We start from the raw sequence: 226,235 nt of genomic DNA on the forward strand, positions 1-226,235 counted from the left end.
ATGGGGGTGCGCGACGAGTTCGCCGACCGCCCCTGGGAGGGCCCCGGCGAGCACTGGCCCGACTACCCCGGCGTGGTCGGCGGACGTGACCTCAAGGCCGGCGGCACCTGGCTGGCGGTCGACCCGTCCGCCCGGCGCGCCGCCGCGCTCCTCAACGGCCGCGGCCGCGAGGCCCCCGACGCCGTCAAGGTCTCCCGCGGCGACCTGCCGCTGCGCGCCGTCGCCGCCGGTGACCTGCCCGACCTCGACCTGACCCGCTACGACCCCTTCCACCTGGTGCTCGCCGACCCCGGCCGGGCCCGCCTGTTCACCTGGGACGGCGTACGGCTCACCACCACCGTCCTGCCCGACGGCACCAGCATGATCGTCAACAGCGGCCTCGACCCCGCCAGCGAGCGCGTCACCGCGTTCCTGCCCCGGTTCGAGAGCACGGCCGACTGGCACGAGCTGATCACCGATCCGCCCTCCGCCGACCCCGCCGCGCTCATCGTCGACCACACGCTGCCCGACGGCCGCCGCTTCACCACGCTCAGTGTCACCTTGCTCACGCTCGACACCGGCGGAGTGACGTACGACTTCACCGACATGACAGCTGATCGGGACGGATAGGCTCGAAGACATGAGATCGTGGTCCGCCCCCAACATCCCCAAGCTGCCCGGTGAGAGCGTCCCGCTGCGGCTCTACGACACCGCGGCCAAGCAGGTGCGGCAGACCGACCCGGGCCCCACCGCCCGGATGTACGTGTGCGGCATCACCCCCTATGACGCCACGCACCTGGGGCACGCCAACACCTACCTCGCCTTCGACCTCGTCGGCCGCCTCTGGCGCGACGCCGGACACGAGGTGCACTACACGCAGAACGCCACCGACGTGGACGACCCGCTGCTGGAGCGGGCCGAGAGCACCGGCGTCGCCTGGCAGAGCCTGGCCGAGCGCGAGATCGAGCTGTTCCGCACCGACATGGAGGCGCTGCGCATCCTGCCGCCGCGCGAGTACGTGGGCGTCACCGAGGTCGTCGACCGGGTCGCCGATCTCATCGCCGGCCTCGGCGCCAAGGGCGTCACCTACGACCTCGACGGCGACGTCTACTTCAGCGTCGCCGACGCCCCCAAGTTCGGGCAGGTGTCCGGCTACGGCGAGGCCGAGATGCTCACGCTGTTCGCCGAGCGCGGCGGCGACCCCGAGCGGCCCGGCAAGCGCCACCCGCTCGACTGGCTGCTGTGGCGCGCCGAGCGGCCCGGCGAGCCCGCCTGGGACTCACCGCTGGGGCGGGGGCGGCCCGGCTGGCACGTCGAGTGCACCTCCATCGCCCTCGACCACCTGGGCGCCGGCTACGACGTCGCCGGGGGCGGCTCCGACCTGATCTTCCCGCATCACGAGTGCGGCGCCTCCGAGGGCCACGCGGCCACGGGGGAGTGGCCCTTCGCCCGCTTCTACACCCACGCCGGCATGGTGGGGCTCGACGGCGAGAAGATGTCGAAGTCCAAGGGCAACCTGGTGTTCGTGTCCAAGCTGCGGGCCGCGCACGACCCGATGGCGATCCGGCTCGTGCTGCTCGCCCACCACTACCGGGCCGACTGGGGATACGTGCCGGCGATGCTCGCCGAGGCCGAGGCGCGGCTGGAGCGCTGGCGCTCGGCCGTGGCGCTCGCCGCCGCCCCGCCCGCCGGTGACGTGCTCGCCGCCGTGCGCGAGCGGCTCGCCGACGACCTGGACGCTCCCGGCGCGCTCGCCGCCGTCGACGCCTGGGCGGACGAGGCGCTGGCGGGCCGGGGCACCGACCCCGGCGCCCCGGCCCTGGTCCGCGACCTCACCGATGCTCTCCTCGGCATCGCCCTCTGACGGGCGCGTCCCCGTGGTGGCGCTGACGGGCGCGCCCGTGGCGGCCGGTCAGGCGCCCGCCTCGGCGGCCATGGGGGCCGCCGGGGTGAAGCCGGCGAGCTCGGCCGAGAACCACTCGATGGTCCGCCGCAGCCCCTCCTCGGCGGGCACCTGGGCCTTCCAGCCGAGCCGCTCGGCCGCCAGCGACGTGTCCGGCCGGCGCACCCGGGGGTCGTCGGCCGGCCGGTCGATGAACTCGATCGGCGACGACGACCCGCTCAGGTCCCTGACCATCGTGGCCAGCTCCAGCATGGTCAGCTCGTCCGGGTTGCCGATGTTCACCGGCCCGGCGAAGTCGCCGGCCGCCATCGCCAGGATGCCCGACACCGTGTCGTCCACGTAGCAGATCGACCGGGTCTGCGAGCCGTCGCCGGTGATCGTGATCGGCTCGCCCATGAGCGCCTGCCGGATGAACGTCGGGATCGCCCGGCCGTCGAACGGCCGCATCCGGGGCCCGTACGTGTTGAAGATCCGCACGATGCCCGTGTCGGTGCCCCGGGCGTGCCGGTAGGCCGTGGTCAGCGACTCGGCGAAGCGCTTGGCCTCGTCGTAGACGCTGCGCGGGCCGACCGGGTTGACGTTGCCCCAGTACGTCTCGCGCTGCGGGTGCTCCAGCGGGTCGCCGTACACCTCGCTGGTGGAGGCGAGCACGAACCGCGCGCCCTTCTCCCTGGCCAGCCCGAGCGCGTGCAGGGTGCCGACGCTGCCGACGCGCAGCGTCTCGATCGGGTAGCGCAGGTAGTCGGCCGGTGAGGCGGCCGAGGCGAAGTGCAGGACCAGGTCCAGCCGGTCGGGCACGTGCACGTAGCCGGTCAGGTCGCATTCGATGATGCGGAACGACGGCCGGTCGATCAGGTGTTCCACGTTGCGTGGGCCGCCGGTGAGGAAGCTGTCCATGCAGACCACGTCCGCCCCCTCGTCCAGCAGCCGCTCGCACAGGTAGGAGCCGAGGAACCCGGCTCCTCCGGTGACCAGCGCCCTCATGACGTGACCTCCATTGCGGCGTCGACGACTTCGGATACTTCGATCTTCAGCAGCCCCGGGTCGGGCCGTTCCCCGTGCGGGTCCCCGTTGCGGCCCGCCCAGAGCGCGACGTGCCGCCAGCCGGGCGGCGGCCCCCACAGCGCGGGCGACACCGGCCCGAACAGCACCACCGACGGCACGCAGAACGCGGTAGCCAGGTGGGCGACGCCGGTGTCGCCGCACACGACCAGCCGGGCCCGGCCGACGAGGTCGACCAGGTCGGCCAGGTCGGTGCGGCCGGCCAGCATCCGTTCCGGCGGCAGCCCGGCCAGCTCGGCGACCCGCCGGGCGATGCCGACCTCGGCGGCGCTGCCGGTGACGACCACGTCGTCCAGCGCCGCCGCCACCCGGGCGAACCGCTCCGGCGGCCACCGGCGCGCCGGGTAGGCGGCGCCCGGGTGCACGATCGCCGGGCCGGTCCGGTCGGAGACGCCGAGCGTCAGGTCGTCCGGGTCGGCGGGGATGCCGTGCCATTCCAGCAGCTCGCACCAGCGCCGCACCTCGTGCAGGTCGTCGCGCCAGGCGGGGCCCGTCCCGTAGCTGATCAGCCTGCCCGGGCCGGTACGGCGCAGCGCCTCGATGCTCTGCGGGCCCTTGCCGTGCAGGTTGACCGCGATGTCGGGCCGCTCGAACGGCACCGGCCCCGGCCCCGACACGTCGAGGTGCGCGTCCACCGCCCCGATGAACGGCAGCAGCGGGCCCAGCACGGCGGGCGCGGCGAGCGTGATCCGGTGCTCCGGGAAGGCCTGGCGCAGCGCGCGCAGCGGGGGGACGGCCGTCAGCAGGTCGCCCAGTCCCAGCCCGCGCAGCACCAGCAGTTCTAGGGCCATGACGTCTCCGTGCCGGGGCAGATGACGAGCTCCCTGATCTCGCAGCCGGCCGGTTGCGACAGCGCGAACACCACGGTCCTGGCGACGTCCGCCGGGTCGTTCAGCCCGGCCTCGGGGCCCGGCTTGTACTGTTCGGGGCGGCCGTCGAAGAAGCTCGTCCGCATGCCGCCCGGCACCAGCAGTGTCACGCCGATCTCGCCGCGCATCTCCAGCGCCAGCGCCCGGGTGAAGCCGACGACGCCGAACTTCGACGCGCTGTAGGCCGAGGCGTCGCTGAGCGGCCGCAGCCCGAGCGTCGAGGCGCAGGTGACGACCCGGCCCCGCGACGCCTTCAGGTGCGGCAGCGCCGCCCGGACGACCGCGGCCGTGCCGAGCAGGTTCACCCGGATCACCCGCTCCCAGTCGTCGGCGGGCACGTCCTCCAGCCGCCCGCACGCGTCGATGCCCGCGGCGGTGACGACGGCGTCCAGGCCGCCGGCCCGCTCGGCCAGCTCCCGCACCGCCCGCTCGGCCTCGCCCCGGTCGGCCAGGTCGGCGGTCACGTGCTCGAAGCGCTGGTCGGGGTCGCGCACGTCGACGACCAGCGGACGCCAGCCCTCCTTCTCCACCGCTTCCGCCGTGGCCAGGCCGAGCCCGGACGCGCCTCCCGTGATCAATACGTTCATCGGATCTCCCTGATCAGATTCGTGGTCGACCGTCCCGGCAGCAGGCTCAGCACGACCGTTTCCGCGCCGAGCCCTGCCAGGACCTCGGATTCGGGCAGGTTCCCGCCCTCGTAGTCGCCGCCCTTCACCCACACGTCGGGGCGGAGCAGCTCGATCGCGTCCACGGGGGTGTCCTCGTCGAACACCAGCACCGCGTCCACGCAGCTCAGCGCGCGCAGCACCTCGACCCGGTCGCGGACGTCCACGACCGGCCGGGCGGGGCCCTTGAGCCTGCGCACCGACGCGTCGGAGTTGACGCAGACGACGAGCGCGTCGCCCAGCGCCCTGGCCCGCCGCAGCAGGCTCACGTGCCCGGCGTGCAGCAGGTCGAAGCAGCCCCCGGTGGCGATCAGCCGCCCGCCGGAGGCCCGGGTGAGCTCGGCCACCTCGACCGCGGTGCGCGGCCGGTCGCCCAGCTCCTGCTCCTGGACGCGGACCGCGGCGGCGCCGCCGCGCGCGACGAAGCGCGAAGCCTCGCCGACGCCGATCGTCACCGCCTCCTCCACGTCCGCGCCGGCCCGCAGGGCGAGCGCGGCGGCGCTCGCGAGCCGGTCACCGGCGCCGCACACGTCCTGGCCGGTGGCCAGCACGGGCGCCGGAATCCTGGTGAGGGAGCCGTCGCGCCGCGCCAGCGAGGCGCCGCGCGTCCCGGCTGTCACGGCGACCGCCCGGGCGTCCAGCTCGCGCAGCAGCCGCCGGGCGGCCCGGTCGGGGCCGGGGTAGGGGCCGGGGCACAGGCCGCGCGCCTCGGCCTCGCTCGGCGTGACCAGGGCGCAGCCGGCCGGGGGCCGCTCGCCCTTCGGGTGCGGGTCCCACACGACCGGCACGTCCACGCCCCGCAGCAGCTCCAGCGCCACCCGGGCGACGCCCCGGCCGTAGTCGGCGACCAGCACCGCGCCCGCCCCGGCGACCGCCTCGGCCGCCCTGGCGTGCTCGGGCGCCCGCCTGGCCCGGCCGTCGCCGGTGTCGATCCGCAGAAGCGTCTGGCCGCGCGACCTGATCCTCGTCTTGCGTACGGTGCCGCCGCGCAGCGGAAGGCGGACCAGCTCCAGCTCGTCGGCCAGCAGCCCGCACAGGCGGCGGCCGGCCGGGTCGTCGCCGATCGCGGTGATCAGCACCACGTCGGCGCCGTCGCGGGCGGCGAGCAGCGCCGCCAGGCCCGCGCCGCCGGGGCGGGCGCGCTCGGCGGCCACGTCCACCACCGGCACGGGCGCGTCGGGGCACAGGCGCTCGGTCTCGCCCTCGACGTCCACGTCGAGCAGCGTGTCCCCGATCACCACGAGCGGCCCCATCACAGCGCCTCTTCGACGGCGTCGCAGAGCATGTGGATCATCGCGAGGTGGACCTCCTGGACGGTGGCCGTGTCGTCGAACGGCACGGCGACGGTCTCGTCGCAGACGTCGGCCAGCGGGTTCGGCGCGGGCCCGGTCAGCGCCCAGGCGAGGATGCCGGCCTCCTGCGCCGCCAGCGCCGCGTTGATCACGTTCGTGCTGCCGCCGCTGGTCGACAGGCACACCAGCACGTCACCGGGCCGGCCGTGCGCCCGCACCTGGCGGGCGTACACCTCGTCGGCGCCGTAGTCGTTGACGATCGCGGTCATCGAGGAGGTGTCGGCGTGCAGCGGGATCGCCGCGTACGGCTGCCTGTCGTCCTTGAACCTGCCGACCAGCTCGGCCGTCAGGTGCTGCGCCTCGGCCGCCGACCCGCCGTTGCCGCAGGCCAGCAGCCGGCCGCCGGCGGACAGCACGCCCGCCAGCTTGCCGCCCCAGGCGCGGACCGTGACCGCGTGGCCGTCGACCCGCGCCAGGGCGGTGCGGAGCTTCTCCAGATGCGTGTCCATGGCTACCCCCCAAGAGCGGCCAGACGGCGCGGCTGGCCGTCGATGACCTGCGTGTACACGGCCTCGGTCAGCTCGGCGACCCTCGGCCAGCCGTACCGGTCGCGGGCCCGGCGGGCTCCCGCCTCGCCCAGCTCGCGGCGTCTGTCCGGGTTGTCGAGCACGTCGCGCAGCGCCCTGGCCAGGGCGCGCGGGCGGCGCGGCGGCACGAGCAGGCCCGCCCCGGCCACCGTGTCCAGGTGGCCGCCGACGGCCGAGGCCACCACCGGCACCCCGCACGCCATCGCCTCCACCGGCACCATCCCGAACGGCTCGTACCAGGGCACCGCGACGAGCACGTCGGCCGAGCGCATCAGCGCCGGCACGTCCTCACGCGGCACGCTGCCGATCACCCGCACCCGGTCGGCCAGCCCGTAGCGGCCGGCCAGGTCGCGCAGCCGCACCGCCTCCTCGTCGTCGGCCCGCCCGCCGGCGATCACCAGGTCGGCGTCCGGCAGCCTGCGCAGCGCCGCGATCACCGTGTCGACGCCCTTGCGCGGCACCAGCCGGCCGATGCTGAGCACCAGCGGCCGCCCGTCGCGCGGCGCGACCGGCCCGTCCGGGCGGAACGCGTCCACGTCCACCCCGCACGGCACCACGGTGATCCGCCGCTCGGGCACGCCCATCGCGCGCAGCTCCAGCACCTCGTCCCGGCACGTCGCCAGGATCGCGTCGGCCCGCTCGCCGATCTCACGCTCGGTCGCGATCCGGTGCGCCGGGCTGGTGTCGGCGCCGCCCTGCCAGCGCCGCTTGACCGTGCCCAGCGCGTGGAACGTCTGCACCACCGGCACCCCGTCGGCGGCCTCCAGCGCCGCCTGCCCGCTCATCCAGAAGTGCGCGTGCACCACGTCCGGCCGGCGGCGCGCCCACTGCTCGGCCAGCCGCTCGGTGAACTCCGGCATGTACGGGGGAAGCTCGTCCTTGGGCACCGGGGCGAGCGGCCCCGCCTGGACGTAGGAGACCGTGACGCCCGGCGCGAGCGGCACCGAGACGGGACGGACGGGATCGGACCGGCGGGTGTGCACGACCACCGAGTGGCCGCGCCCGGCCAGCGCCATGGCCAGCGCGGCCACGTACACGTTCTGGCCGCCCGAGTCGACGCCGCCCACGGCGGCCAGCGGATCGGCATGCTCCGAGATGAGATCGATCTTCACTGCGCCAGCTCCCTTACTGCCTTGACCACCTGCTCACTCGTCACCTCTGACAGGCACGGATGCCCGGGTACCGGGCACAGGCGCGCCCTGCTCGCGCGGCAGGGCGCCTGCTGGTCACCGAGAAGCACCACCGGCACGCCGTACGGAGCCCAGCGGGCGGCCGGGACGACGGGAGCGAACAGGCTGACGACCGGGGTGCCGACCGCGGCCGCCAGGTGCGCGGGGCCGGTGTTGCCGGCCACCAGCACCGACGCGCCCTCGATCACGGCCGCCAGCTCGGCGAACGTCGTCCTGCCGCCCAGGTCGGCGGCGACCTGGTGGGCGACGAAGGCGGTGAGCTCGCGTTCCTTGCCGGTGACGACGACGCGATGCCCGTCGTCGACCAGCTCCTTCACGGTCTGGCGGTGCCTTTCTGCGGGCCAGGACCGGGCGGGGGCGGTGGTCCCCGGGTGCACCACGACATACGCGCCTTTGCCGGCAACGCCGCCGGCGCTCAGTGCCTGCCCGATCTGGCGGCTCATATCCGGAAGTGGCCGCCGAACTGCGAGTCTGCCGTCGTCGCCGGGCGCGAGCTCGAACCCGGCGGCGCGGGCCAGTTCGAGCATCCGCTCGGCCTCCGGCACGTCCTGGCTCTCGTCCACGACGTGACGCACGTCGAGCAGCGAGCCGGGGTAGTCGTTGCTGATCGCCGAGATGCGGCGCACCCCGGCCAGCCGCAGCAGCAGGGCCAGCGGCAGCGCCGACTGGTGGAAGGACGTGAGGATCAGCGCCTCGTCGATGCCGCGCACCCGCCGGACCAGCTCGTTCACCCGGTCGGCGTCCACGGCCGGCGGGTCGTGGTCGATCCACGGGGCCCGCCACTCGATCACCCGGTCCACCCCGGGCAGCAGCTCGGCCGCCGCCCGGCCGTGCGGGCCGGCCAGCATCACCACCTCGCGGGCGCCCTCCCGGACCGCCCGCACGGCCGGTCCGGCCAGCAGCACGTCCCCGGCGTCGTCGAGCCGCGCGACCAGCACCCGGCCCCGGCCACGCCGCGGCCCGCGGCCCGCCGGCTCGCTCTCGGCGGCCGGCTGTGCCTGCGGGCGGGCCCGTGACAGCACCGCAGCGCTCATCGCCGCACCCTCCATTCCCCCCGAAGCCGGTGCGCGCAGGCGACCGGCGGGATCACGACGCTGGTGACGGCCATCCGCGCCACCTCGGCGGGCGTCCGCGGGCCGGGCGCGATCCGCGCCCACGCGAACTCCGCCGTCATCGCCGCCCACCCCGCGGCCGCCGCCCCGGCCGCCCACGCCAGCCTGCGGCTCCCGTACGCCGCCCGGGTGGCGCGCCCGGTCGCGGCCGGCGTGCGGCGGACGGCGGGGAGCGCGGCGGCGGTGGCGGCGGTGGCGGCCAGGGCGAGGGCCGTCAGGCCGAGGGCCGTGGTGACGGCGTGGCGGCGCAGGCGGCCGCGCGGGCCGCCGATCGCCGCCCGCCAGCCGCGCCCGTGCAGGCGCCGCATCAGCGCGTCGTCGGCGTTGCCCCGCTGGAAGCGCACGCTGGACCAGTAACCGTCCTGCCGCAGCGGGTGCACGGTCACGCGCGAGCCCCGCACCAGCCGGTGGCCCGCCGCGCGCACCCGCAGCGCCAGGTCCGCGTCCTCCCGGTACGCGCGCGGGAAGCGCTCGTCGAAGCCCCTCACGATCTCCAGCGCCGACAGCCGGTAGGCCATGTCGGCCGTCGGCCACTCGGCCGTCTGCAGCCCGGCGGTGTGCCGTTCGGCGTCGGTGGGCGGCCGGTCGCGGGGCAGCGGCACCACGATGCGGCCCTGGCTGCCCGCCACGTCGTCCGGCAGGTCGGCCAGGTCCTTCCAGACCGCCTCGGCCCACCCGGGCTCCGGCACCACGTCGTCGTCCAGGAACGCCACCCACGGCGTCCTGGCGAGCCGCCAGCCGGCGTTGCGGGCCGCCGCCGGCCCCCGCCCGCCCGAGCGCACGACGCGGACGTGGGACGGCAGCGCGAGCGGCGGCGAGCCGGTGCGCCGGTCGTCGGCCACGATGATCGGCAGGTCCGTCCCCAGCGCGTCGAGCGTGGCCGCCAGCGACGGCCGCCCGATCGTGGGGATCACCACGGTGATCATGATCCGAACACCTCCGCGCGCCGCACCAGGTACGGGCCGAGCGCCAGCACCTCGACGGGCGAGGAGCCGAAGCACTCAAGGGCGTCACGCGGGTCGTCCACCATGGGCCGCCCCGCCGTGTTGAGGCTCGTGTTCACCACCACCGGCAGCCCGGTCAGGCACTCGAACTCGGCCAGCACCCGCGCCATCAGCGGCTGCGCGGCGGGGGAGACCGTCTGGATGCGGGCGGTCCCGTCCACGTGCACCACGGCCGGGATGCGGTCGCGCCAGTCGGGATGCACGTCGTGCACGAACAGCATGTACGGCGAGGGCGTCGGCCCCCGCCCGAAGATCTCGCCGGCCCGCGACTCCAGCACCATCGGCGCGATCGGCCGGAACTGCTCGCGCCCCTTGACGTCGTTGAGCCGTTCGGTGTTGCGCGCGTGCCCGGGATGGGCCAGCAGCGACCGCTGCCCCAGGGCGCGCGGCCCGTACTCGGAACGCCCCTGGAACCAGGCGACGATCCGGTCGGCGGCGAGCTCGGCGGCCACGGCGGCGGCCAGGTCGGCGGGCCGCGAGTGCGGCACCCGGGCCACCTCCAGCCACGCGCCCAGCTCCTCGTCGGTGAACCCGCGCCCGAGCGCGGCGCTGGTCATCGGCGCGGCGGGTTCGCCGTACGCCTGCGCCAGGTGCAGGGCGCCGCCGAGCGCGGTGCCGGAGTCGCCGGCGGCCGGCTGCACCCACACCTCGTCGAAGGGCCCCTCGGCCAGCAGCCGGGTGTTGGCCACGCAGTTCAGCGCGACGCCCCCGGCCAGCGCGAGCCGCCGTTCGCCGGTGCGCTCGTGCAGCCAGGCGGCCAGCTCCAGCAGCACCTCCTCCAGCCGCGTCTGCACGCTGGCGGCCAGGTCGGCGTGGTCGGCGGTCCACGGCTCGCCCTTCTGCAGGGCCTTGGCGTAGCCGTTCCAGTCGACGGGCCCGGCGCGGAAGCCGCCGTCGCCGGTGGTGCAGATCAGCTCACGCAGCTCGGCCAGGTGGCGCGGCGTCCCGTATGAGGCCATCGCCATGACCTTGTACTCGTCGCTGGAGCGCATGAAGCCCAGGTGCTCGGTGACCTCCTCGTACAGCAGGCCGAGCGAGTGCGGCAGCCGCTGTGTGGCCAGCACCTCCAGCTCGCCGTCGCGGTAGCGGCCGGCCAGGTGGGAGACGTCCTCGCCGCGCCCGTCGCACACCAGCACCGCGCAGTCGCGCCACGGTGAGGCGAGCCCGGCCGAGGCGGCGTGGGCCACGTGGTGCGGCACGTACCGCACCTGCGCCGGGTCCAGCCCGGGCAGCGCCGTGGCCAGGAACAGCGGGGCGCGCACCGCGTAGCGGGTGCGCAGCTCCTCCCAGTCGCCGTCGGGCGCCTGCCGGACCAGGGCGGGGTCGTAGGAGTAGGCCACGGCGTCGACGTCCTCGGGCCCGATCCCCGCCTCGCGCAGGCACCAGGCGGCGGCCTGCTCCGGCAGCTCCCACGCGGAGAACGGCAGCGGGCGCTTGCCGTGCTTGCGGCGGCTGAACCGCTCCTCCTCCGCGGCGGCGACCACCTTGCCGTCCACCACGAGCGCGGCGGCCGGGTCGTGGAAGATCGCGTTGATGCCGAGAAATCTCATCAGTCCTCCCCCTGCGGATTGGGAGAACCGCTACCGAGAGGAGCGGCTCTCAAACATGGCCCAATCCCGGGAAATGCGGAAACGCCCTGCGCCAAAGGGTGATTGATTACTCTAAGTAGTTGTTTGCCGGACATGCGGCCGGGTAGCGGCGAGGCACGCGACGGAGGTGGGCAGTGTTCGAACAACGACGTCCCGGGGCCGTGCTCTTCGACCGTGACGGGACCCTGATCAGGGACGTCCCGTACAACGGCGACCCGGCCCGGGTGATCCCGATGCCGGGCGCGCTGGAAGCTCTCGGCAGGCTGCGGCGCGCCGACGTGCCGGTGGCGGTCGTGACCAACCAGTCGGGCGTGGCCAAGGGCCTGCTGACGGCCGACGAGATGGAGCAGGTGAACGCCCGCGTGGAGGAGCTGCTCGGGCCGTTCGACGCGTGGGCGATCTGCGTGCACGACGACGGCGACGGCTGCACCTGCCGCAAACCCGCGCCCGGCCTGGTGATCAGGGCGGCCGCGGTGCTCGACGTGAGCCCGCGCGACTGCGTCGTCGTCGGCGACATCGGCAGGGACATGGAGGCCGCCAGGGCGGCGGGCGCCCGCGGCATCATGGTGCCCACGGCGCTGACCCTCCAGGAGGAGATCGACCGGGCCGCCGAGGTGGCCGCCGACCTCATCGACGTCGCCGACCGCGTGCTGAGCGACACCGTCACCGTCGCCGCCGGCCAGGACGCCCGCCACGTGGACTGGAGCCACTGGTGAGGATCCTGCTCTGGCACGTGCACGGCTCGTGGACGACCGCGTTCGTCCGGGGCCGCCACGACTACGTCATCCCGCTCGTCCCCGGCCGTGGTCCCGACGGCCGGGGGCGGGCGGCGACCTACGACTGGCCCGCCGCCGCCCGCGAGGTGCCCTGGGACCGGCTCCGCGACGAGCCGATCGACCTGGTCGTCTACCAGCGGCCGCACGAGCCGGAGCTGGCCCGCGAATGGCTCGGCCGCGACCTGCCCGGCGTCTACGTCGAGCACAACACGCCCAAGGGCGACGTGCCCGAGACGCGGCACCCGCTGGCCGGGCGCGACGACATCCCGCTGGTGCACGTCACGTACTTCAACGAGCTGTTCTGGGACAACGGCCGGGCGCCCACCCGGGTGATCGAGCATGGCGTGCCCGACCCCGGCCACCTCTACACCGGCGAGCTGCGCCGGGCCGGCGTCGTGGTCAACGAACCCGTACGGCGCACCCGCGTCGCCGGGACCGACCTGCTGCCGCGCTTCGCCGCCGCGGCGCCGCTCGACCTGTTCGGCATGAAGGTCGACGGCCTGCCCTACGGCACGTACGAGGACCTGCCGCAGCACGCCATGCACGCCGAGCTGGCGCGGCGGCGCGTCTACCTGCACCCCTACCGCTGGACCTCGCTCGGGCTGGCGCTGATCGAGGCGATGACGCTCGGCATGCCCGTCGTGGCGCTGGCCGCCACCGAGGCCGTCGAGGCGGTGCCGCCGGAGGCGGGCGTCGTCTCCACCCGCGTGGACGTGCTCGCCGACGCCCTCAGGGGCTTCGCCGACGACCCCGAGCGGGCCGCGCAGGCGGGCAAGGCCGCCCGCGCCGCCGCCCTGTCCCGGTACGGGCTCGACAGGTTCCTGCGTGACTGGGACCAGCTGCTCGAAGAGGTATGACCCGATTTCGCCTGGGTAGGCGCGATGAGCATGACGACGACGCTCGAATGGTCACGCAGGGCAGCCTGCCTGGACCTGGACCCTGAGCTGTTCTTCCCGATCTCGCACCAGGGCCCCGGCCGCTCGCAGGTGGAACGCGCCAAGGCGATCTGCCGCGGCTGCCCCGTGCGCAGACCGTGCCTCGACTACGCGATCAGCAGCCGCCAGGCGCACGGCGTCTGGGGCGGCACCGACCCCGACCAGCGGCGGGCCCTCATCCCGAAGGCGTTGCCGCCGCCAGGAACCGCGCCCGCTCGTCCTCTTCGAGGTGGTCGCTGAACAACACCCCGTCGAGATGGTCGACCTCGTGCTGCATGACCCGGGCCAGCACCCCGAGCGCGCGCACGGTCACCGGCTTGCCGAACATGTCACGGCCGCGCGCCGTCACCATGTACGCCCGCTCCAGCGGCCACCACACGCCCGGCGCCGACAGGCACGCCTCGTCCGCCGTGATCCGGCGCTCCGACAGCTCCAGCCTCGGATTGACCAGATGGCCCTGCGCGCCGTCATAGGCGTAGACCAGCACGCGCAGCGGCACCCCGAGCTGAGGAGCGGCCAGCCCGGCCCGGCCCTGACCGGCACGCAGCGTCGCCGTCAGGGACTTGACCAGCTTGCGCAGCTCGCGGTCGAAGTCCTTCACCGGCTCCGACACCACGCGCAGCGCCGGGTCGCCGAACATCCGGATAGGCACCGTCACCCGAAACTCCCCGATACGTCGCGTCGCACTCCCAAGGGGTTTCCCCGGCGCGAGCCCCGCCAACCACGCGGATCCGGGCTTGTGGCACCACGGTGACAGCCCCGCACGGCCCCGGCGGTAACAGTGCTTTTAGCACGGCGGTAACAGTGCCGAAACGCCCCGATCGCAGGATCGAAGACGTGATTTCACCATCGGCTCTCACCCGTGTGATGCCCCGCCCCGCCGGCGAGGTGCCCGCATGATCCTGGAGACCGCGCCCGACGCGCTGGCGGGCTTCACCGTCGGCGTCACCGCCACCCGGCGGCGCGAGGAGTTCGGCGCGCTGCTCGAACGGCGCGGCGCCCGCGTGCTGAGCGCCCCCGCGATCAGGCTCGTGCCGCTCGCCGAGGACGCCGACCTGCTCGCCGCCACCCGCCTCACCCTGGACGGACCGCTCCACGACGTGGTGATCACCACCGGGGTCGGCTTCCGCGGCTGGATGGCCGCCGCCGAGGGCTGGGGGCTCTCCGGCGACCTGGCCGAGCACCTGTCACACGCCAGGCTGCTCACCCGCGGCCCCAAGGCCAGGGGAGCCGTCCGCGCCGCCGGGCTGAACGACCACTGGACCGCGCCCGCCGAGTCCTGCGACGAGGTGAAGGACCACCTGCTCGCCCAGGACCTGCGCGGCCGCCGCATCGCGGTGCAGCAGCACGGCGAGCCCCTCACCGGCTTCGCCGACGCCCTGCGCGCCGCCGGGGCCGAGGTGATCGAGATCCCCGTCTACCGGTGGCTGCCCTACCGCGACCCGTCGCCGCTGCGCCGCCTCATCAGCCAGGCCGTCTCCGGCGCGGTCGACGCCGTCGCCTTCACCAGCGCGCCCGCCGTGCACGCCATACTCGGCGCGGCCCGGGCCGACGGGCTGGAGGAGGGGCTGCTGGCCGCGTTCGCCGGGCCCGTCGTGGCCGCTTGCGTCGGGCCCGTCACCGCCGCGCCGCTGACCGAGCGCGGCGTCCCCACGCTGCAGCCCGACCGCTCCCGGCTCGGCGCGCTGGCCCGCGCCCTGGCCAGGCACCTGCCGGAGCACGCCGTCACCCGCCTGGACGCCGGTGGGCACCGGGTGGAGATCCGCGGCCACGCGGCCGTCGTCGACGGCGAGCTCAGGCCGCTGCCGCCCGCCCCGATGGCCGTGCTCAAACGCCTGGCCGCCAAGCCCGGCCACGTCGTCTCCCGCGCCGACCTGCGCACCGTGCTGCCGGGCAGCGCCGCCAAGGAGTCGGCCGAGCACGCCGTCGAGATGGCCGTCACCCGCCTGCGCCGCGCCCTCGGCCCCGGCGGCATCGTCGAGACGGTCGTCAAACGCGGCTACCGCCTGGCCTGCGCCTACGATCCCGCCCCATGACCCGCACCCGTAAGGCAGGCCCATGACCCCCGCACCCCCGCCGACCGGCAGACCGGCGACCCCCTCGCTTCCGCTGAGCGGCAGGCCGACGCCCCCTTCGCTTCCGCTGAGCGGCAGGCCGGCGCCCCCTTCGCTCGTGCTGGCCGCGCACGGGACGCGTAGCCGGGAGGGGGAGCGGACCCTGGCGGCGCTGGCCGGGGCCGTGCGGCGGGCCCGGCCCGGCGTCCGCGTCGAGCTCGCCTACCTGGAGATCAGCTCCCCGCCGCTCCCGGCCGTGCTGGCCGCCGCGCCCGGCCCGGTCGTCGTCGTCCCGCTGCTTCTCGCCGGCGGCTACCACCTGCACGTCGACCTGCCCGCCGTCGTCGCCGCACACCGCCCCGGCGCCGTCGTGGCCGACCGGCTGGGCCCGCACGACCTGCTCACCGCCGCCCTGGCCGCCCGCCTGGCGCAGGCGGGCCTGCGCGCCGGCGACGCGGTCGTCCTCGGCGCGGCCGGCTCGTCCGACCCGGCCGGGCTCGCCGACGTCCGCGCCGCCGCCCGCCTCCTCAGCGCGCGCCTGGCGCGGCCCGTCACCGCCGCGTTCGTCTCCAGTGGCTCCCCGTCGCTGGGCGAGGCGCTCGCCCGCGCCCGCTCACCGCGCGTCGCCGTCGCCTCCTACCTGCTGGCCCCCGGGTTCTTCCACGCCCGGCTGCGCGACTCGGGCGCGGACGTGGTCAGCGCCCCGCTCGGCCCCGCCCCCGGCGTGGCCGACCTCGTCTGGCTCCGCTACGACGCCGCCGTACGCGCCCGGCCGGACGGCCCCGGCTCCCGGGCGGTCTCCCCGGCGCTCGCGTCCCGGCCGGGCACGCCGTACGCGCCGGCGACCGGCTCGATGTAGGCCCGGTGGACCCACCCGGCCGGCAGCCACCGCGGGTGCCGGCCCCGCAGCAGACGGGAGGCCGTACGGGAGGTCGTACGGATCAGGAGTCCGTGTCGCGGTCGCGGCGCCGCAGGTAGCGCTCGAACTCGGCGGCGATCGCGTCACCGCTCGCCTCCGGCAGCTCCGCCGCGTCCTTGCGCTCCTCCAGCTCCTTGACGTACTCGGCCACCTCGCTGTCCTGCGAGGCGAGCTCGTCGACGCCGTGCTCCCAGGCGCGGGCCTCCTCGTCGAGGTCGCCCAGCGGCATCGGGATCTCCAGCACGTCCTCCAGGCGGCGCAGCAGCGCCAGCGTGGCCTTCGGGTTGGGCGGCTGGGCCACGTAGTGCGGCACCGACGCCCACAGCGTGATCGCGCCCAGCCCCGCCTCGCCGAACGCGTGCTGCAGCACCCCCACGATGCCCGTCGGGCCCTCGTAGCGGCTCAGCTCCAGGTTGGTCGAGCGGGCCAGCGCCTCGTCGGTGGCCCCGCCCAGGATCGGCACCGGCCGCGTGTGGGGGGAGTCGTTGAGCAGCGCCCCCAGCATCACGGCCAGCTCCACCCCCAGCTCGCGGCAGACCTCCACGATGTCGGCGCAGAACGCGCGCCAGCGCATGTTGGGCTCGATGCCGCGCAGCAGCACCACGTCACGCTCGCTGCCCGGCGGCCGGGCGCGCAGCAGGCGGGTCGTCGGCCACACGATCGACCGCGTCAGGCCCTCGCCCATCTCCACGACGGGACGGGTGACCTGGAAGTCGTAGTAGTCGTCCGGGTCGAGCTCGGCCAGCGGCTCGGCCTTCCACGCGGACTCGAGATGGGCGATCACACCGCTCGAAGCCTCGCCCGCGTCGTTCCACCCCTCGAACGCGGCAATGAGCACCGGGTCGACGAGCTCGGGGAGCCCTTCGAGCTCGATCACGTGTCGCCTCCTGTCTCCGCCATCCCGCTAAGCCTATGCGGTGGGGGCCCGTTCATGTCACTCGGTAAGCGTGATCAGCGCCGCGTGCCCTGAGGGGCATCCCGCAGGAAAATCCGCGCGGGCACAGCCGATAGTCTTGGACCATGAGCATCTCCTCCTTCCGTGATGTGCTGTCCCAGCGCGTGGTCGTCGCCGACGGCGCCATGGGGACGATGCTGCAGGCGCAGGACCCGACGCTCGACGACTTCCAGGGCCACGAGGGCTGCAACGAGGTGCTCAACGTCACCCGGCCCGACATCGTCGCCGGCGTCCACGACGCCTACTTCGCGGTGGGCGTCGACTGCGTCGAGACCAACACCTTCGGCGCCAACCTGAGCGCGCTCGGCGAGTACGACATCGGCGCCCGCGTCTACGAATACTCCGAGGCCGGCGCCCGCATCGCGCGCGAGCGCGCCGACCACTGGTCCACGCCGGAGCACCCGCGCTTCGTGCTGGGCTCCATGGGCCCCGGCACCAAGCTCCCCACGCTGGGCCACCTGCCCTACTCGACGCTGCGCGACGCCTACCGCGACAACGCGGCCGGCCTGATCGCCGGCGGCGCCGACGCGCTCATCATCGAGACCTGCCAGGACCTGCTCCAGGTCAAGGCCGCCGTCGTGGGCGCCAAGCGGGCCATCGAGGCGGCCGGCCGCGACGTGCCGGTCATCGCCCAGGTGACGATCGAGACCAACGGCGCCATGCTGCTCGGCTCGGAGATCGGCGCCGCGCTCACCGCCATCGAGCCGCTCGGCGTCGACGTCATCGGCCTCAACTGCGCCACCGGCCCCGCCGAGATGAGCGAGCACCTGCGCTACCTGGCCCGCCACTCGCGGCTGCGGCTGTCCTGCATGCCCAACGCGGGCCTGCCGGTGCTGACCGCCGACGGCGCCTACTACCCGCTGAGCGCCGGCGAGCTCGCCGGCGCCCACGACACCTTCTCCCGCGACTACGGCCTGTCGCTCGTCGGCGGCTGCTGCGGCACCACCCCCGAGCACCTGCGCCAGGTCGTCGAGACCGTGCGCGGCCGGGACATCGCCGCCCGCCGCCCGCACCCCGAGCCCGCCGCGTCCTCCCTCTACCAGTCCGTCCCGTTCCGGCAGGACACCTCCTACCTGGCCGTGGGCGAGCGCTGCAACACCAACGGCTCCAAGGCCTTCCGCGAGGCCATGCTCGAAGGCCGCTGGGACGACTGCGTCGAGACCGCCCGCGACCAGGCCCGTGGCGGCGCGCACATGCTCGACCTGTGCGTCGACTACGTCGGCCGCGACGGCGTCGCCGACATGAAGGAGCTCGCCTTCCGGCTCGCCACCGCCTCGACCCTGCCGATCATGATCGACTCGACCGAGTCCGAGGTGATCCGCGCGGGTCTGGAGATGCTCGGCGGGCGCGCCGTCGTCAACTCCGTCAACTACGAGGACGGCACCGGCCCCGACTCCCGCTTCCAGCGCATCATGCGCCTGGTCCGCGAGCACGGCGCCGCCGTCGTCGCCCTCACCATCGACGAGGAGGGCCAGGCCCGCACCGCCGAGTGGAAGGTGCGCGTCGCCACCCGCCTGATCGAGGACCTGACCGGCAACTGGGGGATGAGGGTCGAGGACATCATCGTCGACTGCCTCACCTTCCCCATCGCCACCGGCCAGGAGGAGACCAGGCGCGACGGGCTGGAGACCATCGAGGCCATCCGCGAGCTCAAGCGCCGCTACCCAGGCGTGCAGACCACGCTCGGCCTGTCCAACATCTCCTTCGGCCTCAACCCGGCCGCCCGCATGGTGCTCAACTCGGTCTTCCTCAACGAGTGCGTCAACGCCGGGCTCGACTCCGCCATCGTCCACGCCTCCAAGATCCTGCCGATGGCGCGCATCCCCGACGAGCAGCGCCAGGTCGCCCTCGACATGGTCTACGACCGGCGCCGCGAGGGCTACGACCCGCTGCAGCGGTTCATGGACCTGTTCGAGGGCGTCGACGCCGCCGCGATGCGCGCCGGCAAGGCCGAGGAGCTGGCCGCGCTGCCCCTGTGGGAGCGGCTCAAGCGGCGCATCATCGACGGCGAGAAGAAGGGCCTGGAGGCCGACCTCGACGAGGGCCTGGCCCAGCGGCCCGCGCTGGAGATCATCAACGACGTGCTGCTCGACGGCATGAAGACGGTCGGCGAGCTGTTCGGCTCCGGCCAGATGCAGCTGCCGTTCGTGCTGCAGTCGGCCGAGGTGATGAAGAACGCCGTCGCCTACCTCGAGCCGCACATGGACCGGGTCGAGGGCGAGACCAAGGGCCGCATCGTGCTCGCCACCGTCAAGGGCGACGTGCACGACATCGGCAAGAACCTCGTCGACATCATCCTGTCCAACAACGGCTACGAGGTCGTCAACCTCGGCATCAAGCAGCCCGTCTCCGCCATCCTGGAGGCCGCCGACGAGCAGCGGGCCGACGTCATCGGCATGTCCGGCCTGCTGGTCAAGTCGACGGTCGTGATGAAGGAGAACCTGGAGGAGATGAAGTCCAGGGGCCTGTCCGACCGCTACCCGGTGCTGCTCGGCGGCGCCGCCCTCACCCGCGCCTACGTCGAGCAGGACCTGGCCGAGCTGTTCCCCGGCGAGGTCCGCTACGCCCGCGACGCCTTCGAGGGCCTGCGGCTGATGGACGCCTTCATGGCCGTCAAGCGCGGCGTCGAGGGCGCCACCCTGCCGCCGCTGCGCGAGCGCCGCGTCAAGACCGGCGCCGTCCTCGACCGCACCCCCGTCGAGGCGCTGCCCTCCCGCTCCGACGTGGCCGCCGACAACCCGGTGCCCACGCCGCCCTTCCACGGCGACCGCATCGTCAAGGGCATCCCGCTCGCCGACTACGCCTCCTTCCTCGACGAGCGTGCGCTGTTCCTCGGCCAGTGGGGTCTCAAGCCCACCCGGGGCGGCGACGGCCCCGGCTACGAGGAGCTCGTCGAGACCGAGGGGCGGCCCCGGCTGCGCATGTGGCTGGAGCGCCTGCAGACTGAGGGCCTGCTGGAGGCGGCCGTCGTCTACGGCTACTTCCCGTGCGTGAGCGACGGCGACTCCCTGATCATCCTCGACGACAAGGGCGACGAGCGCACCCGCTTCACCTTCCCGCGCCAGCGCCGCGACCGGCACCTGTGCCTGTCCGACTTCTTCCGCGGCAAGGACTCCGGCGAGGTCGACGTCGTCGGCTTCCAGATCGCCACCATGGGCGGCAAGATCTCCGAGGCCACGGCCGAGCTGTTCGCCAAGGACGCCTACCGCGACTACCTGGAGCTGCACGGCCTGTCGGTGCAGCTCACCGAGGCGCTGGCCGAATACTGGCACGCCCGGGTCCGCTCCGAGTGGCGGATCGGCGGCGACGAGTCGCTGGACGACATGCTCAAGGTCAACATCCAGGGCTGCCGCTACTCCTTCGGCTATCCCGCCTGCCCCAACCTGGAGGACCAGGTCCAGCTCTTCCAGCTGCTCGACCCGGAGCGCATCGGGGTCACGCTGTCGGAGGAGTTCCAGCTCCACCCCGAGCAGGCCACCTCCGCCCTGGTCGCCCACCACCCGGAGGCCAAGTACTTCAACGTCTGACGGAAGCGGGCGGCCGCGCCCTGCCCGGCCGCCCCGCCCGTCCCGCCCCGCCCGATCCGCCCCGCCCCGAAGCCGTCCGGCGCTCTGCCGGCGTCCTCCGGGGCGGGTCGGTTTCCGCTGGTACGGGGCCCGTACGACATCTGGGGATATGCCGTCGGATGGGCGATATGCCGCCCCCCTTGGGGCGGGACCGCCTACGGTGGAAGGCGTTGTGAAGCGGCGGCGACGCCGCCTTTTCGTTGGAACGGGGGATGTGTGGAAGCGGTCTTCTTCGACATGGACGGTCTGCTCGTCGACACCGAGAAGGTGTGGCTGGAGATCGAGACCGGCGTGATGGCGCGGCTCGGCGGCGAGTGGTCGCCGGAGCACCAGACGCACCTCGTCGGCGGTTCCATGGAGCGCACCGTGGAGTACATGCTGGCCGTGTCCGGCTCGGACGCCTCCGAGGCGACCGTGCGCGAGTGGATGGTCAGCGGGATGGTCACGACGCTGAACGGCGGCGTCGAGGTCATGCCGGGCGCCTCCGAGCTGCTCGACGCGCTGCGGGACGAGGGCGTGCCGGTGGCGCTGGTGACCTCGTCGCTGCGGGAGATCGCGGACGCGGTGCTGAAGGCCGTGGGCCGCGACCGGTTCGACGCGATCGTGACGGCCGACGACGTGACCCGCACCAAGCCCGACCCGGAGCCGTACCTGGCGGCCGCCCGCCTGCTCGGGGTGGAGCCGGTGCGCTGCGTGGTGCTGGAGGACTCGCCCAACGGCGTCGCCGCCGGCACGGCCGCCGGGTGCGCGGTGGTCGCGGTGCCCAGCCTGCTGCCCATCGACCCGGCGCCGGGCCGCCTGGTCGTCTCCTCCCTGACCGAAGTCACCCCCGCCGACCTGCGCGCCCTCATCCCCGCCTGACCCCGCTCCCGTCCTCCTGAGGGCCGCACAACGCCGTACGAGGCCGCGCCCGTACGGCGAGACGCCCGATAAGCCCCACACCGCCGAGAAGCCCGGACCCTCATCCGGAAGGCGTCCCGCCGGACGCCTTCCGCGACGGCCACCCCGCGTGAACGGCCACCCCGCGTGAACGGCCACCCGGCGTGAACGGCCACCCCGCGTGAACGGCCACCCCGCGTGAACGGCCACCCCGCGTGAACGGCCACCCCGTATGAACGGCCACCTCCGCCTGCGGAGGCCCCGCCCGCCGGCAGACGGCGCCTCCCGGGAAGGGCCGCCGCGAGGCGCGCCCTCCACGGGTCGTCTCGCGGGGTGCTCCCGCGAGGTGGCGCTCTGGTCCGGTGGCACCCCGCGGGAAGAGGCACCCACGGGCGCCCGGCCCGAAAGGGGTGGGCTGGCGGGATCGGGGCGGTTGGGTGACGATAGGGGGCCGGTCCCGGACGGGCGGGTGGTTCGTCCCCTAAGGGTCGGGTGGTTCTCGGGGAGGAGGAACACGCGCCATATCGCGTGCCAGGATGGAGAGGTAACCGACGACGGAGGTGGCCCCGAATGCCTTTCGAAACGATCGCATGGTTCCCGCTCTGCACCGGGCTGACCCTCGCCGGGCTGTTCCTGAGCTTCTTGGCGTTCCGGCGGCGCGGCGCGGCGTCGGGCATGCGGACGGCGGCGTGGGCGCTGCTGCCGCTGGCCGCCTATCTGACCGGGGCGCTCCAGGCGTTGTGGACGATCGGCACGACGGTCGTGGGGTTCGTGACGAGCCTGGTGTTCAATCCGATGGTGTGGGCGGGCGTGGCGGTGGCCGGGCTGTCGGTGGTGCTGTTCGTGGCGTCGGGTGTGATGCGCGGACGCAAGCTGAAGGGCGCGGGGCGCGGCAAGGCGGAGAAGGTTCCCGCAGCTCAGGCGCCCGCGGCGGCCGGGAAGGCGCCTCAGGCGGCGCCCGCGAAGCCGGCGGTGGAGCAGAAGAAGGCCGCCAAGGGCGATGACGACTTCTCCGACATCGAGGACCTGTTGCGACGCCGGGGCATCAGCTGAGCGGTTCCCGTGTCACAGTTCCGAGACGCAACCGGGACGGGGTCTTGACATTCTCGTCAAGATCAATACGAATGAGTTTCGCGTGAATCACAGTTGAGCCACACTGCGGTCCTAGGGACTAGTCAGCGCAGCTCAGGGCATAGATCCTGCCTCCTGAGGTCGCGACGAGCGGTCTGTATTGCGAACGAGCAGACAACGTCGTCTGAAAATCAGGGGGCTATCCGGCATGACCGCACCGCTTGACGTTTCCGGCTCCGCCTCGGAGGCGCGCCCGGAGTCCGTGCTCGAGGGAGCGGGCAAGGCCGTCCAGGGGCGTTCCCTGAGCCGGATCGCCTGGATGCGGCTGCGCCGTGACAAGGTGGCGCTGGCCGGCGGGATCACCGTGATCCTGCTCGTCCTGGTCGCGATCTTCTCCTCGCCCATCATCAGCCTGCTCGGCCATCCGCCCCTGGAGTTCCACCAGGACCAGATCGACCAGAGCACGCTGCTGCCCAAGGGCGACTTCGGCGGCATGAGCGGCGAATACCTGCTCGGCGTCGAGCCGGTCAACGGCCGTGACATCTTCAGCCGCATCGTCGCCGGCGCCTGGATCTCGCTGCTCATCGGCATCCTGGCCACGCTGGTGTCGGTCGTCATCGGCACGGTCATGGGCGTGATCGCCGGCTACTTCGGCGGCTGGGCCGACCAGATCATCGGCCGCCTGATGGACGTCTTCCTCGCCTTCCCGCTGCTGGTGTTCGCCATCGCGCTGGCCGGCGTCATCCCCGACAAGGGGTTCGGGCTGGAGGGCAACGGGCTGCGCATCGCGATGCTCGTGTTCATCATCGGGTTCTTCAGCTGGCCGAGCATCGGCCGCATCGTCCGGGGCCAGACGCTGTCGCTGCGCGAGCGCGAGTTCGTCGACGCGGCACGGAGCCTGGGCGCGCGCAACGGCTACATCCTGTTCCGCGAGATCCTCCCCAACCTGATGGCGCCGATCCTGGTCTACGCGACGCTGCTGATCCCGACGAACATCCTGTTCGAGGCGGCGCTGTCGTTCCTGGGCGTCGGCATCAACCCGCCGACCCCCACCTGGGGCGGCATGCTCTCGGAGGCGGTGCGCTTCTACACGCTGCCGCACTTCGTGCTCTTCCCCGGCTTGGCGATCTTCATCACTGTCCTGGCGTTCAACCTGTTCGGCGACGGCCTTCGGGACGCCTTCGACCCGCGGGCGCACTGACCCTTCGCCCTGCTCCATCCCCATCTCCACTAACAAGGGGTAGTCAATGAGAAGGAAATCCGCACTGGCAGCGGCCGCGACAGCGACGCTGGCCCTGGTGCTCTCCGCCTGTGGCGGCGGAGGGGGCGGCAGCAATTCCCAGCAGCCCGCCCAGTCGGCGTCCGGCGCTGCCGCGCAACCCGCGTTCAACGCCGCGCTCACCGAGGTGTTCAACCCTTCCACCAAGAAGGGCGGCACTCTGAAAGTCGCGAACTATGCAGACTGGGACAGCCTGGACCCCGCTGACACCTACTACGGCTACTCGTTCAACTTCGGCCGGTACTACTGGCGGACGCTGACGACGTACAAGACGGGCCCCGGCAAGGACAGCAACACGGTCGTCCCGGACCTGGCCGAGGCGCTGGGCGAGCCGAGCGACGAGGGCAAGACCTGGACGTACAAGATCAAGAGTGGTCTGAAGTTCGAGGACGGCACTCCGATCACGGCCAAGGACGTCGCCTACGCGGTGGCGCGGTCGTACGACAAGGAGACCTTCCCGCACGGCCCGTCCTACCTCAACGAGCTGCTCGACTGGCCGAAGGACTTCAAGGGCGTCTACAAGACCCCGGACGCCGACTACAGCTCGGCCGTCGAGGCGACCGACGACTCCACCGTCGTCTTCCACCTGAAGGAGCCGTTCGCCTCCTTCGACTACATCGTGCAGATGCCGATGACCGCCCCGGTGCCCAAGGACAAGGACACCGGCGCGAAGTACAAGGAGCACGTGATCTCCTCCGGCCCGTACAAGTTCGAGACGAACGAGGCCGGCAAGCGCTTCAGCCTGGTCCGTAACGAGAACTGGGACGCGGCGACCGACCCGAACCGCCCGGCGCTGCCGGACAAGATCGAGGTCCAGCTCAACGTCAACGCCGACGACGTGGACAACCAGCTCATCTCCGGTGACATCCACCTCGACGTCCAGGGCACCGGCATGCAGCCGGCCGCTCTCGGCAAGGTGCTGCCCGACCCGGCGCTGAAGGCCCGCACGGACAACCCGACGATCCCGAGGCTCTGGTTCGTCTCGGTGATCCCGGAGACCCCGCCGCTGGACAACATCGAGTGCCGCAAGGCCGTCATGTGGGCCGCCGACCGCGTCGCCAACCAGACCGCCTTCGGCGGCGAGGTCGCCGGCGGCGAGATCGCCACGAACGTGATGCCGCCGCCCATCGTCGGCCAGGAGAAGTTCGACCTGTACGCGACGCCGGAGAACAAGGGCGACGTCGAGAAGGCCAAGGCCGCGCTGACCGCCTGCGGCCAGCCGAACGGCTTCTCCACCACGATGACCTTCCGTGCCGACCGTCCGCGCGAGAAGGCGCTGGCCGAGTCGATGCAGCAGGCGCTGGCCCGGGTCGGCATCAAGCTGACGCTCAAGGGCTTCCCCGGCTCCAGCTACTTCTCGGACTACGCCGGCAACGTCAACTACGTCAAGAAGAACGGCGTCGGCCTCGCCGCCCACGGCTGGGGCTCCGACTGGCCTGACGGCTACGGCTTCATGCAGGCCATCGTCGACAGCCGCACCATCCGCCCCGCGGGCAACTACAACCTGAGCGTCAAGAGCGACAAGGTCGACGGCCTGATCGACCAGGCCAAGGTCGAGCTCGACGAGACCAAGCGCAACAAGCTGTGGGTCGACGTCGACAAGGCCGTCATGGAGGACGCCTCCATCCTCCCGGTGGTGTGGGCCAAGTCGCTGCTGCTGCGCGGCCAGGGCGTGACCAACCTCGCCTACAACGAAGGCCAGAGCCAGTACGACTACGCCCTGCTCGGCGTGGAGTGACCAGGCGGGCTTCGGGGAACTAGCGAAGGCAGGTGAAGGCAGGGATGGCCTGCCCGGCGACGGGCAGGCCATCCGGCCGGCAGCGGTGCTCACATACATCATCAGACGACTCATCGGCGCCATCGCCATGCTGATCGTCATCAGCATGGTCACCTTCGGCATCTTCTTCGTGGTGCCGCAGTGGGCCGGATCCAGTCCCGAGGCGATGGCCTCCCGGTACGTCGGCCGCGCGGCCACACCGGAGACGGTGCACCTGGTGGCGCAGAAGCTCGGCTTCTACGACCCGGTCATCGTCCAGTACGGCCGGTTCGCCAAGGGCATTGTCGCCGGTGCCGAGTACGACTACGGCGCCGGGGTCGAGCAGTGCCCCGCGCCCTGTTTCGGCTACTCCTTCATCTCCGGCCAGCCCGTGTGGCCGGACCTGCTGGACCGGATGCCGGTGACGTTCTCGCTGGCCATCGGCGCGGCCCTGCTCTGGGTGCTGGGCGGCGTGTCCGTGGGCGTCATCTCCGCGTTGCGGCGCGGCACCTTCTTCGACCGGTTGTCGATGGGCACCGCGCTGGCCGGGGTGTCGTTGCCGATCTTCTTCACCGGCATGCTCTCGCTGGTCGTCTTCAGCTACGGGCTGGGCTGGACACCACCGGGCGGCTCGTGGACGGACTTCACCGAGAATCCGGCGCAGTGGGCCTTCAACCTGCTGCTTCCCTGGATCACGCTGGCGTTCCTGTTCGCGGCCACCTACGCCCGGCTCACCCGCGCCGGCATGCTGGAGACCATGGGCGAGGACTACGTGCGCACCGCCAGGGCCAAGGGCCTGAGCGAACGCGACGTCGTCGTCAAACACGGCCTGCGGGCCGCGCTGACGCCGATCCTCACCCTCTTCGGCATCGACTTCGGCCTCCTCATCGGCGGCGCGGTCCTCACCGAGACCACCTATACTCTGCCCGGGCTCGGCCAGTTCGCCATCCTGGCCATCCGCAACCAGGACCTCCCGCAGGTGATGGGCGTGGTGTTGTTCGCCGCCTGCTTCGTCGTGGTCGCGAGTCTGATCGTCGACCTGCTCTACGCCTGGGTCGACCCGAGGGTGAGGTTGTCGTGAGCTTCCTGGACGTCAAGGATCTCAAGATCCATTTCCCGACCGACGACGGCGTCGTCAAGTCCGTCGACGGGCTCACCTTCGGCCTGGAGCGCGGCCAGACGCTCGGCATCGTGGGCGAGTCCGGCTCCGGCAAGAGCGTGACCAGCCTCGGCATCCTCGGCCTGCACAAGGGCGGCCGGGCCAAGATCTCCGGCGAGATCTGGCTCGACGGCGAGGAGCTCGTCTCGGCCCCCGCCGAGCAGGTGCGCGGGCTGCGCGGCAAGAAGATGGCGATGATCTTCCAGGATCCGCTGTCGTCCATGCACCCCTACTACACGGTCGGCCACCAGATCATCGAGGCGTACCGGATCCACAACGCCGTCAGCAAGCAGGTCGCGCGCAAGCACGCCGTCGACCTGCTCGGCCGCGTCGGCATCCCGGAGCCCGGCAAGCGCGTCGACAGCTACCCGCACGAGTTCTCCGGCGGCATGCGCCAGCGCGCGATGATCGCCATGGCGCTGTCGTGCGACCCCGAGCTGCTCATCGCCGACGAGCCGACCACCGCGCTCGACGTCACCGTGCAGGCCCAGATCCTCGACCTGATGCGTGACCTGCAGCGCGAGTTCAACTCCGCGCTCATCATCATCACCCACGACCTCGGCGTCGTGGCGGAGCTGGCCGACGACATCCTCGTCATGTACGGCGGCAAGTGCGTCGAGTACGGCAAGACCGACGAGATCTTCTACAACCCCGAGCACCCCTACACCTGGGGGCTGCTGGGCTCGATGCCCCGCCTCGACCGGGAGCCCACCGAGCGGCTGCTGCCCATCAAGGGCTCGCCGCCGTCCCTCATCAACGTGCCGCCCGGGTGCGCCTTCCACCCGCGCTGCCCGTACGCCGACCGCACCGAGGGGCGGGCGTCCACCGAGGTGCCGGACCTGGCGCCGACCGAGCGCGGCCACCTGGTGCGCTGTCACATGCCCAGGACGGAGCGGCGGTCGCTGTGGGAGAACGAGATCAAGCCAGTGCTGGAGACCCAGTGAGCGAGAACGAGCCGCTTCTGTCCGTCAGGAACGTGGAGAAGCACTTCCCCGTCACCGCGGGCCTGTTCAAGAAGCAGGTCGCCGCCGTCAAGGCGGTCGACGGCATCAGCTTCGACGTGTTCAAGGGCGAGACGCTCGGCCTGGTGGGGGAGTCCGGCTGCGGCAAGTCGACCACCGGCAGGCTCGTCACGCGCCTGCTGGAGCCGACCGGCGGCTCGGTCGAGTTCGAGGGCCGCGACATCACCCACCTGAGCCAGGGCAAGCTGCGCCCGCTGCGCCGCGACATGCAGATGATCTTCCAGGATCCCTACTCGTCGCTGAACCCCCGCCACACGGTCGGCGCGATCGTCGGCGCCCCGTTCCGCATCCAGGGCGTCCGCACCGAGAACGGCGTCAAGAAGGCGGTCCAGGACATCCTGGCGCTGGTCGGGCTCAACCCCGAGCACTACAACCGCTACCCGCACGAGTTCTCCGGCGGCCAGCGCCAGCGCATCGGCATCGCCCGCACGCTCGCGCTCAAGCCGAAGCTCATCATCGCCGACGAGCCCGTCTCGGCGCTGGACGTGTCGATCCAGGCCCAGGTCGTCAACCTGCTGGAAGACCTGCAGAAGGAGCTCGACCTCACCTACGTGGTGATCGCGCACGACCTGTCGGTGGTGCGCCACATCAGTGACCGGGTCGCGGTCATGTACCTGGGCAAGATCGTGGAGATCGCCGATCGCAAGCGCCTCTACAGCTCGCCCATGCACCCCTACACCAACGCGCTGCTGTCGGCGGTGCCGGTGCCCGACCCGAAGGCGCGCAAGGAGCGCGAGCGCATCCGGCTCAAGGGCGACGTGCCCAGCCCGCTCAACCCGCCGCCCGCCTGCCGCTTCCACACCCGCTGCTGGAAGGCGCAGGAGATCTGCAAGACCGTGGAGCCGCCGCTGGAGACGCTGGCGAGCGGCCACAGCGTCGCCTGCCACTTCCCGGAGAACGCCCCGGTCGCCGCCGCCACGGCCGGCGAGGCGGGCAAGGACTGACGCGCCGCGCCCTGTCCCGGCCCGCGGGTCAGGACAGGGCGCCCGGCGTGATCAGGCCCGTCTCGTACGCGAGCACGACGGCCTGCACCCGGTCGCGCAGCCCGAGCTTCGTCAGCACGTTGCCGACGTGCGTCTTGACCGTGGTCTCGCTCACCACGAGCTTGGCGGCGATCTCCGCGTTGGACATGCCCTTGGCGATCAGCCGCAGCACCTCCAGCTCCCGCTCGGTCAGCCGGTCGAGCCGGGCCGGGGTGGCCTGCTCGTAGGCCGGGGGCAGCCGGGCGGCGAAGCGGTCGAGCAGCCGCCGGGTCACGCTCGGCGCCACGATCGCGTCGCCCGCCGCCACCACCCGGATCGCCTGCACCAGCTCGTCCGGCGGCACGTCCTTCAGCAGGAACCCCGACGCGCCCGAGCGCAGCGCCTCCACGATGTACTCGTCGAGGTCGAAGGTGGTCAGCACGAGCACCTTCGGCACGTGCGCCGCCGGCGCCGCCTCGCGCACGATCCGGCGGGTCGCCTCGATCCCGTCGACACCCGGCATGCGGATGTCCATCAGCACCACGTCGGGCAGCAGCGCCCGGGTCTGCTCCTGCGCGCCGGTGCCGTCGCCCGCCTGGCCCACGACCGTGATGTCGGGCTCGGCCTCGAGAATCAGGCGGAAACCGGTGCGCAGCAGCGGCTGGTCGTCGACCAGCAGGACTCTGATCGTCATCGCTCGTCCTTCAACGGGAACCTCGCCCGCACCTCGAAACCGCCCCCCGACTTCGGGCCCACGTCAATGATCCCACCATAGAGGGCCACGCGTTCGCGAATGCCCACCAGCCCGTGCCCGGGCGGCCGGGCCGCGGCCGCCGCGCCCAGGCCGTCGTCCTCGACCCGTACGTCCAGCTCGCCCGGCGCGTGGCGGACCGTCACCTCGGCCCGGGCGCCCGCGCCCGCGTGCCGCAGGCTGTTGGTCAGCCCCTCCTGGACCAGCCGGTAGGCGGCCAGGTCGACGCCCGCCGGGAGCGGCCGACCGGCCTCGCCGTGCACCGACAGGCCGGTGTCGAGACCGGCCTCGCGCATCTGCTCGACCAGCGCGGGCAGGTCGCGCAGGCCCGGCTGCGGCCCCAGCTCGGCCCGCGTGCCGGCGCGCAGCACGCCCACCAGGTCGCGCATCTCGGACATCGCGACGCGGCCGGTGTTCTCGATCGCCGACAGCGCCTCGCGGGCCAGCTCCGGATCGGAGGCCAGCACCTTGCGGGCGGCGGCCGCCTGCACCGTCATCACGCTCACGTGGTGGGCGACCACGTCGTGCAGCTCGCGGGCGATCCGGGAGCGCTCCTCGGCCCGCGCCGCCCGGGTGTCGGCCGCGTGCGCGCGCTCCAGCCGGGCCGCGCGGTCCTTCAGCTCGGCCAGGTAGGCGCGGCGCAGCCGCAGGCTCCGCCCGGCCCCCCACAGCGCGACCAGCACCACGATCACCACCAGGTGGTCGCTCCAGCGGGCCGGCGTCACCGGCCCGGCCGACGCCCCCACCGTGTAGACGGCCAGCGACAGCGTCAGCGCGCACAGCGCCGCCGCCAGCCCCCGGTGGGCCGCCACCGAGTAGAGCAGCACCAGCCCGGCGGGCGCGGCCGGCCCGAACCCGTAGCCGAGCGCGGCCAGCAGCGTCTGGGGCACCAGGCTCGCGCACAGGCCCGCCAGCGGCCACGACCTGCGCACGGCCACCGGCGCCGACATGAGCAGCACCAGCACCACGCCGAACGCGTCGGGCGCGCGGGTCCACTCGGCGCGCGCGGCGCTCTGGAGCAGGAACAGCGGCACCGAACCCACGGCCACGAGCAGGGCCAGGACCGAGTCATGGAACGTCATTCGGCCGGTGCGCACCGCTTCACTGTAGGCCCAGGTGAGAGCCCGGAACCTCCTCCCCAAGAAGGATCCCGGGCGAGGAGGAGGGGACTACAGCTCGTCGCTGGCCGCCCGCCGGTTGCTCCGGACGGTGTCGCCGGGCTGGCGGTCGGGCACCGGCGGGGGGGTGCCGCCGAACTCCGGGCACAGCGCCTGGTGGTCGCACCAGTCGCACAGCCGGCTCGGCCGCGACCGCCACTCGCCGGTCTCCAGCGCCCGCTCGATCGCCGCCCACAGCGCCCGCACCTTGCGCTCGGTCGCCAGCAGGTCGGCCTCGTCGGGCGCGTAACGCAGCACCTCGCCCCGGCCGCCCAGGTAGACGAGCTGCAGCAGCCGGGGCACCTCGCCGCGCAGCCGCCACAGCACCAGCGCGTAGAACTTCATCTGGAACAGCGCCCTGGCCTCCCACTCCGGCCCCGGCGCGCTGCCCGTCTTGTAGTCGACCACCCGGACCTCGCCGGTGGGCGCCACGTCGAGCCGGTCGACGTAGCCCCGCAGCATCAGCCCGCCGTCGAGCACCGCCTGCACGTAGAGCTCGCGCTCGGCGGGCTCCAGCCGGGTGGGGTCCTCCAGCGTGAAGTAGCGCTCCAGCATCGCCCGCGCCTGCGCCAGCCACTCGGCCCGCTCGGCGTCGTCGGCGAACATCTCGCCGTAGAGCGGCTCCTCGGCCAGCAGGCGCTCCCACTGCGGCTCCAGCAGCTCCAGCGCCGCCTGCACCGACCGGCGCGGCGCCGGCAGGTCGTAGAGCCGCTCCAGCACCGCGTGGACCACGGTGCCGCGCACCGCGGCCTGCGACGGCTTCTCCGGAAGCTGGTCGATCACCCGGAACCGGTAGAGCAGCGGGCAGGTCATGAAGTCGCCCGCCCGGGACGGGGAGAGGGCTCCGATGATCACCGGCTCGGTCAGCGTCATGCACCGCACTCTAGGTCACCGGCCCGACATAATACGGCGGCGAGTCCTGGATCACGTGGTCCGGCGCGTAGCATCAAGGGCAGCGGCGGCATCCGGTGATGCGGCCGGTGACGCGGCCGAAGATGCGGCCGGTGGCGGCGTGGACGGCGAGGAGTGCGGTGAGCGAGCAGAGCCCGCGGCAGGAGTTCTCGGGCATCCGGATGGGGAAGCCCTTCGGGATCCCGGTTTACGTGTCGTGGACGTGGTTCATCGTCGCGGCCTTCATCACCTGGCTGTTCGGCGATACCGTGCGCGACATGCTGCCGCACCTGTCCGGCGGCGCCGCCTACGCGGTCGCGTTCGTCTTCGCGGTGCTCCTGTACGTGTCGGTCCTGCTGCACGAGCTGGCCCACAGCGTGCTGGCCAAGGCCTACGGGCTGCCGGTGCGCCGCATCACCCTCTACCTGCTGGGCGGCGTGTCGGAGATCGAGAAGGAGCCGCCCACGCCGGGCAAGGAGTTCATGGTCGCGGCGGCGGGCCCGGTGCTGTCGCTGGGCCTGGCGGGGATCGGCTACGCCGCCGACGAGTTCCTGATCAACGGCGGGGGCATCCCGGAGGTGCTGATCTGGCAGCTGTGGGTGTCCAACCTCATCGTGGGCGTGTTCAACCTGCTGCCCGGCCTGCCGCTCGACGGCGGGCGGCTGCTGCGCGCCGGCGTGTGGAAGCTGACCAGCAGCCCCGGCGCCGGCACGGTCGCCGCCGCGTGGGGCGGCCGGATCCTCGCCGTGGCGCTGGTGGCGATCCCGTTCGCGATGTCCACGATGTCCGGTCAGGAGCTCGACCCGCGCGACCTCATCTGGCCGTTCGTGCTGGCCTCCTTCATCTGGGTGGCCGCCGGGCAGTCGCTCAAGGCGGCCCGGTTCCGGGCGCGCATCCCGCAGCTCAACGCCCGCGGGCTGGCACGCCGGGCGATCCCGGTGACGGCCGAGACGCCGCTGGCCGAGGCGCTGCGGCAGGCCGCCGAGAGTCGGGCGGGCGCGCTCGTCGTGGTCGACCACGACGGCAGGCCGCTGGCGATCGTCAACGAGTCGGCCGTGCAGGCCACCCCCGAGCACCGGCGGCCCTGGGTCGACGTGGGCGCGCTGGCCAAGTCGCTGGAGCCGTCCGTGGTGCTGGCCGCCGATCTGGAGGGCGAGGCGCTCATCGACGCCATGCGCGAGGCGCCCGCGGGCGAGTACCTGCTCGTGGAGCGGGGTGGGGAGATCTACGGGGTGCTCGCCACCGCCGACGTCAACCGCGTCTTCATCGGCGTCTGATTTGTCCCACTCGTCTAAGCGACCGGCCCCGGATAATGTCATTGATCGGGACGCCGGAGTTTCGATGCTGCGACGTCTGGCCGATAGTGTGCTGTTTGCCCGAGCTTGCACAGTTGGGGGGCGGCGCGACGGCCTCGCGTCCGGGATGCGTATGAGTGCCGTCATACCGTCGGCTTTCGGTAAGGAGAGTTGAGTGACCGAGCGCAGCACGGTCATGGGGGAGGACTCATGACTGACCACGGCTTCGGGACCGTGCGCCCGCTTCCCGGCGACGGCCTGGTCGCCTATCTGGGCGGCCTGCTGCTGGTGTGCGACGCGGACGAGGCCGCCGGCACCGGCCTGATCGAGGCGCTGCGCGAGACGGCCGCCTCCGGCGGCGACGGCAGGGCGCTGGCCCGGCGCGCCGCCCAGGTCCTCGCCGCCAACATGGCCGGCGACCCGGCCACCTGCGCGGTCGCGGGCCCGGTCGGCGGCGGCGTGGCCGTCCTGGTCAGCGGCTCGGCCTCGGCCACCGTCACCACCGCCTCCGGCGAGACCCGCCTGGCCGGCAGCGACTCCCTCACCTGGTCCGACCGGCTCATCGCCGGCCCCGTCGAGCGGATCGAGCTCAGCCTCCCCGGCGCCCGCGACCCGCACCCGGCCGTCGGCTTCTCCGGCGGTGTCGTGCACGGCGGCGGCATCACGGCCGCCCCCGGCGACGCGGACGAGCCGGGCGAGCCCGCCGGCAGCCGGTCCGGCGCCGACGAGCGGGCCGAGCGGGCCGAGCGGGCCGAGCGCTCCAGGTCGCTCACCAGCGAGATGCCCAACACGGCCCTGCACATGGAGCCCGACCTGCTGCCGCGCGCCGAGCCGCCGGCCCAGGCCCCGCCCTACCCGCTGTCCGGCCTCGAGCCCGGCCCGCCCTCGGGCCCGCAGTTCCGGCCGCAGCCGCCGTCGGCGCCCCACCACCCCCAGCCCCAGTCTCAGCCCCAGTCCCAGCCGCAGCCCCAGATCCAGTCGCAGCCTCAGCCGCCGTCGCAGCCGCACCTCGCGCCGCCGGGGGTCGAGCATCCGGGGCCGCCGGGCCCGCCGCCGTTCCCCAGCTACGACGAGCCCGCGCCCGCGCCGGGCAACGGCACCGTCCCCGAGTACGAGCAGGCCCCGCCGCAGCAGGAGCACTTCGAGCCAGGCCCGCCCCTGATGGGCCCGCCCTCGCTGGACCCGCCGCCGCACCTGGGCCCGCCGCCCGGCGACCACCCGCCGCACCTCGGCCCGCCGCCGGAGCCGTTCGACCAGCCGCAAGGGCCGCCCCCGCCGTTCGACCCGCAGGGGCACCCACAAGGGCACCCGCAGCCCGGCCACGAGCAGCCCGACCACGGCGACCGGCCGCTCGTCTACGGCGTCGACTGCACCAACGACCACTTCAACGACCCGCGCGCCCCTTACTGCGCGGTGTGCGGCATCGCGCTCGTGCAGCGCTCGCTCGTCCCGTACAAGGGGCCGCGCCCGCAGCTCGGCGTGCTCGTGCTCGACGACGGCACCGCGCTGCCGCTCGACAGCGACTACCTGCTCGGCCGTGACCCCGAGCGGGCGCCCGAGGTGGCCGGCGGCAACGCCCGCCCCGCCAAGGTGACCAGCCCCGACGGCTCGGTCTCGCGGCGGCACCTGCGGGTGGCGCTCGACGGCTGGGACGTCAACCTGGTCGACCTCGGCTCGGTCAACGGCACCCAGATCCAGCCGCCCGGCGACCCGAACTTCTACGACATCCCGCCCAACGAGCCCGTCACGATCGCGCCCGGCACGACCGTGCGCGTCGGCGTCTCACGGACGCTGCGTTTCGAGGCCCACCGCGGCTGAGCCGTTTCCCGGCGCGCATTCACCACGCGGCTATGTCCGCGCCGGGAAAACGCCGTGCGTGCGGGAAATCCCGTACGCCTCGGATGCCGTACGCCCAGGAAACGCCGGACGTACGGAAACGGCGTGCGTACGGAAACGGTGTACGGGTCAATCCGGGCCGGTTGCGGGCGGCCGGATCCGCTGTTGCGGACGTACGGGAACGCGGGGACGGCGGGGCGGCGTGAAGGCCTGCACGCCGCGCAGCAGGCGGGTGGCCGCCTCCAGGTCGCCGGCGGCCTCCAGGGCGCGCCCGGCGGCGGTGGCGAAGCGGCCCAGCAGGTGTTCGTCGGCCGTGTCGAAGGCGCGGCCCGCCACCCACAGCGACACGTGGTCGCACGTCGTCAGCGGCACCGGCGTGGCCAGGAAGCCGGGCGCGCCCACCGAGACGTCCCGGGCCAGGCACAGGGGCCCGTCCGCGGCGGCCAGCTCCTTCAGCACGCCCGACTCCGCCAGCCAGGCCCGCATCCGCAGCGGATCGCCCGGCGGCCCGTGCGTGTGGACGGCGTGCGCCTCCTCACGCAGCGGATCGCAGCGGACGAACCCCGCGTAGGCGGCGCGGGCGACCGTCGCGGCGGCGCGCGCCAGGCGATCGGTCAGCCCCGCCCGGTCCAGGCAGGAGAACGCGGAGATGAGCTCGCGCATGGCGACATGGACACGTTCGTCTGGCATCGTGACATCCCTCGGCTGAGGCGCTCAGGACCAAGCCGTTCGTTCACGCTGATTGCAGGGGCGGTGACTCGGAGTATCTTCCGCCGCGCGCCCCTTGGCCAGACCTCAAAGCGGTAATCAGGATTTCTCGCCCGCATCGGGACGCATCAGGACCCAGCACAGCTCGTCCGCGTGGCCCCCGCCGGCCTTCGGCAGGAGCTTGTGGCGCATCCCCTCACGGACGAACCCGGCGCGCTCCAGCACCGCCTGCGACGCGGTGTTGGACACCTCGGTGCCGGCGACGATCCGGTGCAGCGGCGTCTCGGCGAACGCCCACCCGGTCAGCAGCCGCACCGCCCGCGTCATGAAGCCCCGGCCGCGGAAGCGCTCGGTCAGCGAGTAGCCCACCATGGCCTGCCCAAACTCGGGAACGATCTGCACGAGCTGGATGTGCCCGGCGAACTCGCCCGTCCCGGCGTCCCTGATCGCCAGCTCGACCCGCTGCCCGGACACCCAGAAGTAGCCGGTGTAGCGGCAGCGGCGCTCGTCGTCGGCCGGCGAGTTGGCGGCGCCCACGCCGTACTCGGCCACGCTCGGCTCCTGGAGCATCCGGTGGAAGGCGCCGGCGTCGTCCACCGTCATCGGCGTCAGGCACACCACCCCGTCGGACAGCTCCCCGCCGGCGAAGAACGGCAGGAACGGCTCCCAGAGCCCGGCCGGGTCGCGGCCGATCCTGCCGAACGTCACCACATCCGTCCGCCGCCCGTCGCGCAGCGTCTTGGCGTCGCGCCTGCGGCCCTCCTCGGTGAAGCCCGAGCGGTAGGCCGCCCGCAGGCTCGCCACGTTCTCCACCTCGGCCTCCAGCTCGACCCGCGCCACGCCGTGGTCGAGCAGCCAGTCGCTCAGCCCGCGCGCCGCCGCCGACGCCACCCCCTTGCCGCGCGCCCACGGCGACACCAGGTAGCCGAGCCGCACCGTCCCCCACCTGTCGGGCGCGCTCACCCCGACGGCGCCCACGTAGCGGCCGTCCTGGGTGATCGCGAACTCCGCGGCGCCCTCGTCCCACTTCTCCTCCGCGCGAGCCAGGTACGCCAGCGCGTCCTGCCGGGTGTAAGGCGAAGGCAGCAAGGGGAGGAACCTGGCCGACACCGGATCGTCGCAGGTGGCGACGATGGCGTCGGCGTCGTCGGCGCCCGGGACGCGCAGCACCAGGGAGCCGACGGAGATCACTTCACGAGGGAACATCCCCCATTGATATCGCGCGTCCAGACGTGCTCGAAAGCCCTATAACCTTGCCGCCATGGGTTTCCGCAGGCATGGGCCGTTCCGGCCCGGGGATCAGGTGCAGCTCACCGACCCCAAGAACAAGCGCCACACGATCACGCTCAAGGAGGACGGCGTCTTCCACACGCACAAGGGCGCCATCCCGCACAGCGAGCTGATCGGTCAGCCCGAGGGCTCCGTGGTGCGCTCCTCCGGCGGCACCCAGTACCTGGCCTTCCGCCACCTGCTGCAGGACTACACGCTGGCGATGCCGCGCGGCGCGGCGGTCATCTACCCCAAGGACGCCTCGATGATCGTCGGCATGGCCGACATCTTCCCCGGCGCCCGGGTGATCGAGGCCGGCGTCGGCTCCGGCGCGCTGACGTGCTTCCTGCTGCGGGCCGTCGGCCCCGAGGGGCACGTGACCTCGTACGAGCGCCGCCAGGAGTTCGCGGACGTGGCGGCCAAGAACGTGGAGAAGTTCTACGGCGGCCCCATGGACGACAACTGGCGCCTGGTCGTGGGCGACCTCGTCGCCTCGATCGACGAGAGCGACGTCGACCGCGTCATCCTCGACATGCTGGCTCCCTGGGAGTGCGTCGACGCCGCCGCCAAGGCGCTCACGCCGGGCGGCGTGATCTGCTGTTACGTGGCCACGACCACCCAGATGTCGAAAACCGTCGAGGCCATTCGCGATCACGGGAGTTTCACCGAGCCTCAGGCGTGGGAGACCCTGGTTCGCGACTGGCATGTCGAAGGGCTCGCCGTCCGGCCCGATCACCGGATGATCGGCCACACGGGATTCCTCGTCTCCGCCCGTCGCATGGCCGACGGCGTGACCCCGCCGCCGCGCCGCCGACGACCGAAGGGGACGACCGAGGAACTATGACAATTTGGCCACGAGGGTGCGTTGGCGCGTGACACGGGAACAGATCACCGTGTGCATATGCTGGGAGTATTAAACGCACTATTGGGGATTATTCACCAAATACTGATTGTCACTGTACGAACACTGCCCGGCCAGGTTACGGAGGGGCCCGAGATAGGTAAGGTCCTAAGTAGTCGCCCTCGACTGGGAAGGAGGTGACGGGGCGTGGCAGCTCGCGATGATGCTGAGGCTCGAGCCGCGCAGCGCGAACGGGAGGTCGCTGATCTTTCAACACAGGTCTCCTTCCTCCAGGAGGAGATCACCGCGCTGAGGCGGAAGCTTGCCGAGTCACCCCGTCAGGCCAGAGTCCTCGAAGAGCGTCTCCACGAAGCACAGGCTAACCTCGCGGCCGTGACCGGCCAGAACGAGCGCCTGGTGGCAACGCTCAAGGAGGCCAGGGATCAGATCGTCGCCCTCAAGGAGGAGGTCGACCGGCTGGCGCAGCCGCCATCCGGGTTCGGCACCTTCCTGGAGGCCCGGGAAGACGGCACGATCGAGGTGTTCACCGGCGGCCGCAAGCTGCGGGTGAACGTCAGCCCCGCCGTCGACGTCGACTCGCTGCGGCGTGGCCAGGAGGTCATGCTCAACGAGGCGCTCAACGTGGTCGAAGCACTCGGCTACGAAGAGGTCGGCGAGATCGTGATGCTCAAGGAGCTCCTCGACGAGGGCAAGCGCGCCCTGGTCATCTCGCACGCCGACGAGGAGCGGGTCGTGCGGCTCGCCGAGTCGCTCGTCGGCCAGCCCATCAGGGCCGGGGACTCGCTGCTCCTGGAGCCGCGCTCGGGCTACGTCTACGAGCGCATCCCCAAGTCCGAAGTCGAAGAGCTCGTGCTGGAAGAGGTGCCCGACATCTCCTACGAGGAGATCGGCGGCCTCATGCGGCAGATCGAGCAGATCAGGGACGCCATCGAGCTGCCCTATCTGCACGCCGACCTGTTCCGTGAGCACAAGCTCCGCCCGCCCAAGGGCGTCCTGCTCTACGGCCCGCCCGGCTGCGGCAAGACGCTCATCGCCAAGGCCGTCGCCAACTCCCTGGCCAAGCAGGTCGCGGAGAAGACCGGCCAGTCCGGCAAGAGCTTCTTCCTCAACATCAAGGGCCCGGAGCTGCTCAACAAGTACGTCGGCGAGACCGAGCGGCACATCCGCCTGGTCTTCCAGCGCGCGCGTGAGAAGGCCTCCGAGGGCACCCCGGTGATCGTGTTCTTCGACGAGATGGACTCGATCTTCCGCACCCGCGGCTCCGGCGTCTCGTCCGACGTCGAGAACACCATCGTCCCCCAGCTGCTGTCGGAGATCGACGGCGTCGAGGGCCTGGAGAACGTCATCGTCATCGGCGCCTCCAACCGCGAGGACATGATCGACCCGGCGATCCTGCGGCCCGGCCGCCTGGACGTCAAGATCAAGATCGAGCGGCCGGACGCCGAGGCGGCCAAGGACATCTTCTCCAAGTACCTGATCGCCGACCTTCCCCTCCACCCGGACGACCTCGCCGAGCACGGGCAGTCGCGCGAGGCCACCATCCACGGCATGATCCAGAGCGTCGTCGAGCGCATGTACACCGAGAGCGAAGAGAACCGCTTCCTCGAGGTGACCTACGCCAACGGCGACAAGGAAGTCCTCTACTTCAAGGACTTCAACTCCGGCGCGATGATCCAGAACATCGTCGACCGGGGCAAGAAGATGGCCATCAAGCAGTTCCTCGAAAGCGGCCAGAAGGGCCTGCGGGTGCAACACCTGCTCGCGGCCTGCGTGGACGAGTTCTCCGAGAACGAGGACCTGCCCAACACCACCAACCCCGACGACTGGGCCCGCATCTCCGGCAAGAAGGGCGAGCGGATCGTCTACATCCGCACGCTCGTCTCCGGCAAGCAGGGCGCCGAAGCCGGCCGGTCCATCGACACCGTCGCCAACACCGGCCAATACCTGTAAGACCCCGAGAGGAGCCGCCGGCCGCGTCGAAAGCGCTGGTCGGCGGCTCCTATCGTGGGAGGGTGCTCAGCAGCAACCGCCTCCGCGTCCTCCTCGAGGTGTTCCGCGCCGGCAGCATCGCCGCCGCCGCCCGCGAGCTGAAACTGTCGCCCTCCGCCGTCTCCCACCAGCTCGCCCGCCTGGAGGACGAAGCGGGCGTCGGCCTCGTCGAACGCAACGCGCAGAGCCTGCGCCTCACCGACGCCGGCCGCCGCCTCGCCCACCGCGCCCAGGAAGTCGTCGACATTCTCGAAGCCGCCGAGAAGGACCTGCGCGCCCAGGCCCGCGTCGACGCCGGGGCGCTGCGCATCGGCTTCTTCGCCTCCGCCGGCTACCGCCTCGTGCCGCTCGCCCTGTCGCGCTTCGCCAGCCGCTACCCGGCCGTCACCCTCGACCTCGTCGAAGGGCAGCCGTTCGAGCTCCTGACCGACCTCGAACGCGGCGCCCTCGACATCCTCGTCGTCTTCGAGCACGCCCTCGACCCGTGGGAGTGCCCCGAAGGCATCGAAGTGCTGCCGCTGCTCGACGAGCCGCAGCTCCTCGTCGTCCCCAACGGCCACCCCGCCGCCCGCCGGCCGCGCATCCGCCTCGCCGACCTCGCCGACGAGCCGTGGATCACCACGTTCGGCGCCGACCACCCCGTCTCCATCCTCGAACGGGCCGGCGCCCTCGAAGGCTTCACCCCGCAGATCCGCTGCCGCAGCGACCACTACGAGGTCACGATCGGCCTCGTCCGGGCCGGGCTCGGCGTCGCCCTCGTGCCCAGCCTCGGCCTGCACGGCGTCACCGGCGTCCAGATCCGCCGCCTCCAGACGCCCCAGCTGCACCGCCGCATCGGCGTCGCCCGGCGCGCCACCAACCCCAACCCGGCGGCCAAGTCCTTCACCGCCTACCTCCGCACCGCCGCCGCCCAGCTCCGCAACTCCCTGCCGAGCTGACGGCCCCGGGCGACCCCCTGCTTCTCGGGGGCGCGCCCGTACCGCAGGCTTCCCTACCGGGTCGCGGCGGCGATCAGGGCGCCCGTGAGGCGGACCGCCCGCACCAGGTCCTGGTCCGAGCCCGGCGGGCCGCCGGCGAGGACCGCGTAGGCGAGCGGGCCCATGAGCCCCACGTCCGTACGGATGCCGTCGTCCGTGCCCGTCTTGCAGGCGACCCTGCCGCCCTCCGGGTCATGCCCCAGCAGCGCCGGGACCAGGCCGTGGTCGGTGTTGGCCAGCATCCACTCGCGCATCAGCACCTGCCACCCGGCCGGGCCCGCCACCAGCGCCGCCAGCCCCGCCAGCTCCCCGGCCGTGCCGATCGCGAACGTCGCCGGATGCTCCGGGCCGCGCGGCTCCCTGATCCGGTCCAGCAGCCGCGTACGGGTCAGCCCGAGCGCCGCGCCGGCCGCGTTCACCCGGTCCAGGCCGATGCGGCGCAGCAGCGCGTTCGTCGCCGTGTTGTCGCTCACCGCCGCCGTCATCAGGGCCAGGTCGCCGACCGTCCACGTCCGCGCCGACAGGCCCAGCAGCAGGCCCGACCCGCCGCAGTAGTCGTCGTCGTGCACCCGCACCGGCTCGTCCGGGTCCAGGATGCCGCCGTCGACGCTCATCGCCACCTCGGCCAGCAGGAGCAGCTTCCCGACGCTGGCCAGCGGCAGCTCCACGTCCTCGTTCAGCGACAGCTCCCGGTACGCCTGCCCGTACGCCTCAGGACCGGGCCCGTCGTCCGGCAGCGCGGCGCGGGCGGCCGGCTGACCGTCCCCCTCCGGAACCTCGCCGCCGGACGCCGGCGGCCTGCTCCCCTCGGGGGCGGGCCCGAACGGCACACCGGGAGGCGCCAGCGCGGCCGGCCGCACGGCCACGGCCAGCGTGCCGGAGCACGCCGCCGCGATCCGCTCCAGCGCCCCGACGATCGCCCCCGAGCCGTCACCCGCCTGAGCCCCGGCCTCCACCACCGCGGCGACCTCCCGCAACAACCCCGCAACCTCCCGCGCACCCCCTCCGGCCCGAAGCCCGCCCTCGGGCAGGGGCGCACCCCCGGGCGGTGGTGCACCCCCGGGCGGTGGCGCACCACCGGACAGGGGCGCATCAAGGGGGCGCCCGGCGTCGGCTGGGGCCTCAGCGTCGGTGGGGGTCATGGGGTCACGATCCTTCCTGGGCGGGCGGGGGTGACCGTGTTGTCGCGGACCGCCACCTGGCCGGCGGTGACGACGAGGCGCAGGCCGGTGGGGGGCAGCAGCGGGTCGGTGTACGTGGCGCCGTCGGCGATCGTGGCGGGGTCGAACAGCACGAGGTCGGCGTGCGCCCCGTCGCGCACGACGCCGCGGTCGCGCAGCCCGAAGCGGGCCGCGGCCATCCCGGTCATCTTGTGCACCGCCTCCTCCAGCGTCACCAGCCCCTGTTCGCGCACGTACCGGCCGAGGACGCGGGGGAAGGTGCCGGCCAGGCGCGGGTGGGGGTGGCCGGGTTTGGGCACTCCGTCGGAGCCGATCATGGTGAACGGGCTCGCCAGCACCCGCTGGACGTCGTCCTCGCGCATGGAGTGGCTGATGATGGTGACCTCGCCGTCCTCCGACAGCAGCAGGTCGGCGGCCACGTCGACGGGGTCGCCGCCGAGGTCGGCGATGGTGCGGCCCTCGACGGCCGGGTTGCGGGGGGCGCAGGCGACGGAGATGCGGTCCCAGCCGCCGTTGCCGACGGTGTTCTCCCAGCCGGGCACGCCGTCGGCGATCGCGCGGCGCATCAGGTCGCGCTGGCCGGGGTCGGCCAGGCGGGTGAGCAGCGCGCGGGTGCCGCCGTCGTTGGCCCACGGCGGCAGCATGGCCGCCAGGGAGGTGCTCGCCTCGGTGTAGGGGTAGACGTCGCAGGTGACGTCCAGGCCCTGCTCGCGCAGCTCGGCGATCCGCGCCAGGGTGCGGACGGTCCTGCCCCAGGCGTGGCGGCCGGCGGTCTTGTGGTGGGAGACGTGCAGGGCCGCGCCGCTGCGCCGGGCGATCTCGACGGCCTCCTCCAGCGCCTCCTCCACGCGGGCCATCTCGTCGCGCAGGTGGGTGACGTACGGGCGGCCGTGGCGGGCGGCGACGGCGGCCAGGGCGACCACCTCGTCGGTGCCGCCGTAGGTGCCGGGGGTGTAGATGAGGCCGGTCGACAGGCCGGTGGCGCCCGCGGCGAGGGCGTCGTCGAGCAGGCCGCGCATGACGTCCAGCTCACGCGGGGAGGCGGGGCGGTCCTCGTAGCCGAGCACGCCCGCGCGCAGGGTGCCGTGGCCGACGAGGGAGCTGAGGTGGTTGGAGCGGGGGGCGGCCCGATGCGCCTCCGCAAACCCCTCGAAGTCCGGAAAAATCGGGACTCGTCCGCCGAAGGTGACCCGGCTCGACGCCCGCATCTCCGGCAGCCGCTCCGGCAGCCCCGGGAACAGCCCGGACCCGCAGTTGCCGCAGATCTCCGTCGTCACGCCCATCCGCACGGGCGCGACCGCCAGCTCCCACGCCTCCTCGCCCAGCAGCGTGACGGCGTCGGAGTGGGTGTGCACGTCGATGAACCCGGGCGCGACCACCAGCCCGGCCGCGTCCACGACCTCGGCCGCGTCCACACGACCGGCGGCGTCCACGCCCCCGGGCCCGCCGGTCGGGTCGGGACCGGCGGGGGCGCCGCGTTCGAGCACGGTGATCCGCCCGCCCGTCACGGCGACGTCCGCGCGGCGCGCCGGGGCGCCGGTGCCGTCGGCCAGCAGGCCGCCGGCGATCAGCAGGTCGGCGTTCACAGCACCTGCCCCAGGAACGCGCGGGTGCGCTCGTGCTGGGGGTCGGACAGCACGTCGCGTGGCGGCCCCTCCTCGACGATCATCCCGTCGTCCATGAACACCAGATGGTCGCCCGCCTCCCTGGCGAACCCCATCTCGTGCGTGACCACCACCATGGTGATCCCGCTCGTGGCCAGGTCTCGCATGACGCCGAGCACCTCCTGCACCAGCTCGGGGTCGAGCGCGCTGGTCGGCTCGTCGAACAGCATCACCTTCGGCTCCATCGCCAGGCTGCGCGCGATCGCGACCCGCTGCTGCTGGCCGCCCGAGAGCTGGGCGGGGTAGTGGTGGGCCCGGTCGGACAGGCCGACGCGTTCCAGCAGCGCGCCCGCCTGCTCGCGGGCCCGCTGCCGGGAGACGCCCTGCACGGTGCACGGCCCCTCCATCACGTTCTCCAGGGCCGTCATGTGCGGGAACAGGTGGAAGCGCTGGAACACCATGCCGATCTTGCGCCGCTGCCGGCACAGCTCGGCCGGCTTGAGCAGGTGCAGCTTCCCGCCCACCTCGCGGAAGCCCATGAGCTCGCCGTCCACCCAGATGCGGCCCGAGTCGATCGTCTCCAGCCGGTTCACGCACCGCAGCAGCGTCGACTTGCCGGACCCGGACGGCCCGACGACGCAGACCACGCCGCCCTCGGGCACGTCCAGGCTGACGCCCTTGAGCACCTCCAGCGACCCGAACCGTTTGCGCACCGAGCGCACGCTCACCATGACACTCATCGTCCGGCCTCCCCGCGGCTGAACCTCTTCTCCAGGAAGTGCTGGCCCACGCTCGCGACGGTGGTCAGCACCAGGTACCACACCGACGCCACGACCAGCAGCGCGATCACCTCGAAGTTGCCCAGGTAGATCCGCTGCGCCACGGTCAGCAGCTCGGCGCCCGCGATCACCGACACCATCGACGTCGTCTTGAGCATCGAGATGAACTGGTTGCCCGTCGGCGGGATGATCACCCGCATCGCCTGGGGCAGCACCACGCGGCGCAGGATCTGCCGGTGGGACATGCCCAGCGCCTCGGCCGCCTCCCGCTGGCCGGGGTCGACGGACCGGATGCCGGCCCGGACGATCTCCGCCATGTAGGCGCCCTCGTTGATCGTCAGGCCGAGCGCGGCCGCGATGAACGGGGTGATGAGCACGTTCGCCTGCCACTCGACCAGCATCGGCCCGCCGAACGGCACCCCGATGCCGATCACCGGGAACACCAGGCCGACGTTGAACCAGAAGATCAGCTGCACCAGCAGCGGCGTGCCCCGGAAGAACCACGTGTAGAGGCCGGCGGCGCCGCGCAGCACCGGGCTGTCCGACAGCTGCATCACCGCCGCGATCACGCCGAGCGCGACGCCGATCACCATTGACAGCACGGTGAGCGCGATCGTGACGAGCAGGCCGCTCAGGATCCTGGGGTCGAACAGGAACGCGACGATCACGTCCCAGTGCAGGTTCTCGTTGACGATGATCGTGTACGCGAGCCAGGCCAGCGCCAGCCCGGCCAGGGCGGCGGCGACCACCCTGCCGGGCCGGGGCGGGCGCACCGCGTCGATCGGCAGTTCCGTCACGACGCGCCCGTGTTGATCGTCACCTTGGGCAGGCCGTTGGCGGCCACGCCGTAGGTGTCGAGGATGGCCTTGTAGCCGCCGCTGTCCATCAGCTCCTGAAGGCCCTTGGCGACGGCGTCACGCAGGGCGGTGTCCTTCTTGTCCACCGCGATGCCCCACGGCCCGGCGTCGTACTGCTCGGACAGGACCTCGTACCTGCCGGTGTCCTTGGCGTACATGTGGCCGACGGGGGAGTCGACGATGGTGGCGACGGTGCGGCCGGAGTCGATCGTCAGCAGGCCGGTCGGCGCGTCCTCGCTCTGCAGGATCTCCATCTTCTTGTCGCACTTGTCGTTCTGGCGCATGCCGATGTCGAGGTTGGAGCTGCCCTTGGCCAGGACGACCTTCTTGCCGCACAGGTCGGCGAGGGTCTTGATGCCTTCGGGGTTGCCCTTCTTCACCAGGATCGAGCCGCCGGCCTGGAAGTAGTCGACGAAGTCGACCGCCTGGCGCCGCTGCTCGGTGTCGCTCATGGAGGACATGGCCAGGTCCCACCGGCCGGCCTGGAGGCCGGGGATGAGGCCGTCGAAGGCCGCGTTCGTCACCTGGGTCTTGAGCCCGAGCTGCTCGCCGATGGCCTTGGCCAGGTCGATGTCGACGCCCGTCAGCTCCTGGGTGCCGGGCTTGTACATCTCCATCGGCGGATAGCCCTCCGCCGTGGCGACCCGCAGCACGCCCGTCTTGCGGACGTCCTCGGGGACGAGATCCTTCGCGCTCTTGCCGGTGGTGGGGGGTACGGAGGGCGCCGCCGCGCCGGAGGTGGACCGGCCGCAGCCCGCGCTCAGCAGGGCGACCGCCGCCACTGCGATGACCAGGTGATTTCGCATGGCCGACATGGTGACGAGCGGCACACCCCGGCCCCAACGACCGTGACGGCTTACGGCTCTCAGCCACGAAAATTTCGATGCTTGTTGTGACAGAAGTGAAGGAACGGAACCAAAGTGATCGTCGTGACGTCTAAGGGCCGTGCGTCAAGCGAACCGGCCGAAGCATGCTCGCGGGGACGGCCGGCTGGCCGAGCTCGACCTCCTGCGGTTCATCGCCGCCCTCGCCGTGCTGGCCTTCCACTACCTGATCGCCTACGCCTCGGTCTGGGGTGACCGGCCGGCCGAGCTCTTCCCCGCCGTCGCCCCGATCGCCGGGCTGGGCATCCTCGGCGTGGAGCTGTTCTTCGTCATCAGCGGATTCGTCATCCTGATGAGCGTGTGGGGGCGCGGGCTCGGCGCGTTCGCCCGATCCCGGCTGGTGCGGCTCTACCCGGCGTACTGGCTCAGCCTGATCGCCGTGGCGGCCTTCTACGGGCTGACCGCCGCCAAGCCGCTCAACCCAAAACTTTCGCCAGGCGACTACCTGGTGAACGCCACCATGTTCCAGCGGCTGTTCAAGGTCACGGACGCGACGGGCGTCTACTGGTCGCTGTGGGCAGAGCTCCGCTTCTACCTGCTCATCTCGATCCTGGTGATCGCGGGCGTCACGTACGGCCGCGTGCTGGCCTTCTCGGGCGTCTGGCTGGTGGCCGCGCTGGGCGCCGAGCTGCTGGGGAACCCGCTGCTCAACGAGATCGTCATGCCCCGGTACGCGCCCTACTTCATCGCCGGCATGTCGCTCTATCTCATCCACAAGCACGGCAGCGCCTGGCTTCCCTGGCTCTACGTGGCCGGGTCGTACGGGATGTCGCTGCACGCCGCGCTCGAACGCGTGCACGGCCGGATCGAGCTCGCCGGGTTCAGGAACATGCCCGTCAGCGACGTCAGCGTGATCATCACGGTCACGCTGATCTTCGTCGTCATGTCGCTGGTCGCGCTCGGGCTCATGCGGGTGCGGGCGCGCCCGGCGCTGACCGCGCTCGGGGCGACCACCTACCCGCTTTACCTGTTCCACTCCGTGGTCGCGGCGGCCCTGATCCCCCTGCTCGTCGGGGATCTGCCCCCGCTCGCGGTGGTCGCGGTGACCACGCTGGCGGCCGTCGCGCTGTCGTACGCGATCTACCTCTTTGCCGAACGGCCCATCCAGCGGCTACTCAAGCCCCGCAGAACTCCACAAAGCACAACAACTCCCGCCGTACAGGTTGAAAAGGCGTCGGTGCCATAACTCTGTGACCCCGGGGCACTGTGAAGGGCATAGGCTCGGGCATATAAACGGCGGATAGACAGATCCGGACGAACAGAGGGTGCGCATGACGGTGCGTCGGGTGATGGGCATCGAGACCGAGTACGGCATCTCCGTACCCGGTCAGCCAGGCGCCAACGCGATGGTGACCTCCTCCCAGGTCGTGAACGCCTACCTGGCGGCCTCGGCGGCCAGGGCACGCAGAGCGCGCTGGGACTTCGAAGAGGAGAACCCCCTGCGCGACGCCAGGGGCTTCGACCTCGCCCGCGAGGTCGCCGACCCCACCCAGCTCACCGACGAGGACCTCGGGCTGGCCAACGTCATCCTGACCAACGGCGCCCGGCTCTACGTCGACCACGCGCACCCCGAATACTCCACGCCGGAGTGCACCAACCCCCGCGCCGCGGTCATCTGGGACAAGGCGGGCGAGCGGGTGATGTACGACGCCGCCCAGCGGGCCGGCGCGATCCCCGCCAACGCCCCCATCCAGCTCTACAAGAACAACACCGACGCCAAGGGCGCCAGCTACGGCTGCCACGAGAACTACCTGATGCGCCGGGCCACCCCGTTCGCCGACATCGTCCGCCACCTGACGCCGTTCTTCGTCTCGCGGCAGGTCGTCGTCGGCGCCGGCAAGGTCGGCATCGGCCAGGACTCGCGCGGCGAGGGCTTCCAGATCAGCCAGCGCGCCGACTTCTTCGAGGTCGAGGTGGGCCTGGAGACCACGCTCAAGCGGCCGATCATCAACACCCGCGACGAGCCGCACGCCGACCCGGAGAAGTACCGGCGGCTGCACGTCATCATCGGCGACGCCAACATGTCGGAAATCTCCACATACCTGAAGCTGGGGTCGACGGCGCTCGTCCTCGCCATGATCGAGGAGGGCTTCCTCAGCCGCGACCTCGCCGTGGAGAACCCCGTGCAGTCCCTGCGCGCCGTCTCCCACGACCCGAGCTGCCGCTACGAGATCCCCATGCGCGACGGCCGCAAGCTCACCGCCGTCCAGCTCCAGATGGAATACCTGGAGCAGGCCCGCAAGTACGTCGAGGAGCGCGGCACCGCCCAGGACGAGATGAACAAGGACGTCCTCGACCGCTGGGAGTCGGTGCTCACCCGCCTCGCCGAGGACCCGATGCAGCTGTCCAAGGAGCTCGACTGGGTCGCCAAGCTGGAGCTGCTGGAGGGCTACCGCAGCCGCGACGGCCTCGCCTGGTCGCACCCCCGCCTGCAGCTCGTCGACCTGCAGTACTCCGACATCCGCCCCGACCGCGGCCTCTACAACCGCCTCGTGGCGCGCGGCCGCATGCAGCGCCTCATCACCGAGGACGAGGTCGAGCGCGCCGTCGAGAACCCGCCGACCGACACCCGCGCCTACTTCCGGGGCCGCTGCCTGCGCCAGTACAGCGACTCCGTGGCCGCGGCCTCCTGGGACTCGGTCATCTTCGACATCCCGGGCCGCGAGTCCCTCCAGCGCGTCCCCACGCTGGAGCCGCTGCGCGGCACCAAGCAGCACGTCGGCGAGCTGTTCGACCGCTGCCGCACCGCCGCCGACCTGGTCGCCGCCCTCACCGGCGGCGAGTGACCAGCGGGCTCAGCCTTCCGGGCCGCTGCCCAGGACCTGCGCGAGCCCGTGCCGTCCGGAGACGCCGAGCTTGGCGTACACCCGGCCCAGGTGGTTGTTGACGGTCCGCAGCGACAGGCCGAGCCGGCCGGCGACCTCGCGGGCCGGCAGCCCGGCGGTGACCAGCTTGGCGATCTGGAGCTCCCGGGGCGTCAGCGACGCCTCGCTGCCCGTCAGGTCCGTCAGCGGCGTCCGCACGGCCCCGCACTCGGCGAGCCGTTCCCTGGCGAAGGCGAGCGCGGTCTTGGCCGCCGTGCGCCGCCCCGCCCTGGCGTGCAGCCGGTGCGCCGTCGCCGCCGCCTCGGCCGCGTGCAGCAGGTGGCCCGTGTGATACAGCGTCTCGGCCGCCGCCGTGAGCTGCCGGGCGTCGTCGGTGGCCAGCGCGGTGGACGCCCGCGCGAACGCCGCCGCCGCGGGCGCCGCCGTCTCCCCGGCGATCCGGTGCAGCCGGGCCGACACCTCCCTGGCCTCGCCGAAGCGCGCCGCGTCGAACAGCGCCAGCGCCTCGACCATCGGCGACTCGGCCTCCCGCGCCGCCTTGGCCGCCTGCATGGCGTGGTTCGCGGCGCCCAGCAGGTCGAGCGCGGCGGCGGCGGCCCACGCCCGGTTGCGCTCGATCCACGGGTCGAACAGCGCCCCCGGCGGCGGGGGACAGCCGTCCATCCGGCTGAGCCAGGCGTCGGCCTGCACCGTGTCACCCGCCATCGCGTACGCGCCCGCCAGCTCGGCCAGGTAGACGCCGCGCAGCCGCAGCGGGTCGTGCTCGCCGAGCAGCACGACGGCCTCGCGCAGCGCCTGCTGGGCCGGAGCCACCCGGCCCTGCGCCTTGGCCACGAAGCCGCGCACGACCGCCCACACGCCGACGACCGGCGCGGTCAGCTGGCCCTCGACGGCCTCCCGGTAGCCCGTCTCCACGTCCTCGGCGGCGGTGGTGAGCGCGCCTCCCAGCAGCAGCGCCAGGCAGCGGGCGGCGCCCACCTGGGCCCGCGCCCACGGCGACACCGCCCGGCCCGCCGAGGTGACCGCCACGCCGCGCGCGTACGCGGCCTCGGCCCGGTGGGTGTCGCCCATGAGCCCCGCCGCGAGCTGGACGGCCGTGGCGGCGCGGACCGCCGCCTCGGCGGGCAGCGCGTCGGCCGGCCCGAGCAGCGCCGTCCCGGCCGCCAGGGAGCGCCTGACGTGCCCGTCGAGCAGCATCGTCCAGGCCCGCACCGCCTCCGCGGCCCGCTCGCCGCCCGGGTCCTGCGGGTCCGGCGTGACCTGGCGGCGCCAGTAGCCGATCTTCTCGCGGAGGATCGCCCGGCGTCCGGCGCGTTCGGCGTCGCGGCACTGCTCGGCCGCCGGGAGCAGGCCCGCGGCGTCGGCGTGGCGTCCCTGGTGGCACAGGACCTCGGCCAGCGTGAGGGCCGCGTCCACGCCGCCCCCGGCGTCCAGCGAGGCGGTGGCCAGCCGTTCTGCGGCCTTCAGCTCCAGCCGTCCCGCGGTGCGCTGCGCGGCGTGCAGCAGCTCGCGCGCCGACGTGCCGAGACCGGCGTTGAGCCGCGCGACGGCCAGGTCGAGCGCGTCGTCCTCGCGGCGGCCCGGTAACGCGGCCAGCTCCCGGGCGAGCCGCCCCCAGATCTCCCGGGCCTGGGCGCGCGGCATGCGGGCGCGCAGCACCTCGCCGTAGGCGGGGATCGTGAGCCGGGTGCGCTGCCGCGCCCCGCAGAGCTCGACCGTGACCAGCCCCTGCCGTTCGGCCTGCGCGACCGCGGCCGGCCCGGCCAGGCGTTCGAGCACCCGCTGGCCGAGGGGCTCCTGGCAGGCCAGGGTCTCCAGCACGCCCAGCACGGCCGGGTCGCCGACCTGCATCTGCGCCTCCAGGAGGTCGCCGAGCCGCCCCGTGACCCGCACCTGCTCGCCCAGGTGCCACAGGCCGTCGACGCGGTGCAGCACCGCGCCCTCCAGCCCCGACTGCACCAGCTCGCGCAGCACCAGGGGGTTCCCGGCCGACAGGCGGCGCAGCGTGCGCCGGGTGACGGCGTCCAGCGGCCCGCCGAGCGCGCGTTCGAGCAGCGTGTCGACGTCGTGGTCGGCGAGCGGGCGCAGCTCGACGCGCCGGGCCAGCCGTTCCTTCCACAGCGCGGTCACCACGTCGGGCCCGGGCTCGCCCTGCCGGGCGGTGAGCAGCACGAAGGCGCGCGTGTGCAGGGCGAGCCGGTGGACGAGCGCGGCCGAGACGCTGTCGAGCAGGTGGGCGTCGTCCACGACGAGCACCGGGCGCTCGGCGGCGGGGGCGCTGAAACGCTCCACGATGCGGTCGAAGACCACCCGGGTGCCGTGTGCCGCGCAGTCGCTCAGCGGCGCGAGGTGGAGCAGCGCGCCCAGCGGGATCGCCGCGGCGGCGGCGGTGGCGCCGGCCCAGGCCACCGGATGTCCCGCCGCGGCCAGCCGGGCGAGCGCCTCGGCGGCCAGGCGGGTCCGGCCGGCCCCCGGCGGCCCCACGACCACCACGCCGCGCACCTCCGCCCGCGCCGCCGCCTCCGTGGTGGTGCGCAGCGCGGTGGCGCGTCCGACGAACGGCCATGCGTTCCTGGGGAGTGCGTCGTGCGGACGGCTGGCTCCCATGTCGTCCTTTCAGAGTGAGTCGTGCCAGGAAGCAAGGGGCCGGGAGGGTGGGGGTGCCGGTGGGGGAGTGATCACTTCCGCCTTCCCTGAGAACAAACGGCAAAACGGAGTGATCGTGACATAGCTCTTAGTGGACGTAAAGATCGCTCTTGTATGTGGAAAGAGACCCGCCGTCACACCTCCTGGTGACGGCGCCGCAGCCTGGCCGTCACGGCCCCAGCAGGTCGTCGGCGAGCGCCAGCAGGCGCACCGCCGTCGCGTCGGGCGGCCGCGAGGACGCCGACAGGCGCTCGCCGATCCGGCGCAGCAGGTCGCGCGGATCGGCCGGCGGCTCGGCGCGCCGCCCGGCCCGGATGCGCAGCAGCAGCTCCAGGGCGCAGGCCGCCTGGGTGGCGAACAGCCCGAGCAGCTCCATGTCGTCCAGCTCGCTGCGCGAGGCCGTGCGGTCCAGCACCTCCAGGACGCCGACGCACTCCTCGAAGCGGATCAGCGGCGCCGCCATGATCGTGCGCGGCACGTACCCGGTGGACTCGGCGGCGTCGCGGGCGAACGGCGCGACCTCCGCCACGTCGTCCGCGACCATCGGCTGCCCGCTCGCCGCCACCCAGCCGGCGATCCCCGTCCCGGCCGGGAACCGGCTGCCGACCAGCTCCTTCTCGCCCTCGCCCGACACCGCCTCGAAGATCAGGTCGCCGGTCTCCGGCTCCACCAGGAAGATGGAGGCGGCGGCGGCGCCGAACATGTGCCGGGCCACTTCAACGACCGACTGCAGCAGCCGGCGCTCGGTGCCGTCGATGTCGTCAGGAGACATGGGCCTCTCCGCTGTGAGTCAGGGTGTTGTCGGCTGCCAGATAGAGCACGGTCTTGAGCTGGAACGGCGTCAGCCACGGATGCTTGCTCAGGATGAGCGCGCAGATGCCGGTGATGTGCGGGGCCGCGAAGCTGTTGCCGGTGCTGCGGATCTCCCGGCCGCCCGGCCACGCGACGGGCACCTTGACGCCGCGCGCGTGGAACTCCGCGGGCGGCGCCGGGTTGTAGTAGTACGTCATCGGGTCGGGCAGGTCGTGGCTGGCCACCGAGACCACCGAGGAGAACGTCCACGGGTAGCTGAGCACGGGCATGTTGTGCGCGGCGGCCACGAGCAGGCAGCGCCGGAAGTAGGCGCGGTCGGCCAGCTCGTGCAGCGACTCGCGGAAGCCGGACCTGGTCGTCGACAGGCTGAGGTTGACCAGGTCGAAGCCCTCCTCGATGGCCCAGCTCAGCCCGGCCACGAGCGCGTCGCCGGAGCCGGTCTTCCCGTCGGTGAGCACCCGCACCGAGGTGAGCGACACGCCGGGGGCGATCGACCGGATCACCCCGGCGCAGGCGGTGCCGTGCCCGGCCGGGTCGGCGGGCTCGCACTCGGCCACGACCGGCCTGCCGTCGTCCCCGCCGACGACGTGCAGCGACCGCTCCAGCCCGCCGATCCTCGGATGGTCGGCGGCCACGCCGGTGTCCAGCACGCACACCCGTACACCCGAGCCGTCGGACCCGCCCCACGCCCACTCCTTGCTCACCCCCGACAGCGGGCTGACGTCGAAGGGCTCGGGGGACTGCCGCCGGGTGGACAGGCCCCACGCGGGCACCCCGGGGAACTGGGCGGGCCGGTCCCTGCGCCAGGGCGGCGTCATGGTCACGGCTCCTCCCACCAGTCGCGGATCCTGCGGGCGGGCAAGCTCGCTCCTTTCGTGAGGTACGCCTCGATCGCCGCCCGGGCGGCGGCGGCCGGGTCGCGCCCGGCGGCCCGGTCGGCCCTGGCGAGGTCGGCCAGGACGTCGCCGCGCAGGCAGGGGTCGTCGGTCGAGCCGAGCAGCGCCCGCGCGCGGGCGGCGGCGCGGGCCGCCTCCTCGTGGGCGCCGCCGAGCGCCGCGATCAGCGCCCGGGTCGCGGCGGCGGTCACCTCGCCGCGCAGCTGACGGGGGCCGCCGCCGTCCGCGAGCCGCGCCAGCTCGGCGGCGGCCCGATCGGCGTCCCCTGCCCGCAGGGCCTCGCGCGCCGCGTAGACCTCCAGGGTGGCGGCGGGCGCCCCGTGACCGGCGGCGCGCAGCGCGGCGGCGGCCCGCCGGAACCGGTCCCCGGCGCTCTCGTGGTCGCCGGCCAGCGACTCGGCCAGTCCCCGCACCTGCGCGACCGCGAGCGCGGGCAGCCCCAGGTGCAGGTCGGCGGCGTGCCGGTCGGCCGTGTCGAGCGCCTCGCGGGCGGCCTCCAGCTCGCCGGCGAGCGCGAGCAGCCGCGCCCGGGTGGCGAGCACCGGGACCAGCAGGGCGCGGTCACCGGCGAAGCGGTCCAGCAGGCCGGCGCAGAGCGCCAGCCCCTCCGGGACCGGCGCCGGCGACCACTGCACCAGCTCGCACAGCCCGCCCAGCAGCCGGTCCTCCTCGTACGTGTCACCCATCGCCCGCGCCCGGCCGAGCCCGTCGCGCAGCGCCCGGTCCGCCGCGCCGAACCGGCCCTCCTCGATGCGGGCCAGGGCTTCGAGCTGGTGGAAGCGGCACCAGCTCAGCTCGTCGCCGGGGTCGAGCGCCAGCCGTTCGCGCAGCGGCGGCAGCCGGGGCCCGCGGGCGCCGGCGCGCAGGGTGAGGATCTCGCGCTGGATCGCGCAGGTGAGCGCGGTGCGCGGGTCGTCGGGAGCGAGCTCCCCGGCGCGGTCCAGCGCCTCGGCGGCCCGGTCGCCCTCGCCCCTGGCCAGCCGGGCGTCGCTGATGCGGACGGCCAGCGACCGGTGCTCGTCCCGGCCCGGCGGCAGCATCTCCCGGCCGCGTTCCAGCAGCGCGATCGCCGCCGGCAGGTCCTTGCGGCGCAGCGCCCGGGAGCCGTCCCTGATGAGCGAGGCGGCCGCCCGGTCGGTCAGCTCGGGCAGCAGCGGGTCGCCCGGCCGCACCTCGCGGGTGAGCCGGCAGGCGGCCAGCAGGTGCAGGCTGACGTCCGCCTGGCCGGGGCCGGGGAAGGGCGCGTCCTCCGGGGTGCCGCCCGGCTGGCCGCCCGCCCGCGCGGCCAGCTTCCGGTGCCAGTCCGCCCGCGCGTGCTTGCTGGTCAGCGCGTAGACGGTCTCCCGGGTGAGCGTCTGCGTGAACTCGTACGCGCCCGGGAGCGCGCCGGGCCGGATCAGCCGGTCGTCGCGCAGCCGCCGCAGCGACGCCCGCACCGCGTCGGGCCCGGCGCCGAGCAGCTCCGCCACCAGCTCCTCGGTGAACGCCTGGCCGATGGTCGCGGCCCGTTCCAGCACGTCGCGGTCGGCCTCGTCCAGCCGGTCCAGCCGGGCGCCGAGCAGCGCCTGGATGGTGGGCGGCAGCGAGGAGCCGCCCTCGGCCAGCGTCTCCAGCATCAGCTCGGCGAACAGCGGGTTGCCGTCCGAGCCGTACGTCACCCGGTCGAGGACGTCGTCATGTACCGCAACCGCCGTGTCGTGGGCGACCACCTCGGCGCGGCCGGCGCGCAGGGCGGCGAGCTCGGCGACGAGCCGGGCCATGTCCGGCCGGCCCAGCGGGCCGAGCTCCAGCGACAGGGCGCGCACCACGCCCGCCCCCCACGCGGGCCGCGTCCGGCACAGCTCCGGCCGGGCCACGCAGACGAGCAGGACCGGCACCCGGGCCAGCCACGCCGCGCAGTCCTCGATCAGGTCGAGCAGCGTCGGCTCGGCCCACTGCAGGTTGTCCAGCACCACCACGAGCGGGCCGCGCCGGGCCAGCACCTCGAACAGCGACCGCACCGCCCGCGCGATCTCCGCCACCCCGGCGGTGTCGAGCTCGCCGGGCTCCCCGGTGCCCGCAAGGCCGCGCAGCACCCGCGCGCTCTGCGGGCCGAGCATCGCGGCGACGGCCGGCCAGCCGCCGTTCAGCGCCTCCAGCATCTCCGCGATCGGCCGGTAGGTGGCGCCGATGCCGTAGGAGGGACACCGGCCGGTCAGCACCGTCACCCCGTCGGGCAGCCGGTCCAGGAACTCCCTGACCAGCCGCGACTTGCCGATGCCGGGCGCGCCGAGCACGGTCGCCATGCCGCACCGACGGTCGGCCAGCACGCGTTCGTGCAGCAGCGTGAGCCCGCGCAGCTCCTCGGCCCGGCCGGCCAGCGGCACCGCGCCGGGCTCGGGCTCGCCCCGGTCGGGCTCCACCCCGGTCAGCCGCCACGCGCGCACCGGCTCCCGCTTGCCCTTGAGGCTGAGCGGCGGCACCTCCTCCAGCAGGGCGTGCCGCCGTACCAGGCGGGCGACGTCGTCCCCGACGAGGATCTCCCCGGGCGCCGCGGCCGACTGCAGGCGGGCCGCCGTATTGACCGGGTCGCCGATCACCCGCACGCCCGGTCCCGCGCCGTCGGCCACCATCACCTCGCCGAACGCGACCCCGCAGTGCGCGTCCAGCCGCACCCCCTCCCGCGCGGCGGCCGCCGAACCCGCACCCGTGCCCAGTTCGGCGCCCAGTTCGGCGCCCAGCTCGGCGCCCAGCCGGTGCACCTCGGCCATCGAGTCGCGCGCCGCCAGCACCGCCCGCAGCGCGTCGTCCTCCCGGCTCACCGGCACGCCGAACACCGCCATGATCGCGTCGCCGATGTACTTCTCCACGACGCCGCCGTGCTCGGTGATCCGCGCCCGGCAGGCGGCGTAGTAGCGGTCCAGGACCCGCATGAGCAGCTCCGGGTCCAGGCGCTCGGCCAGCTCCGTCGACCCGACCATGTCGATGAACAGGACCACGACGTTGCGGCGCGCAGGCCGCGGCCCTCGTGCGCTCATACGAGCTTGAGCTCCTGTCCTTCGACCTCGCCGGCGACCTCGTCCAGACGCTTCTTGATCGAGTTCAGCAGCGCGACCTCCGGCTCGGTGAGCTCGGCGAACACCCGCCGCTGCCGCTCGTCGAGCAGGTCGATGGGATGGCCGGCCGCCCGCAGGAGCGAGAGCGCGTCGAACACACCCGATCCGGTACCGCTCATCAGCTCTTCCCCTCGTCCGCCGAACGACCGCGCCCTGACACCCAGGCTGAAACGGGACACCGCCGATCGCAAGAGATCGGGAACCCCACGATCGTGGGGTCTCGCCGGTCCAGGTCACCGCCGGTAGAGCCCACGTTTGTGGGGTTGTGCCACCCTCTCGTGACCGGCTCATACTCGACCTGCAACGCATCACCAACACGGAGAGGTGAGGGCATGGCCTTCGATCCGAAGGAAGCTCTGCGCGAGGCCGGGATCATCAACGACCCGATCGCCGCTGAGGTCGAGGAGGCGTTCGCCACCTTGACCAAGGAAGAAACCGACCTGCTCATCTCGCTCAAGGACAAGATCCCGGCCACGCTGCCCGAGGTTCTGTCGGGCGAGCAGTGGGCCAGGCCGGAGGTCGAGGTCCACTCGATCGAGGCCGACGCCAAGTGCATGTGCGGGGCCTGGTCCGGCTCCGGGTCCGGGGCCGTGGCGAACTAGGCGCGGCCGACGCCGGCTGTCGCGTACGCGGCTCCGGGCCGCAGGCCGCCGGGCCTGGCCCGGGGCCGCACCTGCCGCTGAGAGCGTGAAGGGGAATGATGTCTGGGAAGCTGGCCCGGAACCACTCGCTGTTCGACGTACCGGAAGACCTGACCTACTTCGTGCACGATGGGGACTACCTGGTCATCAATCCGCTGTCGGGTGGCCGGTGCGTCCTGGACGCGCGGGAGTTCGGCGTCCTGCGGGCCCTGGCCCGTCCGGGCGGACGGCTGGAGGAGACCGAGGAGACCGACCGGCTCCTCGCCAAGCTCATCCTGAGCTGGATCGTCTACTACAACGGGAACCGGCCCCGGGTCACGATGTCGGAGCCGCGGCTCAGCCAGGTCTACTACGCCATCACCGACGGCTGCAACCTGCGCTGCCCGTACTGCTACGCCTCCTCGGAGAAGTGCCTGCCGGGCGAGCTCACCACCGCGGAGTCGCTGGCGCTGGTCACCCAGGTGGCCGAGTTCGGCGCCTCCACCATGATCTTCACCGGTGGCGAGCCGATGCTGCGCAAGGACCTGTTCCAGATCGTCCAGCACGCCAACGACAGCGGCCTGACCTCGAACATCATCACGAACGCCACGATGATCCGGACCCCGGAGATCGCCCGGCGCTTCGCGGACCTGTTCGGCACCGTCACGGTGAGCGTCGACGGCGCCACGGCCGAGACGCACGACCGCACCCGGGGCGCGGGCTCGTTCGACAAGACCCACCGGGCGCTGCGGATGCTCAACGACGCCGGCGTGGTGCCCCTCATCAACCACCTGGTCACCTCCGACAACGTCGACCAGCTCGAGGACTTCGCCACCTTCATGGAGGGCATCGAGGTCCGCGACATCCGGCTGATGTACCACAACAACCTGGGCCGGGGCGTCGACGACGAGTTCGAGTTCGGGTGGGAGGACCACCTGCGCATCCAGCGCATCACCTGGACCTCGCCCGCGGCCGGACGGCTCCTGCCGGACGGGCCCAAGCCGCTCCAGCGGTGCGCCGTGCGCGGCAACTGCGGGATGGGCGGCAACGAGATCTACATCAACTCGCTGGGCGACGTCTACCCGTGCAAGCTCGTCACCGAACCGGGCCACCTGGCGGGCAACGTGCGCCGCCAGTCGCTGTCGGAGATCTTCGGCGCCCCGCTGCTGTACGACATGCGGACGAGCTCGGTGTACGGCGGCGACTACCACGCCGACTGCGAGAAGTGCTACATCAAGGCGTCCTGCGGCGGAGGCTGCCGGGCCGCGCACATGTCCGAATCGGGCGACCTGCGGCGCAACAGCCGCCACCAGTGCCGGATCCTGCGGCACGGCATCGCCACCCAGCTGTGGCTGGAGTCGGGAATCAAGCCGGCCGAGCTGGCCCGCGACCCCGAGATGACGACGCCGCGCCTGGTGGCGAGCGACGCCGTGCACCCGGTCTTCGACGACTGGAAGACCTACGTACGACCCTCGCCCGGCGCCGTCCGCGTCGGCGAACTGCTTCCCATCACGCCCGTCTAAAGGAGGTGGAGTGTGTCACTCCAGATCAGCGACGCTGTGATATGGCAGGAGACCGCCGGAGGCATCTCGCTGTACCACACCGAGTCCGGGGACTTCCACAGCTTGAACGAGACGGCTTCGCGGATCTGGACGCTCGTCGCCGACAAAGGTGAACGCGAGGCGATCGTCTCGGAGCTGTCCCAGCAGTTCTCCGGAGGCAGCGTCGCCGTGAGCGTCCGCATCGTGAAGGACGTGCAGGCGTTCCTCGGCACCATGATCGAGCAGGGGCTGATCGAAGAGCGCCCGGCGCTTTCATGACGCGGGCGCTCGTCCTCGGCGGCGGCCTGGCCGGTGTGCTGGCCGCCGCCGTGCTCGCCCGGCACGCCGGCGAGGTGCTGCTGGTCGAAGGCGACCACTACCCGCCCGGCCCGCTGCCGAGGCGCGGGCTGCCGCAGTCACGGCACAGCCACGTGCTGGTGAGCGGCGGCGCCCGGGCGCTGGACGAGCTGCTGCCCGGCACGGTGGCGGAGCTGCTGGCGCGCGGAGCGCAGCGGCGCGGCCTGCCCGGCGACGCCCTGGTGCTGGCCGCGCAGGGCTGGTTCCGGCGGCTCGACACCGGCGCCTGCCTCCTGTCGTGCGGGCGCGGGCTGCTCGACCAGGTGGTGCGCGAGCGGGCGCTGCCCGGCGTCACCGTCCTGACGGGCACGCGGGCGCTCGGCCTGGCGGGCGACCGGCGGCGCGTCACCGGCGCCGTCGTCGAGACCGCGGGCGGCGGGACGCGGACGATCACCGCCGCGCTCGTCGTGGACGCGACGGGCCGCAGGTCGAAGGCGCCCGGCTGGCTCCGGGCGATCGGCGCGCCGGCCGTCGAGGAGGTCACGGTCTCCTCCGGGCTGGCCTACTCCACCCGCCACTACCGGGCCCCGGACGGGCTGGCCGACGGCATGCCCGCCGTCATGCTGCACCCGCGCCCGGCGCCGGGCCGGCCCGGCCAGGGCGCGACCCTGTTCCCGGTCGAGGACGGCCGCTGGATCGTCACCCTCACCGGCACCCGGGGCGGCGAGCCGCCGGTGGACGAGCGGGGCTTCACCGCCTTCGCCCGCGCGCTGCGCGACCCGCTCGTCGCCGACCTCATGGCGGCCGCCACCCCGCTGGGCGGCGTCCGCCCGTACCGCGACACCGCCAACCGCAGGAGGTTCTTCGAGCGGGCCGCGCTGCCCGGCGGCTTCCTCGCGATCGGCGACGCGGTGTGCGCGCTCAACCCCGTCCACTCGCACGGCATGTCGGTGGCCGCGCTGGGCGCGCTGCGGCTGGCGGCCGAGCTGGCCCGCCACGGCGCCGACCCGGACGCCTTCCCGGCGGCGCAGAGCGCCGTGGCGGCGCAGGCGGAGACGTCCTGGCGGCTCGCGCTCGCCCAGGACCGGCCACGCGACGACGGGGCGCGGGAGGCGAGCGCGTTCCAGCGGGAGATCCTCGCCCGCAGGTCGCGGGCCCTGCTGAGCAGCCCCGAGCTGGCCGCCGGGTTCTTCCGCGCCCAGGCGCTCCTCCCGCCGCCCGCCCAGGACGGCGCGGCGGTGGCGCGGGCGCTGACCGGCGAGCCGGAGTCTCTGCTCACCACGGAGGAGGCCGTCGCCCAGCACCCGGCGCTGCACGCCTGGTGGGCTACCCACGCCCGAGCAGGCGGTGAACCGATTCGCCGGTGATGACCCCCGACTCGTAGGCGATGCCGACCGCGTGCGCCCGGTTGGCCGCCGACAGCTTGGCCAGGATGCGCGCCAGGTGCGAGCGGACCGTTCCAGTGCCGATGCCGAGCCGGGCCGCGATGCCCGCGTTCGACAGGCCGGCCGCGACGAGGGCCAGCACCTCGGCCTCGCGGCGGGTCAGCGCCGCCGGCCGCCGGTCGGCGCGCGGGATGACGGCGGAGATGCGGTCGCGCAGCCGGGTGACCATCGAGCTGGAGATGAACGTGTGCCCGGCGGCGACCAGCCGGATCGCGGGCACGATCTCCTCCAGCAGCGACTCGCGGTGCACGAACCCGCCCGCGCCGCCGCGCAGCGCCCGCCCGAGGAGCTGCTCGTCCAGCACGTCCGAGACCACCACCACCCGGGTCCGCTTCCTCGCCTGGGCGGCCATGGCCAGCGCCGACTCCTGGCCGTCGGGCTGGCGCAGCGCCGCGTTCACCACCGCCACCCGGGGCTGGAAGCGGGCCGCCTGCTCGCACAGCCGGTCGGGGTCGCCGCTCTCGCCCAGGACGCGGATGCCGTTGCCCACGTGCAGCACGCTCCTGAGCCTGGCGCGCACCGCCCGGTCGGGCTCGCCCACGACGACCCGCAGCGCGGGCGCCGTCTCGCCCGCCTGCCTCACGTCCACCGGTGTGCCACCTGACCATTCCGAGTTCGGGCGCGCCTGCTCGACCGGCACACTATGCTCCGCGCCGGGCCGGACCGCCAGAGCAGCGGGATTACTCAAGGCGGGCGCCCGCCAGTGGGAAGTACTCATGACTCCCCGTGACCCGGTCAGTCGGACGGCTCGCGGGCTCAGACCGGTGCGGCGGACAGCACCCGGATCGCGGTGCCGCCGAGCGGCGCGCTCACGCCCTCCAGCGCGAACCCGGCCCCGGCCAGCAGCTCCTCGAACCCGGCCCGGTCGCGCTCCCGGCCGCCGGTGTAGACGAGCATCGCGATGTCGCTCATGACGGCCCCGGCCGCGTCCGGCGCGTCCAGCCGCCCGGGCAGCACCGGCTCGACCACCAGCAGCCGCCCGCCCGGGTCGATCGCCTCGCGGCAGCGGCCCAGCAGCGTGGCGCAGCGCCGGTCGTCCCAGTCGTGCAGGATGCCCTTGAGCAGCAGCAGGTCGCCGCCGGGCACGCGCGCGAAGAAGTCGCCCGCCTCGACCGCGCACCGATCGGCGACCCCCGCCCGCCGGAAGGTCTCCGCGGCCCCCGCCCCGCCCTCGGCGGTGTCGTACAGGATGCCGCGCGCGCCCGGCACGGCCGCGAGGACCGCCGCCAGCAGCGTGCCGTCCCCGCCGCCGACGTCGACGACCACGCGGGCGCCGCCGCAGCCGACGGCGCGGGGCACCTCGGCGGCCAGGTGCCCGGTGCCCTCGCGCATCGCCGTGTTGAAGATCCGCGACAGCCCGGCGTCGCCGGCGAGGTGGTCGAACAGCGGCCGGCCGTGCACCCGGTCGAAGGCCGGCTCGCCGGTCAGCACGCTGTCGCTGAGCGCGCCCCAGGCGCTCCAGACGGCCGGGTCGCCGAACAGCAGCACGCTGGAGCGCATCGACCGGGGATGGCCGGCGCACAGCGGCCGGCCGAGCTCGGCCAGCGCGAGCTGCCCCGGCGCCGTCTCGCGGAGCACGCCGAGCACCACCAGCGCCCGCGCCAGCCGCCTCAGCGTCGCCGGGTCGGCTCCCACGGCGCCCGCCAGCTTCTCGACCGGCAGCGGGCCGTCGGCCAGGGCGTCCGGCAGGCCCAGCCGGACGGCGCTGTAGAGGATCTGCGAGCCGGCGTAGCCGAACGCCGTCCGCGACAGGTACCCATAGTCCGCCCACTCGTCCGTCACGCGCCGGCTCCTTCCTTCAGCAGTACGGGCAGGCGGCGCACGCCGTGCAGGAACAGCTCGGGCGTCCACTCCAGGCGGGCCGGGTCGGCCGCCAGCGTGAGGCCGGGGAAGCGGCGCACCAGCGCGCCGACGGCGGCCCGCGCCTGGATCCGGGCCAGCGTCGCGCCGAGGCAGAAGTGGCTGCCGTGGCCGAAGCCGAGGTGCCGGTTCGGGGTGCGGCCGATGTCGAACGTGTCGGGCCTGTCGAACACCGCCGGGTCCCGGTTGGCGGCCAGCAGCACCGGCACGACGACGTCGCCGCACGCGACGGGCACGCCGCCGATCTCGGTGCCGGTCAGCGCGTACAGCGGCCGGGAGTGCCCGACGGGGCCGTTGTAGCGCAGCGCCTCCTCCACGGCGGAGTCGATCAGCTCGGGCCGCTCCCGCAGCCGCCGGAGCTGGCCGGGGTGGCGCAGGAGTTCGAGCACGGCGTTGCCGATGAGGTTGACCGTCGTCTCGTCGCCCGCCAGCAGCAGCTGGAACACGCTGGAGACCAGCTCGGCGCGGCTCAGCTCGGGGGAGGTGGCCAGCCGCGACAGCAGGTCGTCGCCCGGGCGCGCGCGCCGCTCGCCGAGCTTCGCGCTGGCGTAGGCGACGAACGCGACCCCGGCGCGGCGCACCCGCGTCACGTCGCGGCTGCGCAGCATGTCGTCGCTCCACCCGCGCAGCCGGTCCAGGTCGTCGAGCGGGAAGCCGATCAGCTCGGCGACGACGCGCAGCGGCAGCGGCAGCGCCAGCGCCTCGATCACGTCGGCCTCGGGGCCGCCCGCCGCCATCGCGCCGATCAGCTCGCCGACCACGGTGTGGACGCGCCGCTCCAGCGCCGTCACGGTACGGGGGCCGAACGCGGGCGCGATCAGCCGCCGCAGCCGGGTGTGGTCGGGCGGGTCGAGGTTGAACACGTTGCGCCGCACCATCGCCAGCGGGTCGTGCTCGAAGCGGCGGTGGAACGCGGCCGCCTCGGGCGGCAGCCGGTCGAGCTGGCGCCCCAGGGCGGGGTCGAGGAGCACGCGCTGCACGTCGGCGTACCGGGTCACGTACCACAGCACCCGCCCGGTGGACGGGCACCGGCGGCGGCAGGCGGGGGCCCGCTCCCGCATGTCGCGCAGCAGCGGGTGCGGGTCGGCGCGGTGCTCGGGCGCGGACGGGTCGGCCTCCAGGTCCGGCGTGGTCGCGCTCATCGCCCTCCGGCCCCGCGTACGTCCAGCGCGAAGAACCTCCCGGCCGCCACGCCCAGGTCCTCCATGTCGAGGAAGCCGCGCCGGGCCAGCTCGATCCGGGCGCCGGTGCCCGGCCGGTTCCAGCGGCGGGAGAAGACGGTCCCGGCGATCGCAGGGGCGGGCACGGCCAGCTTGCCGCGGGTGCGCTCGGCGGCGTCGTCGGCGCGGGCGACCAGGTCGCACCACTCCGGCCAGCGCGGCGAGCGCCGGATCCGCTCCAGCACGGCGGGCCGCCAGTCCTCCGACTGCCAGACGGGCCACACCCGCACCATCACCAGCGTGAGCCGTTCCTCGGCGCTCAGCGTGTCGCGCTCGGCCTCGGTCAGCCAGGAGGCCAGGTTGCCGGGCAGCGGGCCCTCGCCGCCGCCCTCTCCCGCGCCCTCTCCGTCGCCCGCGCCCTCTCCGTCGCCCGCGCCCTCGCCGAGCCGTGCCCGCGCGTACGCGCCGGTCGTGAGCCCCCGCTCGGCGGCGAAGCCCGCGAGCAGGCCGGTCAGCACCTCCTCGTGCACGTCCGGGTAGTCGTCGGCGTACAGGCGGGCCGCGCTCAGCACGTCGAGGTCCGTCATCCACCTGCCGGGCGCGTACTCCCGCCGCGACCGCCAGGCCAGGGCCTCGTAGTGGGTGACGCCCGTCAGCGCCGACTCGGCCGCCCAGCGGACCGCCGGCTCGGCGGGCGGCTCAGTGGACGGCTCAGTGGGCTGGCGCAGCGCCGCCAGCGCGTCCAGCCGCTTGACGTCCCACTCGCCGCCGGCGATCTTGCGCCGGAGCGTGCCCAGCGCCTCCCGGTCGCCCGGGTCGACCGCCTGCTCCAGCTCCTCCCAGGAGCGGTGCGTGAACGGCCTGGCCTTGGCGGCCGCGACGATCCGCTCGCCCGCCTCCGCCGGGACGAGCCCGGTGCGGGCCCCCTCCCGGCAGCCGTGGCGCAGGTTGACCAGCGCCACGGTGACGGGCGGGTAGCCGCGCTCGGCGGGCCCGTGCAGCACCGCCACCTCGTCGTCGCCGTCGACCTCGCCCGAGGCGTACATGCCGTGGACCTCGCCGACGCCCGTCATGCCGAACGGGCCCAGCTCGGCGGCCCGCAGCGCGCCCATGCTCGCCGCGCCGACGACCCGCACGCCCGCGTCGAGCAGCCAGAGGATCTCCTTATGCCCCACCGACAGCCGCTCGCGGTAGTAGCCGTCGATGAGCACGGCGGTGTCGCCCCGGCGCCACTCCTCCCGGTGCAGGTCGCCGCGCGCCACCGGCGGGCGGACCTCGGCGTGCGGGGCCGCGGCGAGGACCTCCTCGGGGGAGATCGTCGGCCCGGCGTAGACCAGCGTCCTGGACGGGCTCACTACAGCACCTCCGGTGTGATGCGGCTGCCCGGCGCCACCACCCTGACCACGGGGACGCCGATCTCCTCCCGGGTCAGGTCGGCGACGAGCGGGACGCAGGAGAACGCCTCGGCGGCCCGCTTGACCACCTCGCGCAGGTCGTCGAGCAGGCTCTCGTGCGCCGTCTGCCCGCGGATCGCGGCTCCGCCCGTGGGCCGGGGGAGCGGGCCGCGTCCGAGCGCGGCGTCGTGCGTGCCGGGCAGCAGGTCGTCCCGCGCGCCCGACACGTAGCCGAGCCTGGCCTGCGCCGCCTCGGTGATCGCCCTGGTCAGCGCGATCTCGGAGCTGAGATGGCAGCCGAACCCCATGAACGCCGGCGGGTAGTCGTCGCAGGTGATCCGAGCCAGGAAGCACGGCAGCCCGGTCGGCGAGGGCACGGACCTGACCTCCAGGGCGACGCGGGCGCGGGCCATGGCCTCGCACAGGCCGTCGACGACCGGCGATCCGAGCGTGGCCGGGTCGGCGAGCGCGCCCCTGCCGCCCGAGGCGAGCGCCGCGGTGACGGCGTCACGCTCGATCACCTCGTACAGGGCGTGCAGCACGGCCTCGGTCACGGTGTTGCCGCTGGCCAGGCCGTTGGTCGAGGACAGGAACGCGGGAGCGGTCCAGCCGGTCCTGCGCACGAGCGAGAACTCGACGCACTCCCGGGGCACCAGCGCGCGCGAGCCGTCGGCCAGCGACGTGGCCGTGACCCAGTCGACCGGCAGCGCGTCGTGCAGGAGCGAGGCGGGCGCGGCGGGCAGGGCGCGCACGTCGTAGGGCAGCCGGTCGGCCACCTCGCGCGGCGGCGCCTGGAGGACCGGCGTCATCGGCTGCTCGGCGTGCCACAGCTCGATGCCCTCCATCATCGCCGACACCCGGGCCAGCTCCGGCGTGACGCCCTTGCCCTGGGACACCGCGAGCGTCCTGGAGGCCGGGCGGATCGCCTGGAACGTCGGGATGCCGATGGTGTCGAGCCTGGTGATGTCCGCGACCCGGGTGATCCCGACGAGCCGGGCCGCGCGCCGCGCCATCGCGTACGTGGCGGCCGGGTCGCGGGCCCGGTCGGTGCCGGGCAGCCGGAGCTTCACCTGGTCGGAGTCGTCTGTGCGCATCGTCCCCTGCCTGTGTGCCAGATCAGATGTTGCGGGCGCGGTTGAGCAGCGCGCGCCCGCCGACCGTGTAGCTGACGACCGCCAGGACCGCCAGGACGAGCAGGTCCTGCCACACCTCGGCGAACCCGAACACGGCCGCGTCGCGCATCCCGTTGATCCCGTACGTGAGCGGGTTGACCGCCGCCACCCACTGGAGCACCGTGGGCATGCTGTCGACGGTGTAGAGCGACGGGGCGCTGAAGATGAGCACCGGGATCGAGATGTTCGACAGCAGCATGAACGCCTGGTAGTCGGTGATGAGGATGGCCGCGGCCAGGTAGAGCCCGTTGAAGGCCACCGCGGACATCGCCAGCGCCGCCAGCAGCCCCGCCCACGCCTCGACGCCGAACGGCAGGTCGAAGACGACGACCGCGAGGCCGAGCGCCAGCAGGGCCTGGAGCAGCACCAGCGACACCCCGGCGATCACCTTGCCGACGAGGAAGCGGGAGCGGCGCAGCGGGTAGGACCACAGCTGGGTCGACACCCCGCTCATCTCCTCCTGGAACAGCGCCATGCCGGACGTCCCGGCCGCGCTGACCACCGCCATCGCCAGCGTCATCGGCAGCAGGAACACCGCGAACGGCACCTCGACGCCCTCGTACACGACGACCTGCATGAGGTTGCTCAGCGACGTGTTGACCAGCAGCAGGTAGATGAGCATCGGGGCCAGGCCCATGATCAGGTAGACCCGGTTGCGGGCCAGCAGCGCGTACTCGCGGTAGAGCACCGCCGACAGCTCGGCCGCCTTCGGGATGCCCGTCGGGGGAGTGTTGACGAACGTCAGCTTGGCCGCCATGCGCCTCATCCCTCGTTCTCGGTCATGCGGAGGAAGACCTGCTCCAGCGAGTCCGCGACGGTGGAGACGCCGGTGATCGCCACGCCGTGGTCGTGGCAGTAGCGCGACAGCTCCGGCAGCACCTCCTGCACCTTGGCGCCGTGGATGCGGACCTCGGACTCCTCGGCGGTGGCCGTCAGCCGGGCGGCGTCCGCCCACCCGGCCACGATCCGGCCTGCCTCCGGGTCGTCGACCGACACCACCAGGTGGGTGGTGCCGAACTCCTCCACCAGCTCGCGCGGCTTGGCGAAGCGCACCACCTTGCCCCGGTTGATCACCAGGACGCGCTGGGCGTTGCGCTCCAGCTCGTCGATGTGGTGGCTGGTCCACAGCACGGTCACGCCGTGCTCCTCCCGCAGCCAGGTCACGAAGCGCTCGATGTCGCGCCGCCCCGCCACGTCCAGCCCCGCCGACGGCTCGTCCAGGATGAGCAGCCGGGGGATCGTGAGCAGCGCCCGGACGAGCTGGAGCCGCTGCCGCTGCCCGCCCGAGAGCTGGAAGGCGAACCGCTGCAGCGCCTCGGTCAGGTTGAGGAACTCGGCCAGCTCCAGCGCCCACGGGCGCACCTGCCGCCAGCGCAGCCCCCGGAAGCGGGCGGCGATGCGCAGGTTGTCGAGCGCGGGCAGCATCATGTCGAACGGCCCGGACTGGTGCATCGCCCCGATGCCGCTCTTGGCGGCGACCGGCTGGCGCACCGGGTCGGCGTCGAACACCCGCACCTCGCCCGAGGTCGGGGCCGTCACCCCGCAGATCATCTTGATCAGCGTCGTCTTGCCGGCGCCGTTGGGTCCCAGGAGCCCGATGGTCTCGCCGCGGGAGATCTCGAACGAGACGCCGTCGACCGCGGGCCGCTCGGCGCGTCTGTAGCGTTTGGTCAGTCCTGCCGCAGTCACCACGTCGCCCGGCACGGCCCACCCTCTGTCCGCTGGAGATGTCGTTGCAGGTCGAGTATGGGCCTGTGATCAGCGCATGGCACAACCCCACAAACGTGGGCTAACGGATTGGCAGCCTCCCCCTCTGCCGATCGGCAGAGGCGGCCGTTGTGCGCCCACCGCCGCGAGATGACCATCGCCTCATGAACGCGTTCGCCGGCCACGCCCGGCATGACCTGTGGCCGGGCCGAAGCGGACCGTTCCCGAGCCGGGCGGCGGGAGGACGCCGGTGAGCGGCGACCCCTACACCCTCCGCATGCCGCGCGGCCGGACCGGCGCGTCGTGGCAGCTTCCGGAGGGCGCCGACAGCGCGGCCGTCCTGCCGTGCGTGGTCCTCGTCGGCCGCGCCGGGCTGCCGGAGTTCACCGTGCTCCAGCGCGGCCTGCGCACGCTCGGCGTGCCCAGCGTCCGCGTCGACGCCGGGTCGCTGGCGGGCCTGGGCATCACCGCGCGCCTGGACGACGGCGCCCCCACCCTCGACGGCCGCCGCATCAGGCCCACCGTCACCTGGGTGCGGCACTTCTCGCCGCGCGCCATCCCGGGCGCGAACGGCTCGCCGGCCTCGGTGTTCAGGGCCGACTCCTGGTACGCGCTCGTCCGCCAGCTGTCGGCGCGCTCGGCCGTCCGGCTGCCCGCGGGCGCCGATCCCGGGCGGCTGGTCCAGCTCGACGACGCCGCCCGCCTGGGAGTCCGCACGCCGCGCACGATCGTCACCACCGACCCCGGCGCGGCCGTCGCCGAGCTGCCGGGCGGCCGGGTCGTCGTCAAGGCCCTCGACCAGCACTTCGTCGAGGCGGAGCCGGGCACGCTGCACGGCGTCTTCCCCGAGATCGTCGAGGCCGCCGAGGCCGGCCGGCTGGACCGGCGCGACGCGCCGATGATCGTCCAGGAGTACGTCGAGCACGTCGCCGAGCTGCGCGTCTACTACCTCGACGGGGAGATCCAGTCGTTCCGCGTCGGCAAGCCGTCTCCGGAGGCGATCTGGTGCGACCCGGAGTCGGTCACGGTCACCCCGGCGGCCACGCCCGAGGCGGTGGCCGGGGCGGTGCACCGGCTCGCCGGGCACTGGGGGCTGCGCTACGGCGCGTTCGACTTCCTGCTGACGGCCGACGGGCCGGTCTTCCTGGAGGTCAACCCCGACGGCGACTGGCGGTGGTTCGAGACGAAGGCGGGCGTCGACGACGTCACCATCGCCGCGCTGTCGATGGTGCGGGCGCTGCACCGCCAGTCGGCCGGCCAGAGCCCGCCGCCGATCGACCTGGCCGGGTTCCTCGCCCTCGGCACCGCCCGCGCCGGACGCGACGGCGGGCGTGAGGGCGGGAGCCAGGAGGCGCGGCCCGCGCTGGACGCCCGCGTGCTGGGCCCGCTGGAGGTGCGCGTCGACGGCGCGATCGCGCACATCAGCGCCCGCAAGGCCCGGCTGCTGGCCGCGATCCTGCTGTCGCACCCCAACCACGTGGTCCCCACCGGCCACCTGCTGGACGCGCTGTGGGGCGACCGGCCGCCTCCCACGGCGCGCAAGAACCTCCAGGTGTACGTCTCGATGCTGCGGCGCAGGATCGGCGACCGGATCTCCCACCAGGGCTGGGGCTACCGGCTGGACGCGGCGGCGGGCGAGCTCGACCTGCTGAGGTTCCGCCAGCTGGCCGGGGCGGGCCGGGAGATGCGCCGCAGGGGCGCCGCCGACGCGGCCTCGGAGCTGCTCGACGACGCCATCCGGCTGTGGCGGGGCCGGCCGCTGGAGGAGTTCACCGGCGTCGCGCTGCTCGACGACGTGGTGGCCAGGCTCACCGAGCTCCACCTCACGATCAACGAGGACTGGGCGGAGCTCGAACTCGACCGCGGCGGCCACGTCGAGGTGCTGAACCGGCTCGACGAGCTGGTGCCGTTCTTCCCGGCGCGTGAGCGGCTGGTCGCGGCCCGGATGCGGGCGCTGGCGGGCTGCGGGCGGGCCCCGGAGGCGCTGGCCCAGTTCGAGACCGTCCGCCGGCATCTGGCCGCCGATCTCGGGATCGATCCGAGCCCGGTGCTGAAGGAGGTCTACGAGGACATCCTCCAGGGCGCGGGCCCGCACCGACCGGCCGCCGGTGGCCGCCTCGGCGCGGTCGGCAGGCAGGCGGGCCGCTGGTGACCTGTGCTGATAAGCGGCCGCATGCTCACGCCATACCGATGCTTAAGCGGCTTCTTCTAGCGTGCTTTCACGGGTGCTTTCCGCCGGGGAAAGTCTCCGGTCAAGGTGATTCGAACTGGGACGGCCAATGGACCTCGCTTCCGGCGACCTGCTCAACGACCGCGACACCGGACTGATCGTCATGCTGGCCAAGGGGTACACGACGGCGAGGATCGCGCGGGAGATGAACCTCAGCCGCTACACCGTGGCGGAGCGGATCGGCAAGCTCCTCGACCGGTTCGCCTGCAGCAACCGCAGCCAGCTCGTCGCCTACTCCTACGCCCACCGGCTCCTGGACGTGGGGATCTGGCCCCCCGGCACCGCCTGAGGCTCCCGGGCCCGCCACAGGCCCGGGCTCATACCAGGCCGACGCCGAGGGTCAGCGTCCCCACGGCGAGCGACGCGCCGCCCGCGAACGTCAGGGCGATCAGCCGGTTGGGCCTGGTGTCGGAGGGACGCGCGACCGACAGGAAGAAGCCGAGCGGCATCAGGATCGGCGCGGCCACGATCGACACCCGCACCAGCGTCTTCCAGCCGTCGGACAGGTCGGCCTGGTCCACGTACAGCATCGCCACCAGGCTGAACAGCACCAGGACGCCGGCGTGCGCGTGGCCGGCGCGCCACAGGCCGCGGCGGACCGGGTTGTCCAGGTAGCCGGGGACGCCGCGCATGAGGAAGCTCAGCAGCGACACGCCGCCGAAGGCGATGGTCGGGACCGTGATGAGGAGCACGCCTGCCGTGCTCAGTGACGCTGGTGACATCGGAACCTCCGTGATGCTCGTCTCTCCCCCAGTATTGGATAGTGTCGCTATCCAGTCAAGTCCGCAAGATCGCGGGGGGAAGAGCGCGCATTGTGGCCCGGTTCGGGGAAGATATGGCTAGAGGCAGTCCCCCGACGTGGAGGTAGGACATGGCGAGCAAGGACACCGGTGGGCAGAAGCAGACCGGCCGGCGTGAGTCCGAGGTCGAGGAGACCGAGGCGACGGCGGCACCCGACGTCCAGGAGCGGCAGGAGAAGCTCACCGACGACGTCGACTCCATCCTCGACGAGATCGACGAGGTGCTTGAGGAGAACGCGGAGGAATTCGTCCGGTCTTACGTGCAGAAGGGCGGCGAGTAAGGCGTCGCGGCCCGCAAACGGCGCGGAAGCAGAGGGGAGACGGTCCCTGCGGGCCGGTGGCCGGAGCACGCCCGCTCCGGCCACCGGCCCGCTCAGCGGCGCGGGGCCTTCTGGTCGGCCGGCATCGCGTAGTCGGCGGCGACCCCGACGAGGCGGACGGGACGGGTGAGGTCGAAGCGCCCGAGCGCGGCGAGGGCGGCTTCGGTGAGCGGGGCGTCGTCGGTGGCCGGTGCGGCCAGCGTGGTCTGGCGGGTCCTGGTGACGAACGGGGCGAAGCGCACCTTGACGGTGACGCGGGTGATCGTGCGGCCGGCCTCGCGGGCGTCGGCGGCGACCTGGGCGGTGAGAGCGCGGACCACGTCGGCGATGGCGCTCTCGTCGGTGAGGTCGCGGGGGAAGGTGGTCTCGCGGCTGTGGCCGCGGGCGACCCACGGGGTGGTGACGACCTCCGCCTCGCCCTTGCCGAGCGCGAGGTAACGCAGCCACGGCCCGTTGGTCGGCCCGAACCTGGCGGCAAGCTCCGCCGGGTCGGCGGCGGCGAGCTCGGCGACCGTGCGGATGCCGAGCGCGGCGAGCTTCTTGGCGGTACGCGCCCCGATGCCCCACAGCGCGTCGGTGGGGCGGTGGTGCATGGTCTCCTCCCAGAGCTCACTGGTGAGGCGGTGCACCCCGGCCGGTTTGGCGAACGCCGACGCGAGCTTGGCCTGGTGTTTGTTGTCGCCGATGCCGATCGAGCAGTCGAGCCCGGTCCGCTCGCGCACGGCCAGCCGGATGGAGGTGGCCAGGGCCTCCGGGTCGCCGGTGCGGGCGCCTAGGAACGCCTCGTCCCAGCCCCACACCTCCACGGCGACGGGGAAGTCGCGCAGCACGGCCATGACGCGGGCGCTGGCCGCCTCGTAGGCGGGCGGGTCGCTGGGCAGGAAGACGGCCTCGGGGCAGCGGCGCAGCGCGGTGCGCAGCGGCATGCCGGAGTGGACGCCGTGCTCGCGGGCCTCGTAGGTGGCGGTCGCGGCGACCGTGCGCGGGCGGGTCGGGTCGCCGTCGCCGCCGACGACGACCGGCCTGCCGCGGAGCTCGGGGTGGCGCTGCAACTCGACGGCCGCGATGAACTGGTCGAGGTCGAGGTGCAGGATCCAGTCCCTCATGGATCCAGTATCGCCTGGTCAGGGGCATCCGGTATCGCCTGGTCAGGCGGATCCGGCATCGCCTAGCCAGGCGTGCGGCGCCGGGCTCCTCGTGTCGCCGTGTCAGTGGGCGACGCGGGCCGCGCCGCCGACCAGTTCCGCCAGCTTCGCCTCGTAGCCGGCGGCGGCCTCCTCGACGCTCCTCCCGGCGACCACCGCCGCCGTGGCCTCCTGCAGCAGCGCCGACACCTGCGGGTAGACGGCCAGGCCGGGCCGGTAGGCGGTGATCGGCAGCACCTCCTCGGCGACGTAACGCAGCATCGGGTCGTCGGCCAGCACCTCGTCGTTGACGTCGGTGCGCGAGCTGATGCGCGCCTGACCGGCCGCCTGCGCCTTGGTGGCCTCGGCCGAGTGCATGAAGGCCAGCAGCTCCCAGGCCAGGCGCGGGTTCGCGGAGAACGGGTTGAGCACCCGCACGGCGCCGCCGGACATGCTCGCGTGGTCCTGCCCCCGGATGCCCGCGCCCGGCTCCCTGGCCGGGATGCGGGTGTAGCCGACGACCTGGTCGCGGTCCTTCATCGGGGCGACCCCGGCGGTGGGCTCGATGACCGAGCGCCAGAAGTAGTCGCCCTCGGCCAGGATGGCGATCTCGCCCCTGGCGAAGGCGGTGAACGACTTGTCGCGGCCCTTGGCCTCCTGCTGGAGCCTGGGGTCGCCGAGGCCGCCGCCGTAGACGCGCTGGTAGAAGCCGAGCACGTCCTTCAGCGCCCGGGAGGCGCCGGTCCACTTGTCCTGGCTGTAGATCTCCGCCCCGGCCCCCGCGAGCAGCGGGAGCACGCCCTGCATGGTGGTGGCCTCGCCCATCGCCGTGCCCGCGTTGATCTGGATCGGGACGGGCACGCCGGACGCCTTCAGCCTCACGCCCGCGTCGATGATGTCCTGCCAGCTCGCCGGGCTCCACTCCTCGGGCAGCCCGGCCTTCCTGAACAGCGCCTTGTTGTAGAACAGGACGCGGCCGTCGGTGCCCTGCGGCAGGCCGTACTTCCTGCCGTCGAAGATGCCGAGCCCCTGCACCGCCTGCGGGATCCGCGACCAGCCCTCCCACGACTCGACGCCCGGGCCGCCGACGTCGGCCAGCGGCCTGACGTAGCCCGCCTGGGCGAACTCGCCGACCCAGATGCCGTCGAGGTCGATGACGTCGGCCCCGCCCTTGGCCTTGAGGTCGAGCGCGAGCTTGGTCTTGTACTGCTCGTCGTCGACGCCGCTGGGCCGGAAGAGCACCTTGACCTCGGGATGCGTCCGCTCGAACTCGGGGATGACCCAGCCTTTGATCCAGTCGGCGGTCTCGGAGTTCTTGCCTCCGGAGATGGCGTTGGCCGCGATGGTGAGGGTGACGGTGCCGCCGCCCGCGGGCTCCCCGGTCCCGCACGAGCCGAGCGCCAGGGCCGCGATAGCCGCGATGGCCGCGATCGTCGCAGGTCGGCTGGGGAATCGCATGTCGGCCTCCCGTCCGGGACGTGCGGACATACCGACGATCGCACGGGCGTCAGGACGCGTAAAGAAACGATCTGGTGAACGGTTCGCCGTGAGCTGATCGTGGGAAGTGCAGACAACGACGCAACAACAGTAGGGTCGGCCTAGGACCATGATTTTGGGCCATGCTCATTGGGCCATGATTTGGGAGGGAGTCGCGTGGCATCGCACAGGGATCTGCCCGCCGGCTTGACGAACCGCCTTTTCGACAACACCGGGAGCTCTTCGTTCACCGAGTTCGTCGGCACCTACGCGCCCGCTCTGCTGCCGCACCGGGATGAGGTTCTGGCCACGCCGATCGGTGACCAGGTTCCGCACGCGACCACGATCGTCGCCGCCACCTTCGCCGGAGGCGTGGTGATGGCCGGTGACCGGCGCGCGACGTCCGGCAACGTCATCTCGCAGCGTGACGTGGAGAAGGTGTTCCGGACCGACGACTACTCGTGCATGGGCATCGCCGGCACCGCCAGCACCGGCATCGAGATGGCCCGCCTCTACCGCGTGGAGCTGGAGCACTACGAGAAGCTGGAAGGCCGCACGCTGTCGGTGGCCGGCAAGGCCAACCGGCTGGCCGCGATGATCCGCGGCAACCTGGGCATGGCCATGCAGGGGCTGGTGGTGGTGCCGTTGTTCGCCGCCTACGACCCGGCGCGCGACGCCGGGCGGATCTTCAGCTACGACGTGGCGGGCGGCCCCTACGAGCGTGACCGCTTCGACGCCATCGGGTCGGGCTCGATCTTCGCGCGGGGCTCGCTGAAGAAGCTCTACCGCGACGGCGCCTCGGCCGACGACATGGTGATGACGCTGATCCAGGCGCTCTACGACGCGGCCGACGACGACTCGGCGACCGGCGGTCCCGACGTCACGCGGAAGATCTGGCCGATCGTGTCGGTGATCGACGCCGACGGGTTCCGGCGGCTGACCGACCAGCAGGTGTCCGGTTACGTCGAGCAGATGCTCGAAGCCCGCCTGATCTCGCCCGACGGCCCCATCGCCCCGCTGCGCTAGAAAGGATCACCCCACGTGTCCATGCCTTTCGGATATGCGTCCCCTGAGCAGATCATGCGGGACAAGGCGGACTACGCGCGCAAGGGGATCGCGCGGGGCCGCTCCGTCGTCGTGCTCCAGTACGTCGACGGCATCCTGTTCGTGGCGCCCAACCCGTCGCGGGCGCTGCACAAGATCAGCGAGATCTACGACCGCATCGGGTTCGCCGCCGTCGGCCGCTACAACGAGTTCGAGGAGCTGCGGCTCGGCGGCATCCGCTACGCCGACATCAACGGCTACACCTACGACCGCTCCGACGTGACCGGCCGCGGCCTGGCCAACCTCTACGCCTCCAACCTGGGCCGCATCTTCACCGAGTCGATCAAGTCGCTGGAGGTGGAGGTCGTGGTCGCCGAGGTCGGCGACAGCCCCGACGGCGACGCCATCTACCGGCTGACGTTCGACGGCTCGGTCTTCGACGAGCACGGCTTCGCGGCCATGGGCGGCCAGGCCGAGGCGGTCGCGACGCGGCTCAAGGAGCGCTACCGCGAGGCCATGACGCTGTCGGAGGCGCTGGAGGTGGCGCTGACGGCGCTGACCGAGCCGGGCGGCGAGCGCCCGCCGATCGGCCAGCTCGAGGTGGCGGTGCTCGACCGCAACCGTGAGCACCGCAAGTTCCTGCGCCTGACCGGGCAGCGGCTGGAGCGCCTGGTGTCCGCCGCGTCGGCCGCTCCGGAGACTCCCGCCGCCCCCGAGGCCCCCGCCGCCCCGGCGACCGGCCCCGGCGACGCGCCCTCCGGTGACGCGGCCTCCGGCGAGAAGCCGCCGCCCACCGGTCCTGACGGCGACGTCGACGACGGCTCCTCGCCGCTCTAGCCTCATCCGGCCGGAATGATGTGATCTGTCTCACATCATTCCGGCCGAACTCGCGGCCAAGATCGGCCGTCGTAGAGTCCGTGAAGATTCTTCAGCGCAGCCTCGTCGCGGGCGCCGCCGCCGCGGCCGTGGTCCTGTCCTCCGGAGTCGCGGCCGACGCCGCCGCCTACCCGAAGTACACGACCCCCAAGATCTTCGGCACGACGTTCCAGGCCGACCCGGGGCACGACTTCACCAAGCGCATCCGCTCACGCCACAACGGCATCCTGCGCGGCTGGATCACCCACGTGCGCGGCAGCGTGGCCGAGTACGAGCCGATCCGGTGGAAGAAGGGCGGCGTCACCGAGGGCCGCTTCGTCGGCCCGCCGGAGGGCGACGTGACCGCCTACGCCTCGCCGATCGCCGGGAACGTCGTCTTCCTGTCGGCCGTCGGCTGCGGCTCGGCGATGACCAAGCTGACCGTCGACCGCAGGGGCCTCGGCGCCAAGCGCTGCTCCCGCGCCGACCTGATCAAGCGCGCCAAGCGCTACGAGCGCCCCGCCCTCATCACCGTCCACCAGGGCAAGATCGTCAAGGTCCAGGAGATCTTCACCCCCTGACGGAAGGGCGCGCGGCCTCGCGGGGGCGGGCCGCGCCGCACCCCGCGCGGGGAAAACACCGTGGAGATCTCTCCCGCCGGACCATCCGTGGGCATAGTGTGAGGTGATGGATCGTCGCATCTTCGGGCTGGAGAACGAGTACGGCGTGACCTGCACGTTCCGGGGGCAGCGCAGGCTGTCGCCGGACGAGGTCGCGCGCTACCTGTTCCGGCGGGTCGTGTCCTGGGGCCGATCGAGCAACGTCTTCCTCCGCAACGGCGCACGCCTCTACCTCGACGTGGGCAGCCATCCTGAATACGCAACACCCGAGTGTGACAACGTCATCGAGCTCGTCACCCACGACAAGGCCGGCGAGCGCATCCTCGAGGGACTCCTCGTCGACGCCGAGAAGCGGCTGCGCGAGGAGGGCATCGCGGGTGACATCTACCTGTTCAAGAACAACACCGACTCGGCCGGCAACTCCTACGGCTGTCACGAGAACTACCTGGTCGGCAGGCACGGCGAGTTCGGCCGGCTGGCCGACGTGCTCATCCCGTTCCTGGTGACGCGGCAGATCATCTGCGGCGCCGGCAAGGTGCTGCAGACGCCGCGCGGCGCTGTCTACTGCGTGTCGCAGCGCGCCGAGCACATCTGGGAGGGCGTCTCCAGCGCCACCACCCGCAGCCGGCCGATCATCAACACCCGTGACGAGCCGCACGCCGACGCCGAGCGGTTCCGCCGCCTGCACGTCATCGTCGGCGACTCCAACATGAGCGAGACCACGATGCTGCTCAAGGTCGGCGCCACCGACCTGGTGCTGCGCATGATCGAGGCCGGCACCGTGATGCGCGACCTGTCGCTGGAGAACCCGATCCGCGCCATCCGCGAGGTCTCCCACGACATGACCGGCCGCCGCCGGGTGCGGCTGGCCAACGGGCGCGAGGCGTCCAGCCTGGAGATCCAGGAGGAATACCTGTCGAAGGCGAAGGACTTCGTCGAGCGGCGCGGCGGCGACGCCATCGCCCGCCGGGTCCTGGAGCTGTGGGAGCGCACGCTGCGCGCCGTCGAGACCGGCAACCTCGACCTGGTGTCGCGGGAGATCGACTGGGTGACCAAATACCAGCTCATCGAGCGCTACCGCAAGAAGTACGACCTGCCGCTGTCGTCGCCCCGGGTGGCGCAGCTCGACCTGGCCTACCACGACGTCCACCGCAAGCGCGGACTGTTCTACCTGCTGCAGCGGCGCGGCTCGGTGGAGCGGGTGGCCTCCGACCTGAAGATCTTCGAGGCCAAGTCGGTCCCGCCGCAGACGACCAGGGCGCGGCTGCGCGGGGAGTTCATCCGCAAGGCGCAGGAGAAGCGGCGCGACTTCACCGTCGACTGGGTGCACCTCAAGCTCAACGACCAGGCGCAGCGCACGGTTCTGTGCAAGGACCCGTTCCGCAGCGTCGACGAGCGGGTGGACAAGCTCATCGCGGGAATGTAGCGGGTGGTTTACCTCGGCCCTACCGGGATGTCGGATAGGGTGACGCGAACCTGACGTCTTTTCCGAGGGAAATCCATGCGCCGCGCTCTGGCCGCTCTGGCCGCCGTGCCTTTGATCTTGTTCGCCGCCGCGTGCGGTTCCGAACCGACCGCCACCACGGCCACCACCGGCGCCGGCTCCGCGGGGGTGAAGGTCACCGGACAGGTGGGCGCCAAGCCCACGGTGACCTTCCCCTCCGGCAAGCCCGCCACGAAGTCCTCCTACGAGGTCGTCACGGCAGGCACCGGCCCGGCCGTCAAGACCGGTGACCAGCTCATCGTCAACCTCACCGTCTACAACTGGGACGGCAAGGAGAACGCCTTCCAGGGCTCCTCCTACGACACCAAGGCGCCCGAGACCATCCCGGTCAACGAGCAGCTCCCGCAGGTGCTGCGCGACGGCTTCACCAAGGTCAAGCACGGCGGCCGGCTGCTCGCCGTCATGGCCAGCGATTCCGAGGCCCAGCAGCAGAACGCCCAGCCGGCCCAGCCGACGAAGGTCTTCGTGCTCGACGTCGTCGGCACGCCGCCCAAGCCGCTGGCCGCCGCCACCGGCAAGGAGACCGGCGACAGCCTCAAGGGCGTCAAGGTGGAGAGCCCCGGCGGCGACAAGGCGCCCGTGCTCACCACCAAGACGGACGCCAAGCCGTCCAAGGAGCTCGTGGTCAAGACGCTGATCGAGGGCACCGGCGCCAAGGTGCAGCCGACCCAGACGCTCACCGTCCACTACACGGGCAAGATCTGGGGCACCGACAAGGAGTTCGACTCCAGCTGGGGCCGGGGCGAGCCCGCCGCGTTCCCGCTGTCGAACGTCATCCAGGGCTGGCAGAAGGGCCTGGCCGGCGTGCCGGTCGGCAGCCGCGTCGTGATGAGCATCCCGCCGGACCTCGGCTACGGCGCCCAGGAGCAGCAGGGCATCCCGGCCAACAGCACGCTGGTGTTCGTCGTGGACGTGCTCGCCGCCTACTGACCGGCGCCGTACGGGATCCCGAGGGGCCCGTCGGCGGACGCGGGCGCGCGGTAGCATCGCCGGGCCCGGTGGCACCATGCCGCCGGGCCCGTTCGCGTCCGGGAGGCTCCGATGCGCCGACGCGCCCTCGCGGTGCTGCTGCCCCTCGCCTGCGCCGCCTGCACCGCCGCCGCTCCCGAGGTGACGGGGCCCTTCGGGGCCCGCCCCACGGTGATCCTCCCGGCGGAGGCCGCCGATCCCGCCGTCCGGGTGGTCCTGGAGGGCGACGGCCCGGAGATCGGGCCTGACGACCTGGCCGTCGTCCACTACGCCGCGTACCATGCCGCGCACGTGCGGGCCGGCGGCGCGGCCCGGACCGCCGACTCCACCTTCGCCCGCGGCGCCCCCACGGCCATCGTGCCGCCCGCGGTGGCCGCCGCCCTGCCCGGCCATCGTGTCGGCAGCCGCCTGCTCGTCACCCCGCCGCGCGACCGGCCCGCCGCCCCCGTGTACGTGGCCGACCTGCTCGGCAGGCACGCGGCCGGGGCGTCCCTGGACGCCGGTGGCGGGGAGCTGCACGGGGTCCGGGTGAGCGGCGGCGCCCGGCCGGTGCTGAGGCTGCCCCAGGGGCCGCCGCCGGGCCGGTTCGCCGCCGTGGTGCTCAGCCGGGGCGGCGGGCCCGCCGCGAGCGCCGGACGGCTGCTGGTGGCCCAGTACGAGGGCGTGGCCTGGGACGGCGGGCGGTCTGTCGGCTCGACGTGGCGGGCCGGACGCCCGGCGGCCTTCACCGTGGGCGACGGCGGCGTCATCGCCGGCTGGGACCATGCCCTGCTCGGCGTCCCGGCCGGGAGCAGGGTGCTGATGATCGTGCCGCCCGCCGACGGCTACGGCGCGAGCGGCCATCCGCCCCTCGGCGTCGGACCGGGGGAGACCCTGGTCTACGTGATGGACGTCCTGGCGGTCTACTGACGGGACGCGTACGCGTGAGGCTTGCTTCCGGGTGGTGATGCCGTTGCAATGGGCGTCATGATCAGATTCCTGACCGTGATCGTGACCGCCGGAGCGCTGGTGGCGGGGGTGGCGCCCGCCGCGTCGGCGGCGGAGCCGGCGCAGCTGTGCGCGAAGGTGCGGCCGTGTGTGGTGGGCGGCGACACCGGGTGGGCGTGGGTGCACGCCGCCGCCTCGGGCGTGCGCCAGGGCCGCGCGGTCGCGGCGCGGCTGCTGCGCAACGCCGAGGCCGTGCGCCGCTCGTACGGGGTGCCGGAAGGGGTGTCGATCTTCGTGATCAGGAAGGGCGGGTGCTGGCGGGCGTACGGGTCGTCCGAGCGGGTGCCGAGCCGGGCCTGCACGATCGGGCGGGCCGGGCGGGAGCTCTAGACTCGCGGCTGTGAGCGATGACGACCTCGACGCGCTGGCGCTGCTGCACGACCCGGTCCGCCGGAGCCTGTACGAGGCCGTGGCCGGGCGGGGCGGCGAGGTGGGCCGGGCGGAGGCCGCCGAGGCCGCCGGGGTCTCCAGGACGCTGGCCGGGCACCACCTGGACCGGCTGGTCGAGGCCGGGCTGCTGGAGAGCGGCTTCCGCGCGCCCGAGCGCAAGGGACCGGGCAGCGGCCGGCCCGCCAAGGTCTACCGGCGCGCGGCCGGGGAGCTGTCGGTGAGCCTGCCGCCGCGCGAGTACGCCACGCTCGGCGCGGTGCTGGCCGAGGTGGTCGAGGAGCTCGGCGCCGAGGAGCGGGCCGAGGCGGCCGCCCGCCGCGCCGGCGAACGCCTCGGCCGCCGGGTCGCGGAACCCGCCGGCTCGGCGTCCTCCGGCGGCGATCCCGCCGAGGCGGTGCTGCGCGAGCGCGGTTACGAGCCGTACGCCGAGGACGGCCGGTTGCGCATGCGCAACTGCCCCTTCCACGCGCTGGCGATGGAGCAGCCCCTGCTCGTGTGCTCGATGAACCTGGCGCTGTGCCAGGGCCTGCTGGCAGGGCTCGGCGACGACCCGGACCGGGCCCGGCTGGACCCGCGGCCGGGGGAGTGCTGCGTCACCCTTTCTAAAACAAACGGAGATTGACATAGAAGGTTCCGGAGTGGTGTGCTGAGCGTCATGCATCTCGCGGAGCTCAACCTGGCGCACCTGCGCGCGCCCATCGACTCGGCCGAGCTGGCCGAGTTCGTCGCCCTGCTCGAACCGATCAACGACCTCGCCGACCGCTCACCCGGCTTCGTGTGGCGGCTGAAGGAGAGCGAGGAGGACCCGACCGCCACCGTCCAGCACGAGTACGGCGACCACCTGCTGGTCAACTTCTCGGTGTGGGAGTCGCTCGACGCGCTGTGGAACTACGTCTACCGCAGCGACCACCTGGCCGTGCTGCGCCGCCGCCGCGAATGGTTCCTGCGCATGGCGGAGCCCGCCATGGTGATGTGGTGGATCCCCGAAGGGACCATCCCGACGCTGGCCGAGGGGATGGCACGCCTGCGCCGCCTCAGGACCGAAGGGCCCGGCCCCGAGGCGTTCACCTACAAGGACGCCTACGACAGCAGCGAGGCCGCCAGCCTGCCCGCCGCCGCCGCGGCCAGGAAGTAGGCCAGGTCCTCCTCCAGCCCCCTGCCCATCGTCGACAGCCGGACCGGCGAGGCGGACAACGCCTCGCGCAGGCCGTCGACCGGCACCGGGACCAGGTCGTGCCGGACCGCCAGGAGCTCCGCCTGGTCCCGCACCCGCTCACCGAACGCGCCGTCCAGCATCGGCACCGGCACCCGGGCCCGCGCCAGCGCCACCCGCCCGTACGCCGTCAGCGAATGGTGCGAGACGCCCACGTGCCGCTCGCGCAGGTCGCCCTCGCTCACCCGCAGCGACGCCACCGGCCGCCCCTGCAGCACCGCCGCCGCGTTGACCGCCTCGCCCGCCGACACCCCCGAGAACCCCCACCGGGTGCCCGTGCCCAGGTTGCCCGGCCCCTGCGCGACCACCGCCACGTCGGCCTCCAGCACGTGGCGGGCCGCCAGCAGCCCCGTGTGGACGGTGACGGCCTCGACGTCGCCGCCGAACGCCTGCCCGACCGTGACCGTCCCCGCCAGCCAGCCGATCTCCCGCAGCCGCGCCGCCGCCATCGAGAACCACGCGGGCAGCGCCCCGCCGTCCTGCATCACGTACGCGACCCGTACGCCGGGACGGGACTCGTACAGGCCGCACAGGATCGGCGGGAGCGCCGAGTGCAGGTCGGCGACCACCACGGGCATGCCGTCGACGGAGTCGGCCTCGCGCAGCCGCTCGTGGAACGGGGAGTCCTGCTCGTCGGCGCCCAGCACCGTGGCCTGCAGCGGCGTGTAGCGCGCCTTCACCAGGTGGCCGGGGCCCTGGGGATCTTCCGGCAAACGGTTCGGCACTGCCACCACCATGGCGTAACCTCCCGTACCGAGACCCATCGCGAGTGCCGTCGTGTTGAGCAGCACCTCGTCGCCGGGCTCCGGGCGGCCCACCAGCAGCGGATAGGCCAGCGCCCGGGACAACGCGCCCGCCGCGTTGGAGTCCTCACCGGACACGGCGACGTCCAGCTCCATCGCTCCCGGCCACTCGCGCCGGATCCGCACAACCTCGCCCTTGCGCCATCTGATCACGGGGGCAGGGTAGCGTCGTTGAAGGAGGAGTGAGCAGATGTCGCGCCGTAAGACCGAGCGGTTGCTCAATCTGGTGATCTGCCTGCTCGCCACCCGCCGCCCGCTGTCGGCCGAGCAGATCCGCCAGGCCGTCCCCGGTTACGACCGCGACGGCGACGAGGCGTTCCAGCGCATGTTCGAGCGGGACAAGAACGAGCTGCGCGAGATCGGCATCCCGATCGACGTGGTCCGCGACCCGTGGGAGGACGAGCCCGGCTACCGCATCGAGCGGCAGTCGTACGAGCTGCCCGAGATCACCCTGGAGCCGGACGAGGCCGCCGTGCTGGGCGTGGCCGCGCAGGTGTGGCAGCGCGCCAGCCTGGCCGAGGCCGCGTCCGGGGCGCTGCTCAAGCTGCGCGCCGGCGGGGTCGCCACCGACGAGACCGCGGGCGGGGGAGTGGCCGGCGGCGGCGCGCTGGAGGTGCGCGTCGACACCCGCGACCCGGCCTTCCCGGCGCTGTGGGAGGCCGTGCGCGACCGGCGGCCGGTCCGCTTCGACTACCGCGGCGCCGGCAGCGAGAACGTGCACACCCGCACCGTCGAGCCGTGGGGCGTGGTCAGCCGCCGCGGCCGCTGGTACCTGGCCGGGTTCGACCGGGGGCGCGGCGCGCCGCGGGCCTTCCGGCTCAGCCGCATCACCGGCCAGGTCGCCGCCGCGGGCCGGCCCGGCTCCGTCGAGGTGCCCAAGGGCGTCGACCTGCGGGCCATGGTCGACTTCCCCGACGAGCCCGCGCGCGAGCGCACCGCGCTGGTGCGCGTGCGGCAGGGCGCCTGCGAGGGACTGCGCCAGCTCGCCCGGACCGTGCGCCCCGGCGCCGACGGGTGGGACGAGGCCGAGCTCACCTTCTCCGACCCCGAACGGCTGGCCGGATGGATGGCCAGCCTCGGCTCCGACGTCGAGGTGGCCGGGCCGCCCGACGCCCGCGAAGCCGTCATCCGCCGACTGAAGGGAGCGCTGGCATGAGCGGGTCCGCCGACCGGCTGCCCAGGCTGCTCGCGCTCGTCCCCTACCTGATGTCCCACCCCGGGGCGCAGGTCGGCGAGGTGGCCGAGGTGTTCGGCCTGAGCGAGAAGCAGCTCATCGACGACCTGCAGCTCGTGTGGATGTGCGGGCTGCCCGGCCACACGCCCGGCGACCTCATCGACGTGTCGTGGGACGGCGGCGAGATCGTCATCGACAACGCCGACACCATCGCCAGGCCGCTGCGGCTGGGCATTGACGAGGCCAGCGCGCTGCTGGTCGCGCTGCGCATGCTGGCCGCCACGCCGGAGCTGGCCGAGGTGCAGGGCGACGCGCTGCCCCGGGTGGTGGCCAAGCTGGAGCGCGCCGCGGGCGAGGGCGCCGCGGCCGTCAGCAGCCAGGTCGCCGTCGACGTCGACGCCGCCCCCGACGCGCTGCCCCGGGTGCGCCAGGCGCTGACCGCCCGCCGCCGGCTGTCGCTGCGCTACTACGTGCCGGGCCGCGACGAGGTGACGCCGCGCGAGGTCGACCCGATGCGGATCGTCGTCGTCGACGGGCGCAGCTACCTGGAGTGCTGGTGCTACCGGGCCGAGGCGATGCGGCTGTTCAGGCTGGACCGGATGCTCGGCGTCGAGGTGCTCGACGTGCCCGCCGACCCGCCCGCCGAGGCCGAGCCGATCGACGTCGCGCAGGGCGTGTTCCGGCCGTCGCCGACCGACGAGCTGGTCGAGCTGGAGGTCACCGCCGCCGGGCGCTGGGTGGCCGAGTACTACCCGTGCGAGCAGGTCACCGAGCTGGGCGAAGGGCGGCTGCGGGTGACGCTGCGGGCCCGGGACGAGGACTGGGTCCTGCGGCTGGCGCTGCGGCTGGGCGACACCGGCCGCGTCGTGGCGCCGCCCGCGATGGCGGGCCGCGTGCGGGAGGAGGCGGAGCGCGCCCTCGGCCTGTACGCTCACCAGGCATGACGTGGATCTTGCCGGCCGCCGTGCTCCTGGTCGCCGGGCTGGCCGTGATAGCGGTCGCCGGGCGGCGCGCGGCGGTGGCCGCACGCCGCTTGAACAGGGAGATTGCCCAAGTTCATCAGCAATTCAGACACAAAGAGAACATCGGGGGATGAGGCAGCGGCCCCGGCAGCGTACGATCGGGGGGAAGAACCGCACTTCGCTCACCATGAAGGACGTCACATGAACTTGGGAGCTCCGGAGATCATCCTGATCCTGGTGGCCTTGGTCCTGCTCTTCGGCGCCAAGAAGCTGCCGGATCTCGCCCGTGGCGTCGGCCGGTCCCTGCGCATCTTCAAGGCCGAGACGAGCAAGCTCAACGACGACGACGACAAGCCCACCGTCGTGCAGGCGCAGGCCGAGCCCCAGGCTCAGCCCCAGCCCGCGCCCCCGCAGCAGATCCCCGCGGCGGCGCCCTCCGCCGAGGAGCAGGCTCGCCAGCTGGAGGAGCAGGCCGCCCGGCTGCGTGCCGCCGCGCAGGCCGACAAGCGTCCCTGACCCATCCACCCCTCGTCCCCTTGGACTGACTAGATGGCGCTGCTGAAACGGTCGGATCCCAAACCGCAGCGGGATCCCGAGGGCCGCATGCCGCTGATGGAGCACCTGCGCGAGCTGCGCAACCGGGTGCTCATCGCGCTCGCGGCCGTGGCGGTCGGCCTGGTCATCGGCTGGCTCGTGTCCGGGCCGATGTGGGAGCTGCTCAAGGAGCCCTACTGCTCCGCCCCGCAGTCGCGCGATCTGACCGGCGAGTGCAGCCTGACTTACAACGGGATCTTCTCCTCGTTCTTCATCACGCTGAAGATCTCGCTGATGGTCTCCCTCGTCGTGGCCTCACCGGTGTGGCTCTACCAGATCTGGGCGTTCGTCACCCCCGCCCTCTACCGCACCGAGAAGCGCTACACGATGGCGTTCCTGGGGCTGGCCATCCCGCTGTTCGCGGCCGGCGCGGCGCTGTCCTACCTGATCATGGACACGGCGCTGGGGTTCCTCCTCAGCTTCTCGCTCGAGGGCACCGTCGCCACCATCTCGATCGACGAGTACCTCGACTACGTCTTGATCATGCTGTTGATCTTCGGCGTGTCGTTCGAGCTGCCGCTGCTGCTGGTCTTCCTCAACATCATCGGCGTGCTGCCGCGCGCCACCGTGGCCAAGCACCGGCGCCTGGTCATCTTCCTCATGTTCGTCTTCGGCGCGCTCGTCACGCCGGGCGGCGACCCGGTCACCATGATGGCGCTGGCCGCGCCGATGATCGTGCTGTTCGCGGCGGCCGAGCTGGTCATGTACCTGCTGGAGCGCAAGCGGGCCGACCCGTACGCGGGGCTCGACGACGACCAGGCCTCCGCGCTGTCCGACGACGACACCCCGATCGACGCCCCCACCGGCGTGGACGACGGGCGACAGGAAGAGGATTCCGGTTCTGCCCGATAGGCGATAGGTTCCGGGCGTGGCCCCCCAAATCGCCCTGCTCGTCAACCCCGCCGCACGCGGCGGACGCACCCTGCGCCTGCTCGAACCCGTGGCCCGCCGACTCCGCGCCGGCGGCGCCGACCTGTCGGTGATCGTCGGCGACGACGCGGCGGACGCGCTCGTACGGGCCTGCGCCGCCGTCGCCGAACGTCCCGACGCGCTCGTCGCCTTCGGCGGCGACGGCCTCGTGCACCTGGCCGTCCAGGCCGTCGCGGGCACCGACGTGCCGCTCGGCATCATCCCGGCGGGCACCGGCAACGACATCGCCGCCGCCCTCGGCCTGCCCGTCAAGGACCCCGTCGCGGCGGCCCGCACCGTCCTCCGCATGCGCCCCCGCCCCCTCGACGCCGCCACCATCCGCCACACCACCGCCCCGCCCTTCCCGGACCCCTGCACGCGCGCGGGCGCCGCCGGTGGTCCCGGCGACGGTGGTCTTGGGGGCCGCTCCGGCGGCGTCCCCAGCCTCGGTGGTCCCGGCCGCGCCGGTGGCGTCCCTGGTCCCGGTGGTCCCGGTGGCGCCGGTGGCGTTCCTGGTCCTGGTGGTCCTGGTGGTCCCGGTGGCGTCGGTGGCGCGCCCGTGGGCGGGTCCGGTGGCGACCCAGACGGGCCCGCCGGCCGCTCCGGGGATGTCCCCGGGTGGGCCGGCCGCTCCGGTGCGGGTGGGGCCGGGGTGGGTGGGGGCTCTGGGGGCCGGGTCGGGGCAGGGCTCTCCGGTGTGGGGGGCGGGGGTGGGGAGGAGGTGTTCGCCGGGGTGGTGTGCTGCGGGTTCGACTCGCGGGTGAACGAGCGGGCCAACGCGCTGTCGTGGCCGCCGGGGATGGCGCGGTACCTGGTGGCGACCGCGCGGGAGCTGAGGTCGTTCGAGCCGATCCCGTTCCGGGTGACTATCGACGGCGGGGAGCCGGTCGAGCGGGAGGCCATGATGGTCGCCGTGGGCAACACGAGCTCGTACGGCGCGGGGATGCGCATCTGCCCGGACGCCCGCCCCGACGACGGGCTGCTGGACGTGGTGATGGTGGGCGCGGTGGGCAAGGGGGAGTTCCTGCGCGTCTTCCCGCGTGTCTACCGGGGCACGCACGTGGCGCATCCGGCGGTGACGGTGTGGCGGGCCAGGAGCGTCACGCTGGAGGCGGCCGGCGTCGTGGCGTACGCCGACGGTGAGAGGATCGGCCCGGCCCCCGTCACGTGCGAGGTGCGGCCGGGCGCGTTGAACGTCCTGGTATGAACCGTACTTTGTAAAGGGCGCGGCCGTGAGGACGGACCGGAATGGCGGTTTCGGTAGGGTGGCCGGTATGACAACGCCAGCGGAACGCTACGCGGCCTTCCGTCAGAAATACGCCGGCGACGGGCCCGCATTCACCTCGTTCCGGGGCCTGTACGACTTCGAGCTGGACGAGTTCCAGATCGACGCCTGCCGGGCGCTGGAGGCGGGTGACGGAGTCCTGGTGGCGGCGCCCACCGGCTCGGGCAAGACGGTCGTCGGCGAGTTCGCCGTCCACCTGGCCCTGGAGCAGGGGCTCAAGTGCTTCTACACCACCCCGATCAAGGCGCTGTCCAACCAGAAGTACAACGACCTGGTCAAACGGTACGGCACGGCCAAGGTGGGCCTGCTGACCGGCGACAACAGCGTCAACGGCGAGGCCCCGATCGTCGTCATGACGACCGAGGTGCTGCGCAACATGCTCTACGCGGGCTCGGCCACGCTGGCGGGGCTCGGGTTCGCGGTGATGGACGAGGTCCACTACCTGGCCGACCGGTTCCGCGGGGCGGTGTGGGAAGAGGTCATCATCCACCTGCCGGAGTCGGTGCGCCTGGTGGCGCTGTCGGCGACGGTGAGCAACGCCGAGGAGTTCGGCGAGTGGCTCGGTGAGGTGCGCGGCGACACCACCGTGATCGTCGACGAGCACCGGCCGGTGCCGCTGTGGCAGCACATGATGGTGGGCCACCGCGTCTACGACATCTTCATGACCGACGACGACACGCCGCGGATCAACCCGACGCTGATGCGGGTCACTCGGGACGCCGAGCGGCTGACGGCGGGGCGGGGCAGGCGCGGCTACGGCAGGCCGTCGCGCTCGCGCCCGCCGGACCGGGCGCAGGTGATCGAGCGGCTCGACGCGGAGGCGCTGCTGCCGGCGATCACGTTCATCTTCTCGCGGGCGGGCTGCGACGCGGCCGTCCAGCAGTGCCTGCATGCCGGGATCCGGCTGACGACGGAGCGGGAGCGGCACGAGATCCGCCAGCTCGTCGACGAGCGCACGGCGCACCTGCCGGACGAGGACCTGGCGGTGCTGGGCTACCTGGAGTGGCGCGACTGCCTGGAGCGGGGGCTGGCCGCGCACCACGCGGGCATGCTGCCGGCGTTCAAGGAGGTCGTCGAGGAGCTGTTCACCCGCGGCCTGGTCAAGGCGGTGTTCGCGACGGAGACGCTGGCGCTGGGCATCAACATGCCGGCCCGCAGCGTGGTGATCGAGAAGCTCGACAAGTGGAACGGCGAGACGCACGCCGACCTGACCCCCGGCGAATACACGCAGCTCACCGGCCGGGCGGGGCGGCGCGGCATCGACGTCGAGGGCCACGCGGTGGTGCTGTGGCAGCCGGGCATGGACCCGCTGTCGGTGGCGGGCCTGGCGGGCACCCGTACGTATCCGCTGCGCTCCAGCTTCCAGCCGTCCTACAACATGGCGGTCAACCTGGTCGGCCAGTTCGGCAGGGAGCGGGCCAGGGCGCTGCTGGAGGAGTCGTTCGCCCAGTTCCAGGCCGACCGGGCGGTGGTCGGGCTGGCCAAGCAGCTGCGCAAGCACGAGGAGGCGCTGGAGGGCTACCAGGAGGCGATGACCTGCCATCTGGGCGACTTCCCCGAGTACGCGGCTCTGCGCAGGCGGCTGTCGGACCGGGAGGCGGAGCTGTCGCGCCAGCGCGGCGCGGCCCGGCGGGCGGCGGCGGTGCGGTCGCTGGAGGCGCTGCAGCCGGGTGACGTGATCCGGGTGCCGGGCGGGCGCCGGGCCGGGCTCGCGGTGGTGCTCGACCCGGGCCGCAATCCGCGCGGTCACGGTCCCAGCCCGCTGGTGCTGACGATCGGCAAGCAGATCAAGAAGCTCGACCCCGCGGACTTCCCGGTGCCGGTGGAGCCGCTGGAGAAGATCCGCATCCCGAAGAACTTCAACGGCCGCTCGCCCAAGGAACGCGCCAACCTGGTCTCCACGCTGCTGGCCAAGATCGGTGACCGCGATCTGGGCAAGCCGGTCAGGGCGCGGGACCACGCGGTGGAGGACGACGAGGTCAACGAGCTGCGCCGGCGCATCCGGCAGCACCCGTGCCACGGCTGCGACGAGCGTGAGGACCACGCCCGCTGGGCCGAGCGCTACCACAAGCTGCTGCGTGAGACCGAGGGGCTGCGGCGGCGGGTGGAGGGCCGTTCGCACGTCATCTCGCGCACCTTCGACCGGATCTGCTCGGTGCTGGAACAGCTCGGCTACCTGGAGGGCGAGCAGGTCACCGACGAGGGCCGCCGGCTGGGCCGCCTCTACACCGAGCTCGACCTGCTGACGGCCGAGTGCCTGCGCAGCGGGTTGTGGGAGGAGCTCGACCCGGCGGAGCTGGCGGCGTGCGTGTCGGCGCTGGTGTTCGAGTCGCGGCAGTCCGACGACGCGCGCCGGCCCAAGGTCCCGGCGGGCCGGGCGCAGGACGCGCTGACGGCGATGCTGCGGCTGTGGGGGGAGCTGGAGGGCATCGAGTCCGACCACGGCCTGTCGACGATCCGCGAGCCGGATCTCGGCTTCGCGTGGGCGGCGTTCCGCTGGACGAAGGGTCACTCGCTGGACGCGGTGCTGATGGACGGCGTGGGCGGCAACGAGCTGGCGGCGGGCGACTTCGTGCGCTGGGTCAAGCAGCTCATGGACCTGCTGGGGCAGCTCGGCAACGCGGCGCCGCCCGGCAGCCGCATCAAGCAGACGGCGGCCAAGGCGATGGACGCGATGCGGCGTGGGGTTGTGGCCTACTCGTCGGTGGCCTGACCCTCTTGCCAGAGGGCGTGCGCGCGATTACGGTCAAGACCGTTATATCGCCCGCCGGGAGGCTGTCGTGCGCATCGTCCTCGTTGCATTCCTTGTCCTGTTATCCCTCGCCACTCCGGCCCAGGCCGAATCGCCACCCACCGGGTGCGGCTTCCAGAGCCTGGGCCGGCTGCCGCTGACCGGCGCGACCACGGCGGGCACCGCGCTCGACGGCGATCGCGTCTACTCGGTGACCTCCAGCGCCTCCGGCCCGGCCATGCTCGGCATCCGCGACGCCGCCGACGGCTCGCTGATCGCCGAACGCCCGCTGCCGCTCGCCCTCGGCTCCTGGGCCGTCACCGTGGCGCCCGACCACTCCGTCTACGTGGGCAGCTACAACGCCACCGCCGGGGCGATGGGCCGCCTGTTCCGCTACGACCCGGTGGCCGACAAGGTGAGCGAGCTGGGCATCGCGGTGCCGGGCGAGACGTTCGTGTGGACGGTCGCGGCCAGCCCCGACGGCTCGGCCGTCTACGGCGGCACCTCGCCCAACGGGCGGCTGTTCCGCTACGACACCGCCACCGGCCGCACCGCCGACCTGGGCAGCCCGGTGCCGGGCGAGCAGTTCGTCCGCGACCTGGCCGTCGGCGCCGACGGCACCGTGTACGCCGGGGTCGGCGCGCAGAGCATGAAGGTCGCCGTGGTCGCGCCGGACGGCGCCGTCCGGCAGGTCATCGAGCCGCCGGTCGAGGGCGCGGGCTACGCCTACGACCTCGACCTCGTCGGCCACCACCTGCTCGTGCGCTTCACCACCTCGACGGGCGCCAACCCGATGGGCGTGTACGACCTGGCCGCCAAGGCGTGGAAGGACGTGGTGCCGGACGTCGACAGCCTGACCGTGGGCGGCGGCAGGCACGGGCACACCGTCCACCTGGTCCAGGACGACGAACTCATCGAATATGACCTTAAAAGCGGGAAAATCACGAAGCTGGGCTTCGGTGACTTCGGCGGCGGGGCCGCCCGGACGCTCGGCTGGATCGGCACCACCCTGGTGGGCACCTCCTCGACCGGCCGCCTCTGGCACTACGACCGCCGCGCCGGCAAGGGCGTCCTGTTCGAGTCCACGCTGACCGGCCAGCCCGTCAGCATCCGCTCGATGGGCGTCGGCCCCGACGGGCGCATCTACGCCGGCGGCTTCTTCACCGGCGGCCTGGCCTCCTACGACCCGGCGACGGGCGAGACCCGCTCGTGGCCGAACGTCGGCCAGAGCGAGGGCATCGTCACCCATCGCGGCAAGCTCTACCTGGGCGTCTACCCCGGCGCGCGCATCTACGAGTTCGACGGCGAGCAGCCGCGGCTGCTGCTCGGGCTGGGGGAGCAGGAGCAGGACCGTCCGTTCGCGATGGTGTCGGCGGGCGACTGGCTGGCGTTCGGCACCGTGCCCAAGGCGGGCGTCCTCGGCGGCGCGCTCGGCCTGCTCGACCCGGCCACCGGGGAGAAGGTGATCGAACGTGACCTGATTCCCGGCCACAGCATCATCGGCCTGGCCTACCGCGACGGCGTCCTGTACGGGACCACGTCGGCCTTCGGCGGCACCAACGTCCCGCAGGGCGAGGCCCAGGCGTTCGCCTACGACGTCGCCGGGCGCTCGCTGAAGTGGCGGACCACGCCCGTCCCCGGCAACCTGGCCCTCGGCTCGCTCGCCTTCGACGGCGCGGGCAGGCTGTGGGGGCTCAGCCCCGACTCGCTGTTCGAGCTCGATCCGGCCACCGGCCGGGCGCTGCGCACGGTCAAGCACCAGACGTACCCGTGGCAGACGGTGTCGCAGGTGTGGCTCGACACCTACGTCGAGGCCGGCCGCGACGGCATGCTGTACGGCAAGGTCCAGGGCAAGGTCTACCGGATCGACCCGGTGACGATGAAGCTCACGCTGATCGTCCGGCCGATCTCGAACCTGGTGAAGGGCGCCGACGGGCACATGTACCTGTCGCGGTTCGAGAGCTTCTCCACCTACAGGCTCTGCTGAAGGGCCTCGGTCCGCTTGCGCAGCACCTCGACGGTGCGCGTGACGTAGTCGGCTATCGTGGCCAGCTCGCGGGCGTCGTACCGGGACATGAAGGCGTTCATGTCCGCGCCGAGGTCGGCGAAGATGCCCGCGAGGTCCGGCCGGTTGCCGGGGTCGGCCTCGACGAGCACGCGGCGGCGGTCGGCGGGGTCGGCGACCCGCCGGGCGTAGCCGGCGCGTTCGAGCCGGCCGACGAGGGCCGTGACGGCGCTGGCGTTCATGCCGAGCTCGCCGGCGAGCGCTCCGGCGGTCAGCCCGCCGGAGCGGGTGATCACGCCCAGCGCCTTGTGGTCGACCGCGCTCAGGCCCAGCTTGCGCGCGACCGCCTCGTGGAAGAGCACGACCGCGGTGCTCAGCTCCCAGCCCATCCTCGCGCCGTCCATCCACGCTCCTTTGTTTCAATGGAGTGAATAATTCAATCTGATGAAGTATTATACCGGCATGGTTCTCCGATCAGGTTTCGAACTCGCCGGTGACGCCGCATCCTGGGGATGGCGCTTCTACCTCCGGCACTTCTGGATCGTCGCCGGGCTGTCGATGGTCCCGGCCGTCCAGCGCTTCGCCGCCATCACCGCCGGCGACGACCTGCCCGCCGCCGTGAACATCGCCGCCGAGGTGCTCACCGCCGCCTGCCGCGTCGTCCTGCTGTACGTGATCGTCCGCCTGGCCGTACGCGCCGAGCCCGCGCTGCGCGGCCTGACCCCCGCCGCGCTGTGGCAGCGCATGGGCGAGGGGATCGACCGCGACCGCTGGGCCTTCGCCACCCAGTTCCTCGTGCTGGGCGCGGCCTTCACCGTGCTCGACGTGCTGCCGACCCTCGCCGTCGACCAGTGGGCCGGCCAGGCGCGCGACCTCGTCACCGCGCTGCTCGTCTCCGTGAAGAACCCCACCGTCATCGCGTTCACCTTCGTCTGGATGACCGGCGTCGCGACACGGCTCATGCTCAGCGGCTCAAGGCGTCCAGCAGCCGGTTGAGCGGGCTGTCGAGCCCGTAGCGGTCGGCCAGGCGCACCAGCGCCTCCGGATCGCGCGGCTTGACCGGCAGCGTCAGGTCCGCGGCCGGCAGCGGCGCGTCGGCGGCGACCTTGACCACGGCCGGGGCGGCGGCCAGGTAGTCGCGGGCGGCGGCCAGCTTGGTGCGGCTGCCCGCCGGGAAGCCCTCGGTGACGCCCGCGTCCAGCGCCTCCAGCAGCGCCTCCAGCGAGCCGAACCGGGTCACCAGCGACGCCGCCGTCTTCTCGCCCACCCCCGCCACGCCCGGCAGGCCGTCGCTGGGGTCGCCGCGCAGCGTGGCGAAGTCGGCGTAGCCGCGGCCCGGGATGCCGTACTTGGCGCTCACCCAGCTCTCGTCCACGAGCTGCAGGTTGCGGATGCCGCGCGCGGTGTAGAGGACGCGCACCGGGCGGGCGTCGTCGACGAGCTGGAACAGGTCGCGGTCACCCGTCACGATGTCGACCGCGCCGGAGGCCCGGTGGGTCAGCGTGCCGATCACGTCGTCGGCCTCGAACCCGGGCGACTCCAGGCGGGCGATGCCGACCGCGTCCAGCACCTCCTCGATCACCGGGATCTGCGGCACCAGCGTGTCGGGCACCTCCTCGGTGTCGCCGTGGGCGACCCGGTGCGCCTTGTACGTGGGGATCGCCGCCACCCGGAAGGCGGGCCGCCAGTCGGCGTCCATCGTGGCCACCAGCTCGGCGGGGGAGTGCTGCCGCACCAGCGTGGCGATCATGTCGATGAGGCCCCGCACCGCGTTGACCGGCATGCCGTCGGGCGCCGTGATCGAGTCCGGAATGCCGAAGTAGGCGCGGAAGTAGAGCGAAGGGGTGTCCAGAAGCATCAGCACTAGCCCAGTATGCCCACAGCCAGCAGGCACGCGTCGTCTTCCGGGTTGGGCCCGCCGATGTCGGCCAGCAGCCGGTCCAGGCCCTCGTCCAGGTCGCAGCCCGGCAGCTTGCACGCCGCCGTCATGACCAGGTCGAGCCCCTCGTCGATGTCGCGGGTGCGCCGCTCCACCAGCCCGTCGGTGAACATCAGCAGCAGGTCGCCCGCCCGCAGCGGGGTGCTGGCCAGGAGATAGGGCCGGTCGCAGGTGGCGCCCAGCAGCACGCCCGCGGGCGGGCACAGCGGCGAGGCCACCCCGTCGCGCACCAGGATCGGCGCCAGGTTGCCCGCCTGCCCCCAGGCGAACACGCGGGTCGCGGTGTCGAGATGGCCGATGATCGCGGTGGCCGTGGTGCCCGACAGCCGGTGCAGCACCAGGTCGTTCAGCCAGGCCAGCACCCGGTTCGGCGGCACGCCCGTCATCGTCAGGCCGATCAGCGCGTGGCGGAGCTGCGCCATGTGCGCGATCGCCGGCAGGCCGTGCCCCGACACGTCGCCGATCGCCAGCAGCGCCCGCCCGTCGGGCAGCGCCGCGGCCTCGAACCAGTCGCCGCCCAGGCTGGCGGTCTTCTCCGCCGGGACGTAACGCACCGCGATCCGGGTGCGCGGCAGGTCCAGGCAGCCGACCGGCTCCGGCAGGATCGCCTCGCGCAGCGCCAGCATCACGTGCCGCTCCTCGGCCGCCTGCACGCGAGCCTCCAGGAGCTGGCGGCGCGACTCCGACATGATCCGCTCGGCCCGGCGGCGGCCGGTGATGTCCTGGATGACGCCGTGCACGCCGGTCGGGCCGCCCGGCGCCATCAGCGGCTCCAGCACCACCCGCAGGTTGCGCACGTCGCCGCCGTCACGCCGGACGCGGAACTCGGCCTGCACCGGCTCCACGCCCCGCACCACCGTCCACAGCAGCTCGTCGAGCGCGGCCAGATCGGCGGGCTCGACGTGCCGGGCCAGCTCGGCCAGCGGCAGCGGCCCGGCCCCCGGGTCACGCCCGAAGATGGCGTAGACCTGGTCGGACCACATGACGGCGCCGGTGCGCAGGTTCCACTCCGCCCAGCCCATGTTGCCCAGCCGCTGGGCGTGCGCCAGCCGGGCGGCGAGCAGCTCGGGGTCGACCATGGTCTCACTCTCAGCCGGCAGGGAACGGGACAATTGGCCCCACACTACGTGTTCGACGGTGAACGTACGGTAGTGATGGCCTGCCGTGTGGTGAGACCTTTTCGCGGATTTTAGGCGGCGGGATCCGGAGTAGATTGAGCCTGTGACGTCCTCAGACCTGTATCCCGTGTCCCGTTTGGCCGCCGTCCAGGAGGCCACCGCCAAGGCCGGCCTCGACGCCCTGCTGCTCACCCCGGGCCCCGACCTTCGCTACGTCAGCGGCTACGACGCCAAGCCGCTCGAGCGCCTGACGTGCCTGGTCGTGCCCGCCGCGGCGGAGCCGTACATGATGGTGCCCCGCCTGGAGCTGCCGGCCGCCGAGGCGTCGCCGGCCTCGCGGCTCGGACTGGACTTCGTGGCCTGGGACGAGACCGACGACCCCTATCGGATCGCCGCCGACCGGCTCGGCCCGGCGAGCCGGGTCGGCCTGGCCGACCGCATGTGGGCGATGGCCTCGCTGCGCTTCCGTGACGTGCTGCCGGATGCCGAGCAGGTGCTGGCCGGCACGGTGCTGCGGGAGCTGCGCATGCGCAAGTCGCCCGCCGAGGTGGCGGCGCTGCGCGAGGCCGGGGCGGCCATCGACGCCGTGCACCGCCGGGTGCCGGAGTTCCTGCGCGCCGGGCGCACCGAGCGCGAGGTGGCCCGCGACATCGCCGAGGCGATCCTCGCCGCCGGGCACGCCACCGTCGACTTCGTCATCGTCGCCTCCGGCCCCAACGGCGCCAGCCCCCACCACGACGTGTCCGACCGCGTCATCCAGGCGGGCGAGCCCGTCGTCGTCGACATCGGCGGCCAGCTCCACAACGGCTACTGCTCCGACTCCACGCGCAACTACTGCGTGGGCGAGCCGCCCGCCGACTACGCCGCCTCCTTCGAGGTGCTGCGCCGCGCCCAGGACGCCGCCTGCGCCGCCGTACGGCCCGGCGTGTCGTGCGAGTCGATCGACGCGGCGGCCCGCGAGGTCATCGCCGAGGCCGGCTACGGCGAGCTGTTCATCCACCGCACCGGCCACGGCATCGGCATCGAGACGCACGAGGAGCCGTACATCGTCGCCGGCAACGACGAGGCGATGGAGCCCGGCTTCGCCTTCTCCGTCGAGCCCGGCATCTACCTGCCCGGCAGCCACGGCGCCCGCATCGAGGACATCCTCGTGTGCACCGAGACCGGCGGCGAGCGGCTCAACGACAGCCCCCGCGACCTGGTGATCGTCTAACCGGCGGTGGTCAGGCGCGGAGCCAGCCGCTCCAGCTGGTCGACGGCCGAGGGCAGGTCGCCGGTCAGCGGGTGGAGCAGCACGTGGTCCGCGCCGGCCGCCAGATGCGCCCGCAGCCGGGCCGCCACCGCCTCGTCCTCGCCCCAGGCCAGCAGGGCGTCGATGAGGCGGTCGCTGCGCCCGCCCGCCAGGTCGGCGTCGCCGTAGCCCAGCCTGCGGTAGTTGGCGGTGTACGGGTTGTCGCCGTCGCCGCCCAGGCTGATCAGGGCCCGGATCCGGCCCCTGGCCCGGGCCGCGTCGGGGTCGAGGACGAGCATCTGGTGCGGGATCAGCAGCCTGTCCGGGCCGAGCGTCCGGCGGGCCGCCTCGGTGTGCTCGACCGGCTGCATGAACGGGTGCGCGCCGTGGGCCCGCTCGCCCGCCAGCCGGTGCGCCCGGGGGCCCAGCGCCGCCAGCACCCGTGGATACCGGGCCCCGGCAAGCTCGTCGTCGCGGGCGGCGGCGCGGTCCATGCCGTCCAAGTAGGCGTGCAGCGTGCTGAGTGGGCGCTCGCCTGTGTGCCCGCCGAGGCCGAGGACGAGCCTGCCCGGGTACGCCTCGGCGAGGGTGGCGGCCCCGCCGTGCGCCGCGACCGGGTCGCGTACGGTGATGTTGGCGACGCCCGCCCCGGCGACCAGCCGCCTGGTCGCGGCCAGCATCACGGCGAGCTGGGCGAAGATCTCGCGCCCGCTGGCCGGGGAGGACGGCGGCGGCTCGCCCGTCCACAGCGACCCGTAGCCGAGCCCCTCGATCCGCGCGAACTGCTCGCGCTGCACGGTCACCGGCGTGCGCGCGAGGGTCATCGGCGCGATCCACACCCCGAACCGGCCGAGCCGATGCCGCACCTGTGTCGTGTCCATCGTCGCTCCAGACTTTCCGGAGACTGTCTCCGGTTATCTCCGGCACTAAGATACGGAAGCGGTCTCCGTTTTGTGAACCCCCGGGAGGGACGACGTGGGCGACACCCGGCGCGCCATGCGGGCCGACGCGCGGCGCAACCGCGACCGGCTGCTCGCCGAGGCGCGCGCCGCCTTCCTCGAACACGGCACCGGCGCCTCCCTCGACGACGTCGCCGCCCGCGCCGGCGTCGGAGCCGGCACCCTCTACCGGCACTTCCCCACCCGGGAGGCGCTGCTGGAGGCGCTGCTGGGCGAACGGTTCGACGCGCTCACCGCCCGCGCCCGCGCCCTCGCGGACCAGGGCTCCGCCCGCGAGGCGCTGCTCGCCTGGACCCTGGAGTTCGTCGAGACCACGACGGCCTACCGCGGGCTCACCGCCATGCTGACGGCCACCCTGCGCGACCCCGCCTCGGCCCTGCACGCCTCCTGCGAGGCCATGCGCGAGGCCGGGACCGCGCTGCTGGTCCGCGCCCAGCGAGCCGGCGACGTGCGCGCCGACGTCACCCCCGCCGAGTTCCTCGCCCTGGTCGCCGGCGTCTCCTGGGCACGCGAGCAACTGACCGGCGGTGAGCCCGGCGCCGACCGGCTCCTCCCGCTGATCTTCGAAGGACTCGGGCCGCCCCGTTGACCGCCCCCTCCGGGAGAGACAGGGGGCCGCGAAGCGCCCCGGTCAGAGGCGGATCCACGAGGTGACCACCGGGCCGCCCGCGCCCGGGGTGACCCGCACCCGCAGCGGGCCCGGCGGCAGCGGCGCGGTGGTGAACCGGCCCAGCTCGTCGGCGCGCAGCCGCAGCTCGGAGTCGCGGCGCTGCACCCCGATGTCGGCGGCCTCGCCCGGCGAGATCCGCCCGACCAGCCGTGCGCCCGACACCTCCAGCTCCACCATCACCTCCCCGGCCCGGAACGTCAGCAGCCGGGGGCTGGCCGGCCCGCGCACCCGGGTGGCCGGCTCCTCGTCCCACGAGTCGAACTCCAGCAGGGCCAGCTCCGCGTCGAGCGTCCGCAGCGTGAACGCCTGCATGGCGTCGTCCAGCAGCTCCGGCGGCACCGGGTCGAGCAGGTGGGCGATGTTGCGCAGCTCGTCTTCCAGATCGAAGCCGTCGTCCATGTCGTTCACCCCGAACTCACCCCGACTCACCCGACATCATTCGAAGTCACGGGAAGTCCCCGTCACCCCGCGGCGCGCGACCAGCACGCCGAGCCGCTTCAGGCAGCGCCCCCGCATGGGGCCGATGCTGCCGACCGCGATGCCCAGCGCCGTCGCCACCTCCTGATAGGTGGGCCGCGGCGAGGCGATGAGCACGCGCAACAGGCGGCGGCAGCGCTCGGACATCTCCTCGAACGCCGCCCACACCTCCCGCGCCCGCTCGGCCTCGGCGTCGGCCTCCTCGGCGTCCAGCAGCAGGCGCTCCGGCGAACGTTCGTCCACGTCGAAGCCCATCAGTCCCACGTCGCTGACGGGGATGACCCTGCCGCTGGTACGGATGACGCGTAACGCCTCGTTCCTGGCGGTGCTGGCGAGCCAGGCGCCTGCCTTGTCCGGATCGCGGATCCGGGTCAGGTGCTCGGCGAAGCGGAACCACGTCGTCTGCGCCACGTCCTGGGCATCGGCGGGGGCCGGCAGGTAGGCGCGGGCGACAGCCCACACCAGCCCGCTGTAGCGGTGGTAGAGCTCCTTCCACGCGCCGGCATCCCCGTCCGCTGCTGCCCTGACGAGGGCTGCGGTGTCGTCCACGGCGGTCCTTCCCTGTCCAGGGGCGGAATGCTCACGATGATATTTCGTGAGCCGCCCGAGGACAGGGTGTCGTACCTCACCGCAGGTAACCCGTCAGATCGGGAACGGCCAGCCGCGTCTCCACGAGCTGCCTGGCCGCCTCCCGGGAGGAAACCCCGGCCTCCGACATGCGCGCCGCGATCAGCCCCGCGATCACCGGGGTGGCGAACGACGTGCCGCTCCACATCGCCAGCCCGCTGAACGTCGCCTTGTCGCCCACCCGCAGCGGCGCCATGCACGTGCAGCCCGTGTACAGGCCCGCCGGGTGGAAACGGCAGGTGGTGCGGTGTGGGTAGCCGTACTCGTACGGGCCGGAGGTGAAGGCGTTGACCATGCGCTCGCCGGGAGCGTAGACCGTGACCCAGCTCCCGTGGTTGCTGAAGCAGGCCCGGCCCCTGCCGTCCTCGCGCAGCGCCCCCACCGACACGACCACGTCGCCGGAGGCGTTGACCGGCTCGCCCGCGTAGGCGGCGGGCCAGAACCGGCCGGTGGCGCCGTCGTTGCCCGCCGCCGCCACCAGCACCGTCTCCGGGTGCCGGGCCAGCTCCGCCATGAAGTCGGCCAGGCCCAGCAGCGCCCCCGCGTGCTCCGTCTGCGTGCCCGCCGACAGGGAGATGATGTCGGGCCAGCCGTGCCTGTCGAGCGCGTCGCGGATGAGCAGGCCCAGCTGGTCCTCCATGATCGCGCCGCCGTACGGGAAGGCGTTGTGGACGCGCACGTCGGCGGCCGGCGCGGTGCAGCGGACGATGCCGGCGATGAACGTGCCGTGCCCCACGTACGGCTTGATCAGGCCGTCGGCGTCGAGCTCGTCGCCGGGCGAGGTGACGTCGCCGTGGACCTTCGGGATGCCCGGTACGCCGTCGCTGGCGGCCAGCCACTGGTGGTCCAGGTAGTCGTGCACCAGGCCGGTGTCGATGACGGCCACCCGCACGCCCGCGCCCCGGTCGTCACCCGCCCTGGCGGGCCGCAGCGGCTCGTCGCACGGCACCGGCTCGTCGCCCGGACACAGGTTGACCCCCGCCACGGTGACGAAGTGGACCGGCGTCGAGCGCACCCGCCGGACGGAGAGCCGGTCGGCCACCAGCCGCGCGTCGCGGTCGCCCACGTACAGCCTGCGCACCGACACCCGCCCGGCGTCGCGCTCCGGCGGCCAGGTGACCTGAAGGTCGGCGTCGCCAGGCACCAGCTCCTGCACCAGGTCGGCGGTGCGGTCGAGCTCGGCCGCGGGCACCAGGACGTGGTCCGCCAGCCGCGCGAACGACGGCTGGACGGCCGAGCCCGGCGCCGCCCCGTCAGGACCGGCCACCGCCCGCAGGCCGTCCGGCAGCGCCTCGTTGAGCATGTCGAGCTGCGCCCAGAAGCGGGAGTCGTCACGGCCGGGGCCGGGTGTGCTCATCGTCTGCCCTCCAGAGCGAAGAACGGGTCCTGTGCCTTTATGAGCGGCGAGCGCCGCCGTTGATACACCCGCGGAGCCGGTTCTACCATCGATGGGTGCCCCGAGCCGGTGTTCCCGACGATCCGCACGACGTGCTCGACATGGTGTTCGCGCGCCCGCAGGAGGCGCTCAAGGCCGCCAGGGCGATGCTCGAAACCGGACGAGGCCCCTACGACCACTCGATCGCCCGGCAGGCGATCGGCATCCTGCGCCGCGACTTCGGCGACCTGGAGGCGGCCATCGGCGAGCTGCGCCAGGCGGTGCGCCTGGCCCGGCGGGCCGGATCGCCCGACCGCGAGGCCGACGTGCTGGCCACGCTCGGGGTCGCGCTCGTCCAGCACGGCCGCACCCGGGCCGGGCTGGCCACCCTCGACCAGGCCGCCGCGCTGTCCGGCGGCACCACGCGGGCGCGGGTGCTCTTCAGGCGGGCGGGCGCCCGGTGGATCCTCGGCTGGCACCGGGAGGCGCTCGACGACCTGAGGTCCGCCGCGCCCGCGCTGCGCCGGGCGGGCGACACCGTGTGGGCCGCCCGCGCGCTCACCTTACGCGGGCACGCCCAGCTCGCCCTCGGCTCCGTCCAGGCCGCCGACGCCGACTTCCGCACCGCGCAGGGCATGTTCGCCACCACCCGGCAGGAGCACGACTCCGTCGTCGCCGTGCAGAACCGCGGCGTCGCCGCCTTCGTCGCCGGCGACCTGCCCACCGCCCTCGACCTGCTGGAGGAGGCCGACCAGGGCTTCCGCAAGCTCGGCACGCCGATGCTCGACCTGGTCGCCGACCGGTGCGCCGTGCTGCTGGCCGCCGGGCTGTCCCGCGAAGCGCTGGAACAGGCCGACGGCGGGCTGCGGCTGCTCGACCGGCTGCGCGGCCAGGCCACCCGGCGGGCCGAGCTGCTGCTGCTCGCCGCCCGGGCCGCGCTGCTGGCCGCCGACCCCGGCACCGCCGGCCGGCGCGCCGCCGAGGCCCGCGCGCTGTTCGCCGGGCAGCGCCGCGACTGGTGGGCCGAGCACGCGCGGCTCATCCTCGTCCAGGCCGAGCTGGCGCGCGGCCCGGCCACGCCCCGCCTGCTCGCCGACGCCCGCCGCCTCGCCGGGCGGCTGACCCGGCTCGGCTCGCCCGAGGTGTGGCAGGCGCACCTGCTCGCCGGGCGCACCGCGCTCGCCCTCGGCCAGGCCGCCGCCGCCGAACGCCACCTGTCGGCCGCCGCCCGCGTCCGGCACCGCGGCCCCGCCACCTCACGCGCCGGCGGCTGGCTGGCCGAGGCGCTGCGCGCCGACGCCGCCGGGCAGCCGCGCCGCCTCCTGCACGCCTGCCGGTCCGGGCTCGCGCTCATCGAGGAGCACCGGCTCACCTTCGGCTCCTCCGAGCTGCGCGCGCTCGTCACCGCGCAGGGCGTCGAGCTCGCCCGGCTCGCGCTGCGCCACCTGCACGCCGCCGGGCGCACCCGCGAACTGCTCGCCTGGACCGAACGCTGGCGCGCCACCGCGCTCGCCGTGCCGCCCGTCCGCCCGCCCGACGACCCCGAGCTGCAGGCCCAGCTCGCCGCGCTGCGCCGGCTCGACCAGCTCCTCGGCCGCGCCCGCTCCGACGGCGCCGCCTCCGCCGCCACGCTCGAACGCGACCGCGCCCGCCTGGAGTCCCGGGTGCGCGCCACCACCCTGCGCGTCCGCGGCACCGGAGCGGGCGAGGCGCGCGGGCCCGGCTGCGGCCAGATCCTCGACGCCCTCGGCCCCGGCGGCCGCCTCGCCGAGCTCGTCGTCATCGACGGCACCCTGCACGCGCTGCTGTGCGCGGGCGGGCGGGTGCGCACCTACGAGATCGGGCCCGCCGCCGCCGCGGTCGCCGAGATGGAGTACGCGCGCTCCCGGCTGCGCCGGCTCGCCTACGACCGCGACCCGCCGCGCGACGAGCTCGCCGCGCTGGGCGGGCGGCTGGAGGAGGCGCTGCTCGGGCCCGTCGCCCGGCTGCTCGGCGACGGGCCGTGCGTCGTGGTGCCGCCCAGCGTCCTGCACGCCACCCCGTGGGGGCTGCTGCCGTCGCTGCGGCGCACCGCCTTCAGCGTCGCGCCGTCGGCCGCCGCCTGGCTGCGCGCCCGCGCCGCCGCACCCCCTTCCGGCGGCGTCGTCCTCGTACGCGGCCCCGAGGTCCCCAACGCCCCCGCCGAGCTCCACGCCATCGCCAACCTGTACGGCCACCCCGGAGAACCGGCACCCGCCGGGCCCCCCACGGGCGGCGGCCTCCCCGAGGGAATCGCGGCCCCGGCGGGCGGCGGGCTTCCCGACGGGACGACTCCGTACTCGGGGGGCCTCGCGCCCGGCGGGCGGTTCCCCGGCGCGGCGGGCCGTCCGGGACCGGCCACGGACGGAGCCGGGCAGGACGGAGCCGGGGGAGGCGCGCCCGAAGGGACCGTGCGGGTGCTGGGCGGGGGCGGGGCGACGGCGGGGGCCGTGCTGGAGGCCATCGACGGGTGCGCGCTCGCGCACGTGGCCGCGCACGGCACGTTCCGGGCCGACAGCCCGCTGTTCTCCTCGCTCTACCTGGACGACGGCCCGCTGACCGTCTACGACCTGGAGCGGCTGCGGCGCGCCCCGTACCGGCTGGTGCTGTCGAGCTGCGACTCCGGCCAGATGGCCCCCGTCGGCGCCGACGAGCTGATCGGCCCCGCCACGGCGCTGCTGCACCTGGGCACCGCCGGCATCGTGGCCAGCGTCGTCCCGGTCAACGACGAGACGGCCGTGCCCGTCATGGTCAGGCTGCACGCGGGCCTGCGCCGGGGACTGTCGCTGGCCGAGGCGCTGCGTGACGCGCGGGGCGACGACGTCTCCTTCATCGCCATCGGAGCGGGCTGATCGGGCACGCCGCCATGCCTTGATCGGATACCAGTGATCATGTGACAATCCATCACAGAGGGTATTGGGGGGCACACCCATGATCCGACACGCCGATCGAGCGGCTTGAGGATGCCTGACGGGGACGAGGCGTTCGAGCTGGGCCGGACCTGCGCACTGGCCGCCGCGTGCGGCCGGGACCTGCGGCGGTGCGCCCAGATGTACGCGGGCCTGTTCCCCGCGGCGGCCTTCGACGCCGAGTTCTACACCACGCTGTCGCTGTCGGGCGCCTTCAGCGCGCCCTGGGCCACCGCCGACCGGCTGAAGATCGTCAACCGCACCGCCCTGTGGGTGCCGGCGCTGGACCGGCTGGTCGACCGCATCGCCACGAGCCGTGACCAGGTGGCCCGGCTGGCCCGCGACTGCCTGGCGGTCGCCGACGGCGCGGCCCCGCGCGCGGCGGTCACCCGGTTCCTGGCCGACCTGCGTGACGAGCTGGCCACGGTGGCGGAGTTCGGCGAGCTGCGGCAGGTGTGGCGCGACCAGCTCGCCCGCACGCTGGCGGCGATGGAGCGGGCCTGGGTGTGGCGTGACACCGGCGCCCGCGTGACGTTCCCGCACTACCTGGACAACGCCGACAGCCGCGGCACCTGCTTCGTCGACCTGTCGCACTGGATCTACGCCGGCGACACGTGGGCCAGGGCGCACCTGGAGGAGCTGCGCGAGGCCAGCGGGTGCGTGCAGCGTTACCTGCACCTGCTCGGCGACCTGGCCTCCTACCGGCGCGACGTGAGCTGGGGCGGCCTGAACGTGCTCATGCTCGGCGTCACCTCCGGCGAGGTGACGGACGCGATGGCGGACCTGGCGGGCGAGGCGGGCGAGCTGATCGAGCGGCTGCGGGGGAGCAGCCCGCACGCGGCCGACTACTTATGGCGACAAATGGGCTTCAGTGCGGGTTTTCACAATATTTCGGGCTATGCCAGACACGACTAACTGTCAGGTCAGATATCATGACAACCCGCTTTACTGCCCCACATTCCCCATGCCCCCAAAAGCCGCAATAAGCGACAAACGATGACATATTGATTTCTGGGGTCCTATGCGGCTTGAGTGGAATTTGTGGCATTGCTAGGGTGTCTCGATGCCAGGCAAGTGGATCAACCTTTCCCGACGCCTTGACAGGGGTCGCTGACCACGGCGCCGCAGGAGGGAATGCGGCCGTGTCGCGACCGCAGAGGGACGTACAGGCGGTGCTGGATGGATTTCGGTCGCTTTGATCACTGGCGGCTGCCGACCCCGATCAAGATCCTGATCGCGGGAGGCTTCGGCGCGGGCAAGACCACGATGGTGGGCGCCGTGTCGGAGACCCGCACGCTGCGCACCGAGGAGGCGCTCACCCACGTCGGCGTGCACGTCGACGACCTGTACGGCGTCGAGTTCAAGCCGACCACCACCGTGGCGATGGACTTCGGCCGCATCACGATCCGCGGCGACTACATGCTCTACCTGTTCGGCACGCCCGGCCAGGAGCGCTTCTTCTTCGTCTGGGACGACCTGGCCATGGGCGCGCTCGGCGCGGTCGTACTCGCCGACACCCGCCGCCTGGCCGACTGCTTCCCGGCCATCGACTACTTCGAAAAGCGCCGCCAGCCGTTCGTCGTGGCGCTCAACTGCTTCGACGGGGCGCGCCCGTTCACCGTCGGCGAGGTGCGCCAGGCGCTCGGCCTGGAGCCGGGCGTGCCGATCGTGCGCTGCGACGCCCGCCGGCGCGACTCCAGCCGGGACGTGCTCGTCACGCTCGTCGAGCACGCGATGCGCATGGGCGCCTCGCCGGTCGGGACGCTGTCGTGACCATGACCGGATATTTTTGACCGATGGAGGAGATCGATCGCAGGATCGTCACGCTGCTGGCCGGCGACGGCCGGATGAGCTTCACCGACCTCGCCAGGGAGACCGGCCTGTCGGTGTCGGCCGTGCACCAGCGGGTGCGCCGCCTGGAGAAGCGCGGCGTGCTGCGCGGCTACGCCGCGATCGTCGACTACGACGCCGTCGGGCTGCCGATGACCGCGTTCGTGTCGATCAAGCCGATCGACCCGGCCGCGCCCGACGACGCGCCGGAGCGTCTGGCCCACCTGACCGCGATCGAGGCGTGCCACAGCGTCGCGGGTGACGAGAGCTACATCCTCAAGGTGCGCGTCGCCTCCCCGGTCGCGCTGGAGGAGCTGCTCCAGCAGATCCGCGCCGCCGCCAACGTCTCCACCCGCACCACGGTCGTCCTGAGCACCCCGTACGAGCACCGCGCCCCCGAGGCGCCCGCCGGATAGCCGGCCCGAAGAGTTTGACGCCCCCACTGTTCGGCAATGCCGAACGCGATGTAGGGTGTGGGCGTGGGAGACACCATCCAGTCCGTCGAGCGCGCCGCAGGCATCCTGCGCCTGCTGGCCTCCGGTCCGCGTGAGCTGGGGGTGGCCGAGCTCGCCCGCGCGATGGAGCTGCCCAAGGGCACCCTGCACGGCATCCTGCGCACGCTCGTGCACGTCGGGTTCGTCGAGCAGGACGCCACCACCGGCCGCTACCGGCTCGGCGGCACCCTGCTGCACCTCGGCAGCAGCTACCTCGACGTCAACGAGCTGCGCACCCGCTCGCTCAACTGGGCCGACGCGCTCGCCGGGCGCAGCCGCGAGAGCGTGTGGATCGGCACCCTGCACGAGGGCGGGGTCCTGGTCGTGCACCACGTGTTCCGGCCCGACGACAGCATGCAGGTCCTGCAGGTCGGCACCCTGCTGCCCGCGCACGCGACCGCCCTGGGCAAGGTCCTGCTCGCCTACGACCCGTACGGGGAGAGCGCGGGGGAGCCGCTGACCGCGCACACGCCCGCCACCCTGGTCACCGCCGACGCGCTGGCCAAGGAGCTGGAGCTGGTGCGCGGCCGGGGCTGGGCCGCCGACCTGGAGGAGCTGGTCGAGGGGGAGGTGTCGATCGCCGCCCCGATCCGCGACCGCCGCGCCGTCACCGTGGGCGCGATCGGCGTGCGCGGAGCCGTCGAGCGGCTGGCCGAGGACGGCGAGCCGCGCCGTGACCTGGTGTCCTACGTGCGCGACGCCGCACGGGCCATCACCCGGGACCTGAGCCGATGACCGGTTGACACCACCCGTCGGGCCCAGACTAGGATCTCAAGCCAGGCGTTCGGCAATGCCGAACATGTGAGAAGTGAGGAAGCCGTGGAGTACGTCGCCGCCATCGACCAGGGCACCACGTCCAGCCGGTGCATGGTGTTCGACGAGGGCGGCCGGATCGTGTCCGTGGCCCAGCGCGAGCACCGGCAGATCTTCCCCAGGCCCGGCTGGGTCGAGCACGACGCCGCCGAGATCTGGGACGCCGTGCAGGGCGTGGTCGCCGACGCGGTCACCGGCAGCGGCATCGACCCGGGCAGCCTCGTGGCCCTCGGCATCACCAACCAGCGCGAGACCACGATCCTGTGGGACCGCCGCACCGGCGAGCCGGTGGCCAACGCCATCGTCTGGCAGGACACCCGCACCGACGCCCTGGTCACCGCGCTCGCCCCGCACGAGCAGCTGTTCCGGGAGCGGGCCGGGCTGCCTCTGGCCACCTACTTCGCCGGCCCGAAGATCCGCTGGCTGCTCGACGAGACCCCCGGCCTGCGCGAGCGGGCCGAGCGCGGCGACGTGCTGTTCGGCACCGTCGACAGCTGGCTCATCTGGAAGCTCACCGGCCGGCACGTCACCGACGTCACCAACGCCAGCCGCACCATGCTGATGAACCTGCGCACGCTCGCCTGGGACCCCGAGCTGCTCGACGCGCTCGGCGTGCCCGCCGCGATGCTGCCGGAGATCCGGCCCAGCGCCGAGGTCTACGGCCGCACCGGCGACGGGGTCCCGGTCGCCGCCGCGCTCGGCGACCAGCAGGCCGCGCTGTTCGGCCAGACCTGCTTCTCCCCCGGGGAGACCAAGAGCACCTACGGCTCGGGCAGCTTCCTGCTGATGAACACCGGCGCCGAGCCCGTCACCTCCAAGCACGGCCTGCTCACCACCGTCGGCTACCAGATCGGCGACGCCCCGGCCACCTACGCGCTCGAAGGCTCGATCGCCGTCACCGGCTCCCTGGTGCAGTGGCTGCGCGACAACCTCGGCCTCATCTCCAGCGCCGCCGAGATCGAGACCCTGGCCCGCACCGTCGACGACAACGGCGGCTGCTACTTCGTGCCCGCCTTCTCCGGCCTGTTCGCGCCCCACTGGCGGGCCGACGCCCGCGGGATCATCGCCGGGCTGACCGGGTTCGTCACCAAGGGCCACATCGCCCGTGCCGTCCTGGAGGCCACCGCCTGGCAGACGCGCGAGGTCGTCGACGCGATGAACGCCGACGCCGGCCTCGCCCTCACCGCCCTGCGCGCCGACGGCGGCATGACCGCCAACAACCTGCTCATGCAGATCCTGGCCGACGTCCTCGGCGTGCCCGTCGTACGCCCGATGGTGGCCGAGACCACCTGCCTGGGCGCGGCGTACGCGGCAGGGCTGGCCACCGGCTACTGGCCCGGCACCGACGCGCTGCGCGCCAACTGGCACAAGGCCGCCGAATGGCGGCCGGAGATCGACCCCGACGTCAGGGACGCCGAGCACAGCAACTGGCGCAAGGCCATCGAACGCAGCCTCGACTGGAGCACCACATGACCGCCATCCGCACCACGTCCGGCGAACGGGCCGAGACCCGCGAGGAGCTGAGCAGCCGCCCCTACGACCTGCTGGTCATCGGCGGCGGCATCCTCGGCACCGCCGTCACCTGGATGGCCGCCCAGGCGGGGCTGCGCGTCGCCATGGTCGACGCGGGCGACTTCGCCGGAGCGACCTCCAGCGCCTCCTCCAAGCTCGTCCACGGCGGCCTGCGCTACCTGCAGACCGGCAACGTCAAGCTCGTCGCGGAGAACCACCGCGAGCGCCGCGCCCTGGCCGGTGAGATCGCCCCGCACCTGGTCAAGCCGCTGTCGTTCGTGGTGCCCGTCTACCGGGGCGGCCCGCACGGCGCGGCCAAGCTCGGCGCGGGCGTGTTCCTCTACTCGGCGCTGTCGGTGTTCGGCGACGGCCTCGGCCGCGTCATCACGCCGCAGCAGGCGCTGGCCCGGGTGCCCGCGCTCAAGCCCGCCGGGCTGCGCGCCGCCGCCGTCTACGGCGATCACCAGATGAACGACAGCCGGGTCGCCGTCATGACCGTCCGCGCCGCCGTCGACGCGGGCGCCGTCGTGCTCAACCACGCCGAGGTCGTCGGGCTGCGCAAGTCCGGCGGCACCGTCGTCGGCGCCGACCTGCGCGACCGGCTCGACGGCGCCGAGTTCGGCGTCTCGGCCAGGCTCGTCCTCAACGCCACCGGCCCGTGGGTCGACCACCTGCGCCGCATGGAGGACCCGGACGCCGCGCCCAGCATCCGCCTGTCCAAGGGCGCCCACCTGGTGCTGCGCCGCCACGAGCCGTGGAAGGCCGCGCTGACGATCCCCATCGACAAGTACCGGGTGTCGTTCGCCATCCCGTGGGAGGACCACCTGCTGCTCGGCACCACCGACGAGGCGTACGACGGCGACCCGGCCGACGTGCGCGCCACCGACGCCGACGTGGCCCAGATCCTCGACGAGGCCGGGCACGCGGTCGAGGACGCGCAGGTGCGCCGCGAGGACATCACCTACGCCTTCGCCGGGCTGCGGGTGCTGCCCGGCGGTCCCGGCCGGGTGGCCGCCGCCAAGCGGGAGACGCTGCTCAGCCGGGGCAGGGGCGGCATGCTGTCGGTCGCCGGCGGCAAGTGGACCACCTACCGCCACATCGGCAGGGTCGTGCTCGACACGCTCGCCCGGCTGCCCGGCAGGCCGCTCGGCGACGACCTGGCCGCCATCCTGCCCACGGTGCCGCTGCCCGGCCTGGCCAGCCCCGACGCGGTCGCGATGCGGCTGTGGTCGGAGCACGACCCGGCCGCCCGCATGGACCCGCTCGTCGCCCGCCACCTGGCCTCCCACTACGGGACGCTGGCCTTCGACGTGGCCAGGCTCATCCGGGAGGACCCGGCGCTCGGCGAGCGCATGCACCCGGACGGGCCCGACATCTGGGCCCAGGCGGTCTACGCCCGCGACCACGAGTGGGCGGTCACCGTCGACGACGTCCTGCGCCGCCGCACCACGCTCACCGTGCGCGGCCTCGACACCGACGACGTGCGCGCCCGCGTCGCCGCCCTGCTCGGCCCGTGATCACCGGCGGGCGCGCAGGGCGTCCAGGCGCCGCATGACGGGGGTGGCGGTGACGCCGTGCAGCACGACGGAGGCCAGCACGGTGAACCCCGTCACCGCCCACAGCTCGTCCGCCGGCACGCCGAAGTCCGCCTGCCCCAGCGCGAACGCCAGGTAGAACAGCGACCCGACGCCCCGGATGCCGAAGAAGGAGATCACCAGGCGCTCCCGGGGCCCGGCCGCCCCGCCAGCCTGGGAGAGCCAGCCCGCCAGCGGCCGGATCACCAGCAGCAGCAGCGCGCCCACGGCGACGCCCCGCCAGGTGAGCGCCGCCAGGCCGCCGGTCGCGACGAACCCGCCCAGCAGGAGCAGCAGCCAGGCGGTGAACAGCCGCTCGATCTGCTCCACGAACCCGTGCAGGACCGAGTTGTAGCCGTGGCCGCGCTCGGCGTTCCTGATCGCGCACGCGGTGACGAACACCGCCACGAAGCCGTAGCCGTGAGCCAGCTCGGTCAGGCCGTAGGACAGGAAGGTGGCGGCCAGGGCGACGAACCCGTCGTGCCGTTCGGCCAGGCGCAGCCGCTTCTCCCGGGTGTGGAAGAACAGGCGGCCGAGCAGCCGCCCGATCAGCAGGCCGCACACCACGCCCGCGGCCGTCCGGTAGAGCACGTCCACCAGGGCCCACTCGCCAGCCCAGCCCGCACCGCCCACGACGGCCAGCGCGACGGCCGCGTACACGATGGGGAAGGCCAGCCCGTCGTTGAGCCCCGCCTCGGAGGTGAGCGCGAACCTGACCTCGTCGTCGGCGTTCTCCACGTCGACCGGCTCGCCCACGTGCACGTCGGAGGCCAGGACCGGGTCGGTCGGCGCGAGCACCGCGCCGAGCAGCAGCGCCGCCGCGAGCGGCCACTCCAGCAGGACGAGCGCGGCGGCGGCCACCCCGGCGACGGTCACGGGCATCGCCCAGCCGAGCAGCCGCCACGTGCTGCCCCACGACCGCCACCCGGCCTTCCGGTTGAGCGCCAGGCCGGCCCCCATGAGCGAGACGACCACGCAGATCTCGGTGATGTGCTCCAGGGCCAGCCGGTGCGCGACCGGGTCGGGCTCGGGCAGGCCGAGCGGCAGCAGGAACAGCAGCACGCCCCCGGCCAGGTAGGCCAGCGGCAGCGAGAACGCCCGGTTGGCGAGGAGCTCCGGGAGGAGGGCGGCCAGCAGCGCCGCGGCGCCGCCCAGGGCGAACAGGAGATCAGGAGGAGACACACCCGGACCCTGCCCGGGAGATCGCGTGTCAGCCCTGGGCGCCTCGTTCGGTGAGCCTGGCCATGGCCTGGTCGTAGGGCGGGTCGAACCAGTAGTCGGAGTGCCAGCGCAGCTCGGCGAGGGGTTCGCCCGGCTCGGGCTGCGGCGGGTCCCAGCAGAACACGTCCACCGGGCCCGGCTGCGCGGCCCGGGGGCCGAACGGGTCGGCCGGGGCGAAGACGGGCCCGCCGATCGGGTCGCTCAGCCGGTACAGGTTGACCCACGGCACCGCCTCACGCACCGCGGGCAGGCTCGGCCCGCCGAAGTAGGCGGGGAAGAAGGCCGCGTACAGCCTGCGCAGCGGCGAGCCGTGGGTGAGCAGCCGCACCCGCCCGCGCGCGCCGGGCCCGAGCTGCAGCACCAGGGCGGCGGCGATGACGCTGCCCTGGCTGTGGCCCGACAGCACCACCCGGTCGCGCTCGTCCCGCGACAGCACGCCGACGCGGGCGACCAGCTCGGGCAGCACCCGCTCGGTGTAGCAGGGCGGCGCGAGCGGGTGGATGGCGCGCGGCCAGAAGGTCGCCACGTCCCACAGGATGCCGATCGTGCGGCGCAGCGCCGGGTCGCTGTAGGTGCGCCGGCCCAGCAGCACCAGCCCCACGAGGGTGGCGGTGATGGCCCAGCTGCCCATCGTGGCGAACAGCCCGGCGGTGCCGCCGACGGGGTGGACCAGCCCGAGCTGGTAGATCACCGTCACCGTGGCGAACCCGGCCAGCATCACGCCGACGAGCAGTCCCAGCACGAGCCCGGCCCGGTCGGTGAGCGAGGCGAGCGCCCACTTGCCGGCCACGTCGTCGCCGTCGTCGCCGTAGTAGGGCGTGAGCTTCGGCGTCAGCTCCTCCGCGACCGTGCCGCGGATCCGCCACAGCACGGCGGCCACGCAGATCACGCCCAGCACCAGGACCGGCACGAGCGCGGCCGTCCACCACACGGCGTCGCCCAGGAACAGCCTGCGGCCGACCGGCTGCGCCCTGGCGGGCGACTCCGGCACGCCGAAGAACGAGGCGGTCCAGAACATGACGCCGAGCGCGAGCGCGTTCGCGCTGCCGGCCGCCACCATGAGCGTGAACCAGCTCGCCATCCCGCGCATCGCCGGCCGCTTTCCAGGCGCCGACAGCCGCGCCAGCACCCACGTCGCCACCAGCAGGAACACCACCAGCGCCACCAGCAGCACGAACCGCACCCCGGCCACGCCCGGCAGCTGGAGCGGAGGCGTCCCGCCGAGCGGCAGCCCGGCCATCGCCGCGGCCAGCGTGACCGCCAGCACCGCGGGCGCGGCCACCTCCAGCACCCGGCAGGCCGCCGTGAGCGGCCGGCCGCCCGGGTCGTCGCCGCCGGGGTCCACCCGCCGCGCCAGCCCCGGCAGCAGCACCAGCACCGCCGCGACGACCTGCACGGCCCCGTTCGCCACCGTCAGCGCCAGCCCGGCCGCCGCCCCCGCGAACGGCGCCGCCACGGCCAGCCCGATCGCGCCGAGCGCGTACGCCACGTGCACCGCGCGCAGCCGCCACACCGGCACGTCGCCGTGCCACAGCCGCCGCCGCGCCAGCGGCAGCGCCGCCTCCTGCGGGCCGTCGGGCGGCATCCCCGTACGCTCGTCGCGGTTCCACGTCCGCCGGGCGATCAGCCACAGCAGCGCCACCACGGCCAGCGGCACCAGCGCGGTGACCGCCAGCCGCCGCGACGGCTCCGCCCCCCACAGCTCGCCCATCCAGCGCACCCACACGGGCGCGGTGTCGTACGTGCACGCGCGGCCCGCGGCGGTGCACTGCCAGCCCACCAGGTCGACGCTCGACCCGATCACCGCGTGCACGAGCGTGCCGGTCAGCAGCAGCGCGAACAGCCGCTGCGCCGCCTCGACCACGTGGCGCAGCCGCCGCCCGCGCGCCGGCCTGGGCAGCATGAAGTAGGCCAGGTTCGCCAGCGAGAACGGCAGCAGCAGCAGCCACAGCGCGATCGTCCGGCCGCCGGAGGTCAGCCCGCCCCACGCGTACGCCTCGCGGTGGCGCACGCCGGGCACGTCGGCCTGCTCGCCGGCGGGCGGCCCGGCGGGCCACCAGCGGCGGTAGAAGCCGGTCGTCGAGTCACCCGACACCAGCCGCGGATGCGGGTGGTTGAGCATCTGGTCCGGCGGCGTGCCGGACACGCCGTGCACGCGCAGCTCGGTCAGGCCGCGGCTGGTGGTGTCGAGGAACCCGTCCATACACGCATGGTCGCCGCGCGGGCGGGGCCGCGCCATAGGCCGGAACCATCACGTGTCCATATGGTTACTCTCCGTCAGAAGCCGGGACTTGGCGGCCTCGGCGGCGCCCAGGCGTTCGAGCCCGCACAGGGCCGCGCCGACGATCGAGCGGACGCGGGACACCACCGGCTCGGCCTTCGGCGCCCTGGCGGCCAGCCCGGCGGTGACCAGGTCCATGAGCAGCGGGTGACCGGCGGTCAGCAGGCCGCCGCCCAGGACGACCTCGGCGGGCGTCTCCAGCAGGTCCAGGCGGCGCAGGCACACCTCGGCCAGCACCACCACCTCGTCGGCCTGCCGCCCGACGAGCGCCGCCGCCACCGTGTCGCCCGCGCCCGCCGCGGCGAGCACGCCCGGCGCCAGCTCGTGCAGCCGCCCCAGCCCCACCTCGCCGAAGTGCACGGCCAGCACCAGCTCCTGCACGGTGGCGACGCCGAAGTGCTCCTTGACCGTGTCCGCCAGCGCGGTCGCCGGGCCCCGGCCGTCCTCGGCGCGCACCGCGTGCCACAGCGCCTCCTCGCCGACGCCCTGGCCGCCGCCCCAGTCGCCGCTGATGCGCCCCAGCGCCGGGAACCTGGCCACCTCGCCGCCGGGGGAGACCCCGGCCGCGTTGATGCCCGCCCCGCACACCACCGCGACGCCCCACGGCTGCGACGCGCCCGCCCGCAGCAGCGCGAACACGTCGTTGCGCACCACGATGTCCGGCCCGAAGCCGCGCGCGGCGAACTCGGCCGCCAGCGCCTCCTCCTCCACCGGCAGGTCGGCCCCGGCCAGGTAGGCGGCCACGTGATCGAACCCGCCCGCCGGCGCCCAGCCCGCGTCGCGCACGGCCTCCTCGACGACGTCCACGGCGGCCCGGACGCCCGCGCTCTGCGGCGCGAACGCGCCCGCGCGGCCGGTCGCCAGGATCTCACCGTCCTCGGCCACCACGGCCACGTCGGTCTTGCTGTTGCCGCCGTCGACGGCCAGCAGCACCCTGCGGCGCGTCATCGGCCCGCCGCCCACGCCAGGTGCGCCCGGTTGGCGTCGAGCAGCAGCCCGGTCAGCTCCTCGGCGATCGCGTCCTGGCCGATCAGCGGGTGGGCGAGCAGCGCGTCACGCACCCGGTCCGCGCCGCCGTGCAGCGCCGCGTCCAGGGCCAGCTGCTCGTACGCGGACACGTGCGCGACCAGTCCCGCGTACAGCGGCTCCAGCCGCTCGACGGGCAGCGGTTCCGCGCCCGAGGCGGTGATCCTGGCCGGGACCTCGATCACGGCGTCCGGGCCGAGGAAGGGCAGGGTGTCGCCGTTGCGCACGTTGACGACCTGGGTGTCGCCCCGGTCGCCGAGCAGGGAGGCGATCAGCGCGACCGCCGCCTCGGAGTAGAACGCGCCGCCGCGCTTGCCGAGCAGCTCCGGCTTGGTGTTCACCGCCGGGTCGGCGTACAGCTTGAGCAGTTCCTCCTCCATCGCCGCGACCTCGGCCGCCCGCGACGGCTTGGCCCGCTGCTCCTCCACGACCAGGTCGTGGGCGTAGAAGTAACGCAGGTAGTACGACGGCACCGCGCCGAGCCGGTGCAGCAGCTCGGGCCGCAGCCCCACGTCGGCGGCGATCTCGTCGCCGTGCTCGGCCAGCAGTTCCGGCAGCACGTCCACGCCGTCCACGAGGACCGAGCGCTCCCACGTCAGGTGGTTGAGCCCGACGTGCCCGAGCTCGACCCGCTCGGGCTCGACGCCCAGGTGCTTGGCGAACCGCCGCTGGAAGCCGATCGCCACGTTGCACAGCCCGATCGCCCGGTGACCCGCGTCCAGCAGCGCCCGCGTCACGATGCCCACCGGGTTGGTGAAGTCGACGATCCACGCGTCCGGCGCATGAGCCCTGACCTGCTCGGCGATCTCCAGCACCACCGGCACCGTCCGCAGCGCCTTGGCCAGGCCGCCCGCGCCGGTGGTCTCCTGGCCGACGCAGCCGCACCGCAACGGCAGCGTCTCGTCGACGTTCCGCGCGGCCTGGCCGCCCACCCGGAGCTGGAACAGCACCGCGTCGGCCCCGGCGACGCCCTCGGCCACGCCGGCGGTCGCGACCACCCGGGCCGGGTGCCCGGCGTGCGCCAGCATCCGGCGCGCCATGCCCGCCACCAGCCCGAGCCTGGAGGCGTCCGGGTCCACCAGCGCGATCTCGGTCAGCGGCAGCTCGTCGCGCAGCCGCGCGAAGCCGTCGATCAGCTCGGGCGTGTACGTGGAGCCGCCCCCGACAACAGCGAGTCTCAAACCTCGGTCCCTTCCATGGGTCACGATCCGGGCAGCGTGGCGCCGAAGACCTCGTCGCGCACGATCTTCAGAGCCAGGTCAAGTCCGCCGGCCAGCACCGGGTTGCCCGCCACCTCCGACAGGCGGACCAGGGGCTGGGGAATCGTCAGCGCGTGCAGCTCCCGCTCGATCAGCGCCCGCAGCGGCTCGCCCCCCGCCAGCACCACGCCGCCGGTCACCACGATCAGGCCGGGGTCCACCACGGACGTGATGGCCGCCAGGCCCACCGCCAGCCGGGCCGCGACCTCGCGCAACCCCGCCGCCGCCCGGGCGCTCTGAGAGCCACGGAGAGCGCTCTCCGTTACGGGGGTGACCAATGAGGCCGTCTCCGCCCCGTCCGTGGCCGTAGCGGCCCTCTGAGCGCCGTCCGGGCCTGTGTGCGCCGGATGTCCGGCCCGGGGATCTTCGAGGGCGGCCGTCCCGTCCGCCTCCAGCAGGCGGACGGCGTTCGCCACCGCCTCGCGGAAGTCCGCGCCCTCGACGCCGTGGGCGCGCAGCACCCGCAGGACGGCCGCGCCGCCGGTGAGCGCCTGGTAGCCGTGGTCGCCGTACTGCCCCGCCTCCCGGGCCGTCGGCGCGCCCGGCGCGGGCATGTAGCCGACCTCGCCGGCGCCTCCGGTCGCGCCCCGGTGCATGCGGCCGCCGAGCACGATGGCCGACCCGATGCCCTGGTCGGCCCAGAGCAGCGCGAAGTCGGGCGTGCCGCGCGCCGCGCCGTGCGCCTGCTCGGCCACGGCCACCAGGTTGACGTTGTTCTCCACCGACACGGGCACGCCCAGCCCGTCGCTCAGCGTCTTCTCCAGGTCGTCGACGTGCCAGCCGGGCATCTCCTCGGCCGTCGCGTACCCCAGGCGGCCCGTGGAGGGGTCCAGCGCCGCCTGCACGCCGATCACCACCCGCCGGGGCGGCTCGGGCGGCCTCGCCCCCGCGAGGGCCGCGCGCAGCCGGTCGACGAGCTCGTCCGGGGTGGCGGGCGCGGGCACCGCGTGCTCGCCGACGACGGTGCCGGTCAGGTCGGCCACGCGCGCCTCGACGCGGGTGAAGGTCACGTCCAGCGCGGCCGCGTACGCCGCCTCGGGGTTGAGCCGGTAGACCTCGGCCGTACGGCCGGGCAGGCCCTCCCTGATGCCGTCGGGCACCACCAGCCCGGCCTCCTGCAGACGGGAGAGGAGCTGGGAGGCCGTAGGCTTCGACAGACCGGTCAGCGTGCCGATCTCGAGGCGGGTGAGTGGGCCGCGTTCGAGAAGCGCGCGCAGGGCGGCGCGATCGTTGATCGCGCGCAGCAGGCTCGGCGTGCCCGGCACGGGACCGCTCACTGTTACCCCTTCCAGTTAGGAAACTTTCCTAACCGGGGTGAACGTAAAGAGCGAAAGGCCATTCGGTCAAGTGTCGAAATCGACCCGTGACCGTACGAGAGGGAAGGAAAAGCGAAGAGTGGCTCAACAGGCGTGCTAATGTCGTCGTTTGTCGTAACAACAAGCAGAATGGCCCGGAGCGTCCCATTAACCACAATAATGGTCTGGCGGCAACTCGTCAAACAGAGCTCGCCAGGGAGCAGGCGTACGTCACCCGCCTCTACGACCGCCTCGACCTGCTGCGCGAGCGTACCCAGCGGCAGCTCAAGGACGTGCTGGCCATGGGAGCCGTCGGCACGATGCAGAACATGTCGGAGCGCGACTCCTTCGCCGAGATGCACGCCACCCGGCTCGCCCGGCTGTGGGCGGTCGAGCGCGGCCTGGTTTTCGGACGGCTCGATCACCACGCCGAAGGCCGCCTCTACATCGGCAAGCTCGGCCTGACCGACGACGAGCAGGAGCGGCTGCTCATCGACTGGCGGGCGCCCGTCGCCCAGCCCTTCTACCGCGCCACCCCGGCCGCGCCGATGGGCGTCACCCGGCGGCGCCACCTGCAGACCAGGGGCCGCGAGGTCATCGGCGTCGACGACGACCTGCTCGACCTCGACGCGCTCACCGAGGACGACCGCGCCACGCTCAACGGCGAGGCCGCGCTGCTGGCCGCGCTCGACGAGCGGCGCACCGGCCGCATGCGCGACATCGTCGCCACCATCCAGGGCGAGCAGGACCGCGTCATCCGCGCCGACCTCAACGGCGTGCTGGTCGTGCAGGGCGGCCCCGGCACCGGCAAGACCGTCGTCGCGCTGCACCGCGCCGCCTACCTCCTCTACACCCACCGCGAGCGGCTCGAGCGCCGCGGCGTGCTCGTCCTCGGCCCCAACCCGACGTTCCTGCGCTACATCGAGCAGGTGCTGCCCTCGCTGGGCGAGACCGACGTGCTGCTGTCCACCGTCGGCGAGCTCTACCCCGGCGTGACCGCCACCGCCCGGGAGCGGCCCGAGGTGGCCGCCGTCAAGGGCGACGCGCGCATGGCCGAGGTGCTGGCCAAGGCCGTGCGCGAACGCCAGCGCGTCCCGCGCCAGCCGATCGAGCTGAACCTCGGCCGCAACACCCTCACCATCGACCGCGGCATGCTGGAGTCGGCCCGCAACAAGGCGATCCGCTCGCGCCGCCCGCACAACCAGGCCCGCGCGGTGTTCGTCAGGTCGCTGCTCAACGCGCTCGCCCGGCAGCTCGCCAGGAAGATCGGCAAGGGCCTCATCGACGACGACGACCTTGCCGACCTGCGCGAGGACCTGCGCACCGAGCCGGTCGTCCGGTCCGCGCTCAACCGCCTGTGGCCCTACCTGACGCCGCAGCGGCTGCTGCTCGGCCTGTACGGCTCGCCGCAGCGGCTCGCCGAGGCCGCCTCGGCGCTGACGCCGAAGGAGCGTGAGCTGCTGCTGCGCGACGCCTCCCGCGCGGGGGAGTGGACCGAGTCCGACGTGCCGCTGCTCGACGAGGCCGCCGACCTGCTCGGCGAGATCGACGAGCAGGTGCTGCGCGCCTCCGCCCTGCAGGCGGAGGAGGAGCTGGCCGCCGCCCGCCGCGCCGAGGAGCACGAGCGCGAGGCCGAGCTCGCCTACGCCCGCGAGGTCCTGGAGCTGACCGGCCTGTCCGACGTCATGGAGGCCGAGCGCCTCGCCGAACGCCAGCGCGGCGGCGGCCCCTACCTGACCACCGCCGAGCGCGCCGCCGCCGACCGCACCTGGGCCTACGGCCACGTCATCGTCGACGAGGCGCAGGAGCTGTCGCCGATGGCCTGGCGCGCCGTCATGCGGCGCGTCCCCAACCGGTCCATGACGATCGTCGGCGACATCGCCCAGACCGGGTCCGCCGCCGGCGCGCGTTCCTGGAAGGACGTGCTCGACCCGTACGTGGCCGGGCGCTGGCGGCAGGAACGCCTCACCGTCAACTACCGCACGCCCGTCGAGCTGATGGAGGTCGCCGCCCGCGTGCTGGCCACCGTCGGCCCGTCGCTGGAGGCGCCCACCTCCGTCCGCGAGGGCGGCACGCCGCCCTGGTCGGCCCCGCTGTCCGCGCTGCCCGACCTGGTCAGGGCGGAGGCGGCCGAAGGCGGCAAGGTCGCCGTGGTGACCCCCGACGCGCTGCTCGGCGAGCTCGGCGACCTGGTGCGCGAGGCGGTCGAGGGCGCCGTGGTCGTCGCCCCCGGAGCCGGCCGGGCCCGCGGCGCGGCGGCGCTCGACGCGCCCGTCGCCGTCATGGGCGTCGCCGACGCCAAGGGGCTGGAGTTCGACGCGGTCATCGTGGCCGAGCCGGGCCTCATCGCGGCCCAGTCGCCGCGCGGCCCGAGCGACCTGTACGTGGCGCTGACCCGCGCCACGCAACGGCTCGGCGTCGTCGCGGAAGGCCCGCTCCCGCAGGCACTCAGCGGCTTGCCAACCCGTGCGCAGGCAGCCGCGAATGGGCTTTGACCGGCTCCGGCGCGGGCGGCCACCTGCGAAGACTCGATGTTTCTGCTGATCGGGACACGGTTGACATCTGAGGTGGAGTCGGTAGTTTGCTGCGCAGTCCAGCACGGGACTTGGCCGGTTGGCCGTCTCTGACATCGCCGGATCCTGCGTCCGTGACGGAGCGTGACTCCGTCCACACAGCCAGGTGCAGGGCCGTCGGTCCGTCGAGTCGGGGCACCCCAACCGGGCGGGGGGTTGGACCCGGGACGGGCCCGGGAGCCCAGTAGACAACGGAATTCCGCGCTCGCCGCCGACGAGACGGGTCCGGTCCGAAGGGTTTCCGGGCCCTCTTCCCGTTCCCGTGCACCGGGCCGTCTGTGCGCCGGGTGGTCCCGTCGGCCACGGGATCACCCTGCCGCCCCCGCATTCCGCCGTGCCGTGATGACCTGAGCGCGCCCGTGGGGCGGTAGCGTTTCCGCAAGCAGGCGATCGGCGAGGGAGACGCGCAGTGGTGCAGGAACGAACGGGCCCACCGTCCACGCCCCCCGCCCCCGTGCCCGCCCCCGTGTCCGACTCCGTGCCCGCCCCCGTGCCCGCCGGCGACGACGCCGACAGCCCGTCCGGCACCGTGGACCGCGCCCCCGGCGAGCCGGGCCCGCCCGTGCCGCCCAGCGCCGGCCGCGGGCGCTCGCGGCGCGACGCGGCGATGCGCGCCGCGGTCATGTCCGCCGGGAGCCTGCTGCTCTACCTGGCCTTCCCGCCTCTCGGCTGGTGGCCGTGCGCGCCGCTCGGCCTCGCCCTGATCGCCGCCTCCCTGTACGGCGCCGGGCCCCGCCGCGCCGCCTGGCTGGGCTACCTGGGCGGCCTGGTGTTCCTGTTCCCCGCGCTCGCCTGGGTGCGGACCGTCGGCGACGACGTCTGGCTGATGCTCGTCGGCGTCGAGAGCCTGTTCTACGCCGCGCTGGCCGTGGCCGCCGCGCTGGTGCTCCGGCTCAAGTGGTGGCCGCTGTGGTTCGCCGCGCTGTGGGTGGCGATGGAGTGGCTGCGCGGCCTGGTGCCGATCGGCGGCTTCCCGTGGGCGCGCGTGGCCTTCAGCCAGGGCGAGTCCGTGTTCACCCCGTACGCCGCGCTGGGCGGCGCGCCGCTGGTGTCGTTCGCCGCCACCCTGTGCGGCGCGCTGCTCGCGTACGCGGTCCTGCACCGGCCCGCGCCGGGCCCGAAGGCGGCACTGCGGCGGGTCGCGCCGGTGGCGCTCGCGCTGGCCGTGCCGCTGCTCGGCCTGGCCGTGCCCCGCCCCGGCGACGAGGGCCGCACCGTCAACGTCGGCATCGTGCAGGGCAACGTGCCCGGCCGGGGCATGGACATCTTCGGCGACGAGCCCGCGATCGTGATGAAGAACCACGCCGACGGCACCCGGCGCATCGCCCAGGCCGTCCGCGACGGCAGGCTGCCCAGGCCCGACATCGTGGTCCTGCCGGAGAACTCCACCGACATCGACCCGTTCCGCGACGCCTACGCGTACCGGACCATCGACGAGTCGGTCAAGGACGTCGGCGTGCCCACGCTGATCGGCGCCGTCGTGGCGATCGGCGACGACCGGCGCGCCACCCGCAGCCTGGTGTGGGACCCGGTCACCGGGCCCGGCGCCCACTACGACAAGCAGCGCCTGGTCCCCTTCGGCGAGTACACGCCGTTCAAGGAGCTCGTGCTGGCCCTGTGGGACCGCGCCGCGCTGGTCGGCAGGCAGTCGGTGGCCGGCACCGTGCCCGGCGACCTCAAGCTCGGGCCGGTCACCGTCGGCGCCGTCAACTGCTACGAGGTGGCCTACGACGACACCGTGCGCGGCACCGTGCGCGCCGGCGGCACCCCGCTCGTCGTGCAGACCAACAACGCCACCTACGCGCAGTCCAACCTGCCGGCGCAGCAGCTCGCCATGTCGCAGCTGCGCGCCGTCGAGCACAACAGGGCCGTGGTGACCGCCGCCACCACCGGGATCTCCGCTTTCGTGACACCGGACGGTAAGGTCTCCTGGCAGACTCGCGAGCTCGTGGCCGACCAGACGGTGGTGACCGTGCCGATACGCACCGAACACACCATCGCCACGAGGGTCGGCGCGCTGCCGGAGTGGGCATTGATGGTGATGGGTGCGGCGGCCGTCGGAGTCGCCGTGTGGCGCAGACGGCGGGACGACCGGATGGGGAACGACTGACGATGGAGACTCTCGGGCGGGTGCTGGTCATCGTCCCGACCTACAACGAGCGCGACAACCTGCCGAGGATCGCCGAGCGGCTGCGGGCCGCGGTGCCCGGCGCGCACCTGCTGGTGGCCGACGACAACAGCCCCGACGGCACCGGCAAGATCGCCGACGAGCTCGCCTCCGGCGACGACCACGTGCACGTCCTGCACCGGCCGGCCAAGCAGGGGCTCGGCGCCGCCTACATCGCGGGGTTCCGCTGGGGGCTGGACGAGGGCTTCGACGTGCTGGTCGAGATGGACGCCGACGGCTCACACCAGCCCGAGGAGCTGCACAAGCTGCTGGAGGCGCTGGCCGACGGCGCCGACCTGGCCATCGGCTCCCGCTACGTGCCGGGCGGCCGGGTGATGAACTGGCCGGCCTCCCGCGAGTTTCTGTCCCGGGGCGCCAACGTCTACACGCGGCTCATGCTGGGCCTGCCGGTGCGCGACGCCACCGCCGGCTTCCGCGCCTATCGGGCGGCCACCCTGGAGAAGATCGGGCTGGCCGACGTGGAGTCGCAGGGCTACTGCTTCCAGGTCGACCTCACGCTGCGCGCCGCCCGCCACGGGCTGCGGGTGGCCGAGGTGCCGATCACGTTCGTCGAGCGCACGGTCGGCACGAGCAAGATGAGCGGCCGCGTCATGGGTGAGGCGTTCTGGCGCATCGCCCAGTGGGGCGTCACCGGGCTGCCCGCCCGCATGCGCCGCCGGCGCGGCTGAGCGGGCGCGGCTGAGGCTGAGGCTGAGCGGAAGGCGCCACGCGGCGGCGGGCGCGGAACGCATCGGGGCCGCCGCGCGTTGTCCGTGATGTAGACGTGTGCGGAATCGAGGGCGAACGATGCGGCTTGTGCTATTCCTGGCCTTCCTGCTGGTGCCGGTGCTGGAGATCTGGCTGCTCATCCAGGTGGGCTCCGTCATCGGCGGCTGGCAGACGGTCGGCCTGCTGGTCGCGGCGAGCCTGCGGGGCTCGTGGCTGATCCGGAGAGAGGGCCGCAGGGCGTGGCGCAGCCTCCAGGAGGCGCTGCAGTCGGGGCGGATGCCGGAGCGGGAGCTGGCCGACGGCGGGCTCATCCTGGTGGGCGGCACGCTGCTGCTCACGCCGGGCTTCTTCAGCGACGTGGTCGGCCTGCTGTGCATCCTGCCGATGACCCGGCCGCTGATGCGGCGGCTCGGCGCGTACTTCTTCCAGCGGCGGATCAAGAAGATGGCGGCGGCCTCGCCGTACGCGAACCTCTTCACGGCCGCGCCGGGCGCGGTGCCGGACGGCGACCCGTTCGCCGGCCCCGCGCGCAACGGCCAGCACGCGCAGAACGGGCAGCACGGTGGACCCGGCAAGGTCGTGCACGGCGAGGTCATCCGGGAAGACTGAGGCCGGGGACGCAGACAGAGAAAAACCCCCGGGCCGTCAGCCCGGGGGTTTCACCGTGAGAGGTCGTCAGGCGCTCTTGCGACGCTGGGCCCTCAGGACCGCCAGCCGCTCGTTGAGCACCTCTTCCAGGTCTTCGATGGACCGCCGCTCCAGGAGCATGTCCCAGTGTGTCCGCGGGGGCTTCGTCTTCTTCGATTCCGGCTGCTCGCCGTCGACCCGGACCGCGGTGGCGCCGCACATGCGGCACTCCCAGGTCGCGGGGATCTCGGCCTCGGCGGCAAGCGGAACCTCGAAGCGATGGCCCTTCGGGCAGGTGTAGGACACCTCCTGGCGGGGGGCCAGATCCGTGTTACGGTCGTTCTCGTAGCTGGTTGCCCCGAGCCGGGTGCCACGAAGCGCGCGCTCGCCCATGTTTCAATGCCTCCTACAGGGCCCCCATACGTGGGGGGTCTGTCTCCCACGGTGTGTAACGCTTGGTACCGTGATGGGATTCCCACCTGCGGGGTGATCCAATCGCGCATCGGCCCGGCAGTTGGACGCGGCGTCCATGAAGTCCGGCCGGCGGGCACGGGCGCGAGGGCCCTGCCGCGGCTCCCACCAGCGCCGGTGTCCCTCAGCACGGTGAGTCCTGAAAGTGAACTGGCATGGGTTCACTTCGTCAACGCTCCTATGCTGGGCCCGTGAACAGGTTCGGGGACATGCACTGCTCCATCGCCCAGGCCGTCGGCGTCGTCGCCGAGCCGTGGACTCCGCTCATCCTGCGCGACCTCTTCCTCGGCGTGCGGCGGTTCGACGACCTGGCCGAGGACCTGGGCATCTCGCGCAACCTGCTCACCAGACGGCTGGACCATCTCGTGAGCGCGGGCGTGGTGGAGCGGCAGCCGTACCAGGACCGGCCGCCGCGCCACGAGTACGTGCTGACCGAGGCGGGCCGCGACATCGTGCCGGCGCTCATCACGCTCATGTCCTGGGGCGACCGGTGGGCCACGCCGCCCGGAGGGCCGCCCGCGCTGCTCGTGCACTCCTGCGGCCAGCAGTTCACCCCGGTCGTCACCTGCCCGCACTGCGGCGGCGAGGCCAACGCCGAGACCGTGCTGGCCGTGCGGGGCCCCGGCGCAGCCCAGGGGCCCGGCACGATGGTCCTGGCGGCCCCCTAGACCCCCGCTAGATCTTCGAGGGCACCTCGTTGCCCGCGGCGCGGATGGCCTTGGGCAGGTTGACCAGGGCCAGCAGCACGAAGCCCAGCACGAAGAAGACGATCATCGACAGGATGGCGATGCGGTAGCTGTTGGTGAACTGCAGCGCGAGCGTGATCGTGAGCGAGCCGATGAAGGCCGAGCCCTTGTCGCTGATCTGCAGCAGGCTGAAGTACTCGGCCTCCCGGCCCTTCGGGATGACCTGCGAGAACAGCGAGCGCGACAGCGCCTGGCTGCCGCCCAGCACGATCGCGATCGCGAACGCCATCAGGTAGAACTGCAGCGCCTCGCCCTCCCGCACGAACAGCGCGGCGATCACGATGACCGTCCACACCACCAGGCTGGCCAGCACCGTGTTCTTGGTGCCGAACCGCCGGGCCAGCCGGCCGAGCAGCAGCGCGCCGAAGAACGCCACGAACTGCACCATGAGGATGGCGGTGATCTGCACTTCCTGTTCGAGCTTGAGCGCCTCGGAGGCGAAGGCGGCGCTGTTGCCGATGACGGTCTGGATGCCGTCGTTGTAGACCAGGTACGCCACCAGGAACAGCAGCGTCAGCGGGTAGCGGCGCAGCTCCCTGAGTGTGCGGCCGAGCTGGCGGAAGCTACCGCCCACGGAGGACAGCGCGGTGTGCTCGTGCGCCGGGACGGGGCGGTTGCGCAGCCGCAGCAGCGGCACGATCGTGAACGTCGCCCACCACAGCCCGGCCGACATCATGGCGATGCGCACCGCGTGCCCCTCCTCCAGGCCGAGGCTCGCGTGGTTGAGGAAGAGCACCAGGTTGAGCGCCAGCAGCAGGCCGCCGCCCAGATAGCCGATCGCCCACCCGCGCGAGGAGACCCGGTCGCGCTCCTCGGCCGTGGAGATCTGCGGCAGGAACGAGTCGTAGACCACGATGGAGGCGCCGTAGGCCAGGTTGGCGACGACGAACAGCACGCCGCCCAGCAGGTAGCGGTCGCCCTCGACGAAGTACAGGCCCATCGCGGCCAGCGCGCCCGCGTAGGCGAAGCCGCCGAGCATCTCCCGCTTGCGGCCGGTGTGGTCGGCCAGCGCGCCCACGATCGGCAGGAAGACGATCTGCAGCAGCACCGCCGCGGTCGTGATCAGCCCGAAGTACGCGGCCGGGCGGATGTCCATGCCGAGCACGTCCACGTAGCCGAGCCCGGGGCTGGCCGCGGCCAGCTCGTCGAAGGTCTCGACGCAGGTGGCGGCGGCGACCTGCGGGAAGTCCTTGGCGCACGCCGCGGTCTTGGCGACCGGGATCAGGTACGGGCCGAGGAAGACCGAGATGACCGTGGTGTAGAAGGCCGAGTTGGCCCAGTCGTAGAAGTACCAGCCGCGCTGCTCGCGCCTGCGGGCGGCGGGGGAGGCACCGGTGGGGTCCGCGGGGGGTGCGGGTACGGACAAGAGTCGCTCCTAGGCGGCCATGCGGCCGGGATGCCACTGCCCGCGCTCTTCCAGCACGGTGCGCAGCCCGGTGATGTTGTCGGTCATGATGCCGTCGACGCCCAGATCGAGCAGGCGCTCCATCCGCGCGGCGTCGTTGATCGTCCACACGTGCACCTGCATGCCGATGGCGTGCGCCGTACGGACCAGGCTGCGCGTGGTGACGGGCAGCCCGCGGAAGCCGATCGGGACCTGCGCGCACGGGATGCCCGCGCGCACCAGCCGGGCCAGCAGCCGGCCGTAGCCGGAGGTGGAGGCGGCGGCGCGCAGCGCGGCGACGCCGCGCGGGCCGAGCGCCGAGCAGACCTCGCGCCCGATCGCGGCCCGGGCCAGCGCCAGCCGCTCGTCGGAGAACGACGTCAGGCAGACGCGGTCGTAGGCGCCGGTGCGGCGGATCGCCTCGGCCAGCGGCGCGATCGCCGCGGCCTCCTTGACGTCGATGTTGAACCGGATCTCCGGCCAGGTGCCGAGCAGGTCCTCCAGCAGCGGGATCTCGTGCTCGCCGCCGATGCGGGCGCGCCGTACGGCGCTGTAGGGCAGCTCGGCGATGCGGCCGCGCCGGTCGGTCACCCGGTCGAGGGTGTGGTCGTGGAAGGCCAGCAGGACCCCGTCGGCGGTCGCGTGCGCGTCGGTCTCCAGATAGGTGTAGCCGAGCCGCACGGCCCGCTCGAAGGCCGCCGCCGAGTTCTCCGCCCCTTCGGCCGCGCCGCCCCGGTGGGCGAACGCCAGGGGCGCCGGGTGGTCGAGGAAAGCGAAGCGACGGCTGAGCACGACCTGAGTATGCCTTCCGCGAATGAACAACGGGGTTACGAATCGGGGAGATTCTGCCATTCCTGGCGTCGCGCCTCGGCGAGCGCGATGGCGGCGGCGACCGCCACGTTGAACGAGCCGACGCGCCCCACCTGCGGGATGTAGCAGACGCCGTCGGCGGCGTCGAGCAGCGCGGGGGAGCAGCCGTGGTCCTCGCTGCCGACCACCAGGCACACGTCGCGGCCCAGGTCGGCCCTGTGCAGGGGGACGGCCTCGGCCGTCAGCTCGATCGCCAGCACGGTGAAGCCGTCGTCCCTGGCGGCCTTGACCGCCTCGGTCGCGGGCATCGCCTCGTGCCAGGTGACCAGCCGGTCGGTGCCGAGCGCGGTCTTGCCGGCCTTGGGGTTGGTCGGCGGGGTGGCGTTGCCGGCCAGCCAGATCTGGTCGACGCCGAACGCGGCCGCGCTGCGGAAGATCGAGCCCACGTTGAACGGGCCGGTGACCGACTCCAGGATCAGCCCCAGGCGGTTGCCGGTGTTGCGGCGCCAGGTGCGGTTGAGCCGCTTGACGTCGGTGGGGCGCAGCTGCCTTCTCATCGTTGCACCTTCAGGATTCGGTAGGCGGCCCGGGAGGCCTCGCGGGAGGCCTGCCAGCCCTGCTCGCCGAGCCAGCGCTGCAGGGAGTCGGAGCCGAGGTGTTTCTGGACGACCAGGTAGGCGGCGCCGCCGGGAGCCAGCCGGGACAGCCACCTGGTGAGCATCTCGTGCAGCGCCGCCTTGCCGATGCGGATGGCGGGGTTGGACCAGATCGCCTGGAACGTCACGTCCTCCGGCATCTCGTCGGCGTGCACGGGCCGTACTTTGTAAAGGCGTGCGGCCTGGGCGTTGCGCTCGGTGAGCTCCAGGCTGCGCCGGTTCACGTCGACGGCCCACACCGTCGCCCCGGGCGCCCGCGAGGCCATCGTCAGCGCGATCGGGCCGTAGCCGCAGCCCAGGTCGAGCAGGTCGCCCTCCTGGGGTGGCGGCGGGACCGTCTCCAGCAGGATGCGCGTGCCGGCGTCGACCCGCTCCGGCGAGAACACGCCCCTGTCGGTCTCCAGCCGCAGGTGCAGGTCGGGCAGCACCAGGTCGACGGAGCCGGGCTTGCTGGCGGTCTCGGGACGCTCGGAGAAGTAGTGGGCCACGTGGGGAAACGTTACGGGATCCGGGTGCCGAACAAGACCGCGGCGCCCGCGACCAGCAGGCCGAGCACGAGCGCGGCGACGATGAACTGCTGGGTGATCTCCTGCTTGACCAGCTTGTAGCCGAGCGAGGTGCCGATCTGCTCGTAGACCTCGCGCAGCTCGCTGCCGGACTCGGCCGTGTAGGCGCGCCCGCCGGTGCCGTCGGACAGCTGCTGGAGCGTCTGCTTGTTGACGGGCACGTTGACGGGCCTGCCGTCGATGGAGACGGTGCCCTCCTGGGTGCCGTAGGCGATGGTGGAGACCGGGATGTGCGCCTGCGTGGCGGCGTCGGTGGCCTCCTTGACCGAGCGGCCCGAGGTGTTGTCGCCGTCGGACAGCAGCACGATCGCGGCGGGCGGCGGGTCGGTGGCGGCGTCCTGGTCGAAGGAGCGCACCGATTCGAGCGAGTTGAACACCGCCTCGCCGATCGCGGTGCCGGGCCGGGTGGACAGGTTGCCGATCGCGGTCACCACGGCGCCGTGGTCGGTGGTGGGGGAGATCAGCACGTTGGCGGAGCGGGCGAAGGCGACGACGCCGACGTTGAACCGGTCGGGCAGCTCGCGGACGAACGACTGGGCGGCGGACTTGGCGGCGGTGATGCGGTTGGGGTCGACGTCGCCGGCCTCCATGGACAGCGACACGTCCAGGGCGATCATGATGGTGGCCCGGTCGCGCGGCACCCGTACCTCGTCGGCGGGGCGGGCCGCGCCGAGGACGAGCAGCGACATCATGACGAGGAACAGCGCGGGCGGCACGTGCCTGCGCCAGCCGGGGCCGGCGGGGGCGACCAGGTTGAGCAGCGCCAGGTTCGTGAAGCGGACGGTGTAGCGGCGGCGGAAGAACTGCGCGGCCACGTAACCGGCGGCCAGCAGCAGCACCAGCACCGACAGCCAGAGCCAGGCCGGCGACAGAAAAGTCACGGGGTCACCTTCCGGTGTGCCAGGTGGCGGGTGCGCCGCTGGCGCAGGACGAACTGCGCGACGTCGAACACCCAGTCGCGGTCGGTGCGCAGCACCAGGTGGGCGACGCCGGCGCGGCGCAGGGCGGCGTGGGTGCCCTCCCGTTGCAGCGCCGCGGCCTCGGCGTAGGCGCGGCGTACTTTGGGCGAAAGGTGCACTTCGCGTACGTGCCCGGTCTCGGGGTCGGCGAACGCGACGCGGCCCACGTCGGGGAGTTCGAGCTCGCGCGGGTCGACGATCTCCACGGCCAGCACCTGGTGGCGGGCGGACAGACGGCGGATGGGGCGCTCCCAGGGGCGTTCGGCGTCGGGGTCGAGGGAGGGGCGGGCGTCGAGGAAGTCGGAGACGATCACGCGCATGCCGCGCCGCCGCCGGGTGGCCGCCAGCACGTCGATGCCCTCGGCCAGGTCGGGCGCGTCGGGGACGGCGCGGCCGCGCGGGGCGTCCATGAGCGCGGACAGCAGGCCGTACAGGGCGGGGCGGCCGGTGCGGGCGGGCATGCGGTGGATGAACTCGTCGTGGATGACCAGGGCGCCGAAGCGGTCGCCCATCCGGCTGGACAGGAAGCCGAGCGCGCCGACGGCGGCCACGACCAGGTCGCGCTTGTCGCTGTCGGCGGTGCCGAAGTCCATGCTGGGCGACAGGTCGGCCAGCGCCCAGGTCTCCAGCTCGCGGTCGGCGACCAGGTCGCGCACGTGCGGCACGGTCGTGCGGGCGGTGACGGCCCAGTCCATGCGGCGCACGTCGTCCTCGCCCGGCACGTAGACGCGGCTGTCGCCGGCCTCGCTGCCGGTGCCGGGCAGCAGGCCCTGGTGGGCGCCGTGCAGGAGCCCGTCCAGGCGCCGGGTGACGACCAGCTCCAGCTTGCGCAGGGCCTGTTCGGCGGTGCTCACCGGTTCTGGTTCCACACGACGAGGGGCGGCGGGACGGCGTGCAGGATCTGGCGGACGACCTGCTCGGGGTCGACGCCGTCGGCCAGCGCGTCGAAGGTGAGCATCAGCCGGTGCGCCATCACGTCCACGGCCACGTCGCGCACGTCGTCGGGCAGCAGGTAGTCGCGGCCGCGCAGCACGGCCAGGGCGCGGCCGGCGGAGACCAGGCCGAGGGTGGCGCGCGGGCTGACGCCGATCTCGATCGTCTCGGCCAGGTCGGCCAGGCCGTAGTCGGAGGGGGCGCGGGTCGACATGACGAGGCGGACCACGTAGTCGGCGACGAGCTGGTGGACCGAGACGTTCTCGGCGGCCTCCTGGAGCGCCAGCAGCCGCTGCGGGTCGAGGACGCGGTCGGGGGCGGGCGGGGTGACGCTCATCCGGTGCAGGATCTCCAGCTCCTCGTGCGCGGTCGGGTGCGGCACCCGTACGCGGAACAGGAAGCGGTCGCGCTGGACCTCGGGCAGCGGGTAGACGCCCTCGGACTCGATCGGGTTCTGGGTGGCCAGCACGATGAAGGGGCGGGGCAGCGGGTGGGTGACGCCGGCGAGCGTGACCTGGCGTTCGGCCATGACCTCCAGCAGCGCCGACTGCACCTTGGCGGGGGCGCGGTTGATCTCGTCGGCGAGCAGGAAGTTGACGAACACCGGGCCGAGCTCGACGTCGAACTTCTCGTTGGACGGGTGGAAGACGCGGGTGCCGACGATGTCGCTGGGCACCAGGTCGGGGGTGAACTGGATACGGGCGAACGTGCCGCCCACGACGGTGGCCAGGGTGGAGGCGGCGAGGGTCTTGGCGACGCCCGGAACCCCTTCCAGCAGGCAGTGGCCGCGTGCCAGCAGGGCCACGACCAGTCTCTCGACCATGTGCTCCTGGCCGACGATGACCCGCCGGACCTCGTCGAGGGCCTGACGCAGCACCGCCGCGTCCGTTCCGCCTGGCTGCTCTTCGGCGTCGCTCATGACGCTATTCCACCAAAGGCGCCGCAAACGTGCACGACGCCACGTCTGTGCTTTCATGGCAGATGTGGCAAGTCCGCTTCAGTTCGGTGATCCGCCACGGCTCGGGCCGTTCGTGGTGCAGGCCCGCCTGCACGCGGCCCCGGCCGGTTTCGTCTATCTGGGGCAGGGGCCCGACGGGCGCGCGGTCTCCCTGGCCGTGCTGACGCGCGGGGCGGCGTTCGACGCGGCGGCGCGCGAGCGGTTCGTGACCGCCGTGCGCGAGGCCGCGCCCGCCGAGCAGGCGGGCGTGCGCGGCTGGCTCGGGCGCGCCGGCAGGTCGCGGTCCGCGGTGGTCGACGACGTGCCCGCGGTGCTGGGCATGAACACCGGGCGGGCGCCCTGGGTGGCGGTGCCGTACGCGCCGGGCAAGGCGGGGGCCGAGCGGTTCCTGGAGCCGGTCATGGTGGGCGGCACGCTGATCGGGCAGGCGCACGGCCCGGACTTCGTCCCGTACTGGCTGACCGACCGCGCGCCCGCGCTGGCCCCGCCGGTGCGCAAGCGGCCGCTGACCGAGACGCGCAAGCGGGTGCTGATGGCGGCGCTGGCGGTGCTCGTGCTGCTTCTGCTGATGACGGTGATCGCGCTGCTCATGCTGGTGCGTTCCGACAACAGCGACCCGATGCCGCGCCAGCTCCCGCCGACACAGTTCCTGCCGAGCCCGCCGCCGACGCCGGCCACGCCGGAGCCGCAGCGGCCGAGCCCGTCGCCGACGCCCGAGCCGACGCGCAGCGGCGAGACGCCCGGCCGTTCGCCGGGGGACGGCGACCCGGAGAACCGGCAGCTCTGATCGATTTGAGCCTGACGTCGCGTGAGGCTCTAGCGTCACCGCCATGAAGTTCATCGTTCACGACACGGTCTCGGCGATGGCCGGGATGCTGAAGGGGCCGCGGGAGAAGCGGCCCGACGCGCTGCGCGAGATGCTGGCGCCGATGTGGGCGGCCTCGCGCGTGCCCGTGCCGGCCGACCTCGTCGACATGCACCACCAGGCCGGCGGGTTCCGGGCGGACGCCGACGATCCGCGCTACCTGGAGGCGCTGGACAGGCTGGCCCGGCAGGACGTGCTGGGGCAGATCGAGCGGGAGCTGGAGCGGGCCTCCGAGGCGCTGGGACACCTGGAGCAGGAGGAGCGGATCCAGGTGATGTTCGTGCTCGGCGATCCGGACAACGACCATCTGATGAGGGTGGCCGCCGGCTACTACGGGATGGGCGGCATCCCCGGGTGGCTCTACCTGCTGGCGTGGCCGTCAGACGAGGTCATCGGGCGGATCGGGCATCTGGCGGTGCACGAGTTCCACCACGCGGTGCGTTTCACCACGGTCGAGTGGCACCCGGTCGAGGTGACGGTCGGCGAGCACGTGATCAGCGAGGGGCTGGCCGAGGCGTTCGTGCGGGAGCTGTCGGGGGCCGAGGCGATGGGGCCGTGGTCGTCGATGGTGACGGGGGAGGAGTACGAGCGCGCGCGGACGAAGATCATGGCCGACTTCGAGCTGGCGGGCATGCAGCACACCTCCGCGTACGTGCTGGGCGACAGCGCCATGCGGCTGTTCGGCCAGGAGCCGCGCGGCATTCCGGATATGGCGGGATATTCGGTGGGGTTGTCGCTGGTGGACGAGATCATCGAGGCCACCGGCATGACCGCCGCCCAGCTCAGCGGCCTGCCCGTCGCCGAGCTCATGCGGCTGCGCGCTCAGCGCGGCGAGACGAAGCCCGACTCGTAGGCGGCGATGACCGCCTGGGTGCGGTCACGGGCGCCCAGCTTGGCGAGCACGTTGCCGACGTGCGTCTTGACCGTCTCCGGGCTGACGGTCAGCTCGGCGGCGATCTCGCCGTTGGACAGGCCCTTGGCCATCAGCCGCAGCACGTCCCCCTCCCGGCCGGTCAGCCTGCCGATCCCGGGCACCTCGGTGACCGGGCGGCGACCGGCCAGCGCGCGGATGGCGGCCGGGAACAGCAGCGTCTCCCCGGCCGCCACCAGCTTGACCGCGCGCACCAGCTCGTCCGGCCTGGTCCGCTTCAGCAGGAACCCGTCCGCGCCCGCCCGCAGCGCGTCGTAGACGTAGTCGTCGTTCTCGAACGTCGTCACCACCAGCACCTTCGGCGGGTCGTCCAGCGCCACCAGCCGCCGCGTGGCCTGGATGCCGTCGACGTCCGGCATCCGCACGTCCATCAGCACCACGTCGGGCCGCTCCCGGCGCACCACCGGCAGCACCGCGGCCCCGTCGGCGGCCTCCCCGACCACGCTCAGCTCCGGCTCGGAGTCGAGGATGACGCGCAGCCCCGCGCGGATGAGGTCCTCGTCGTCGGCGATCACGACCCTGATAGTCATGGATGCGACCGTAGCGGCAGCCGCACCCGGACGTGCCAGCCGCCCTCCCGCGGACCCGCGTCCATCTCGCCGCCGAGCAGCCGCACCCGCTCTCGCATCCCGGCCACTCCCCTGCCGCCGCCTCCGGGCCTGCCCCGGTCCGGCTCGCCGCCGCCGGTCCGGTTGACGACCTCCAGGTGCAGCGCGTGCTCCCGTACGCCGACCGTGACGTCCACGGGCGGGCGGCCGTGCTTGATGGCGTTGGTCAGCGCCTCCTGGACGATCCGGTACGCCTCCCGGGACACCGATCCGGGGACCGCGGCCAGGTCGCCCGCCTCCAGCCGCACCGGCACCCCCGCCCCGGCCACCAGCTCGGGCAGCCGCGCCAACGTGGCCGCGGGCTCCCTGCTCCGGCCGGGGTTGTCGGCGCCCTGGTCGCGGTCGTCCGCCGGCCGGTCGCGGTCGTCGGTGGGGCGGTCGTCCTGGCGGAGGAGGCCGAGGACGTGGTCGAGGTCCTCCAGGGCGGAGCGGGCCGACTGCTCGATGGCCGACAGGGCCGTACGCGCCAGGGCGGGGTCGCGGTCGAGGACGCGGCCGGCCGCGGCGGCCTGCAACGTGACCACGCTCAGCGCGTGCCCCACCGAGTCGTGCAGCTCGCGGGCCAGCCGGTTGCGCTGGGCCAGCGTACGGGCGTGCTCCTCGGCGGCGGCCAGCCGTTCGGCGGGGGTCGGGCCGAGCAGCGGGGGCGCCAGGCGGGCGAGCAGCGCCGCCGACCAGTGGACGAGCAGCACGAGCGGCACCAGCAGCGCCACCCCGGCGGCGGCCCAGCCGACGGCCTGCCACCCGCCGTCGACGCGGTAGCCGAGCATGTCCGGGACGCCGCCGACGAACGGCAGCGCCAGCGAGACCACCGTGAACGGCACGACCGCGAGGGTGAAGCCGCTGGCGAGCCCGCCGACGGCCAGGTGCAGCGTGTACCAGGCGGCCGTGCGCCGCCGCTCCTGCCAGGACCGCCGCGCTCCCGGCACCCCCGGCTCGACCCGGACACCCAGCAGGCCCTCGGCCGCGCTGATCTCCAGCGAGCGCACCGGCAGGAACAGCCCGGTGAGCGCCACGACGGGCAGCACCGCGGCGAAGACGCCGATCTGGGTGGGGAGCAGCACGCTGGCGGTCTGGTCGCCGCGCAGGATGCCGGAGACCAGCACGCCGACCATCATGTACGGCATCAGCAGGGCCCCGCCCAGGATCAGGCACGACCAGCGCCGGGCCAGCGATCGGTTCCATCTCACATCGGCGATTGTATGTCGACCTTTATTCGCTCTCGGTGGAATGCGCTTTTAGAGAAATGCGCCGCCAGCGAAAAGATTCCTTAATTCGCGAAGACCGGGTCTAACGTCGTCAATGTAAAACGGCACCACCAGAAAGGGCGAAGCCCATGACGGAGACTCTGCACGCGCAGTGGCCTGACCAGCTCAATCAGCGCCTGCTCAAGGAGCGCATCCTCGTTCTCGGCCAGGAGGTCGACGACGACATTTGCAACCGGCTGTGCGGTGAGCTGCTATTGCTGGCAGCCGAGGATCCGACCCGCGACATTACGCTTTACATCAATTCGCCGGGCGGTTCGGTGAGTGCCGGGATGGCGCTCTACGACATGATGCAGTTCGTGCCGTGCGACGTGGCGACGGTCGCGATGGGGTTCGCCGCGTCCATGGGGCAGCTCCTGCTCTGCGCCGGCGCGCCCGGCAAGCGCTACGCGCTGCCCAACTCGCGCGTCGTCATGCACCAGCCGCTCGGCGGCATCGGAGGCTCGGCCGCCGACATCCAGATCCAGGCCGAGAACATGCTCCACACCAAGCGGCGGATGGCCGAGATCATCGCCCACCACACGGGCCAGCCGCTGGAGCGCATCCAGGCCGATTCCGACCGCGACCGCTGGTTCACCGCCCGGGAAGCCCTGGAGTACGGCTTCGTCGACCACATCGCCGAAGGGACCAACTGACATGAGCGGACGCTACGTGCTGCCCTCGTTCACCGAGCGCACCTCCTACGGGGTCAAGGAGCTCAACCCGTACAACAAGCTCTTCGAGGACCGGATCATCTTCATCGGCACGCCGATCGACGACACGTCCGCCAACGACGTGATGGCGCAGCTCCTGACGCTCGAGTCGATCGACCCCGACCGGGACATCAACATGTACATCAACTCGCCGGGCGGGTCCTTCACCGCCATGGCGGCCATCTACGACACCATGCAGTTCGTCCGGCCGGAGATCCAGACGGTCTGCATCGGCGAAGCCGCCTCGGCGGCGGCCGTCCTGCTCGCCGCCGGCGCTCCCGGCAAGCGCGCCGCGCTGCCGCACGCCCGGGTCCTGCTCCACCAGCCCGCCACCGAGGGCAGCCGTGGCCAGTCCAGCGACCTGGAGATCCACGCCCGCGAGATCCTGCGCATGCGTGACCAGCAGGAGGAGATCCTGGCCCGCCACACCGGGCGCGGCCCCCTGGAGATCAGGAAGGACATCGAGCGCGACCGCGTCTTCACCGCCGAGCAGGCGCGCACGTACCGGCTCATCGACGACATCTTCGCCTCCCGCAAACGCACCCTCACCCCGGCCCGCTAGCCGGCCTTCCGGGGATCGCCCCTGTCCTGGGCGCGGGCCGGGGCGGGGGCCTCCCCGGCCCGCCGCGTCCCCGCAGGAGGCGGCGCGGCGTTGGGGCAGTGTCCGGTGATTGGCGTGTAATGCCTGCCCTATACCCTTTTGAGGGCCCTTTTGGGGTTTGTCGGGGGAGCGGGGAGTCGGGTGTCGCTGGAACAGGTTCTGCTCCTGCTCGTCGCGGCGGCCGGCGCCGGCTGGGTGGACGCGGTGGTGGGCGGCGGCGGGCTCCTGCAGTTGCCGGCGCTGATGGTGACCGGCATCTCGCCGGTGCAGGCGATGGCCACGAACAAGTTCTCCTCCGTGTTCGGCACCGCCTCGGCCGCCGTCACGTACGCGCTGACCACGAAGTTCGACCGGGAGGTGGCGCTGCCGGGGGCGGCGCTCGCGGTGCTGAGCGCCGGGCTGGGCGCGTCGGCGGCGGCGGCGATCAGCGCGGAGGTGCTGCGGCCGGCGGTGATGGTGATCCTGCTCGGCGTGGCGGCGTTCGTGACGTTGCGGCCGGCGCTCGGCGCCACCGGGCAGCCGCAGTTGCGCACCCGGCGCCGGGTGGCGCTCGCGGTGGGCGTGGCGGGGCTGGGGATCGCGTTCTACGACGGGATCATGGGCCCGGGCACGGGGACGTTCCTGATCATCGCGTTCACCACGATCATCGGGCTGGACTTCGTGTCGGCGTCCGCCTCTGCCAAGATCATCAACACCGGGACGAACCTGGGGGCGCTGCTGGTGTTCGGCTGGCAGGGGCACGTGCTGTGGGGGCTCGGGCTGGGCATGGCGGCGTGCAACATCGCCGGGGCGCAGGTCGGCGCGCGGATGGCCATCCGGCGCGGCACCGGGTTCGTGCGGATCATCCTGCTGTGCGTGGTGGTCGCGATGGTGGCCAGGCTCGGCTGGCAGCAGTTCGCATAACGGACGCGTCCCTACAATGGCGGCATGCGCGCGAGCCGTCTGTTGTCGCTACTGCTGCTGTTGCAGACGCGCGGCCGCATGACGGCGACCGAGCTGTCGGCGGAGCTGGAGGTCTCGGTCCGTACGGTGTACCGCGACGTGGAGGCGCTGTCGGCGGCCGGGGTGCCGGTCTACGCCGACCGCGGCCCGGCGGGCGGCTACCAGCTGCTCGACGGCTACCGCACCCGGCTCAACGGGCTGACCGCGGAGGAGGCGTCGTCGCTGTTCCTGGCCGGGCTGCCGGGGCCGGCGGCCGAGCTGGGGCTGGCCGAGGTGGCGGCGAACGCCGAGCTGAAACTCCTGGCCGCGCTGCCGCCCGAGCCGCGCTCGCACGCCTCGCGGATGCGCGAGCGGTTCCTGCTGGACGTGCCCGGCTGGTACCGGGGCGCCGACGACGTGCCGCACCTGACCGAGGTGTCGGAGGCGGTGTGGGATCAGCGCCCGCTGCGGATGACCTACCGGCGGTGGGGGCAGCAGGTGGTCGAGCGGCTGGTGCACCCGTACGGGCTGGTGCTCAAGGGCGGCACCTGGTACATGGTCGCGGCGCCGCCCGGCGGCAGCCCGCGCACGTACCGGGTGTCGCGGGTGCTGACGGCCGAGACGGCGCCCGGGCGGTTCGAGCGGCCCGAGGGGTTCGACCTGGCCGAGTTCTGGCAGGCGTACGCGGCCGAGTTCCGGCAGCGCATGTACACCGCCGAGGCGGTGATCAGGCTGGCGCCCGGCACGGAGGACATGCTGGCGTACACGATGGGCGCCGAGGTGGTCACGGCGGCGCTGGAGGCGGGCGGCGAGACCGACGCCGAAGGGTGGCGCACGCTGACCGTGCCCATCGAGTCGATCAGGCACGCCCGCTGGCTGCTGCTGCGCATGGGCGCGGACGTGGAGGTGCTCGGCCCGCCCGAACTGCGCGTCCTCATGGCGGAGGCGGTCACGGCCCTCGGAAAAATGTACGGATAATCCGGATTCGTTCTGGCACGATGGCCGCTTATGTATCTACTAGCTTTCATCGGCGCGTGCGTGCTGGTGGCGATGGTGCCCGGGGTGAGCACCGCCGTCATCCTGCGCCAGACGGTCAGATCGGGGCGCGGCTCCGGGCTGTCGGCCACGCTCGGCAACGAGACGGGCATCCTGGCGTGGGGCCTGGCCGCCGCGTTCGGCCTGTCGGCGCTGCTGCTCGCCTCGCAGGTGGCCTACGACGTCATGCGGATCACCGGCGCGGTCGTGCTCGTGGTCATGGGCGCGCAGTCGCTCTGGCAGGCCCGGCGCGGCGCGCCCGAGCCCCGACCGGCCGACGCGCTCGTGCCGTCCGCCGCCGGTCACCGCAGGTCCTACCTGCTCGGGCTGGGCACCTGCCTGGCCAACCCCAAGGCGGCGGTGTTCGCGATGTCGTTCCTGCCGCAGTTCGTGCCGCAAGGCCGGAACGTCCCGCTCACGCTGGTGACCCTGGCCGTCGTGTGGGTCCTCGTGGACCTGCTCTGGTACACCGCGCTCATCTGGGCCGTCGCGCAGGCCAAGGACATGCTGGGACGCCCGGCGGTGCGGCGATGGCTGGAGCGGATCTCCGGTGTCGTCCTCATCGGACTGGGCATGCGACTGGTCGTGGAGGCCAAATGACGATCTGGTACGAAGAAGCGGGCACCGGCGAGCCGGTCGTGCTCCTCGCGTCGAGCGCCGCCGACGCCGGCATGTGGGACGCCCAGTGGGAGCCGCTGGCCGAGCGGTTCCGCGTGATCAGGCTCGACTACCGCGGCTTCGGCCGCACCCCGTACGCCGCCGACGCGCCCTACAGCGACGCGGGCGACGTGGCCGACGTGCTCGCCACGCTCGGCGTGGAACGCGCCGCGCTCGTCGGCTCCTCCTACGGCTGCCGCATCGCGCTGCAGCTCGGCGCCATGGCGACCCGGCTCGTGCTCATGAACCCCGGCTCCGACCTGCCCAAGACGCCCGACGTGCTCGCGTTCGGCGAGGAGGAGGACCGGCTGCTGGAGCTCGGCGACGCGCAGGGCGCGGCCGAGCTGAACGCCCGCACCTGGCTCGGCCCCGAGGCCGACGAGGCCACCAGGCAGCGCGTGACCGAGATGCAGCGCCACGCCTTCACGATGCAGCTCGCGGCCGACCCCGAGCCGTCGCAGTTCGAGCCGGACTTCTCGCTCGCCGACGTCAAGGCGCCCGCGCTGATCGTCACCGGCCCGTACGACCTGGAGCACTTCCGCCAGAGCGCCCGCTACCTGGCCACCGAACTGCCGGACGCCCGGCTGCTCGAACTCGACTGGGCCGGCCACCTGCCCGCCCTCGAACGGCCGCAGGAGGTCACCCGGCTCCTGCTGGACTACCTTTAGTGCATGACGAACGATCTGGCGACACTGCTGCGGCAGGCCCAGGACGACGACCCGATCCGGGCACTGGAGGCCACGACCGCGCTGCGCCATGAGATCGAGCGCATCGAGGCGGTCCAGGTCCGGCGCGCCCGCGTGGCGGGCCTGGCGTGGGCCCAGATCGCCCACGCGATCGGCGTCAGCAAGCAGGCCGTGCACAAGAAGTACGGCAAACGCTAGCCGGCCAGCCTCGCCGATGTCCCCCGGCGTAGCCGCGCCCGACCACGCGGCTGCGCCGAGCCCTACTCCCTCTTCTGGCGTCGTACCGCGAACCAGGCGCTGATCATGGCAATGGCCGTGCCGCCGGCTCCGAACACGAAGCCGCGCCCGAACCCGATGCCGATGACGCTGGTAAAGATGCCGACGGCCGTGGCGCACACGGCGATGACGAGCAGGACGACAACGCCTCCTGCCATGATCTGGGCCGCCTTCTTCAGGTCGGGCATGAAAGGATCCTAGGGGCTCGCCGCAGGGCCGTTCTCGGGCCGGCCGCGGGCGATGACGCTGAACGTTCTGGAGGCACCGGTATGCCCGCGCAGCTCGGCTACTTCACGTTGTCCGTGACGGACCTGGATCGGGCCGCCGCCTTCTACGGGGCGCTGTTCGGGTGGGAGAGCAGGCGGGAGCACGAGACGTACCTGCATGTCACGAACACGACGGTGCCGATGGGGTTCGTGCCGGGCGGGCCGTCGTCGCAGCCCAACCTCTACTTCCACGTGGCCGACCTCGACGCCGCGATCGAGCGGGTGCGCGAGCTCGGCGGCAGCACCGGCGACGTGATGGACAGCAAGTCGGGCCGGGGCTGCACGTGCACCGACGACCAGGGCACGGTCGTCAGCCTGTGGCAGCCCGCGCCCGGCTTCGGGTGAGCACACGGGTGAGCGCGCGGGTGAGCATGCGGGTGGTCAGTCGGGCGCCTTGACCGTGGCGATGCCGAGCGTGCTGGTCATCGGCAGCAGCCCGGACCCGAAGACCGGGCCGAGCACCGGCCCGATCAGCTTCGCCAGCCGTGCCGCGCCTTCCTCGCCCAGCTCGCGCCACGGCCCGGCGGCCAGCTCGTCGGTCATCCGCTCCACCTGGTCGCGCAGCTCGCGGCCGCGCGCGGTGGCCAGGCCGGCGTCGTCGACGAGACCGCGCGCGGCCAGCCGGTCGCGGGCCGCGGCCCACTCCTCGGCGCTCCAGCCGCGCCCGGCGAAGTTCTCCACCGGCGCCGCGCCGATCGCCGCGAACGACACCAGCGACTCGCACGGGTCGAGCCCGGCGGCCAGCAGCGCGGCCAGGTGGCCGTCGCCGCGGTGCTCGCGCAGCACGGTGGCGGCGTGCCACAGCGCCAGGTGCGGCTCGGCCGGCCACGGCAGGTCCAGGTTGGCGGCGGCGAGCGGCCGCCCCGCCGCCGTCACGCTCCGGGCGGCGCGACCGGCCAGCTCGGCGGCCTCCGCCAGTTCGGCACCGTCCAGCGCGTCACCGAGCAGGGTCCGGTACGTCCGGTCCACCGCCCTGAGCCTGGCCCGCAGCACGTCGGCGGGGGAGGCGGTCTCCCAGGCGGCGGGGACGTGCTCGGCGACCATGCCGGGGCTGAAGCTGTAGCACGCGGAGGCGGCCGAAAGGGCGCCCACGGCCCCGAGCGGGGCGAGCCGGTAGGCGAAGTATGCGGGCCAGCGCGACTCGACGTCGTAGCCGAGCGCCGCCGCCTCCTCGAACGCCTCCGGCGAGAAGTACACGATCGCGTGGACGGGCTCAAGCTGGTGCCACATGCTGCGGGCAAGCTTCGACATACCGAAATCCTCACTGTCTAGTTAAGGTATGACGGTGACGATAGAGGCGTGGCGCATCACTGGTCAATCCCAAATAGACAGTTATGTCGGGCGGTGGGTGGAGCTGGCGGCCGTCCTGGTGAACACCTTCGTGATCACCCAGGCCCGGGGCCGCCCCGCCGAGCGGCCCGACGGTGACGCCGCGCGCCTGGCCGCCGTCGCCGAGGCCGCCGGGCCCGGTCACGGGCAGGTCCCCGCCGACGCCGCCGCGCTGGCCGCCGTCGCCGCCGAACTGCACCCGGCGTTCACCGCCGACCCCGGCGCCGTCGCCGGGCTGAACGCGATGCTCGTGCGGCACGGCGCCGTTCCCTGCCTGTACGGGGACCCGCCCATGCTGGGCTTCCACGCCCGCGAGGCCGCGCCGGTCGACGCCTGGGCCGCCAGCACGGGCACCGCCCTCGCCATGGTCATCGGCGTCGGCCAGGGCGTGCGGCTGCGCTCGTGCGAGGCGGCCGGCTGCGACCTGGTCTTCTACGACGTCACCCGCAACGCCTCACGCCGGTTCTGCGGCCTGTCGTGCCAGAACCGCGCCAAGGCCACCGCCTACCGGGCCCGCCGCCGCGCCTGAGGCTCCCGCCCGTTCTCTGGCGGGAGCGCCCGCCACCCCGCCTGAGGCCGCCCGTTCCCCGGCGGGAGCGCCCGCCGCCGTACGCCGTCACCCACGCCCCGACATGACCGGGATCCTGCCGCCGAACGCGGACGGAAGCCGGCCGCGATCCCTCCTAATGTCGGCGCCACGACGGAAGGAGAACTCTCATGACCATTCTCGTCTCGGGCGCCACAGGCAACGTCGGCCGCCCGCTGGTCGAGCAGCTGCTGGCCGCCGGGCACCCGGTGCGGGCCCTCACCCGTGACCCGGCGAAGGCCGGGCTGCCGGCGGGCGTGGAGGTGGTGGCCGGGAACCTGGCCGACGCCGGCGGTCTCGCCGGCGCGTTCGCCGGCGTCACCGCCGTTCACCTGATCAGCTTCGACGCCTCCGACTACCGGCCGCTGGCGAACGGCCCCGAGCTGGTGGACCTGGCGATCCGCTCGGGCGTGCGCAGGGTGACGGTGCTGAAGGGCGGCGTGGGCAAGAGCCCGCTGGAGGAGGCGATCGAGGCCGGCGGGCTGGAGTGGACGTACCTGGCGCCGGTGGAGTTCATGTCGAACGCGCTGGAGTGGGCCGGGCCGATCGCCGCCGAGGGGGTGGTGCGTGACGGGTTCGCCGAGTCCAGGAGCGCGATGGTGCACGAGGCGGACATCGCGGCCGTGGCCGCCGCCGCGCTGACCGGCGACGGCCACGCGGGCCGGGAGTACTGGCTGACCGGCCCGCAGGCGCTGACGCCGCCGGACAAGGTACGCGTGATCGGCGAGGTGCTGGGCCGTGAGCTGCGCTTCGTCGAGCTGAGCCGTGACGAGATGGTGGAGCGGTGGCGCGCCGAGGGCTACTCGGACGACGACGTGGACTTCTTCCTCATGGTGCGCACCGACCCGCCCGTGGCCGGCTCCATGGTGCTGCCCACGGTCGAGGAGGTCACCGGCCGCCCGGCCAGGACGTTCGCGCAGTGGGTGGGCGAGCACGCCGCCGCCTTCGCCCCGCAGCGGTAGGCGAATCGGGAGGAGGGGCGCGCACCGGCCGCGCCCCTCTATACGCCGATATTTCGCGCTTTACAAGTTCTTGTCATGCAATGAAACGGGTGTTACCTCTTGCGGAGGCGCGTGGCACACGCGCCTTCTGGCGTGCAGGAGGACAACGGTGTCAGCAAAACCCTGGTTACGCAGCACTCTACTGGTCGTCGCCCTGACGGCCTCGGCCCTGCCCCTGGCGGGCGCCGCCCACGGTGAGCCCGGCGGAACCGGTCAGCCCGGCGCGCGGGCCGCCGAGGTCCACGACTTCCAGGGCGAGAGCCACGGCAAGCCCGACCTGGACAACCGGCGGGGCACGGTCCCGCCGCCCGCCGGGGTCGCCCGCAGCGCGGCGGCGGACGGCGTCCGCTGGAACGCGCTCGGCACCCCGGCCGTCGTGACCGGCGCCGAACCGCTGGCCGAAGGGCTCGGCGCGGACCCCGAACAGGCCGCGCGCGCGTACCTGAAGGCCAACGAGGCGCTCTTCGGCCTGTCCGGCGCGTCCGTGGACGCGCTCGAACGCGTCGCGGTCAACCCCATCGGCGAGGGCCACGCCGTGCTGCTGCGGCAGCGGTTCGGCGACCTGCCGGCCGGCGTGGACGGCATGGTGGCCGTGGGCGTCTCCGGCGGGAAGATCCGTCATGTCACCTCGTCGCTGTCGCGCGACACGGCCGCGCCGCCCGCCGCGGCGATCAGCGAGCAACAGGCGCTGGAGATCGCCGCCCGGGACGGCGGCATCGACCTGGCCAAGGCCACCACCAAGAAGGTCACCAAGGTGGCCGTGCCCGCGGCCGACGGCGTGCACAGCGCCTACCAGGTCGTCCTGATCGGCGGCGACCCGGAGGAGGCCGCCGCGTACACCACGCACGTGGACGCCGTCAGCGGCGCCGTCCTCGTCCGGGAGAACCTGGTCGACCACCACGCCGACCCGGACAACCCGAGCTGGGCGGCGTTCCCGGCCAACCCGCCCGCCGACTACTCCTCCGCCGACACCCGCGACATCTGGTGCCACGCGGCGGGCCCCGGCTGCGACTACGTCGTCGGCGGCGACCCGGCCACCGGCAAGGCGTGGGACGTCGACCACGCCACCGGCACGCCGACCGGCACCAGCAAGGGCAACGCGGCGCACACGTTCGAGAACCGGGCCAGCGGCGACCCGTTCACCGTCGGCACCCGCTCCAACGTGGCCACGCCCGGCCGCGACTACGTCTACCCGTGGCGCAACACCTGGTACGAGGCCAAGTGCGACCCGGCGGTGTTCGACCAGCCGGGCGAGAACGACCTCGAGGCGTCCATCGCCAACCTGCACGCCATGCACAACCGCATGCACGACTGGTCCTACCGGCTCGGCTTCACCGAGACCGCGTGGAACATGCAGGACGACAACGGCGAGCGCGGCGGGCTCGGCGGCGACCCCGAGCTGGGCAACGCCCAGGCCGGGGCCCGCGTGCTGAGCGTGCGCGACAACGCCAACCAGATCACCGGCCCCGACGGGGTCGCGCCGATCACGAACATGTACCTGTGGCAGCCGATCGCCGGCGCCTTCTACGCGCCCTGCGTGGACGGCGACTACGACATGTCGGTCATCGGGCACGAGTACAGCCACGCGATCTCCGGCCGCATGATCGGCGGCCCGAACGCCGGCTGGAGCGGCGCCCAGGCCGGGGCCATGAACGAGAGCACCTCCGACCTGTTCGCCATGGAGTACCTGTTCGAGTACGGGTTCCGCCCGCGCGGTGACACCCCGTACGTCACCGGCGGGTACGTCACCGGCGACGCCACGCGCGGCATCCGCAACTACGACATGTCGAAGTCGCCGCTCAACTACAGCGACGTCGCCTACGACATCGTCGGCCAGCAGGTGCACGCCGACGGCGAAATCTGGACCGCCACCCAGTACGACGTGCGCGCCGCGTTCGTCAAGCGCTACGGCAAGGGCAGCGCCGGGCAGCAGAAGGCGTGCGCCGACGGCCGGACCCCGGTCGAGCGCTGCCCGGGCAACCGGCGCTGGGCGCAGCTGTCGTTCGACGCGCTGCTGCTCATGGCCTCCGGCGCGGTCAGCTACGTCGACCACCGTGACGCGCTGCTGGCCGCCGACACCATCCGGTTCGGCGGCAAGAACCACGACATCATGTGGCGCGCGTTCGCCGAGCACGGCCTCGGCGAGGGCGCGTCCAGCAACGGGCCGAACGACCCCGACCCGGTGCCCAGCTTCGCCGACCCCGAGGGCAAGAACGGCAAGCTGCGGCTCAAGCCGCTCGGCGAGGCGAAGGACGCGGCGCTGCGGCTCTACGTCGGCGACTACGAGGCCCGCGCGGTCCCCGTCGCCGACACCGATCCGGCCACCGAGCTGGGCGACACCGTCACGATGACGCCCGGCGTGTACGACTTCGTGGTCGCCGGTGACGGGTTCGGGCACCGGCGGCTGAAGTTCGTCGTGGTCGGCGGCGTGACGCTGCCGCTCCCGCTGCCGCTGACCCGCAACCACGCCTCCGCGTCCGCCGGCGCCGCCGCCACCGGCGACGGCGTCAACCACGCCAAGCTGATCGACGAGACCGAGGCGACGAACTGGGCCTCGCTGACCGGCGCCCCGGCGGGCAAGGCGGTCACGGTGGACCTGGCGGGTGACGAGCCCGTCAAGATCCGCCGGGTTCAGGTGAGCGCGATGCTCAGGCCCAACGTCGGCGACCCCGCCGACCCGGGCGGCCAGAACCGGTTCTCCGCGCTGCGCTCCTTCGAGGTGCTCGCCTGCCAGCAGGACTGCGCGGACCCGGCGAACTTCACGAAGATCTACACCAGCCCCGCGGACGCATTCCGGACCGCGCTGCCGCGGCCCCGGGGCGCCGACCTGCTCATCGAGTCGTTCCGGGTGCCCGCCACGACGGCGACGCACCTGATGCTCCGCACGCTCACCACCCAGTGCACCGGTAACCCGCTCTACGCCGGCGAGCAGGACGCCGATCCCAACTCCGCGACGGACTGCGCCACGGCCAGCCCGCAGCGGGACCAGGTGCGGGCCGCCGAGTTCCAGGCGTACTCGTACTAGAGAACCCGGGGGGTGAGGCCCGCGCGGGCCGCACCCCGTCCGGCTCAGCCCAGTGCGTCAGCCCAGTGCGGACCGGACCGCCTCCTCGGTGCGGGCGATCACCGTGGGGCCGTCCTCGGCCGTGATGATGGGCCGCTGGATGAGGATCGGGTTCGCCGCCAGCGCCGCGACCCAGCGGTCGCGGCTGCCGGCGTCGCGCGGCCAGTCGTCCAGGCCCAGCTCCGCCGCGCGGGGCTCGCCGGTGCGGGTGATGTCCCACGGTTCGAGGCCCAGCCGGGCCAGCACCTGCCGGATCTCGCCTTCCGTGGGCGGGTCGTCCAGGTAGCGGCGCACGGTGTACGCGGCCCGCTCCGCGTCCAGCACCGACAGCGCGGAACGGCACTTCGAGCAGGCGGGGTTGATCCAGATCTCCATGCCGGAATCATCCCCCGGCCGCGGCCACCGCGGTGAGCAGGACGAGCACCAGCGTGGCGACGGCGAACACGCCGTGCGCGACGACGACGGCCACCGGGATGGCCGCCTCGGGCGCCGCCGTGCCGCGCGCCGGGATCCACCGGGCCAGCAGGACGAAGCCGAGCAGCGCCACCGGAACCAGGATGACGAGCGCCGCCCAGGCCAGCGCCGTCGCGCCGGTCACCAGGTAGGCGATCCAGACGACGAGGCCGGCGGCGGCCAGCAGGAAGTGGCCGGAGACGACGGGGACGGGGAAGCGGCCGGAGGCGCCGCCACGGCGGCGCGAGAGCCAGCGCCCCAGCATGAAGAACCCGCCGAGCGCGGTGACGAGCCAGGTGACGAGCGCTGTGGTGCTCATGGTGTCCTACTCCTTCTCACGATTGCTCCTCGTCACGATTGACGGAAGCCTTCGGCCTGCGTGGCCTCGTCGGCCACCCGGACGCCGTACCGGTAGGCGAGCCTGCCGCCCAGGGTCCCCGCCGCCGCCAGCCCGGCCAGCCCGGCCGCCGACAGCGCGAGCTGGCCCGCGCCCACCGCGTCACCGGGCAGGCGCCACGCCCACGCCGCCCCGAACACGGCGGTGACGGTCAGGGTCAGCCCCATGTGCGCCAGCGCCGTGCGGTAAGCCGGGGTGCCGGGCTCGATGGACAAGAAGTCGAGGAACCCGAACGCGGCCGCCGCCAGGGCGCCGATCACGCCGATCGCGATCAGCCAGAGCGCCCCCTTCGCCAGGAACCCCGCGTCACCGGTCACGAGCGAGGCCAGGTCGAAGACCAGGCTCGTCACCCATGCGCCGATCGGCACGGTCACCAGCATCGGATGCAGCGGATGCCCGTACGGCCCCGCGAGCGGCGTCGAGGGACGCTTGGCCCGGAACAGCGGACTGGACATGGCCCACCTCCTATTTCACCAACGAGTTTTAGTGAAACTCCGCGCAGCCGTCAATAGGCTGGGATTGACGTACAGGAATGGGTGTTATTCTCGGATTGTGAGCCAACCCTCGCTTGACGCCGTCGCGGCGCTCGGCGACGACCTGCGCCGCCGCATGTACGACTTCATCCGCCGCGCCGGGACGCCCGTGACCCGCGACGAGGCCGCCGCCAGCGTCGGCATCTCCCGCAAGCTCGCCGCCTTCCACCTCGACAAGCTCGTCGACGTCGGCCTGCTCACCGCCCGCTACGCGCAGCCGTCCGGCGCCCGCCGCGTCGGCCGCGCCCCCAAGGTCTACGAGCCCGCCGGGCTCGACGTGCGCGTCAGCATCCCGCAGCGCGAGCACGGCCTGCTCGCCGCCATCCTCCTGGAGGCCGTACGCGCCCAGGCCCCCGGCGAGCCGGGCCGCGACGCCGCGCTCCGCGTCGCCGGGCTGCGCGGCCGGGCACTCGGCGAGGCCGAACGCGACCGGCTCAAACCCGGCCGCCTCGGCGCCGAACGGGCGCTCACCTGCGCCGCGCAGACCCTCGAAAGCCACGGCTTCGAGCCCGACCGCGTCACGCCGACGCTCATGCGGCTGCGCAACTGCCCGTTCCACCCGCTGGCCGCCGAGGACCCCGACCTGGTGTGCGCGATCAACCACGCGTTCCTGGCCGCGTTCCTCGACGGGCTCGGCGCCTCCGCCGTCGACGCCGCCCTGCGCCCCCGCGAGGGCGCCTGCTGCGTGGAGCTCGGCGCGGCCCCGCCCGCGAGCTGACGCCCGGGTTGGGTAGGTTGGCCCGTCATGGAGGTACGCCCGAGCCACGCCCCGCCCGCCCTCGTCTCCGCCCTCACGGCCGCCGTCCTCATGGCCGCCGCCGCAGGCTGCGGCGCCGAACCACGCACGGCGCCCCGGGCCGACCCGTCACCTGCCTCCCCGCAGCCGCAGCAGTCGGCGCCAGCATCGGCGTCAGCATCGGTGTCGGCGAGCCCGTCGGCGGATCCGGCCGCGCTCGACCTCCCCGCCCCCGACGAGCCCATCCCGGGTGACGCCGCCGAGCTCGCCAAGGCCCTCGAACGGACCAGCGCCGCGCTCGCCGACGCCGTCGACGCCTGGGACGGCGACGGCGACCCGCCCCGCGACGTCGAACTGCTCGCCCTCCACCAGCAGCGCATCTACCGCCACACCGCCCGCCACCCCAAGCTCGCCGCTCGCGCCTTCGCCCGCCTGCCCGCCCGGCTCGCCGCCGAAGCCAGGGACAACACCGCCGCCATCCGCGAACTGCTCTCCCTCGCCCACCCCGTCAAGGGCACCGGCGTCATCAAGGTCCGCCCCGCCCGGCCCGCGAGCGAGCTGCGCGGCTACTTCAAGAAGGCCGAGCGGCGCTTCGGCGTGGAGTGGGAGGTGCTGGCGGCGGTGATGTTCGCCGAGACGAAGTTCGGCAGGGTCCGCTCCGCCAGCCACGTCGGCGCCCAGGGCCCGATGCAGTTCATGCCCGCGACCTGGAAGGCGTACGGGATGGGCGGCGACATCCAGGACACCCGCGACGCCGTCATGGCGGCGGCCAACTATCTGCGCGCCACCGGCGCGCCCCGCGACTACCAGCGGGCGCTGCACGCCTACAACCCGTCGCAGGCGTACGTGGACGCGATCCTGCTGCACGCCAAGCAGATCAAACGCGACCCGCGCAACTACCTGGTCTACTACAACTGGCAGGTGTACGTGATCACCACCAAGGGCGAACGGCGCATCACCGGCCCCTGACCAGCAGTGCCCCCGGTCAGTGCCCCCGGTCAGTGCCCCCGGTCAGTGCCCGTGGCCGTGGCCCACGAAGGCGCCCGACGGGCGGCCCGGGGGCACGAGCAGGAGCGACACCGCCGCCGCCACCAGCGCGGCCACCGCGACGGCGGTCAGGGCGGTGGCGAACCCCGACACGTCACCGCCCGGAGCCAGCGCCGCGGCAGCCGCCGACGACACCAGCGCGACGCCGATCGACCCGCCCAGCTCATGGAACGTGTTCACCACCCCGGACGCCACGCCGGACTCGGCAGGGGAGACGTTCGCCATCGTCGTGCTCGTCGCCGTCACGAACGCCGGGCCGATCCCGAACGCCGCCACCACGAACCCCGGTAGCAACGTCGTGAACACGTTCCCGTCGGCGGACACCTGCGCCATCAGCCCGGCCCCGGCGGCGGTCAGCGCGAACGCCGCCACGGCGACCGGCCGGCCGCCGATCCGCCCCACCAGCCGGCCCGCCACGTGCGCGCCCGCCGTGATGGCCACCGCCACCGGCAGGAACACCAGCCCGGTCTCCAGCGGGCTGAACCCGCGGACATGCTGGAGATAGAGCGAGCTGAGGAAGAACAGGCCCAGCATCGACGCCGTGGCCATCAGCATCACGAACATCCCCGACAGCACCGGCCGCCGGGCCAGCGTCTCGGCCCGCATCAGCGGCGCGCGCACCTTCCGCTCCACGACCACGAACGCCGCATACCCGGCCACGGCGGCGGCCAGCACCCCCAGCGTCCCCGCCGAGCCCCAGCCCACCTCCCCGGCCCTGGTCAGCCCGTAGATCAGCAGCCCGGTGGCCCCGGTGACCACCAGCCCCCCGACCACGTCCACCCGCCCCCGACCCTCTCCGTGCGCCCCATGCGCGGTGTGCCCGCCGTGTGTGCCGTGCCCGTGCCCGTGGGCAGCCCCGGCGTGCGTGCCGGCCCCACCGTGCGCGCTCACCCCGGCGTGCGTGCCGGCCGTGCTGTGCTCGGCGTGCGCGGCGTGCTCGGCGGGGTGTGCCGGGGCGGGGGCGCGTACGGGGAGGCGGGAGGGGAGGATCGCGAGGACGGCCAGGCCGATGGGGACGTTCACGTAGAACGCCCAGGTCCAGCCGGGCCCGGCGGTGAGGAGGCCGCCGAGCAGGACGCCGGCGGCGGCGCCGGAGCCGCCGATGGCGGCCCACACGGCGAGGGCGCGGTTGCGCCGGTCGCCGTGGTAGGCGGTGGTGATGATCGACAGGGCGGCGGGGGAGAGCAGGGCGGCCCCGACCCCCTGGAGGGCGCGCCCGGCGATGAGGGCGGGCCCGTTCGGCGCGAGGCCGGCGGCCAGGGAGGCGACGGTGAAGAGCGCCAGCCCGGCGACGAGCAGGCGGCGGGCGCCGAAGGCGTCGGCGAGCCGCCCGCCGAGCACCATGAGCCCGCCGAAGCAGAGCGTGTAGGTGGTGACGACCCAGGTGAGCGCCTCCCGGTCGAGCGCCAGGTCGGCCCCGATGCTCGGCAGGGCGACCTGCACCACGGTGATGTCGACGATCAGCATGAACTGTGCCAGGCAGAGCAGCGCGAGCACGCTCCACCTGACGGGGTTTTGGACATTCATCGCCCGAACTCCTAACCTGAACACGTGTGTACGAGTTGCAGGACACCATACCCCCGTACCCCTTGTCCAGCCGGAGTCGCGTCAGGCGGCGCGGAAGGCCCCCAGCAGGGTCGCGCTCAGCACGCCGGCGGCGTCGGCCCGGTCGAGGCGGCCGGCCTCGATCTCCTGGGCGGCGGTGTGAAGCAGGCTGAAGAACGTGCTGACCAGCCATGACACCGGCAGATCGGTGCGGAAGGCGCCCTCGTCGCGGCCCCGGGCGATGAGCCGTTCGACCCGGGCGAGCGGCTGGTCGTGCCACTCGCGGATGCGTTCGGTCGACAGGGCGCGGTCGGCGGCGACGAGCAGCCGCCGGTGCCGGTCGAGCACCTCCCAGGAGGACGCGACGAGCCGCGTGAGCGCCTCGGCCGCCGGGAGGTCGTCGAGCGGCTCGGCCGCCAGCGTGGCCTCGGCCTGGCTCATGACGTGCGCGAACACGGCGTCGACGAGCGATTCGCGGGAGGGGAAGTGGCCGTAGAGCGTCACCCGTCCCACGCCCGCGGCCTTGGCGATGTCGGCCACGCTGGCCGCCGGGTCGGCGCTCAGCGCGCGGAGCGCGGCGTGCAGGATGGCCGCGATGTTGCGCTCGGCGTCGGCCCGCCGCTGCGGCGCGGGCGCTGTCGTGGTTCGTCGCTGGGTGGTCGCCATGTCATCGAGCTTAGGAGCGTCCCGGTTCCGTAACGGCTGCGGGGAATACCGGCAGGGGGTATGTTGTCATCTACGGGGACGACGGAAAGGAACGGGGCGATGGCCGGATACACGGGCAACAAGGGAGACCACCTGCGGCGGCTGCGCCGGGCCGAGGGCCAGGTGCGCGGGCTGCAGCGGATGGTCGAGGACGACAAATACTGCATCGACATCCTGACCCAGGTGTCGGCGGCCACCAGCGCGCTGCAGTCCTTCGCGCTCTCGCTGCTGGAGGAGCACCTGGCCCACTGTGTGGCCGAGGCGACGCTCAAGGGCGGCCCCGAGGCCGAGGCCAAGGTGAAGGAGGCCTCCGACGCGATCGCCCGCCTCGTCAGGTCCTGACGCGGCGGCCCGGGGCAGGGAGGAGCTCAGCGGCGGTCGTGCGGCACCACCATCGGGCTGGCCGTGCGCGGGTCGGGCACGATGTCGCACGGCAGCCCGTACACGTCGGCGACCAGCTCGGACGTCAGCACCTCCGCCGGCGGCCCCTGCGTGACCACCCGCCCCTCGCGCATCACGACCAGGTGGGAGGCGAACCGGGCGGCCTGGTTGAGGTCGTGCAGCACGGCCACGATCGTCCGGCCCTCGCCGTGCAGCTCCCGGCACAGCTCCAGCAGCTCGTACTGGTGGGCGATGTCGAGGAACGTGGTCGGCTCGTCGAGCAGCAGCAGGTCGGTCTGCTGGGCGAGCACCATGGCCACCCAGGCGCGCTGCCGCTGGCCGCCCGACAGCTCGGTGGCCCGCACGTGGGCGAGGTCGTGCAGCGCGGTGCGCTCCAGCGCGAACTCGATCGCGGCGTCGTCGCCGGGCGACCACTGGCGCAGCAGCGTGTGGTGCGGGTAACGGCCGCGCCGGACCAGGTCGCGCACGGTGATGCCGTCGGGCGCGACCGGGTTCTGCGGCAGGAGCGCGACGTGCCGGGCGGCCTGCCTGCCCCGGTACGACCACAGGTCCCTGCCGTGGAGCAGCACCTGCCCCCGGTCGGGCTTGCGCACCCGGGCCAGCGACTTGAGCAGCGTCGACTTGCCGCAGCCGTTCGGCCCGATGATCACGCTGAGCTCGCCGTCCGGGATGTCCAGGCTGACGTCGCGCACGACGGGGTCGCCGCCGTAGGAGATCGTGACGTCCCGGACGCCCAGCCCCGAAGTGCTCACAGTGTTCCCTTCCGCCATTCACGGGTCAGCAGGTAGCCGAGGTAGAGGCCGCCGACGGCCATCGTGTAGACGCCGACCGGCAGGTTGCCCGGAAGGGGCAGCTGCTGGGCGGCCAGGTCGGCGAGCACCAGCAGCAGCGCGCCGACGAGCGCCGACAGCAGCAGGTGGGGGCCGGGGCCGCCGGTCAGGCGGCGGGCGATCTGCGGCGCGGTGAGCGCGATGAACGCGATCGGCCCGGCGACGGCGACGGCGGCGGCCGACAGCACGACCGACAGCGTCACGGCGGCGGTCCTGGTGGGGCCGGGCTCCGCGCCGAGCCCGGCGGCCAGCTCGTCGCCCAGCTCCGTCATGTCCAGGCGGCGGGCCAGCAGCGCCACGAGCGGCGCGCACACCAGCACCACCAGCCAGATCGTGACCGCGTGGTCCCAGGACCGGGCCGACAGGCTGCCGTTGAGGTAGGCCATGAGCACGGTCGCCTTGTCCCGTTCGACGGCGTAGACGACGTACTGGGTGAGGGCCACGGAGATCGCCGAGACGCCGATCCCGGCCACGATGAGGCGGCCCGGGTTCTGGAACCCCGTCCCGGTGGAGACGTACACGACGGCCATGGCGAGCACGGCGCCCGCGAGCGCGCCGAGCGGCACCGGCAGCAGGCCGGGCAGGAACAGCGCGGCGGACGCGGCGCCCGCGCCCGCGCCGGCGGAGACGCCGATCACGTCCGGGCTGCCGAGCGGGTTGCGCGTCACGGTCTGGAACAGTGCGCCCGACAGGCCCAGCGCGGCCCCGGTGCCGATGCCCACGACCAGGCGCGGCCCGCGCAGCCGGCCCAGCACGAACGCCGCCTTGCCCTCGGCCCCGCCGAACAGCGCCTGCGGCAGGTCGGCGACGGGGATGCCGAGCCGTCCCAGTGACAGGGTGGCGACGGCGGCCACGGCGACGAGCGCCACGACCGCGGCGGCGGCGACGGCGCCGGCCCGCCCGACGGGGACGGCGATCACCCGTCCGATCTTGACGACCGTCATGCGTTGCCCTTCATCCTGCGTACGGCCAGCAGCAGCGCGGGGGCGCCGACGAACGCGGTGACGACGCCGACCATCAGCTCCTGCGGGCGCAGCACCAGCCGGCCCGCGACGTCGGCGAGCAGCAGCAGGGCCGGGCCGACGATCGCGGAGAACACGATCTGGGCGCGGAAGCCCACGCCGGCCAGCGCCCGCACGATGTGCGGCACGGCCAGGCCGACGAAGCCGATCGGGCCGACGGCCGCGGTCGCCGCCGCGCACAGCAGCGTCGAGGCGAGCAGCCCGCCGGCCCGCATGGCGGCGGGGCTGGTGCCGAGGGCCGCCGCGGTCTCGTCGCCGAGCGCGAGCGCGTTCAGTCCCGGCGCGATCAGCACCGCGACGAGCAGGCCGAGCCCCGCCAGCGGCAGCACCGACAGCAGCACGTCGAAGTCCCGGCCGCCGAGCGCGCCCACCACCCAGTAGCGGTAGCTGTCGAAGACGCGCGGCAGCCCGAGCGTCACGGCCTGCACGTACGCGTTGAGGACGGCGGTGACGACGGCGCCCGCCAGGACCAGCCGCACCAGCCCGGCCCCCGACCCGGCCGACCCGACGACGTGCACGAGCAGCCCGGCGAGCAGCGCGCCCGGCAGCGCCCACCACACCGCGCCCCACTGCCCCGACACGCCGAGGAACGCGGTGGCGGACACGATGCCCGCCGACGCGCCCGCGGTGATGCCGAGCAGGCTGGGGTCGGCCAGCGGGTTGCGGGTGATGCCCTGCATGAGCGTCCCGGCGACGGCCAGGCAGAGCCCGGCGAGCAGGCCGAGCGCGGTGCGCGGGTAGCGGCTCTCGATCACCGTGGTCGTGTTGGCGTCGGCGGTGCCGTCGAGCACGGCCAGCACGTCGCCGATCGAGGTGGGATGGCTGCCGAACGCGACGCTGGCGAGCACGGCGAACGCCAGCACGGCCAGCGAGGCGAGCAGGAAGAACAGCGGCCGGGCGACGCGGGCGCGGGTACTCCCCGGGCCCGCGCCGCCCGGCGCGGTGCGTGCTGTGAGCGTCATGTGGGGGTGGTCGTCATGTGGGGGCGGGCGTCCTCAACCGGTACGGGTTACTTGTCCAGCTTGGCGACGGCCTCGTCGATCAGCGGCAGGTAGCGGTCGATCACCCACGGCACGGTCAGCGGGTTGATGATCGACGACGCGGTGACGAACGGGGTGTCGTCGCTGGCCACCACGGCGCCGCGCTTGACCGCCGGGATCGCCGCGTACAGCTTCTGCGCCTCGATCTCCTTGCGGGTCTTCTCGTCGGTGTAGAAGGTGAAGACCAGGTCGCTCTTGGCGAGCTTCTGGGCGTTCTCCAGGCCGATCAGCGCCGAGTCGGTGCCCTCGGTCTCCTTGAAGGTGTCGACCACCGGGTCCACGGTGAGGCCGAGCGAGGAGACCATCTCCACCCGCTGCTCCTCGGGCTTGAACACGCCGAGCGTGCCGGGGCCGGAGGTGTAGATGTAGGAGAAGGTGACGTCCTTGTACTGCGGGCGGGTGGCCGCGGCGTCGGCGAGCTGCTTCTTGACCGAGGCGATCAGCTTGGGGGCCTCGGCGGGCTTGCCCAGCGCCTTGGCGACGATCTCGATCTGCTGGTCCCAGTTGGTGCTCCACGCCAGGTCCGGGTAGGCCACGGTCGGCGCGATGTCCTTGAGGATGTCGTACTGCTCCTGCGTGATGCCGGACCACGGGGCCAGGATGACGTCCGGGTCGAGCTCGACGATCGTGTCGAAGTCGATGTTCTCGCCGCCGGCGAACTGCTTGGGCAGGGTGCCGCCGGCCTTGGTCACGGCCTCGTGGATCCACGGCAGGTAGCCGGTCTTGTCGCTGCCCCACGGGTAGCTCTCGATGCCGACGGGGGTGTGGCCGAGCGCGATCGCGGTCTCCGCCGAGCCCTGGCCGAGGGTGACGACCCGCTGCGGCTGCTCGGTGATCGTCGCCTGGCCGAGCGCGCTGTCGATCGTCACCGGGAAGGCGCCGGCGGTGTCCCCGCCGCCGGTGCTCCCGGTCGGGGCGGGCGCGGCGGCCGGCGGCTCGGTGGAGCCGCAGCCGGTGACGACCAGCAGGGCCGCGGACAACAGGAGCGCGGACACGCGCACCCGGGGGAGCCTGAACTGCATGAATGTTCCTTGTTCCGTGGACGCGCGCGGCCACGTCCACATCACGGAGGAAAGGTGGGGCCAGCGCGGGTCACCAACTGACCTTCAACACTTAGGCAAGCCTAACCTACTGTCCGCTTCGTCATCAAACGGGGGTCTTGCGGGTGACGATCTCGTCGATCCGGGCCTGCTGGCTCTCGGCGATCTCCTCGGCGAGCTCGGCCGTCTCCCGGTGCGCCCCCTCGGCCTCCACGGTCTCGGCCATCCGCACGCCGGCCTCCAGATGATCCACGATCACCGACAGCCACTTGCGGTCGAACGCCTCGCCCGAGGTGCGCGCCAGCTCGGCGACCTGCTCGGGCGGCAGCATGCCGGGCATGGCGTGCGCGGAGCCGTGGTCCTCCGGCACGGCCCGCCCCCACGCGCGCAGCCAGGAGGCCATCAGGTCGATCTCCGCCTGCTCTCCCTCGGCCAGCGACTCGCCGAGCTCGCGCACGTACGTGTCGCGGGTGCGCTCGGCGGCCAGCTTCGCCAGCGCGATCGTCTGCCGGTGATGGGGGATCATCTCCTGGGAGAAGCGCACGTCGGCTTCCGTGTACCCCGCCTGCGGGGCGGGCGCGCCCGCGGCCGGCGAGCAGCCGGCCGCGAGCGCCACGACCGCCGCGACCCGGACGAGAACGGCCTTCAGCATCATGACCTCCAGGGCTTTGCAGGAGGTACGCACGCGGACGCCGCCCGGTTCGGCCCGCTCAGCCGTTCAGCGCGGAGTGGCGGCGGCTGTAGGCGAAGTAGATGACCAGCCCGATCGCGAACCAGACGGCGAAGCGCAGCCAGGTCATCGGGTCCAGGAAGGTGATCAGCCACAGGGAGAAGACGACCCCGATGGCCGGCACCACGGGCATCCCCGGCGTGCGGAACTGGCGGGGCAGGTCCGGCTGCCGGTAGCGCAGCACGATCACCGCCACGCACACCACCACGAACGCCAGCAGGATGCCGATGTTGGTCAGCTCGGCCGCCTCCCGGATCGGCAGGAACCCGGCGATCACCGCCGAGGCGGCGCCCACGATCCAGGTGACCCGCGACGGCACCCGCCGCACCGGGTGCACCTTGGCGAACCACAGCGGCAGCAGCCCGTCGCGGCTCATCGAGAACCAGACCCGCGTCACCCCCAGCATGAAGGTGAACATGACGGTCAGGATGCCGACGATCGCCCCCACCGCGATCACCGTCGCCAGCCCGGACAGCCCGACCGCCGCGAACGCCGAGGAGAAGCCGCTCTCGGGGTCGATGTCGCGGTAGTTCTGCATGCCGGTGAGCACCAGGGTCGCCAGCACGTACAGGATCATGGAGATGACGAGCGAGTAGATGATCGCCTTGGGCATGTGGCGCTGCGCGTCGCGCGACTCCTCGGCGGCGGTGCTCATCGCGTCGTAGCCGAACACGGCGAAGAACACCGTGGCCGCGCCGGTGATCGCGCCGCCGATGCCGAACGGGAAGAACGGCGAGTAGTTGGCCGTGTTGATGTGGAAGAACCCGACCGCGATCACCAGCAGCACCACGGCGACCTTGATGACGACCACGATGGTCTCGAACCGGGCGGCGGTGCGGATGCCGAGATTCAGCATGAAGGCGATGAGCAGGCAGAGCAGCACCGCGAACAGGTCGACGACGTGCCCCTCGCCGGTGCCGGGCGCGCCCAGCATCCAGGCGGGCAGCCCGAACCCCAACTGCTGCACCAAAAACCCGAAATATCCGGATATGCCGATGCCGACGACCGCCACGATCGCCGTGTACTCCAGCAGCAGGTCCCACCCGATCAGCCAGCCCACCAGCTCGCCCAGCACCGCGTAGCCGTAGGTGTAGGCCGACCCGGCCTTCGGGATCATCCCCGCGAACTCCGCGTACGAGAACGCCGCCGCCGCGCTGGCCACCCCCGCGATCAGGAACGACACCAGCACGGCGGGCCCCGCCGTCTGGTTGGCGACCGCGCCGGCCAGCGCGAAGATGCCCGCGCCGATGATGCCGCCGATGCCGATCGCGGTGAGCTGCCACAGCCCGAGCGAGCGCGACAGCTCGCCCTCGTGCTCCTCCGCGATCTGCTCCACCGGCTTGCGGCGGAAGATGCCGCGAGAAGAAGCCATGCCAGCCCCCCGACCAGCCAGATGTGTCCTGGATCACTCCATTCCCAGGTAGGGGGGCGCTATGCGGCTACACGTACCCCTTGTCGAGCACCGCCCGCGTGTCGCGGGTGATGCGGGCGGCCAGCTCGGGGGAGAGCGGCGTGCGCGGCGGGCGGCACGGCCCGCCCCTGCGCCCGGCCAGGTCCATCGACAGCTTGATGGACTGCACGAACTCCGTCTTGGAGTCCCAGCGCAGCAGCGGGTGCAGGTCGCGGTAGATCGGCAGCGCCCTGGCCAGGTCCGCCGGGTCGCCGGAGGTGGCCAGCCGGTACAGCTCGACCGTGGCCTTCGGGATCATGTTCGGGTAGCCCGCGATCCAGCCGACCGCCCCGGCGATGCCCACCTCCAGCAGCACGTCGTCGGAGCCGATCAGCACGTCCAGGCCCGGGGCCAGCTCGGCGATCTCGTAGGCGCGGCGCACGTCGCCGGTGAACTCCTTGACCCCGACGATCAGCCCCTCCCGGTACAGCTCCGCCAGCAGCTCCGGGGTCAGGTCGACCTTGGTGTCGATCGGGTTGTTGTACGCGACGACCGGCAGCCCGGCCCTGGCCACCTCCCGGTAGTGGCTGACGACGGCCTCCCGGTCGGCGCGGTAGGCGTTGGGCGGCAGCAGCAGCACCGACGAGGCGCCCGCCTCGGCCGCCTGCTCGGCCCACCGCCTGGCCTCGGCCGCGCCGTAGGCCGCCACGCCGGGCATCACGTGGAAGCCCTCGGGGGCGGCCTCGACGGCGGTGCGCACCACGCGGGCCCGCTCCTCGGGGGTCAGCGTCTGGTACTCGCCCAGCGAGCCGTTCGGGCAGACGCCGTCGCAGCCGCCCTCGGCCAGGAAGCGCACGTGCTCGGCGTATCCGTCGTAGTCGACCGACAGGTCGTCGTGGAAGGGCAGCGCGGTCGCGACGTGCACGCCGTGCCAGACGGGGGTGGTCATGCCTTCTCCTTGTGGTCGCTCATCCAGGTCTCCAGGCCGCCCGCGTCCAGGGGCAGCGCCGAGGAGAGGTTCTCCATGCCGTCGGCCGTGACGAGCAGGTCGTCCTCGATCCGCACGCCGACGCCGCGCAGCTCCGGCGGGACGGTCAGGTCGTGCGCGTGGAAGTACAGGCCGGGCTCGACGGTGAGCACCATGCCGGGCGCCATCGCCGCGCCGTGGTAGGCCTCGGGCCGGGACTTGGCGCAGTCGTGCACGTCCAGGCCCAGGTGGTGGCCGATGCCGCAGACGAGCCAGCGGCGGTGGTGCTGCCCCTGCTCCGACAGGGCCTCGTCGACCGACACCGGCAGCAGCCCCCAGTCGTCCAGCCCGCGCGCGATGACCTCCATCGCGGCGTGGTGGAAGTCGGTGAACCGGCGGCCGGGCGCCACCGCGGCCAGGCCCGCCCGGTGCGCCTTCTCCACCAGGTCGTGCACCCGCCGCTGGGTCTCGGTGAAGCGGCCGGAGGCGGGGAAGGTGCGGGTGACGTCGGCGGTGTAGTGGGCGCGCGTCTCCACGCCCATGTCGAGCAGCAGCAGCTCGTCCGGCAGCACCGGCCCGTCGCAGCGCACCCAGTGCAGCGTGGGGGCGTGCGCGCCGCTGCCGACGATCGTGGCGTAGCCGGGGCCGTTGCCGTGCGTGCGGGCGTAGCGGTCGAAGGTGCCCTGCAGCCAGCGCTCGCCGCCGCCCGCGACCGCCGCCGGGATCTCGCCGACGACGGCGGCGAACCCCTCCACGGTACGGTCCACCGCCTCGCGGAGCCGGTCCACCTCCCACTCGTCCTTGATCATGCGGAGCTCGGCGAGCACCCGCCTGACCTCGTCGGACGGCGGCTGCGGCTCGCCGTCGAGCTCGGCCAGGGGCCGCACCTCGACGCCCAGGGCCGCGGCCCACTCCGCCAGGGACGGCGACGGGCCCACCCACAGCTCGCCGTAGGCGGCGTCGGTGAAGAACTCCGGCTCGCCGGGGCCCGCCGGGGGCGGCAGGTAGAGCGTGCAGCCGCCGCCGGACACCACCGCCACGGCGTTCTCCACCGCGCACCCGGTCAGCCAGAAGAAGTCGCTGTCCACGCGGAAGTCGTAGAACGTGTCGTTGCTGCGCACCGGCGCCCGCCCGGCGGGCACCGTCACGCTCTGGCCGGGCAGCGCGGCGGCCAACCGGGCCCGGTGCGCGGCGGCGGCCTCGGCCGCGCCGGCGACCACCGGCGGCGTGCGGCGGGGCGAGTCCCAGCCCTTCGCCATGTGCTCGGTGAACGCCGGGATCTCTGAGAGTCTGGGCAGCTTGCCGTCACCCACCGGTGATTCCTCCTCCTTGTTCGGCGACGAGCTCCGTCAGCCTGGCGAACACCCGCTCGTCGCCGATGCCGTCGTGCTCGTACTCGTTGGTGACCCAGGCCCGCGCGTTGCCGACGCGGGAGGCGGTGTCCAGTTGCAGGCCGGAGTCCACGTACATGTCGTCGAAGTAGACGGCGGCGGCCAGCGGCACCTCGTTGGCGGCCAGCCGGTCGAGGTCGTAGAGCGGCGGCCAGTCCGCGCGCCCGGCGAGCAGCTCGACGGCGCCCCGGAACGGGCGCAGGGCGCGGATCTCCTCGAACATCCAGGGGTAGACCATCTCCCCGGTGAACAGCAGCGGCCTGGCCGTCTCCGCGAACTCCGGCCGCCGGGCGCGCTCCACCTCGGCCGCCCACGCGGTCGCGCCGGGGCCGTGCCCGTAGATGCTCTCCTGGAGCGCGGCGAACAGCGGGTTGTCGGCGTAGGACGAGCGGGCCAGCACCTGGTGCAGGAACGTCTCCGGCAGCCCGGCGGCCTCGTCGAGCAGCCAGTGCATGCGCTCGAAGCCGGGCTTCATGCCGAAGTCGAGGCCGAGCGACTGCAGCCGCCGCACGGTGAGCGTGTCGCCGTCGGGCAGCCGCACGTCGCCCTCGGCCAGCCGGTCGGCCAGCCGCGCGGCGGTCTCGGCGTGGTGCGGGTAGCGGCGGTAGAACTCGGCGTTCTTGGCCGCGACCCGGGGATAGGTGCGGCGGTAGACCTCGGCGGCGTCCGGCTCCAGGGCGGGCAGCCCGCCCGCAACGTAGCAGGCGCTCAGCCCCTCGGGGGCGCGCGAGAGGTACGTGAGCGTGAGGAAGCCGCCGTAGCTCTGGCCCAGCGTCGACCAGCGCCGGCCGCCGAAGACGGTCGTGCGCAGGTGCTCGGCGTCGGCCACGATCGAGTCGGCGCGGAAGAGCGCGAGGCGGGCGGCGCCCTCCTCGGCGGTGAGGCCGCTCATCAGCCGGCCGTCGATCCGCGAGCTGCGGCCGGTGCCGCGCTGGTCCAGCAGGATCACCCGGTGGGTTCTCAGCGCGTGGCCGAGCCAGCCGTCGCGGCCGGTCGGGCGCGGGCCCTTGCCGCCCGGCCCGCCCTGGAGGTAGAGCAGGCACGGCAGGTCCTCGCGGTCGCGGACCGGGTCGGCCAGCTCGCGGGCGAACACGGTGATCGTGCCCCGGTCCGGGGCCGACCAGTCGAGTGGCACCGCCACCTCGTGGTCGCGCACCCGCATCCCGGGGATCGTGTAAGTGGCGGTGATCAACCTTCTCCTTCGCGGGGATCACTCAGTAATGTGTGGCATTGCACTGGCACCCTAAATGTCCGGGAAGCCCGTTGCCAAGCGCCGGGACGTATGTGGATAAAGCGTGACACTGCCGGAGGTGCGTTAGCCGGGCGTGATCCGGGGCACCAAGCGGCCATGAGGCTCGTGGTGATCGGCAATCCGGCCGCAGGCGGCGTCGACGGGCGCACCCGCGCGGCCGTGCTCGACACGCTGGGCGAATCCGCCGACGTGCTCGCCCCCGACCTGCCGGAGCCCGGCGGCGTCGGCGCGATCCTGGCCGAGCACGCCGACCGCGTCCCCGTCGTCCTCGGCGGCGACGGCACCGTGCACGCCGTCGTCGCCGCGCTCCTCGAACGCGGCGAGCTCGGCTCCCGGCCCGTCGGGCTGGTGCCGCTCGGCACCGGCAACGACCTGGCCCGCGCCCTGGGCATCCCGCTCGACCCCCGCGAGGCCGCGCGGGCCGTCCTCCGGGGCCGCGAACGGGCCCTCGACCTGCTCGTCGACGACCGGGGCGGCGTCGTCGTCAACGCCGTCCACGTGGGCGTCGGCGCCCGCGCCTCCGAGCAGGCCGCCGCGCTCAAGCCCCTCCTGCACCGCGCCGCGTACGCCGCCGGGGCCCTCCTGGCCGGGCTGCGCACCAAAGGGTGGCGGCTGCGCGTCCGGGTCGACGGCGGGCTGGTCAGCGACGGGCGGCGGCGCGTGCTGATGGTGGGCGTCGGCAACGGCGTCTCCATCGGCGGCGGCACCCCGCTCGCCCCGCACGCCCGGCCCGACGACGGCCAGGTGGACGTCGTCGTCTCCTACGCCGTCTCGCCGCTGGCGCGGCTGGCGTTCGGGGCGCTGCTGCGGCGCGGCCGGCACCCCGAGCGCGGCGACGTGCTGACCGTGCGGGGGAGCACGGTGACGGTCGAGGGCGAGCCCGCCCCGGCCAACGCCGACGGCGAGCTCTGCCCACCGGCCCCCCACCGCACCTGGACCCTGCGCCCGGCGGCCTGGCGCGTCATCGTCCCGGCCGCCTGACGACCACGCCCGCGCCCGCGCCCCGGGTCAGGTGCCGGCGCGGGCCAGCTCCCGGTCGGCCTCCTCCTGTACGGCGTCGAGGTCGTCGGCGATCTCGGCGCCCGCCACCGCGTCCGGCAGGTCGTCCTCCATCCGCCGCAACGGCCGGTACCACAGGCCGAGCGCCCCCCACACGACCAGGAGCGCCCCGGTGACGGCCAGCAGCAGCCCGACGCCCCGGCCCGGCCCGACGCCGACGACGTCGCCGACCACGGTCCCGGCCAGCGCCCCGCCGGGTGCCAGCAGCGGCTCGAACAGCTCCGACAGCGGCGGCGCCGTCAGGAACGCCAGCGGCGTCATCGACACCGCCAGCATCTGGTTGGTGGCCAGCACCCGGCCCTGCAGCTCCAGCCCCACCTTGAGCTGGATGATCGACAGCCAGTGCGTGTTGAGCACGCTCAGGAACAGCCACGACATCAGCCCGCCGAACGCCGCCAGCGCCACCGACGGCCGCAGCCCGATGAGCACGATCCCCAGCCCGAACCCGCTGACGAAGCCCACCATGCCGATGGCCCGCCGCTCGGTGCCGTTCCAGAACACCATCACCAGCGCGCCGAGCACCGCGCCCAGGCCCTGCGCCGCCGTCACCGTCCCGACCGCCGCCACGTCGCCGAACGACAGCAGCACGGGCACGGTGATCGCCAGCGCGAGCATGCCCAGGTAGTTCTCCACGACGAAGAACGCGATCATGATCATCAGCGGCCTGCGCCGGACCAGGAACCGCCACCCGCCGGCCACGGCCTGCGTGAACGTCTCCTCCAGCCGATGGAACATCCGGTCCGGGAACCGCACGAGCAGCAGCGTCGCCAGGCCGATCACGAACGTGACGATGTTGACCGCCACCACCCCGTGCACGCCGATCAGCGTGATCAGCGCCGCCCCGGCCAGCGGGGCCAGCAGCATGCCGAGCCCGGTGCCGAGGTTGGCGACCGCGTTGGCCTGCATGAGGTACGGCTTCGGCACGAGCTGGGCGACGGCCGCCAGGTAGGCGGGCCGGTGGAAGGCGGTCACCAGCGACAGCACGCCGGAGACGATCCCGACCTGCCACACCTCCAGCCGCCCCGCCACCAGCAGCGCCACCAGCGCGGTCGTCGCCACCGCCGACACCGCGTCGCACGTCAGCATCACCAGCCGCCGGTCCACCCGGTCGGCGACGGCGCCGCCCAGCGGTGAGGCCAGCAGCGACGGCAGCGTGGCCAGCATCGTGACGAGCGCGTAGTCCGACACGCGCCCGCTCTCCTGGTAGGCCCACACGCCCAGCGCGAACGAGGTGAGCGCGCTGCCCAGCAGCGACGCCGTCTGCCCGACGGCGACCGTGTAGAAGCGGCGCAGGTCCCTGCGCGCCCGCTCGCCCACCACCTCGACCTCGGCGACCGGCTCGGGCACCCGCCCGGCCTCCCAGTCGGCCAGGTGCGCGTCCATCAGCTCGGCCAGCCGCGTCGCCTGGTGCTTGAGGAAGTAGTGGCCCGCGCGCGGGATCGTGGCCAGCGCCACCCGCTCCGCGAACGCGCCCCACTCGCGGTAACGCTCCTGGTAGAGCTCCGTGGAGCGGTCACGCTCGCCGATCACGCACAGCACCGGCGCGCTCAGCTTGCGGGCGCCGCCCGTGGCCAGCTCACCGCTGAACCACGCCTGCGCCTCCTCCACGTCGTGCCGCAGCCCGCGCAGCATGATCGTGGTGTCGCCGGTGTCCTCGTCCAGCGCGCCGAGCGTACGCAGGAAGTCGCGCTGCGAGCGGTCCGACGACCAGCGGTTGGCCGGGAACCTGCGGTTCCACCACGCGGACAGCCGCCCAGGCAGCCGGGCGTCGGGGAAGCTGCCGCCGACGAACAGCCCGGCCACCGGCACCCCGGCCTCCTCCAGCCGCAACGCCAGCTCCGTGGCCGTCGCCGACCCGACGCAGTGCCCGTACAGGGCCACCGGGCCGGTGGTCAGCGGCGCCAGCTCCTCGATCACCCGGCCGACCAGCTCCGGCAGCGTGAGCATGGCCTCGTCGGGCCGCGCCGGGTCGTGGCCGGGCAGCTCGACGGCCAGCACCGCCGTCCCCGGGTGGCGGGCCGCCAGCTCCGTCGCCAGCGGCCCGTACGCGGCGGCCGAACCGCCGCCGTACGGCACGCACAGCACGGTACGGGTCGCCACGGCGGGACCGGCCAGCCGGTGCAGCAGCCCCGGCTCGCCCCCGTCGCCCGAGTCCAGGTGCGCGGCCAGCTCGCGGATCGTCGGCCGGGTGAACAGGTCGATCACCCGCAGCGCCGGGTCGATGTCGCGCACCGCGCGCACCGCCATGAACGAGTCGCCGCCCAGCGCGAAGAAGTCGTCCTCCACGCCCGGGTCCGCCACGCCCAGCACCCGCGCCCACACGGCGGCGATCCGCTCCTCCGTCGGCGTCGCCGGCGCGACCCGCTCACCGGCGGCGGCCGCCTCCGGCATCGGCAGCGCGGCCCGGTTGACCTTGCCGAGCGGGGTGAGCGGCAGCGCGTCCAGCGCCATGATCGCGGGCGGCACCATGTACTCCGGCAGCCGCTCGCGCAGCCCCGCCCGCACCGCGGCCAGGTCCACGTCCGCCGGGGCGATCCAGGCGGCCAGCCGGCGGTTGTGCGCCTCGCCGACCGGCAGCACCGCCGCCTCCAGCACGCCCGGCTGGTCGTGCAGCGCCGCCTTGACCTCGCCCAGCTCCACCCGGAAGCCGCGGATCTTCACCTGGTCGTCCACCCGGCCCAGGAACTCGATCATGCCGTCGGCGTTCAGCCGCACCCGGTCGCCCGTCCGGTAGCAGCGCGTCGTCCCCGTCACCGGGTCCGGCACGAACCGCTCGGCCGTCAGGTCCGGCCGGCCCAGGTAGCCGCGGGCCAGGCTCGGCCCGCCGATCCACAGGTCGCCCGGCACCCCGGCGGGCAGCGGCCGGCCCGCCGCGTCGACCACGTGACAGTCGACGTTCGCCAGCGGCCTGCCCAGCGGCACGTTCGCCGACCCGGTCGGCGTCTCGGGCGCGGTGCAGCTCAGCACCGACACCACCGTCTCGGTCGGGCCGCAGTGAATCTGCAGCTCCACGCCCGGCCGGGCCGCCCTGACCCGCTCGGCCAGGTCCCACGAGGTGGCCTCGCCCGCCAGGATGAGCAGGTCCGTCGGCAGCATCGCGGCCAGGTCGCCGTGCGCCGCCAGCAGCTCCAGATGGCTCGGCACCATCTTGATCACCTCGACCGGGTGATCGGCCAGGTAGCCGGCGAACGCCTCCGGGTCCGTCGCCGCGTCCTGGTCCAGCAGGTGCACCGTCGTGCCGCTGAGCAGCGCCCCGAACAGGCAGGTCATGACCAGGTCGGAGGCCATCGTGGACACCACGCCCCACGACGTGTACGGGCCGCCCACGCGCTCGGCCACCGCCCGCAGGTAGTGCAGCACCGCCCGGTGCTCGACCGCCGCGCCCTTCGGCCGCCCGGTCGAGCCCGAGGTGAACAGCACGTGCGCCAGGTGCTCCGGCGCCACCTCGACCCCCGGCGGCGTCTCCGGCAGGCCGGCGGCGAGCACGTCCTCCAGCACCAGCGCGCCCGGCAGCCGCCCGGCCAGCGCCCGCTCGGCCAGCACCAGCCGCGCCCCGCACGACACCATGTACGCCAGCCGCTCGTCCGGGTAGGCCGGCTCCAGCGGCATGTACGCGGCGCCCGCCTTGAGCACCCCGAGGATCGCCGGGATCAGCGGCCCGTGCCGCTCGGCCAGGATGCCGACCACGTCGTCGGCGCCGACCCCGGCCGCGACCAGGTGGTGCGCGATCCGGTTCGCCTGCCGCTCGACCTCGCCGTACGTCATCGTGCCCGCCGGGTCCGACACCGCGACCGCGTCCGGGGTGCGGGCCGCCCAGTCCTCGAACCACGCGTGCAGCGGCCTGGACAGGTCGAACTCCCGGCGCGGGCCCGCCGCCACCGGCCCGTCCACCGGCTCCAGCGGCACCGCCGCCACCGGGGCGTCCAGGTCCGCGAGCATGCCCTCCAGCAGCGTCACGTACCAGCCCGCCATCCGGGCCGCCGTGCCCGCGTCGAACAGGTCGGCCCGGTAGGCCAGCGTCCCCCGGTAGCCGCCGTCGCCGGCGTGGGCCAGCGCCAGGTTCAGGTCGTACTTGGCCGTCCGCAGCGGCGGCTCCGACACCTCCACGTCCAGCCCCGGGAAGCGCGGCGGCTCCGGGCGGGAGTCCACCACGTTCAGCACCGCCTGGACGATCGGCGTCGTCGCCAGGTTCCGGTCCGGGTGCAGCTCCTCCACCACGCGCTCGAACTGCGTCTCCCGGTGCGCGAACGCGTCCAGCGCCATGCCGCGCACCCGCGCCAGCAGCTCACGCCCCGTCGGCTCGCCCGACCGGTCGCCCCGCATCACCAGCGTGTTCACGAAGCAGCCCAGCATCCGCTCGGTGTCCGGATGCAGCCTGCCCGCCTCCAGCACGCCCACCGGCACGTCGTCCGTCGCCGACACCCGGCCCAGCAGCTCCTGCCAGGCCGCCAGCAGCACCATGAACGGCGTCGCGCCCGCCTCCCCGGCCGCCGCGCGCACCCGCGCCGCCAGCTCCGGGCCGAGCCGCACCGGCACCTCGCCGCCCGCCCAGTCCGCCACCGTCGGGCGCGGCCGGTCCGTGGGCAGGTCCAGCACCGGCTCCAGGCCCGCCAGCCGCTCCACCCACCAGCTCACGTCCGGCTCGGGTTGCCCGGCGAGCCACTGCGCGTAGTCGCCGTACTGCACCCTCGGCGGCTCCGGCCGCTCGGCCACGCCCAGCGCGGCCGCGTACAGCGCCGCCAGCTCGGCCAGCGCCACGTCCCGCGACCAGGCGTCGAACGCGACGTGGTGCACGGTCAGCAGCAGCACGTGCTCCTCGTCGCCCAGCCGGTACAGCACCGCCCGGGCGGGCGGCTCGGCGTCCAGCGCGAACGGCCGGTACGCCTCCCGCTCCAGCCGCTCCGGCAGCGCCTCCGCCGTCACGTCCTCGGCCGTGACCGGCACCCGGGCGGCGTCCACCACCGTGGTGCGGTCCTGCTCGACCAGCGTGCGCAGCACCTCGTGCCGCTCGGCCAGCTCCCGCACCGCGCCCAGCAGCGCCGCCGGGTCCAGCGGGCCGCGCAGCCGCACCACCGTCGGCACATTGTACGCGCCCCGGTCGCCCGGCTCGGCGAGCTGCGCCAGGAACCACAGCCGCGCCTGCGCTGGCGACGGCGGCGCCTCCCCGGCGCGCACCGGAATCCCCGGCACCGCCCGCGCCACGGCCCGCCGCGCCGCCGCCAGCCGATCCTCGACCCGCCGCCTCCGCCCCTCAGACGCGCCACCCCCGGAGGGTCCGCCAACCCCGGAGAGGCCCGCACCCCCGGAGGGGCCGCGCGCGTCCGTCGAGGGGCCGGTCAACGGGGTGGTCGCCTGTTCGGTCACGGGGCCACCTCCACGTCCGCGTCCAGCAGCTCCTCGACGCCCGCCGCGAAGTCGCCCAGCACCGGCCGCTCGAACAGCAGCCGCACCGGCACCTCCATGGCCAGCGCCTCCCGGAGGCGTCCGGCGACCAGCATGGCGGCCAGCGAGTGACCGCCGAGGGCGAAGAAGTCGTCGTTCACCCCGGCCGCGGCCACTCCGAGCACCGCCTGCCACACCTCGGCGACGAGCAGCTCGGCCTCGGTGGCGGGCGGGACGACGGTGCGGGCGGCGGCGAGGTCGGGCTTGGGCAGCCCGCCCCGGTCGAGCTTGCCGGAGGAGGTGGTGGGCAGCGCGTCGAGCCTCACCCACTGCCGGGGCACCAGGTAGTCGGGCAGCCGTTCGCGCAGGGCGGCCTCGACGGCGGGGGCGTCGCCGCCGACGAGGTAGCCGACGAGGTGGTCCTCGTGCACGGTGACCACGGCGTCGGCGACGAGCTCGCGCAGCGCCGCCTCGATCTCGCCGAGCTCGATGCGGTGGCCGCGCACCTTCACCTGGTGGTCGCGGCGGCCGAGGAAGGACAGGGTGCCGTCGTCGCGCCATCGGGCCAGGTCGCCGGTGCGGTAGCGCCGTTCGCCGGGCGCGAGCGGGTCGTCGGTGAACGCCTCGGACGGCAGCCCCCGGTAGCCGCGGGCGACTCCGGCGCCGCCGATCCACAGCTCGCCGGGCACGCCGGGCGGCACGAGCCGTCCCGCCTGGTCGAGCACGTACGCCCGCTCGCCGGGCAGCGGCCCGCCGATGGGCACGCTGTCGCCGGTGACCCGGTCGATCCTGGTCATGGTGGAGTAGACGGTGGTCTCGGTGGGCCCGTAGGAGTTCCACAGTTCACCGACGCGGGCGACGAGCTCCCCGGCGAGGACGGGGTCCAGCACCTCGCCGATGCTCACGACCCGTACGCGGTCGCCGCCGGTCCATCCGGCGGCGACGAGCATCCGCAGCGTGGTCGGGGTCGCGGTGAGGAGCGTCACTCCGCTCTCGCCGATGCGGCGCGCGACCACGTGGCCGTCCACGGCCGACTCCCGGTCGAGCAGTTCGAGGCGGAGCCCGTTGCACAGGCTGACCCACAGGTCGAAGCCGAACACGTCGAAGGAGAACGGCGTCAGCCCGAGCATCACGTCGTCGTCGCGGACGCCGGGCACGGCCCGCATCGCGCGGACGAACGCCGACAGGTTGCCGTGCGTGACCTCGACGCCCTTGGGGCGGCCGGTGGAGCCGGAGGTGTAGAGCACGTACGCGGTCGTCTCCGGCGTGGCGGCGACCTCGGTGAACCCGGCACCGGGCAGGTCGGCGCCGGGCAGGTCGGCCAGGTCGACGACGACCGCGCCGGTGGACTCGGCCAGGCCGCGCGCCACGGCGACGGTGTCGCCGGCGGCCAGCACCACGCGGGCGCCGGAGTCGGCGAGCTGGCGGCGCAGCCGTTCGGCCGGGTGGTCGGGCTCCAGCGGCACGTACGCCGCCCCGGCCCGCGCGACGCCGGCGAGGGCGGCGGGCAGCCACCGGTCGCGCGGCAGGCACACCCCGGCGACGCGCTCGGCGCCGCTGTCGAAGGCGCCGTCGAAGGCGCGGGTGAGTGCCGCGGCGACGCGGGCGGAGGCGTCCGCCAGTTCCGCGTACGTGAGCGAGCCGGTCCCGTCGGCGACCGCCACCCGCGCGGGGTGCAGGCGGGCCTGTTCCAGCAGCTCGTGGACGACGGTCGGGTGCTGGGCGGCGGCCAGCGGCGCGCCGGTGCCCCAGCGCAGCAGCGTCGCCCGCTCCTCGGCGGTGACGAGCTCGAACGCCGACAGCGGCTGGTCCGGCCCGGCGACCGCGGCCTCCAGCAGCCGCATCAGCCGGTCGGAGAACGCCTCGGCCTCCTCCCGCTCGAACAGGTCGACGTCGTACTCGATCTGGATCTCGACCCCGTCGGCGGTGGTGTTGACGAACAGCGTGTACGGGGCCTGGGCGCCGCCGCCGCTCAGCTCGCCGAGCAGCTCGACCTGGAGGCCGCCGCCCGTGAGCCGCACCGGGACGGCGGGCGGCTGGTAGGACATGACGACGGGCGTGAGCATGGTGCCGCGCGGCCGTTCGATGCCGGAGACGGCCAGGCGTTCCTCGGGCGCGAGCCCCACGTGGTCGAGCGAGCGGGTGGTGGCTGCGGCCGCCTGCACGACGGCGCGCCGCACGGTGAGCTCGCCGTCGAGGCGCAGCCGTACGGGCAGCACGTCGACGAGCGGGCCGACGAGCCCTTCCAGCTCGGGGTGGGCGCGGTCGGCGACGGCGGCGCCGAGCAGCACGTCGGGCCGGTCGGTCTGGGCGGCGACGAGCAGCCCGAGCACGGTGAAGTAGACGGCGAATGGCGTGGTGCCGGTGGACGCGGCGAGCTCGCCCACGCGGGCGGCCGTCGCGGGCGGCACCTCGCGCAGCAGGCGCGTGCCGCGGAACCGGCTCGGCCCCGACTGGGCGCGGGCCGACAGGTCGTACGGGGGTGCGGCGCCGGCCAGTTCCTCGGCCCAGAAGGCGCGCAGCCGCCCGATCCGGTCGGGGTCGGCGGCCAGTTCGCGTTCCAGCAGGGCCACGTCGCCCACCTGGACGGGCTGCTCGGCCACGGTGCCGGTCAGCGCGGCCATCAGGGTGGCGTTGGACCAGCCGTCGTAGGCGGTGTGGTCGGTGACGACGATCAGCTCGGCGCTGCGCTCGTCGAGCCAGAGCAGGGCGGCCCGCAGCAGCGGCACGTCGGTGTACAGGTCGAAGCCGTGCACGGCCAGGCGTTCGGCGAGGCCGGGGGAGTAGGGGTGCTCCTCCAGCGGCACCGGCGCGGGCGGCCGCACCTCGGCCATCGGCTCGCCGTTGTCGCCGATGACGGTGACCGAGCGCAGCACCTCGTGCTCGCGGACGAGCGCGTCCAGCGCGGCCCGCACCGGCTCGGCCGACTCCAGCCCGGTCAGGCGCAGCCGGAAGGCGAGCGTGGTGGCGTTGGCCGTCCGGCTCACCTCGCGCAGCAGCCACATGCCGTGCTGGGCGGCGGTGAGCGGGTAGCGGTCGCGGCCGGCGTGGCGGGACAGCCTCGGGCCGGGGGCGCCGTCGCCGATCTGCACGAGCGGGGCCAGCTCGGCGATCGTCGGCCGCCCCAGGAACGTGGTCAGCGCCACCCGGGCGCCCAGCTCGCGCTCGATGACCGCGCAGATCCGGGCCGCCGCCAGCGAGTGGCCGCCGAGGTCGATGAAGTGGTGGTGGATGCCCACCCGGTCGACGCCGAGCACCTCGCCGACGATCGCGGCCAGCCGCCGCTCGACGTCGTCGCGGGGCTCGACGTACGGGCCGAGCTCGGGGGCGAACTCCAGCGCGGGCAGCGCGGCCCGGTCCACCTTGCCGGTGGGGCCGAGCGGAATCCGTTCCATGATCGCGATCCGGGACGGCACCATGTAGTCGGGCAGCCGTTCCCGCATCCACGCGCGCAGCTCCGCCTCGGCGGGCTCCTGGCCGGGGGCGGGCTCGACGTAGGCGACCAGGCGGCGCACGTCGCGCGCGTCGGTCCGGGTGAGCACGACCGCGTGGTTGACGCCGGGGTAGCGGGTCAGCGTGCCCTGCACCTCGCCCAGCTCGACGCGGAACCCGGCCACCTTGACCTGGTCGTCGTTGCGGCCCGCGTAGTGGCAGACGCCGTTCTCGCGGCGGACCAGGTCGCCGGTGCGGTAGTGCCGTACGCCGTCGTCGTCGGTGACGAACCGCTCGGCGGTGAGCTCGGGCCGGTTCAGGTAGCCGCGGCCGACCAGCGGCCCGGCCACCCACAGCTCGCCGACCTCGCCGTCCGGCAGCGGGCGGCCCTCGGCGTCGCGCACGCTCAGCAGCGAGCCGGCGTAGGCGGTGCCGATGGGCGGCTCGTCCTGACCGTCGCGGTACACCTCGGAGGACGTGCAGGTCACCGTGCACTCGGTGGGTCCGTATACGTTTACGATCCGGCGAACGCCAGGGTTGGCGTAGATGCGATCGGCCAGCGCCCTGGTGAACGGCTCGCCGCCGGCGATCACCATCCGCACCCCGGCGGGCAGCGGCTCGTTCAGCAGCGCGACCAGCGCCGACGGCGCGCCGTACACGGTCGTCACCTCGTCGCGGGCGGGCAGCGCCGACAGCGCCAGCAGGTTGTCGGCCACGATCACGGTGCCGCCGCAGACCAGCGGCAGGAACATCTGCGTCACCGACGGGTCGAAGCACACCGAGGTGGCGAACAGCATCCCGCCGAGCTCGCCCGCGTAGACGTCCGCCTCGTGGCGCAGCAGCGCCATGGCGTTGCCGTGCTCGATGACCACGCCCTTGGGCCGCCCGGTCGAGCCCGAGGTGTAGATCACGTACGCGGCGTCGGACGGGCCGCCGGCCACCGGCTCGTACGGGAGGTCCCCGGTCAGGGACTCCACGAGCAGCGCCTCGGCCCCCGACGCGCGCAGCACGGCCTCCTGCCGCCGCGCCACCGGCTCGGAGGTGATGAGCTGGGCCATGCCCGCGTCGGCGGCGATGAACTCCAGCCGGTCGGCCGGGTAGGCCGGGTCGAGCGGCACGTAGGCCGCGCCCGCCTTCCACACGCCCAGCAGGGCGGCGATCAGGGACTCGTCCCTGTCGAGGCAGACGCCCACGGAGTCGCCCGGGCCCGCTCCCCGGCTGCGTAACTCCCCGGCTATCCGCTCGGCGCGGGCGTCGAGCTCTTCGTACGTCATGCGAGTCGTGCCCGCCACCACGGCGATGCGATCGGGGGTGCGCCGCACCTGTTCCGCAAAGGCCTCGTGAACGCGGTCGTTGTCGAGGTTGCTGCCAACCACCAAGGTTCTCCCAGTCAGGTCGGATCGTTCGCCGGAAAGAGTCGCATGGTCGACGGCGACGGCGGGAAAATGACAGGCTTCGTTACCATAACGATGATCGTGACGATTTGTGCGCGAAAGGCCCCGGATGGTAACGCCCCTGGCGGCAGCCCGCCCGATGCTTCAGAGTGGGGGACGTGTCCTCGATGGAGCTGCCGCTCTACATGCGGCGCACAGAGCTGGATCCCGACCCCGAGCTGGGCGCCTTCCGCGACGAGCAGGGGGTGGCCCGCGTCCGGACCCCGTTCGGCGCCGAAGCCTGGCTCGTCACCCGCCACGCCGACGTGCGCGCCGTCCTCGGCGACGCCGAACGGTTCGCCATCGCCCGCCGCGGCATCACCGAGCTGCCCGGCGCGCCCAAGCTGACCGCCGAGCAACTGGCCGAGACCCGCGCCGGCAACCTGCTGGCCACCGACCCGCCCGAGCACACGCGGCTGCGCCGCATGCTGACCGGCGAGTTCACGCTGCGCCGGATGCGCCGCCTGGAACCGCGCATCACCCGCATCGTCGAGGACCACCTCGACGCGATGGAGCGCGCCGGCTCGCCCGCCGACCTGGTGCCCGCGTTCGCGCTGCCGATCCCGTCCCTGGTGATCTGCGAGCTGCTCGGCGTCCCGTACGACGACCGCGAGGGCTTCCAGCACCGCACCGGCCGCATGCTCGACATGTCCATCCCCGTCCCCGAGCGTGTCGCCCTGCAGCTGGAGTCGCGCGCCTACATGGCCGAGCTCGTCGCCCGCAACCGGGCCGAGCCGGGCGAGGAACTGCTCGGCATGCTGGTGCGCGAGCACGGCGACGACCTCACCGACCCCGAGCTGATCGGCATCGGCAGCCTGCTCCTGCTGGCCGGGCACGAGACCACCTCCAACATGCTCTCCCTCGGCACGCTCGCCCTGCTGCGCCACCCCGAGCAGCTGGAGCTGCTGCGCAAGGAGCCGGAGCGCATCGACGCCGCCGTGGAGGAGCTGCTGCGCTGGCTCAGCATCGTGCACTCAGGCACGTTCAAGATCACCACCACCGAGGTGGAGCTGGGCGGCCACACGATCGGCCCCGGCGAGATCGTGGCCTGCGCCCTCCCGGCCGCCAACCGCGACCCGGCGCTGCTGCCCGGCGCCCACCTGCTCGACATCACCCGGGGCGAGCCCGGCCACGTCGCGTTCGGCCACGGCGTGCACCACTGCCTCGGCGCGCCGCTGGCCCGGATGGAGATGCGCATCGCCTTCCCGGCCCTGCTGCGGCGCTTCCCCGACCTGCGGGTGACCGACCGCGAGCCGCAGTTCCGCTCCTTCCACATCGTGTACGGGCTGACGTCGCTGGAGGTGGCCTGGTAGCCGGGACGCGTCACAGGGACGGCGTCACCAGGACGGCGGGGTTCCCGGACGGCGGGTCAGGACGGACGGCGCGAGCGCGCGGTCGCCAGCCCGGCGAGCCCGGTGGCGGCCAGCCCGATCAGCAGGGCCACGAACGCGCCGCCGAGCCCGTTGCCGGTGCCGATGCCGCCGTCGGAGGTGACCACGACCACCACGGCGACCGCCGTCCCGGCCAGGCCCAGCACCACACCGGCCCGCGCGCCCCGGCCGGTGCGGCGGGCCAGGGCGCGCCCGCCGAGCGCGGCGCCCGCCAGCCCCGCGAGCGCGGCCGCGAGGGAGCCGATCCGGCCCGCGCTCAGCGTGTACGCGGTGACGGGGTCGGGCTGGACGGCCGCGACCAGGTGGGCGGCGTCGAGGAGTGGCATGACTGCTCCTTCGGTGAATGGACGTCACCCGATCATGTCGCCGGGCCCGTCCGCCGGTCGTCCGCCCGGCGTCGGCACTTCGCGCTGCCGCCGGCGACGCAGCCGCCTGCCGCGCCTCCGGCAGGGACCGCGGATCTACCGCGCTCGTGGTAGCCGCCCGCTCGTCCGCCCGCAGGAGTCGCCCGCGCCGCCGTCCGGCTAGGGTGCGCCCATGAGCGCAGCATGGGCCAGGGTCACAGCCTGGGTCAGGGGCACAGCCAGGGCCAGGGGCACGGCCGGGATCACGGTCGGGGACTGGGTGATCGCCGTCTGCGTGGCGGCGGCGCTGCTGGTCACGGGCCTGTCCGGGCAGCCCGCCGGCACCGGCCCCGCCGTGGCCGGCTACGCGCTGCTGGCGACCGGCGGGCTCGCCCTGGCCGTGCGCCGCCGCTTCCCGGTCGCCGTGCTGGCCGTCACCGGGGCGTGCGCGGCCGGCTACCAGGCGGCCGGGTTCGACGTGCCCGCCGTCGCGTACCTGTTCGCCGTCTACGCCGCCGTGCGGGCGGGGCGCCGCGCCGTCACCGTCGGCGTGAGCGTGCTCGTGCTGGCGGCGATGCCCCTGGCGGCCCTGGCGTCCGGCCTGCACGACACGGGCGAGGCGTTCGCGCAGGCCAGGGGCGCGCTGGAGCTGGCCTGGCTGGTCGCCGCCGGGGCGGCCGGTGAGGCGCTGCGGCAGGCCGAGCGGCGGGCGGAGGAGGCCGAGCGCACCCGCGAGGAGACCGCGCGCCGCCGCGCCGACGAGGAACGGCTGCACATCGCCCGCGAGCTGCACGACTCACTCACCCACCAGATCTCGATCATCAAGGTGCAGGCCGAGGTCGCCGTGCACGTCGCCCGCAAGCGCGGCGAGCGGGTGCCCGAGGCGCTGCTGGCGATCCAGGAGGCCGGACGGGAGGCGAGCCGCGAGCTGCGCGCCACCCTGGAGGCGCTGCGCGACGACGACACCGCCCCGCCACGCGGCCTCGACCACGTCCCCGACCTGGTCGAACGCGCCCGCACCATCGGCCTCGACGCCACGCTGACCATCGAAGGGCGGCGGCAGGACGTGCCCGCCGCCGTGAGCCGCACCGTCTACCGGATCGTGCAGGAGTCGCTCACCAACGTCGCCAGGCACGCCGCCGCCGGCAGCGCGTCCGTCCGCATCGACTGCGGCCCCGACGCCGTCGACGTCCGCGTCGAGGACGACGGCCAGGCCAGGCCCGGCGCCGCCCCGGTGCCCGGCGTCGGGCTGCTCGGGATGCGCGAGCGCGTCACCGCCCTGGGCGGCCGGCTGCGCGCCGAGCCGCGCGGCGAGGGCGGCTTCGCCGTGCAGGCCGTCCTCCCCCTGATCCCCGCGGACCGGGCGTCGTGATCCGCGTCCTGCTGGTCGACGACCAGCCGCTCATCCGCAGCGGGTTCCGCGCGCTGCTCGACCTGGAGGACGACATCGAGGTCGTGGCCGAGGCCGGCGACGGCCTGGCGGGCGTGGCGCTGGCCCGCGAGCACCTGCCCGACGTCGCGCTCGTCGACATCCAGATGCCCGTCGCCGACGGCGTCGAGGCGACCCGGCGCATCGCCGCCGACCCGGCGCTGGCCGGGGTGCACGTCGTCATCCTGACCAACTACGGCTTCGACGAGTACGTCTTCGACGCGCTGCGCGCCGGGGCGGCCGGGTTCCTCGTCAAGGACATCGTCCCCGAGGACCTGCTGCACGCCGTCCGCGTCGCGGCCCGCGGCGAGGCGCTGCTCGCGCCGTCGATCACCCGCAAGCTCATCGACCGCTACGTCACCCAGGCGCCGCCCGGCACCGGCGCCGGGCTGGAGGAGCTGACCAACCGCGAGCGCGAGGCCGTGGCCCTGGTCGCCCGCGGCCTGTCCAACGACCAGATCGCCCAGCACATGGTGATCAGCCCGATGACCGCCAAGACGCACGTCAACCGGGCCATGACCAAGCTCCGCGCCCGCGACCGCGCCCAGCTCGTCGTCCTCGCCTACGAGTCCGGCCTGGTGACCCCGGGCACGGGATCCACCGGGCAGTTGTAACGTACTGCGCCATGGGGACACGGGAGGGGGAGAGCCCTGATCTCATGACGGGTCAGGGCCCGGCGGGCGCGCCCTGGCAGGCGCCCACCGACGTCGAGCAACGCCTGTACGAGGCCAAGACGCGCGGCGACTGGGCCGCGTACTTCGACGTGCTGGCCGGCGCGCACCTCTACCACGCGATGCCGCGCGCCCGCGCCGACGCGCGGCCCGGCTGGGTCACCTACGCGCCCGCGCGCGTGGGCGGCACCAAGTACCTGGTGTTCCTCACCGAGGGGGTGCTGCCCGCGCCCGTGGCCGACCCGGTCTTCTTCCGCGACGACCTGGGCGAGCTCGCCCGCAACTGGCCGCGCGACGACGAGTGGCTGGCGATCGACCCCGGCACCCCCTGCGAGGCGTACTTCCCCGCGACCGCCGCCCACCGGCGGACCTGGCTCCAGCACACCGCGCGGGTGGCCTACCCGCCCCGGGGCGAGCTGCGCACGCTGCGCGCCGGCGGCCCGCTGCACGGCCCGGTCGCCCACGGCCTGGCCTGCGGGGCGCTGCTCTGCGTCGCCAACGCCTCGCTGTGGAACGCGATGGGCTGGCACGGCACCGGCTACGTCCGCGAGCGCAAACGCCTGAAGGAGTGGTGGGGCATCACCAGCCGCGAGGAATGGCTGAGCGCCCAGGAGGATCTGCTCGAAGGCCGGATGAGCAGCTCTTTCTGGCAGCTCGTGCTGCGCGTCCGCAGCGCGCTCGCCCTCGACTACGGCGGCGCGGTCGAGGTGGACCACTGGCGCCAGGTGACCGACCGCTACCTGCGCGAGCACGCCGAGCCGGCGGCCCAGTCGGCCCAGGTGGCCGGGGCGCAACGGCTCATCGGGCGCATCACCCGCTACGAGGCGCGCTTCCGCGCGGACGGCCTGCTCCCCGAGGGCGGGTTCGTCCGCACGGTCGAGGCGTGGGACTACGGGCGCGCCTCGAAGATGGCCCGCTGGGGGCTCGGCGCCCGCTTCTGCGACCTGGCCGAGGCCGAGCGGGCGGTCGTGCGCGCCGGACGGCTCAGCCGGTTCACGTACCGGTCCTGGGAGGAGTTCTCCGCCGCCTACATCCTGGGCCGCTGCCTCCACTTCGACGGGGAGGAGTTCGGCGCCTGGTACGCCGACATGCTCCACGCCCACCGCGTCCTGACCACCGACCCGGGCAGCCCCTGGCGCAACATCCCGTTCGCCTAGACGCCGAACGTCCGGCTGTCGACCGTCCACCCGGCGGCCCGGTCGCTCAGCGTCAGGCCGAGGCCGGGCCGGTCGGGCACCAGCATGCGGCCGTCGCGGATCTCCAGCCGCTCCTCGAACAGCGGCTCCAGCCACTCGAAGTGCTCCACCCACGGCTCCAGGCCGTACGCGGCGGCCAGGTGCAGGTGGATCTCCATGGCGAAGTGCGGGGCGAGCTGCAGCCGGTGGTGCTCGGCCAGCGCCGCAAGCCGCAGGAACGGGGTGATGCCGCCCACCCGGGGCGCGTCCGGCTGCAGGACGTCCGCGCCGCCCGCCCGGATCAGCTCGGCGTGCTCGGCGACGCTGGTCAGCATCTCGCCGGTGGCGATCGGCGTGTCGAGCGCGGCGGCGAGGGCGGCGTGACCGGAGTGGTCGTGGGCGTCGAGCGGCTCCTCGATCCACACCAGGCCGTACTCCTCCAGCGCGCGGCCCATCCGCGCCGCCGCCGGGCGGTCCCACTGCTGGTTGGCGTCCACCATGAGCGGCACGCCGTCGCCCAGGTGGGCGCGCACCGCCCGGACCCTGGCCAGGTCGGCGCGGGTGTCGGGCTGGCCCACCTTGATCTTGACGCCGCCGATGCCGCGCTCCAGCGCCGCCGAGGCGTTCTCCAGCACCTGCTCGATCGGCGCGTGCAGGAACCCGCCCGAGGTGTTGTAGCAGCGCACCGAGTCGCGGTGCGCGCCCAGCAGCTTGGCCAGCGGCAGGCCCGCCCGCCTGGCCTTCAGGTCCCACAGCGCGATGTCGAACGCGGCGACCGCCTGCACCGCCAGCCCGCCCCGGCCCACCGACGCCCCCGCCCAGGCCAGCTTCTCCCACAGCCGCGCGATGTCGTTGGCGTCCTCGCCCAGCAGCTCGGGGGCCAGCTCGCGGGCGTGCGCGTACTGGCCGGGGCCGCCGGCCCGCTTGGAGTAGCAGAACCCCAGGCCCTCGTGCCCTCCCTCGGTGGTGATCTCCGCGAACAGGAACGCGACCTCGGTCATCGGCCGCTGCCGCCCGGTGAGCACCTTGGCGTCGCTGACCGGGGTGCTCAGCGGCAGAAGGACAGAAGACAGGCGAATGGCGGCGATCTTGTCCAGGGGGTTCGTCATGGGGACATCATGCCCGGGGGGTGATCGGGAAGTTGTGCCGGAACACGTTGCGCGGGTCGTACACCGCCTTGATCCGCCGCAGCCGCTCCAGCGTCTCCGGCGGGAACGCCCTGGCCAGCACCTCCTCACCGGTGCGCGTCTCGAAGCTCAGGTAGACGGCCTGCGCGCCGACGCCCTCCCAGGCGTCGCCCGCGCCCATGACGGCGCTGACCGAGAAGTTCTGCGTGCGGTGCGCGTACGCGGTCGCGCCGGCCGGGGTGTCGTTGACGGCGCCGCCGACCGAGCGCACCTGCAGCATGTGGGCGTCGCCGGTCGCGAACAGCGCCGCCAGCCGCCCCGCGAGCCCGGCGTCCAGGTGGTCGGCCAGCGCCGAGCGGCTGCGCAGGGCCGCCTGGCCGGTGTGCCGGTTGTGGTGCGGCGCGACCAGCGCCGCGTACGGGACGAGCTGCGCCTGCTGCTGGAGCACCGGCCCCGCCCCCAGGAACGGCTCCAGCGCGCCGACCGCCGCGTCGGCGTCGTCGCCCGCCCACACCGCCAGCGTCTGCGCCATCACCGACCCGGCGCCCCCGCCGGGGAAGACCGTCAGGAACGGCGTCAGCTCGCGTGGGCTGTCCTCCACCAGGCGGCCCCACCGCTCCAGGAACCCCGCCAGGTCCGCCGCGTCGTGCACGAACACGCCGAGGACCACGTCGCCCAGCTCGGCGGCCTCGATGTCGAAGGAGGTGACGACGCCCATGTTGCCGCCCGCGCCGCGCAACGCCCACAGCAGGTCCGGGTGCTCGTCCGGGCCTGCGCGCACGATCCGGCCGTCGGCCAGCACCACCTCGGCGCCCACCACGTGGTCGATCGTCAGCCCGTACGAGCGCGCCAGAAAGCCCTGCCCGCCCGTGGTGGCGAGCCCGCCGACGCCCACGTCGCCGTAGTCGCCCGAGCTGATCGCCAGCCCGTGCGGCGCCAGCGCCCGCGCCACGTCGCCCCAGCGGGCGCCCGCGCCCACCCGCACCAGCCGCCGCCCCCGGTCGAGCACCTCGACGCCGTCCAGCGCGCCCACGTCGACGACGATCCCGCCGTCGTTGGTGGAGCGCCCGCTGATGCCGTGGCCGCCGCTGCGCACCGCGAGCGGCACGTCCTGGCCGATCGCGTACGTGAGCGCCTCGCTCACCTGGCCGGCCGTCGCGGGCCGCAGCACCAGGCCGGGCGAGCCGGCCCACACGTAGGACGAGCGCACGCCCGCGTAGGCGGGGTCGCCCGGCTCCACCGCCGAGCCGGCCAGCGAGGCGGGCACCGCGTCGTAGTCGATCCCGGGCCTGCGCAGCTCGACGGCCCGCCCGCTCCGGCGGGAGCCGCCGCCGCCCGCGCCGCCTCCGCGCTCGGCCGCCACGGCCTCGCGCAGCGCCGGCGCGACCTCCTCGGCGAACGCCCGGATCGCCCGCGGGTCGTCCGAGCCCAGGATGAACGTGCTCACCCCGTCCTCCAGGGCGAGCGGCAGCAGCCGCTCCACCCACGTGCCGGGCGCCTCGTCGCCCATCACGTTGAGCAGGCGGCGGACGGCACGCGGGTCGCGGCCCGCCTCCTCCGCCGCCTCATCGATGATCTTGTTGGCGCCGGCGATCTCCTCCGGCTGGATGTAGCCCAGGCTCGGCAGCCACCCGTCGGCCTTGGCGCCGACCAGCCGGAGCATGCGCGGCTTGTACGCGCCCAGCCAGATCGGCACGTCGTGCGCCGGGGCCGGGCCGCGCTTGGCGCCGTCGAGCGCGTAGTAGGCGCCCTCCAGCCGCAGCAGCCGCCGCTCGCCCGCGTCCCAGATGCCGCGGATCACGTCGATGGCCTCGCTCAGCGCGTCGACCGCCTGGCCGGGCGTCAGGCGGCGGCCGCCCATCGCCCCGATCGCGTCCCAGAACCCGCCCGCGCCCAGCCCCAGCTCGATCCGCCCGCCGGACAGCAGGTCGAGGCTCGCCACCGAGCGGGCCAGCACCGCCGGGGGCCGCAGCGGCAGGTTGAGCACGTTGCCCGACAGGTGCACCCGCTCGGTCCTGGCGGCCGCCCAGGTCAGCAGCGTCCAGGTGTCCAGGAAGGCCGGCTGGTACGGGTGGTCCTGGAACGTGACCAGGTCGAGCCCGGCCTCCTCGCTCAGCCGGGCCAGGTCGACGGCCGCCTCGGGCCGGTCGTTGCGCGGGGTGATGAACGACCCGAACCGCAGATCGTGGCCGTAGTCGGGCATGTGGTCCTCCAGACCGATTGGTAGACGTGTCAACCATAATCCCTTTGGGTGACATGTCAACCTTTCGTGGCGTAGGCTGGCGGCATGACCGAGAGCCGGGACGCCGACCCCGCCGCCGACGCCGCGGGAAGCCTGGCCGCGTGGCGGGCGCACACGGCGGTCCACGCGCAGCTCGCCGCCCACCTCGCCCGCGAGCTGGCCCGCGCCACCGGGCTGTCCGAGGCCGACCACCAGGTGCTCGACGCGCTCCTCGACGCGCCCGGCGGCCGGCTGCGGGCCCTGGAGCTGCGCTTCACCCTGCAGTGGGAGAAGAGCCGGCTGTCCCACCAGGTGGCCAGGATGAGCGCGCGCGGCCTGCTGGAGCGCGTCGCCTGCACCGAGGACGCGCGGGGGTGGGACATCACGCTCACCGCCGCCGGCCGCGAGGCCGCCGCCCGCGCCCGGCGGGTCCGGGAGGAGTCCGTGCGCGCCCTGGTCGTCGACACCCTCGGCCCGGGCCGCCTCGCCCAGCTCGCCGAGACCGCCGCCCTCCTCAAGGCCGGCCTCGACCGCGCCGCCGACCGCGACCCCGACTGCCGCGCCGCCCGCGCCGAACTCTACGGCCCGGCCCCGACCGACGCCTGAGCCCTGCCCCGGGGTGGGGTCCCGGGACCCCACCCCGGAACCGTCCGCCCTGGGATCGTCCGGTGCGGGGTCGCCTGGTGCGGGACCGAACGGACCCTAACCCTCCGGCGGGGGGTCGTCGTGCCCGGGGCCGTCCGGGGTGGCGTCCGTCGGGGAGGGGTTGACCGGGGAGAGGAGGAGCACGGCGACGTCGTCGGCGCGGTAGCCGACGCCCTCGGCCGGGTCGACGAGCCGGTCCGCCAGCCGCGCCAGCGGCAGGCCGCCGTGCCGGGTGAGCCGCCGCGCCAGCCCGTCGATGGCGTCGCCGAGGTCCACGCCCGGCGCCTCGATGAGGCCGTCGGTGTAGAGGGTCAGCACGCTGCCAGGCGGCAGGTCGAGCTGCGACGTCGGGTACTCGGCCGCCGGGTCGATGCCGAGCAGCAGCCCCGGCGTCGACTCGACGATCTCCGTGGGCCGCCCGGGCCGGCGCAGCAGCGCGGGCAGGTGGCCGGCGCTCGCCACGCACGCGGAGCCGTCGCGCAGGTCGAGGCTGATGTAGAGGCAGCTCGTGAACCGGTTCGGCGACAGGTCGATGAGCAGCCGGTTGGTGTGGCTCAGCACCTCGCCCGCGCTCGCGCCCGAGGTCGCGTGCGCGTGGATGGCCGTGCGGACCTGCCCCATGAGCGCGGCGGCGTTCGTGTCGTGCCCCTGGACGTCGCCGATGACGGCGGCGGCCTGGCCGTCGTCGAGGTGGATGAGGTCGTAGAAGTCGCCGCCGATGTCGATGCCCTGGGTCGCGGGCAGGTAGCGGGCCGCCACCTCCAGCCCGGGGATCACCGGGAGGGCGCGGGGCAGCAGGCTGGCCTGGAGGGTCTGGGCCAGGCGGTGCTTGGCGTCGTAGAGCCGGGCCCGTTCCAGCGCCTGCGCCATCAGCCCGGCGAGCGAGGTGAGCGTGGTCCGCTCGTCCTGGGTGAAGCGGTGCGGGCTCCCGTAGGCGAGCACGAGGGTGCCGATCGGCCCGCCGGAGCTGTGCAGCGGCAGCAGCGCCCAGGCGGCCATGCCGTCGTAGCGGCCCGCGTCGGGGTAGACGTCGAGCAGTTCGCGCTCGTTGGCGAAGAACGCGGGTTCGCCGGTGATGAGGGGCAGTTCGGGGGCGTGCGGGGCGCACGGCGCGCGTCTGCGCATCTCGGCGACGCCTTCCGGGCTGTAGCCGCGGGTGGCGGCGACCCGCAGCCGCCCGCCCTCGGCGGTGAGGATGGCCAGCCCCTTGACGTCGAAGACGGGGATGATCTGGTCGGCCACCAGGTCGATCACGTCCTGGACGGTGGCGGCCTGGCTGAGTGAGGAGGCGAGTTGCAGCATGTCGTACAGGGCGGCCCCGCTGATCTGCCGGCTGACCACCGGGTCGGGCATCACGTGGGCGGGGTCGCGGGCCATCGTGCTCGGCGTGATGCGGACGCTGAGCCCGGACGGCGTCGGGAAGAGCTGGAACGCCAGCCACTGCCCGTCGGGCCGCTGGGCGGTGAAGAAGGTGATCTGGTGGCCGAGGACGGCCGCCCGGTAGCTGTCCTCGTGCGGCGGGTCGGCCAGCCACGGCAGCACCTCCCACGGCCGCTTGCCGACCATCTCGGCGGCGGTGGTGTCGAGCAGCCCGGACGCCGGCGCGCTGAGGAACGTCACCCTGCCGTCCACGTCCAGCGCGCAGTAGCCCTCGGGCAGGCCGTTGAGGCATTCCAGCGCGGCCATCGCCGCCTCGGCGCTCACGGCGGGGTCGTCCTGCTGGGAGCGGAACGGGGCCAGGATGCGGGGCCGCGGCCTGGGCCGGACCGGCCGGCCGAGCCGGTCGGCCTGCTGCAGCAGCTCGCCCATGTCCTTGCAGGCGCGTTCCATGACGTCGAGCACGTGCTGGCCCGGCCCGCTGTCGCGGGTGGCGGGCAGGAGCAGCAGCAGCGCGCCGCGCGCCGCCCCGCCGCACAGGATCGGGGCCGTCACGACGGCGAAGTTGTACGGCATCGCCAGCGCGACCCCCGGGAACTGGCGGGCCAGGTCCTCCCGGTCGGCCGTCCACACCGGCCGCCGTTCGCGCAGCGACACGGTCATCGGCATCCGCATCGACATGCGGATCCGGGCCCACGCCTTGGCGACGGCCGCGGGGAAGCCCATCGCCGTGTTCATGCTCAGGACCAGGCCGTCCTGGTCGAGCAGGTAGAGCGCGCCGATGTGCGCGCCGGTCTCGCTGACGGCGCGCACCAGCAGGTCATCGAGTCCCGGCGCGCCCCGCCTGGAACCCGTGATGGAAGCGGACCTGCCTCCCACGCGCTAGCCCGTCCTGCTCCCCGGGCCGAAAGTCGCCATAAATGCAGAATACGCCCATCCGAAATCACCCAGGGTAGCGGCCCCGGCGCGCACGGTGTCCTACGGCACGTCGAACCTCTGCCTCCGGCGGGCGCCGGCCACCTCGATCCCCGCCGTGCCGCGGACCGCGTCGAGCGGCAGCGACACCGTGTACGGCGCCAGCGCGGGCAGCCCGATGCCCGGCAGCGTGCCCTCGACCTCGATGACCCAGTAGTCCGGCTGGGTGATGTAGACGAGCGGCGCCAGCCGCACCTCCATGTTCGCGTACGGCTTGCTCCCGCTGACGACCAGGACGTACGTGCCGGGAGCGCTGCCCGGGACGACCCTGGCCTCCTCGAAGTCGATCGGCATGCCGTGATCGTAGCCGCCGCCGCGCCACCGGGCAGACAATCTGACAAAAAGCGTCTAATATGTCAGCACCCGAGACCGTCCAGGAGGACGCATGCTGCCGACCGTCGTCATGAGCTTCTTCGCGGGCCTGTTCGCCGCCAACGCGACCCCGCACTTCGTCAAGGGCATCACCAAGGAGCACTTCCCCTCGGCCTTCGGCTCAGGGCCGCTGCCCAACCTGCTGGCGGGCTGGGCCTCGTACGTCATCGCCGCCCTGCTGGCCTGGGGTGCGGACGTGGGGGAGCGGCCGGTCGCGGCGTTCGCGGCGGCGGCGCTCGGGGCGCTGGTCATCGGCGTGTTCCACGCGACGATCGGCGCCTTCGGCAGGCGGCCCCCGGCCCGGGCCTGACGGGCCGTCATAGAATGTCAGCATGTCAGACGGGGCCGCGGCCAAGCAGGACCACATCGTCGCCGCCGCCCTGGGCGTCTTCGTCCGTCACGGCTACCGGCGCACGTCCATGGACCTGATCGCGCGCGCGGCGCGCATGTCACGCCCCGCCGTCTACCAGTACTTCGGCGGCAAGGAGGAGCTCTTCCGCGCCGTCGGCGAGAAGCTCGCCGGCGACCTCGTGACCGCCGCGCGGGCCGCGTGGCGCGGCGGCGGCTCCGTCGCCGACCGGCTCTACGGGATGCTCGCCGTCAAGCTCGACCTCGTCGGCGGCGGCGTCGAGGCGCGGCTGCGCGCCGAGCTGCTGGCCGAGGCGCGCGAGGTGGCGGGCGACGTGGTGCTCGCCCTGGAGGACGGCTACACCGAGGCGGTCGCGGCGGCGCTGGAGGCGGCCTCCGGCGAGCTCGACCTGCTGGGCCACGCCATCCCGGCGCGCGACGCCGCCGCCGTCCTGGTCGCCTCCCTGACCGGCATCGCCCAGCAGGAGGCGCCCCCGGAGGTCCTGCGCACCCGGCTGCGCCAGCTCGTCGAGCTGACCGTGCGCGGCCTCGCAACGCGAACACCCGCCCCCGCCACGCCGTAGGCGCGGCAGGAGCGGGTGCTCCTGATGTGCTGCCCTGGGCGCGACCTCACGTCCCGCCCAGGGCGCCTGCGTCAGTTCAGGCCGTTCTTCATCGCGGTGATCAGCTCACCGTTGGTGGTGTCGCCGCTGAGCTCCCAGAAGAAGGCGCCGCCGAGGCCCTGGTTCTTCGAGTAGCCCATCTTGCTGCCGATCGTGGCCGGCGTGTCGTAGCTCCACCACTGGTTGCCGCAGTACGCGTACGCGGTGCCCGCGACGGTCCCGGTGGAGGGGCAGCGGGTCTTGAGGACCTTGTAGTCCTCGATGCCCTGCTCGTAGGTGCCCGGCGCGGGGCCGGTCGCCGTGCCGCCCGGCGTGGACTGGGTGACGCCGGTCCAGCCGCGGCCGTAGAAGCCGATGCCGAGCAGCAGCTTGCTCGCCGGGATGTTCTTGCTCCTGAGCTTCTGGATCGCCTGGTCCGAGTGGAACCCGGCGATCGGGATGCCCGAGTAGGAGTTGAGCGGCGAGTGCGGGGCCGTCGGGCCCTGCGCCGCCCAGGCGCCGAAGAAGTCGTACGTCATGACGTTGTACCAGTCGACGTACTGCGCGGCGCCGCCGTAGTCGGCCGCGTCGATCTTGCCGCCGTCGGTGCCGTCGGCGGTGATGGCGGCGGTGACCAGGTTGTTGCTGCCGAAGCGGCTGCGCAGCGCCTGCATCAGGTTCTTGAACGCGGCCGGCCCGCTGGTGTCACAGGTCAGGCCACAGGCGTTCGGGTACTCCCAGTCGATGTCGATGCCGTCGAAGACGTCGGCCCAGCGCGGGTCCTCCACCAGGCGGTAGCAGGACTCGGCGAACGCGGTCGGGTTCTGCGCGGCCTGGGCGAATCCGCCGGACCAGGTCCAGCCGCCGAAGGAGAACAGCACCTTGAGGTTCGGGTACTTCTTCTTGAGCTTGCGCAGCTGGTTGAAGTTGCCGCGCAGCGCGCCGGCGTCCCACGTGTCGGCGACGCCGTCGACGCTCTCGCCCGCCTGGTAGAAGCGGTCGTAGTCGGCGTAGCTGTCACCGATGGTGCACTGGCCGTTCTGCACGTTGCCGAAGGCGTAGTTGATGTGGGTCAGCTTCGAGGCCGAGCCGCTGGTGTCGATGTTCTTGACGTGGTAGCCGCGCTGGTAGACGCCCCACTGGACGAAGTAGCCGAGCACCTTGTCCCCGCCGGGGCCGCCGCCCTCGCTGGTGCGCGCGCTGACCGCGGAGCTGGCCGCGGAGCGGTTGCCGGCGGCGTCACGGGCGCGGACGGTGTAGCTGTAGGACGTGTTGGCGCTCAGGCCGGTGTCCGTGAAGGTGGTGCCGGTGACGGTGTCGACCAGGGTGGTGCCGCGGTAGACCTCGTAGCCGGTGACGGCGACGTTGTCGGTGGAGGCGTTCCAGGCGAGCGAGACGCTGTTGGAGGTGACGCCGGTCGAGCGGAGGTTGCCGGGCACGCTGGGCGCCTGGGTGTCGTCGCCCCCGCCCTGGCTGGTGCGCGCGCTGACCGCGGCGGTCGCGGCGGAGCGGTTGCCGGCGGCGTCACGGGCCCGCACCGTGTAGCTGTAGGCGGTGTCGGCCGTCAGCCCGGTGTCGGTGAAGGTGGTGCCGGTGACGGTGCTGACCAGGGTGGTGCCGCGGTAGACCTCGTAGCCGCTGACGGCGACGTTGTCGGTGGAGGCGTTCCAGGCGAGCGAGACGCTGCTGGAGGTGACGCCGGTCGAGCGGAGGTTGCCGGGCACGCTGGGCGCCTCGGTGTCCTCACCCGGGCCGCCGGTCGTGACCTCCCACAGGGCGGGGACGTTCGGCGGCTCCCAGCCGGGCAGGGAGGTGTGGCTCTGACGGCACTTGTAGGAGACGCCGTTGTAGGTGACGACCGTGCCGGCCGTGTACGCCGTGTTCGGCGCCCAGGCGGCGAGCGCGGCGACGGACGCCGACGGCGCCGTCGCGCCGTACGCCCCCGTGGGGGCGGCGACCACCGCGGTGAGCGGCATGAGTAACGCCGCGACGCCGGCCAGGACCTTGCTCTGAACGCTGTGTCTCATGATGCTCCGACATCCGAGTTGGGTGAACTCTGGGGGGTGGGATGGGAGTACGCGCCAACTGTTAGGAAAGTTTCCTTTTAGTTGTACAGGTGACGGTAACCCGTGTTTTACGGAGGCGTCAATAGCGCCGCGTTGACAGAGATGGACAACATGGTTCACTATTTAGACAACCACGTTTCCTATCCGAGGAGCCCGCCATGCCCGTCGTCCGCAGCGCCGAAAGCCGCCGCACCGAGACCCCCAACGCCGTCATGACCACCCTCGCCTCGCCGGCCCAGGGCGGCTCGTCTCAGGTGGTGTGGCGGGTCGACATGACCGGAGGGCAGGCGGGACCGGTCCACGCCATCGACGCCGAACAGGTGTGGACCGTGCTCGACGGCGGCGCGACCGTCGAGGTGGACGGCGACACCCTGACCGCCGGCCCCGGCGACACGGTCGTGATCCCCGCCGACGTGCCGCGCCGCATCACCGCCGCCGCGCCCGGCGGGCTGGCCGCCATCGTCGTCGCCCCCGCCGGGATGCGCGCCTACGGCACGACCGCCCCGGTCGACCCGCACTGCGCGCTGCCCGACGCGGGCAAGCTCGTCCCGGCCTGGGTGGTCTGACCGGTCAGCGTCCGGCGGCCTTCACCTCGGCGGCCGACTTCTTGCTGCGCGAGACCCGTACCAGGGCGGCCGACAGCCGGGCCAGCTTCGGGCCGGACCCCGCCAGGCCGGCGAGCGGGCCCTCGCGGTGCGGCAGGCCGACCGCCCGGGCGCCCTCCAGCACCCGGTCGTCGAGGTGCGGCGCGACCTGCGGCCACACGCCCTGCACCTCACGCAGGAAGATGTCCGTCCCGGCCGGGCCGATGCCGGGGAACTCGGCGAGCAGCTCGCGCAGCCGCCGCTCGTCGCCCCCGGCCTCCTCGCGCAGCCGCCGCAGATCGCCCTTCCACCGGTCGAGCAGCAGCTCGGCGCCGTCACCGAGCATCGTGGCGGTGCGCTCGTCGTAGCGGCGGTAGTGCCCGCGGCCCAGCGCGTCCACCCGCTGCTGCCAGCTCGCCGCGGCCATCGCCTTCGGCGTCCGGAAACCGGCCGCGAACAGCTCGCGCGCCGCCGCCACCGCGACGCCGGACGAGATCCGCGCGCTCAGCAGCGTCGACAGCACCAGCAACTGGTAGAGCGGCATCGGCCGGTCGGCCATCCTGATGCCGGCCTCCTCGGCGTAGGTCTGACCGTAGCGGTCGAGCAGCGCCTCCAGCGTCCCCATGACTCACCCCTGGTCCGACTCGTTCTCCGGCGGCCGGGTGTCACCGAGCCCGAACAGGCCGACCAGCGTGCCGTCCGCCCGGGTCACCACCACGTGCTGGACCCCGGCCCGCTCCATCCGCTCGACCAGCGGCTCCAGCGGCTCGCTCGGCCGCACCGTGGTGACGCCCGTGTTCATCGCCTGCTCGGCGGTGCTCCGCGAGCCGCCCGCGGCCAGCTCGTCCGAGCCCACGACGCCCTGCACGACGCCGTCGCCGCCGACCACCACGGCCAGCCCGGCCGGATCGCCGAGCACCCGGTCGCCAAGCTCGTCCAGCGGCTCGTCCAGCCCGGCGACCACCGGGTCGGGGCGCACCTGCCGCACGACCAGCCGGGCCTCGCCCTCGTACGGCAGCGCGGCCGACAGCCAGTCCATCTTGCCCGCCGCGTAGTCGCGCACGTCGCCGAAGCCGAGGCGGTCCAGGCGGCGGGCGGCGCGCGGGCTCAGGTCGCACAGCCAGTCGTGGCAGTAGACGACGACCGGCCGCCCCGGGTCCAGCGCGCCGGTCGCCGCCTCGTCGAAGCCCTTGAGCGGCACGTTGACCGCGCCCGGGAGGTGCGCCCAGGCGTACTCGCGGCCGGGCAGCACCTCCACGAGCTGAGCCTGCCGCGCGAGCAGGTCCCGGACGTCCTCACGGTCGGCTGTTGTCACCATGAGGGAGCCGTACCCGCCAGGCGGCGAACATGCTCAGCAGGTCAGATTGCCTCCCGTCGTGGTGCCGAGGATCTGCGTGAAGCGCTGGTAGTTGTTGACGCGGCTCTGGACCTGGGCCGGGTTGCGGCCGCCGCACTCCAGGGCGCCGTTGATGCTGCGGATCGTCTCGCCGAAGCCGTGGCCGTTGACCATCGCGTTGTGCGGGGTCATGGTGCCGGGACCGTTCTGCGTGTTCCAGTACCACAGCGCGGTCTTCCACGCCACGGCCGCGTCGTTCTGCACCAGCCACGGGTTGCGCAGCAGGTCGATGCCGAGCGCGTCACCGGCGGCCTTGTAGTTGAAGTTCCAGCTCAGCTGGATCGGGCCGCGCCCGTAGTAGGCCGCCTGCCCGGCCGGGCAGCCGTAGGGCTGGCTCGAGTCGCAGTAGTGCGGGTAGTTCGCGGTGTTCTGCTCGACGATGTGGACCAGGCCGCCGGTCTCGTGGCTGACGTTGGCGAGGAAGGCCGCCGCCTCCTGCTTGCGCACGGTCTCGCTGCCGGTCTTGGCGAAGCCCGGGTACGCGCTCAGCGCGGCGGTCAGGCCGCTGTAGGTGTAGAACGAGTTCCGGTTCGGGAACATCTGGTTGAACTGCGCCTGGCTGACGACGAACCCGGACGGGTCCGGCGGGCCGGTGGGCGTGGACGTCGGCGTGGGCGTGCTCCCTCCGCAGGTGTACGGCTCCCAGTACCAGGTGGAGACGACCGGGTCGTAGCCCGGGTTGTCGTGCTCGGCGCGGTAGTAGCGGCCGTCGGTGTAGCGCACGATCGAGCCGGCCGCGTAGAAGGTGCCCGCCACCCAGTTCGGGTGGTCGCACGAGCCCGGCGGGGTGGTGCCGCCGCCGTCGCAGGCTCCCTGGTCGGCCCACACCTGGGAGCTGCCGGGGGTCTCGTTCTGCGTCCACCATCGGGCCGACCAGTTGCGGCCGTTGTGGGAGGCGGTCATGCCGCCGGTGTAGACGGCGCCGGAGCTCCACGCGGCGGCGCAGGCCGCGGCGGAGGCGCTGGACAGCGGGAGCACGAAGGCCAGCCCGCCCACGACGGCGGCGGCGCACGCGGACGCGAGGACGCGCTTCACCTGATCACCTTCTCTTGCCGGGGGGTGTAACTTATAGGAAAGTTTCCTAAGAGTTGGCCTGACACTAGCCTTGACACCCACCTGCGACAAGGCCCAATTCCCGATCGTCTTGTGACCCGCCGGACCCGGTGGAAGACTGAAAAGTGACGGAGGGGGGACGTCATGATCGAAGTCAAGAGCATCGACAAGCCGGACGAACGGCGCGACTTCCCGATGGGCCACCTGGAGGTGTGCGAGCTGACCGGCCTGAGCTTCGGCGTGGCCACGTTCGAGCCGGGGTGGCGCTGGTCGGAGTCGGTCAAGCCGATCGCGGGCACCGACCTGTGCGAGGTCCACCACAACGGGTTCGTCGTGCGCGGGCGGCTGCACATCCGGATGCAGGACGGCACGGAGTCCGAAGTGGGCCCCGGCGAGGTGTTCGTCTGCCCGCCGGGCCACGACGCCTGGGTGGTCGGCGACGAGCAGGTCCTGGTCTACGACTTCGCGGGCGGCGCGAGCGACTACGCCAAGGCGAAGAACGGCTGACGGGCGGGACCATGCCGTGCCGGGGACGCCCCGGCACGGCATCCCATCTCAGGACTTGCGGCCCACCCCCGCGTAGTAGACCGCCTCGCGGTCCGCGTACAGCGTGTCGGGGTCCGGCCGCCACTTCGGCAGCGCGACCACGCCCGGCTCCAGCAGCTCCAGGCCGTCGAAGAAGCTCGTCGCCTCCTCCAGCGTGCGCAGCGTCATCGTGGCGCCGCCGCTCTCGTTCCAGTGCCGCACGCCCTCCTCCAGCTGCTTGCCGACCAGGCCGTGCGAGATGGCCAGATGGCTGCCCGGCGCCATCGGCTCCATCAGCCGCCCGATGATCGACCGCGCCTCGCCGGTGTCCGGCAGGAAGTCCACCACGCCGAGGAGCATCAGCCCGATCGGCTGGCCGAAGTCCAGCAGGTCGCGCGCCGCCTCCAGGATCTTCTCCGGCTCGCGCAGGTCCGCGTCGATGAACGAGGTGTCGCCCTCCGACTCGCCCTGCAGCAGCGCCCGCGCGTGCACCAGCACCACCGGGTCGTTGTCGACGTAGACGACGCGGCAGCCCGGGTCCACCGACTGCGCCACCTGGTGGGTGTTGTTCGCGGTCGGGATGCCGGTGCCGATGTCCAGGAACTGCCGGACCCCGGCCTGGCCCGCCATGTAGCGCACCGCGCGGCCCAGGAACTCCCGGTTGGTCCGGGCGAGCACCGGCAGCTCGGGCACCGCCTGGAGGATCTGCTCGCTGACGATCCGGTCGATCTCGTAGTTGTCCTTGCCGCCCAGCCACAGGTCGTAGATGCGGGCGGGGCTGGGAACCTCGGTGTTGATGCGGCTGAGCGCTTCTTCGGTCATCGGTCGCCTTCCCGGGCGAATGGGGCAGGATGTGCGACGAGCCTACTCGTTGAAGATCCACATGTACGCCCCTTCGTGCGCGAATCCCGGGCTCACCCGCGTTCCCGGTCCTCCAGCGTCGCGTACAGCGCCTCGATGAGCGAACGGACGCGGAAGTCGCCGCCTTCGAGCAGCTCGGAGCCGCGGTTGGGCACGTAGCCGAAGGCGATCCGGCGGTCCGGGTCGGCGAAGCCGAACGAGCCGGTCGCGCCGCCCTGCCCGAACAGGCCCGTCAGGCGCGGCGGCGCGGGCCAGAACGGGCCGCCGGGCACGGCGAAGCCGATCCCCCAGGCGGTGTGCGCGCACAGGGTGCGGTCCATGCCCTCGGCCTGCGGGGTGCGCACCCGGTCGACCAGCCCGGGGCCGAGCAGCCGGACGCCGTCGACCTCGCCGATCAGGGCGGCGAAGAAGCGGGCCAGCGAGTGCGCCGAGGCGACGCCGTCCATCGACGGGCTCTCCACCTGGTACGTGCGCGGGTCGTTGGTGGCGTCCCAGCCGATGGCGACGCTGCCGTAGAAGGAGCGGTAGGACAGGCTGCCGGGGTCGGCGAGCGCCGCGACGAACCCGGCGAGCTCCGGCACCTGCATGCCCAAGCGCACGGTGCCGGCGTCGGGCACGACCATCGTCGCCAGGCGCGGCAGCGCGGCGCCGGGCACCCGGACGTAACAGTCGAGGCCCAGCGGGCCGGTGATCTCCCGGGCCAGGAACTCGCTCAGCGTCACGCCGGAGACCCGGCGGACGATCTCCCCGGCGAGATGGCCGATGCTCACCCCGTGATAGCCGTGCGCGGTGCCGGGCGGCCACTCGGGGGCCGCGGCGGCGAGCGTGTCGGTGATCGGGGTCCAGTCGCGCAGATCCTCCCAGGTGATGGGCCGCGCGTGCATGCTGGGCAGGCCGGCGCGGTGCCCGAGCAGGGTGCGCACGGTGATGCCGGCCTTGCCGTTCGCCGCGAACTCCGGCCAGTAGCGGGCCACGGGCGCCTCCAGGTCCACCAGGCCCCGCTCGGCCAGCAGCAGCACCGCGGCCGAGGCGAACACCTTGCAGGTGGAGGCGAGCGGGGCGATGGTGTCGCGCCGCCAGGGCCGGTGCGTGCCCGGGTCGGCCTCGCCGCCCCACAGGTCCACGACCGGCCGCCCGTCCCGGTAGACGGTCAGCCCGGCGCCGACCTCGCCGCGCTCGGCGAAGTTGCGCTCGAACGCCTCCCGCAGCGGCTCGTAGCCCGCCGCCGTCATGCCGTCGGTCCGTGTCATCGTCCACGCCCTTCTCTCTACCTACCGGTCGGTCGGGACGTGACCGTACCCTACCGACCGGAAGGTCGGCTAGGCTGGGCGGCACACCTTCGGCTCGATGAGGCGGCGTCAGTGCGTAACGAACCCGGCGACACCAGGCAGCGCATCCTGGAGGCGGCCCGCGACCTGTTCGCCGCCCAGACCTACCGCGCCGCCAGCATGCGCGACGTCGCCGAACGGGTCGGCATCTCCAAGCCCTCGCTCTACCACCACTTCCGCAGCAAGAGCGAGATCCTCGACAGCCTCGTCACGCCGCCGATCGACGAGCTCGAAGCCGCCATCCGGGCCGCCGAGTCCGCCCCCGCCGGGACCGACGTCCGCCGTGACCTGCTCGCCGGGTGCCTCGACGTCATGCTCGCCCACCGCCGGACGATGGCGCTGCTCCTGCGCGACGCCTCCGTCTACGCCGACGAGAGCGCGCGGGTCATCTCGCGCGTGACCGCCTTCACCGGCCGGGCGGTCGACCTGCTCGCCGGGTCCGGCGCAGGGTGGCGCGAGCGCGTACGGGCCGCCCAGGCGTTCGCCGCCGTCGCCGACCCCGTCAGCCAGCTCCCCGATGTGCCCGTGGCGGAGCTCCGCGCCGAGCTGCTGCGCGGCGCGGGCGCGATCCTCGGCCTGGAGCCGTCCGCCTGACGGCGGTCACCGGTGCTCCCGGTCAGCGCGCCGCCCAGTGGACGGTCCAGGCGCCCCCCGTCGCGAACTCGGCGAGCGTGCGCACCGGATCGCCGGTCAGATCCACCGCCCGCACCGCCGAGGAGGCCGCGGAGTAGACGGCCAGGTGGTCCGTCCCGTACCAGAACCAGAGCACCCCGCCCGCCGGCAGCGGCAGCGTCGTCAGACGGCGGCCCGTGGCGGCGTCGAGCACGCACGCCCTGTCCTCCGCCCCCGGGCAGAGCGTGGCGAGCCTGCCGTCGGCGGAGAACACCGGGACCGTGCCCGCCGGCTGCCGCACCCCGCCCAGCGTGCGCAGCACGGCGCCGGCGGGGGAGTGGACGGTGATCTCGCCGGTCCCCGACGCGCGGGCCAGGGTGTCGCCGGAGGCCCACACGTAGTCCTCCTTGCCCGGCGCCGGGGCGCTGACCACGGACGCGGTGCGGCGGGCCGGGTCGACGACGGCGAACCCCGTGGTGCGGTCGTCCAGCCGGGGGTCCCACACGCTGACCAGCAGCCGGGAGCCGTCCGGCGACCACGACGGGCGGCGCAGCGCCAGCGGCGGCTCGACCACGTCCACCCAGAACGCGCCCGTCAGGTCGCGCGCGGTGAACCGCACCGCCCCCGCGTTCTCGACGGCCAGGTCCGGCGACTCGTGCACGTACGCCACCCGATCCCCGCCGGGGGAGATCACCGGCGCCATCCGCTCCGTGACCGGCAGAAACGTGTCCTCGCCCGGCAGCCGCACACCGGCGGCGAACGCCAGGCCCTCGCTCAGGTCCGTGGACCCGCGTAGGAACGACGTCAGCCGTAACGGGTCCCTCGGGTGCTCGTGCAGCGTCGCGCCCAGCTCCGGCACCACGACCGTACGGGTGCCGGCAGCCGGCGGACCCTGCCGGGCGGCGACGTACAGCAGCGTGAGCGCGACCGCCACCAGCGCCGCGACCGAGGTCACCGCCCCCGCCACCCACCCCCGCGCCTTCCCGCCCGCCTTCCCGCCCGCCTTGATCGGCGCGGCGAGCCGCGCGGTGCCCTCGGGAGCAGGACCCCCGGCCCGGGCGGCGGCGCTGCCCGCCGCCAGCGGGTCCGACACGGCCGACGGCGTGCGCCCCAGCAGGCGCAGCAGCACCTCCCTGGCCGCCGGACGCCGCGCCGGATCCTTGGCCAGGCACGCCGCCACCAGCTCACGCAGATCACCGTCCAGCCCGCCGAGATCCGGCTCGGCCCGCATGATCCGGTGGACGAGCGCGGGCAGCGGCCCCGCCCCGAACGGCGGCGCCCCCGACGCCGCGAACACCATGGTCGCCCCCCACGCGAACACGTCCGCCGCCGCGCCCGCCGCCCTCGGCCTGAACTGCTCCGGAGCCATGTACGGCGGCGTCCCCGCCACCTCGTCACCCGCCCCCGCGTCCCCCACCGGCCGGGCGATGCCGAAATCGATCACCCTCGGCCCCTCCGGGCTCAGCAGCACGTTGCCCGGCTTGAAATCCCGGTGCACCACCCCCGCCCGGTGGATCGCCGCCAGCGCCGTCGCGGTCCCCACCGCCAGCCGGTGCAGCTCCCGCCCCCGCAACGGGCCGCGCGCCGCCACCGCCTGCTGCAGCGTCGGCCCCTCGATGAACTCGCTCACCACGTACGGCTCGGCCCCCGCCGCGCCGACCTCCAGGACCTGCGCCGTGCAGAACGCCGCCATCCTGGGCAGCACCTCAGCCTCCCGGCGCAGCAGCGCGGCGGCCTCCTCGTCGGCGGCCCGCAGCACCTTGACCGCCACCGGCCGCCCGCCCGGCGCCTGCGCCAGATAGACCACGCCCTGCCCGCCCGCGCCCAGCCGCCCGCGCACCACGTACGCGCCGATCCGCGCCGGATCGCCGGGCTGCACCGCGGCGGCCACCGGTCAGCCCCGCGTGTAGCGCACGTCCACCAGCGGCTCACCCGGCGTGCGCAGCTCGGCCAGCACCCGCACCACCTCACCGGCGAAGTCCGTCACCACCACCTCGCTGCGGTCGCCGCCGCCGGGCACGACCTGGATCAGGTGCTCCTCGTCGTACCAGCCCACCATGCCCGCCCCCTTCCGCGTCGGCACCGTGGCCACCCGGGCGCCGCCCGCCGCCGTCCACACGCAGGCGGCGAACCGCTTCGCGCACCCGCTCGTGACGAACCGGCCGCCGCTCGGCGAGAACATGTCCGTCGCCCCCACGACATGCCCCACCCAGTGCATCATCCGCGTCACCCGGCCCGACTCCGCGTCCCGCACGCGCACGCCCTGCCCCCACTCCGCCGTCAGATAGCGGCTGATCACCGACCGCCCGTCGGGCATCCACCGGAACTCGGCGTAGAAGCTCAGCGGGTTCACCTTCCCGCCCGTCGCCAGCGCCGCCTGCCGCACCTCCGCCCCGTCACCCGTCGGCACGAACCTGGCCGACCGCGCCGCCACGTCGATGATCACGTACCCGGCGCTGAACGGCTGGTTCTCCTCCCCGACCTTCTCGAACCGCTGCACCGACAGCAGCAGCCGGCCACCCCGCCGCGACCAGCTCAGGCCGACGGACTGGTACGGCGGGCGCAGCACCGGCACGCTGAACCGCTCACCGGTCAGATGGTCGGCGAACCACACCGCCAGATGATCCCCGGCGGCCGCGTACAGCGTGTTGAAGCTCGCCGTGTAACGCCCGTCGGGCGACGCCTCCGCCACCACGGTGTGCGGCCCGGCGTCGCCGAACCGGCCCGTCCGCGGGTCCCGCGTGTAGCGGCGGCTCTCGCCCACCCGCACCGACGTCAGCCGCACCCGGTCGCCGGGATGCTCGTACGCCACCCCGAGCCCGCCCGGCAGCGGCACCTCGGCCCCCTCCGCAGGAGGCCCGTCCGCCGGGGCCACCGCCCTCGGCGTCCACGTCCCCCCGGGCCGCGCCTGCTGCGCCACCCGCGCCGCCCCCGCGCCCGGCTCGCCCACGGCCAGCGTCACCCCGGCCGACACACCCCCGGCCACCAGCGCGATCACCACCCCCGCCGCGGCCACCACCACCCCCCGCCGCCGCTTCCTCCCCACCCCGGCAGCCTCCACCGCGCTCACGCCGGCCGCCTGCTGGACGGGCCCAGGGACGGGCCCAGGGACGGGCCCAGGGACGGGCCTCGGGACGGGTCTCGGGACGATCAGGACCGTCTCCTCGATCAGACGCAACAGCGCCTGCTCCGCCGTCGGCCTCACCTCCGGGTCGACGGCCAGGCAGTCGGCCAGCAGCTCACGCAACGGCCCCTGCGGGAGCGCGGCCAGGCTCGCCGCCCCCTCCGCCATCCGGGCCAGCCGCCCGCTGAAACCGCCCCCGCCGAACGGATCCCGCCCGGCGGCGGCGTACGCCACCGTCGCGGCCCACGCCCACACGTCCGTCGCGGGCCCGAGCTCACCGCCGCGCGTCCGCTCAGGGGCGAACAGGTCACCCGGCTCCAGATCGATCGGCGACGTGTCGTGCCCCCCGCTCAGCACGTCGTGAACCTCCGGCACCGCGCACAGCAGCCGCGGCCCGTCCGGCCCGAGCAGCACCCGGCTCGGCCGGATCCCCACGGGAGCCAGCCCGGCCCGGTGCGCGGCCGCCACGGCCGTCACCGTCCCGATCGCCAGCCGCCGCAGCGCCGCCCCCTCAACCGCCCCACTGCCTGCATCACCTGGCCTGTCGGCGGCAGGGTCCGGCCGGGTACGGGCCGCCCCGCCTCCGCTCTCACCGGGGCCGCCGGCGGCAGCGGCCGGGGTGAGGCGGGCCAGGAGGGAGCCGCCCTCGACGTACTCGGTGACCACGTGGTCAGGGCCCGCGTCCAGGACGGCCACGGCGCCGACGGGGGCGGCCTCGCGCAGGCGGGCGATCCGGGCGAGGTCGGGGCGGCGCTCGGCCGGCCTGCCGTAGTGGCGGACGACCACCGTGCGCCCCGAGGGGGAGGTCGCCAGGTGGTACGAGACGCCGCAGCAGCCCGTGTGGAGGGTGCCGGCGAGGCGGTAGCCGCCCACGGCGCGGGCGTTCACCGGGCCGCCCGGGCCAGGCGCAGACCGGGGGTGTCGTCGGCCGCCTCCAGGGTGGCCAGCAGCCGCCGGGTGCCCTCACGGAAGTCCAGCGCCACGAACTCGTGCGGCGTCCGGCCCGGGTCCAGGATCATCAGGTGGTCATCGTCGTACCAGCCCCACATCTCGGCACCCTTGATCGTGTTCACGTAGGTGGCGACGCGCACGCCGGTGGCGGCGTCCCACGCGCAATGGGATCCGCCGCTGGGGCAGTCGGTCAGCATGAGCCGGCCCGACGGCGAGAACAGGGCGCGGCCGACGCTCGGCCCGGTCCACGGCATCGTGCGCGCCTCCCGGCCGTCCAGGTCGCGGAAGCGCAGGCCGGTGTGGCCGCCGCTGTCGTGCGAGGCGACGACGCCGTCGCCGCCGGGGGTCCAGGCGTACGGTCCCGTGTCGCCTTCCGTGGGGACGGTGCGGGCCTGCCGGGTGGCGGTGTCCAGGACGGCGAATCCGGCCGTCCTCCGCTTCGGGCCGCTCACCGTGAGGAGCAGCCGGGACGAGGCCCGGTCCCACACGGGGGAGGCGGCCCGCTCGGGCACCCGTACGGTGAAGCGCTCGCCGGAGCGGCGGTCGGCGACCGTCACGTCACGGCCCGCCTGGAAAGCCACCCGGGTGCCGTCGGGCGAGGCGGCCACGTCGTCCGCCGCCACCCCGGCCTCGATGAACCCGTCCCACTGGGCCGCGCGCAGCCAGGTGCCGCGCTCGTTCCGGTACGCGACGACGCGCTGGGGGTCGCCGGGATGCTCGTACAGGGAGAGTGCGATCCCGGCCGCCCGCATCGTGACCTGCGGGGACGGGAGCGCGCGCGGGCCCGCGGCGGTCACCGACAGGTCGGGCAGCGACAGCGTCGGCGACGGGACGGGCCGCGAGGCCGCGCCCACCCGGTCGGCGATCAGATGGCCCGCCCCGGCGGAGACCACCGCCACGGCCAGCGCCCCCGCCGCCAGCCCCGGCCACCCCCGCCACGCCACCCCGCCCGAGGCTGCGGCGCCGCCTCCCGGGGAACGCCCTGCCGCTCCGGCCTGGGACGGTGCGGCCGTCCCAGGGGAGTCGCCTTCCGACGCCGGGCGCGGGGCAGCGGGGCGGGCCCCCGCCGGGCTCGCCGGGCCGTCTGCCCCCGGACTCGCCGGGCCGTCCGTCCCCGGGCTCGCAGGGCCGTCCGCCTCTGGGCTCGCCGGGCCGTCCGCCCCCGGGCTTGCCCGGAACTCGTCCGTGGGGGAGTGGGGCGCGGCGTCGGGGATGAGCGTACGGGTGGAGTGGCCGATGAGGCGGAGCAGGAGGTCGCCCGAGTCGGGCCGCGCCGCCGGGTCCTCGGCCAGGGCGGCGGCGACGGCGGGGCGCAGGTGCTCTTCGAGTGCGGCCAGGCCGGGCTCGTGGCGGAGGCCGCGATCGGCCGAACCGGTGGCGGCGTACAGGATGGTGGCGGCCCAGGCGAGCACGTCGTCCGCCGGGCCCATGACCTGCTCGGGAGCGCCGGTGGGGGCCAGGCCGTAGCCGGTGACGCGGGCGCCGTCGGGCCCGAGGACGACGGTGCCGGGGCGCAGGTCGCCGTGGGTGACGCCGCCCTGGTGCAGCCCCACGAGGGCGGAGGCCGTCGCGATGGCGAGCCGGTGCAGCGCGGTGCCCGTCATCGGGCCGTCGGCGGCGACGGCGGCGGCGAGCGACCGCCCGGGGACGTGCTCGGTCACCGCGTACGCCCGGCCACCGGCGACCCCGGCGGCCAGGACGCGGGCCAGCGACGGCGCGTCGAGCTCCGTCAGGGCGGTCACGCGGTCCGCCGCGCCGGGCCCGCCGGGCAGCCAGGCGACTTCGACGTGCCGGCCGTCGGCGTCGCGGGCCAGGAACACGGGCCCGCGGTCGTCGTGCCGTAATCGTCCCAGCAGGACGAACCCGCCGAGGTCCGCGGGATCGGATTGCTGTAATGGGGAAATATCCGTCATTGCCTCAGCAATTCATCGACAGCCGACCGCCTGATTATGGATCAGGCGCTTCCGGCCGTGGAAGACCTGCGGCCGGCCGTCTCGCCCTGCCAGGGCCCGGAGGAGGACGTCCCCACGCCGGGCCCGGGACGGGCCGCCACGGCGGTGGCGGCTCAGGAAACGAGCTCCCCGGCCTGGACGACGTGCCGGATGCGGCCGGGGTCGGCCAGGACGCCGAGGTCGGCGAGCGGGTCGCCGTCGAGGACCAGCAGGTCGGCGTGCGCGCCCACGGCCAGGGTGCCGATCTCGCCGGCCATGCCGAGCAGCTCGGCCGCGTTCACCGTGGCGGCGCGGAGCACGTCCAGCGGCTTCTGCACCTCGCCGCGCAGGCGGAACTCCTGGTTCTGGTGCCGGTGCATGCCGCCGAGCAGGTCGCTGCCGTACACCAGCCGCACGCCGCCCCTGGCGGCGCGCTCCAGCGCCGCCAGGCCCGCGCCGAGCACCGCGTCGACCTTGCGCCAGCTCGGCTCCGGCAGCCCGTGGGCCACGCCCTCCTCCTTCAGCGCCCAGTACGTGACCAGCGTCGGCACCAGGAACGCGTCACGCTCCAGGAACAGCTCCACGCTCCGGTCGTCCAGCAGGTTGCCGTGCTCGATCGAGCGGACCCCCGCCTCCAGCGCCCGGTTGACCGCGCGTGCGGTGTACGCGTGCGCGGCCACGTAGCGGTTGGCCGCCTCGGCCTCCTCCACGATGGCGCGCAGCTCCTCCATCGAGTACTGGGTGGAGTCGATGCGGTCGGTGGGGGAGGCGACGCCGCCGGAGGCCATCACCTTGATGTGGTGGGCGCCCTTGCGCAGCTCGTCGCGGGCGGCGGCGCGCACGGCGTCGACCCCGTCGGCGACCCGGCCGAGCCCGGCGCAGCACGGGTGGTCGTCGTGCACCCGGGTGCCCCGGGCCCGCGAGTCGCCGTGGCCGCCGGTCTGGCTGAGCGCCCGGCCGCAGAACAGCAGCCTGGGCCCCCGGATCAGCCCTTCGGCCTGCGCGTCGGCGAGCCCGTAGTCGGCGCCGGAGGCGTCGCGGACGGTGGTGAAGCCGCGCGCCAGCATGCCGCCCATGATGCGGGCGCTGTGCGCGGCCACGTACGAGGGCGACCAGGAGGTCAGCCCGCCCAGGTCGGCGGTGGCGGCGGTGACGTGCACGTGCGCGTCGATCAGGCCGGGGACGACGACCGCGCCGGCCAGGTCGACGACGCGCGTGCCGTCGGGGGCGGTCAGGCCGCGGCCGGTCTCGGCGACGCGCCCGTCCGCGCAGCGCAGGTCGGTCTCGGTGAAGTCGCCGGTGGCGGGGTCGAGCAGCAGGGCGTCGCGCAGCAGCAGGCTCATCGGGCGCCTCGCAGCGCGGGCACGGCCAGCGGCGCGAGCGCCTGGGCGGCGGCCACGGACGTCTCGTCGTAGCTGCCCTCGGCGTCGAGGATGTTGAGCGCGCCGAGCACGGTGCCGCCGTCCACGACGGGCACGTTGACGATGGCGCCGCAGCCGAGGCTCTCGATCAGCTCGTGGTCGGCGAAGATCTCGCGTACGGCGGCCCGGTCGCGGCCCAGGTAGGGCAGCCGCTGCTCGATGCAGCGGGTCAGCCACTCCTGCGCGACCTCCACCGTCTTCTCGCCGCCCACCGGGTACTGCTCGGGGTGGCTGCTGTGCACGCGGCGCAGCGCGCGCCGTTCGGGGATCCAGGCGAGCACGGTGAACAACCGCGCCCCCACTTGCTCGCGTACCTTCTCCTGCAGTTCCGGCAGCCCGGTCACGACGTCATCTCCTTAGCTGCGCCGGCGGGCTCGCCCCGCTCGGTCAGGTCTTCCAGGGAACGCCCGGCGGTCGCCAGGCCGAACACCATCACGCAGATCACGCCGGCCGCGAGCACGGCGGTGGTCATGCCGAACACGCCGCCGAAGCCGAGGCTCGCGTACGACACGCCGATGATGGTGGGAGCGAGGATGCTGCCGACGCGGCCGAACGCGCTCGACAGGCCGGTTCCGGTGGCCCGGATCCAGGTGGGGAACACCTCGGGGGTGTAGGAGTAGACGCCGGCGTAGGTGCCGTTCAGGAAGAACGACAGCACGGCGCCCGCGACCGTGATCGACACGGGCGTGTCCATCTGCGACAGCCAGAAGGCGCTGACGGCCGACCCCGCGAGGTAGATCGCGATGGTGTTCTTGCGGTCGAGCCGCTCCGACAGCCAGGCGGCGGAGAAGTAGCCGGGGATCTGCGCCAGGTAGATGATCAGCGAGAACTCGAAGCTCTTCGTCACCGTGATGCCCCGCTCCACCAGCAGGGTGGGGATCCAGGAGAAGAAGCCGTAGTACGAGAACGTGATCACGAACCAGATCAGCCAGATGACGCCGGTGCGCCTGGCCATCGCCCGGCTCCACAGGAACCGCAGGGCGTTGACCAGCGTGACCTTCGGCGTCTCCTGGACGGGCAGCGCGGTCGCGGTCTCGGGCACCGGGGGCAGCGGCCGGCCGGTGGCGAGCTCGACGCGCCGTTCGATGTCGGCGACCACGGCCTCGGCCTCGGCGGTCCTGCCGTGCTGCAGCAGGAAGCGCGGCGACTCCGGCAGCGAGCGCCGCCACCACAGCAGCATCAGGATGGGCACCGCGGTGATGATCTGCGCGATCCGCCAGCCGTCGTCGAACGTGGGCACCACGAACCGGCCGATGAGCGCCGCCCCGACGAACCCGAAGGAGAAGAACCCGGCCAGCGCGCCGATGAACCAGCCGCGCCGCTTGGCGGGCACGAACTCCGACAGGAACGGCGCGATGATCGCGCTCTCCGCGCCGGCGCCGGCCCCGGCCAGCACCCGCGCGCCGAGGAACACCTCGTAGTTCGGCGCGAACGCGGCCACGACGGAGAACACCGCGTAGAAGGCGAGCGCGTACATCATGACCTTCTTGCGGCCGATGCGGTCGCCGAGCAGGCCCGCCGCGATCGCGCCGAACAGGAAGCCGAACGGCGAGGCGGAGCCGATGATGCCGAGCTGGCCGTTGCTGAGGTTCCACGCCTCCTGGGCGCTCGGCAGCAGGAACGCGACGACGGCCGAGTCCATGCCGTCGAAGGTGTAGCCGAGGCCGCCTATCAGGAGCAGGAGGTAGTGCGGACGGCTCAGGGGGAGCCGGTCCAGCCGGGCCAGCAAGGTCATGGCGCAGCCTTCCTAGGGCACGGGGCCCTGCCAGGGAGGGGGAGTTATTGCAACGTATAGTGCAAATCGGGCAAGATGCAATGGTCCTTGCAATATTTGGAAAATGTACGATGTCTCCCGGCGAGGGAGGGGCGCGTGACGGACAGCTTCGAGGAGTGGCTGCGCGACCGCGTGCCGGAACGCGGGCTGCGCCCCAAGGCCGCGGCGGTGCTGGACATCCTCATCACGCAGCCGCGCCGGGCGTCGTTCGGCTCGGCGGCCGAGCTCGCCGCGCTCGCGGGCGTCAACGTGGCCACCGTCACCCGCATCGCGCAGGCGCTCGGCTTCGCCGGATGGCCCGCCCTCCAGCAGGAGCTGCGCGCCCGCTACCTCTCGTCGCTCAGCGCGCCGCAGGTCGCCGCCGAGCACAGCGGCGAGGGCTCGCCCAGCGCCCGCTCGCTCCGGCGCGACCTCGACAGCCTCGCCCTGCTCAACCGCCGCCTGGACGAGGGCGTGATCCGGACCGTCGCCGAGGCCGTCGCCGCCGCCCGCCGCACGGTGATCGTCGCCGACGGCAGCTACGCGGCGGTCGGCATGGCGCTCGCGCACAACGCCCGCATCGCGGGCTACCCCGTCGCGGCCGTCACGGCGGGTGACTCCGAGCTGTCCAACACCGTCGCGGCGATCGGGCCCGGCGACGTGCTGATCGCCATCAGCTTCTGGCGGCTGTACGAGAGCACGGTCCTGGCCGCGCACGAGGCCCGCGCGCGCGGCGCCCGGGTGTTCGCGCTCACCGACGCGGCCAGCCCCGCCCTGGCGGACGCGGCCGAGGAGGTCGTGATGGTCCCGGCGGAGGGGGTCGCGTTCTTCCCGTCGCTGACCGCCGGGCTGGCCGTCGCCCAGGCACTGGTCGCGCAGCTCGCCGCCGTCGACCCGGCGCGCACGGCCGCCGCCATCGAGACGGCCGAGCGGATGTGGACCAAGTTCGGCCTGCTCCACCGGCGCCCCGCGGGCGGCGAGCCCCCAGGCCCGTAGAGACGGCCCTGGTGACAGGCCGGGAGCGGATGCTTGATCGGGTCCGGCCCCGCCCATAGCCTCGTCGTGCCGGACCTACGACGAGGGGGCCTCGTAGTGACCATCCCGCTGGCGGTGGCCGTGGCATTGACCGAGCTCGCCGCGACCGCGCTCGTGCCCGCCGCTGCCGGACGGCTGCCCGGCTGCCCGCTGGTGTTCGGGCACGGCGGCTACCCGAAGAACCCCGGAGCCAGCGCCAAGGACCTGATCCGCCAGCCGAACCACCCCACCGGCATCGAGCACATGCGCGCCGAGGGCGCCGACGGCCTGGAGGCCGACGTCCAGCTCACCCGCGACGGGACCCAGGCGGTGATGTGGCACAACACCACCACCAACGGCCTGAGCGGGCCCAACCGCGAGATCACCGACCTGTGGTGGGCCGACGACGACGGCGGCCTGCGGTCCCGCCGCGTCTCGCGCGGCCCCTACGCGGGCGAGCGCGTCCACACGCTCGGCTCCTGGCTCGACCACGCCGCGGCCGCCGGGCTGATCGCGCTGCTGGAGATCAAACGCCAGGCCAGACCCATCCTGCGACGCTCCGAGGAAGCCTGGCAGGAGCTGTCCGGCCCGATCCTCGAACGACAGGACGCCCAGCGCATCCTCCTCTACTCGGCCGACCCGTGGATCCAGCGCGAGCTCGCCACGCGGCACCCCGGCCTGCTGCGGGGCGAGGCCGTCCGCTGGACCGACGGCGTCCCCTGGGACGAGCCGCCGCCCGGCTGGCGCGCCCAGGTCCCCCGCTGGACGAAGATCCTCAAGCGCGGCCCGGCCGGCGTGCTGACCGACTACCCGGCCGACTACCGCCGCTGGCTGGCCGGAAAGTGCGCATGACGGGCCCGTACGAGCCGCCGGTAGTGACAAGGAGCATCAGGAAGTCTCCCTGCTCAGCCTGCACCTGCACCAGTCCGTCCTCAAGGACCCGGCCTGGCAGAAGCGGCTGATCGACGCCGACAAGGGAGGTCCTTCGCCCTTGTTCGGTCCAACGCCCACGCGTACGGGCAGGGTCGACATCGACATGGGCCGTAGTGTCGGACTCGGTCTCGCTGCCTGACGGAAGCATGAACCGGCCCGCAGCGCCCGGTACTGGCGGGAGCTGGAAAGGGTCGATCACCTCAGAGGACGTGTGCTCCGTCTGGCGGCTTTCGACGCAACCCGCGCTTTTGCTCATGGTGAGGCAAGGGCGTGGCCGGCCGTGAAGCGGAGAGCCGTACAACGATGCTCAGTGTGGATCGGCCGTAGGTCGAGGGGCGACGACAAGTCCGACCGTGTTCGGCGCGTGGCCGCCGAACACCTCGTGCACGTACCAGTCATCAGGGACACTTTCCGGTCGCAGGACGTGCGCCGAGAAGTCCCATCCGGCGCCGTCACGGGGAAGCGGTTCAGGCGGGGCCTGGTGGTAGGACTCGACGATGGCACCCCGCTCCCGTAGCAGGGACTTGACCTCGGCCACCGTGTGATTGGCGGGTTCCGCCCCTTCCAGAACCTCGCCACGCGCCACGGGGTCACCAGTGATCTCGTACCTCTCCCCAGGGCGGGCGGGGCGGCCGAAAACGAGCTCGAACGGACTGCGCAGGCCGGCGGGAATGCTCACGCCGGCCTGGCACCACATCCGGCCGCAGTCAGCGCCTTCGATCAGTTTGATGCGGTTGTCGTCGGGTTCGCCGTCGATGGTGAACCCGTCGGGATGGAAGGTCACTCGCCGCTGGGGAGCGGACACCGAAACGAGCGTGCCGACCAGGCTCGGCGAGGCGGGCTTCATGGTCAGGGTGACGTTCAGGCCGTGAGCGGCGAAGTCCTCGCGAAAGCGCCGAGGGTCGGCGTCGGGGTCCACGATCCGCACGTTGATGTAGTCGCCGTTCTCGGCGAACGCCAGCGCCTTGGCCGGTCCCACGACGAACGGCCCCACCTCCTGCGGCTGAAGAAGGACCGGCAGAGCGGTCGCCAAGCCCACCAGAACGGCCGCCACGGGAGCGAGGGCGAGCCACCGGCGCCGGATCCAGCGACGTCGTGGCGTGGCAGCGGCCGAGGCGGAGTCCCCGAGGATGGCGTCCAGAGTTGCGGTGAGATCGCCCGGCCCGGCCTGCACGTGCTGGGCTGGGTCGTGGGCCCGGAGCAAGCGGGTGAGCTGCTCGAGATCGGTGGTCACAGGCTGTTCCCCTCGAAAGACGGCTTCCGGTCGGCGATGGGTGGTGCGTCCTTGGCGAGCAGGTGGCTCAGTCGTTTACGGGCGCGGTGCAGCCGCATCGCCGCCGTCGGCCGTGAACAGCCCACCACCGCCGCCGCCTGGCGCAGGTCGAGCCCTTCCCATGACATCAACAGCAGCAGCTCCCGGTCGGCCTCACTCAAGCTGCGTAACGCGGTCAGCGCTTCCTGTCGTGCGGCAACACCGGCGGCATGGTCGTCTTCGACGTCGGAGAGCATCAGGGACCCGTCCCAGAGGAGACCGTCTCGCCGGTTGTCCCGTCGGATCGCGTTCGAGATGAGGTTCCGGGCGGTCGCGTACAGCCAGGGCAAGGGTTGGCCGGACGGGAAACGGTGGTACTTCTCCCAGGCCACCTTGAACGTCTCTGCTGCTATGTCCGCGGCCTCCACAGGACCCACCCGTCGCCAGGCATACCGCAGCACCGCCTCGTAGTGTTCATGGAACATACGGGTGAAGCCGGCCTCATCGCTCACGCTCCGTCTCCTCTGTGGCGTGCTGATGCACGATGCACCATCTACCCGGTAAATGTCGCGAGCCGGGTGAGTATCACCACGCGTGGCGCTGTTCTGGGGGTCAAGGTGTGAACCGTGCTTCCACTCGCCGGCTGCACAGCCCGCCGGCTGCTGGCCGCCTCTTCGATGGTGAAGGCCACATGATGCGGCGTTGAGGAGGCTCTCACTCACCCGGCGCACCACGCTGTCGAAGTGCCTCCCTGCGGGGGTTTCATCCACCATGGTCACGATTTGATGCCACTTACCAGGCTCTCGACCTGCTGTGATCACCATAGGTGACCGAACCCGCGTCGGTGATCATGGGTGACTACTGACCGTCGATCTTGACCCGAGATGTCACCGTCTGGCTTGATCGAAGGCGTTTCGTCTTTTTCATCCCTCGTGAGCGGAGATCCACGTGCGCCTCTTACCCGCGATATGTCGCAGGTCCACCGCATCATGGCCAGCCGCGCTCGCTGGTGTTCTGGCCCTGAGCGCCGGTCTCCTCGTTACCCTGGCGCCCACGGCGTCCGCCGAGGACTCCATGACCGACCTCGGCGCCTTCGCCCATGGCAGTGACCTGGTGGCCGGAGGCGACAAGGTCGTCGTATCCATTGGCGATCGCATCGTCGTCGCCGACGCCACTGGCGAAATCCAGGGGGTCATCACTGGAGTGTCCGGCGCTTCCGGCTTGGCCATGACGGCCGACGGTACCCGCGTGTACGCGGCGCTGCAGGACACCAAGGAGGTGGCCGAGATTGACACCGCCACGCGGGAGATCACCCGGCGCATCGACCTCGCCGTCTATGGATGCCCCTTCAGCCTGGCACTCACTGGTGAACGGTTGTGGATCGGCTACGGCTGCGACGCCACGGGCGTCCTCGGCTTCGATCTATCCGCACCGACGTCCCAGCCGGTAGTGGCCGACACCTCCCTGCTCAAGTCGTCCCCGTACCTCGCGGCAGCTGGGGACACGCTGGTGGTCGGCGAGTTCACGGGCAGCCCGACCGACCTGTTCGTCTACGACGTGAGCGGTGCCGCTCCCGTCTTGCGCGGCGAGATCGACGGACACGCCTACAGCAACCAAGGTCTGGAAGACATCGCGGTCACCCCGGACGGCTCGCACATCATCTCGGCCTTCAGGCTCCCGGACGCCTTCACCGTGTGGGACGCCACCACCTTGGCGAAGGTGCGCGCCTACGAGAAGGGGCCCGAGGCCGAGGGCTGGCCGCGCACCGTCGCCGTCAGCCCGGACGGCGCCTTCATCGCGGGGGCACGCGCGTGGGGCGTTGGGATGACGGTGTACGACAAAGCCTCGGGAACCACGCTCTACGCCACGAACCCTCCGCAAGGCGAAGTGGTGAGCGGGAGCGCCGCGTACGTCGGCCGGGACGTCTACAGCCTGGTGAAGTCGGACACCGACCAGCTTTACCTGTGGCGACTCCACGACGTGACTTTGCCGGCAAGCACGCTGACGTTGACGGCGCAGCCCGGCGGGATAGCTCAGCAACCGCTTACCCTGACTGGGCGACTGAGCTTCACCGAAGAAACGGCCCCAGGTGTGCAGTCTCTCACCGTGACCCGCACAGCTCCCGACGGCACCACCGCAACGCTGCCCGGCGCGACCACCGCTGCGGATGGAACCTTCACCATCACCGACACCCCCTCAACCGGAGGGCCGTTCGCCTACACCGTGCTCTGGAACGGCAACAGTGAGCACCGCTGGAGCAAGGCCTCGGTCACCACGGCCGTCAGATACAAGGTCGGGCTCACGCTCACGGGGCCGACGAGCGCGGTCGCCGGCACGACGCTGGTCTTCAGGGGCACGTCGCAGGCCGATGGCACCACTCCGCCGAGCCGTGTCCCGATCACCATTCAGCGCAGTCTCAACGCCGATGGTGGCGACACTGTCGAGTGGGCGGTGTGGATCAGCAGCAACGGAACATATCGTTTCGCTGACATGCCGGAGGCAGGCGAGTACACCTACACCGTGCGATGGGCCGGCGATGACCGTACCGGACCGGCGGAGGCCAGCCAGGTCGTCACCGTCGAGAAGTCGAATGACTGACCCACGACGCTGCGTAACCTAACTTCCCAGGGCCGAACATTAGGTCTGCGGTGCTCTCGCGAAATACGGCGACAGCACTTTTCCGTGCCAACACTTTCATGGGCACCCGCGGCCGTCATCGTAACTTCGGGTAGCCGGGTACCTGCACGGGCTCCAGCATCGCGATAAGGATTGACGGGGTGCTCGGGTCGGCAGTGGTCGTCGGAGTGGGACGTGGCCGCATCAATGTCGGCCCATTCGGGCTACGGCTGCCGCCCGGGTTCAGGGTACGGCAGCTCACGCAGACGACCGAGCTCCTCCACGATGGCATCAATGGAGTGCGAAGGCAGCCGCCCGCTGGCCCCGCGGGCGGAGGGTGGGTGGACCACCTCAGGGGTGGATCACAGGTGAGCGGCTGGCGATGGATTGGCGGAGTGCGTTCGCCACAGCGTGGACGAGCGGGACCTGAGAGGCATCCCAGACGAGGTTGAGACCGCTGTGGTTTGTGGAGAATGAGCCTGCCGTAAAGCAGGATGGGCAGACGGAGGTTGTGCTCGAACCGGCGGTCGGGACCGCCTCTGACGTTGACGTAGCGTCAGGTAAAGTCCAGGATCGTGCCCTCGCGAGGCACCGGGCCTGCTTCGATGAAGCGGTCGTCCTCCACGCCGATGTGGAGGCGCTGGTAGGCGAGGTCGGCGACGTGGCGGCCGTCCTGGAACAGGACCTGGTCGGGGAGGAAGCGCACCGACAGGTTGCCTGCGGTCAAGGTAGTACGGCGACGTTGGTGACCAGGATTCGCGGTCCCGCCAGCTGGGCCGAGGCGTTCACCCTGTGCAGCAGCCGGGAAGCGCCGGCCTTCACTTCGAACTGGTAGGTGCCGGTGATTGCGCCTGATGCGGTGATCAGCCAGAACCCGTGGGCCCGCTGGAGGCCCGGCGTGCTGTGGGTGGCGTTGCGCGACCGGGTGCTGCCTCGGCCGAGAACATCTGGTCCGCCGCGATGGTGCCGCTCACCTTGCCGACCTTCCGCCCGCTTGCCGCGATTTCCATCGCGATGCCCGACAGACTGCTGCCCTCGCTGTTGAGCATCCCGATGCCAACATGGCGAGGAGATCTCGTGATGTTCACGTTGCCGAAGCCGGCCGCGACCGGGCCGCCGCAGTCTACCGCCTGGCTGCGCGACGTGCGCCGGCTGCGGGCGCATGCCGGGGTGCTGCGCGGCGCCTGGGACGCCGACGGCAACCCGAACGGCCGCCCGCTCGGCATCGTCCTGCTGCGCGGGCACGCGGCCCAGGCGCGCGTCCACGCCCGCTTCACGCTCCCGCCGCCCGCGCCCTGAGCACAACCGTCCAAGACCCCGCCCGTCCCCTGAGCACAACCGTTCAAGACCCCGCCCGCCCGCTGTGGCTACAACGAGGGGATGGACATCGGCTTCATCGGCCTGGGCCTCATGGGCGGGCCCATGGCGGTCAACCTGGCCCGCGCGGGCGGCCTCGTCGTCTGGAACCGCACCCCCGCCCGCGCCGAGGCCCTTCGCGCGGCCGGCGCCGACGTGGCGGCGAGCGCCGCCGAGGTGTTCGGCCGCGCCGGCACGGTCCTCCTCATGCTCGCCGACGAGGCCGCCGTCGACGACGTGCTGCGCCGGGGCACGCCGGAGTTCGCCGCCCGCGTCGCCGGGCGCACCGTGGTGCACATGGGCACGACCTCGCCCGCCCACTCCGCCGGGCTGGACGCCGACGTGCGCGCCGCCGGAGGCCGGTACGTGGAGGCGCCCGTCTCCGGCTCGCGCGGCCCCGCCGAGGAGGGACGCCTCGTCGCCATGCTCGCCGGGGACCCCGCCGCCGTCGCCGACGTGCGCCCGCTGCTGCGGCCGATGTGCCACAAGAGCGTCGTCTGCGGCCCGGCGCCGTCGGCGCTGCTGATGAAGCTGGCGGTCAACCTGTTCCTCATCACGATGGTCACCGGGCTCGCCGAGGCGACGCACTTCGCCGCCGGGCACGGGCTCGACCTGCGCCGCTTCCAGGAGGTGCTGGCCACCGGCCCGATGGCCAGCGCCGTGTCGCGCGGCAAGGCCGCCAAGCTCGTCGAGGGCGAGCTGTCCCCGCAGGCGGCGGTCGCCGACGTGCTCAAGAACAACCGGCTCATCGCCGAAGCCGCCCGCGCCGCCGGGCTCGCCTCACCGCTCCTCGACGCCTGCCACGAGCTGTTCGCCGAGACGCTCGCGCTCGGGCACGGCGGCCTCGACATGGCCGCCGTCATCCGGGCGATCGAGGCCAGGACCGGCTGAACCGCAGGCGGCCTGCCAGCGCGCGGGCGTGAGGCCGTACGCGCCCTTGAACCTGCGCGTCAGATGGCTCTGGTCGGCGAACCCGGCCGCCTGCGCGGCGACGGCGGGCGGCAGCCCGGCGCGCAACGCCCGCCGCGCCACGTCGAGCTGCCGCATCGTGCGGAACCGGGTCGGGCTGGTGCCGAACACGGCCCGGAACTGCCGGGCGATCGTCCACCGGTCCAGCCCCGACACCCGCTCGAACACCGCCACCGGATGCCGCGCCGCCGGGTCGGCCGCGATCAGGTCACGCACCCGGGCCAGCGCCTCCACCGCCGCGGCCGCGCGCCCGGCGCCCCGCCCGGCCTGGCGCGCTCCCGCGTGCGCCGCCAGTGAGCGGGCGATCGCCAGCGCGACCTCCACCCGTTCGAGCTCGCCGAGCGGCTCGTCCAGCCGCCGCAGGCACGCGGCCAGCGCGGGCGGCATCCGCCGCACCACCGGGTCCGGCACGAACGGCAGCGGCCCGCCGCCCAGCGCCTCGCCCACCAGCGCCGGATCCACGTAGAAGATCCGGTAGCCGAACCCCTCCTCGGTGCCCGGCGCGCCGTCGTGCAGCTCGTCCGGGTGCAGGATGTGCCACTCGCCCGGCAGGCAGTGCCGCGCCTCGCCCCGGTAGCGGAACGTCTGCACGCCCCGCAGCGTGATCCCGATCGCGTAGCGGTCGTGCCGGTGCGGCGCGAACGCCTCGCCGACCAGCGACGCCGCCATCCGCTCGATCCCCTCGGCGCCGGCCCCGAAGCGCAGCCTCGCGCCGGGCCCCTCCCCGTTCACCAGGCGAAGTCCTCCAGCTCCAGCACCGCGCGGTCCATGTCCTCGGCCCGCCCCTGCCGCAGCAGCTTGGCATACAGCGGGTCGCCGCCGACCGCGCCCGCGCGGATGTCGCGGGCCCGCGCGCTCATCCGCGCCTGGATCTCGCGGACGATCACCGCCGGGTCGCCGTGCCAGCCGTACGCGTCCAGGAAAATCCGCAGCCGCTCGGCCCGCCTGTCGAACGCCCGGAACCCCTCCAGCTCCGCCACCCGGCGCGCGTGCAGCGGCACCCAGCTCAGCGCCGTCCACGCCAGGTCGGACTCGGCGTCCACCGGCCCGGCGAAGTCCCAGTCGAAGAAGCCCGACAGCCGCCCCTCGTGCCAGGCGGCGTTGAACGGGCTGGCGTCGTTGTGCCCGATGATCTGCCCCGGCGACCACTGCCCGCCCACCCGCCAGCGGGCGTCGGGCGGCGGCGTGAAGTCGGCCACGGCCGCGTGGTAGTCCCGCAGCCAGCGGGCCACCTGGCGCAGCGCCTCCTCCGTCCGCGTCCACTCCGGCCACACCAGCCGGTTGCCGAGCGTCTCGCCCTCCAGGAACGTGAGCACCTCCCGGCCCTGCTCGTCGTAACCCAGTGCCCGCGGCGCCCCGGCGAAGCCCTTGCGCTCCAGGTGGCGCAGCAGCTCGTGCACGGCGGGCGTCCACGCCCGCGCCGCCCGCCTGACGGTCGCGCCGATCCGGATCGCGCCCCCGTCGTTGCCTCCTTCGAGCCGGATCCGCCGGATCTCATGGCGGCCTGCGGATCCGCTCATCGATCGCCTCCTCCGGGGTCCCGCCTCCCAGATTCTCAATAAGTGCGGGCATCTCCAAGAGGCCCAAAGACCCGTCGTACGCCTGCCGCGACCCAGATCGTGGCCAGGGCCGCGTACACGGTCAGCAGCGCGATCGGCCACACCCCCGACACCAGCGACGCCACCACCGCCAGGCCCAGCAGGGCCGCCCACCCGTACAGGACGGCCCGGCCGCGCGGCGAGCCGGTGTGCGCGGCCTCCTGCACGGCGGTGACCAGCGCCATGACGGCGGCCCCCGCCGTGCCGAGGACGTCGCTGCCGAGCACGACGCCCGCCATCAGCGTCGCCGCGCCCGCCACGAGCAGGCCGCAGCAGGCCAGCGCCACCCGCGACTCGCCGCCGTCGAACAGCAGCCCGGTCGCCTTCGCGCGGGCCAGCCGCAGCACGGTGACCGCCTCCGTCACCCACGCCGCCCAGTGCAGCAGCGCGATGAGCACGAACACCGCGATGACCGGGGGCAGCGCCGGCAGCAGGAACACCAGCCACCAGCCGCCCAGGAACCTGCGCCGCACCCGCGACAGCCACCGGTGGAGCGGGTTGCGCTCCTTCAGCGCGGTCACCAGCAGGTCCCTGGCCTGCCCGTAGCCCGGGTCGAGCCGCAGCACCTCGCGGAACGCGCCGGCGGCCACGCGCGCGTCACCGGACGCCAGCGCCGCCCGCCCGTACACCAGGTGCGCCGTGGCGCTCTCCGGCGCGAGCCCGACGGCCCGCCCCGCCGTCTCCGTGGCCGCCCGCGTCTGCCCGAGCGCCGTCTGCGCCAGCGACAGCAGGCTCATCAGGTCCGCCGACTCCGGGTCGAGCGCCAGCCCGCGTTCCGCCGCGCCCGCCACCAGCGGCCACTCGCCCTTCAGCACGTGCGCGCGGGCCAGCAGCTCCCAGATCGGCGGCCACTCCGGCGACAGCGCGAGCGCGGCCCGCCCGGCGGCGATCGCCTGGTCGGGCTGCCGCGCCCGGTTGTGCACCTGGCCCGCGACGTAGTGCGGGAACCACGAGTCGGGCGCCAGCCGCACCGCCTCGTGCGCCTCCGCCACGGCCTCGCCCGGCCGGCGCTGCTCGGCCAGCGCCAGCGCCAGCAGCGCGTGCCCGACCGCGTGCTCCGGCTCCTCGGCCAGCAGGCCGCGCAGCTCCCGCTCGGCGTCGGCGGGCCGGCGCAGCTCCAGCAGCGCCCGCGCCCGCTGCACCGGGCCGGCGGCCTTCACCATCTGGCTTTCACCATCGCGCTTTCTTCACCATCGCGCTTTCACCGTCTGGCTCTCACCATTTGGCCTTGATCCACGGCATCAGCTCGTCCCATGCCCCCGAGTCGTTGGCGTGCAGCACGTAGTTGCGCGCCGTCGCCATCCACTCCCGCACCGACGTGGGCCGCACGCTCTTCGCCGCCGCCAGCAGGTCGGGCGTCGCCAGCGGGATCGCCCGGCCCGCGCTGATCGACTGCTGCAGCTTCGCCTCCACGGCCCGGTCGACCACGCCCTTCAGATCGGCGCCGACGAAGTGCTCGGTCACCCGCGCCACCGCGTCGTAGTCCATCTCCGCGATCGGCTTGTCCCGGCACAGGATGCGCAGGATCGCCGCCCGCGCGGAGGCGTCCGGCGGCGGCACGAACACGAGCTGGTCGAACCGGCCAGGGCGGCGGAACGCCACGTCGATGTACCAGGGCGCGTTCGTCGCCGCCAGCACCAGGACGCCCTCGTTGGCGTCCTGGTCCACGCCGTCGAGCTCGGCCAGGAACTGGTTGACGATCTGCCGGTTGTGCGCCTGCCGCATGTCGGAGCGGCGCGCCGCCAAGGCGTCCACCTCGTCGAAGAACAGCACGCACGGCCGGTTGCGCCGCGCCAGGTCGAACGTGGCCCGCAGGTTGCGCTCGCTGGAGCCGATGTACATGTCGAGGATGTCGGCCAGGCCGACGTTCACGAACGACGCGCCGAGCTCGCCCGCCGCCGCCCTGGCCAGGTGCGTCTTGCCCGCGCCCGGCGGCCCGTACAGCAGCACGCCGCCGCCCGCCCGCTTGCCGAACGCGGCGAACAGCTCCGGCTGCTGGATCGGCAGCAGCAGCTTGACCTTCAGCGCCTCCTTCACGGCCTCCATGCCCGCCACGTCCGCGAACGTGAACCGGGACCGCTCCACCTCGGCGCTCGTCTCCGCCGCCGGCGTGGCGGGCGACGGCGCATCGTAAGCCCCGCCCCCGTACACCGGCCCCGACGGCGCACCGCCGTAGGGTGCGGGGCCCGAGGGGGCGCCGCCGTACGGTCCGTTCGCGCCCGGTCCGTAGGGCGCCGGTCCTCCCAGGGCCTGGGGCGGGGCGGCGAGGCGGGCGGCGAGGGCGGGATCGGCGAGCGACGGGTCTTGGGTGACCGCGTCGTGGTAGCGGTGCGCCGCCGCCGCGACCTCACCCTCGCCCAGCAGCGCCCGCGCGGCGAGCACACCGAGCCGGGGCGGGCAGCCGGGCTCGCCCAGGAACGGCTCCAGCGCCGCCAGCGCCTCACCGTAGGAGCTCTGCCGGACGAACGCCTCCGCCAGCCCCGCCGAGACGTCTGCGTCCTTGGGCGCGAGCACGAGCGCGGCCCGGAACTCGGCCTCCGCCTCGGCCAGGTAGCCCTTGGCCAGGAGCTGGTCGGCGAGGTGCCGCCGCAGGGGGAGATTGTCCGGAGACAGGCGCGCCGCCTCGCGGAGCGCCTGGAGGCCGGCATCGTCGAGCACGTGCCCGTCCTTCCGTCGGGGGAGTGGAATCAGGCAAGGCTATCGAAATCACCGGCCATGACCCCCAGCCCCCGACATATCCGGTAAACGCCCGGAAACGTCACCCGTCCACGGCGGCGACGAGCCGGTCGACCACCTCAGGCGACAGCCCGATGCCGAACGTCCGGAACTTGGCCAGCGGAATCCCCCTGGCCAGCCCCATGAGCGCCGGGCTGAACCGGTCGAGCGCGGACCCGCCGAACGCCTCCTTCAGCACCCGGCTCCCCACGGGATGGTCCAGCCACTCGCCGAGCGTCGACATCGCGGTCAGCGGCGGCGCCCAGCCGTCGCCCGGCGTGCTCAGCTCCAGCCGCTGCCGGATGTCGCGCGAGGAGGCGCCCACCTCGACGGTGAACGCGCCCGGGTCGATCCGCCAGCCGCCCCGCGACGCCGACCACCACGCCAGGTCGCGGCCGGTCAGCATGAACGAGACCCGCTCACTCGCGCCCGGCTCCAGGCCGATCTTGGCGAAGCCGCGCAGCTCGTGCCGGGGCCGGGTGGGGCGCTCCTCGTCGAAGGCCACGTACAGCTGGACGACCTCGTGCGCGAACCGGCTGCCGGTGTTGGTGACGGTCACCTCGACCTGCCACTCGTTCGCGCCGGTCTCGCGGGCCTCCAGGCCGGAGTAGGCGAACGTGGTGTAGGACAGGCCGTGGCCGAACGGGTAGGCGACGTCCACGTCCAGCGTGTCGTAGTGGCGGTAGCCGACGTAGCGGCCCTCGCCGTAGACCACGTGCCCGTCGCCGCCGGGGAAGTGCAGGTGGGAGGGCACGTCGGCGAGCCGGTGCGGGATCGTCTCGGTGAGGCGGCCGGACGGGCTGTGCGTGCCGAGCAGCAGGTCGGACAGGGCGGAGCCGCCCGCCTGGCCGAGCAGCCAGCCCTCCAGGATCGCCGAGGCCGCGTCCTGCCAGCCGGACACCGACACGACGCCGCCGTTGGACAGCACCACGACCACGTCCACGCCCGTCCCGGCCACCCGGCGCAGCAGCGCCGTCTGGTCGCCGGGCAGGTCGATGCCGGTACGGTCGAAGCCCTCGGACTCGGCCGAGTCGGGCAGCCCGAGGAACAGCACGGCCACGTCGGCCCCGGCCGCCGCCTCCACCGCCTCCCGCTCCAGCTCGGGATCGGCCTGCCCGTCGAGCCGGTAGCCGGCCGCGAACACCGCGCCGTCCAGCGCCGCCGCCAGCGACTCCCAGGCCGAGTCGAGCCGGGTCGGCACCACGTGCGAGCTGCCGTGCCCCTGGTAGCGCGGGGTGCGGGCGAGCTCGCCGAGCACGGCCACCTTGCGGCCGGGGGCGATGGGCAGCACGTCGCCGTCGTTCTTCAGCAGCACGGCGGAGGCGCGGGCCGCCTGCCGGGCGACCTCGTGGTGCGCGTCGGCGTCCCAGCCGGTCGTGGCCGGCGCGGCGGGCACCCGCGAGGCCAGCCGCAGCAGCCGCCCGACTGCCCGGTCCAGCACCTCCTCGGGCAGCCTGCCGTCGCGGACCGCGTCGGCGATCTCCGCGTCGGTGCCGGTCGGCGGCATCTCCAGGTCGAGCCCCGCCTCCAGCGCCGCCACCCGGTCGGCCACCGCGCCCCAGTCGGACACGACGAGCCCGTCGAACCCCCACTCCTCCCGCAGCACCTCGGTCAGCAGCCACCGGTTCTGGCTCGCGTACACGCCGTTGACCTTGTTGTAGGCGCACATCACCATGTAGGGGGCGGCCTCGCGGACGATGTGCTCGAAGGCGGGCAGGTAGATCTCGCGCAGCGTCCGCTCGTCCACGTCGGCGCTGATCCGCATCCGGTCGGTCTCCTGGTTGTTGACCGCGTAGTGCTTGACGCACGCGCCGACGCCCAGCGACTGGATGCCGTCGACCAGGGCCGCGCCCATCACCCCGGACAGGCGCGGGTCCTCGGAGAAATACTCGAAGTTGCGCCCGCACAGCGGCGAGCGCTTGATGTTCACGCCGGGCCCCAGCACCACGTCCACGCCCTGCGCGCGGGCCTCACGGGCGATCGTCGCGCCGACCAGCCGCGCCAGCTCCGGGTCCCAGGACGAGCCGAGCCCCACCGCGGGCGGGAAGCAGGTGGCGGGCACGCTCCTGGTCAGGCCGAGCGCGTCGCCGGCGCTCTCGTCCTGCCGCCGCAGGCCGTGCGGCCCGTCCGACAGGGTCAGGGCGCGTACGACGTCGCGGACGGCGGTGGTGTGCCAGGTGTCGCTCCCGGAGGTGAGCGAGGCCTTCTCGGCGAGTGTCAGATCCTTCAACTGATGTCCAATCCCAGCTCGGTGAGGAAGGCGGCGACCGAGGCGCGCATGTCGACCCGGTCGGGGTCGAGCAGCCACTGCGTCTGCAGGCCGTCGACCACGGCGAGGAGTTGCCCTGCGACGACGTCCGGGTCGTGGGGCAGCGGCGGCGTGGCCTGCGCGAACAGCTCGGCGAGCACCCAGGCGGCGCCCTTGCGCAGCCGGCGGTAGCGCTCGACGAAGTAGGCGTGGGCCGGATGCCCGGGGTCGGTGGCCTCGGCCGACAGCTTCACGAACAGCCCGACGAGTCCCGGCGTCCGCATGCTGGCCGCGAGCTGGTCGACGTGCCGCCTGATGATCTCCACCGGGTCCAGGCCGGGGTCGGTGGCCGCCACGAGCTCGGCGGTGAGCACCTCGCGGCGCTTGAGCACCTCGATGAGCAGCGCGTCCTTGCCCGGGAAGTGGTGCAGCAGCCCGGCGTGCGTGAGCCCGGCGTGCGCGGCGATGTCGCGCAGGGACACGGCGTGGAAGCCGGAGCGGGAGAACAGCTCCATGGCGGAGTCCAGGATGCGCGCCTGGGTGCGCTCGCCCTTGGTCATCCGGCGTGTGGTGGGTTCGGTCACCGACCGGCCTTTCTGCTGTCCAGGGCACCCGGGTGCCCGGAAAACCGAACTTACCACGTGGTAGGAAACAAATCGGATGCCCGTCCCGTACCGATCTCTGTAGGGTCGGCGCGACCGCCGAGACCAGTGAGGGGGACCGCCATGCGCCGCAGCGCCGTCCCCCTGTCGCGGCTTCTGTCACGGTACGAGGTGATCCTGGTGTCCCCGTCCGTCCGGCGCCCGCTGCGCGGCCGGCGCCGGACGTCCCCGGCCGCCCCCTGACCGAGGGGCCTCCGGGCGAATCGCGCTGTCCTGTCCAGACAGATCCCGAAAGGGCCACGGACCGTGCGTGACACCAACCAGCTCGGCCTCGTCCGCAACCTGGGCATCCTCGCCCACGTCGACGCCGGCAAGACCACCATCACCGAACGCGTCCTGTACGTCACCGGCGCCACCCACAGGCGCGGCGAGGTGCACGACGGCACCACCGTCACCGACTACGACGCCCAGGAGCGCGAACGCGGCATCACCATCTTCGCCGCCGCCGTGACCTGCGCCTGGGACGGCCACCGCGTCAACCTCATCGACACCCCCGGTCACGTCGACTTCGCCGACGAGGTCGAGCGCTCGCTGCGGGTGCTCGACGGCGCGATCGCCGTGTTCGACGGCGTCGCGGGCGTCGAACCGCAGAGCGAGGCCGTCTGGCGGCGCGCCGACCACCACGGGGTGCCCCGCATCGCCTTCGTCAACAAGCTCGACCGGGCCGGCGCCGACCTCGACGCCGCCGTCGCCTCGATCCGCGACCGCCTGCGCGTCACGCCGCTGGCCGTCCAGCTGCCCATCGGGCGGGAGGACGGCTTCACTGGCGTCGTGGACCTGCTGCGCATGCGGGCGCTGGTCTGGGACGGTGCGTACGAGGAGCGTCCCGTCCCTGCGGAGCTGCTGGAGGAGGCGCGGCGGCGGCGCGGGCTGCTGGAGGAGGCCGTGGCCGAGCTGCACCCGGCCGTGCTGGAGGAGTTCTGCGCGGGGGCGCCGGTCGGCGAGGCGACGCTGCGGGCGGCGCTGCGCGACCTGACGCTGGCGCGCCGGGCCGTCGTCGTGCTGTGCGGCTCCGCCTACCGGGACCGGGGGATCGAGCCGCTGCTCGACGCCGTCGTGGCCTACCTGCCGTCGCCGCTGGACGTCCCTGCCGTGCCCGGCCGGGCCGCCGACCCCACGCAGCCGCTGGCCGCGCTGGTGTTCAAGGTCCACTCGACCGGCGGCGGACGGCTGACGTACCTGCGCCTGTACGCCGGGACGCTGCGGAAGGGGGACGCCGTGCTGGACGCGGGCGCCGGACGCACCGAGCGCGCCGGGCGGGTCCTGCGCGTGCGGGCCGACCGGCACGCCGAGGTCGACCGGGCCGTGGCCGGCGACATCGTGGCCGTCACCGGGCTGAAGGCGGCCCGGCCCGGCGCCACGCTGTGCGCGCCGGACGCGCCGCTCGTCCTCGAACCGCCCGCCGCCGCCGAGCCCGTCGTCTCGATGGCGGTCGAGGCCAGGCGGAGCGTGGACGCGGGCCGGCTGGCCGGCGCGCTCGCCCGCCTGGCCGAGGAGGACCCGTCGCTGTCGGTGCGGGCCGACCCGGAGACGGGCCAGACCGTGCTGTCCGGCATGGGGGAGCTGCACCTGGAGGTGGCCGTGGAGAAGATCCGCCGCGAGCGGGGGCTGGACGTCGCCGCCGGGCGGCCCCGCGTCGCCCACCGCGAGACGGTGGCGCGCGGCGTGACCGGCGTGCTGTACCGGCACGTCAAGCAGGACGGCGGCGCCGGGCAGTTCGCACACGTCCAGCTCGACGTGGAGCCGCTCGACGCGGCGGCCGGCTTCGCGTTCCGCTCCGCCGTCACCGGCGGGCGGGTGCCGCGCGAGTACGTCCGCGCGGTCGAGGCCGGATGCCGCGACGCCCTCGCCGCCGGGCCGCTCGGCGGGCACCCGGTCACCGGGCTGCGCGTCACGCTCACCGACGGGGCGACGCACGTGAAGGACTCCTCCGAGGCGGCCTTCCGCACCGCCGGGGCGCTGGCGCTCAGGCAGGCGCTGCGCGCCTGCGCGATGGTGCTGCTGGAGCCGGTGGCCGAGGTCACGGTCACCGTCCCGGACGACGCGGTCGGCGGCGTGCTCGGGGACCTGGCCGCCCGGCGCGGCCGCGTCACCGGCTCGGCCGCGCGGGGCGGCACGGCGGTCGTCACCGCCACGGTCCCGCTGGCCGAGCTGTTCGGGTACGCCACCCGGTTGCGCAGCCGCACCCAGGGCCGGGGCGCCTTCACCAGCCGCCCGGCCGGGTACGCCCCGGTCTGACGCCGGGTACGCCCCGGTCTGACGGCCGGACAGAGGACCGTCCGGCCGTCGACCCCCCTGCGCGATTACATCGAATATTGATATAAATGCCGGGTGGCACCCTCACCGGAGGCCCTCGATCTCGGCGCGCTCGTCACCGCGATCGAGGACTTCAACACCCACTTCATCCGCCTGCCGTCGGTTCGCAGGCTCAGCTTCTCGACCCTGTCCGTGCTGCACACGCTCGCGCGCCGGGGCCCGATGCGGCTCACCGACCTGACGGCGACCGAGCAGCTCAAACAGCCCGCGCTCACGAGCCTGGTGGCCAAGCTCGAACGCGACGGGCTGGTGTCACGCCGCCCCGACCCGCGCGACGGGCGCGCCGTCCTGCTGACCCTCACCGAGGAGGGCGCGCAGATCGTCCGATCCCGGCACGCCGAACGGGTGACGCGCGTCGCCCGCCTCGTCGAGCACCTGGACGACGACGAGCGCGCGGCGCTCGCCGGCTACGCGGCCGTCCTGACCCGGCTGACCGAGATCGCCGCCCGCCTCGACGACCAGAAGCCCGACGAGCAGATGTCCGACGAGCAGAAGCTCGATGGCTAGAAGCTCGATGACCAGGAGAACGCCTCCCTTGACGAACCGCCCCTTCCCCCTCCGCCCCGAGCCGCTGCACGTGCCCGACGAGGTGCTCGACGACCTGCGCCGCAGGCTCGCCATGACCAGGTTGCCGCTGGACGCGGGCAACGACGACGGCTTCTACGGCGTGCGCGGCGACCACCTGCGCGAGCTGGTCGCCTACTGGGCGGACGGCTACGACTGGCGGGCGGCCGAGCGGGAGATCAACGCCTACGAGCACTACCGGGTGAACGTCGGCGACGTGCCCGTGCACTTCATGCGCCGGCCGGGCGTCGGCCCCGACCCGGTGCCGCTCATCCTCAGCCACGGCTGGCCCTGGACGTTCTGGCACTGGTCGAAGGTCGTCGACGAGCTCGCCGACCCCGCCTCCCACGGCGGCGACCCGGCGGAGGCGTTCGACGTGATCGTGCCCTCGCTGCCCGGGTTCGGCTTCTCGACCCCGCTGACGCATCGGCCGGACATGAACTTCTGGAAGATCGCCGACGTGTGGCACGAGCTGATGACTGGCGTCCTGGGGCACGACAGGTACGCCGCCGCCGGGTGCGACGTGGGCGCGCTGGTCACCGGGCAGCTGGGCCACAAGTACGCCGCCGAGCTGTACGGCATCCATATCGGCTCGGCCCAGAAGCTCACGATGTTCAACGGCGACCGCGCCTGGGACCTGAGCGGCGGCCTGCCCATCCCGGAGGGCCTGCCCGCCGAGGCGCACGACCGGTTCGTGGCCCTGGACCGGCGGTTCGCGGCGCATCTGGCGGCGCACGTGCTGGCCCCGTCCACGCTCGCGCACGGGCTGACCGACTCCCCGGCCGGCATGCTCGCCTGGATGCTCGAACGCTGGGCGAAGTGGTCCGACAACGACGGCGACGTGGAGAACGTGTTCTCCAAGGACGACCTGCTCACCCATGCGACGATCTTCTGGGCGGGCGACGCGATCGCCAGCTCGATCCGCACGTACGCCAACAACAACCGCTACCCGTGGACCCCGTCGCACGACCGGTGGCCGGTCGTCGAGGCGCCCACGGGCATCACGTTCGTCAGCTACGAGAACCCGCCGGGCGTGACGACGGCAGAGCAGCGGATCCGGAGCTTCCTCGACGGCGACCGGGCCGCCTGGTACAACCACGCCGGCATCACCTGCCACGAGCGCGGCGGGCACTTCATCCCGTGGGAGCTCCCCCGGGAGTGGGTGGCGGACCTGCGCCGCACCTTCCGGGGCCGCCGCTGAGCGGATCTTTCGCCGGTGACGTCCCTGGGGATGAATGCCGTCATGACCACACAAAGGCTAGGAATCGACGAAGTCCTCACCACCACCAGAAGCGTAAGGAAGCGCCTGGACCTGGACAGGCCGGTGCCGATGGAGCTGGTGCGGGAGTGCCTGGAGATCGCGCTGCAGGCGCCGACCGGCGGGAACCGGCAGGGGTGGGAGTGGGTGGTGGTGACCGACCCCGCCACCAGGGCCAGGATCGGCGACTACTACGGCCGGTCCGTCCGGGCCTACCACGCGTCGGGCTCGTCGGCCGGGAACCTGTTCCAGGACGACCCGGCGCGGGCCGAGGTGCAGCGGCGGGTGTCGTCGAGCTCGGCGTACCTGGGTGAGCACATGGGCGAGGTGCCGGTGCTGGTGCTGCCGTGCATCCGGGTGCCCGACGGGAAGCTGCCGGAGGGCAGCCAGGCCGGGCTGTGGGGCTCGCTGCTGCCGGCCGCGTGGAGCTACATGCTCGCCGCCCGCGCCCGCGGGCTCGGCACCGCGTGGACGACCCTGCACCTGGCGTACGAGCGCGAGGTCGCCGAGCTGCTGGGCCTCCCCGGCGACGTCCGGCAGGGGGCGCTCATCCCCACCGCCTACTACCCCGGTGACACCTTCAAGCCCGCCCGCCGCCGGCCTCTGGACGAGGTCCTGCACCTGAACCACTGGAGCGGCTGACCCTCCGGACCCCGCCCATGCGCCCCCGCGCCCGCGGCCGGGCGGGGCCACCCCCTTGACCGGATGCCCGTTCTCATAAATGATTATTCCTACTTAATAAGTAGGGTACATCGGAAAGGTGGGAACGTGCGGGCGCTCATCCTGCTCGGGCTCGTCGGATTCGCGGCGCAGCTCGTAGACGGCAGCCTCGGCATGGCGTACGGGGTCACCTCGACCACGTTGCTCCTGGCCGTAGGCACCAACGCGGCGGCCGCCTCGGCCACGGTGCATCTGGCCGAGATCGGCACCACACTCGCCTCGGGCCTGTCCCACTGGCGCTTCGGCAACATCGACTGGAAGGTCGTCGCCAGGATCGGCATCCCGGGCGCGCTCGGCGCATTCGCCGGCGCGACGTTCCTGTCCAGCCTCTCGACCGAGGTCGCGGCCCCGGTCATGTCGCTCATCCTGCTGTCCCTGGGCGTCTACATCCTCATCCGCTTCACCGCGTTCGGGCTGCCGCGCGGCAACCTGGGCAAGCCGCTGCGCCGGCGGTTCCTGGCGCCGCTGGGCGTCGTGGCCGGGTTCGTCGACGCCACCGGCGGCGGCGGGTGGGGCCCGGTCGGCACGCCGGCCATCCTGGCCAGCGGGCGGATGGAGCCGCGCAAGGTCATCGGCTCGATCGACGCCAGCGAGTTCCTGGTCGCGATCGCCGCCTCCGTCGGCTTCATCGTCGGCCTCGGCTCGGAGAACATCGACTTCGCCTGGGTCGGGGTCCTGCTGCTCGGCGGCGTGATCGCCGCCCCGATCGCGGCCTGGCTGGTGCGGCACGTGCCGCCCCGCGTCCTCGGCTCGGCGGTGGGCGGCGTCATCGTGCTCACCAACGTGCGCAGCCTGCTGCGCAGCGACTGGATCGACGCGCCGGGCGGCGTCCAGTCCGTCGTCTACATCGCGATCGCCATCGTCTGGGCCGCCGCCGTCGCCTACTCGGTGCGCGCCTACCGCCGCGACAAGGCTCTCGAAGCCGCCGCCCCCGCTCCCCGCGAGGACGAGCAGGAGGCCGCCCCCGCCTGACACCGGCGCCCCCGGCGAGGGCCTACCCGCCGGGGGCCGGGGCGGTGGAGGCCCGGACGATCAGCTCGGTGGCCAGCTCGACGTGGTGCGACTCGACCGTGCCGCCCGCCGCCAGCCGCAGCGCGGTACGCAGGGCGACGGCGCCCATCTCGCGCAGCGGCTGGCGCACGGTCGTCAGCGGCGGCGAGGCCATCTGGGCGATCTGCGTGTCGTCGAACCCGACGATGCTGAGATCCTCGGGGATGCGCAGCCCGCGTGCACGGGCCGCCTCCATGAGGCCGAGCGCGGTCTCGTCGCAGCCCGCGAAGACGGCCGTCGGCGGCTGCGCCAGGCCGAGCAGCGCGGCCCCGCCCGTCAGCCCGTCGTCGTAGCGGAACGCGCCGTACCGGACGTGGCCGGGTGGGACGGGCGCCCCGGCGGCCTCCATCGCGGCCCGGTAACCGTGCAGCCGGGCCTGGTTGCAGGCGGCGGCCGGCGGCCCGCCGAGGTAGGCGACGCGCCGGTGGCCCAGGGCGAGCAGGTGCTGGGTCGCCGCCAGCCCGCCCGCGAAGTTCGTCGACCCGACGCTGGTCACGCGGGCGCGCGGCAGGTTCAGCGGGTCGATCACGACGAGCGGCAGCCGCGCCCTGGCCAGCGCGTCCAGCTCGGCGGCCGAGATCTCGCCGGTGACCGCGACCAGCGCGCGCCGCCCGCCCGCGACCAGGTCGCGGGCCCAGGCGGCGGTGCGGTCGGCGACCTTGGCGATGCTCACGACGACCGACGCGCAGCTCTCCGCCCCGGCCAGCACCGCGCCCTGGATGATCTCGCTGGAGTACGCGTTCAGGTCGGCGTCGAACTGCACCTCGATCACGTACCCGGCCTCGGCCCGGCGCGGCGGCGGCGCGACATAGTCGTGCCGCCGCAGCAGCTCCTGCACCAGCGACCGGGTCTCCGGCGCGACGTCGCTGCGGCCGTTGAGCACCTTGGACACGGTGGCCACCGACACCCCCGCCGAGGCGGCGACGGTGGCCAGCGTGGCGCGCCTAGGACGCGCCGGCATCGGGCCCGTCCAGCGGGACGACCTCCACGGGCGTGTCGAGCCGGCGGCCGGGCCCGGTCTCGCGCAGCGGCCCGGTCAGCCGGACCCGGCCACGCAGCGGCAGGTCGGCGGACGAGGTGCCGACGAGCACGTCGAGGTCGCCGGGCTCGACGACGCGGCGCAGGTCGCGGCCGGTGAAGGCGGTGCGGTCGGCGTGCACGCGGAAGCGCACCTCGGCGCTGCGGCCGGGCTCCAGCCGGACCCGGGCGAAGCCGGTGAGCTGCCGCACCGGCCTGGTCACCTGGGCGAGCACATCACGCAGGTAGAGCTGGACGACCTCCTCGCCGGCCCGCCCGCCGGTGTTGCGCACCGTGGCCGAGACGGTGAACTCGCCGTCGGTCGGCACCTCGGCGTCGCTGACGCGCAGCTCGCCGACCTCGAACGTGGTGTAGGAGGTCCCGTACCCGAAGGGGAACAGCGGCGTCGGGTCGAGGTTGCTGATGCCCGCGCTGTCGACGCCGAGCGGCGGCTGCAGGTAGGTGCCGGGCTGCCCGCCGGGCCTGCGCGGGATCTGCACCGGCAGCCTGCCGACGGGCTGGACCCGGCCGGACAGCACGCCGGCGATCGCCGCGCCGCCCTCCTCGCCGGGCATGAACGCCTGCACCAGCGCCGCCGCGTGGGCGTGCACCTCGCCGAGCGCGTACGGGCGGCCGGAGACGACGACCACGACCACCGGCGTGCCGGTCGCGGCCAGGGCCGTCACCAGGTCCTCCTGCGGGCCGGGCAGCCGCAGGTCCTCCGCGTCGCAGCCCTCGCCCGAGGTGCCGAGCCCGAACATGCCGGCCAGGTCGCCCACGACGGCCACGCACAGGTCGGCCCCGGCGGCGGCCGAGACGGCGGCGGCGAAGCCGGACCGGTCGCCGTCGCGCACGTCGCAGCCCCGCTCGTGGACGATCTCGGCGTCCGGCAGCTCGGCGCGCAGCGCCTCCAGCACGGTCGGCGCCTCGATGCCGAGCCCGAGGCCGGGGTGGCGGGGCAGCACGTGGTTGGGGAAGGCGTAGCAGCCCATGAACGTGCGCGCGTCGTCGGCGCACGGGCCGACGACGGCGACCCGGCGCGCTCCCGGCGCCAGGGGCAGCGCCGTGCCCGCGTCGAGCAGCACGATCGAGCGTTCGGCCAGCTCGCGGGCCAGCGCCCGGTTGGCGGGGGAGTCGAGGTCGGCGGCGGCGGCCCCGGCGACCGACCGCTCCGGCGTCCAGTCCTCGTCGAGCAGCCCCAGCTCCGCCTTCTGGGTGAGCAGGCGGCGGGCCGCCCGGTCGATCACCTCCTCGGGCAGCTCGCCGCGGCGCACCCGGTCGGCCAGGTGCTGCCCGAACCCGAGCGTGTCGGGCAGCTCGACGTCGACGCCCGCGCTCAGCGCCAGCATCCCGGCCTCGGCGGTGTCGGCGGCGACGCCGTGCATGGTGGCCAGGAACGGGATCGACCAGTAGTCCGACACGACGGTCCCGGTGAACCCCCACTCGCGGCGCAGCACCTCGTCGAGCAGCCACGGGTCGACGGCGGCCGGGACGCCGTCCACGTCGGAGTAGGAGTTCATCACCGACCCGGCGCCGCTGTGCGTGACGGCCGTCTCGAACGGCGGCAGGATCACGTCCATCAGCTCGCGCCGCCCCATCGGCACCGGCCCGTGGTTGCGCGCGGCCCGCGAGGCGGAGTAGCCGGCGAAGTGCTTGAGCGTGGCGATGATCCCGGCGCCCTGCAGCCCGCGCACGTACGCGGTGCCGAGGGTCGCGACCAGGTACGGGTCCTCGCCCATGGTCTCCTCGACCCGGCCCCACCGGTAGTCGCGGACCACGTCCAGCACCGGCGAGAGGCCCTGGTGGGCGCCCACGGCCCGCATGTCGCGCCCGATGGCCGCGGCCATCCGCTCCACCAGCTCGGGGTCGAACGTCGCCGCCCAGGCGATGGCCGCCGGGTAGACGGTCGCGCCGTAGGTGGTGAAACCCGTCAGGCACTCCTCGTGCACGATGGCCGGGACGCCCAGCCGGGAGCCGTCCACGACGGCCCGCTGGAGCCGCACCACCTCGGCGGCGCCCTGCTCGGGCGTCACCGGCGCGCTGCCGAACACCCGCGTCAGATGGCCGAGCCCGTGGACCGGGCCCGGCGGGGCCGACTTGGTGGCCGCGAACACGTCCTGCATCGGCGCCACGTTGGCCGTGCCCGACTCGCCCCCGTCGGGCTGCATGTCGTTGCCGGGCCACCAGCTGCCGAGCTGGGCCACCTTCTCCTCAAGCGTCATCTCCGCGAGAAGGGCGTCGACCCGGTCGGCCACGGGAAGGGCGGGGTCTCGCCAGGGGCGGGTAACCTGGCCCGGCGTGGGCGTCCGATCAAGTGCCGTCATCTGCTGCTCCTTAAAGCCGCCGAAAGTTTCGAAATATTGTCGACAATGCCGGGCGACCTGCGCGGAGATCTTGCCTGACCCCGTTTGAACAGCTAGGCGCCCGTGTGAGAGTACAACATGGACACGTCTGGATACAGGGGGTTGACAGGCATATGGGCCGATCCTAGATTGCCTCCCGCGCGGTCATTTTCGAAATGTTTCGACAGGGAGAGATCAGCGTGGAGCCCAGGACAACGTCTCGCCGTACCTTCCTCAGCCTCTCCATGGGTCTGCCCCTGGGAGCGGCGCTCGCCGCCTGCGGCACCTCCGGGCCCACCCGGGCCGGCGGCACGCCGACAGGCGGCGGAGGCGGGGGCGGCGGAGCAACCTACTGGTACCTCTCCGGCCAGCCCCAGGAAGGCATCCGGGCCGGCGCGGTGGAGCGCTTCAACAAGGCCAACCCCGGCGGGCAGATCACCGGAACGACCTTCCAGA

205 protein-coding genes (2 of these 205 only partly in view) are annotated in these 226,235 nt (G+C 73.6%); 99 read left to right on the plus strand and 106 right to left on the minus strand.

The features are described 5' to 3' along the window. Positions 1-609, plus strand: the 3' portion of a protein-coding gene (locus AB0J53_RS08865) for an NRDE family protein (protein WP_364170184.1). It extends 42 nt beyond the left edge of the window; 609 of the gene's 651 nt are visible here — the last part of the coding sequence; its start codon lies beyond the left edge, outside the window; it ends in the stop codon at positions 607-609. Between the two features lie 10 nt (positions 610-619). Beyond that, positions 620-1,843, plus strand: a complete 1,224-nt coding sequence (gene mshC / locus AB0J53_RS08870; RefSeq protein WP_364170187.1) for a cysteine--1-D-myo-inosityl 2-amino-2-deoxy-alpha-D-glucopyranoside ligase — start codon at positions 620-622, stop codon at positions 1,841-1,843. Between the two features lie 48 nt (positions 1,844-1,891). Here the strand turns inward: mshC and AB0J53_RS08875 are convergent, their stop codons facing one another. From AB0J53_RS08875 to AB0J53_RS08915, 9 genes are read right to left on the minus strand one after another with little or no spacing between them, the layout of a single operon-like run. Then, positions 1,892-2,866, minus strand: coding sequence for a UDP-glucuronic acid decarboxylase family protein (locus AB0J53_RS08875; protein ID WP_364170190.1), 975 nt, complete (start codon positions 2,864-2,866; stop codon positions 1,892-1,894). After that, positions 2,863-3,735: a glycosyltransferase family 9 protein gene (locus AB0J53_RS08880; protein WP_364170193.1), complete on the minus strand. Its 873-nt coding sequence runs from the start codon at positions 3,733-3,735 to the stop codon at positions 2,863-2,865. The genes AB0J53_RS08875 and AB0J53_RS08880 overlap by 4 nt, the downstream gene beginning before the upstream one ends. After that, a complete protein-coding gene (locus AB0J53_RS08885) occupies positions 3,726-4,400 on the minus strand; it encodes an SDR family oxidoreductase (RefSeq protein ID WP_219505570.1) in 675 nt (224 codons plus the stop codon). Before AB0J53_RS08885 ends, AB0J53_RS08880 begins: the two co-directional genes overlap by 10 nt. After that, positions 4,397-5,719: a PfkB family carbohydrate kinase gene (locus tag AB0J53_RS08890; protein ID WP_364170197.1), complete on the minus strand. Its 1,323-nt coding sequence runs from the start codon at positions 5,717-5,719 to the stop codon at positions 4,397-4,399. The genes AB0J53_RS08885 and AB0J53_RS08890 overlap by 4 nt, the downstream gene beginning before the upstream one ends. A gap of 11 nt (positions 5,720-5,730) precedes the next feature. After that, positions 5,731-6,279 (minus strand): SIS domain-containing protein, encoded by a 549-nt coding sequence (locus AB0J53_RS08895; RefSeq protein ID WP_357586781.1) that lies wholly within the window; start codon positions 6,277-6,279, stop codon positions 5,731-5,733. 2 nt (positions 6,280-6,281) lie between these two features. Further along, positions 6,282-7,469 carry a glycosyltransferase gene (locus tag AB0J53_RS08900; RefSeq protein WP_364170201.1) on the minus strand — a complete coding sequence of 396 codons (1,188 nt, stop codon included), beginning with the start codon at positions 7,467-7,469 and terminating at the stop codon, positions 6,282-6,284. After that, the gene (locus tag AB0J53_RS08905) at positions 7,466-8,581 is read right to left on the minus strand and encodes a glycosyltransferase family 9 protein (RefSeq protein WP_219520015.1); all 1,116 of its coding nucleotides are present in this window, start codon (positions 8,579-8,581) and stop codon (positions 7,466-7,468) included. The genes AB0J53_RS08900 and AB0J53_RS08905 overlap by 4 nt, the downstream gene beginning before the upstream one ends. Next, positions 8,578-9,585: a glycosyltransferase gene (locus tag AB0J53_RS08910; protein WP_364170204.1), complete on the minus strand. Its 1,008-nt coding sequence runs from the start codon at positions 9,583-9,585 to the stop codon at positions 8,578-8,580. The genes AB0J53_RS08905 and AB0J53_RS08910 overlap by 4 nt, the downstream gene beginning before the upstream one ends. Next, positions 9,582-11,213, minus strand: coding sequence for a carbamoyltransferase C-terminal domain-containing protein (locus tag AB0J53_RS08915; RefSeq protein WP_219519064.1), 1,632 nt, complete (start codon positions 11,211-11,213; stop codon positions 9,582-9,584). The genes AB0J53_RS08910 and AB0J53_RS08915 overlap by 4 nt, the downstream gene beginning before the upstream one ends. A 173-nt stretch (positions 11,214-11,386) precedes the next feature. Between AB0J53_RS08915 and AB0J53_RS08920 the strand changes: the two genes are divergently transcribed. Genes AB0J53_RS08920 through AB0J53_RS08930 form a run of 3 tightly spaced genes read left to right on the plus strand, consistent with a single transcriptional unit; the run spans position 11,387 to position 13,203 of the window. Continuing rightward, a complete protein-coding gene (locus tag AB0J53_RS08920; RefSeq protein WP_308126249.1) occupies positions 11,387-11,968 on the plus strand; it encodes an HAD-IIIA family hydrolase in 582 nt (193 codons plus the stop codon). Then, positions 11,965-12,885: a glycosyltransferase gene (locus AB0J53_RS08925; protein ID WP_364170209.1), complete on the plus strand. Its 921-nt coding sequence runs from the start codon at positions 11,965-11,967 to the stop codon at positions 12,883-12,885. The genes AB0J53_RS08920 and AB0J53_RS08925 overlap by 4 nt, the downstream gene beginning before the upstream one ends. A gap of 24 nt (positions 12,886-12,909) precedes the next feature. Then, on the plus strand, positions 12,910-13,203 hold the full coding sequence (locus tag AB0J53_RS08930; protein ID WP_364170212.1) for a WhiB family transcriptional regulator: 294 nt from the start codon (positions 12,910-12,912) through the stop codon (positions 13,201-13,203). On the opposite strand, the gene def is transcribed toward AB0J53_RS08930, so the two are convergent. Further along, positions 13,139-13,621, minus strand: a complete 483-nt coding sequence (gene def, locus AB0J53_RS08935) for a peptide deformylase (protein WP_308126248.1) — start codon at positions 13,619-13,621, stop codon at positions 13,139-13,141. The genes AB0J53_RS08930 and def overlap by 65 nt on opposite strands. A gap of 238 nt (positions 13,622-13,859) precedes the next feature. Between def and AB0J53_RS08940 the strand changes: the two genes are divergently transcribed. Continuing rightward, positions 13,860-14,999, plus strand: coding sequence for a uroporphyrinogen-III synthase (locus AB0J53_RS08940; protein WP_364170215.1), 1,140 nt, complete (start codon positions 13,860-13,862; stop codon positions 14,997-14,999). 22 nt (positions 15,000-15,021) lie between these two features. Next, positions 15,022-15,876, plus strand: a complete 855-nt coding sequence (locus tag AB0J53_RS08945) for a CbiX/SirB N-terminal domain-containing protein (protein ID WP_364170218.1) — start codon at positions 15,022-15,024, stop codon at positions 15,874-15,876. An 82-nt stretch (positions 15,877-15,958) separates the two neighbouring features. On the opposite strand, the gene AB0J53_RS08950 is transcribed toward AB0J53_RS08945, so the two are convergent. Then, entirely contained in the window at positions 15,959-16,813 is an 855-nt protein-coding gene (locus AB0J53_RS08950) for a PAC2 family protein (RefSeq protein ID WP_219519052.1), read from the minus strand. A 143-nt stretch (positions 16,814-16,956) separates the two neighbouring features. Between AB0J53_RS08950 and metH the strand changes: the two genes are divergently transcribed. The 8 genes from metH (at position 16,957) to AB0J53_RS08990 (ending at position 28,567) form a co-directional block, all read left to right on the plus strand. Next, entirely contained in the window at positions 16,957-20,418 is a 3,462-nt protein-coding gene (gene metH, locus AB0J53_RS08955; RefSeq protein WP_364170221.1) for a methionine synthase, read from the plus strand. Positions 20,419-20,673: 255 nt separating this feature from the next. Continuing rightward, on the plus strand, positions 20,674-21,318 hold the full coding sequence (locus tag AB0J53_RS08960; RefSeq protein ID WP_364170223.1) for an HAD family phosphatase: 645 nt from the start codon (positions 20,674-20,676) through the stop codon (positions 21,316-21,318). A 588-nt stretch (positions 21,319-21,906) separates the two neighbouring features. After that, positions 21,907-22,389 carry a cellulose synthase gene (locus AB0J53_RS08965; RefSeq protein WP_219514734.1) on the plus strand — a complete coding sequence of 161 codons (483 nt, stop codon included), beginning with the start codon at positions 21,907-21,909 and terminating at the stop codon, positions 22,387-22,389. A gap of 226 nt (positions 22,390-22,615) precedes the next feature. Continuing rightward, positions 22,616-23,608: an ABC transporter permease gene (locus AB0J53_RS08970; protein ID WP_364170226.1), complete on the plus strand. Its 993-nt coding sequence runs from the start codon at positions 22,616-22,618 to the stop codon at positions 23,606-23,608. A 46-nt stretch (positions 23,609-23,654) separates the two neighbouring features. Beyond that, the gene (locus AB0J53_RS08975; RefSeq protein WP_364170229.1) at positions 23,655-25,424 is read left to right on the plus strand and encodes an ABC transporter substrate-binding protein; all 1,770 of its coding nucleotides are present in this window, start codon (positions 23,655-23,657) and stop codon (positions 25,422-25,424) included. Between the two features lie 85 nt (positions 25,425-25,509). Beyond that, the gene (locus AB0J53_RS08980) at positions 25,510-26,523 is read left to right on the plus strand and encodes an ABC transporter permease (RefSeq protein WP_219514722.1); all 1,014 of its coding nucleotides are present in this window, start codon (positions 25,510-25,512) and stop codon (positions 26,521-26,523) included. Beyond that, a complete protein-coding gene (locus tag AB0J53_RS08985) occupies positions 26,520-27,545 on the plus strand; it encodes an ABC transporter ATP-binding protein (protein WP_219514720.1) in 1,026 nt (341 codons plus the stop codon). The genes AB0J53_RS08980 and AB0J53_RS08985 overlap by 4 nt, the downstream gene beginning before the upstream one ends. Next, entirely contained in the window at positions 27,542-28,567 is a 1,026-nt protein-coding gene (locus tag AB0J53_RS08990; protein WP_219514718.1) for a dipeptide ABC transporter ATP-binding protein, read from the plus strand. The genes AB0J53_RS08985 and AB0J53_RS08990 overlap by 4 nt, the downstream gene beginning before the upstream one ends. 28 nt (positions 28,568-28,595) lie before the next feature. On the opposite strand, the gene AB0J53_RS08995 is transcribed toward AB0J53_RS08990, so the two are convergent. The 3 genes from AB0J53_RS08995 to AB0J53_RS09005 all read right to left on the minus strand — a co-directional run bounded on the left by AB0J53_RS08995 (position 28,596) and on the right by AB0J53_RS09005 (position 31,366). Beyond that, on the minus strand, positions 28,596-29,279 hold the full coding sequence (locus AB0J53_RS08995) for a response regulator transcription factor (RefSeq protein ID WP_364170234.1): 684 nt from the start codon (positions 29,277-29,279) through the stop codon (positions 28,596-28,598). Then, positions 29,276-30,433: a sensor histidine kinase gene (locus tag AB0J53_RS09000; RefSeq protein WP_364170237.1), complete on the minus strand. Its 1,158-nt coding sequence runs from the start codon at positions 30,431-30,433 to the stop codon at positions 29,276-29,278. The genes AB0J53_RS08995 and AB0J53_RS09000 overlap by 4 nt, the downstream gene beginning before the upstream one ends. Before the next feature lie 72 nt (positions 30,434-30,505). Further along, positions 30,506-31,366 (minus strand): RecB family exonuclease, encoded by an 861-nt coding sequence (locus AB0J53_RS09005; RefSeq protein ID WP_364170240.1) that lies wholly within the window; start codon positions 31,364-31,366, stop codon positions 30,506-30,508. Between the two features lie 158 nt (positions 31,367-31,524). Between AB0J53_RS09005 and AB0J53_RS09010 the strand changes: the two genes are divergently transcribed. Together AB0J53_RS09010 and AB0J53_RS09015 are read left to right on the plus strand one after the other, a co-directional pair. After that, entirely contained in the window at positions 31,525-32,661 is a 1,137-nt protein-coding gene (locus tag AB0J53_RS09010) for a site-2 protease family protein (protein ID WP_364170243.1), read from the plus strand. Positions 32,662-32,889: 228 nt separating this feature from the next. Beyond that, positions 32,890-34,497 carry an FHA domain-containing protein gene (locus AB0J53_RS09015; RefSeq protein ID WP_364170246.1) on the plus strand — a complete coding sequence of 536 codons (1,608 nt, stop codon included), beginning with the start codon at positions 32,890-32,892 and terminating at the stop codon, positions 34,495-34,497. A gap of 147 nt (positions 34,498-34,644) precedes the next feature. Here AB0J53_RS09015 and AB0J53_RS09020 read toward each other — a convergent pair whose 3' ends face one another. Next, positions 34,645-35,205 carry a hypothetical protein gene (locus AB0J53_RS09020; RefSeq protein ID WP_364170249.1) on the minus strand — a complete coding sequence of 187 codons (561 nt, stop codon included), beginning with the start codon at positions 35,203-35,205 and terminating at the stop codon, positions 34,645-34,647. A gap of 117 nt (positions 35,206-35,322) precedes the next feature. Further along, positions 35,323-36,429 (minus strand): GNAT family N-acetyltransferase, encoded by a 1,107-nt coding sequence (locus AB0J53_RS09025; RefSeq protein WP_219514696.1) that lies wholly within the window; start codon positions 36,427-36,429, stop codon positions 35,323-35,325. Positions 36,430-36,484: 55 nt separating this feature from the next. Between AB0J53_RS09025 and AB0J53_RS09030 the strand changes: the two genes are divergently transcribed. From AB0J53_RS09030 to AB0J53_RS09040, 3 genes are all read left to right on the plus strand, one after another. Continuing rightward, positions 36,485-37,336: a tRNA (adenine-N1)-methyltransferase gene (locus tag AB0J53_RS09030; RefSeq protein ID WP_219514694.1), complete on the plus strand. Its 852-nt coding sequence runs from the start codon at positions 36,485-36,487 to the stop codon at positions 37,334-37,336. Between the two features lie 204 nt (positions 37,337-37,540). Further along, positions 37,541-39,304, plus strand: coding sequence for a proteasome ATPase (gene arc, locus AB0J53_RS09035; RefSeq protein ID WP_219514687.1), 1,764 nt, complete (start codon positions 37,541-37,543; stop codon positions 39,302-39,304). A gap of 62 nt (positions 39,305-39,366) precedes the next feature. Further along, positions 39,367-40,281, plus strand: coding sequence for a LysR family transcriptional regulator (locus AB0J53_RS09040; RefSeq protein WP_357586807.1), 915 nt, complete (start codon positions 39,367-39,369; stop codon positions 40,279-40,281). Positions 40,282-40,334: 53 nt separating this feature from the next. On the opposite strand, the gene AB0J53_RS09045 is transcribed toward AB0J53_RS09040, so the two are convergent. The 5 genes from AB0J53_RS09045 to AB0J53_RS09065 form a co-directional block, all read right to left on the minus strand. Beyond that, the gene (locus tag AB0J53_RS09045; RefSeq protein WP_364170255.1) at positions 40,335-41,300 is read right to left on the minus strand and encodes a serine hydrolase; all 966 of its coding nucleotides are present in this window, start codon (positions 41,298-41,300) and stop codon (positions 40,335-40,337) included. Positions 41,301-41,458: 158 nt separating this feature from the next. Further along, on the minus strand, positions 41,459-43,087 hold the full coding sequence (locus AB0J53_RS09050; protein ID WP_364170257.1) for a D-aminoacylase: 1,629 nt from the start codon (positions 43,085-43,087) through the stop codon (positions 41,459-41,461). Continuing rightward, positions 43,084-43,845: an amino acid ABC transporter ATP-binding protein gene (locus AB0J53_RS09055; protein ID WP_281427413.1), complete on the minus strand. Its 762-nt coding sequence runs from the start codon at positions 43,843-43,845 to the stop codon at positions 43,084-43,086. Before AB0J53_RS09055 ends, AB0J53_RS09050 begins: the two co-directional genes overlap by 4 nt. After that, positions 43,842-44,681 (minus strand): amino acid ABC transporter permease, encoded by an 840-nt coding sequence (locus tag AB0J53_RS09060; RefSeq protein WP_219514681.1) that lies wholly within the window; start codon positions 44,679-44,681, stop codon positions 43,842-43,844. Before AB0J53_RS09060 ends, AB0J53_RS09055 begins: the two co-directional genes overlap by 4 nt. Next, complete coding sequence (locus AB0J53_RS09065) at positions 44,678-45,547, minus strand: ABC transporter substrate-binding protein (RefSeq protein ID WP_246646524.1); 870 nt, start codon at positions 45,545-45,547, stop codon at positions 44,678-44,680. The genes AB0J53_RS09060 and AB0J53_RS09065 overlap by 4 nt, the downstream gene beginning before the upstream one ends. Before the next feature lie 139 nt (positions 45,548-45,686). Here AB0J53_RS09065 and AB0J53_RS09070 point away from each other — a divergent pair, with 139 nt between their 5' ends. Together AB0J53_RS09070 and dop are read left to right on the plus strand one after the other, a co-directional pair. Further along, entirely contained in the window at positions 45,687-46,811 is a 1,125-nt protein-coding gene (locus tag AB0J53_RS09070) for an acyltransferase (RefSeq protein WP_219514673.1), read from the plus strand. Positions 46,812-46,896: 85 nt separating this feature from the next. Continuing rightward, on the plus strand, positions 46,897-48,411 hold the full coding sequence (gene dop / locus AB0J53_RS09075) for a depupylase/deamidase Dop (RefSeq protein ID WP_246646523.1): 1,515 nt from the start codon (positions 46,897-46,899) through the stop codon (positions 48,409-48,411). A gap of 9 nt (positions 48,412-48,420) precedes the next feature. Here the strand turns inward: dop and AB0J53_RS09080 are convergent, their stop codons facing one another. The 5 genes from AB0J53_RS09080 to AB0J53_RS09100 form a co-directional block, all read right to left on the minus strand. Further along, positions 48,421-51,057 carry a LuxR C-terminal-related transcriptional regulator gene (locus AB0J53_RS09080; RefSeq protein WP_364170262.1) on the minus strand — a complete coding sequence of 879 codons (2,637 nt, stop codon included), beginning with the start codon at positions 51,055-51,057 and terminating at the stop codon, positions 48,421-48,423. A 208-nt stretch (positions 51,058-51,265) separates the two neighbouring features. Next, complete coding sequence (locus AB0J53_RS09085; RefSeq protein WP_219514664.1) at positions 51,266-51,868, minus strand: GAF domain-containing protein; 603 nt, start codon at positions 51,866-51,868, stop codon at positions 51,266-51,268. Next, a complete protein-coding gene (locus AB0J53_RS09090; RefSeq protein WP_364170265.1) occupies positions 51,858-52,727 on the minus strand; it encodes a S8 family serine peptidase in 870 nt (289 codons plus the stop codon). Before AB0J53_RS09090 ends, AB0J53_RS09085 begins: the two co-directional genes overlap by 11 nt. A 2-nt stretch (positions 52,728-52,729) precedes the next feature. Then, the gene (locus AB0J53_RS09095) at positions 52,730-55,822 is read right to left on the minus strand and encodes an AAA family ATPase (RefSeq protein WP_364170268.1); all 3,093 of its coding nucleotides are present in this window, start codon (positions 55,820-55,822) and stop codon (positions 52,730-52,732) included. Beyond that, on the minus strand, positions 55,819-56,019 hold the full coding sequence (locus tag AB0J53_RS09100; RefSeq protein WP_219517448.1) for an aroma-sacti cluster domain-containing protein: 201 nt from the start codon (positions 56,017-56,019) through the stop codon (positions 55,819-55,821). The genes AB0J53_RS09095 and AB0J53_RS09100 overlap by 4 nt, the downstream gene beginning before the upstream one ends. Before the next feature lie 213 nt (positions 56,020-56,232). Between AB0J53_RS09100 and AB0J53_RS09105 the strand changes: the two genes are divergently transcribed. From AB0J53_RS09105 to AB0J53_RS09120, 4 genes are all read left to right on the plus strand, one after another. Next, positions 56,233-56,502 (plus strand): StsA-related sactipeptide RiPP, encoded by a 270-nt coding sequence (locus AB0J53_RS09105; protein WP_219517446.1) that lies wholly within the window; start codon positions 56,233-56,235, stop codon positions 56,500-56,502. A gap of 98 nt (positions 56,503-56,600) precedes the next feature. Continuing rightward, positions 56,601-58,043 (plus strand): StsB family radical SAM/SPASM domain sactipeptide maturase, encoded by a 1,443-nt coding sequence (stsB, locus tag AB0J53_RS09110; RefSeq protein ID WP_364170273.1) that lies wholly within the window; start codon positions 56,601-56,603, stop codon positions 58,041-58,043. Between the two features lie 12 nt (positions 58,044-58,055). Continuing rightward, positions 58,056-58,340, plus strand: coding sequence for a PqqD family protein (locus tag AB0J53_RS09115; protein ID WP_219517442.1), 285 nt, complete (start codon positions 58,056-58,058; stop codon positions 58,338-58,340). Further along, positions 58,337-59,725: an FAD-dependent oxidoreductase gene (locus AB0J53_RS09120; protein ID WP_364170276.1), complete on the plus strand. Its 1,389-nt coding sequence runs from the start codon at positions 58,337-58,339 to the stop codon at positions 59,723-59,725. Before AB0J53_RS09115 ends, AB0J53_RS09120 begins: the two co-directional genes overlap by 4 nt. Here the strand turns inward: AB0J53_RS09120 and AB0J53_RS09125 are convergent. From AB0J53_RS09125 to AB0J53_RS09155, 7 genes are all read right to left on the minus strand, one after another. Beyond that, the gene (locus tag AB0J53_RS09125) at positions 59,685-60,392 is read right to left on the minus strand and encodes a response regulator transcription factor (protein ID WP_364170279.1); all 708 of its coding nucleotides are present in this window, start codon (positions 60,390-60,392) and stop codon (positions 59,685-59,687) included. The two genes, AB0J53_RS09120 and AB0J53_RS09125, sit on opposite strands and share 41 nt — an antisense overlap. 167 nt (positions 60,393-60,559) lie before the next feature. Beyond that, positions 60,560-61,585 carry a methyltransferase gene (locus AB0J53_RS09130; RefSeq protein ID WP_364170282.1) on the minus strand — a complete coding sequence of 342 codons (1,026 nt, stop codon included), beginning with the start codon at positions 61,583-61,585 and terminating at the stop codon, positions 60,560-60,562. After that, positions 61,582-62,805 (minus strand): cytochrome P450, encoded by a 1,224-nt coding sequence (locus tag AB0J53_RS09135; protein ID WP_364170285.1) that lies wholly within the window; start codon positions 62,803-62,805, stop codon positions 61,582-61,584. Before AB0J53_RS09135 ends, AB0J53_RS09130 begins: the two co-directional genes overlap by 4 nt. Beyond that, positions 62,802-64,178 (minus strand): TfuA-like protein, encoded by a 1,377-nt coding sequence (locus AB0J53_RS09140; RefSeq protein ID WP_364170288.1) that lies wholly within the window; start codon positions 64,176-64,178, stop codon positions 62,802-62,804. The genes AB0J53_RS09135 and AB0J53_RS09140 overlap by 4 nt, the downstream gene beginning before the upstream one ends. Further along, a complete protein-coding gene (locus tag AB0J53_RS09145; protein ID WP_364170291.1) occupies positions 64,178-65,311 on the minus strand; it encodes a YcaO-like family protein in 1,134 nt (377 codons plus the stop codon). Before AB0J53_RS09145 ends, AB0J53_RS09140 begins: the two co-directional genes overlap by 1 nt. Positions 65,312-65,333: 22 nt before the next feature. Next, positions 65,334-66,146: an ABC transporter permease gene (locus tag AB0J53_RS09150; RefSeq protein ID WP_219517434.1), complete on the minus strand. Its 813-nt coding sequence runs from the start codon at positions 66,144-66,146 to the stop codon at positions 65,334-65,336. 5 nt (positions 66,147-66,151) lie between these two features. Next, positions 66,152-67,093 (minus strand): ABC transporter ATP-binding protein, encoded by a 942-nt coding sequence (locus tag AB0J53_RS09155; RefSeq protein WP_364170295.1) that lies wholly within the window; start codon positions 67,091-67,093, stop codon positions 66,152-66,154. 253 nt (positions 67,094-67,346) lie between these two features. On the opposite strand from AB0J53_RS09155, the gene AB0J53_RS09160 reads away from it, so the two are divergent. After that, positions 67,347-69,248 (plus strand): BTAD domain-containing putative transcriptional regulator, encoded by a 1,902-nt coding sequence (locus AB0J53_RS09160; protein ID WP_364170298.1) that lies wholly within the window; start codon positions 67,347-67,349, stop codon positions 69,246-69,248. Between the two features lie 127 nt (positions 69,249-69,375). Continuing rightward, positions 69,376-69,615: a LuxR C-terminal-related transcriptional regulator gene (locus AB0J53_RS09165; protein ID WP_219517431.1), complete on the plus strand. Its 240-nt coding sequence runs from the start codon at positions 69,376-69,378 to the stop codon at positions 69,613-69,615. Positions 69,616-69,643: 28 nt separating this feature from the next. Here AB0J53_RS09165 and AB0J53_RS09170 read toward each other — a convergent pair whose 3' ends face one another. Further along, entirely contained in the window at positions 69,644-70,048 is a 405-nt protein-coding gene (locus tag AB0J53_RS09170) for a hypothetical protein (protein WP_219517430.1), read from the minus strand. A 149-nt stretch (positions 70,049-70,197) separates the two neighbouring features. Between AB0J53_RS09170 and AB0J53_RS09175 the strand changes: the two genes are divergently transcribed. Then, positions 70,198-70,407 (plus strand): ubiquitin-like protein Pup, encoded by a 210-nt coding sequence (locus AB0J53_RS09175; protein WP_049570363.1) that lies wholly within the window; start codon positions 70,198-70,200, stop codon positions 70,405-70,407. Positions 70,408-70,499: 92 nt separating this feature from the next. Here AB0J53_RS09175 and AB0J53_RS09180 read toward each other — a convergent pair whose 3' ends face one another. Then, on the minus strand, positions 70,500-71,552 hold the full coding sequence (locus tag AB0J53_RS09180) for a DNA polymerase IV (protein WP_364170303.1): 1,053 nt from the start codon (positions 71,550-71,552) through the stop codon (positions 70,500-70,502). A 102-nt stretch (positions 71,553-71,654) separates the two neighbouring features. Next, on the minus strand, positions 71,655-73,028 hold the full coding sequence (locus tag AB0J53_RS09185) for an extracellular solute-binding protein (RefSeq protein ID WP_364170306.1): 1,374 nt from the start codon (positions 73,026-73,028) through the stop codon (positions 71,655-71,657). Between the two features lie 195 nt (positions 73,029-73,223). On the opposite strand from AB0J53_RS09185, the gene prcB reads away from it, so the two are divergent. The 9 genes from prcB to AB0J53_RS09230 all read left to right on the plus strand — a co-directional run bounded on the left by prcB (position 73,224) and on the right by AB0J53_RS09230 (position 80,550). After that, positions 73,224-74,072, plus strand: a complete 849-nt coding sequence (gene prcB / locus AB0J53_RS09190; protein ID WP_219517427.1) for a proteasome subunit beta — start codon at positions 73,224-73,226, stop codon at positions 74,070-74,072. Between the two features lie 21 nt (positions 74,073-74,093). After that, positions 74,094-74,927 carry a proteasome subunit alpha gene (gene prcA / locus AB0J53_RS09195; protein ID WP_364171039.1) on the plus strand — a complete coding sequence of 278 codons (834 nt, stop codon included), beginning with the start codon at positions 74,094-74,096 and terminating at the stop codon, positions 74,925-74,927. An 80-nt stretch (positions 74,928-75,007) separates the two neighbouring features. Continuing rightward, on the plus strand, positions 75,008-75,526 hold the full coding sequence (locus AB0J53_RS09200; protein WP_364170311.1) for a hypothetical protein: 519 nt from the start codon (positions 75,008-75,010) through the stop codon (positions 75,524-75,526). A 106-nt stretch (positions 75,527-75,632) separates the two neighbouring features. Further along, positions 75,633-76,991, plus strand: coding sequence for a Pup--protein ligase (gene pafA / locus AB0J53_RS09205; protein ID WP_219519189.1), 1,359 nt, complete (start codon positions 75,633-75,635; stop codon positions 76,989-76,991). A 75-nt stretch (positions 76,992-77,066) separates the two neighbouring features. Further along, complete coding sequence (locus AB0J53_RS09210) at positions 77,067-77,999, plus strand: FKBP-type peptidyl-prolyl cis-trans isomerase (protein ID WP_219519184.1); 933 nt, start codon at positions 77,067-77,069, stop codon at positions 77,997-77,999. A gap of 111 nt (positions 78,000-78,110) precedes the next feature. Continuing rightward, on the plus strand, positions 78,111-78,947 hold the full coding sequence (locus AB0J53_RS09215; protein WP_364170314.1) for an FKBP-type peptidyl-prolyl cis-trans isomerase: 837 nt from the start codon (positions 78,111-78,113) through the stop codon (positions 78,945-78,947). Between the two features lie 57 nt (positions 78,948-79,004). After that, a complete protein-coding gene (locus AB0J53_RS09220) occupies positions 79,005-79,355 on the plus strand; it encodes a hypothetical protein (protein ID WP_364170317.1) in 351 nt (116 codons plus the stop codon). A 10-nt stretch (positions 79,356-79,365) separates the two neighbouring features. Continuing rightward, positions 79,366-80,037, plus strand: coding sequence for a helix-turn-helix domain-containing protein (locus AB0J53_RS09225; protein ID WP_364170320.1), 672 nt, complete (start codon positions 79,366-79,368; stop codon positions 80,035-80,037). A gap of 33 nt (positions 80,038-80,070) precedes the next feature. After that, positions 80,071-80,550, plus strand: a complete 480-nt coding sequence (locus AB0J53_RS09230) for a DUF3291 domain-containing protein (protein ID WP_219519173.1) — start codon at positions 80,071-80,073, stop codon at positions 80,548-80,550. On the opposite strand, the gene AB0J53_RS09235 is transcribed toward AB0J53_RS09230, so the two are convergent. Further along, positions 80,496-81,584 carry a DUF3866 family protein gene (locus AB0J53_RS09235; protein ID WP_308126256.1) on the minus strand — a complete coding sequence of 363 codons (1,089 nt, stop codon included), beginning with the start codon at positions 81,582-81,584 and terminating at the stop codon, positions 80,496-80,498. The genes AB0J53_RS09230 and AB0J53_RS09235 overlap by 55 nt on opposite strands. Positions 81,585-81,621: 37 nt before the next feature. Here AB0J53_RS09235 and AB0J53_RS09240 point away from each other — a divergent pair, with 37 nt between their 5' ends. The 8 genes from AB0J53_RS09240 (at position 81,622) to AB0J53_RS09275 (ending at position 91,073) form a co-directional block, all read left to right on the plus strand. Then, a complete protein-coding gene (locus AB0J53_RS09240; protein ID WP_219519171.1) occupies positions 81,622-82,587 on the plus strand; it encodes a WYL domain-containing protein in 966 nt (321 codons plus the stop codon). Next, complete coding sequence (locus AB0J53_RS09245) at positions 82,584-83,549, plus strand: WYL domain-containing protein (protein ID WP_219519168.1); 966 nt, start codon at positions 82,584-82,586, stop codon at positions 83,547-83,549. The genes AB0J53_RS09240 and AB0J53_RS09245 overlap by 4 nt, the downstream gene beginning before the upstream one ends. Then, entirely contained in the window at positions 83,546-83,701 is a 156-nt protein-coding gene (locus AB0J53_RS09250) for a hypothetical protein (RefSeq protein WP_219519165.1), read from the plus strand. The genes AB0J53_RS09245 and AB0J53_RS09250 overlap by 4 nt, the downstream gene beginning before the upstream one ends. Before the next feature lie 67 nt (positions 83,702-83,768). Beyond that, on the plus strand, positions 83,769-84,083 hold the full coding sequence (gene tatA, locus AB0J53_RS09255) for a Sec-independent protein translocase subunit TatA (protein WP_219519162.1): 315 nt from the start codon (positions 83,769-83,771) through the stop codon (positions 84,081-84,083). Between the two features lie 33 nt (positions 84,084-84,116). Next, on the plus strand, positions 84,117-85,013 hold the full coding sequence (gene tatC, locus AB0J53_RS09260) for a twin-arginine translocase subunit TatC (protein ID WP_246647039.1): 897 nt from the start codon (positions 84,117-84,119) through the stop codon (positions 85,011-85,013). 16 nt (positions 85,014-85,029) lie between these two features. After that, positions 85,030-86,277 (plus strand): diacylglycerol kinase family protein, encoded by a 1,248-nt coding sequence (locus AB0J53_RS09265; protein ID WP_364170327.1) that lies wholly within the window; start codon positions 85,030-85,032, stop codon positions 86,275-86,277. Positions 86,278-86,344: 67 nt separating this feature from the next. Next, a complete protein-coding gene (locus AB0J53_RS09270) occupies positions 86,345-89,068 on the plus strand; it encodes a DEAD/DEAH box helicase (RefSeq protein WP_364170330.1) in 2,724 nt (907 codons plus the stop codon). A 67-nt stretch (positions 89,069-89,135) separates the two neighbouring features. Continuing rightward, complete coding sequence (locus AB0J53_RS09275) at positions 89,136-91,073, plus strand: hypothetical protein (RefSeq protein ID WP_364170333.1); 1,938 nt, start codon at positions 89,136-89,138, stop codon at positions 91,071-91,073. On the opposite strand, the gene AB0J53_RS09280 is transcribed toward AB0J53_RS09275, so the two are convergent. After that, positions 91,058-91,495 carry a MarR family transcriptional regulator gene (locus tag AB0J53_RS09280; RefSeq protein ID WP_219514922.1) on the minus strand — a complete coding sequence of 146 codons (438 nt, stop codon included), beginning with the start codon at positions 91,493-91,495 and terminating at the stop codon, positions 91,058-91,060. The genes AB0J53_RS09275 and AB0J53_RS09280 overlap by 16 nt on opposite strands. A gap of 58 nt (positions 91,496-91,553) precedes the next feature. On the opposite strand from AB0J53_RS09280, the gene AB0J53_RS09285 reads away from it, so the two are divergent. Next, complete coding sequence (locus tag AB0J53_RS09285) at positions 91,554-92,087, plus strand: hypothetical protein (protein WP_364170336.1); 534 nt, start codon at positions 91,554-91,556, stop codon at positions 92,085-92,087. On the opposite strand, the gene AB0J53_RS09290 is transcribed toward AB0J53_RS09285, so the two are convergent. Beyond that, complete coding sequence (locus AB0J53_RS09290; RefSeq protein WP_219514932.1) at positions 92,056-92,949, minus strand: 5'-3' exonuclease; 894 nt, start codon at positions 92,947-92,949, stop codon at positions 92,056-92,058. The genes AB0J53_RS09285 and AB0J53_RS09290 overlap by 32 nt on opposite strands. A 5-nt stretch (positions 92,950-92,954) precedes the next feature. Next, positions 92,955-94,109, minus strand: a complete 1,155-nt coding sequence (locus AB0J53_RS09295; RefSeq protein WP_219514911.1) for a SpoIIE family protein phosphatase — start codon at positions 94,107-94,109, stop codon at positions 92,955-92,957. 157 nt (positions 94,110-94,266) lie between these two features. On the opposite strand from AB0J53_RS09295, the gene AB0J53_RS09300 reads away from it, so the two are divergent. Continuing rightward, positions 94,267-95,361 carry a Xaa-Pro peptidase family protein gene (locus AB0J53_RS09300; RefSeq protein WP_364171042.1) on the plus strand — a complete coding sequence of 365 codons (1,095 nt, stop codon included), beginning with the start codon at positions 94,267-94,269 and terminating at the stop codon, positions 95,359-95,361. Here the strand turns inward: AB0J53_RS09300 and AB0J53_RS09305 are convergent. Beyond that, positions 95,358-96,260, minus strand: coding sequence for a TIGR03620 family F420-dependent LLM class oxidoreductase (locus AB0J53_RS09305; protein WP_364170339.1), 903 nt, complete (start codon positions 96,258-96,260; stop codon positions 95,358-95,360). The genes AB0J53_RS09300 and AB0J53_RS09305 overlap by 4 nt on opposite strands. Before the next feature lie 94 nt (positions 96,261-96,354). Between AB0J53_RS09305 and AB0J53_RS09310 the strand changes: the two genes are divergently transcribed. Next, entirely contained in the window at positions 96,355-96,927 is a 573-nt protein-coding gene (locus tag AB0J53_RS09310; RefSeq protein WP_364170342.1) for a TetR/AcrR family transcriptional regulator, read from the plus strand. Between the two features lie 42 nt (positions 96,928-96,969). Here the strand turns inward: AB0J53_RS09310 and AB0J53_RS09315 are convergent, their stop codons facing one another. From AB0J53_RS09315 to AB0J53_RS09325, 3 genes are all read right to left on the minus strand, one after another. Next, complete coding sequence (locus AB0J53_RS09315) at positions 96,970-97,407, minus strand: hypothetical protein (RefSeq protein ID WP_364170345.1); 438 nt, start codon at positions 97,405-97,407, stop codon at positions 96,970-96,972. Between the two features lie 36 nt (positions 97,408-97,443). After that, positions 97,444-98,034, minus strand: coding sequence for a sigma-70 family RNA polymerase sigma factor (locus AB0J53_RS09320; RefSeq protein ID WP_219514907.1), 591 nt, complete (start codon positions 98,032-98,034; stop codon positions 97,444-97,446). Between the two features lie 76 nt (positions 98,035-98,110). Next, positions 98,111-99,469, minus strand: a complete 1,359-nt coding sequence (locus AB0J53_RS09325; RefSeq protein WP_364170349.1) for a S8/S53 family peptidase — start codon at positions 99,467-99,469, stop codon at positions 98,111-98,113. Between the two features lie 95 nt (positions 99,470-99,564). On the opposite strand from AB0J53_RS09325, the gene AB0J53_RS09330 reads away from it, so the two are divergent. From AB0J53_RS09330 to AB0J53_RS09360, 7 genes are all read left to right on the plus strand, one after another. Next, on the plus strand, positions 99,565-102,357 hold the full coding sequence (locus AB0J53_RS09330; protein ID WP_364170352.1) for a CHAT domain-containing protein: 2,793 nt from the start codon (positions 99,565-99,567) through the stop codon (positions 102,355-102,357). A gap of 111 nt (positions 102,358-102,468) precedes the next feature. Beyond that, positions 102,469-103,329, plus strand: coding sequence for a hypothetical protein (locus tag AB0J53_RS09335; RefSeq protein ID WP_364170355.1), 861 nt, complete (start codon positions 102,469-102,471; stop codon positions 103,327-103,329). A gap of 264 nt (positions 103,330-103,593) precedes the next feature. Then, positions 103,594-104,187 carry an ATP/GTP-binding protein gene (locus AB0J53_RS09340; protein WP_219514903.1) on the plus strand — a complete coding sequence of 198 codons (594 nt, stop codon included), beginning with the start codon at positions 103,594-103,596 and terminating at the stop codon, positions 104,185-104,187. A gap of 23 nt (positions 104,188-104,210) precedes the next feature. Next, the gene (locus AB0J53_RS09345) at positions 104,211-104,660 is read left to right on the plus strand and encodes an Lrp/AsnC family transcriptional regulator (RefSeq protein WP_219514902.1); all 450 of its coding nucleotides are present in this window, start codon (positions 104,211-104,213) and stop codon (positions 104,658-104,660) included. A 63-nt stretch (positions 104,661-104,723) separates the two neighbouring features. After that, a complete protein-coding gene (locus AB0J53_RS09350; protein ID WP_219514900.1) occupies positions 104,724-105,473 on the plus strand; it encodes an IclR family transcriptional regulator in 750 nt (249 codons plus the stop codon). Positions 105,474-105,539: 66 nt separating this feature from the next. Beyond that, positions 105,540-107,024, plus strand: coding sequence for a glycerol kinase GlpK (glpK, locus tag AB0J53_RS09355; protein ID WP_364170360.1), 1,485 nt, complete (start codon positions 105,540-105,542; stop codon positions 107,022-107,024). After that, positions 107,021-108,580 carry a glycerol-3-phosphate dehydrogenase/oxidase gene (locus AB0J53_RS09360; RefSeq protein WP_364170363.1) on the plus strand — a complete coding sequence of 520 codons (1,560 nt, stop codon included), beginning with the start codon at positions 107,021-107,023 and terminating at the stop codon, positions 108,578-108,580. The genes glpK and AB0J53_RS09360 overlap by 4 nt, the downstream gene beginning before the upstream one ends. Here AB0J53_RS09360 and AB0J53_RS09365 read toward each other — a convergent pair whose 3' ends face one another. From AB0J53_RS09365 to AB0J53_RS09385, 5 genes are read right to left on the minus strand one after another with little or no spacing between them, the layout of a single operon-like run. Further along, entirely contained in the window at positions 108,581-109,819 is a 1,239-nt protein-coding gene (locus AB0J53_RS09365; RefSeq protein ID WP_364170365.1) for a cation:proton antiporter, read from the minus strand. Between the two features lie 28 nt (positions 109,820-109,847). Further along, complete coding sequence (locus AB0J53_RS09370) at positions 109,848-112,061, minus strand: hypothetical protein (RefSeq protein ID WP_364170368.1); 2,214 nt, start codon at positions 112,059-112,061, stop codon at positions 109,848-109,850. A gap of 48 nt (positions 112,062-112,109) precedes the next feature. After that, complete coding sequence (locus AB0J53_RS09375) at positions 112,110-113,087, minus strand: BadF/BadG/BcrA/BcrD ATPase family protein (RefSeq protein ID WP_219514851.1); 978 nt, start codon at positions 113,085-113,087, stop codon at positions 112,110-112,112. Continuing rightward, a complete protein-coding gene (locus AB0J53_RS09380; RefSeq protein ID WP_364170372.1) occupies positions 113,084-114,346 on the minus strand; it encodes a 6-phospho-beta-glucosidase in 1,263 nt (420 codons plus the stop codon). The genes AB0J53_RS09375 and AB0J53_RS09380 overlap by 4 nt, the downstream gene beginning before the upstream one ends. A gap of 20 nt (positions 114,347-114,366) precedes the next feature. Then, positions 114,367-115,701, minus strand: a complete 1,335-nt coding sequence (locus tag AB0J53_RS09385) for an ROK family transcriptional regulator (RefSeq protein WP_364170375.1) — start codon at positions 115,699-115,701, stop codon at positions 114,367-114,369. 86 nt (positions 115,702-115,787) lie between these two features. On the opposite strand from AB0J53_RS09385, the gene AB0J53_RS09390 reads away from it, so the two are divergent. The 4 genes from AB0J53_RS09390 to AB0J53_RS09405 all read left to right on the plus strand — a co-directional run bounded on the left by AB0J53_RS09390 (position 115,788) and on the right by AB0J53_RS09405 (position 121,797). Next, positions 115,788-118,214, plus strand: a complete 2,427-nt coding sequence (locus AB0J53_RS09390; RefSeq protein ID WP_364170379.1) for an ATP-binding domain-containing protein — start codon at positions 115,788-115,790, stop codon at positions 118,212-118,214. 487 nt (positions 118,215-118,701) lie between these two features. Then, positions 118,702-120,402 (plus strand): apolipoprotein N-acyltransferase, encoded by a 1,701-nt coding sequence (lnt, locus tag AB0J53_RS09395; RefSeq protein WP_364170382.1) that lies wholly within the window; start codon positions 118,702-118,704, stop codon positions 120,400-120,402. A 2-nt stretch (positions 120,403-120,404) separates the two neighbouring features. Further along, positions 120,405-121,148 carry a polyprenol monophosphomannose synthase gene (locus AB0J53_RS09400; protein ID WP_049576627.1) on the plus strand — a complete coding sequence of 248 codons (744 nt, stop codon included), beginning with the start codon at positions 120,405-120,407 and terminating at the stop codon, positions 121,146-121,148. 118 nt (positions 121,149-121,266) lie between these two features. Beyond that, a complete protein-coding gene (locus tag AB0J53_RS09405; protein ID WP_364170385.1) occupies positions 121,267-121,797 on the plus strand; it encodes an FxsA family protein in 531 nt (176 codons plus the stop codon). Positions 121,798-121,863: 66 nt separating this feature from the next. Here the strand turns inward: AB0J53_RS09405 and AB0J53_RS09410 are convergent, their stop codons facing one another. Next, entirely contained in the window at positions 121,864-122,208 is a 345-nt protein-coding gene (locus tag AB0J53_RS09410; RefSeq protein WP_043625492.1) for an RNA polymerase-binding protein RbpA, read from the minus strand. A gap of 269 nt (positions 122,209-122,477) precedes the next feature. Between AB0J53_RS09410 and AB0J53_RS09415 the strand changes: the two genes are divergently transcribed. Continuing rightward, positions 122,478-122,954 carry a helix-turn-helix domain-containing protein gene (locus tag AB0J53_RS09415; RefSeq protein ID WP_308126151.1) on the plus strand — a complete coding sequence of 159 codons (477 nt, stop codon included), beginning with the start codon at positions 122,478-122,480 and terminating at the stop codon, positions 122,952-122,954. A 7-nt stretch (positions 122,955-122,961) separates the two neighbouring features. On the opposite strand, the gene AB0J53_RS09420 is transcribed toward AB0J53_RS09415, so the two are convergent. From AB0J53_RS09420 to AB0J53_RS09450, 7 genes are read right to left on the minus strand one after another with little or no spacing between them, the layout of a single operon-like run. Then, on the minus strand, positions 122,962-124,398 hold the full coding sequence (locus AB0J53_RS09420; RefSeq protein WP_364170389.1) for an MFS transporter: 1,437 nt from the start codon (positions 124,396-124,398) through the stop codon (positions 122,962-122,964). 9 nt (positions 124,399-124,407) lie between these two features. After that, positions 124,408-125,208, minus strand: coding sequence for a glycerophosphodiester phosphodiesterase family protein (locus AB0J53_RS09425; RefSeq protein ID WP_308126152.1), 801 nt, complete (start codon positions 125,206-125,208; stop codon positions 124,408-124,410). Between the two features lie 35 nt (positions 125,209-125,243). Next, the gene (locus AB0J53_RS09430) at positions 125,244-125,783 is read right to left on the minus strand and encodes a TrmH family RNA methyltransferase (protein ID WP_219517129.1); all 540 of its coding nucleotides are present in this window, start codon (positions 125,781-125,783) and stop codon (positions 125,244-125,246) included. Then, positions 125,780-126,370, minus strand: a complete 591-nt coding sequence (locus tag AB0J53_RS09435; protein WP_364170393.1) for a methyltransferase — start codon at positions 126,368-126,370, stop codon at positions 125,780-125,782. Before AB0J53_RS09435 ends, AB0J53_RS09430 begins: the two co-directional genes overlap by 4 nt. Positions 126,371-126,381: 11 nt before the next feature. Beyond that, positions 126,382-127,329, minus strand: coding sequence for a VWA domain-containing protein (locus AB0J53_RS09440; protein ID WP_219517133.1), 948 nt, complete (start codon positions 127,327-127,329; stop codon positions 126,382-126,384). Next, entirely contained in the window at positions 127,326-128,261 is a 936-nt protein-coding gene (locus tag AB0J53_RS09445; RefSeq protein WP_364170396.1) for a DUF58 domain-containing protein, read from the minus strand. The genes AB0J53_RS09440 and AB0J53_RS09445 overlap by 4 nt, the downstream gene beginning before the upstream one ends. Continuing rightward, complete coding sequence (locus tag AB0J53_RS09450; RefSeq protein WP_219517136.1) at positions 128,258-129,259, minus strand: AAA family ATPase; 1,002 nt, start codon at positions 129,257-129,259, stop codon at positions 128,258-128,260. Before AB0J53_RS09450 ends, AB0J53_RS09445 begins: the two co-directional genes overlap by 4 nt. Before the next feature lie 55 nt (positions 129,260-129,314). Between AB0J53_RS09450 and AB0J53_RS09455 the strand changes: the two genes are divergently transcribed. Next, on the plus strand, positions 129,315-130,085 hold the full coding sequence (locus AB0J53_RS09455) for a hypothetical protein (RefSeq protein WP_364170399.1): 771 nt from the start codon (positions 129,315-129,317) through the stop codon (positions 130,083-130,085). A gap of 43 nt (positions 130,086-130,128) precedes the next feature. After that, the gene (locus AB0J53_RS09460; protein ID WP_364170402.1) at positions 130,129-131,016 is read left to right on the plus strand and encodes a DUF2268 domain-containing putative Zn-dependent protease; all 888 of its coding nucleotides are present in this window, start codon (positions 130,129-130,131) and stop codon (positions 131,014-131,016) included. Here the strand turns inward: AB0J53_RS09460 and AB0J53_RS09465 are convergent. Next, positions 130,986-131,624: a response regulator transcription factor gene (locus tag AB0J53_RS09465; RefSeq protein ID WP_219517140.1), complete on the minus strand. Its 639-nt coding sequence runs from the start codon at positions 131,622-131,624 to the stop codon at positions 130,986-130,988. The genes AB0J53_RS09460 and AB0J53_RS09465 overlap by 31 nt on opposite strands. After that, positions 131,621-132,892, minus strand: coding sequence for a histidine kinase (locus AB0J53_RS09470; protein WP_364170405.1), 1,272 nt, complete (start codon positions 132,890-132,892; stop codon positions 131,621-131,623). Before AB0J53_RS09470 ends, AB0J53_RS09465 begins: the two co-directional genes overlap by 4 nt. A 146-nt stretch (positions 132,893-133,038) precedes the next feature. Between AB0J53_RS09470 and AB0J53_RS09475 the strand changes: the two genes are divergently transcribed. The 7 genes from AB0J53_RS09475 (at position 133,039) to AB0J53_RS09505 (ending at position 137,757) form a co-directional block, all read left to right on the plus strand. Further along, positions 133,039-133,602: an ATP-dependent Clp protease proteolytic subunit gene (locus AB0J53_RS09475; RefSeq protein WP_364170408.1), complete on the plus strand. Its 564-nt coding sequence runs from the start codon at positions 133,039-133,041 to the stop codon at positions 133,600-133,602. Position 133,603: 1 nt separating this feature from the next. Then, positions 133,604-134,221 (plus strand): ATP-dependent Clp protease proteolytic subunit, encoded by a 618-nt coding sequence (locus tag AB0J53_RS09480; RefSeq protein WP_364170410.1) that lies wholly within the window; start codon positions 133,604-133,606, stop codon positions 134,219-134,221. 180 nt (positions 134,222-134,401) lie between these two features. Beyond that, a complete protein-coding gene (locus AB0J53_RS09485) occupies positions 134,402-135,163 on the plus strand; it encodes a TSUP family transporter (protein ID WP_219517146.1) in 762 nt (253 codons plus the stop codon). A gap of 24 nt (positions 135,164-135,187) precedes the next feature. Then, positions 135,188-136,159, plus strand: coding sequence for a YafY family protein (locus AB0J53_RS09490; RefSeq protein WP_364170413.1), 972 nt, complete (start codon positions 135,188-135,190; stop codon positions 136,157-136,159). A 30-nt stretch (positions 136,160-136,189) separates the two neighbouring features. Then, positions 136,190-136,816: a LysE family translocator gene (locus AB0J53_RS09495; RefSeq protein WP_364170416.1), complete on the plus strand. Its 627-nt coding sequence runs from the start codon at positions 136,190-136,192 to the stop codon at positions 136,814-136,816. Further along, positions 136,813-137,541 (plus strand): alpha/beta hydrolase, encoded by a 729-nt coding sequence (locus AB0J53_RS09500; RefSeq protein WP_364170419.1) that lies wholly within the window; start codon positions 136,813-136,815, stop codon positions 137,539-137,541. The genes AB0J53_RS09495 and AB0J53_RS09500 overlap by 4 nt, the downstream gene beginning before the upstream one ends. Positions 137,542-137,544: 3 nt before the next feature. Further along, entirely contained in the window at positions 137,545-137,757 is a 213-nt protein-coding gene (locus AB0J53_RS09505; protein ID WP_219517150.1) for a hypothetical protein, read from the plus strand. A gap of 62 nt (positions 137,758-137,819) precedes the next feature. On the opposite strand, the gene AB0J53_RS09510 is transcribed toward AB0J53_RS09505, so the two are convergent. Beyond that, positions 137,820-138,023 (minus strand): hypothetical protein, encoded by a 204-nt coding sequence (locus tag AB0J53_RS09510; RefSeq protein ID WP_364170422.1) that lies wholly within the window; start codon positions 138,021-138,023, stop codon positions 137,820-137,822. 81 nt (positions 138,024-138,104) lie between these two features. Here AB0J53_RS09510 and AB0J53_RS09515 point away from each other — a divergent pair, with 81 nt between their 5' ends. Then, the gene (locus AB0J53_RS09515) at positions 138,105-138,446 is read left to right on the plus strand and encodes a VOC family protein (protein ID WP_364170425.1); all 342 of its coding nucleotides are present in this window, start codon (positions 138,105-138,107) and stop codon (positions 138,444-138,446) included. A 36-nt stretch (positions 138,447-138,482) separates the two neighbouring features. On the opposite strand, the gene AB0J53_RS09520 is transcribed toward AB0J53_RS09515, so the two are convergent. After that, entirely contained in the window at positions 138,483-139,352 is an 870-nt protein-coding gene (locus AB0J53_RS09520; protein WP_364170428.1) for a hypothetical protein, read from the minus strand. A 28-nt stretch (positions 139,353-139,380) separates the two neighbouring features. Between AB0J53_RS09520 and AB0J53_RS09525 the strand changes: the two genes are divergently transcribed. From AB0J53_RS09525 to AB0J53_RS09535, 3 genes are all read left to right on the plus strand, one after another. Beyond that, entirely contained in the window at positions 139,381-139,959 is a 579-nt protein-coding gene (locus AB0J53_RS09525) for a CGNR zinc finger domain-containing protein (RefSeq protein WP_364170431.1), read from the plus strand. 188 nt (positions 139,960-140,147) lie between these two features. After that, complete coding sequence (locus tag AB0J53_RS09530) at positions 140,148-140,978, plus strand: NAD(P)H-binding protein (protein ID WP_364170434.1); 831 nt, start codon at positions 140,148-140,150, stop codon at positions 140,976-140,978. A 148-nt stretch (positions 140,979-141,126) separates the two neighbouring features. Continuing rightward, the gene (locus AB0J53_RS09535) at positions 141,127-144,042 is read left to right on the plus strand and encodes a M36 family metallopeptidase (RefSeq protein WP_364170437.1); all 2,916 of its coding nucleotides are present in this window, start codon (positions 141,127-141,129) and stop codon (positions 144,040-144,042) included. 57 nt (positions 144,043-144,099) lie between these two features. Here the strand turns inward: AB0J53_RS09535 and AB0J53_RS09540 are convergent, their stop codons facing one another. Genes AB0J53_RS09540 through AB0J53_RS09550 form a run of 3 tightly spaced genes read right to left on the minus strand, consistent with a single transcriptional unit; the run spans position 144,100 to position 145,386 of the window. Beyond that, positions 144,100-144,456, minus strand: coding sequence for an arsenate reductase family protein (locus tag AB0J53_RS09540; protein WP_364170440.1), 357 nt, complete (start codon positions 144,454-144,456; stop codon positions 144,100-144,102). Between the two features lie 7 nt (positions 144,457-144,463). After that, positions 144,464-144,853: a hypothetical protein gene (locus AB0J53_RS09545; protein WP_364170443.1), complete on the minus strand. Its 390-nt coding sequence runs from the start codon at positions 144,851-144,853 to the stop codon at positions 144,464-144,466. A 32-nt stretch (positions 144,854-144,885) separates the two neighbouring features. Further along, positions 144,886-145,386 (minus strand): DUF2231 domain-containing protein, encoded by a 501-nt coding sequence (locus tag AB0J53_RS09550; protein WP_364170446.1) that lies wholly within the window; start codon positions 145,384-145,386, stop codon positions 144,886-144,888. A 97-nt stretch (positions 145,387-145,483) separates the two neighbouring features. Here AB0J53_RS09550 and AB0J53_RS09555 point away from each other — a divergent pair, with 97 nt between their 5' ends. Then, positions 145,484-146,182, plus strand: coding sequence for a helix-turn-helix domain-containing protein (locus tag AB0J53_RS09555; protein ID WP_364170449.1), 699 nt, complete (start codon positions 145,484-145,486; stop codon positions 146,180-146,182). Positions 146,183-146,209: 27 nt separating this feature from the next. Beyond that, positions 146,210-147,169, plus strand: coding sequence for a transglycosylase SLT domain-containing protein (locus AB0J53_RS09560; RefSeq protein WP_364170452.1), 960 nt, complete (start codon positions 146,210-146,212; stop codon positions 147,167-147,169). A gap of 42 nt (positions 147,170-147,211) precedes the next feature. Here the strand turns inward: AB0J53_RS09560 and AB0J53_RS09565 are convergent, their stop codons facing one another. Both AB0J53_RS09565 and AB0J53_RS09570 read right to left on the minus strand, forming a co-directional pair. After that, complete coding sequence (locus AB0J53_RS09565; protein WP_364170455.1) at positions 147,212-148,774, minus strand: MFS transporter; 1,563 nt, start codon at positions 148,772-148,774, stop codon at positions 147,212-147,214. A gap of 81 nt (positions 148,775-148,855) precedes the next feature. Further along, positions 148,856-149,458, minus strand: a complete 603-nt coding sequence (locus AB0J53_RS09570) for a TetR family transcriptional regulator (RefSeq protein ID WP_364170458.1) — start codon at positions 149,456-149,458, stop codon at positions 148,856-148,858. 99 nt (positions 149,459-149,557) lie between these two features. Here AB0J53_RS09570 and AB0J53_RS09575 point away from each other — a divergent pair, with 99 nt between their 5' ends. Next, complete coding sequence (locus AB0J53_RS09575; protein WP_219511544.1) at positions 149,558-149,839, plus strand: metal-sensitive transcriptional regulator; 282 nt, start codon at positions 149,558-149,560, stop codon at positions 149,837-149,839. A 26-nt stretch (positions 149,840-149,865) separates the two neighbouring features. On the opposite strand, the gene AB0J53_RS09580 is transcribed toward AB0J53_RS09575, so the two are convergent. The 9 genes from AB0J53_RS09580 to AB0J53_RS09620 form a co-directional block, all read right to left on the minus strand. Beyond that, complete coding sequence (locus tag AB0J53_RS09580) at positions 149,866-150,669, minus strand: ABC transporter ATP-binding protein (RefSeq protein WP_219511546.1); 804 nt, start codon at positions 150,667-150,669, stop codon at positions 149,866-149,868. Continuing rightward, entirely contained in the window at positions 150,648-151,673 is a 1,026-nt protein-coding gene (locus AB0J53_RS09585; protein WP_364170462.1) for an iron chelate uptake ABC transporter family permease subunit, read from the minus strand. The genes AB0J53_RS09580 and AB0J53_RS09585 overlap by 22 nt, the downstream gene beginning before the upstream one ends. Then, positions 151,670-152,713, minus strand: a complete 1,044-nt coding sequence (locus AB0J53_RS09590; RefSeq protein ID WP_364170465.1) for an iron ABC transporter permease — start codon at positions 152,711-152,713, stop codon at positions 151,670-151,672. The genes AB0J53_RS09585 and AB0J53_RS09590 overlap by 4 nt, the downstream gene beginning before the upstream one ends. Before the next feature lie 47 nt (positions 152,714-152,760). After that, entirely contained in the window at positions 152,761-153,813 is a 1,053-nt protein-coding gene (locus tag AB0J53_RS09595; protein WP_364170468.1) for an iron-siderophore ABC transporter substrate-binding protein, read from the minus strand. Positions 153,814-153,937: 124 nt separating this feature from the next. Continuing rightward, positions 153,938-154,483, minus strand: a complete 546-nt coding sequence (locus AB0J53_RS09600) for a DUF305 domain-containing protein (RefSeq protein WP_364170471.1) — start codon at positions 154,481-154,483, stop codon at positions 153,938-153,940. A 58-nt stretch (positions 154,484-154,541) separates the two neighbouring features. After that, on the minus strand, positions 154,542-155,933 hold the full coding sequence (locus AB0J53_RS09605) for an amino acid permease (protein WP_219511553.1): 1,392 nt from the start codon (positions 155,931-155,933) through the stop codon (positions 154,542-154,544). A 67-nt stretch (positions 155,934-156,000) separates the two neighbouring features. Next, positions 156,001-156,900, minus strand: a complete 900-nt coding sequence (locus tag AB0J53_RS09610; RefSeq protein WP_364170474.1) for a dihydrodipicolinate synthase family protein — start codon at positions 156,898-156,900, stop codon at positions 156,001-156,003. Then, positions 156,897-158,231, minus strand: coding sequence for an aminopeptidase P family protein (locus AB0J53_RS09615; RefSeq protein WP_308126073.1), 1,335 nt, complete (start codon positions 158,229-158,231; stop codon positions 156,897-156,899). Before AB0J53_RS09615 ends, AB0J53_RS09610 begins: the two co-directional genes overlap by 4 nt. Then, positions 158,224-159,501 carry an alpha/beta fold hydrolase gene (locus tag AB0J53_RS09620; protein ID WP_364170478.1) on the minus strand — a complete coding sequence of 426 codons (1,278 nt, stop codon included), beginning with the start codon at positions 159,499-159,501 and terminating at the stop codon, positions 158,224-158,226. The genes AB0J53_RS09615 and AB0J53_RS09620 overlap by 8 nt, the downstream gene beginning before the upstream one ends. Before the next feature lie 156 nt (positions 159,502-159,657). Between AB0J53_RS09620 and AB0J53_RS09625 the strand changes: the two genes are divergently transcribed. Then, on the plus strand, positions 159,658-160,542 hold the full coding sequence (locus AB0J53_RS09625) for a diacylglycerol kinase family protein (RefSeq protein WP_357588228.1): 885 nt from the start codon (positions 159,658-159,660) through the stop codon (positions 160,540-160,542). A 27-nt stretch (positions 160,543-160,569) separates the two neighbouring features. Here AB0J53_RS09625 and AB0J53_RS09630 read toward each other — a convergent pair whose 3' ends face one another. Together AB0J53_RS09630 and AB0J53_RS09635 are read right to left on the minus strand one after the other, a co-directional pair. After that, complete coding sequence (locus tag AB0J53_RS09630) at positions 160,570-165,984, minus strand: amino acid adenylation domain-containing protein (protein ID WP_364170482.1); 5,415 nt, start codon at positions 165,982-165,984, stop codon at positions 160,570-160,572. Then, positions 165,981-170,810, minus strand: a complete 4,830-nt coding sequence (locus AB0J53_RS09635) for an amino acid adenylation domain-containing protein (protein ID WP_364170485.1) — start codon at positions 170,808-170,810, stop codon at positions 165,981-165,983. The genes AB0J53_RS09630 and AB0J53_RS09635 overlap by 4 nt, the downstream gene beginning before the upstream one ends. A gap of 185 nt (positions 170,811-170,995) precedes the next feature. On the opposite strand from AB0J53_RS09635, the gene AB0J53_RS09640 reads away from it, so the two are divergent. Further along, positions 170,996-172,180: a cytochrome P450 gene (locus AB0J53_RS09640; protein WP_364171044.1), complete on the plus strand. Its 1,185-nt coding sequence runs from the start codon at positions 170,996-170,998 to the stop codon at positions 172,178-172,180. A 56-nt stretch (positions 172,181-172,236) separates the two neighbouring features. On the opposite strand, the gene AB0J53_RS09645 is transcribed toward AB0J53_RS09640, so the two are convergent. After that, the gene (locus AB0J53_RS09645; RefSeq protein WP_364170488.1) at positions 172,237-172,584 is read right to left on the minus strand and encodes a DUF6223 family protein; all 348 of its coding nucleotides are present in this window, start codon (positions 172,582-172,584) and stop codon (positions 172,237-172,239) included. Between the two features lie 211 nt (positions 172,585-172,795). Here AB0J53_RS09645 and AB0J53_RS09650 point away from each other — a divergent pair, with 211 nt between their 5' ends. Genes AB0J53_RS09650 through AB0J53_RS09660 form a run of 3 tightly spaced genes read left to right on the plus strand, consistent with a single transcriptional unit; the run spans position 172,796 to position 175,859 of the window. Further along, complete coding sequence (locus AB0J53_RS09650; RefSeq protein ID WP_364170491.1) at positions 172,796-173,974, plus strand: histidine kinase; 1,179 nt, start codon at positions 172,796-172,798, stop codon at positions 173,972-173,974. Continuing rightward, positions 173,971-174,645, plus strand: a complete 675-nt coding sequence (locus AB0J53_RS09655) for a response regulator transcription factor (RefSeq protein ID WP_364170494.1) — start codon at positions 173,971-173,973, stop codon at positions 174,643-174,645. The genes AB0J53_RS09650 and AB0J53_RS09655 overlap by 4 nt, the downstream gene beginning before the upstream one ends. A gap of 44 nt (positions 174,646-174,689) precedes the next feature. Beyond that, complete coding sequence (locus AB0J53_RS09660) at positions 174,690-175,859, plus strand: DUF1266 domain-containing protein (protein WP_364170497.1); 1,170 nt, start codon at positions 174,690-174,692, stop codon at positions 175,857-175,859. Here the strand turns inward: AB0J53_RS09660 and AB0J53_RS09665 are convergent. Next, positions 175,856-176,986: a mandelate racemase/muconate lactonizing enzyme family protein gene (locus tag AB0J53_RS09665; protein WP_364170500.1), complete on the minus strand. Its 1,131-nt coding sequence runs from the start codon at positions 176,984-176,986 to the stop codon at positions 175,856-175,858. The two genes, AB0J53_RS09660 and AB0J53_RS09665, sit on opposite strands and share 4 nt — an antisense overlap. A 7-nt stretch (positions 176,987-176,993) precedes the next feature. Beyond that, positions 176,994-179,207, minus strand: a complete 2,214-nt coding sequence (locus AB0J53_RS09670) for an LLM class flavin-dependent oxidoreductase (protein WP_364171046.1) — start codon at positions 179,205-179,207, stop codon at positions 176,994-176,996. An 84-nt stretch (positions 179,208-179,291) separates the two neighbouring features. Between AB0J53_RS09670 and AB0J53_RS09675 the strand changes: the two genes are divergently transcribed. Next, on the plus strand, positions 179,292-179,831 hold the full coding sequence (locus AB0J53_RS09675; protein ID WP_364170503.1) for a helix-turn-helix domain-containing protein: 540 nt from the start codon (positions 179,292-179,294) through the stop codon (positions 179,829-179,831). 96 nt (positions 179,832-179,927) lie between these two features. Here AB0J53_RS09675 and AB0J53_RS09680 read toward each other — a convergent pair whose 3' ends face one another. Further along, positions 179,928-182,060, minus strand: a complete 2,133-nt coding sequence (locus AB0J53_RS09680; RefSeq protein WP_364170506.1) for a SpoIIE family protein phosphatase — start codon at positions 182,058-182,060, stop codon at positions 179,928-179,930. 165 nt (positions 182,061-182,225) lie between these two features. After that, positions 182,226-182,516 (minus strand): hypothetical protein, encoded by a 291-nt coding sequence (locus AB0J53_RS09685; protein ID WP_364170509.1) that lies wholly within the window; start codon positions 182,514-182,516, stop codon positions 182,226-182,228. A 91-nt stretch (positions 182,517-182,607) separates the two neighbouring features. Here AB0J53_RS09685 and AB0J53_RS09690 point away from each other — a divergent pair, with 91 nt between their 5' ends. Together AB0J53_RS09690 and AB0J53_RS09695 are read left to right on the plus strand one after the other, a co-directional pair. After that, on the plus strand, positions 182,608-182,904 hold the full coding sequence (locus tag AB0J53_RS09690) for a hypothetical protein (protein ID WP_364170512.1): 297 nt from the start codon (positions 182,608-182,610) through the stop codon (positions 182,902-182,904). 22 nt (positions 182,905-182,926) lie between these two features. Continuing rightward, complete coding sequence (locus AB0J53_RS09695; protein ID WP_364170515.1) at positions 182,927-183,526, plus strand: helix-turn-helix domain-containing protein; 600 nt, start codon at positions 182,927-182,929, stop codon at positions 183,524-183,526. 71 nt (positions 183,527-183,597) lie between these two features. Here AB0J53_RS09695 and AB0J53_RS09700 read toward each other — a convergent pair whose 3' ends face one another. Beyond that, on the minus strand, positions 183,598-185,571 hold the full coding sequence (locus AB0J53_RS09700; protein ID WP_364170518.1) for a glycosyl hydrolase family 18 protein: 1,974 nt from the start codon (positions 185,569-185,571) through the stop codon (positions 183,598-183,600). 197 nt (positions 185,572-185,768) lie between these two features. On the opposite strand from AB0J53_RS09700, the gene AB0J53_RS09705 reads away from it, so the two are divergent. Continuing rightward, positions 185,769-186,176 (plus strand): cupin domain-containing protein, encoded by a 408-nt coding sequence (locus tag AB0J53_RS09705; RefSeq protein WP_364170521.1) that lies wholly within the window; start codon positions 185,769-185,771, stop codon positions 186,174-186,176. A 4-nt stretch (positions 186,177-186,180) separates the two neighbouring features. On the opposite strand, the gene AB0J53_RS09710 is transcribed toward AB0J53_RS09705, so the two are convergent. Genes AB0J53_RS09710 through AB0J53_RS09720 form a run of 3 tightly spaced genes read right to left on the minus strand, consistent with a single transcriptional unit; the run spans position 186,181 to position 188,625 of the window. Then, entirely contained in the window at positions 186,181-186,819 is a 639-nt protein-coding gene (locus tag AB0J53_RS09710) for an endonuclease (RefSeq protein WP_364170524.1), read from the minus strand. A 3-nt stretch (positions 186,820-186,822) separates the two neighbouring features. After that, entirely contained in the window at positions 186,823-187,512 is a 690-nt protein-coding gene (locus tag AB0J53_RS09715; protein WP_364170526.1) for a rhodanese-like domain-containing protein, read from the minus strand. A 33-nt stretch (positions 187,513-187,545) separates the two neighbouring features. Further along, positions 187,546-188,625, minus strand: a complete 1,080-nt coding sequence (locus AB0J53_RS09720; RefSeq protein ID WP_364170529.1) for a glycoside hydrolase family 19 protein — start codon at positions 188,623-188,625, stop codon at positions 187,546-187,548. A 162-nt stretch (positions 188,626-188,787) separates the two neighbouring features. On the opposite strand from AB0J53_RS09720, the gene AB0J53_RS09725 reads away from it, so the two are divergent. After that, the gene (locus AB0J53_RS09725) at positions 188,788-189,150 is read left to right on the plus strand and encodes a cupin domain-containing protein (RefSeq protein WP_219518676.1); all 363 of its coding nucleotides are present in this window, start codon (positions 188,788-188,790) and stop codon (positions 189,148-189,150) included. Between the two features lie 48 nt (positions 189,151-189,198). On the opposite strand, the gene AB0J53_RS09730 is transcribed toward AB0J53_RS09725, so the two are convergent. Beyond that, positions 189,199-189,990, minus strand: a complete 792-nt coding sequence (locus tag AB0J53_RS09730; RefSeq protein WP_364170532.1) for an SAM-dependent methyltransferase — start codon at positions 189,988-189,990, stop codon at positions 189,199-189,201. A 92-nt stretch (positions 189,991-190,082) separates the two neighbouring features. Further along, entirely contained in the window at positions 190,083-191,279 is a 1,197-nt protein-coding gene (locus tag AB0J53_RS09735; protein ID WP_364170534.1) for a serine hydrolase domain-containing protein, read from the minus strand. 111 nt (positions 191,280-191,390) lie between these two features. Between AB0J53_RS09735 and AB0J53_RS09740 the strand changes: the two genes are divergently transcribed. Then, positions 191,391-191,951, plus strand: coding sequence for a helix-turn-helix domain-containing protein (locus tag AB0J53_RS09740; protein ID WP_364170537.1), 561 nt, complete (start codon positions 191,391-191,393; stop codon positions 191,949-191,951). 22 nt (positions 191,952-191,973) lie between these two features. On the opposite strand, the gene AB0J53_RS09745 is transcribed toward AB0J53_RS09740, so the two are convergent. The 6 genes from AB0J53_RS09745 to AB0J53_RS09770 form a co-directional block, all read right to left on the minus strand. Continuing rightward, positions 191,974-193,860, minus strand: coding sequence for a serine/threonine-protein kinase (locus AB0J53_RS09745; protein ID WP_364170540.1), 1,887 nt, complete (start codon positions 193,858-193,860; stop codon positions 191,974-191,976). Between the two features lie 3 nt (positions 193,861-193,863). Then, entirely contained in the window at positions 193,864-195,981 is a 2,118-nt protein-coding gene (locus AB0J53_RS09750; RefSeq protein ID WP_364170542.1) for a hypothetical protein, read from the minus strand. After that, positions 195,978-197,957, minus strand: a complete 1,980-nt coding sequence (locus AB0J53_RS09755) for a hypothetical protein (RefSeq protein WP_364170545.1) — start codon at positions 197,955-197,957, stop codon at positions 195,978-195,980. The genes AB0J53_RS09750 and AB0J53_RS09755 overlap by 4 nt, the downstream gene beginning before the upstream one ends. A gap of 152 nt (positions 197,958-198,109) precedes the next feature. Beyond that, on the minus strand, positions 198,110-199,318 hold the full coding sequence (locus AB0J53_RS09760; RefSeq protein ID WP_364170548.1) for an amidohydrolase family protein: 1,209 nt from the start codon (positions 199,316-199,318) through the stop codon (positions 198,110-198,112). Then, positions 199,315-199,740 carry a GAF domain-containing protein gene (locus AB0J53_RS09765; RefSeq protein ID WP_308125905.1) on the minus strand — a complete coding sequence of 142 codons (426 nt, stop codon included), beginning with the start codon at positions 199,738-199,740 and terminating at the stop codon, positions 199,315-199,317. The genes AB0J53_RS09760 and AB0J53_RS09765 overlap by 4 nt, the downstream gene beginning before the upstream one ends. After that, entirely contained in the window at positions 199,737-201,131 is a 1,395-nt protein-coding gene (locus AB0J53_RS09770) for an MFS transporter (protein WP_357588188.1), read from the minus strand. The genes AB0J53_RS09765 and AB0J53_RS09770 overlap by 4 nt, the downstream gene beginning before the upstream one ends. Before the next feature lie 135 nt (positions 201,132-201,266). On the opposite strand from AB0J53_RS09770, the gene AB0J53_RS09775 reads away from it, so the two are divergent. Together AB0J53_RS09775 and AB0J53_RS09780 are read left to right on the plus strand one after the other, a co-directional pair. Continuing rightward, positions 201,267-202,145: a MurR/RpiR family transcriptional regulator gene (locus tag AB0J53_RS09775; RefSeq protein ID WP_364170552.1), complete on the plus strand. Its 879-nt coding sequence runs from the start codon at positions 201,267-201,269 to the stop codon at positions 202,143-202,145. A gap of 96 nt (positions 202,146-202,241) precedes the next feature. Then, complete coding sequence (locus AB0J53_RS09780) at positions 202,242-203,015, plus strand: glycerophosphodiester phosphodiesterase family protein (protein WP_364170555.1); 774 nt, start codon at positions 202,242-202,244, stop codon at positions 203,013-203,015. 388 nt (positions 203,016-203,403) lie between these two features. On the opposite strand, the gene AB0J53_RS09785 is transcribed toward AB0J53_RS09780, so the two are convergent. Beyond that, positions 203,404-204,330 (minus strand): hypothetical protein, encoded by a 927-nt coding sequence (locus AB0J53_RS09785; protein WP_364170558.1) that lies wholly within the window; start codon positions 204,328-204,330, stop codon positions 203,404-203,406. Next, positions 204,327-204,860 (minus strand): sigma-70 family RNA polymerase sigma factor, encoded by a 534-nt coding sequence (locus tag AB0J53_RS09790; protein ID WP_364170561.1) that lies wholly within the window; start codon positions 204,858-204,860, stop codon positions 204,327-204,329. Before AB0J53_RS09790 ends, AB0J53_RS09785 begins: the two co-directional genes overlap by 4 nt. A 562-nt stretch (positions 204,861-205,422) precedes the next feature. On the opposite strand from AB0J53_RS09790, the gene AB0J53_RS09795 reads away from it, so the two are divergent. Next, positions 205,423-206,946: a hypothetical protein gene (locus AB0J53_RS09795; protein WP_364170564.1), complete on the plus strand. Its 1,524-nt coding sequence runs from the start codon at positions 205,423-205,425 to the stop codon at positions 206,944-206,946. 574 nt (positions 206,947-207,520) lie between these two features. On the opposite strand, the gene AB0J53_RS09800 is transcribed toward AB0J53_RS09795, so the two are convergent. Continuing rightward, complete coding sequence (locus AB0J53_RS09800; RefSeq protein WP_364170568.1) at positions 207,521-207,691, minus strand: hypothetical protein; 171 nt, start codon at positions 207,689-207,691, stop codon at positions 207,521-207,523. A 136-nt stretch (positions 207,692-207,827) separates the two neighbouring features. Continuing rightward, complete coding sequence (locus tag AB0J53_RS09805; protein WP_364170571.1) at positions 207,828-208,052, minus strand: hypothetical protein; 225 nt, start codon at positions 208,050-208,052, stop codon at positions 207,828-207,830. Between AB0J53_RS09805 and AB0J53_RS09810 the strand changes: the two genes are divergently transcribed. Together AB0J53_RS09810 and AB0J53_RS09815 are read left to right on the plus strand one after the other, a co-directional pair. Beyond that, on the plus strand, positions 208,045-208,263 hold the full coding sequence (locus AB0J53_RS09810) for a hypothetical protein (RefSeq protein ID WP_364170574.1): 219 nt from the start codon (positions 208,045-208,047) through the stop codon (positions 208,261-208,263). The two genes, AB0J53_RS09805 and AB0J53_RS09810, sit on opposite strands and share 8 nt — an antisense overlap. A gap of 81 nt (positions 208,264-208,344) precedes the next feature. Further along, positions 208,345-209,211 (plus strand): NAD(P)-dependent oxidoreductase, encoded by an 867-nt coding sequence (locus tag AB0J53_RS09815; RefSeq protein WP_364170577.1) that lies wholly within the window; start codon positions 208,345-208,347, stop codon positions 209,209-209,211. Here AB0J53_RS09815 and AB0J53_RS09820 read toward each other — a convergent pair. The 6 genes from AB0J53_RS09820 to AB0J53_RS09845 form a co-directional block, all read right to left on the minus strand. Next, complete coding sequence (locus tag AB0J53_RS09820; RefSeq protein WP_364170580.1) at positions 209,101-210,021, minus strand: AraC family transcriptional regulator; 921 nt, start codon at positions 210,019-210,021, stop codon at positions 209,101-209,103. The two genes, AB0J53_RS09815 and AB0J53_RS09820, sit on opposite strands and share 111 nt — an antisense overlap. Next, complete coding sequence (locus AB0J53_RS09825; RefSeq protein ID WP_364170583.1) at positions 210,018-210,809, minus strand: phosphotransferase; 792 nt, start codon at positions 210,807-210,809, stop codon at positions 210,018-210,020. Before AB0J53_RS09825 ends, AB0J53_RS09820 begins: the two co-directional genes overlap by 4 nt. Positions 210,810-210,844: 35 nt before the next feature. After that, complete coding sequence (locus AB0J53_RS09830) at positions 210,845-212,050, minus strand: tetratricopeptide repeat protein (RefSeq protein ID WP_364170587.1); 1,206 nt, start codon at positions 212,048-212,050, stop codon at positions 210,845-210,847. A 52-nt stretch (positions 212,051-212,102) separates the two neighbouring features. Continuing rightward, entirely contained in the window at positions 212,103-213,545 is a 1,443-nt protein-coding gene (locus AB0J53_RS09835) for an AAA family ATPase (protein ID WP_364170590.1), read from the minus strand. Between the two features lie 100 nt (positions 213,546-213,645). Beyond that, positions 213,646-215,832 carry a glycoside hydrolase family 3 C-terminal domain-containing protein gene (locus AB0J53_RS09840; protein ID WP_364170593.1) on the minus strand — a complete coding sequence of 729 codons (2,187 nt, stop codon included), beginning with the start codon at positions 215,830-215,832 and terminating at the stop codon, positions 213,646-213,648. Beyond that, positions 215,829-216,434: a TetR/AcrR family transcriptional regulator gene (locus AB0J53_RS09845; protein ID WP_364170596.1), complete on the minus strand. Its 606-nt coding sequence runs from the start codon at positions 216,432-216,434 to the stop codon at positions 215,829-215,831. Before AB0J53_RS09845 ends, AB0J53_RS09840 begins: the two co-directional genes overlap by 4 nt. A gap of 324 nt (positions 216,435-216,758) precedes the next feature. Between AB0J53_RS09845 and fusA the strand changes: the two genes are divergently transcribed. The 5 genes from fusA (at position 216,759) to AB0J53_RS09870 (ending at position 222,342) form a co-directional block, all read left to right on the plus strand. Next, positions 216,759-218,750, plus strand: coding sequence for an elongation factor G (gene fusA / locus AB0J53_RS09850; protein ID WP_364170599.1), 1,992 nt, complete (start codon positions 216,759-216,761; stop codon positions 218,748-218,750). Between the two features lie 93 nt (positions 218,751-218,843). Then, entirely contained in the window at positions 218,844-219,335 is a 492-nt protein-coding gene (locus AB0J53_RS09855) for a MarR family transcriptional regulator (protein WP_364170602.1), read from the plus strand. Positions 219,336-219,363: 28 nt separating this feature from the next. Then, complete coding sequence (locus AB0J53_RS09860) at positions 219,364-220,593, plus strand: epoxide hydrolase (protein WP_364170605.1); 1,230 nt, start codon at positions 219,364-219,366, stop codon at positions 220,591-220,593. 42 nt (positions 220,594-220,635) lie between these two features. Further along, on the plus strand, positions 220,636-221,292 hold the full coding sequence (locus AB0J53_RS09865) for a nitroreductase family protein (RefSeq protein WP_364170608.1): 657 nt from the start codon (positions 220,636-220,638) through the stop codon (positions 221,290-221,292). A 126-nt stretch (positions 221,293-221,418) separates the two neighbouring features. Beyond that, positions 221,419-222,342 (plus strand): sulfite exporter TauE/SafE family protein, encoded by a 924-nt coding sequence (locus tag AB0J53_RS09870; RefSeq protein WP_219508434.1) that lies wholly within the window; start codon positions 221,419-221,421, stop codon positions 222,340-222,342. A 22-nt stretch (positions 222,343-222,364) separates the two neighbouring features. On the opposite strand, the gene AB0J53_RS09875 is transcribed toward AB0J53_RS09870, so the two are convergent. Both AB0J53_RS09875 and AB0J53_RS09880 read right to left on the minus strand, forming a co-directional pair. After that, the gene (locus AB0J53_RS09875) at positions 222,365-223,381 is read right to left on the minus strand and encodes a substrate-binding domain-containing protein (protein WP_364170612.1); all 1,017 of its coding nucleotides are present in this window, start codon (positions 223,379-223,381) and stop codon (positions 222,365-222,367) included. Further along, entirely contained in the window at positions 223,365-225,761 is a 2,397-nt protein-coding gene (locus tag AB0J53_RS09880; protein WP_364170615.1) for a glycoside hydrolase family 3 N-terminal domain-containing protein, read from the minus strand. Before AB0J53_RS09880 ends, AB0J53_RS09875 begins: the two co-directional genes overlap by 17 nt. A 263-nt stretch (positions 225,762-226,024) precedes the next feature. On the opposite strand from AB0J53_RS09880, the gene AB0J53_RS09885 reads away from it, so the two are divergent. Next, a protein-coding gene (locus AB0J53_RS09885; RefSeq protein ID WP_364170618.1) for an extracellular solute-binding protein crosses the window boundary here: on the plus strand, positions 226,025-226,235 show its 5' end (the start). 1,094 nt of this gene lie beyond the right edge of the window; 211 of the gene's 1,305 nt are visible here — the first part of the coding sequence; its start codon is at positions 226,025-226,027; the stop codon falls past the right edge of the window.

Origin of the sequence: Nonomuraea sp. NPDC049725, assembly GCF_040674795.1 — a bacterium.
GTDB classification, from domain to species: Bacteria; Actinomycetota; Actinomycetes; order Streptosporangiales; family Streptosporangiaceae; genus Nonomuraea; species Nonomuraea ceibae.

What these genes read in the sequence shown, in the direction of transcription:
- mshC (WP_364170187.1), top strand. Translation starts at nt 620, where the DNA reads ATGAGATCGTGGTCCGCCCCCAACATCCCCAAGCTGCCCGGTGAGAGC.
- AB0J53_RS08875 (WP_364170190.1), bottom strand. Translation starts at nt 2,866, where the DNA reads ATGAGGGCGCTGGTCACCGGAGGAGCCGGGTTCCTCGGCTCCTACCTG.
- AB0J53_RS08880 (WP_364170193.1), bottom strand. Translation starts at nt 3,735, where the DNA reads ATGGCCCTAGAACTGCTGGTGCTGCGCGGGCTGGGACTGGGCGACCTG.
- AB0J53_RS08885 (WP_219505570.1), bottom strand. Translation starts at nt 4,400, where the DNA reads ATGAACGTATTGATCACGGGAGGCGCGTCCGGGCTCGGCCTGGCCACG.
- AB0J53_RS08895 (WP_357586781.1), bottom strand. Translation starts at nt 6,279, where the DNA reads ATGGACACGCATCTGGAGAAGCTCCGCACCGCCCTGGCGCGGGTCGAC.
- AB0J53_RS08905 (WP_219520015.1), bottom strand. Translation starts at nt 8,581, where the DNA reads ATGAGCGCTGCGGTGCTGTCACGGGCCCGCCCGCAGGCACAGCCGGCC.
- AB0J53_RS08910 (WP_364170204.1), bottom strand. Translation starts at nt 9,585, where the DNA reads ATGATCACCGTGGTGATCCCCACGATCGGGCGGCCGTCGCTGGCGGCC.
- AB0J53_RS08915 (WP_219519064.1), bottom strand. Translation starts at nt 11,213, where the DNA reads ATGAGATTTCTCGGCATCAACGCGATCTTCCACGACCCGGCCGCCGCG.
- AB0J53_RS08930 (WP_364170212.1), top strand. Translation starts at nt 12,910, where the DNA reads ATGAGCATGACGACGACGCTCGAATGGTCACGCAGGGCAGCCTGCCTG.
- AB0J53_RS08940 (WP_364170215.1), top strand. Translation starts at nt 13,860, where the DNA reads ATGATCCTGGAGACCGCGCCCGACGCGCTGGCGGGCTTCACCGTCGGC.
- AB0J53_RS08945 (WP_364170218.1), top strand. Translation starts at nt 15,022, where the DNA reads ATGACCCCCGCACCCCCGCCGACCGGCAGACCGGCGACCCCCTCGCTT.
- metH (WP_364170221.1), top strand. Translation starts at nt 16,957, where the DNA reads ATGAGCATCTCCTCCTTCCGTGATGTGCTGTCCCAGCGCGTGGTCGTC.
- AB0J53_RS08965 (WP_219514734.1), top strand. Translation starts at nt 21,907, where the DNA reads ATGCCTTTCGAAACGATCGCATGGTTCCCGCTCTGCACCGGGCTGACC.
- AB0J53_RS08970 (WP_364170226.1), top strand. Translation starts at nt 22,616, where the DNA reads ATGACCGCACCGCTTGACGTTTCCGGCTCCGCCTCGGAGGCGCGCCCG.
- AB0J53_RS08975 (WP_364170229.1), top strand. Translation starts at nt 23,655, where the DNA reads ATGAGAAGGAAATCCGCACTGGCAGCGGCCGCGACAGCGACGCTGGCC.
- AB0J53_RS08995 (WP_364170234.1), bottom strand. Translation starts at nt 29,279, where the DNA reads ATGACGATCAGAGTCCTGCTGGTCGACGACCAGCCGCTGCTGCGCACC.
- AB0J53_RS09005 (WP_364170240.1), bottom strand. Translation starts at nt 31,366, where the DNA reads ATGACGCTGACCGAGCCGGTGATCATCGGAGCCCTCTCCCCGTCCCGG.
- AB0J53_RS09015 (WP_364170246.1), top strand. Translation starts at nt 32,890, where the DNA reads ATGACTGACCACGGCTTCGGGACCGTGCGCCCGCTTCCCGGCGACGGC.
- AB0J53_RS09020 (WP_364170249.1), bottom strand. Translation starts at nt 35,205, where the DNA reads ATGCCAGACGAACGTGTCCATGTCGCCATGCGCGAGCTCATCTCCGCG.
- AB0J53_RS09025 (WP_219514696.1), bottom strand. Translation starts at nt 36,429, where the DNA reads ATGTTCCCTCGTGAAGTGATCTCCGTCGGCTCCCTGGTGCTGCGCGTC.
- AB0J53_RS09030 (WP_219514694.1), top strand. Translation starts at nt 36,485, where the DNA reads ATGGGTTTCCGCAGGCATGGGCCGTTCCGGCCCGGGGATCAGGTGCAG.
- AB0J53_RS09055 (WP_281427413.1), bottom strand. Translation starts at nt 43,845, where the DNA reads ATGAGTGTCATGGTGAGCGTGCGCTCGGTGCGCAAACGGTTCGGGTCG.
- AB0J53_RS09065 (WP_246646524.1), bottom strand. Translation starts at nt 45,547, where the DNA reads ATGCGAAATCACCTGGTCATCGCAGTGGCGGCGGTCGCCCTGCTGAGC.
- dop (WP_246646523.1), top strand. Translation starts at nt 46,897, where the DNA reads ATGACGGTGCGTCGGGTGATGGGCATCGAGACCGAGTACGGCATCTCC.
- AB0J53_RS09080 (WP_364170262.1), bottom strand. Translation starts at nt 51,057, where the DNA reads ATGGGAGCCAGCCGTCCGCACGACGCACTCCCCAGGAACGCATGGCCG.
- AB0J53_RS09085 (WP_219514664.1), bottom strand. Translation starts at nt 51,868, where the DNA reads ATGTCTCCTGACGACATCGACGGCACCGAGCGCCGGCTGCTGCAGTCG.
- AB0J53_RS09090 (WP_364170265.1), bottom strand. Translation starts at nt 52,727, where the DNA reads ATGACGCCGCCCTGGCGCAGGGACCGGCCCGCCCAGTTCCCCGGGGTG.
- AB0J53_RS09095 (WP_364170268.1), bottom strand. Translation starts at nt 55,822, where the DNA reads ATGAGCGCACGAGGGCCGCGGCCTGCGCGCCGCAACGTCGTGGTCCTG.
- AB0J53_RS09100 (WP_219517448.1), bottom strand. Translation starts at nt 56,019, where the DNA reads ATGAGCGGTACCGGATCGGGTGTGTTCGACGCGCTCTCGCTCCTGCGG.
- AB0J53_RS09105 (WP_219517446.1), top strand. Translation starts at nt 56,233, where the DNA reads ATGGCCTTCGATCCGAAGGAAGCTCTGCGCGAGGCCGGGATCATCAAC.
- stsB (WP_364170273.1), top strand. Translation starts at nt 56,601, where the DNA reads ATGTCTGGGAAGCTGGCCCGGAACCACTCGCTGTTCGACGTACCGGAA.
- AB0J53_RS09120 (WP_364170276.1), top strand. Translation starts at nt 58,337, where the DNA reads ATGACGCGGGCGCTCGTCCTCGGCGGCGGCCTGGCCGGTGTGCTGGCC.
- AB0J53_RS09135 (WP_364170285.1), bottom strand. Translation starts at nt 62,805, where the DNA reads ATGAGCGCGACCACGCCGGACCTGGAGGCCGACCCGTCCGCGCCCGAG.
- AB0J53_RS09145 (WP_364170291.1), bottom strand. Translation starts at nt 65,311, where the DNA reads ATGCGCACAGACGACTCCGACCAGGTGAAGCTCCGGCTGCCCGGCACC.
- AB0J53_RS09150 (WP_219517434.1), bottom strand. Translation starts at nt 66,146, where the DNA reads ATGGCGGCCAAGCTGACGTTCGTCAACACTCCCCCGACGGGCATCCCG.
- AB0J53_RS09165 (WP_219517431.1), top strand. Translation starts at nt 69,376, where the DNA reads ATGGACCTCGCTTCCGGCGACCTGCTCAACGACCGCGACACCGGACTG.
- AB0J53_RS09170 (WP_219517430.1), bottom strand. Translation starts at nt 70,048, where the DNA reads ATGTCACCAGCGTCACTGAGCACGGCAGGCGTGCTCCTCATCACGGTC.
- AB0J53_RS09175 (WP_049570363.1), top strand. Translation starts at nt 70,198, where the DNA reads ATGGCGAGCAAGGACACCGGTGGGCAGAAGCAGACCGGCCGGCGTGAG.
- AB0J53_RS09180 (WP_364170303.1), bottom strand. Translation starts at nt 71,552, where the DNA reads ATGAGGGACTGGATCCTGCACCTCGACCTCGACCAGTTCATCGCGGCC.
- AB0J53_RS09185 (WP_364170306.1), bottom strand. Translation starts at nt 73,028, where the DNA reads ATGCGATTCCCCAGCCGACCTGCGACGATCGCGGCCATCGCGGCTATC.
- prcA (WP_364171039.1), top strand. Translation starts at nt 74,094, where the DNA reads ATGCCTTTCGGATATGCGTCCCCTGAGCAGATCATGCGGGACAAGGCG.
- pafA (WP_219519189.1), top strand. Translation starts at nt 75,633, where the DNA reads ATGGATCGTCGCATCTTCGGGCTGGAGAACGAGTACGGCGTGACCTGC.
- AB0J53_RS09210 (WP_219519184.1), top strand. Translation starts at nt 77,067, where the DNA reads ATGCGCCGCGCTCTGGCCGCTCTGGCCGCCGTGCCTTTGATCTTGTTC.
- AB0J53_RS09215 (WP_364170314.1), top strand. Translation starts at nt 78,111, where the DNA reads ATGCGCCGACGCGCCCTCGCGGTGCTGCTGCCCCTCGCCTGCGCCGCC.
- AB0J53_RS09220 (WP_364170317.1), top strand. Translation starts at nt 79,005, where the DNA reads ATGATCAGATTCCTGACCGTGATCGTGACCGCCGGAGCGCTGGTGGCG.
- AB0J53_RS09230 (WP_219519173.1), top strand. Translation starts at nt 80,071, where the DNA reads ATGCATCTCGCGGAGCTCAACCTGGCGCACCTGCGCGCGCCCATCGAC.
- AB0J53_RS09240 (WP_219519171.1), top strand. Translation starts at nt 81,622, where the DNA reads ATGTCGCGCCGTAAGACCGAGCGGTTGCTCAATCTGGTGATCTGCCTG.
- AB0J53_RS09245 (WP_219519168.1), top strand. Translation starts at nt 82,584, where the DNA reads ATGAGCGGGTCCGCCGACCGGCTGCCCAGGCTGCTCGCGCTCGTCCCC.
- AB0J53_RS09250 (WP_219519165.1), top strand. Translation starts at nt 83,546, where the DNA reads ATGACGTGGATCTTGCCGGCCGCCGTGCTCCTGGTCGCCGGGCTGGCC.
- tatA (WP_219519162.1), top strand. Translation starts at nt 83,769, where the DNA reads ATGAACTTGGGAGCTCCGGAGATCATCCTGATCCTGGTGGCCTTGGTC.
- tatC (WP_246647039.1), top strand. Translation starts at nt 84,117, where the DNA reads ATGGCGCTGCTGAAACGGTCGGATCCCAAACCGCAGCGGGATCCCGAG.
- AB0J53_RS09270 (WP_364170330.1), top strand. Translation starts at nt 86,345, where the DNA reads ATGACAACGCCAGCGGAACGCTACGCGGCCTTCCGTCAGAAATACGCC.
- AB0J53_RS09280 (WP_219514922.1), bottom strand. Translation starts at nt 91,495, where the DNA reads ATGGACGGCGCGAGGATGGGCTGGGAGCTGAGCACCGCGGTCGTGCTC.
- AB0J53_RS09285 (WP_364170336.1), top strand. Translation starts at nt 91,554, where the DNA reads ATGGTTCTCCGATCAGGTTTCGAACTCGCCGGTGACGCCGCATCCTGG.
- AB0J53_RS09290 (WP_219514932.1), bottom strand. Translation starts at nt 92,949, where the DNA reads ATGCTTCTGGACACCCCTTCGCTCTACTTCCGCGCCTACTTCGGCATT.
- AB0J53_RS09295 (WP_219514911.1), bottom strand. Translation starts at nt 94,109, where the DNA reads ATGGTCGACCCCGAGCTGCTCGCCGCCCGGCTGGCGCACGCCCAGCGG.
- AB0J53_RS09305 (WP_364170339.1), bottom strand. Translation starts at nt 96,260, where the DNA reads ATGGACACGACACAGGTGCGGCATCGGCTCGGCCGGTTCGGGGTGTGG.
- AB0J53_RS09315 (WP_364170345.1), bottom strand. Translation starts at nt 97,407, where the DNA reads ATGGACGACGGCTTCGATCTGGAAGACGAGCTGCGCAACATCGCCCAC.
- AB0J53_RS09325 (WP_364170349.1), bottom strand. Translation starts at nt 99,469, where the DNA reads ATGAGCACACCCGGCCCCGGCCGTGACGACTCCCGCTTCTGGGCGCAG.
- AB0J53_RS09335 (WP_364170355.1), top strand. Translation starts at nt 102,469, where the DNA reads ATGCCTGACGGGGACGAGGCGTTCGAGCTGGGCCGGACCTGCGCACTG.
- AB0J53_RS09340 (WP_219514903.1), top strand. Translation starts at nt 103,594, where the DNA reads ATGGATTTCGGTCGCTTTGATCACTGGCGGCTGCCGACCCCGATCAAG.
- AB0J53_RS09345 (WP_219514902.1), top strand. Translation starts at nt 104,211, where the DNA reads ATGGAGGAGATCGATCGCAGGATCGTCACGCTGCTGGCCGGCGACGGC.
- AB0J53_RS09360 (WP_364170363.1), top strand. Translation starts at nt 107,021, where the DNA reads ATGACCGCCATCCGCACCACGTCCGGCGAACGGGCCGAGACCCGCGAG.
- AB0J53_RS09370 (WP_364170368.1), bottom strand. Translation starts at nt 112,061, where the DNA reads ATGGACGGGTTCCTCGACACCACCAGCCGCGGCCTGACCGAGCTGCGC.
- AB0J53_RS09375 (WP_219514851.1), bottom strand. Translation starts at nt 113,087, where the DNA reads ATGACGCGCCGCAGGGTGCTGCTGGCCGTCGACGGCGGCAACAGCAAG.
- AB0J53_RS09400 (WP_049576627.1), top strand. Translation starts at nt 120,405, where the DNA reads ATGGAGACTCTCGGGCGGGTGCTGGTCATCGTCCCGACCTACAACGAG.
- AB0J53_RS09405 (WP_364170385.1), top strand. Translation starts at nt 121,267, where the DNA reads ATGCGGCTTGTGCTATTCCTGGCCTTCCTGCTGGTGCCGGTGCTGGAG.
- AB0J53_RS09410 (WP_043625492.1), bottom strand. Translation starts at nt 122,208, where the DNA reads ATGGGCGAGCGCGCGCTTCGTGGCACCCGGCTCGGGGCAACCAGCTAC.
- AB0J53_RS09430 (WP_219517129.1), bottom strand. Translation starts at nt 125,783, where the DNA reads ATGAGAAGGCAGCTGCGCCCCACCGACGTCAAGCGGCTCAACCGCACC.
- AB0J53_RS09450 (WP_219517136.1), bottom strand. Translation starts at nt 129,259, where the DNA reads ATGAGCGACGCCGAAGAGCAGCCAGGCGGAACGGACGCGGCGGTGCTG.
- AB0J53_RS09455 (WP_364170399.1), top strand. Translation starts at nt 129,315, where the DNA reads ATGGCAGATGTGGCAAGTCCGCTTCAGTTCGGTGATCCGCCACGGCTC.
- AB0J53_RS09460 (WP_364170402.1), top strand. Translation starts at nt 130,129, where the DNA reads ATGAAGTTCATCGTTCACGACACGGTCTCGGCGATGGCCGGGATGCTG.
- AB0J53_RS09465 (WP_219517140.1), bottom strand. Translation starts at nt 131,624, where the DNA reads ATGACTATCAGGGTCGTGATCGCCGACGACGAGGACCTCATCCGCGCG.
- AB0J53_RS09475 (WP_364170408.1), top strand. Translation starts at nt 133,039, where the DNA reads ATGACGGAGACTCTGCACGCGCAGTGGCCTGACCAGCTCAATCAGCGC.
- AB0J53_RS09480 (WP_364170410.1), top strand. Translation starts at nt 133,604, where the DNA reads ATGAGCGGACGCTACGTGCTGCCCTCGTTCACCGAGCGCACCTCCTAC.
- AB0J53_RS09490 (WP_364170413.1), top strand. Translation starts at nt 135,188, where the DNA reads ATGCGCGCGAGCCGTCTGTTGTCGCTACTGCTGCTGTTGCAGACGCGC.
- AB0J53_RS09495 (WP_364170416.1), top strand. Translation starts at nt 136,190, where the DNA reads ATGTATCTACTAGCTTTCATCGGCGCGTGCGTGCTGGTGGCGATGGTG.
- AB0J53_RS09500 (WP_364170419.1), top strand. Translation starts at nt 136,813, where the DNA reads ATGACGATCTGGTACGAAGAAGCGGGCACCGGCGAGCCGGTCGTGCTC.
- AB0J53_RS09505 (WP_219517150.1), top strand. Translation starts at nt 137,545, where the DNA reads ATGACGAACGATCTGGCGACACTGCTGCGGCAGGCCCAGGACGACGAC.
- AB0J53_RS09510 (WP_364170422.1), bottom strand. Translation starts at nt 138,023, where the DNA reads ATGCCCGACCTGAAGAAGGCGGCCCAGATCATGGCAGGAGGCGTTGTC.
- AB0J53_RS09515 (WP_364170425.1), top strand. Translation starts at nt 138,105, where the DNA reads ATGCCCGCGCAGCTCGGCTACTTCACGTTGTCCGTGACGGACCTGGAT.
- AB0J53_RS09520 (WP_364170428.1), bottom strand. Translation starts at nt 139,352, where the DNA reads ATGTCGAAGCTTGCCCGCAGCATGTGGCACCAGCTTGAGCCCGTCCAC.
- AB0J53_RS09525 (WP_364170431.1), top strand. Translation starts at nt 139,381, where the DNA reads ATGACGGTGACGATAGAGGCGTGGCGCATCACTGGTCAATCCCAAATA.
- AB0J53_RS09530 (WP_364170434.1), top strand. Translation starts at nt 140,148, where the DNA reads ATGACCATTCTCGTCTCGGGCGCCACAGGCAACGTCGGCCGCCCGCTG.
- AB0J53_RS09540 (WP_364170440.1), bottom strand. Translation starts at nt 144,456, where the DNA reads ATGGAGATCTGGATCAACCCCGCCTGCTCGAAGTGCCGTTCCGCGCTG.
- AB0J53_RS09545 (WP_364170443.1), bottom strand. Translation starts at nt 144,853, where the DNA reads ATGAGCACCACAGCGCTCGTCACCTGGCTCGTCACCGCGCTCGGCGGG.
- AB0J53_RS09550 (WP_364170446.1), bottom strand. Translation starts at nt 145,386, where the DNA reads ATGTCCAGTCCGCTGTTCCGGGCCAAGCGTCCCTCGACGCCGCTCGCG.
- AB0J53_RS09560 (WP_364170452.1), top strand. Translation starts at nt 146,210, where the DNA reads ATGGAGGTACGCCCGAGCCACGCCCCGCCCGCCCTCGTCTCCGCCCTC.
- AB0J53_RS09565 (WP_364170455.1), bottom strand. Translation starts at nt 148,774, where the DNA reads ATGAATGTCCAAAACCCCGTCAGGTGGAGCGTGCTCGCGCTGCTCTGC.
- AB0J53_RS09570 (WP_364170458.1), bottom strand. Translation starts at nt 149,458, where the DNA reads ATGGCGACCACCCAGCGACGAACCACGACAGCGCCCGCGCCGCAGCGG.
- AB0J53_RS09575 (WP_219511544.1), top strand. Translation starts at nt 149,558, where the DNA reads ATGGCCGGATACACGGGCAACAAGGGAGACCACCTGCGGCGGCTGCGC.
- AB0J53_RS09580 (WP_219511546.1), bottom strand. Translation starts at nt 150,669, where the DNA reads ATGGCGGAAGGGAACACTGTGAGCACTTCGGGGCTGGGCGTCCGGGAC.
- AB0J53_RS09585 (WP_364170462.1), bottom strand. Translation starts at nt 151,673, where the DNA reads ATGACGGTCGTCAAGATCGGACGGGTGATCGCCGTCCCCGTCGGGCGG.
- AB0J53_RS09590 (WP_364170465.1), bottom strand. Translation starts at nt 152,713, where the DNA reads ATGACGCTCACAGCACGCACCGCGCCGGGCGGCGCGGGCCCGGGGAGT.
- AB0J53_RS09595 (WP_364170468.1), bottom strand. Translation starts at nt 153,813, where the DNA reads ATGCAGTTCAGGCTCCCCCGGGTGCGCGTGTCCGCGCTCCTGTTGTCC.
- AB0J53_RS09600 (WP_364170471.1), bottom strand. Translation starts at nt 154,483, where the DNA reads ATGCTGAAGGCCGTTCTCGTCCGGGTCGCGGCGGTCGTGGCGCTCGCG.
- AB0J53_RS09605 (WP_219511553.1), bottom strand. Translation starts at nt 155,933, where the DNA reads ATGGCTTCTTCTCGCGGCATCTTCCGCCGCAAGCCGGTGGAGCAGATC.
- AB0J53_RS09610 (WP_364170474.1), bottom strand. Translation starts at nt 156,900, where the DNA reads ATGACCACCCCCGTCTGGCACGGCGTGCACGTCGCGACCGCGCTGCCC.
- AB0J53_RS09625 (WP_357588228.1), top strand. Translation starts at nt 159,658, where the DNA reads ATGAGGCTCGTGGTGATCGGCAATCCGGCCGCAGGCGGCGTCGACGGG.
- AB0J53_RS09640 (WP_364171044.1), top strand. Translation starts at nt 170,996, where the DNA reads ATGGAGCTGCCGCTCTACATGCGGCGCACAGAGCTGGATCCCGACCCC.
- AB0J53_RS09645 (WP_364170488.1), bottom strand. Translation starts at nt 172,584, where the DNA reads ATGCCACTCCTCGACGCCGCCCACCTGGTCGCGGCCGTCCAGCCCGAC.
- AB0J53_RS09650 (WP_364170491.1), top strand. Translation starts at nt 172,796, where the DNA reads ATGAGCGCAGCATGGGCCAGGGTCACAGCCTGGGTCAGGGGCACAGCC.
- AB0J53_RS09660 (WP_364170497.1), top strand. Translation starts at nt 174,690, where the DNA reads ATGACGGGTCAGGGCCCGGCGGGCGCGCCCTGGCAGGCGCCCACCGAC.
- AB0J53_RS09665 (WP_364170500.1), bottom strand. Translation starts at nt 176,986, where the DNA reads ATGACGAACCCCCTGGACAAGATCGCCGCCATTCGCCTGTCTTCTGTC.
- AB0J53_RS09670 (WP_364171046.1), bottom strand. Translation starts at nt 179,207, where the DNA reads ATGCCCGACTACGGCCACGATCTGCGGTTCGGGTCGTTCATCACCCCG.
- AB0J53_RS09675 (WP_364170503.1), top strand. Translation starts at nt 179,292, where the DNA reads ATGACCGAGAGCCGGGACGCCGACCCCGCCGCCGACGCCGCGGGAAGC.
- AB0J53_RS09685 (WP_364170509.1), bottom strand. Translation starts at nt 182,516, where the DNA reads ATGCCGATCGACTTCGAGGAGGCCAGGGTCGTCCCGGGCAGCGCTCCC.
- AB0J53_RS09690 (WP_364170512.1), top strand. Translation starts at nt 182,608, where the DNA reads ATGCTGCCGACCGTCGTCATGAGCTTCTTCGCGGGCCTGTTCGCCGCC.
- AB0J53_RS09695 (WP_364170515.1), top strand. Translation starts at nt 182,927, where the DNA reads ATGTCAGACGGGGCCGCGGCCAAGCAGGACCACATCGTCGCCGCCGCC.
- AB0J53_RS09700 (WP_364170518.1), bottom strand. Translation starts at nt 185,571, where the DNA reads ATGAGACACAGCGTTCAGAGCAAGGTCCTGGCCGGCGTCGCGGCGTTA.
- AB0J53_RS09705 (WP_364170521.1), top strand. Translation starts at nt 185,769, where the DNA reads ATGCCCGTCGTCCGCAGCGCCGAAAGCCGCCGCACCGAGACCCCCAAC.
- AB0J53_RS09710 (WP_364170524.1), bottom strand. Translation starts at nt 186,819, where the DNA reads ATGGGGACGCTGGAGGCGCTGCTCGACCGCTACGGTCAGACCTACGCC.
- AB0J53_RS09715 (WP_364170526.1), bottom strand. Translation starts at nt 187,512, where the DNA reads ATGGTGACAACAGCCGACCGTGAGGACGTCCGGGACCTGCTCGCGCGG.
- AB0J53_RS09725 (WP_219518676.1), top strand. Translation starts at nt 188,788, where the DNA reads ATGATCGAAGTCAAGAGCATCGACAAGCCGGACGAACGGCGCGACTTC.
- AB0J53_RS09730 (WP_364170532.1), bottom strand. Translation starts at nt 189,990, where the DNA reads ATGACCGAAGAAGCGCTCAGCCGCATCAACACCGAGGTTCCCAGCCCC.
- AB0J53_RS09735 (WP_364170534.1), bottom strand. Translation starts at nt 191,279, where the DNA reads ATGACACGGACCGACGGCATGACGGCGGCGGGCTACGAGCCGCTGCGG.
- AB0J53_RS09755 (WP_364170545.1), bottom strand. Translation starts at nt 197,957, where the DNA reads ATGACGGATATTTCCCCATTACAGCAATCCGATCCCGCGGACCTCGGC.
- AB0J53_RS09760 (WP_364170548.1), bottom strand. Translation starts at nt 199,318, where the DNA reads ATGAGCCTGCTGCTGCGCGACGCCCTGCTGCTCGACCCCGCCACCGGC.
- AB0J53_RS09770 (WP_357588188.1), bottom strand. Translation starts at nt 201,131, where the DNA reads ATGACCTTGCTGGCCCGGCTGGACCGGCTCCCCCTGAGCCGTCCGCAC.
- AB0J53_RS09795 (WP_364170564.1), top strand. Translation starts at nt 205,423, where the DNA reads ATGACCGACCTCGGCGCCTTCGCCCATGGCAGTGACCTGGTGGCCGGA.
- AB0J53_RS09810 (WP_364170574.1), top strand. Translation starts at nt 208,045, where the DNA reads ATGTTCACGTTGCCGAAGCCGGCCGCGACCGGGCCGCCGCAGTCTACC.
- AB0J53_RS09815 (WP_364170577.1), top strand. Translation starts at nt 208,345, where the DNA reads ATGGACATCGGCTTCATCGGCCTGGGCCTCATGGGCGGGCCCATGGCG.
- AB0J53_RS09825 (WP_364170583.1), bottom strand. Translation starts at nt 210,809, where the DNA reads ATGAGCGGATCCGCAGGCCGCCATGAGATCCGGCGGATCCGGCTCGAA.
- AB0J53_RS09830 (WP_364170587.1), bottom strand. Translation starts at nt 212,050, where the DNA reads ATGGTGAAGGCCGCCGGCCCGGTGCAGCGGGCGCGGGCGCTGCTGGAG.
- AB0J53_RS09865 (WP_364170608.1), top strand. Translation starts at nt 220,636, where the DNA reads ATGACCACACAAAGGCTAGGAATCGACGAAGTCCTCACCACCACCAGA.
- AB0J53_RS09875 (WP_364170612.1), bottom strand. Translation starts at nt 223,381, where the DNA reads ATGCCGGCGCGTCCTAGGCGCGCCACGCTGGCCACCGTCGCCGCCTCG.
- AB0J53_RS09880 (WP_364170615.1), bottom strand. Translation starts at nt 225,761, where the DNA reads ATGACGGCACTTGATCGGACGCCCACGCCGGGCCAGGTTACCCGCCCC.